Here is a 230,686-nt window from a genome sequence, read left to right on the forward strand (position 1 = left end):
TTTTCAAAGTTTCCTTTGCAACTTCAACCACTTGCGCTTCCGATCTCTCGTTAGCGGGAGGCGAATTCTACAGCGTTACTCGCTGCTGTCAACACCTCTTTTACACCGCTTTCGACCGAGAAGATCGAATCGTTAAAAGAGCCAAACAACCTCGCTCTTTCAACTCCTTCTGGGCTTCGATGACCTGAAGCAACTCGCTGTCGAAAACTGCGTAACTCATTGTTTACCAAGGAGTTTTCCGTTTCGACTGCGCCGGAAGTGGGGCGAATTATAGACTTCCAGAATCTGCCGTCAACCCCTAATTTGAGCTTTATTCGGATTTGAGCGTAATACGCGCAAATGCCTTCTTCCCAGCCTGGCAAACATGGGTCGCACCCAGTACGTATATAAAGGTGCGATCGACAACCTCACCATCGATACGCACACCACCAGAACCTAGAAGGTCTCGCGCGACAGCCGAGTTCTTGACCAGACCTGCCTTATTAAGGACAGCAGCAATCGGCATGTCTTCAGTAGCAGTCAATTCAATCTCTGGCAGATCGTCCGGCAGCTCGCCTTCCTTCATACGGTTACCCGCCGCACGGTGAGCATTGGCCGCAGCCTCTTCACCATGGAAACGCGCAACGATCTCTTCGGCCAGCTTGATCTTGATATCACGCGGATTGGCACCCGCCTCGACATCAGCACGGAATGCATTGATCTCATCCATGGAGCGGAAACTGAGCAATTCAAAGTAGCGCCACATCAGCGCATCTGGAATGGAAACCAGTTTGCCGTACATCACACCCGGCGCTTCCTGAATACCCACGTAGTTGCCCAAGGACTTGGACATCTTCTTCACACCATCCAGACCTTCGAGCAGCGGCATGGTCAGAATGCACTGAGCCTCCTGACCATATCCACGCTGCAGTTCACGCCCCATCAACAGGTTGAACTTCTGATCAGTACCACCCAGCTCGACATCCGCGCGCAAGGCTACCGAGTCGTAACCCTGAACCAGCGGGTAGAGAAACTCATGAATGGCAATTGGCTGATTGGTGGTGTAGCGCTTATAGAAGTCGTCGCGCTCAAGCATGCGAGCCACGGTGTACTGAGAAGTCAGGCGAATGAAATCGGCCGGCCCCATCTGATCCATCCAGGTGGAGTTGAACGCAACTTCGGTTTTCGCCGGATCAAGAATCTTGAAAACCTGGGTCTTGTAGGTCTCGGCATTCTCGAGAACCTGCTCGCGGGTAAGAGGAGGACGCGTAGCACTCTTACCGCTCGGATCGCCGATCATCCCGGTGAAGTCACCTATAAGGAAGATCACCTGATGCCCCAGCTCCTGGAACTGGCGCAGCTTATTAATAAGCACGGTATGACCCAGGTGCAAATCCGGCGCGGTCGGATCGAAGCCTGCCTTAATACGTAGCGGCTGGCCACGCTTGAGCTTTTCGATCAGCTCGGACTCGACCAACAGTTCTTCCGCACCACGTTTAATCAGCGCTAGCTGCTCTTCAACCGACTTCATAACAGACCCGCAAGGCTCGAATTCAAAGGGAACCAACCATACAAGATCGCGCGTCAAATACAAGTTTTGCCCGGCGCACGGACACCAATCCACAGACTCAGCGTTCGCGGACTTGCCTCAGGGATGATTTGGTTATATTTTATACAGTTATTTCATCTTCATCATGTCATTCATCTTTTCCAATTCATCTTTTTCAAAGTCAAAATTACCTATGACCAAAGAATCGTCTAAAGCGCCGCCGCTTTACCCGAAGACCCACCTGCTCGCAGCAAGTGGCATCGCCGCCCTTCTGAGCCTGGCGCTTCTGGTATTTCCTTCCAGTGATGTTGAAGCAAAAAAAACGACCCTGAGTCTTGAACTGGAAAGCCCTGCTGAACAACTGACACAAGATCAAGACGCTGCCGAAGCGGTCCAAGCCACAAATGAGCCAGCAGCGTCCCCTTTTGCACAGATCGAAAACAGCGCCGAAGAACCCCAGGAAACCGCTCAGGCCGCACCCGCGCCAGCACCTGTGATCGAAGAAAAAAAGTCTCCAAACCACAGGGAAGTGATCGTCTCTAAAGGCGATACCCTCTCCACCCTGTTTGAAAAAGTCGGCCTTCCTGCAGCTTCGGTGCATGAAGTGCTGGCCAGCGACAAGCAAGCCAAGCAGTTCAGCCAACTCAAGCACGGCCAGAAGCTTGAATTCGAACTGAGCCCCGATGGCCAGCTGACCAACCTTCACAGCAAGGTCAGCGACGTCGAAAGCATCACTTTGACCAAAAATGACAAGGGTTATGCATTCAACCGCATTACCGCAAAGCCTACCGTGCGCTCGGCCTATGTTCATGGCGTGATCAACAGCTCGCTGTCGCAGTCCGCTGCACGCGCCGGTTTGTCCCACAGCCTGACCATGGACATGGCCAGCGTGTTTGGCTATGACGTCGACTTCGCCCAGGATATTCGCCAGGGTGACGAGTTCGATGTCATCTACGAACAAAAAGTCGTCAACGGCAAGGCTGTCGGCAATGGCCCGATCCTTTCCGCTCGCTTCACTAACCGCGGCAAGACCTACACCGCCGTGCGTTACACCAATAAACAAGGCAACAGCAGCTACTACACTGCTGACGGCAACAGCATGCGCAAGGCGTTTATCCGTACCCCGGTGGACTTCGCACGCATCAGTTCGAAATTCTCAATGGGCCGCAAGCACCCGATCCTGAACAAGATCCGCGCTCACAAAGGCGTCGACTACGCAGCGCCGCGTGGCACTCCAATCAAGGCAGCCGGTGACGGCAAAGTGTTGTTGGCTGGTCGCCGTGGCGGCTACGGCAACACCGTGATCATCCAGCACGGCAATACCTACCGTACGCTGTACGGCCACATGCAGGGCTTTGCCAAAGGCGTGCAGACTGGCAGTAGCGTCAAACAAGGCCAGGTGATCGGCTACATCGGCACCACCGGACTTTCCACCGGACCGCATTTGCATTACGAGTTCCAGGTCAATGGCGTGCACGTCGACCCACTAGGCCAGAAAGTGGCGATGGCCGATCCGATCTCCAAAGCTGAACGCGCACGTTTCCTCGCGCAGAGCCAACCGCTGATGGCGCGCATGGATCAAGAGAAATCCACGCAGCTGGCTTCGAGCAAGCGCTAAGCCATGACGCTCTATATAGGTGTGATGTCCGGGACCAGCCTCGATGGCCTGGACATTGCCCTGGTCGAGCTGACCCCGGCAATCAAACTGATTGCCACGCAATACATTCCCATGCCTGACTCCCTGCGCACCGAGCTGCTTGGCTTGTGCGCCAGCGGCCCGGACGAGATTGCCCGCTCCGCCATCGCCCAGCAGAACTGGGTGAAACTGGCGGCACAGGGTATTCACACCCTTCTCGACCAACAAAAACTGAAACCCGAAGACATTCGCGCGATTGGCAGCCACGGCCAGACCATTCGCCACGAGCCGGCGCGCGGCTTCACCGTGCAGATTGGCAACCCTGCTCTTCTGACCGAGCTGACCAGCATCACCGTGGTCAGCGACTTTCGCAGCCGCGATGTTGCGGCTGGCGGACAAGGCGCCCCACTGGTCCCAGCCTTTCACGAAGCGTTGTTTGAAGAGCGAGCAGGTATCCGCGCGGTATTGAACGTTGGCGGGTTCAGCAACCTCAGCCTGATCGAGCCCGGCAAACCCGTAGCCGGTTTCGACTGTGGCCCAGGCAATGTTCTGCTGGATGCCTGGATTCACCAGCAACGTGGCGACAACTTTGATCGTGACGGTCAATGGGCTGCCAGCGGCAAGGTCCAACCGGTTCTGCTGAACGAACTGCTGAGTGATCCATTTTTCGTGACCAAAGGCCCGAAGAGCACCGGCCGCGAAGTATTCAACCTTGCATGGCTGACACAGCATCTATCGAAACTGTCGACCTTCGCCACCGAAGACGTGCAGGCAACCCTGCTTGAACTGACCGCCCTGACTATCGTCGAGTCACTGCAAAGCGCTCAATCAGATACCCAGGAACTGTTGGTCTGCGGCGGCGGCGCCCACAACGCCACGCTGATGAACCGCTTGGCCAGCTTGCTGCCGAACACCAAGGTCAGCAGCACCGCGGCTTACGGTGTAGACCCGGACTGGGTCGAAGCCATGGCCTTCGCCTGGCTCGCCCATTGCTGCCTCGAAGGCATCGCGGCCAATCGCCCGAGCGTCACCGGCGCGCGTGGCCTGCGCGTACTTGGCGCCATTTACCCTGCCTGACTAGCCATACCGAATCCCAGACAACAAAACGCCGCAGAGCCCTGAGGTCATGCGGCGCTTGGTGATGCGGTGATTGCGATCAGATCGAGAACGAAGAGCCGCAGCCACAGGTGGTGCTGGCGTTCGGATTCTTGATCACGAAGCGCGAACCTTCCAGACCTTCCTGATAATCCACCTCGGCACCTGCCAGGTACTGGAAGCTCATCGGATCAACGACCAGACTCACCCCTTCGCGCTCGACAATGGTGTCGTCATCGGCCACTTCTTCATCGAAGGTGAAGCCGTACTGAAAACCTGAACAACCGCCGCCCGTAACGAATACGCGCAGCTTCAAGCGATCATTCCCCTCTTCATCGACCAGGCTCTTCACCTTGTGCGCGGCACCGTGGGTGAATTGCAAAGCCGTGGGGGTGAAGGATTCGACGCTCATGCTAACTATCTCCCGGCGTTACGCCGCCATAATGCGTGATGACGGGCATTATCCGCTTCTCCTAGAAAATTGGTCAACTATTGTTACGGTATATCAATCAACCCAATCGTAAGCCCGGAATGCAAAAAGGCCCGTCAGACGGGCCTTTTTGCTGAACGGAATAAACCTTACGGCAGCATGCCTGCATGGGACAGACCCAAGCGCTCATCCAGACCGAACAGAATGTTCAGGTTCTGCACCGCCTGACCCGACGCGCCTTTGACCAGATTATCGATCACCGACAACACCACGACCAGATCCCCATCTTGTGGACGATGCACGGCAATACGGCAAACGTTGGCGCCGCGCACGCTGCGGGTTTCCGGATGACTGCCGGCCGGCATGACATCGACGAACGGTTCGTTGGCATAACGCTTTTCAAACAGCGCCTGCAGATCCACCGAGCGATCCACGACAGTTGCGTAGAGCGTCGAGTGAATGCCTCGAATCATTGGCGTCAGGTGCGGAACGAAGGTCAGACCGACGTCCTTGCCCGCTGCACGACGCAGACCCTGGCGGATTTCCGGCAGGTGACGGTGACCTTTGACGGCGTAGGCCTTCATGCTTTCTGACGTCTCGGAGTACAGCGAACCTACAGACGCGCCACGACCGGCACCACTGACGCCGGATTTGCAGTCAGCGATCAAGCGCGTGGTATCGGCCAGACCTGCTTCAAGCAATGGCAGGAATCCCAATTGCGTAGCCGTCGGGTAGCAACCCGGCACGGCGATCAGACGAGCCTGCTTGATCTGCTCGCGATTGACTTCCGGCAAGCCATAGACAGCCTCGTCCAGCAGTTCCGGCGCGCCATGCGGCTGACCGTACCACTTCGCCCACTCATCGGCGTCTTGCAGACGGAAGTCCGCCGACAGGTCGATGACCTTGGTGCCAGCAGCCAGCAACTCGCCAGCCAGCGCATGGGCAACACCGTGGGGCGTGGCGAAGAACACCACGTCGCAAGCACCCAGCGTCTTGATGTCCGGAACGCTGAATGCCAGACCATCGTAATGACCGCGCAGGTTCGGATACATATCAGCCACGGCCAGACCGGCCTCGGATCGGGAAGTGATGACGACCACTTCTGCTTGCGGATGCTGCGCCAACAGACGCAGCAGTTCGACACCGGTGTAACCCGTGCCGCCGACGATACCGACCTTGACCATAAACCTGCCCTCAACGAACCCACTGGAAAGCCGTCGATAATAGGGTGCGTATCGTCCTGCGACAACCGGCAAGGTGACGTGCGGCGGCTCAAGCCTCTACTATCCGGGCTACCGTGAACCTGGGAATAACTAAAAATGCTTTATCTGTGGCTCAAAGCGCTTCACATCGTCAGCATGGTCTGCTGGTTTGCCGGCCTGTTTTACCTGCCGCGCCTGTTCGTCTATCACGCTCAAAGCGAAGACACCGTCAGCAAGGAACGCTTCAGCCTCATGGAGCGCAAGTTGTACCGAGGCATCATGGGCCCGGCGATGATCGCCACCCTGGTATTCGGCATCGCACTGATCGCCCTCAACCCCGGCATCTTCAGCCAAGGCGCGTGGATACACGCCAAGTTGACCCTGGTGGTGATCCTGATCGGCTACCACCACATGTGCGGCGCCCAGGTGAAACGTTTTGCCCGTGGCGAGAACACCCGCAGTCATGTCTTTTATCGCTGGTTCAATGAAGTGCCGGTTCTGATATTGCTGGCCATTGTGATTCTGGTCGTCGTTCGGCCGTTCTAACGCCAATAAGCACAACTCACCGGGGTACTTCCAATGTCGCTGCCCGCTCTGCTCGAACAGCGTTTGCGTCTGCCAGTGGTGGCAGCGCCAATGTTCCTGATCTCCAACCCGCAACTGGTGCTCGCCTGCTGCCGTAATGGTGTGGTGGGCAGCTTTCCTGCGCTGAACCAGCGCGAGAGCAGCGGCTTCAAGGCCTGGCTGGAAGAGATCGAAGCAGGGTTGGCGACACTGGAGAATCCGGCGCCTTATGCGGTGAACCTGATCGTCCACAACAGCAACCCGCGGCTGCAAGCGGACCTGGCGATCTGCATCGAGCACAAAGTGCCGATTGTGATCACCAGTCTCGGCGCCGTGAAAGAACTGGTCGATGCAGTGCACAGCTATGGCGGTCTGGTGTTCCATGACGTGACGACTCGTCGCCACGCAGAGAAAGCCGCCGAGGCCGGGGTCGACGGTTTGATCGCCGTGGCAGCAGGCGCCGGTGGACACGCCGGAACCTGGAGCCCGTTCTCGCTGATTGCCGAAATACGCCAGTTCTTCGACAAGACCCTGCTGCTGGCCGGTTGCCTGAACCACGGCCACGAGATTCTCGCGGCACAACTGCTCGGTGCGGATCTGGCCTACTTCGGTACGCGATTTATCGGCACAACCGAAAGTCATGCACCTGACGCCTATAAAGAGATGCTGCTGACTTCCAGAGCCGCGGACATCGTCCATACTCCAGCGGTGTCGGGCATACCCGCGAGCTTTATGCGTCAGAGCCTTGAGGCAGCGGGTTTCGACATGGCAGCGCTGCAAGGCAAAGGTGAGGTGGACTTCGGCTCCAAACTCAAGCCCGCAAGCGATGAAGCCAAAGCCTGGAAAACCGTCTGGTCCGCAGGCCAGGGTGTCGGCGAGATCGATGACCTGCCAAGTGTCGATCAATTGGTCGCTCGCCTTGACGCCGAGTACCGCAAAGCACTGGAGCTGGCGGCAGCGCTGCCCAAGCGCTGGCCACGCTGACAGGAAAACTTGGCCAGCCCATTCCGGCTGGCTTTACACTCAATCCGCAATACTCCCTAAAACATTCGCGACAAGGATGCCTCGCAATGAGCGAAAACCGTTTCAAGATCGTGTTCGACGGCGCTCTGCTGCCAGGTGTTGACGTCACCACCGCCAAGCTCAATCTCGCCGAGTTGTTCAAAAGCGATGTGACTGCCATCGAGCGACTGTTCAGTGGCAAGCCGGTTGCACTCAAACGCGACCTGTCCCAGGCCGATGCGCAGACTTATCTCCAGGCGCTGACCAAAACCGGTATCGATGCCCGGATCGAATCCGAACCCTCGATCGAGCTGAACCTGGCTGACGTTCATGAACACGCCCCTGCCGTCGCGGCAGATCCCGAATCCCCTTACGCACCACCCCAGGCTCCCGTTGGCGAAGCCGTGCCTGCGTTTTCCACACTCAAGCCGTTCAGCTTCGAGGGTCGGATCGGCCGCTTGCGTTATCTGGCCTGGACGATGTCGCTGACGCTGGTGACCCTTAGTGTTGGCGCTGTACTTGCTGTTTTCGGCTTGGCCCTCATCACTACGGACTCGACCGCCGGCCTGATTCTCGGTGGCTTACTGGCCTTTATTCTCTTCGTGGCGCTCGCGTTCGTCAGCATTCAGTTCAGTGTCCAGCGTCTGCACGATATCGGCTGGTCTGGCTGGCTCTGGCTGCTGACCCTCGTGCCGTTCGTGGGCAGCATCTTTCCGTTCGTGATGATGATCGCGCCGGGTAATAACACCGCCAATCGATACGGTGCGCCATCACCGCCCAACAGCACCGCGGTCAAGATCCTGTCGTCACTGTGGCTGGTGTTTATCGCGATCCTGTTCATCGGCGGACTGACCGGTGGCCTTACTACCCTCCAGAGCGAATACGAAAGCGCCACCCAAAGCAGCTATGAAAGTGACTCCGTGACCACCGAAGAGATCGAAGATCAAACCGCCGTGGAAGCAGAGCCAGCGCCAAATTCAGCCGACGATGCAGCCGAAGAAGCCCAGCCCCCTGTAGACTCTGCGAAAGAATGAACAGCGCTCCCCGCCCGTGACACCTGCGTCGCCGGCGCGGAGCTGTTGCGATGGAGAAATGCATGACCCGTTACGCTCTGATCACTGGCGCTTCCAGCGGCATCGGCCTGGCGATGGCCGAAGCGCTGGCCCGGCGCGGCCGCAGCCTGATTCTGGTGGCCCGTCAGCGTGATCAGCTGGAAAGTATTGCGATTGAACTGACTCAACGTTTTGGCGTGGAAGTGTTGTTCCGAGCCTGCGACCTTGGCGAGCCGCTACGGCTGTCCGGTTTTCTGCTGGAGCTGGAGGAAGGTGATCGACAGATCGATTTGCTGGTCAATTGCGCCGGCATCGGCACCTGCGGCCCTTTCCTGGCTCAGGACTGGATGACCGAGCAGGACCTGATCGAAGTGAACATCCTCGCACTCACTCGCCTGTGTCACGCGATCGGCAACAGTATGGCGCTGCAGGGCGGCGGACAAATTTTGAATGTCGCCTCGGTGGCGGCGTTCTATCCCGGCCCGTGGATGAGTACTTATTACGCCAGTAAGGCTTATGTGCTGCACTTTTCCGAAGGGTTGCGCGTCGAACTGAAAAAATGCGCGGTCAAGGTGTCGGTGCTCTGCCCCGGCCCTACCCGCACGGCGTTTTTCCGCACCGCGCAATTGGACACTGCCAAACTGGTCGACAGCAAAATACTGATGAACCCCGAGGAAGTCGCGCTCTACACCGTCCGGGCTCTGGAGAAAAATCGCGCCATCATTATTCCCGGTCGACGCAACCGCTGGCGCGCCTTCCTGCCACGGCTCGGCTCGCGCTGGCTGACCCGGACAATCGCAGGCATGGTCAACAAGGCTTATTGCCCGCGCTGATCGCCCCTCAAGGTAAAAGGCTGGGCTCGGGCATAACCCATGGTTACACTCAGGCCAGCCCAAACAACGGAGAAAACAGCTGTGGATACTCTGTTCACCAAGATCATCAACCGGGAAATCCCGGCGAATATCATTTACGAGGACGACCAGGTACTGGCCTTCCACGACATCGCCCCACAGGCACCCGTGCATTTTCTGGTGATCCCGAAAAAAGCGGTGCGCACGCTTAACGACCTGGCCGAGGACGACAAGGCATTGGCTGGACATATTCTGTTCACCGCCCAGCGTCTGGCCCTGGAACTGGGTTGCGAAGAGGGCTTCCGCGTGGTCATGAACTGCAATCCACTGGGTGGGCAGACCGTCTATCACATACATATGCATGTATTGGGTCAGCGCCAGATGCATTGGCCGCCGGGCTGATTGCAGTAAGCCCTGTGGGGGCGGGCAATCCCGCGCCCACACGCACCTGCGTCGTAATGACCCAGCGCAAACCTTCCCCGGCCGATTGGGTTAAACTGGCCGCCGAGATTCTTCCCGGAGGTCAGCATGACTACCCAACGTCACTACTCGCCGATTGACCGCCTTCTGCTGCAAGCCGATGCCGCGATGCGTACCTTGCTGCCCTTCAGTGGTCAGCCGTACCGTCCTTCGCCCGCTATCGTGCAGCCGGATGCGCAAATGAGTGACGAAGACACCCGGCACGTCGCCGGTCTGATGCGCATCAACCATACCGGCGAAGTCTGTGCCCAGGCGCTGTATCAAGGTCAGGCCCTGACCGCCAAGCTGCCGCAAGTGCGCGCCTCCATGGAACATGCCGCTGAAGAAGAAATCGACCACCTGGTCTGGTGCGAACAACGCATAAAACAGTTGGGCAGCCACACCAGTATTCTCAATCCGCTGTTCTATGGCATGTCGTTCGGGATTGGCGCGGTGGCCGGGTTGATCAGCGATAAAGTCAGCCTGGGTTTCGTTGCCGCGACCGAGCATCAGGTGTGTAAACACCTCAACGAACACCTTGAGCAACTGCCCGCCGAGGACGAAAAGTCCCGGGCGATCCTCGAGCAGATGCGCATTGATGAAGAACACCACGCCGAAAGCGCGCTGGAGGCTGGGGGTTTCCGCTTCCCGGCACCGGTGAAGTTCGGCATGAGCCTGATGGCCAAGGTCATGACCAAAAGTACTTACCGGATCTGATCCCCCTCTCAAAAAAAATCCCGGGCACAAAAAAGGGCGCTTTCAGCGCCCTTTCTTTTTGCTCGCAGAAAATCAGCTCGGCATGTTGCGCGCGTAGAAGATTTCCAGCATTTCGTGTTTCACACGCTCGGTCACCTGAGCACGCTGCTCTGCGGACAGGCTGCTGGTGGCGTCGCCGAACAGGTAGTTATCCAATTCGAAGTTCTTCAGCAGCATTTTGGTGTGGAACAGGTTTTCCTGGTAAACGTTCACGTCGGTCATCTGGTACGCGTTGCGGGTGTCTTCGGAAAGGTAGTTCTGAATCGAGTTGATCTCGTGGTCGATGAAGTGCTTTTTGCCTTCCACGTCGCGGGTGAAACCGCGCACACGATAATCCACGGTCACGATGTCCGAATCGAACTGGTGGATCAGGAAGTTGAGCGCCTTGAGCGGTGAAATGACGCCACAGGTCGACACATCAATGTCCACACGGAATGTCGCGATGCCATCGTCCGGATGGATTTCCGGGTAGGTGTGCACCGTGATGTGGCTCTTGTCGAGGTGGGCCAGGATAATTTCAGGCAGCGGGCCCGGGGACTCTTCGATCTGACTGTCGGTAGGGGTCACCGGCTCTTCAGAGATCAGAATCGTGACACTGGCGCCCTGGGGTTCATAGTCCTGACTGGCGATGTTCAGGATGTTGGCACCAATGATATCGACAACTTCTGTGAGGATCTGCGTCAGGCGCTTGGCGTTGTACTCTTTATTGATGTACTCGACGTAAGCCTGTTGGTCCTGCGGGGTTTCCGCATAGCAGATGTCATAGATGTTGAAGCTCAAGGTCTTTGTCAGGTTATTGAACCCGTGGAGCTTGAGTTTGCTTTTCACCGTTAAAAACTCTCTATGTATTGCGGCCCGGCCGCATGATCAAGCATGCCCGTCAGATGCGTACGATGCACCTGCGTAGGACGGTTAACACCTCTTCGCAATGTCGATTTTGGTTGTATGTCCGGGTGCGCGGCCTGTCGGCGGACGGGCTACTACCCTGAAAAAGTGGCGCATTGTGCAGACGTCAGCTTGGGATCGCCACAGTCTGCACTGCCTTTATGATAGTTGAATGTCGATTCAACCGAGCTCGATGATCTCGTAGTCATGGGTAATTACCACGCCAGCCGCACCAAGCATGATCGACGCCGAGCAATACTTCTCGGCAGACAGCTCGATGGCGCGCTTGACCTGGGCTTCTTTCAAGCCGCGGCCCTTGACCACGAAGTGCATGTGGATCTTGGTGAAAACCTTCGGATCTTCGGTGGCACGCTCGGCTTCGAGGAAAGCTTCGCAGCTTTCAACGGCCTGACGGGACTTCTTGAGGATGCTGACCACGTCGAAATTGCTGCAACCGCCAACACCCAGCAGGAGCATTTCCATCGGCCGGACACCCAGGTTGCGACCGCCGGCATCGGGCGGACCGTCCATGACCACGACATGACCGCTGCCGGATTCGCCGAGGAACATGGCTTCGCCAGCCCATTGGATGCGTGCCTTCATCGCCAAGACTCCACTGTATAAAAAAGGGTCGCCAGCTTAGCACAGGGGCCTTGATTGACGACGCCTCGCCTTCCTACGACGCAAGCCGCTGAGCTGTAGGTAAATTCTCGAATATTGCAGGAAGTGTCTGTTAAGCTGGCGCCAATTCACTGGCGCATAGCCAGCTTTGTAGCAACCTCAGCGACTCATAAGAAAACCAAACACACCGTGAAGTCTTTTCGGGATACAACCATGGTTGCTATTACCCCAACACCCAAGATCAAGAACCTCGACAAGCTGCTGATGCACTGCCAGCGCCGTCGTTATGCGGCCAAAAGCAACATCATTTGTGCCGGCGACCGCTCGGACACACTGTTCTTCATCATCAAGGGTTCGGTCACCATCCTGATCGAGGATGACGATGGCCGTGAAATGATCATTGCCTACCTGAACTCCGGAGACTTTTTCGGCGAGTTGGGCCTGTTCGAACAGGCCGGCCTGGAACAGGAACGCAGCGCCTGGGTGCGCGCCAAGATCGAATGCGAAGTCGCGGAGATCAGCTACGCGAAATTCCGCGAGCTGTCCCAACAGGATCCAGACATTCTTTACGTGCTCAGCGGACAAATCGCACAGCGGCTGCGCAACACCACCCGCAAAGTGGGTGACCTTGCATTCTTCGACGTAACCGGCCGCGTCGCACGCTGCCTCTTGGAACTGTGCAAGCAGCCAGATGCAATGACCCATCCCGATGGCATGCAGATCAAGGTGACCCGTCAGGAGATCGGGCGGATTGTCGGTTGTTCACGTGAGATGGTCGGTCGCGTACTCAAGGACCTGGAAGAACGCAACCTGGTGGACGTCAAAGGCAAGACCATGGTGGTCTTCGGTACGCGCTAAACCCTGAACATGTCTGCCAGCAACTCGCGGTACAACGTGTCGAGCCGCCCCAACGCATCAGGTGCTGCATATTTTTCATGAAGAGCAATGTGGCTCTCGGCGCGAACTCGCTGCTCCAGGCCACAGGCTTCATTGAACCGGTTAACCGCCGCCACCATCGACTCACGCTCGTTATCGAGCAACAAAGCACCATGCACCAACCCTACCGGACGCGTACCGCCCTTGCTCTGGCGCCAGCGTTGAGCCGTGCCGACCATCTTGCGCCCATCAAGGTTGACGTTGAAACGCCCATCACAGAACGCACCCTCTATTTCGCCCAAAGACGAAACGCCGCCCAGTTCATCGAGTAACTGACAAATCGGATCGCACAGCCGGCGATAACCGGTTTCGATGCGGTTCTGGTCACCCTCGCTACGCGGTGGCGCGTAGACCAGTGCGATGTTGATCGTTGAGGCCGATTGCGGCACCGGTTCACCGCCGGTTTCACGCAACAACACCGGCCAACCTGCCGCAGCCGACACTTCGCACGCGGCCTCAAACCCAGGCAGACGATTCAATCGTCGCGGCATGACCAGCGCCCGGTCATTGGGCTGCCAGAACAACAGCCCAAACTCCGAATCGCCGGTGCACACATGGGCCAACAGATCCTGCTCGGCGAGCAGGCCGGCTTCGACGGTCAAGGCGATGGGCTGGGTCATGGCAGTAGACATCCTTTGTTTGGGGTATAAAAAAGCCGGCATCGCCGGCTTCTTCATTAAGTCACGTTCAGTCGAGTGTAGAACCGCTCACCGCGATACCACGCTCAGGAAAGAACAGACGCTGCAGCTCGGTGCCCGGACTTTCGGCGCGCATGAACGCTTCGCCAACCAGGAACGCGTACACATCGCTGATTTCCATCAGTTCAACATCGGCCCGGTTGAGAATGCCACTTTCGGTGATCACCAAGCGATCACGCGGGATACGCGGCAACAGATCGAGGGTGGTTTCCAGATTGACTTCGAAGGTGTGCAGGTTGCGGTTGTTCACGCCGATCAACGGAGTGTCCAGGGTTTTCAAGGCCCGCTCCAGCTCGTCGCCATCGTGAACTTCTACCAGCACATCGAGGCCGACACTTTTAGCGACGGCAGCCAACTCGGCCATTTTCACGTCATCCAGTGCGGAGACGATCAGCAGCACGCAGTCGGCGCCCAACGCTCGGGCTTCAATGATCTGGTACGGATCGATCATGAAGTCCTTGCGGATCACCGGCAGTTTGCACGCCGCCCGCGCCTGTTGCAGATACGCATCGGCGCCCTGGAAGTAATCGATATCGGTGAGCACCGACAGGCAGGTCGCGCCACCCTTCTCGTAACTCTTGGCGATGTCGGCGGGAACGAAGTTCTCGCGGATAACGCCTTTGCTCGGTGAAGCCTTCTTGATTTCTGCAATGACCGCTGGCTGCTTGAGCTTGGCCTGAGCCAACAATGCCTTGGCAAAACCACGGGGTGCATCGGCCGCCTTGGCCAGACTTTCCAGCTCCGCCAGGCTTACGCGAGCGCTACGCTCGGCGACTTCCTGGACTTTACGGGCCAGAATGTTTTCCAGAACCGTCGGTACACTCATCCCTCATTCTCCACTTTGAATACCGCGGTAAATGCACCCAACTCCTCCAGTTTTTCCCGAGCGAGGCCTGTGTGCAGCGCATCGTGCGCCAGGGCAACGCCTTCTTTCAAACTGCTGGCATGGTCGGCGGCGTACAGCGCGGCGCCGGCATTGAGCATAATCATTTCCGCGGCTTTCTGACCGTTCTCGGTCTTGCGCTTGCCCAGGGCATCGCGAATCAGCTCGAGGGAAGCCGCCGGGCTATCCACTGCCAGACCGTGCAGGCTCTGGCTTTTCATGCCCAGGTCTTCTGGTTCGACCCAATACTCGGTGATCTGGTCATCCTTCAATTCCGCTACAAAGGTTGGCGCCGCCAGACTGAACTCGTCCAGGCCATCCTTCGAGTGCACCACCAGCACGTGCTTGCTACCCATACGTTGCAAGACTTCGGCCAGTGGCCGGCACAACGCCTGATTGAACACGCCCACCACCTGATGCTTCACGCCGGCCGGATTCGTAAGCGGGCCGAGCATGTTGAACAGCGTGCGCAAGCCCAGATCCCGGCGGGGGCCGGCGGCGTGCTTCATGGCGCTGTGATGGGTCTGGGCGAACATGAAACCGATGCCGACGTTGTCGATGCAGCGCGCCACTTGAACCGGGGTCAGGTTCAAGTAGATACCCGCCGCCTCCAGCAAATCGGCGCTGCCGCTTTTGCCCGAGACTGCACGGTTACCGTGCTTGGCGACGGTGCAACCGGCCGCCGCGACCACGAACGAGGAAGCGGTCGAGACGTTGAAGATATTCGCACCGTCACCGCCGGTACCCACCACATCGACGACGCCGTCGAGGGTCTTGAGTTCGACCTTGTCCGCCAGCTCGCGCATGACCGACACGGCGCCGACGATCTCGTCGATGCTTTCACTCTTCATGCGCATGGCCATCATGAACGCGCCGATCTGCGCATCCGTGCATTGACCGGTCATGATTTCGCGCATGACATCGCGCATCTCATCGGTGCTGAGGTCGAGCTGTTCGACGATACGGCTCAGGGCTGTCTTGATATTCATGAAAAGTCCTTAGCGCGTGCCGCCGGTTTGTTTGAGGAAATTAGCGAACAGCTCGTGACCCTGTTCGGTGAGGATCGACTCAGGGTGAAACTGGACGCCCTCGATGTTCAGTGTCTTGTGGCGCAGGCCCATGATCTCGTCGACCGAACCGTCTTCAAGCTGAGTCCAGGCGGTCAGCTCCAGGCAATCGGGCAGGGTTTCGCGTTTGACGATCAGTGAATGATAGCGGGTGACTGTCAGCGGATGGTTCAGGCCTTCAAATACGCCTTTGTCCTCGTGGAACACCGGGCTGGTTTTGCCGTGCATGACCTGACGGGCGCGCACCACATCGCCGCCAAAAGCCTGGCCGATGGACTGATGCCCCAGGCAGACGCCCAGAATCGGCAATTTACCGCCAAAATGTTTGATCACATCAATCGACACGCCTGCTTCGTTCGGCGTGCAAGGGCCGGGTGAAACGACGATCCGCTCAGGGTTGAGGGCTTCGATTTCGGCAATGGTGAGCTCATCGTTGCGCACGACTTTGACCTGGGAGCCGAGCTCACCGAGGTATTGCACAACGTTGTAAGTAAAAGAGTCGTAGTTATCGATCATCAGCAACATGGCGTTAAGAACCTCTTGAATTCACTGACTTTAATACAGCCTTCGAATGATTTACCCGCAGCGTCCTGCACTTTGTCAGTCGCTGGAGTCGCGCTGCAAAGCGGTTTGTCTTGCGGGTAAAGAAGGCAAAGCGGTAAAGATCCGGCCGGGCCGGCAGAAGGATTCAGGCGCGCCAACGCCAACGGGCGTGTGCCTTGATGACTTGATCCAGAAGTTTGCTGACGATCAACACGGGGAAGGTCTCATTTATACGTCTCGGCACAGTAACTTAGCTGGGCAGAGCGTGCAATATGGGGCGATCGAAGCTCTTGAAACAATTGACGGGTTCGCGCCGAACGGCAACAGCCTCTATAGTTTTTGGCACTGTCGTTTTGCTTACTACAACAATAACAAACGGACTTGCTCATGATCAGACAGACATTGGCTGTACCGCTTGCCGGCTGCCTGCTCGCTATAGCCTGCACCCAGGCGATCGCGGCGCCCAACCCTTATTCGAATTTCATCGTCTTCGGCGACAGCCTCAACGATGCCGGGCAGTTTACCGACTCGGGCGGCCCTCCCGGCTCGACCCTGCGCTTCACCAACCGGACCGGCCCGGTTTACCAGGACGGCAGCGGCGAAGCCTACTCCGCCAACTCGACCCAACTGCTGGGTGGAAGGCTCGGGTTTTCACCGGACCAGACGGCCGCTTCAACCTCGGCGGCGCGTGCGAACCAGGGCCTGCCGGACGGGAACAACTGGGCCGTTGGCGGTTACCGCACGGACCAGATCCTCGACTCGATCACCACCGCATCTGCCACGGGTGAACGCACGCGTTCGGGCTATCTGCCGACAAACAACTTCAGCGCCGATCCGAATGCGCTGTATTACATCTCCGGGGGCGGGAACGATTTTCTTCAGGGACGTGTACAAAGTGGCGCTCAGGCGAATGCCGCTGCGGATCGACTGGCCAACAGCGTCCAGGTTCTGCAAACCGCCGGCGCCCGGTACATTGTGGTCTGGCTGCTGCCCGACCTGGGTTTGACGCCCGCCATCAATGGCACGCCCCAGCAGACACCCACCTCACTGCTGAGCTCTGCCTTCAACCGGCAACTGGTCACCCGTCTCGCGGGGATCGATGCCGAAATCATCCCGTTGAACATTCCGCTGCTGTTGCAGGAAACCTTCGCCGATCCGGCTCGATTCGGTTTTGCTACAGGCCAGAACCTGACGGCGACTTGCTTCAGCGGTAACAGCTGCACCGAAAACCCTACGTATGGCATCAACAGTGCCACCCCGGACCCCAGCAAGCTGATTTATAACGATGGGGTTCATCCGACCGAAGCCGGGCAGAAACTGATTTCCGACTACGCCTATTCCTTACTGGCAGCACCTTGGGAGCTGACGTTGTTGCCGGAAATGGCCCACGCTACCTTGCGTGCGCACCAGGATGAACTGCGCAGCCAATGGCAATCGGACTGGGAGAACTGGCAGGCGGTCGGCCAATGGCGCGCGATTGTCGCCGGTGGCGGCCAGCATCTGGATGTCGATAGCCAAAGCAGCGGCGCCAGCGCTGATGGCAGCGGTTACAACCTGAACATCGGCGGCAGCTATCGTCTCAATGACGCCTGGCGCGTCGGTGTGGCGGCGGGTTTCTATCGTCAGAACCTGGAAGCAGGCAATAACGATTCGGACTACAAACTCAACAGCTACCTGGCCACCGCCTTCGCCCAGTTCCAGCAGAATCGCTGGTGGGCCGATGCCGCGTTGACCGGCGGCAAGCTGGATTACGACAACCTCAAACGCAAATTCGATCTGGGTGCCAGCGAAGGAGCGGAAAAAGGCGATACCGATGGCTATCTGTGGGCCTTCAGCACACGGGTTGGCTACGACATTGCGCAACCGGGCAGCGAGTGGCACTTGTCGCCCTTCATCAGCGCCGATTACGCAAAAGTGGAAGTCGACGGCTATTCGGAAAACAGCACTCGTTCCACGGCGCTGACCTTTGATGATCAGACTCGCGATTCAAAACGTCTGGGCGCCGGTCTGCAGGGTAAGTATCAGATCACCCCGCAGACTCAAGTGTTCGGCGAATACGCGTATGAGCGTGAATACGAGGATGACACTCAGAAAGTAAACATCGCGCTCAACAGCCTGCCATCCCTGGACTTCAAACTGGACGGCTATACACCGCAAAGCCACTTGAATCGCGTGAGCCTGGGGGTCAGCCACAAGTTGACGGCCGATCTGGCGCTGCGCGGTGGGTATACGCTCCGCAAGGATGATGACTTTACCCAGCAAGGGCTTACCGTTGGGGTTGCGTTGGACTTCTGATCCGGCAAACAGCAGGCACAAAAAACGCGGCTCCCTCACAGGTGCCGCGTTTTTTTATGCTGGTGAAGTCGTTGTGGGAGCGAGCCTCCTCGCGAAAGCGGTGGGTCAGACAACATCAATGTTGGCTGTGCTGGCCTCTTCGCGAGCAGGCTCGCTCCCACAGATTTTGCGTGAACTCAGCTTTCCGGGGTTTGTTCAGCCAGGGCCACTGCACGGAACATCGCGCGGCGCTTGTTCAGGGTTTCTTCCCATTCCAGCGCCGGCACCGAGTCGGCAACGATGCCGCCCCCGGCCTGCACGTGCAGTTCGCCGTTCTTGATCACCGCGGTGCGGATCGCGATTGCGGTGTCCATGTTGCCGTTCCAGGCGAAGTAGCCGACCGCGCCGCCGTAGACTCCACGCTTGACCGGTTCCAGTTCGTCGATGATTTCCATCGCGCGAATCTTCGGTGCGCCAGACAAGGTGCCCGCCGGCAGAATCGCCCGCAATGCGTCCATCGCCGTCAACCCGGCCTTCAATTGACCGGTGACGTTGGACACGATGTGCATCACATTGGAATAACGCTCGATCACCATCTTTTCAGTGAGTTTCACCGAACCGATTTCCGAGACCCTACCGGTGTCGTTACGGCCCAGGTCGATCAGCATCAAGTGCTCGGCAATTTCCTTGTCGTCGGACAGCAGGTCTTTTTCCAGCGCCAGGTCGGCCTCTTCGTTGGCGCCCCGAGGACGGGTGCCGGCGATCGGGCGCACGGTGATCAGGTTGTCTTCGACCCGCACCAGCACTTCCGGCGAACTGCCGACGACGTGGAAGTCGCCGAAGTTGAAGAAGTACATATAAGGCGTCGGGTTGAAGCAACGCAGCGCCCGGTACAGATCGATCGGCGCAGCCTTGAAGTCGATCGACATGCGCTGGGACGGCACGACCTGCATGCAGTCACCGGCCAGGATGTATTCCTTGATGGTGTCGACGGCTTTTTCGTAATCGTCCTGGGTGAAGCTCGAACGAAACACCGGATCAGCAGACTGTTGCTTGCTGAAATCCAGGCCACGGCGCGGGGTGATGGGCTGACGGAGTTTTTCCAGCAGCTCTTCCAGACGCGCCTGACCTTGTTCGAAAGCATCGTCTTGCGAGGGATCGGCCAGAACAATCGCGTGCATCTTGCCGGCGAGGTTGTCGAACACCACTACCGCGTCGGAAACCATCAGCAGAATGTCCGGTACGCCCAACGGATCCGGGTTCGGGCACTTGCCCAGACGCTTCTCCACATAGCGCACGCAGTCGTAACCGAAGTAACCCACCAGACCGCCATTGAAGCGCGGCAGGCCAGGGATGGTCGGCACGTTGTAGCGGGCTTTGAATGCTTCGACGAACGCCAGCGGATCTTCAGCCTCATGGCTTTCGATCTCGATGCCGTCGTGGGTCACGCTGACGTGATGGTCGTGAACCCGCAGCACGGTGCGGCACGGCAAGCCGATGATCGAGTAACGCCCCCACTTCTCCCCGCCCTGCACCGACTCCAGCAGATAGGAGTTGGGCTCGTCGGCCAGTTTCAGGTAGATCGACAGCGGCGTGTCGAAGTCGGCCAGGGTTTCGCAGGCAAGCGGGATGCGGTTGTAGCCGGCAGCGGCCAAACGCAGGAATTCTTCGCGGATCATGGGGTAGCCTCGTGGCTTGAGGGTCTAACAGTCAGGTATGCAAACGCGCCGGCAGGCCGGCCAGGAACAAGTCAGGCGCGCCAACGCCAGCGGGCCAGGGCCTTGATGACTTTCATCCAGAGTTTGCGAGTGACCACCACGATGGCGTTTCCAGAAGGGGGTTGAACAGCGTCGGGCAACGTTATCTCAGCGGCCGGATCCAGGCAACCGCGAATTAACTTGCGCAGATCGTCGATCACCAGCGCCGGCGACTCTTCGGCAATCGGCCGGCCGTGGTTATAGCCGTAACTGAGCGCCACACATTTGACCCCCGCCGCTTTCGCCGCCAGCACATCGCTGCGCGAATCGCCGACGAACAAGGATTGCGACGCCGGGATGTTGGTCATTTTCATCACGAAAAACAGCGCTGCCGGGTCCGGCTTTTTCTGTGGCAGGGTGTCGCCGCCGATGATCAAGCGGAAATAACGGCCGATTTTCATCTGATCCAGCAGCGGCGCGACGAAACGCTCCGGTTTGTTGGTGATCAGCGCCATCTCGACTCCCTGCTTGTGCAGCCATTTCAGGGTATCGCGCACGCCGGGGTAGACCACCGTCAGCTCGTGACCGTCCTCATAAAAGCCGTTGAACAGCTCCAGGGCATGCTCGGCTTCGACCTCATCGACACCCTCGGCGTCGATGTGGTTGGCCAAGGCCCGGCGTACCAGCGTGTGCACGCCGTTGCCCACCCACTCACGCACCGATTCGATGCCGGCAGGTTTTCGCCCGAGTTTGAGCAGCATGTTATCCACAGCCGCTGCGAGGTCGGGGACCGAATCGACCAGCGTGCCATCCAGATCGAACATCACCAGCCGCGGCAGAGACCCCGGGAACAACTGCTCAAAGCCACTCATGGGCGGGTCAGCGCCAGTTCGGAACGCATCTTTTCAATCACCTCTTGGTAGTTCGGTGCATTGAAGATCGCCGAGCCCGCGACGAAGGTGTCAGCGCCAGCAGCGGCGATTTCACGAATGTTGTTCACGTTCACGCCGCCGTCGATTTCCAGGCGGATGTCACGCCCGGAAGCATCGATCAGCGCCCGCGCTTCACGCAACTTGTCGAGGGTGCCGGGGATGAACTTCTGCCCGCCGAAGCCTGGGTTGACGCTCATCAGCAGGATCATGTCGACCTTGTCCATCACGTACTTGAGCACGTCCAGCGGGGTCGCCGGGTTGAACACCAGGCCCGACTTGCAGCCACCTTCGCGGATCAGTTGCAGGGAGCGGTCGACGTGCTGCGTGGCTTCCGGGTGAAAAGTGATGTAGGTCGCGCCGGCTTCGATGAAGTCACCGACGATGCGGTCCACCGGGCTGACCATCAGGTGCGCGTCGATCGGCGCAGTCACGCCGTACTTGCGCAGCGCCGCACATACCATCGGGCCGATGGTCAGGTTCGGCACGTAGTGGTTGTCCATGACATCGAAGTGCACGAAGTCGGCGCCAGCGGCCAGGACGTTGTCCACTTCTTCACCCAGGCGGGCGAAGTCGGCGGAGAGAATCGACGGAGCAATTACGAAGGGCTGCATGACGCACCTTTTTTGAGCAGAATCACGATGGCGCGCATTGTATACCTCATGCTTTGACCCGCGCACCGTGACTGCGATGATCAGTAAGCCGCTCGGTAAATCTTCTCTATGTCGACGGCACTCAATTTGCGCGGATTATTGCGCATCAGGCGCTCAATTCCCGCCGCTTCCACGGCCATGGCCGGGATGGCGTCTTCGGGAACGCCGAAACTGCGCAGGCCCGGTGGGATTTCCACCGCAGCGCATAACTCGGTCATCGCCTCTACGGCCTTGTCAGCCGCGTCGTTGGCGCTCAGATGAGCGGTCTTCACCCCCATGGCCTCGGCGATATCTTGCATGCGCTCCACGCAGGCCATTTTGTTCCAGGTCATGACATACGGCAGCAGCAAGGCGTTGCTGACGCCATGGGCAATGTTGTAACGGCCGCCCAGCGGATACGCCAGAGCGTGCACCGCGCCGACCCCGGCATTACCAAACGCCATACCGGCCATCAGGCTGGCGGTGGCCATGTCTTCGCGGGCCTGGAGACTGGACGGATTGGCGTAAGCCTTCGGCAGCGCCTTGGCAATGAGCTTGATGGCGCCGATGGCCAGCGCGTCGGTAATCGGTGAGGCGTTGAGCGACAGATAGGATTCGATGGCGTGCACCAGTGCATCGACGCCACTGGCGGCAGTGACACTGCGCGGACAGGTCAGGGTCATTTGTGGACTGACGAGCGCCACGTCCGGCAATAGATAGTCGCTGACGATGCCTTTCTTCAGCTGCGCGACCTTGTCGGAGAGGATCGCCACGTTGGTGACTTCCGAGCCGGTGCCGGCGGTGGTCGGAATGGCGATCAGCGGCGGGCCTTTGCGCGGCACCTGATCGATGCCGAACAGATCCTGCAGCGCGCCGTGATAGCCGGCGTAGGCCGCGACACTTTTAGCGATGTCGATGGCACTGCCGCCGCCCAGGCCGATCAGTCCGTCATGCCCGCCCTCGCGGTAGACCCGCATGCAGTCTTCGACGATGGCGATTTCCGGGTCTGGCAATACACGGTCGAAAATTTCGTAGGTTCGGTCGCCCAGCTGCACCAGCGCCAGCTCGACCGTGCCGGACTTGACCAGTGCGGCATCGGTGACGATCAGCGGGTTGTCGATGTCCAGGCGTGTCAGTTCAGCCGCCAGTTGCTCGATGGCACCTGCGCCGGTGATTAGTTTGTGAGCGATTTTGAAAGAGGAAAGACTCATGTGCGCAGCCTCTTATAGATAGGGGAGCTGGGCACAAGAGTAGCTGGGGATTGGGGTTTGTCTGCTATTCAGGTCATGAATGACCCGCAACCCCGAAAACCACACAAAACTCTGTAGGAGCTGTCGAGTGAAACGAGGCTGCGATCTTTTGATTTTGCTTTTTAGAAACAAGATCAAAAGATCGCAGCCTCGTTTCACTCGACAGCTCCTACAGAGACCGTGTCAGACCTGGGCGGTACGCAGTTTTTCGCTACGGCCGCGCAGCCATTCCAGGGTCAGCAGCAGGATCACCGAGAAGGCAATCAGCAACGTCGCCGCGGCGGCGATGGTCGGGCTGAGGTTTTCGCGGATGCCGCTGAACATCTGCCGTGGCAGGGTCGCTTGTTCAGGGCCGGCGAGGAACAGTGTCACCACCACTTCATCGAACGAAGTCGCGAAGGCAAACAGCGCACCGGAAATCACGCCAGGCGCAATCAGCGGCAACGTCACCCGACGAAACGCCGTCAGCGGCGAAGCACCCAGGCTCGCAGCGGCGCGCACCAGATTTTGATTGAACCCCTGCAAGGTCGCCGACACGGTAATGATCACAAATGGCACGCCCAACACCGCATGCACCACGATCAACGAGATATAGCTGTTGCCAAACCCCAATGGGGCAAAGGTCAGGTAACTGGCCACACCGATGATCACCACCGGTACCACCATCGGCGAAATCACCAGCGCCATCACCAGCGGCTTGCCGGGGAAGTCACCCCGCGTCAGGCCGATGGCCGCCAGCGTACCGAAGATCATCGCCAACACAGTCGCCGCCGGAGCAACGATGACGCTGTTCTTCAGCGAACGCATCCACTCGGCCGAAGCGAAGAAGTCCTGGTACCAGTGCAGCGAAAAGCCTTGCAGCGGGTACACCAGAAAACTCCCGGAGTTGAACGACAGCGGGATGATCACCAGCACCGGCAGGATCAGGAACAACAGGACCAGCCCGCAGAGAATGCGCAAGCTGTAGAACCACACCCGCTCAATGGGCGACATATAAGGACTCAGCATTTCGTTCTCCCCTTAGCTCAGGCGCAGGCGACTGGCGCCCACCAGCCAGCTGTAAATCAGATAAAGCACCACAGTCGCCAACAGCAGCAGCCCACCGAGTGCGGTCGCCATGCCCCAGTTGATGCTGGTGTTGGTGTAGAAGGCGACGAAGTAACTGACCATCTGATCATTCGGGCTGCCCAGCAAGGCCGGAGTGATGTAGTAGCCGATGGCGAGGATGAACACCAACAGGCAACCGGCGCCGACACCGGCATAGGTCTGCGGGAAGTACACCCGCCAAAAGCTGGCGAACGGGTGGCAGCCGAGGGAAATCGCGGCGCGCATGTAGGTCGGCGCAATGCCTTTCATCACGCTGTAGATTGGCAGAATCATGAACGGCAGCAGGATGTGCACCATGGAGATGTAAACCCCGGTGCGGTTGAACACCAGCTCCAGCGGTTTATCGATGATGCCCATCGCCATCAGGCCGCTGTTGATCAAGCCACCCGATTGCAGCAACACGATCCACGCGGCGACCCGCACCAGGATCGAGGTCCAGAACGGCAGCAGTACCAGAATCATCAGCAGGTTGCTTTGCCGTGACGGCAGGTTCGCCAGCAGGTAGGCCAACGGATACGCCAGCAGCAGGCAGATCACGGTGATGATCAGCCCCATCCAGAACGTCCGGGCGAAGATGTCGAGGTAGATTGCCTGATCGGGCGTGGCCGGGGCGATTTCGCCGAGGTCGTCGATACGGTGATCGACTGCCGCCAGCAAGTAATAAGGTGTGATGCTGCTGGTGTTGCGGCGCACGGCTTGCCAGTAGGCCGGGTCGCCCCAGCGCTCGTCGAGACCTTCCAGCGCTTCTTTATAAGAGGCCGGTTCGGTGGCAAACGGTAAGGCGCGTGCGGTTTTGGTCAGCAGGCTGCGGTAGCCGGCCAACTCCATGTTCAAGCGCTTGGACAAATCGCCCAGGGTCTGATGCTTGCGGGCTTCAGCGAGGTCTTCGCTGGCCGCCTTGTAAACCGGTTCTGCGGGCAGGCCTCGGCCATCCCAACTGGCGATAGCCGTCACGGTGCGCGGCATGCCGCCGACCACTTCCGGGTTACCGACACTTTTGTAGAGCAGCGCCACGATGGGCACCAGGAACACCAGCAACAGAAACAGCACCAACGGCGCGATCAAGGCTTGTGCTTTCCAGCGGTTGATCCGCTCGGCGTGCTTGAGCCGCTGCTTCAAGGTGGGGTCGGTGCCCGCGTTCAGGGGAATGGCGGTGGCCATGGCGTACTCCGGAAATCTTTGGATGGGCGGCATCACATAGCGTGATGCCGCATTGCATCAACTCTTGAAGCAAACACCAGCCCTGTAGGAGCTGGCGCAGCCTGCGATCTTTTGGCGGCTTTGAGACCGCTGAAGATCAAGATCAAAAGATCGCAGCCTTCGGCAGCTCCTACTTGGCAGCCCAGGAATTGAAGCGCTGTTCCAGTTGCTCACCGTTGTCAGCCCAGAAGCTGACGTCGATCTGCACCTGGTTGGCGATGTTTTCCGGGGTGGTCGGCATGTCTTTGAGGACATCCTTGGCCAGCAACGGTACGGCTTGAATGTTGGCCGGGCCGTAGGCGATGTTTTCCGAGTAGGTCTTCTGCTGCTGCGGCTGCACCGAGAACGCGATGAATTTCTTCGCCGCTTCAGCGCGTGCTTTATCCAGACCTTTCGGGATGGCCCATGCGTCGAAGTCGTAGATGCCGCCGTTCCACACGACTTTCAGGTTGCTTTCTTTCTGCACGGCAGCGATCCGGCCGTTGTAGGCCGAGCTCATGACCACGTCACCGGAAGCGAGGTACTGCGGCGGTTGAGCACCGGCTTCCCACCACTGGATGCTTGGTTTGAGCTCATCAAGCTTCTTGAACGCGCGGTCCTGACCATCCTTGCCGGCCAGTACTTTGTAGACGTCTTTCGGCGCAACGCCGTCGGCCATCAGAGCGAATTCCAGGGTGTACTTGGCGCCTTTACGCAGGCCACGTTTGCCCGGGAATTTCTTGGTGTCCCAGAAATCAACCCAACTGGTCGGTGCGGATTTCAGCTTGTCGGCGTTGTAGGCCAGCACGGTCGACCACACGAAGAAGCCCACGCCGCATGGCTGGATGGCGCCTTTGACGTAGTCTTCGGACTTGCCGAACAACTTCGGATCAAGCTGCTCGAACATGTCTTCGTCGCAACCACGGGACAGTTCTGGCGATTCAACTTCTACCAGGTCCCAGGACACGCTCTTGGTGTCGACCATGGCTTTGACCTTGGCCATTTCGCCGTTGTACTCGCCTGCCACGATCTTGCCGTTGCCTGCCGCTTCCCACGGTGCGTAGAAGGCTTTGACCTGCGCTGCCTTGTTCGCCCCGCCAAAGGACACCACGGTCAGGTCCGGGCCCGCCGCCATTGCGTGTGCCGCACCGATCATGCCCATGACCAAAGCGGTGAATTTCAGGGATCTCAACATTTATTGTTCTCTCCACGTGCAGGGTTGGTGTTGTTGAAGCAGGGGGGGGCGATCAATGCGCCTCTAGAAGTGGGTCGAGCGCGCGAACGTGTTCGACCTGCCAGCCAAGCGGTACTACGTCGCCGACGGCCAGCGCGGGATCGAGCTCGGCAATCGGTTGTTTCACAAAAAAATCGGTCTTGCCGCAGACTTCCAGGCGAACCCGGACGTGGTCGCCCAGATAGATGAATTCCTCCACCCTCCCTGAGAAGCGGTTGACGCATTGATCGCTTGCGCCGTTGAGGCTAATGCGCTCGGGGCGAATCGACAGCGTGACCGGTTCGCCGGTCTTGCCGACGTTGACCGCCAGGGCTTCAACCTTTTCACCGCGTCCCAACTCAACCACGCAGCGGTCGCCGGTGTGGCTGTGCAAGCGGCCGTTGAGGCGGTTGTTCTCGCCGATGAAGTTGGCGACGAAGGTATTTTTCGGCTCTTCGTAGAGGGTGCGCGGCGGCGCGATCTGCTGAATCTCGCCCTGGTGGAACACGGCAACGCGGTCGGACATGGTCAGGGCTTCGCCCTGGTCGTGGGTCACGTAGACCACGGTCACGCCGAGGCGCTGGTGCAGGTGCTTGATCTCCATCTGCATGTGTTCGCGCAGTTGTTTGTCCAGTGCGCCGAGGGGTTCGTCCATCAACACCAGTTGCGGTTCGAACACCAACGCGCGGGCCAGGGCCACACGCTGCTGCTGACCGCCGGACAGCTGTGCCGGATAACGCTGGGCGAAGGTGTCGAGCTGAACCATGCTCAGGACTTTTTTGACCTTGTCGCTGACATCGCTCTTGTTCAAGCCGCGCACGGTCAACGGGAACGCCAGGTTCTCGGCCACCGTCATGTGCGGAAACAATGCGTAGTTCTGGAACACCATGCCGATGTCGCGCTTGTGCGGCGGCACGTTGTTGATGGAACGCCCGGCCAGCTGGATTTCGCCTGCGGTCGGTGTTTCGAAACCGGCGAGCATCATCAGGCTGGTGGTCTTGCCGGAGCCGGACGGCCCGAGCAAGGTGAGGAATTCGCCTTTGCGAATCTCCAGGTTGAGGTCTTTGACGATCAGGTTCTCGCCGTCGTAGCTTTTTTGTACTCCACGAAAGCTGACCAGAATATCGCTGGCCCCTGCGCTTGAATCGACCTGGCTCATACCCACACCTTTGTTGTGATGACTGCTGTGGACTAAGCCTAGTGGACGCTGCTGACCACGCAAATCGGGGCGCAGGAGAGAATGGCCTCAGCCGCATGGAAGGTTGGGGGTAGGGATTGCCCTACAAGGATGGCGCGTTTCGGCAAGCGCAGTGGCAAGCTGCGAGCGGCAAGCCACAAGACAGGGCAAATGTGGCTTTCAAGGCGTGTCGCAAATGGATATGCCCGTGCAAAGGCCTGTAGGAACTCTGCGGGAGCTGTGTAGGAGCTGTGTAGGAGCTGTGTAGGAGCTGTGTAGGAGCTGTGTAGGAGCTGTCGAGTGAAACGAGGCTGCGATCCTTTGATCTTGATCCTGATCTTAAAAAAACAAGATCAAAGGATCGCAGCCTCGTTTCACTCGACAGCTCCTACAGGGATTACGGTGTGCTTTAGAGGAGTTTGTGCTCCATGGCGTACTTCACCAGTTCCGCCAGGGAGGTGATGTTGAGTTTCTGCATCAGCCGCGCCTTGTGGGTGCTGATGGTTTTGCTGCTCAAGGCTAGTTGCTGGGCGATGTCGTTGACGTTGGCGCCCTGGGCCAGGCGTTCGAACACCGAGAATTCGCGCTCGGACAGCAACGAGTGCAACGGCCGCGAATCGGTCAGGCCGACTTCGAAGACCATGCGGTCGGCCAGGTCCGGGTCGATGTACCGCCCGCCCGCCGCGACCTTGCGGATCGCCGTCAGCAGCAGCGCCGGATCACTGTCCTTGGTCGCGTAGCCGGCCGCGCCGACCTTCAACGCACGGGCGGCCATTTGCGCTTCGTCATGCATCGACAACACCAGAATCGCCGGAGGATTGTTCAGCGCGCGAATCCGCGGAATCGCCTCCAGCCCGTTAACCCCAGGCATGGAGATGTCCAGCAAGACCACTTCGCAGGGAACATGACGCAAGGTCTCGAGCAACTGCTCGCCATTGCTCGCCTCCCCTACCACCAGCAAATCCTTGGCCAGGCCGATCAATTGCTTAATGCCTTCGCGGACGATGGTGTGGTCTTCGGCTACCAGTACACGGATCACTTACTTCTCCTCATCCAACGGCACTCGCACGCTCAGGGTCGTGCCTTCACCCGGTTCACTCTCAAGCGACAATTGCCCGCCCATGATCAACACTCGCTCGCGCATGCCGACAACCCCAAAGGATGTCGACTTACCGGTGGCGGGGACAAATCCTACGCCATCATCGCTGACGGTCAGACACAACTCGTCGCCTTCCAGCGCCAATGTCAGTTCGACAGTATGCGCCTGGGCATGGCGCATGACATTGGTCAGCGCTTCCTGAAGGATCCGGAACAGGCCAATCGCCTTGGCGTCACTGAGCACCGGCAGGTTCTCCGGCACCTGCACCAGACACGGAATCTGCGTGCGCGCCTCGAATCGGCGAGCCTGCCACTCGATGGCCGAGGCGATCCCGGCGTCGAGAATCGGCGGCCGCAGCGCCGTGGCCACGTCGCGTACCAGTTGGAACAGCTGAGCGATCAAGCGCTTCATGCTGTTCAAGCGTTCGTTCAGACCGGGGTCGAGCTGGGCGTAGGCCAGTTCACACATCGACGTTTCCAGCTTCAGAACGGTCAACATCTGACCCAGTTCGTCGTGTACTTCCCGGGCGATGCGGGCCTTTTCCTCTTCCCGCACGCTCTCCAGGTGCGCGGACAACTCACGCAACTGCTCGCGAGAACTGGCCAGTTCCAGTTCGATGCGCTTGCTCTCGCTGATGTCCCAGACGATCCCGTCCCAGACATAGGCGCCGTCTTCGAGTCGGCGGGTGATGGCCTTGATCTCGGCCCAGCGTTGTTCGCCCGAACGGGTGAGAATCCGTCCCTGCCACGACCAGTCACTGTCGGTATCCAGCGCATGGTCCTGGGTTTGGTGATAACTGGCCTTGTCGTCCGGGTGCACGAGGCTGCGCAGGCCTTTGTCGCGATGGGCCAGGGTGGCCGGTGAGTAACCCACCAGGCTCTCGCTACCTTCACTGATGTAGGCAAAGTCGATCTGCCCCGTCACCGGTGCCCGCTCCAGACGAAAGACCAGTCCTGGTACGTTGGCGGCGATCCCTTGCAGACGTGCCTCGCTTTCCTGCAACGCAGCCAATGCACGACGGCGCTCGGTGACGTCATTGAGGTAGACCACCAGGTATTCGCTGTCGCGAAATCGCAAAAAGCTCAGCGAAACATCCACCGGCAAATTGCTGCCATCCGCCCGTACGCAGTTGGTTTCGAAACTTTGCGGACCGTCCTCGCTGGCCCGGGCGCGTTTCCACAGGTTCAGCCAGCGATCCATGTGCAAGCCGGGCTCGAAGTCGATCAGCGGCCGATCAATGATCCCGCCCGCCGGATAACCCAGCATGGTTTCGGCCGCGCGATTGGCGTAGCGCACATGGCTGTCCCAGTTGACCCAAAGGATGCCGACGGTGCTCTGGTCGATGGAAAACTGAGTGAGGCGCAAGGCTTCTTCGCTGGCGGCACGCAGGGCAATGTCTTCGCGCGCTGCCCGCAAACGATGCTCAAGACTGTGCTGCTGCCGACGCTGCCAGAACACGATTGCCATGCTGCTGAGCATCAGCACCGCCAACAACAGACAGAGGTTTTGCCAGAAACCCGGGGACTCGGTCAGGCGCGGGTATTTGGGTTGCAGCCATTGGTTGTGCAGCTGCTCCAGGTCCTTGGCCGGGATCGCCCGCAGCGCGCTTTCGACGATGCCGGCCAGTTCCGGCCAATCCCGGCGCGTGGCCACCCGCAACAGTTGCGGCAAGCCGATATCACCGACCACCACCAGCCCGGCGAACTCCGGTTCGGCGGACAAACGCCCCAGCTGCGCTTCGTCGACCACGGCGTAACTGGCCTGCTGACTCAATAACAGTTGCAGTGCCTGGCGTTCGATCGGGACGCCTTGAAGGTTCAGGTGCGGGTAATTGCTGCGCAGGTAATCGGCGGTGGCGCCGGGCATGCGCACGGCGACGCGGGTCTGGCTGTCGAGTTTTTCCAGCTCTACCACGCCGGTGCTTTTCTGGTCGCTGACCACCAGTTGCGGCACCCGCATATACGGGTCGGAAAACTGCCAGAGCCGCAGGCCACCGGGGGTTTGGGTCAGCCCCGGAGCGATGTCGATTTCACCCTCGCGCGCGGCGGCTTCCAGTTGCTCCAGATCGGGAAAGTTGCGCCAGCTCAGCTCGACGTTGAGCGCCTTGGCCAGCCACTTCATCAGCTCGACATTGACCCCGGACAAACGCTGCAAGCGGCGATCGTATTGGGCGTAGGGCACTTGCAACACCAGCCCCACGCGCAATTCGCCATGTTGCGCCAGCCATTGCTGCTGGCCCGCGGACAATTGCGCGACGTGCACCGGTGGCGCGGGAGCCGCCCAGCCCATCAAGGGAAACCACAAACAGCCGATAACCCACAGGCAGCGAAAACGCATCATCGAAGTCTCACACACTGACAAATACTGACCAACCCATTAGGCTGCCGGAATAACTTCTGGCCTGGAATATCCGATGCCCCCTGTCTACCGCCTGGCACTGCCAGCATTGTGCCTGTCGCTGATCCTGCCTTGCGCCTTTTCCGTCGAGGCTGCCAACCCGGCACCTGCCACTACGGAAACACCCACCGAAGAAAAACCGGTCGAGCGCCAACCGCTGCTTGAGCGTAGTCAGGAAGAAGCGTCTGCACTTGAGCGACAGATCCCTGCTCAGGAACAGCAGCAACTGCAAGCGGGCAGCGACACGTTTCTGGCCTTGTGGAAACCGGCCAATACCGCCGACCCCAAAGGCGCGGTGATTATCATCCCGGGCGCCGGCGAAACCGTTGACTGGCCGCAAGCAATCGGTCCATTGCGACGTAAATTGCCGGACGCCGAGTGGAGTAGCCTGAGTATCACCTTGCCGGACCTGCAAAGCGATGCCATTGCGCCGCGTATCGTAGAAGTGGCACCCACGCCAAAAGCCGCTGACACCGGCAGCAAAGACTCGACCACTGCAGCGCCCATCGAACAAGCGGCGGGCGGTGAAGCGGAGGTGGCGGACAAGGCGATCGCCGAAACCACCGAGGAACAGGCCAAAGCCGACGCCGAGCGAATCTTCGCCCGCATCGACGCCGCGATTGCTTACGCCGAACAGCAAAGCGCTCGCCGCATTGTCGTACTGGGGCATGGTACTGGCGCTTACTGGGCCGCGCGCTACCTGAGCGAGAAGCAGCCCCCGCAAGTGGAGAAGTTTGTGATGGTCGCCGCCCAGATGCCGGCGAAAGCCAAACCAGAGCTGGTCGAACTGACACCGACCCTGAAGCTGCCCACCGCAGACATCTTCTATATGGACAAGCCGCTGGATCGCAACCTGGCGCTGGAACGCTTGCAGGCCAGCAAACGGTTGAAGACTTCGGGGTTCAGTCAGGTCTCGCTCAAGGCATTGCCGGGTAATTCCAAGGCTGAGCAAGAGCAACTGTTCCGTCGGGTGCGCGGCTGGTTGAATCCACAGAACGCGAATTAAGCAAAAGCAAAAGCAAAAGATCGCAGCCTGCGGCAGCTCCTACACCGGGTTATGCGTACACCTGTAGGAGCTGCCGAAGGCTGCGATCTTTTGATCTTCCGGGCCACTACCGAAAATCCCGTCGTTCGCGAATCAATGTGTAGGCGCTATGCAGTTCGCGAGTCTTGTCAGTGGCTTCGCGCACCTGCAGCGCCGTCGCACCGCTGCCGGCGATCTTGTCCGGGTGATGGCGACTCAGCAGGCGTCGATAAGCATGCTTGATCTGCGCCGGCTCGGTGGTCGCCGAAACGCCTAAAAGCCGCAGAGCATCTTGATAGGTCAACGCGCTGCTGGCCTGTGCAAACTTGTGCTGCTCGTAATCGGCCGACAGAGCCTGAACCTGTCGTGACGTCCAGCCCAGCCATTTACCCCACTGCCTGATCAGCTCTCGTTCAGCGTTACCGGCGCGGCCATCCGCCCAAATCATCCGCCAACAGGCGCGCAAGACGCCTTCGGCCGCATGGGGCTGAGCGCTCAAGCGGCGCAAATAACCGCGCAACCGGTCATCTCCCGACTTGCCGCGATTGAACGCGGCAATGGCCCGGCGCTGGGCCGACTCGGTCATATCCAGAGAACGCATTTCCTGACGGGCCTGCTGGATGTGGCCTTCCACCACCCGTCCATCGCACTTGGCCAGCCGCCCCAGCAACACAAACAGCAGTTCATCGTTGCGCAGCACCGAGCGGCCACCGAGTTTTTCTCGCAAGTGCGCCCAGCTCTGCAAGTGCAAGTGCCGGTCCAGCACCTGCCCCAACAAGGCGCCAAGCATGGCCCCCGGAATGCTGGCGATGTAAAAGCCCGCTCCGGCTCCAATCAGAGTCCCTGGCCACAACATGTCAGCGTCTCGCTTCTAACAGGGTTTCGACTTCAGCCAGACGTTCGTGAGTGCCAACATCCACCCAATGTCCATTCAGGTGCTCGCCGGTGACTTGTCCATCGGCCATGGCCTTGCGCAGCAGCGGTGCAAGCTTGAAGGCGCCGGCGGAGCAACCGTCGAACAGCTGCGGGTGCAAGACCGCGATGCCGCTGTAGGTCAGGGTTGCAGTGTCCGGTTGACCGTCGCGTACTTGCCCGTCGATGAGGCTGAAATCGCCGGTCGGGTGATGGCCAGGGTTGTCCGCCAACACCAAATGCGCCAGCCCGGTGATGGGTTGGTGCAACACGCTGAAGTCGTAGTCGGTCCAGATGTCACCGTTGACCACCATAAAGGCCTCGTCACCCAGCAAGGGCAGCGCGCGGAAAATCCCGCCTCCGGTTTCCAGCGGCTCACCTTCCGGCGAGTATTGAATACGTACGCCGTATTGCGAGCCATCACCCAGGTAGTTTTCGATCAGCTGGCCGAGCCAGGCATGGTTGATCACCACCTCGGTAAACCCCGCCACCGCCAAGGCTTTCAAGTGATACTCGATCAACGGTATACCGCCAGCGCGAACCAGCGGTTTCGGCGTGGTCAGGGTCAGCGGGCGCATGCGCTCGCCTTTGCCTGCCGCCAGAATCATTGCCTTCATGCATTCGCTCCAGCACGCAGACTCATCAGCAACACATCCAGCTCGGCCAGTTCAGGACGGCGGGCGATCACGGCATCTATATATGCAAAGAAGCGTGGCACATCGCCGAGATAGCGTGGCTTGCCGTCACGGTGGCAGATGCGGGCAAAGATGCCGATCACTTTCAGGTGCCGCTGCACGCCCATCAGGTCACTGGCACGCAGGAAATCTTCGAAGTCGGGCTGAACCGGGATCCCGAGATCGCCCGCTTGCTGCCAGTAGGCTTGCAGCCAGCCGCGCACACGCTCCTCGGGCCAGCTGAGGAACGCATCCTTGAACAGGCAGGTCACGTCGTAGGTCACGGGACCATAGACTGCGTCCTGGAAATCCAGCACGCCGGGATTTGGCTCGCTGAGCATCAGGTTGCGCGGCATGTAATCGCGGTGCACCAGCACTTTAGGCTGGGCCAGTGCGCTGTCGATCAATAGCTCAGTCACGTTCTGCCAGAGCATTTGCTGCGCCGAGTCGAACTCGATGCCCAATTCGCGCTTCACGTACCACTCAGGGAACAATTCCAGCTCGCGGCGCAGCAACGCCACGTCATAACTTGGCAGCGGTGCAACCATCGGCAACTGCTGAAAAGCCACCAGCGCTTGCAGGGCATCCTTGAACAAATCGTCGGCATTTTCGCTGTCGATCACGTCCAGATAAGTCTTGTTGCCCAGGTCATTGAGCAAAAGAAAACCACGCTCGAGGTCTTCGGCATAAATTTTCGGAACATTTATTCCGGATTTCGCCAACAAAAAAGCGATATCCACGAAGGGTTTACAGTTTTCCTGGGGCGGTGGCGCGTCCATCACGACGAAGCTTCTGCCCTCGCCTTCCCAGCGAAAATAACGTCGAAAACTCGCATCGCTACTGGCCGCGGTCAACGTGGCCGGGGGTACGGCACCCCAACCCTGTTCTGCAAAGAGGGCAGCCAATTGCTCATCGAGCCAAACTTTCAGGTGTTGCAAACGTACATCTTGGTCAGGCATTGCAAGGGTCTCCGACGGCGCTAGCCGTCAAGCGGGTCATGCTTTATTATCCAGCATCTTTTTCAGACCATCGAGAGGCGTGCGGCCCACACCGCGGGCAGATGGCACGCAGGAAGCCCGGACTAATAAGATGGCATTGAAATCCCCCGCGTTTCGTAAAAAATTTCCGTTGTTGGTTACCGGCAGTCTGCTGGCCCTGCAACCTCTAGCCACTTCATTCGTGGTCGCCGCGGAACAGTATGACTGCTCAGTCTCTGCTTCGGGTGCCTGGAACTGTGCGCCAAAATCTCCAGCAGCTGCGCTGCCACCTCGCCCCGTCCATGACGGCAGTGCGGCGGTAAGCTCGAGCGGCGAGACTCCGGCCGACAGCGGTTTAAGTCAAGACACCGGCGCCAAGCCTGTGCTGGTGACTGAATCCAAGGGCCGTGGCCTGAAGTCGCGTAGCGAAGACTACAGTCACCTCGACTGGGTTCCGCGCGAGAAGCTCACTGCAGCGCAATTGGCCGAAACCGGTCCTTACTGCGCTGGTTCCTATATCGAACCAATTCGTCCTGGCATGAATGACAAGACGAATAAAAGTGACGCTCCAACCTTTCTCGGCGCCAAAGCCTCTCGTTATAAGCAGGATGAGCAGGTCGCGACCCTCGCGGGTGACGTGGTCATGCGCCAGGGCAGCATGCAGGTCGAAGCCGACGAAGCGAACCTGTACCAGGCCGAGAGCCGTGGCGAACTGAGCGGCAACGTCCGTATTCGCGACAACGGCGCACTGATCGTTGGCGACCACGCCGACGTGCAGCTCGACACCGGTGAAGCCAAGGTCGACAACGCCGAATACGTGATGCATAAATCCCGTATCCGCGGTAACGCGCTGTACGCCAAACGTGCCGAGAACGCGATCATCCGCCTCAAGGATGGTACGTACACCACGTGCGAACCGGACAGCAACGCCTGGCAGCTCAAGGGCAACAACATCACCTTGAACCCGGCCACCGGTTTCGGTACCGCGACCAACGTGACACTGCGGGTCAAGGACATTCCGGTTCTGTACACACCGTACATCTATTTCCCGATCGATGACCGTCGCCAGTCCGGTTTCCTGCCGCCGACCATCGGCACCGGCACCGATACCGGTTTCATGCTGGTCACACCGTATTACTTCAACCTGGCACCAAACTACGATGCCACGTTGTACCCGCGCTACATGAGCAAGCACGGGCTGTTGATGGAAGGCGAATTCCGTTACCTGACCCCGTCCAGCGAAGGTCAGTTCGGCGCCGCGTACCTCAACGACGAAGACACCGATCGCAGCAAGCAGACCGACTACCAGAAAAACCGCTACATGTATAACTGGCAGCACAAGGGCGGTCTCGACTCGCGCGTTCTGACACAAGTCGATTACACCAAGCTCAGCGATCCGTATTACTTCCAGGATCTGCAGACTGACCAGATCGGTGTGAAAAGCGCTGACTTCGTGAACCAGCAGGGTTCTGTCACCTATCGTGGCGACAGCTACACCGCTCGCATCAACGCTCAGGCTTACCAGTTGGCGACCGTTTCAAACATCACGCCGTATGACCGCTTGCCGCAGATCACCTTTGATGGTGCGCTGCCGGAGCATCCGGGCGGCCTGGATTTCGCTTACAACACGGAAATCGTGCGGTTTGATCGGGATTTGAAAACCGGCAATTTCACAGATGAAGATGGCGGGCCGCTCAATGCGGATGGCAGCTTCGGTACTCCACGGCTTGATACCAACGTTTTCGGCCTGGCCCGGGCCAACGGCAATCGTCTCAACGTAGCTCCGGTTGTCAGCTATCCGATGGAAGCGTCTTATGGTTTCCTGAAACCGTCGCTCAAATATCAATACACCCAGTACGACCTGGATCTCGATAACAAGGGCAAAGCTGACATCGCCAGCCAAGGCGCTGAAGGCGATCGACTCAACGGCACCTTCGGCAGCAACCAAAGCCGTGGCGTGCCAATCGCCAGCATCGATAGCGGCCTTTACTTCGATCGCAACACGAACTGGTTCGGCAAGAACTATCGCCAGACCCTGGAACCGCGTCTGTACTACCTCTATGTACCTGAGAAAGACCAGACCGACATTCCAGTCTTCGACACCGCCGAATACACCTTCAACTACGCCTCGCTGTTCCGTGCCAACCGCTTCTCTGGCTCCGACCGTGTCGGTGACGAGAACAAACTGTCGCTGGGCGTGACCAACCGCTGGATCGAAGAAAACGGTTTCGAACGTCAACGTATCAGTGTTGGCCAGGCCTTGTACTTCAAGGACCGCGAAGTCCAGTTGCCAGGTATCGACGCGAAAACCCGCGACGACGCACACGCCAACGTTTCGCCTTATGCCCTGGAATACGAATATCGCTGGAACCGCGATTGGCGCACCACGGCCGATTACAACTGGGACCCGGACAGCCGCAGCCCTCGCTCGGGCAGCGCGATGTTCCACTACCAGCCTGAAGACAACCCGAACAAGGTCATCAACGCCGGCTATCGCTATCGCAATGACCAGGTCCGTTACGACCAGAACACCGGTAAATGGCAAGTCGGCGGTGGTGACTACGGCACCCCGGGGCAGCCTGGCTTCGTGAAGGACTACTACAAGATTGAGCAGCACGATTTCTCGGTGATCTGGCCGATCGTGCCGCAATGGAACGCAATTAGCCGCTGGCAGTATGACTACAACCGTAACCGTACCCTGGAAGCTTTCGGTGGCTTCGAGTACGACAACTGCTGCTGGAAACTGCGCCTGATCAACCGTTATTGGGTTTCCTATGACGAGTTCAGTCAGGAAGCTCCGCAAAACGAAAAAGGCGACCACGGCGTCTTCCTACAAATCGTTCTGAAAGGTCTCGGCGGCCTCACCGGCGCCAAAGTAGAGAGCTTCCTCGACAAAGGCATCCAAGGTTATCGTGAACGTGAAGACCAAGCTTTCTGATTGTCTGCGCCCGCTAGTGTTGGGCGCGTTGTTCCTGGGTACCGCGGCGAACGCCGCGGTACAGTCCATCGATAAAGTGGTGGCCATTGTCGATAACGACGTGGTCATGCAGAGCCAACTGGACCAACGGGTCCACGAAGTTCAGCAAACCATCGCCAAGCGCGGTGCTGCCGTACCGCCGGCCAACGTGCTGGATCAGCAAGTACTTGAACGTCTGATCGTCGAGAACCTGCAACTGCAGATCGGCGAACGTTCCGGTATCCGCATTACCGATGAAGAACTGAACCAGGCTGTCGGCACCATTGCCCAGCGCAACAACATGTCCGTGGATCAATTCCGCGCCGCCCTGACTCGCGACGGTCTGTCTTACGACGACGCCCGTGACCAGATTCGCCGCGAGATGGTCATCAGCCGTGTGCGTCAGCGTCGTGTGGCCGAGCGTATCCAGGTTTCCGAACAGGAAGTGAAGAACTTCCTCGCTTCCGACCTTGGCAAAATGCAGCTGTCCGAAGAATTCCGCCTGGCCAACATCCTGATTCCTACGCCGGAAAGCGCCAACTCCGACGCGATTCAGAATGCAGCCAAGCAGGCAGACGCGGTTTACCAGCAGCTCAAGCAAGGCGCTGACTTCGGTCAGTTGGCAATTGCCAAATCCGCCAGCGAAACCGCACTGGAAGGTGGCGACATGGGCTGGCGTAAAGCCGGTCAACTGCCACCTCCGTTCGATCGCATGCTCAGCACCATGGCGGTCGGCGACATTACCCAGCCAATGCGTACGCCGGGCGGCTTCATCATCCTGAAGATCCTCGACAAGCGTGGCGGTGAGACCCAGACACGCGATGAAGTGCACGTGCGTCATATCCTGGTCAAACCGAGTCCGATCCGCGACGAAGCAAAAACCAAAGCCCTCGCTGAGTCCCTCTACACCCGAATCGAAGCGGGCGAAGATTTCGGCGAACTGGCGAAAAGCTTCTCGGAAGATCCGGGTTCCGCCCTCAACGGTGGCGACCTGAACTGGATCGACCCAAATGCATTGGTGCCCGAGTTCCGCGAAGTGATGGCCAAGACCCCTCAAGGCAAACTGTCCAAGCCGTTCCAGACCCAATATGGCTGGCATGTACTGGAAGTCCTTGGCCGTCGTGCCACTGACAGCACCAGCCAGGCCCGCGAGCAACAAGCAATGACCGTATTGCGTAACCGCAAATACGACGAAGAGCTGCAAACCTGGCTGCGTCAGATCCGTGACGAAGCGTACGTAGAGATCAAACTCCCTGGTGCAGACCAGGCAGCGCAGTGAACCCCAAGCGTTTCGCGCTGACACCCGGCGAACCGGCCGGCATAGGTCCTGACCTGTGCCTGCTGCTCGCCTCGCAAGCCCAGCCACACCCCCTGATTGCCATTACCAGCCGCGACCTGCTCCTTGAGCGGGCCGTGCAGCTGGGGGTGGTGGTCGATTTGCTGGCGGTAAACCCGGACAACTGGCCGGATGTACCCGCGCCAGCCAACAGCCTGTATGTCTGGGATACACCGCTCAACGCCAAGGTCACTGCCGGGCAACTGGACAAGGCCAACGCGGCTTTCGTTCTCGAAACCCTGACCCGAGCGGGCCAAGGCTGCCTGGATGGGCATTTTGCCGGCATGATCACAGCCCCTGTACATAAGGGCGTGATCAATGAATCCGGGATCGCCTTTTCCGGGCACACAGAATTTCTCGCCGACCTGACCCATACCGCACAAGTGGTGATGATGCTCGCCACTCGCGGATTGCGCGTGGCGCTGGTCACCACTCATCTGCCTCTTCGCGAGATTGCCGATGCGATCACGCCGGAGCGGCTGGAACGGGTCGCGCGAATTCTGCACGCCGATCTACAAGAAAAATTCGGCATTGCCCAGCCACGCATCCTCGTGTGCGGGCTCAACCCACATGCCGGCGAAGGCGGACACCTGGGCCATGAAGAAATCGACATTATCGAACCTACATTAGAGCGCCTGCGCGGCGAAGGAATGGACCTTCGTGGCCCCCTGCCCGCCGACACTCTGTTTACCCCCAAGTATCTGGAGCACTGCGATGCAGTGCTGGCGATGTACCACGACCAGGGCCTGCCTGTGCTGAAGTACAAAGGCTTCGGCGCGGCCGTCAACGTGACCCTCGGCTTGCCGATCATCCGCACATCGGTCGACCACGGCACTGCCCTGGACCTGGCCGGCAGCGGCAAAATCGATACCGGCAGCCTGCAAGTCGCCCTGGAAACCGCCTACCAGATGGCCGAGACCCGTTTATGACCGAGCATTACCAACACCGGGCGCGCAAGCGCTTCGGCCAGAACTTCCTGCACGATGCCGGCGTTATCGACCGCATCCTGCGCGCCATCCACGCCAAGCCCGAAGACCGTCTGCTGGAAATCGGCCCTGGCCAGGGTGCGCTGACTCAAGGCCTGCTCAACAGCGGCGCCCAGTTGGACGTGGTGGAACTGGACAAGGATCTGATCCCGATCCTCAACCAGCAATTTGCCAGCAAGAGCAATTTCAACCTGCATCAGGGCGACGCGCTGAAGTTCGACTTCACCAGCCTGAACGCCGCGCCGAACAGCCTGCGGGTGGTCGGCAACCTGCCGTACAACATCTCTACGCCGCTGATTTTTCACCTGCTGCATAACGCCAGTCTGATTCGCGACATGCATTTCATGCTGCAAAAGGAAGTGGTCGAGCGCCTGGCAGCAGGTCCTGGTGGTGGTGACTGGGGTCGCTTGTCGATCATGGTTCAGTATCACTGCCGAGTTGAGCATCTGTTCAACGTTGGCCCGGGTGCGTTCAATCCGCCGCCCAAAGTCGATTCGGCTATCGTGCGCCTGGTGCCTCACGCGGTACTGCCGCACCCGGCCAAGGATCACAAGCTGTTGGAGCGCGTCGTACGCGAAGCCTTTAACCAGCGCCGCAAGACCCTGCGCAACACCCTCAAGCTGCTGCTGAGCAACGCTGAAATCGAAGCCGCCGGCGTTGATGGCAGCCTGCGTCCCGAACAGCTCGATCTGGCCGCCTTCGTGCGCCTGGCCGACAAGCTCAGCGAACAAGTCCTACAGAAGCCCGCCGCCGACTGACAGGCTATGAGCGTTATCGGGTAGGACACCAGCCTCCATGTCTGGTTTACTACCCGATACTTGGCCTAGACTGATCTCCATCAGCTACGCCCCGCGTTCCGCTTCGTTTAAGGCCTCTTGCATGTCCGATCCTCGTTACCAGGTCGACGTCAGCGTCGTCACCCGCTATCTGGCAGAACAATCGCAACCCGAGCAAAACCGCTTTGCCTTCGCCTACACCATCACCGTGCACAACAATGGCGAGCTACCGGCCAAACTGTTGTCGCGGCACTGGGTGATCACCGACGGTGACGGGCATGTCGAAGAGGTTCGCGGAGCCGGCGTTGTTGGCCAGCAACCGTTGATCGACGCGGGCGAAAGCCACACCTACAGCAGCGGCACCGTCATGACCTCCAAGGTCGGCACGATGCAGGGCACTTATGAAATGGTTGCCGACGACGGCAAACACTTCGACGCCATCATCGCCCCTTTCCGTCTGGCGGTGCCCGGAGCTCTGCACTGATGGCAACGTACGCCGTCGGCGATCTGCAAGGCTGCCTTCAAGCATTGCAATGCCTGCTCAAGCAGGTCGCCTTCGACCCGACACGGGATCGTCTGTGGCTGGTAGGCGATCTGGTCAACCGTGGCCCGCAGTCCCTGGACACCTTGCGCTTCCTCTATAGCATCCGCGAATCGCTGGTATGCGTGCTCGGCAACCACGACCTGCACTTGCTGGCTGCCGGAAAAAACATCGAACGCTTGAAGAAATCCGATACCCTGCTCGAGATTCTCGCAGCGCCCGATTCCGCGGAACTGCTGGAGTGGCTGCGTCAGCAAAAGCTCATGCATTACGACGAACAGCGCGATGTCGCCCTGGTACATGCCGGCATTCCGCCCCAATGGTCACTGCGCAAGGCCTTGAAGTATGCCGCCGAAGTCGAGGCTGCATTGCGCGATGACAACCTGTTGCCGCCCTACCTCGATGGCATGTACGGCAACGATCCGGCGAAATGGGACAACGACCTCAAAGGCGTGACACGCCTGCGGGTGATCACCAACTATTTCACCCGCATGCGGTTTTGTACCGCCGAGGGCAAGCTTGACCTCAAAAGCAAGGAAGGCCTCGACAATGCGCCACCGGGCTACAAACCCTGGTTTCAGCACAAAGAGCGCAAGACCAAGGGCCTGAAGATCATCTTCGGCCACTGGGCCGCTCTGGAAGGCCGATGCAATGAGCCTGGCATCTCGGCCCTCGACACCGGTTGTGTCTGGGGTGGCGCCCTGACCCTCATGAATGTCGACAGCGGTGAACGTCTGTCTTGCAAATGCGATGAGCATGGCCTTGCCCTGCCGCCAGTCGCCGCACTTATCCCCGAACCATCGTCAGCCAGCGCCCCGCGCTAGACTGCGCTTTCAGCCGAGCCACAGGAGCCCGCCATGAGCGAATTCAAACGTATCCCCCCAGAACAGGCCCAGGCCCTGCGCGAACAAGGCGCGGTGGTGGTCGATGTCCGCGATCCGGCAACTTTTGCTGCACTGCACATCGCCGGCTCGAAGCATCTGGACAACGTTTCCATCTCTGATTTCATCCGTGCCGCCGATCTTGATGCACCGACGGTAGTGGTCTGCTATCACGGTAATTCCAGCCAGAGCGCGGCGGCGTACCTGATCAGCCAGGGCTTCTCCGACGTCTACAGCATGGATGGCGGTTTTGAGCTGTGGCGTACGACTTACCCTTCGGAAACGGCGCAAGGCACTTCCGAATAATTTTTTTGTTACGCGCAAGCCCCGGTCCCCGCGGGCTCGCGCGGTGGCAGACGAACGGTCTGCCACAACTAATTACGTATCTCGCCTTTACCTCCCGAATAAGCAACTATCCTTAAGCGCAGGCCATCCAAAACAGGGGAGAGCCGGTACACCGGCGCGCGGGTCATCGGGAGTAGCTTTCGGGGTAGTCAGCTCCGAAGGAGTTCTGGGGGGTAAACAGCGACTGCATATTCGGTCGCTGCCAGCATCGACTGAATGATCCGGCGTCGGCTCCACGTATCGAGCGAGGTGACGTCATGAGTATCTTTAGCCACTTCCAACAACGCTTCGAGTCCACACGCCAGGAAGAACTCTCGCTGCAAGAGTATCTTGAGCTGTGCAAAAGCGACCGCAGCGCCTACGCCTCAGCCGCCGAGCGTCTGTTGCTGGCCATCGGTGAGCCGGAGCTTCTCGACACCTCGGCCAACTCAAGGCTGTCGCGAATCTTTTCCAACAAGGTAATCCGCCGCTATCCGGCCTTTGAAGACTTCCACGGGATGGAAGAATGCATTGACCAGATCGTGTCGTATTTCCGCCATGCCGCTCAGGGCCTGGAAGAGAAGAAACAGATTCTCTATCTGCTCGGCCCTGTGGGTGGCGGTAAATCGTCCCTGGCCGAGAAGCTGAAACAGCTGATCGAAAAAGTGCCCTTCTACGCGATCAAGGGCTCGCCGGTATTCGAATCACCTCTGGGTCTGTTCAACGCCACCGAAGATGGCGCGATCCTCGAGGAAGATTTCGGCATTCCACGGCGCTACCTAAACACCATCATGTCGCCATGGGCTACCAAACGCCTCGCCGAATTTGGCGGCGACATCAGCCAGTTCCGCGTTGTGAAGCTGTATCCGTCGATCCTCAACCAGATCGCCGTGGCCAAAACCGAGCCGGGAGATGAAAACAACCAGGATATCTCGGCGCTGGTGGGCAAGGTCGATATCCGCAAACTCGAAGAATTCCCGCAGAACGATGCCGACGCCTACAGCTATTCGGGCGCACTGTGCCGGGCCAACCAGGGCCTGATGGAATTCGTCGAAATGTTCAAGGCACCGATCAAGGTGCTGCACCCACTGCTGACCGCCACTCAGGAAGGCAACTACAACAGTACCGAAGGTCTGGGGGCCATTCCGTTTACCGGGATCCTGCTGGCCCACTCCAACGAATCGGAATGGCACACCTTCCGCAACAACAAGAACAACGAAGCCTTCATCGACCGGATCTACATCGTCAAAGTGCCGTACTGCCTGCGGGTCAGCGACGAAGTGAAGATCTACGACAAGCTCTTGTTCAACAGCTCCCTGGCCAAGGCTCACTGCGCGCCAGACACCCTGAAGATGCTTGCCCAGTTCACCGTACTCTCGCGACTGAAAGAGCCGGAAAACTCCAACATCTACTCCAAAATGCGCGTGTATGACGGTGAAAATCTCAAGGATACCGATCCGAAGGCCAAGTCGATCCAGGAATACCGCGACAACGCGGGTGTCGACGAAGGCATGAACGGCTTGTCGACCCGCTTCGCGTTCAAGATCCTGTCGAAAGTGTTCAACTTTGATCCGCACGAAATCGCTGCCAACCCGGTGCACTTGCTTTACGTGCTGGAACAACAGATCGAACAGGAACAATTCCAGGCGGAAACCCGCGAACGCTATCTGCGCTTCCTCAAGGAGTACCTGGCACCGCGTTATATCGAGTTCATCGGCAAGGAAATCCAGACCGCCTACCTCGAGTCTTATAGCGAGTATGGCCAGAACATCTTCGATCGCTACGTGCTGTACGCCGACTTCTGGATCCAGGACCAGGAATACCGCGACCCGGAAACCGGCGAGATCCTCAACCGCGTAGCGCTGAACGAAGAACTGGAGAAAATCGAAAAACCGGCCGGCATCAGCAATCCGAAAGATTTCCGCAACGAAATCGTCAACTTCGTGCTGCGCGCCCGGGCCAACAACAACGGCAAGAACCCGACCTGGCTCAGCTACGAAAAACTGCGGGTGGTCATCGAGAAAAAAATGTTCTCCAACACCGAGGACCTCCTGCCAGTCATCAGCTTCAACGCCAAGGCCAGCAAAGAGGACCAGCAGAAGCACAACGACTTCGTCACACGGATGGTCGAGCGGGGCTACACCGACAAACAGGTACGACTGCTGTCCGAGTGGTACCTGCGGGTCAGAAAATCACAATAACCCGCTGCCGGTCAGACCGGTTGTCGTCAGCCAGAGGTCTGTGTACGCATTTTCTGTTACACAGACCTCTGGAAGGTGTTCGAAAGTCGGTAGCGAGGTCAGTCAGCGTCCAAAAGCGCTTGGGGGAGCGTGAACATCCCTTGGCACCGTCGATGCTGCATAACCGCTCGCCCCTTTCAGGACAGCTTCTAAGGAGCAGTCATGAGCTATGTGATCGACCGACGTCTCAATGGCAAGAACAAGAGCACGGTGAACCGTCAGCGGTTTCTGCGGCGTTACCGTGATCACATCAAAAAGGCTGTCGAAGAGGCGGTCAGCCGGCGCTCCATTACCGATATGGAGCACGGCGAACAGATCAGTATCCCCGGTCGCGACATTGACGAGCCGGTGCTTCACCACGGTCGCGGTGGCAAGCAGACCGTCGTGCACCCGGGCAACAAGGAATTCACCAGCGGCGAGCACATTGCCCGCCCGCCCGGAGGTGGCGGTGGCAGAGGACCCGGCAAGGCCGGCAACTCGGGCGAAGGGATGGACGAATTCGTCTTCCAGATCACCCAGGAGGAATTCCTCGAATTCATGTTCGAGGACCTTGAGCTGCCGAACCTGGTCAAGCGCAACCTGACCGGCACTGACACCTTCAAGACCGTTCGTGCCGGGATCAGTAACGAGGGCAATCCGTCGCGGATCAACATCATCCGCACCTTGCGCTCGGCCCATGCACGGCGAATCGCCCTGTCTGGCAGCAGCCGGGCAAAATTACGCGAAGCCAAAGAAGAACTGCTGCGACTCAAGCGGGATGAGCCAGACAACTTCGGCGATATTCAGGAAGTCGAAGCAGAAATCGAAAAACTCAGTGCGCGCATTCATCGCGTACCGTTCCTCGATACCTTCGACCTCAAGTACAACCTGCTCATCAAGCAACCCAACCCCAGCTCCAAGGCGGTGATGTTCTGCCTGATGGACGTGTCCGGCTCCATGACCCAAGCGACCAAGGACATCGCCAAGCGTTTCTTTATCCTGCTGTACCTGTTTCTCAAGCGTAACTACGACAAGATCGACGTCGTGTTCATCCGCCACCACACCAGTGCCCGGGAAGTGGACGAAGAGGAGTTTTTCTATTCTCGCGAAACCGGCGGCACCATCGTTTCCAGCGCCTTGAAACTGATGCAGGAGATCATGGCCGAACGCTATCCGAGCAATGAGTGGAATATCTATGCCGCCCAGGCCTCCGACGGCGACAACTGGAACGACGACTCGCCGATCTGCCGCGACATACTGATCAACCAGATCATGCCGTTCGTGCAGTACTACACTTACGTTGAGATCACCCCGCGCGAACATCAGGCCTTGTGGTTCGAGTACGAACGCATCGCCGAAGCCTTCTCTGACACGTTTGCCCAGCAACAACTGGTCTCGGCCGGGGATATCTATCCGGTCTTCCGTGAACTCTTCCAGCGCAGGTTAGTGACATGACCGCCAAAGAGCAGAAGCGCCAACCCATTTCCACCGGCTCCGAATGGACGTTCGAGCTGATTCAGGCCTACGACAAAGAAATCAGTCGTCTGGCGGCTCGCTATGCGCTCGATACTTACCCTAACCAGATCGAAGTGATCACCGCCGAGCAGATGATGGACGCCTACGCCTCCGTCGGTATGCCGCTGGGTTATCACCACTGGTCCTACGGCAAACACTTCCTCAGCACCGAGAAATCCTACTCTCGCGGCCAGATGGGGCTGGCGTACGAGATCGTGATCAACTCGGACCCTTGCATCGCCTATTTGATGGAAGAAAACACCATCTGCATGCAGGCGTTGGTCGTCGCCCATGCCTGCTACGGGCATAACAGCTTTTTCAAAGGCAACTACCTGTTCCGCACCTGGACTGACGCCAGTTCGATCATCGATTACCTGGTCTTCGCCAAGCAATACATCATGCAGTGCGAAGAGCGCCACGGTATCGACGCGGTCGAGGACCTGCTGGATTCCTGCCACGCCCTGATGAACTATGGGGTCGATCGATACAAACGCCCCTATCCGATTTCCGCCGAAGAAGAACGTCGCCGGCAAAAGGATCGGGAAGAGCATTTGCAGAAACAGATCAACGATCTGTGGCGGACCATTCCAAAAGGTGCGGACAAGTACAGCGACAAGGACAACGCGCGCTTCCCCGCCGAACCTCAGGAAAATATCCTCTACTTCATCGAAAAACACGCACCGCTGCTGGAGCCATGGCAGCGGGAAATCGTGCGGATCGTGCGCAAGATCGCTCAGTATTTCTACCCGCAACGTCAGACTCAGGTGATGAACGAGGGATGGGCCACGTTCTGGCATTACACCCTGATGAACGACCTGTATGACGAAGGCCTGGTGACCGACGGCTTCATGATGGAGTTTTTGACGTCCCACACCAGCGTGGTCTATCAACCCGGCTTCGATAGCCCCTACTACAACGGCATCAACCCCTACACCCTGGGTTTTGCCATGTACCGGGACATTCGCCGCATGTGTGAACACCCGACCGAAGAGGACTACCGCTGGTTCCCAGAGATTGCTGGGACCGACTGGCTGTCGAGCATCAAATTCGCCATGAGCAGCTTCAAGGATGAAAGCTTCATCCTGCAGTACCTTTCACCCCAGGTGATCCGTGACCTGAAGCTGTTCAGCATTCTTGATGACGACCAGAAAGATGACTTGCTGGTACCGGCGATTCACGACGAAGGGGGTTACCGCATCATCCGTGAAACCTTGGCGGCGCAGTACAACCTGGGCAATCGTGAACCCAACGTGCAGATTTACAGCATCGACCGGCGTGGTGACCGCTCGCTGACCTTGCGTCACCAGCAACACGACCGCAAACCGCTGGGCGAGTCCACCGAGGAAGTGCTCAAACACCTGCACCGCCTCTGGGGCTTCGATATTCATCTGGAAACCCTGCAAGGGGACCAGGTGATGAAAACCCATCATGTTCCGCCCAGAGGTGAACACAGCGAAGGGGATTACGGCCGGCTGGACCTGGCTGTCATCCATCTTTGATCCTGTTTCTGCCTCCGGAGGTTCGACGCAAAGGTTATTCTGTCGGGCTAACGGAGGTTTTTTATGCAGATTTATAAAGTCGGCGGTGCGGTACGCGATCGCCTGCTGGGCAAGCCTGTCACCGACATCGACTGGGTTGTGGTTGGCGCCACCACTGAAGAAATGCTCGCCAAAGGCTTTCGGCCGGTGGGTGCGGATTTCCCGGTTTTTCTTCACCCCAAAAGTGGTGAGGAATACGCCCTCGCCCGGACCGAGCGTAAAAGCGGACGCGGTTACGGCGGTTTTACCTTTCACGCCAGCCCAGAAGTCACCCTCGAAGAAGACCTGATTCGCCGTGACCTGACCATCAATGCCATGGCCGAAGACGATCAGCAGAACCTGACCGATCCTTACCACGGCCAGCGCGATCTCGAGGCGCGCCTGCTTCGTCACGTTTCCCCCGCGTTCGCCGAAGATCCGCTCAGGGTTCTGCGTGTTGCCCGCTTCGCAGCGCGTTATGCCGGGCTCGACTTCACCGTGGCGTCGGAGACACTGGAACTGATGCGCCAACTCAGCGAATCAGGCGAACTGGAGGCCTTGACCGCCGAACGCAGTTGGAAAGAAATTTCCCGCGCCCTGATGGAAGATCAGCCACAGGTGTTTATCGAAGTGCTGCGCGAGTGTGGCGCTCTCAAGGTATTGATGCCGGAAGTCGATGCCCTGTTCGGCGTACCGCAACCGGAAGCCCACCACCCGGAAATCGACACGGGCGCGCACACCTTGAGCGTGCTGGAGCAAGCGGCGCGGCACAAACAACCACTCACCGTGCGCTGGGCCTGTCTGCTGCACGACCTCGGCAAGGGACTGACGCCCAAGGAAGAGTGGCCCCGACACATAGCTCATGAGCACAAGGGCTTGAAACTGATCAAAGCGGTCAACGAACGCTTCAAGGCGCCGAAAGACTGTCAGGAGCTGGCTCTGCTGGTGGGCGAATATCACACCCACGGCCATCGCGCTCTGGAGCTGAAGCCGTCGACGTTGCTGGAGTTGCTGCAGAGTTTTGACGTTTACCGTCGGCCGCAGCGGTTCGAGGAATTTATCGCGGCGTGCGAGATGGATGCGCGCGGACGTAAAGGGCTGGAGCAGCGAAGTTATCCACAGGCTGATTATTTGCGGGGGGCGGCGAATGCTGCTCGGACCGTAGCGGTTCAGCCGTTGCTGGAGAAGGGATTCAAAGGGCCGGAGCTGGGTGAGGCGATCAAGCGAGAGCGGCTTAAGGCGCTGAAGGCCTACAAAGAGGCGGCGTCTGCCTGAAAAGCTTCGCGAGCAAGCCCGCTCCCACACGGGACAGCGCACATCCCTGTGGGAGCGAGCCTGCTCGCGAAGGCGTCATCCGCATCACAACAATGCTGAAGGGGTCAGCTGCTCACCGCGCCACTCAAACGCCACGGGCGCCAACACCTGATCAATCTGCGCCTCACGCCACAACGTCGCAAAGCTCTTGCCTACACCCGGATGCACTCTGTCCGGCGCAATCAGCGACAACGGCCACAGCACGAAAGCATTTTTCAGAATTTCTGCCCGCGGCAGGATCAAGCCATCGAAGTTGCCCACCAGATCGCCGAACAGCAGCACGTCGATATCCAGCGGCAAACCCTTGCGATCCGGCGCATAACGGCCGTTGTCCGCCTCGATGAATTTCAGCCGGCGATCCAGCTCCATCAGCGGCAAATCGGTAAAAGCCGACACCACAAAATTGAAGAATGGCCCGCTCTTGATCCCCACCGACTGACTTTCGAACACCGCCGAGCAGCGTATATCCACCAGAAAACCTGCCAAGGCTTCCAGGCCAGCCTGCAAATGGGATTCGCGCTCGATATTGCTACCGAGCCCGAGAAACACCTGAGTCAGCGACATCCGCGCTCGATCTCCACGCCCACACCACCCGTGGCAGCCGGGATGGCGCCTGGTTTGGTCAGCTTGAGGCGCATCCAGGTGATCTTGAACTCGCTCATCAGCACTTCAGCCAGACGTTCGGCGAAGGTCTCGACCAACTGGAACTGCGTCTGCTCGGCAAAAGCCTGGATACGCGACGACACACTGGCGTAATCGAGCGCCAGCGTCAGGTCATCACCGGCGGCGGCCGGGCGATTATCCCAGGCGAAGCTCAGATCAAGACGCAAGCACTGTCGGATGCCTCGCTCCCAGTCGTAGGCACCAATCACGGTGTCGACTTCCAGGCCCTCGATAAACACTCTGTCCAAGCACTTTTCTCCGCTGCACGACAAGGGCGCAATGCGCCGTTAGAATCAGGGCGTCCTCGCCCGGAATAGTTAGCATGTTTTGGTTACTGGCGACCCTCGCCTACCTGCTCGGCTCTCTGTCCTTCGCCATTTTGCTCAGCCGCCTGACCGGTAAGCCCGATCCGCGAATGAGTGGCTCGGGCAATGCCGGCGCCACCAACATGTTGCGCCTGGCCGGCAAAAAACTCGCCGTCCTGACCTTGATCGGGGACCTCTTCAAAGGCCTGCTACCCGTCCTGATTGCCGGCGTTGCGGACCTTTCGCTTCAAGAACAGGCCTGGATCGGCGTCTGTGCCGTGCTCGGTCACCTGTTCCCGCTGTACTTTCGCTTTCGCGGTGGCAAGGGTGTCGCCACCGCTGCCGGCATGTTGCTGGGCCTCTACCCGCCCGCCGCACTGCTGGCGGTCTGCGCCTGGCTGCTGACGTTCTACCTGACTCGCACCAGCTCACTGGCGGCCTTGATCGCCACACCGCTGACCCTGCCGCTGCTGGCCTGGCAAGAACCGGCGGCACTGCTGCCCATGAGCGCACTCACGGGGCTGATCGTCTGGCGTCATCGGGGCAATCTACGCGACCTGTTTGCCGGGCGCGAACGGCATTTTTAATTACCGGGCATGAGCGCCGCTCATCACAGCGCCGACAATTGCTCCATCGGCCAACGCGCCTGCACGCTGATCGCCAGGCTTTCATGCTGACCGGCCTGCAAACGCTGGCAACCGGCAAAGGCAATCATCGCGCCGTTGTCGGTGCAGAACTCCGGACGAGCATAAAAAACATCGCCCTTCATGTCGCCGAGCATCTTCTCCAGCGAAGTACGCAGTGCCTTGTTGGCGCTGACGCCGCCAGCGATCACCAGACGCCTCATACCAGCCTGTTTCAGGGCCCGCTTGCACTTGATGGTCAAAGTCTCCACCACGGCCTGCTGGAACGCCAGCGAGATGTCGCAACGGGCTTGCTCGCTGTCGTCCCCGGCGCTGACGCTCTGCTGCCAGGTGTTCAGGGCAAAGGTTTTCAAGCCACTGAAACTGAAAGCCAGTCCTGGACGGTCGCACATCGGGCGCGGGAAAGTGAAACGTCCTGCAACCCCTTGCTCCGCCAGTCGAGCGATTTCCGGGCCACCCGGATAATTGAGGCCCATCATCTTCGCGGTCTTGTCAAAAGCTTCACCGGCGGCATCGTCGAGGGTCTCGCCCAAGAGCGTGTATTGACCGATCCCGTCGACCTGAACCAGCTGCGTATGACCGCCAGACACCAACAAAGCGACGAACGGGAATTCCGGTGGTTGCGACTCCAGCATCGGCGCCAGCAGGTGACCTTCCATGTGGTGCACACCCAGCGCCGGAATACCCCAGGCGAAGGCCAGCGCCTGAGCGCAAGAGGCGCCCACCAGCAAGGCACCGACCAGGCCAGGACCCGCGGTATAAGCGATGGCGTCGATCTCGGTCGGCACACAGTCAGCTTCGGCCAACACCTGACGAATCAAGGGCAGCATGCGTTTGACGTGGTCACGCGAGGCCAGCTCCGGCACGACCCCGCCATAGGCGCGGTGCAGGTCGATCTGGCTGAACAGCGCGTCGGCCAGCAGGCCGCGTTCACTGTCATATAATGCGACACCGGTTTCGTCGCAGGAGGTTTCTAATCCCAGTACTAGCATGGGTTTGCGCCTTGTTTAGGCTGAATTCGAAGGCGCGCATAATAGTCGCCACGTGATGCCCCGACCAGCGGTTTTCGATCAGAGGCTTTGCATTCCGAGCGATGAGGGGTTAACATCCGCAACCCTTAAAAACCGACGTCTTCAAGTGCTCTTTTGCCACGAGGATGTTGACCCCGGTAATGAATGAAGGTAGCTCTGGATGCCAGCCGTCAAAGTAAAAGAGAACGAACCCTTCGACGTAGCTCTGCGTCGTTTCAAGCGCTCCTGCGAAAAAGCCGGTGTACTGGCTGAAGTTCGTAGCCGCGAATTCTACGAGAAGCCTACTTCTGAGCGTAAGCGCAAAGCAGCAGCCGCTGTTAAGCGTCACGCCAAGAAAGTTCAGCGCGAACAGCGCCGCGCCGTTCGTCTGTACTAATACACAGACGTTCGTAGCAAGCTTCTGCCAAGCCCGGCCCTCAGCCGGGCTAATGGCATTTGCGGACAACGCTTGATGCTTCACCGTCAAAGCCGCACACGCGACCGAGACAAACCTGCTTCACAGCGTCAGACCTGGCTCTTTTGCCAGCGGTGCACGTCTTTTCTGACGAGCCTTCCAAGGCTACTGACGAGCACACCCACTGATTCCTCTCACGACGATCAGCCCAAGGCACCTTCTTGCGTGCCAGCTTATGAGCTATCCGAGGCCATCGACAGGCCGCAGCCGGATTCAGCGCAACACTTTCAAATAGTCGAATACTGATTGGTACTAACGTCAGTGGATTTTCGGCAGATACACTTCCCGACAGCGATTACGCAGACGACACTGGTCGAGCCGCACATTTTGCGCGCCTCAAACAACGACCCGCGCTCAGCCGCTCTTCGTTTCGGATCAATTGCAGCGCAGATGACGAGAACGCCATGGCCGGGCTAATTCCCCAGAGCTTCATTGACGACCTTCTGAACCGCACCGACATCGTCGATGTGGTCAGCTCGCGCCTGCAAATGAAAAAGGCCGGCAAGAATTACACCGCTTGCTGCCCGTTCCACAAAGAGAAAACCCCCTCCTTCAGCGTCAGCCCCGACAAGCAGTTCTATTATTGCTTTGGCTGCGGCGCTGGTGGCAACGCCCTCGGCTTCATGATGGACCACGACAATCTGGATTTCGTCCAGGCTGTCGAAGAACTGGCCAAAGCCGCCGGCATGGAAATCCCCCGCGAAGAAAGCGGACGGCCGCACAAACCGCGGCAGCCGACCGATTCGCCGCTCTACCCGCTACTCACCGCCGCCGCCGACTTTTACCGTCAGGCACTGAAAAGCCATCCATCGCGAAAAGCAGCCGTGGATTACTTGAAAGGTCGCGGACTGACCGGCGAAATCGCCCGAGACTTCGGCCTCGGCTTTGCCCCGCCCGGCTGGGACAATCTGTTCAAGCACTTGAGCAGCGACACCCTGCAACAGAAAGCCATGATCGATGCCGGCCTGCTGATCGAGAACGCCGAAACCGGCAAACGCTATGACCGCTTCCGCGATCGCGTGATGTTCCCGATCCGCGACAGCCGCGGACGAATCATCGCCTTCGGCGGCCGGGTATTGGGCGACGACAAGCCGAAATACCTGAACTCACCGGAAACCCCGGTATTCCATAAGGGCCAGGAACTCTACGGCCTCTATGAAGCACGCAAGAACAACCGCAACCTCGACGAAATCATCGTCGTCGAAGGCTACATGGATGTTATCGCCCTCGCCCAGCAAGGCCTGCGCAATGCTGTCGCGACCCTGGGCACCGCCACCAGCGAAGAGCACTTGAAGCGCCTGTTTCGCGTCGTGCCCAACGTGCTGTTCTGTTTCGACGGCGACCAGGCAGGTCGAAATGCCGCCTGGCGGGCATTGGAGGCAGCGCTGCCGAGCCTGCAGGACGGGCGGCGCGCACGCTTTCTGTTCCTCCCCGAAGGCGAAGACCCGGACACGCTGGTCCGCTCCGAAGGCACTGATGCCTTCCGCGCACGGATCAACCAGCACGCCCAACCATTAGCGGATTATTTTTTTCAACAGCTGACCGAGGAATCGGACCCGCGCTCGCTCGAAGGCAAGGCCCACATGGCCACCCTCGCCGCGCCGCTGATCGACAAAGTCCCGGGGGCGAACCTGCGCATCCTGATGCGTCAGCGCCTGACTGAAATTACCGGGCTTAGCGGTGAAGCCGTGAGCCAGCTGGTACAAAGCGCACCTCAGGAAGCACCGCCGGCGTACGACCCGGGCATCGATTACGACGCCATGCCGGATTACAGCGACTACCATCAGCCGCAGGCACAAGAGATGTATGTGCCGCAGCAGGAATGGACGCCGAAGAAACCCGGCGCAGGCGGCAAAAAATGGGACAAAAAACCGTGGGACAAAAACGGCAAACGCGGTGGTGATCACGATCAACCCCGCGCGCCACGGGTGCCGGCCGCTGTAGAGCCGCCGACCCTGGCCGCCTTGCGCACGCTATTGCATCACCCACAATTGGCCGAGAAAGTCGAGGATGCCGGGCACTTTGCTGCCGAGGATCACACCAACACGCAATTACTGGTGGCCCTTCTCGAAGCCGTACAGAAGAATCCCAAGCTAAACTCATTTCAGTTGATTGCACGCTGGCACGGTACGGAGCAAGGACGTTTGCTCAAGGCGCTGGCGGAAAAGGAATGGCTGATTGACGGAGATAACCTTGAACAACAGTTTTTCGACACCATTACTAGCTTGTCAGCCCGCCAACGCGAGCGAAACCTGGAACAACTTCTCAGGAAAGCACGTCAAAGCGAACTGAGTGCCGAAGAGAAAAATCAACTGCGCGACCTATTAAGTCGCAATGTTTCCGCAACAAGCCCGACCTCAACTGGCGCGTGAGGTCATAGCTCAGGTATAATCCTCGGCTTGTTTTTTGCCCGCCAAGACCTTCAGTGGATAGGGTGTTATGTCCGGAAAAGCGCAACAGCAGTCTCGTATCAAAGAGTTGATCACACTTGGTCGTGAGCAGGGTTACCTGACTTACGCGGAGGTCAACGACCACCTGCCGGAGGATATTTCAGATCCGGAACAGGTGGAAGACATCATCCGCATGATCAATGACATGGGGATCAACGTATTCGAGGTTGCGCCAGATAAGGATTCCCTTATGCTGGCCGACGCCGATACCGACGAAGCCGCGGCCGAAGAGGCAGCAGCAGCGTTGGCAGCGGTCGAGACCGACATTGGTCGCACCACCGACCCAGTGCGCATGTACATGCGTGAAATGGGTACGGTAGAGCTCCTCACACGTGAAGGCGAAATCGAAATCGCCAAACGTATTGAAGAGGGCATCCGCGAAGTGATGGGCGCAATTGCGCACTTCCCTGGCACGGTTGACCATATTCTGTCCGAATACACTCGCGTCACCACCGAAGGTGGCCGCCTGTCCGACGTCCTGAGCGGTTATATCGACCCGGACGACGGCATTGCGCCGCCTGCTGCAGAAGTGCCGCCGCCTGTCGACCCGAAAGCCGTGAAAGCGGACGACGACACCGACGACGACGACGCTGAAGCCAGCACCGACGACGAAGAAGAAGCCGAAAGCGGTCCGGATCCGGTCATCGCAGCTCAGCGCTTTGGCGCTGTCTCCGATCAGATGGAAATCACCCGCAAGGCGCTGAAAAAGCACGGTCGTGGCAACAAGCTGGCAATTGCCGAGCTGGTGCTTCTGGCTGAGCTGTTCATGCCGATCAAACTGGTTCCGAAGCAATTCGAAGGCCTGGTCGAGCGTGTTCGCAGTGCCCTGGATCGTCTGCGTCAGCAAGAGCGCGCGATCATGCAACTTTGCGTTCGCGATGCTCGTATGCCGCGTGCCGACTTCCTGCGCCAGTTCCCGGGCAATGAAGTCGACGAAAGCTGGACCGACGCACTGGCCAAAGGCAAAAGCAAATACGCTGAAGCCATTGGTCGCCTGCAACCGGACATCATTCGTTGCCAGCAGAAGCTGACCGCGCTGCAAACCGAAACCGGTTTGACGATCGCCGAGATCAAGGACATCAACCGTCGCATGTCGATCGGTGAGGCCAAGGCCCGCCGCGCGAAGAAAGAGATGGTAGAAGCGAACTTGCGTCTGGTGATCTCCATCGCCAAGAAGTACACCAACCGTGGTCTGCAATTCCTCGATCTGATCCAGGAAGGCAACATCGGTTTGATGAAAGCGGTAGACAAGTTCGAATACCGCCGCGGCTACAAGTTCTCGACTTATGCCACCTGGTGGATCCGTCAGGCGATCACTCGCTCGATCGCCGACCAGGCCCGCACCATCCGTATTCCGGTGCACATGATCGAGACGATCAACAAGCTCAACCGCATTTCCCGTCAGATGTTGCAGGAAATGGGTCGCGAACCGACCCCGGAAGAGCTGGGCGAACGCATGGAAATGCCTGAGGACAAGATCCGCAAGGTATTGAAGATCGCTAAAGAGCCGATCTCCATGGAAACCCCGATCGGTGATGACGAAGACTCCCATTTGGGTGACTTCATCGAAGACTCGACCATGCAGTCGCCGATCGATGTCGCCACTGTTGAGAGCCTTAAAGAAGCGACTCGCGAAGTTCTGTCCGGCCTCACTGCCCGTGAAGCCAAGGTTCTACGCATGCGCTTCGGTATCGACATGAATACCGACCACACCCTCGAGGAGGTTGGTAAGCAGTTCGACGTGACCCGTGAACGGATTCGTCAGATCGAAGCCAAGGCGCTGCGCAAGCTGCGCCACCCGACGAGAAGCGAGCATTTGCGCTCCTTCCTCGACGAGTAACAACAAAACCCCCGGCCCAGGCCGGGGGTTTTGCTTTTATACAGATTAAATCCCCCGCTCCTCCCTCCCTCCGAATTGCCCGTCTACACTCGAAACATTCCCCGAGCCATAACGAGACCGTTATGCCCAGACTGCCGACTGTGCTTTTTTTGCTGTCGCTGTTGACCTGGACCGCAACGGCTGGCGCGCTGACTCTGACCGACGAAGAACGTAGCTGGCTTACGGCCCACCCGGACTTGCGCCTGGGTGTCGATGCGTCATGGCCACCCTTCGAGTTTCGCGACGATCAGGGCCGCTATCAGGGCCTTGCAGCAGACTATATCGACCTGATCCGTCAACGCCTGGCCATCAAGCTCACGCCCATCGAGCCCGTCAGCTGGACCGTTGTCCTGGAACAGGCCAAACAAGCCAAGCTCGACCTGTTGCCTGGCATCATGTCGACCCCGGAGCGCCAGAGTTATCTGTCGTTCACTCGCCCCTACCTGGACTTTCCGATTGTCATCCTTGCCCATGTCGGAGGCCCCCAGCCACGTAAACTCGAAGACCTGTACGGGTTGAAAGTCGCCGTGGTGGAAAACTACGCCCCCCACGAACTGTTGCGCACCCACCATCCCGATCTCAATCTGGTGGCGATGCCCAACGTCAGCTCAGCACTGCAGGCGCTGGCAACTGATGAAGTGGATGCGGTGGTCGGCGATCTCGCCTCCAGCGTCTGGAGCCTGCGTCAGCTCAAGCTCGACGGGCTCTACGTCAGCGGCGAAACCCCCTATCGCTATCAATTGGCGATGGGCGTGCCCCGGGACAACAAAATACTGGTCGGCATTCTGGATAAAGTCCTGGCAGACATGACCCCGGACGAAATAAGCGCCATCCAGGAGCACTGGGTCGGCAACGTCCTCGATCATCGAACCTTCTGGTCCGATCTGCTGGTTTACGGTCTACCGGGATTGCTCCTGCTGATCATCGTGCTGGTGGTCGTTATCCGGATCAATCGCCGACTGAGCTCAGAAATCGCTCGCCGGGTCGACCTGGAACAAGAACTGCGCAGCAGTGAATACCATTACCGCGGACTGGTGGAGAGCCTTTCGGCCATCGCCTGGGAAGCGCGGATCAGCGATTTCACCTACAGCTACGTATCGCCCCATGCCGAGGATCTGCTCGGTTACCCCCTGTCTCATTGGCTGATTCCGGGCTTCTGGCGCAACATCATTCACCCGGCCGACCTGACCCGCGCCCAGACCTTTTGCGATCACGAAGTACTGGCCGGGCGCGACTACAGTCTCGATTACCGGGTCATCACCGCCGATGGCCGCTGCATTTGGGTGCGCGATATTGTCAGCCTGATTGAGCACGGCCATGAACCGGTGTTGCGCGGGCTGATGATCGACATCAGCGAAGCCAAGCGCACCGAAGAGGCGTTGCGTCTGTCGGAACAGAAGTTCGCCTCGGTGTTCCAGCAATGCCCGGACATACTAGTCATCGCGCGACTCTCCGACGGCTGCCTGCTGGAGGTCAACGAAGCGTTCGAAGAACAGATCGGTCTCAAGGCCGAAGACGTCATCGGCCAGACGGCCACCGACCTGAACATCTGGGGCATACCCGGCGTCGGGCCAGGCTTGTTGCAACGGTTGCAGGCCGGCAGCATCCGTAACCTGGAGATGCCCTTTCGCCGCAACAATGGCCAAGTGTTTACCGGCCTGATCTCCGCTGAACCGTTCGACCTCGATACAACCCCTGCGCTGGTAGTGGTCGTGCGGGACATCAGCCAGCTCAAGGAAACCCAGAAACAGCTGCAAACCTCCGAAGAGAAATTCGCCAAGGCCTTCCATGCCTCTCCCGATGGCTTGCTATTGTCCCGGCAGAGCGACGGCTTACTGATTGAGGTCAATGAGGGTTTCAGCCGCATTACCGGTTTCAACAGCGCGATGTCCGTGGATCGCTCCGCCCTCGAGCTGGGAATCTGGGTCAATCTCAACGAACGCAAACAGATGCTCGATCTGCTGCACCGGGACGGATTCGTCCGCGACTTCAGTTGCCATATACGCCGCAGCGACGGGCAGATCCGCCTTTGCGAGGTGTCCAGCCGTCCGCTGCCGATCGGCGATGAAGATTGCATGCTGACCATCGCCCGGGACATCACCGAGCGACACCTGATGCAGGAGAAACTGCAACAGGCCGCGACGGTATTCGAGAGCACCGCCGAAGGTGTATTGATCACCGACACCCAACAGCACATCAGCGCGGTCAACCGTGCGTTTACCGAAATCACCGGCTACAGCGAGAGCGAAGCGTTGGGCCACACCCCTCGCCTGCTCGCCTCGGGCCTGCACGACAGCGCGTTTTATGCCGCCATGTGGCATCAGCTGACCGCCGAAGGTCATTGGCAGGGCGAAATTTCCAACCGGCGCAAAAATGGAGAGCTTTACCCGAGCTGGCTGACCATCAGTGCGGTGCGCAACCGGGACAGGTTCATCACCCACTTTGTCGCGGTGTTCGCGGACATTTCCAGCCTCAAACACGCCCAGGCCAAGCTCGACTACCAGGCTCACCACGACCCGCTGACCGGGCTGCCGAACCGCACGCTGTTCGAGAGCCGATTGCTGACTGCGCTGAACAACCAACAGGAAAACGGCGGCCAGGGCGCGGTACTGTTCCTGGACCTGGACCGTTTCAAACACATCAACGACAGCCTGGGTCACCCGGTCGGTGACCTGCTGCTCAAGGGCATTGCCGTGCGCCTCAAGGAGCAGTTGCGCGACATCGACACCGTGGCGCGCCTGGGCGGCGACGAATTCATCATCTTGCTGCCCGGGCTGCAGCAATCCAGTGATGCCGACAACATCGCGACCAAATTGCTCAATTGCTTCAGCGCACCGTTCCAGGCTGGCGAGCATGAGTTTTTTATCAGCGCCAGTATCGGCACCAGCCTGTATCCCAAGGATGGCTGCGACGTCGCCACGCTGGTCAAGAACGCCGATGCGGCGATGTACCGCTCCAAGGCCAAGGGTCGCAACCGGGTCGAAAGCTACACCCGCGACCTCACCGCTCAAGCCAGCGAGCGAGTGGCACTGGAACATGAACTGCGACGCGCTATCGAGCGCAACGAACTGCACCTCCATTATCAACCGAAGATCAGCCTGGTCGACCATCGCCTGGTCGGCGCAGAAGCGCTCATTCGCTGGCGCCACCCGACCTTCGGCGATGTTCCACCGGAGCACTTCATTCCCCTGGCCGAAGAAAACGGCATGATCCTGCAAATCGGCGATTGGGTTCTCGAAACCGCCTGCCGGCAGATGTTCGAGTGGAATCAGCTTTACGAACCCGTCGGCCCGCTATCGGTCAACCTCGCGGGCGCTCAATTGCGCCAGCCGAACCTGCTAGGTCGGATCGAACAATTGCTCAAGGACAACCGCCTCAAACCCGGTTTCCTGCAACTGGAAATTACTGAAAACTTCATCATGAGCCAGGCTGAAGAGGCGCTGGCAGTGCTGCATCAACTCAAACACCTGGGTGTGCAACTGGCGATCGACGACTTCGGCACCGGTTACTCATCCCTGAGTTACCTCAAACGTCTGCCACTGGACATTCTCAAGATCGACCAGTCTTTCGTCCGCGGCCTGCCGGATGATCCCCACGACGCAGCCATCGTTCGCGCCATCATCGCCCTGGGCCGCAGCATGCAATTCACCATCATCGCCGAGGGCGTCGAAACCCTCGCGCAGCAGCAATTCCTCGCCGCCGAAGGCTGTGAACAGATCCAGGGCTATATCGTCAGCCTGCCCTTGCCACCGGAAGAATTTGCCGCGACGTTTCTTCGTATAGCCATTTCAGACTTTTCGGATAGCACAGCGGAGAAACCGTCGCTATAATCCGCGGCCTACTGAGGGCCTATAGCTCAGTTGGTTAGAGCAGGGGACTCATAATCCCTTGGTCGTAGGTTCGAGTCCTACTGGGCCCACCAAACAAGAAAGCCGCGCAATGCGCGGCTTTTTCGTGTTCGAGGCCTGGATTTTCGAAGCCGCTTTTTCTGTATGAATACGGAAAGTGTCCGCCCTCCCCATCCTGTTTTCTGGACGCCCAGTATCCATGCACCTTTGATCGACCTACTAGTCGCTCAAAGGTGCATGGATTATGGCGGCTTACTTCAGGTTGCCACTGAGAAACTGCTGCAGACGTCCGCTTTGCGGGTTGCCCAGCACTGCTTCGGGCACACCCTGCTCTTCCACCCGTCCCTGGTGCAGGAACAGCACTTGGTTCGACACTTTGCGCGCAAAGCTCATTTCGTGAGTGACCATGATCATGGTGCGGCCTTCTTCGGCCAGCCCCTGAATCACCTTGAGCACTTCGCCCACCAGCTCCGGGTCCAGGGCCGAGGTCGGCTCGTCGAACAGCATGATCTCCGGTTCCATCGTCAGGGCCCGGGCGATGGCGACGCGTTGCTGCTGACCACCGGAGAGGAACGCCGGGTATTGATCGGCAACGCGCGACGGCAACCCCACCTTGTCGAGATAGCGTCGGGCGCGCGCCTCGGCATCCTTCTTGCTGACACCCAGCACCCGGCGCGGGGCCATGGTGATGTTGTCGAGCACGGTCATGTGGCTCCACAGGTTGAAATGCTGGAACACCATCGCCAGGCGCGTGCGCAGGCGTTGCAGCTCATCGGCGTCGGCCACGCGCATACCGTGGCGGTCATGGACCATGCGAATCGGCTGGTTATCCAGGGTCATTGCGCCGTCATTGGGCGTTTCCAGGAAATTGATGCAACGCAGGAAGGTGCTCTTGCCCGAACCACTAGCGCCGATCAGGCTGATCACATCGCCGGTTTTAGCGTTCAGCGAGACACCCTTGAGCACTTCGTGGTTGCCGTAGCTTTTATGCAGGTTTTCAACAGTCAGTTTGTACATGTGCGCAAACGTCCTCTACGGAATTAGTGAGCCGGGCCAAGGAAAGATAGCCAGCGGCGTTCGGCCAGGCGGAACAAACCGACCAGAGAGAAAGTGACTGCCAGGTAGATGATTGCGGCGATACCGAACGACTGGAATGTCAGGAAGGTTGCCGAGTTGGCGTCTCTGGCGACCTTGAGAATGTCCGGCACGGTGGCGGTAAAAGCCACAGTGGTCGAGTGCAGCATCAGGATCACTTCGTTGCTGTAGTACGGCAACGAGCGGCGCAGGGCCGATGGCATGATGATGTAGGCATAGAGCTTCCAGCCGCGCAGGCCATAGGCCTTGGCTGCCTCGACTTCGCCGTGGTTCATGCTGCGGATCGCCCCGGCGAAGATTTCCGTAGTGTAGGCGCAGGTGTTCAGGGCAAAGGCCAGAATGGTGCAGTTCAAGGCGTCGCGGAAGAACGCATCAAGTACCGGCTGGGCGCGTACCGCAGCGAAGCTGTAGATGCCGGTGTAGCAAATCAACAGCTGGATATACAGCGGCGTACCGCGAAACAGATAGGTGTAGAACTGCACCGGCCAGCGCACCCAGACGTTGGACGACACCCGGGCAATCGACAACGGCACCGACATCACGAAGCCGAAGAAAATCGAGGCACTGAGCAACCAGAGGGTCATGGCCAACCCGGTGATGTGACTGCCGTCCTGGTAAAGGAAGGGTCGCCAGTATTCCTGCAGTAGTTCGATCATCGTACGGCCTCCCGGGTGCCTGCTGCGTAGAAGACATCCAGCCGGCGCAAGACGTAATTCGAAGCGGTGGTAATCACCAGATAGATCAAGGCGGCCAGCACTAGGAAGAAGAACAACTGATAGGAGCTTTTGCCCGCATCCTGGGCCACCTTGACCAGATCGGCCAGACCGATGATCGAGACCAACGCGGTGGCCTTGAGGATCACCATCCAGTTATTGCCGATGCCTGGCAGGGCGAAGCGCATCATTTGCGGGAACACCACGAAGCGAAAGCGCTGGGCGCGTGTCAGCCCGTAGGCGGTAGCCGCCTCCATCTGCCCGCGGGGTACGGCGAGGATCGCGCCGCGAAAGGTCTCGGTGAAATACGCACCGTAGATGAAGCCCAGTGTAATGACCCCGGCACTGAACGGGTTGATCTCGATATAGTCCCAGCCCAGCGCTTCGGTCAGGTTGGTCAGCCAGGTTTGCAGGCTGTAGAAAATCAGCAGCATCAACACCAGGTCCGGCACGCCACGGATCAGCGTGGTGTAGGCCTGCGCCGGGACGCGCAGCATAGCTGACTTGGAAAGCTTGGCACTGGCGCCGATCAGGCCGAGGACCACGCTCACCAGCAGCGACAGAAAGGATAATTTGACAGTCATCCAGGAGCCTTGCAGCAACAGCGGGCCAAAGCCCTTAAGGCTGAAGCCGGAAAGCCCCAGAATCTGCAATAGGTATTCGAACATTGAGCAGCCCTTTGGCAATCAAGAAAGCGCCCATCCGGGGATGGGCGCAGGGTCGTTACTTGCCGCTGTAAAGGTTCAGGTCAGCGAAATGCTTCTGCTGGACGGCGGCATAGGTGCCATTGTCGTGCAGAGCCTTGATACCTTTGTCCAGAAGGGCCTTGAGTTCAGTGTTGCCCTTGGTGATGCCCACCGCCGTTTTCGATGGAAGCAGCTCGCTCTTGACCGGCTTGCTGACTTCAAAGTTGGCACCTTGTGGCGACTTCAGGAAGCCCAGTTCGGCTTGCAGCATGTCCTGGATCGAAGCATCGAGGCGACCGGAGATCAGGTCCGCGTAAACCTGGTCCTGATTGGCGTAGGCCTGTGTCTCTACTCCGGCCTTGTCCAGCACGGCCTTGGCGTAGGCTTCCTGGATGGTGCCTTGCTCGTAGCCGACTTTCTTGCCCTTTAGCGTGGCCGGATCGGCGTCGATGGCGGCGCCTTTTTTGAATACCAGCCCGGTTGGGCCAGAGAACAACTCGCTGGAGAAGTCGATGACTTTTTCGCGGGCTGGTGTGGCGGTCATGGAAGAGATCACGCCGTCGAACTTGTTGGCCTTGAGGCCGGGAATCATGCCGTCGAAATCGCTTTCGACCCACTTGCACTTGACCTTCAGCTCAGCGCAAATCGCGTTACCCAGGTCGATATCGAAGCCCACCAGGCTGCCATCGGCCGCTTTGGACTCGAACGGCGCGTAGGACGGATCGACGCCGAAGCGCAACTCCTTGTATTCCTTGGCCAGCGCGGAGCCGGCAGCCATGCAGAGAGCCAATGCGGAAAGGGTCAGAAATGTTTTTTTCATTGTTTTTATTCCTAAAGACCAACATGAGCGCTTGTGACACATGAGTACTGTTATGGAGCTCGTATGTCACTTTGGAAGAAGTAACACCCAACAGCTCGCGCTCCTGGTGAACAAGGAGGCAGAGCTCACGGGGAGAGGAGTCTAGAAGCAAGCGAGTGCGACGATAAGACGCAAAGTGCATTTATTTGACGAATTATTGGTCATTATGACGAACAATAGTGACTGTATGATGCGTTTACGCTAATTCGTTAGTCATGAAGCGCTGCTGCAACCGGAACAAATCGCACTGATTGCGAACCACCTCCATCACATCCACCCAGTGCTGTTAATGGCGGCAATCTTTGGCGTGCGTGCGGATCGCTGAAGTCGCGCGTACACCACTGATTTGGGCCACGGTGACGCGGCCAGGGTCCCTGATGCTGGGGGCGCTGCTGATCGCCCTCAACTTGCAGAAGCAACAGTTAACGCCGGAATGGCCTGCACGGCCCGCAGGCGTTCAAGCATTTCACCCGTCAACACGACCTCATACGTATCCGCCGCCCTACCCCACTGCTCCACGATGACCATGCCGTCGACCAGCGCCCCCGCTAATTCGGAAATCGTATCGGCCAATTCCTCTACGATTTTTTGAGTCCGCCCCCACACACGATCAGTTATCACTTTAAGCTCAGCCGTTATGCCGTCCGACGACGCGGGATCCGTATCGGGGTAGGCGATGTTGCGTAGCAAGTGCCGTAACTCCCTTATTTTTGCGTAATCCTGTTCCGCCCCCAGCGCTCCTTTCAGGATGGCTGCCGCTTTCGACTTATCGACGGTTTTTTTGGGCGATTGTTTTGAAGCCAATGTCTGCCCCATAGCGCCAGCCAAGAGCACCACCATCCGGGCTTCCAAATACGCCTTCATCGCGTCCATCGAAGAAATGGACCGCGCCAAGGTGATGGAAGCTCCCCCTTGATGCCTCAAGTCCATGGTCACTGTCAGACTCACGCCGCCTGTTGCAAAACCCAAGGCGCGGGCCACGACGTAGTGCCCCATTTCGTGATGTGCAATCTGCAATGCATGGTCCCGCATTGCGGGAGGCATCTTGTTTGTCATTTCCATTGCCTCGCATCCCTCGATTTCGCATTCGATTACGACTGACTGTCGGTGTCCATTCTGTCGATCAAGCCTTGCTCAAGCCAAAGAAGAACCCGATATGTAGAAAACGCTATGAACGGTACCGAGACTAGATCAACCATCCGCGATGCGAGATGTGCCTGTAACATGCCAACCCATTGATCTATACCGCTGGAGACGACCTTTGCCTGACACTCGCTCACCCGTTCTTGACGAAATCGACCGCCAATTGATTGCAGCCCTGCAGATCAATGCCCGCGAGAGCGTAGCCATGCTCGCACGCCAACTGGGCATCGCTCGCACCACCGTCACTTCGCGATTGGCTCGACTGGAAAAGGCCAAAGTGATCACCGGTTACGGCGTGCGTTTGGGTCAACGTGTCGTTGATGGTGGCTTGCAGGCGTACGTCGGGATCACGGTGCAACCGCGCTCGGGCAAGGAAGTATTGCGACGTCTCAGCGCGATGGCTCAGGTGCAGCAGTTGTGTGCGGTCAGTGGCGAATTTGATTACGTGGCCTGGTTGCGCACCGACTCACCTGAGCAGCTGGATCAGTTGCTCGATCAAATTGGCAGCGTGGATGGGGTGGAGAAGACGACTACATCGATCATCTTGAGTAGCAAGATTGATCGGGGGCAGCCGGTTTGAGTGTTTGCCGATAGTTCTTTGGTGTCTGGGAGGGCCTCATCGCGAGCAAGCTCGGCTCCCACATTGACGGTGTGTAGCAATCTATCGTCATTCTGATCAAACAATTAGCAAAACGACGACACATTGCGTCTTATTAACGTGTTCTACGCTCACTAGAATGGCTGCCATCTTTTCCTATACTCAGACGCGCACTCCGCGTCCGGTCGCCAGCAAGGTCAGCCATGAACAAGAACAATCGCCATCCTGCAGACGGTAAAAAACCAGTCACCATTTTCGGTCCGGACTTTCCCTTCGCCTTCGACGACTGGATCGAGCACCCGGCCGGCCTGGGCAGCATTCCTGCGCACAACCAAGGCGCTGAGGTTGCGATCGTCGGTGCCGGCATCGCAGGCCTGGTGGCTGCGTATGAATTGATGAAACTGGGCCTAAAACCCGTCGTCTACGAAGCCTCGAAAATGGGCGGTCGTCTGCGCTCGCAGGCGTTCAATGGCGCCGAAGGCATCATCGCCGAGCTCGGCGGCATGCGTTTCCCGGTGTCGTCCACCGCGTTTTATCACTACGTCGACAAGCTCGGCCTTGAAACCAAACCTTTCCCGAACCCGCTGACACCTGCCTCGGGCAGCACGGTGATCGACCTCGAAGGTCAGACCCATTACGCACAGAAGCTGGCGGATCTTCCTGCGCTGTTCCAGGAAGTCGCCGACGCCTGGGCCGACGCGCTGGAAGCCGGTTCGCAGTTCTCTGACATCCAGCAAGCGATCCGCGACCGTGATGTGCCGCGCCTCAAAGAGCTTTGGAACACCCTCGTTCCGCTGTGGGACGACCGCACCTTCTACGACTTCGTTGCCACTTCCAAAGCCTTCGCCAAGCTCTCGTTCCATCACCGCGAAGTGTTTGGTCAGGTCGGTTTCGGTACCGGCGGCTGGGACTCGGACTTCCCGAATTCGATGTTGGAAATCTTCCGCGTGGTCATGACCAACTGCGACGATCACCAGCACTTGGTGGTCGGCGGCGTTGAACAAGTGCCGCTGGGCATTTGGCGTCATGTGCCGGAGCGCTGCGTGCACTGGCCCGAGGGCACCAGCCTCAGTTCGTTGCACAGGGGCGCTCCACGCTCCGGCGTGAAGAAAATCGCCCACGCAGCAAACGGCCGTTTTACGGTCACCGACAACTACGGCGACACCCGCGAATACGCCGCTGTTCTGACCACGTGCCAGAGCTGGCTGCTGACCACCCAGATCGAATGCGACGAAACCCTGTTCTCGCAAAAGATGTGGATGGCCCTCGACCGCACCCGCTACATGCAATCGTCGAAAACCTTCGTGATGGTCGACCGACCATTCTGGAAGGACAAGGATCCAGAAACCGGCCGCGATCTGATGAGCATGACCCTCACCGATCGCCTGACTCGCGGCACCTACCTGTTCGACAACGGCGACGACAAGCCGGGCGTGATTTGCCTGTCGTACTCGTGGATGAGCGACGCGCTGAAAATGCTCCCGCACCCAGTGGAAAAGCGCGTGAAGCTGGCGCTGGATGCATTGAAGAAGATCTACCCGAAAGTCGACATCGCTGCGCGGATCATCGGCGATCCGATCACCGTGTCCTGGGAAGCCGACCCGCATTTCCTCGGGGCTTTCAAAGGCGCCCTGCCCGGCCACTATCGCTACAACCAGCGTATGTACGCGCACTTCATGCAGGCTGACATGCCGGCCGAGCAGCGCGGGATTTTCATCGCTGGTGACGATGTTTCATGGACGCCTGCCTGGGTCGAAGGCGCGGTGCAGACCTCGCTCAATGCGGTGTGGGGCATCATGAAACACTTCGGCGGTGAAACTCACGCCGAGAACCCGGGTCCAGGAGATGTGTTCAACGAGATCGGTCCGATCGCCCTGCCCGAGTAAGAGGAATCCGAAATGCGCGTAGCCCTTTACCAATGTCCACCGCTGCCCCTGGATGTCGCGGGTAATCTGCAACGTCTGCATCAATTGGCGCTGGAGGCCAAGGGCGCGGATTTGCTGGTGCTGCCGGAGATGTTTTTGACCGGTTACAACATCGGCATCGATGCCGTCAGCGTGCTGGCGGAAGTGCACAACGGTGAATCGGCGCAGCAAATCGCGCGCATCGCCAAGACGGCCGGGATCGCCATTTTGTATGGCTATCCCGAGCGCACCGAGGACGGGCAGATTTACAACGCCGTGCAGTTGATTGACGCCAATGGCGAGCGGTTGTGCAACTACCGCAAGACTCACCTGTTCGGCGACCTCGATCACTCGATGTTCAGCGCCGGGCCGGATGAGTTTCCGCTGGTTGAACTCAATGGCTGGAAGCTCGGCTTCCTGATCTGCTACGACCTGGAATTTCCGGAAAACGCCCGACGCCTGGCCCTGGCCGGCGCCGAGCTGATTCTGGTGCCCACGGCGAACATGATTCCCTACGACTTCATCGCCGACGTCACCGTCCGCGCCCGGGCCTTCGAAAACCAGTGCTATGTGGCTTACGCCAACTATTGCGGTAACGAAGGCGAGATCCAGTATTGCGGCCAGAGCAGCATTGCCGCGCCGGATGGCAGCCGCATCGCCCAGGCCGGCCTCGATGAAGCACTGATTGTCGGCGAGCTGGATCGTCAGTTGATGGTCGAATCCCGCGCCGCCAATCGCTACTTCCTCGATCGCCGCCCCGAGCTTTACAGCGAGCTTAACAAGCGCTGATCAACCGTTATCCGCTAGCATTGGCACTTCTCTGCTCTGGAAGTGCTCATGCCTGCGCTGAATCACCCCCACCTTCACACTGAAACCCTGGCCAACGGTCTGCGGGTGACGTTGCGCCATGTGCGCGATTTGAAGCGCAGTGCTGCGGCGTTGCGGGTCGCTGCCGGCAGCCATGACGTGTCGCTGGCCTGGCCCGGGCTGGCGCATTTTCTCGAACACCTGCTGTTTCTCGGTACAGAGCGCTTTCCCGCAAGCCAAGGCCTGATGGCCTACGTCCAGGGTCATGGCGGTCAGGTGAATGCGCGGACCAGCGAACGCACCACCGACTACTTTTTCGAATTACCGCCGCAGTCGTTTGCCGGGGGACTGGAGCGCCTGTCGGACATGCTCGCTCATCCGCGTATGAATCCAGACGATCAGCGGCGGGAACGGGAAGTGCTGCACGCAGAATTTGTCGCCTGGTCGCGGGATACGGCCGCTCAACAGCAATTTGCGCTGTTCGACGGCCTTTCAGCGGCGCATCCACTACGGGCGTTTCATGCCGGCAACCGCTACAGCCTGCCGGTGCCGCATCCTGAATTTCAGCAAGCCTTGCAGGATTTTTATCAGCGGTTTTATCAGACCGGGCAGATGACCTTGAGCCTGACGGGGCCGCAAAGTCTCGATGAGTTGAGGGCGATGGCTCAGCGCTTTAGCGCTGCGATTCCCGTAGGGGAAAAGGTCCCGCAACAGGCGCCTACATCACTGATGGATTCTTCGGACAAAAGTTATCAACAGGCTGGAGCGCGTCGACTGGATCTGTTGTTTGCCGTCGACGCATTGCCCGATTCATCGCCCGAGGCGCTGGCGTTCCTGTGTCATTGGCTGAACGCCGCGAAACCCGGAGGTCTACTGGCGCAATTGCGCGAGCACGGACTGGCTGACAGCCTGAAAGCTGCGCCACTGTATCAATTCGCCGGCCAGGCTTTGTTGCACATCGAGTTCACGTTGCCCGCCAAGGCGACGCCCGCCGGGATCCGCGAGCGGCTACTGGATTGGCTTGGATTCTTTGCCTCACAGCAACCCTGGACCGGGTTGCGCGACGAATACGCCGCCCTGCTGCAACGCCAACAGCAAGTCAGCGGAGCCCTGCAACTGGCCCGACTGGACAGCGCACAGCGTGAAACCGGGTTATCCGAATCGGGCATTGCTGCCCTCAAGGACGTCCTGAAACAAATCGGCGCTGTGGATAACTTCACCGGCCAATGGCAACTACCAACACCTAATCCGTTTCTGCGCGCAGAGGCTCCGGCCCCAAGTGCCGGACTGATCCGCGGCCAGACCAGCAAACACCGAGGCCTGCGGACCTTTGCCCAGGATCGCTCACGCGGTCGTCGTGAACGTTCGCCCATGCAGTTCAGTCAGGCATTGCCGGATAGCAGTACCGAAGGTGCCGTTTACCTGCGCTGGCGTCTGGACTCGGCACCTCGCAGCAACGTTCAGACGAGCCTGGAAAACCGCCTTCAGCCGTTGCGTGAAGACGCTCGTCAGGCAGGTGTCGATTTTTCCTTCAGCGCATCGCGCAATGAATGGCTGCTGAAAGTGACCGGGCTACAGGAGCCGATGCCGACCGTCCTCGAACATGCGCTGAAAGAACTGACAACACCTGATGCGGGCTTCTCGCAAGAAGAACCGCCGAGCGTTGCGTTGATGCCGATTCGACAGTTGCTTAAAGCGCTGCCTGATCACTGCCTTGAGCGCACCGCTGACTCGGACGATTTGATGCAGCTTTGGTTGGGCGCACGCTGGGATGGTCTGGCGACCGGGCTGTCCGCCCAGACACAAGCGGCGATGGGCCTTGCCTTGAGTCGTGTGCCCGGCACTGCGGACAATCAACTGACGCCGCCCTCCCCGATAAACGCGCAGCATCTGTGGAGCGCGGTCGATACCGGGTCCAGCGAACACGCGCTGCTGCTCTTCTGTCCGACCGCAACTGCAAACATCGCTGACGAAGCCGCCTGGCGCTTGCTGGCTCACGTCTGCCAGACGCCGTTTTACCAACGCCTGCGGGTAGAACTGCAGCTCGGTTATGCGGTGTTCAGCGCCCTGCGGCAGATCCATGGGCAGACCGGGCTGCTGTTCGGCGTGCAATCGCCCAGCGTCGCCCCTCTGGATCTGCTGGAACACATCGAACACTTCCTGAACGGATTGGCCGGGATGATCGACGCCATCAATGACCAGTCCTTCATTGACCAACGCCAGGCCCTGGCCGATCAATTCAATAGCGCGGCGCTACCCAATGCGCAGGCCGCCGAACTGCTCTGGCAGGGCAAACTGGCCGGCCGCTCGTCGGAATATCTGACTCAACTGCCTCAGGCAATTCTGAAGATCGACCGCGAAACGTTACTGGCCGCGGCACAACGACTGAGTCAGGCCGAAGGCGGTTGGCGCTGCCTGGCCAGCGGTCTGTGCCCGGGCTCGCCTTGGCAAGCGGCAAAATGATCATTACCGGTGCTGCAATTAGCTTTCTCAAAGATTCCCGGCCAATCGCCCTGTAATTTTGAGTAACATAGCCACCTAACTATCTGAACATCTCCGGCTGGAGGTGGACTATATGTATAGGTCTCAACTGTCCCATCACCTGAAGGAGCGCTTTTATGTCCTGGTCCAAACCTGCTTACACCGACCTGCGTATCGGCTTTGAAGTCACCATGTACTTCGCAAGCCGCTAATCTTTTTGTAGCGCAGTGCAACGCCTCGGCTCGCCGAGGCGTTTTTATTTTCAGTTTTCAAAATGATGGAGCGGCCATGTTTGTCCAGATTCTAGGTTCCGCCGCCGGCGGTGGTTTCCCCCAGTGGAACTGCAACTGCGTGAACTGCGCCGGCTTTCGCGATGGCAGCCTGAACGCCAAAGCGCGGACCCAGTCGTCCATCGCGATTTCCGATAACGGCGTGAACTGGGTGCTGTGCAACGCATCGCCGGACATCCGCGCCCAACTCCAGAGCTTCGCCCCGATGCAACCGGGCCGCGCCCTGCGCGATACCGGCATCAACGCGATCATCCTGATGGACAGCCAGATCGACCACACCACCGGCCTGCTCAGCCTGCGCGAAGGTTGCCCGCACGAGGTCTGGTGCACCGACATGGTCCACGAAGACCTGAGCACCGGTTTCCCGCTGTTCACCATGCTGACCCACTGGAACGGCGGGCTGACCTGGAACCAGATCGAGCTCGACCGTAGTTTCACCATTGCGGCCTGCCCGAGCCTGCGCTTCACCCCCCTGCCGCTGCGCAGCGCCGCCCCGCCGTACTCGCCGCACCGCTTCGACCCGCACCCGGGCGACAACATCGGCCTGATCGTTGAAGACCTCAACACCGGTGGCAAACTGTTCTACGCACCGGGCCTGGGCAAAGTCGACGCACCGCTGCTGGAGATCATGGCCGGCAGCGATTGCCTGCTGGTGGACGGCACGATGTGGGATGACGACGAAATGCAGCGCCGTGGCGTCGGCACCCGCACCGGTCGTGAAATGGGTCACCTGGCACAGAACGGCCCCGGCGGCATGCTGGAAGTGCTGGAACAGCTGCCCAACCAGCGCAAAGTACTTATCCACATCAACAATACCAACCCGATTCTTGATGAGGATTCGCCAGAGCGTGCCGAGCTGGTTCGGCGCGATGTTGAAGTGGCGTATGACGGCATGAGTATTGTGCTGTAGGAAATCGAGACCGCTGCGCGGCCTATCGCCAGCAGGCTGGCTCCCACAGGGGAATGCGATCAACTGTGGGAGCGAGACCGGCTTGCCGGCGATGAGGCTGGTCCTGACACCAAAGAATCCACCGGTCGTACCCGGAGAACCGAAATGACTGACACCGCAATGTCCCCCGCCGAGTTCGAAGCAGCCCTGCGCGCCAAGGGCGCCTACTACCACATCTATCACCCGTATCACGTGGCGATGTATGAAGGCCGGGCAACGCGCGAGCAGATCCAGGGCTGGGTCGCCAACCGCTTCTACTATCAGGTGAACATCCCGCTCAAGGACGCCGCAATCCTCGCCAACTGCCCGGACCGCGAGATTCGTCGTGAGTGGATTCAGCGCCTGCTTGACCATGACGGTGCCCCCGGCGAAGACGGCGGCATCGAAGCCTGGCTGCGTCTGGGCCAGGCCGTCGGCCTCGACCCGGATCAGCTGCGCTCGCAGGAGTTGGTACTGCCTGGCGTACGTTTTGCCGTCGACGCCTACGTCAACTTCGCCCGCCGTGCCAGTTGGCAGGAAGCCGCCAGCAGTTCGCTGACCGAACTGTTTGCGCCGCAGATCCACCAGTCGCGCCTGGACAGCTGGCCGCAGCATTACCCGTGGATCGACCCGGCTGGTTACGAGTACTTCCGCACCCGCCTGGGCCAGGCACGTCGCGACGTGGAACACGGCTTGGCGATCACTTTGCAGCACTACACGACGCGGGCCGGCCAAGAGCGCATGCTGGAAATTCTCCAGTTCAAACTGGACATTCTTTGGAGCATGCTCGATGCCATGAGCATGGCCTACGAACTGAAACGCCCGCCGTATCACAGCGTGACCGAGCAACGGGTCTGGCATAAAGGAATCACCTTATGAGTTTTGATCGCAGCAAGACCCCGAGCTGGCGTACCGGCTACCGCTACCAGTACGAGCCGGCGCAGAAAGGTCATGTGCTGCTGTACCCGGAAGGCATGATCAAACTCAACGAAAGCGCCGCACTGATCGGCGGTTTGATCGACGGCGAGCGTGATGTCGCGGCGATCATCGCCCAACTGGACGCGCAGTTCCCCGGCGTACCCGAGCTCGGTGACGACATCGAGCAATTCATGGAGGTCGCCCGTGCTCAGCACTGGATCGAACTTGCCTGAATCCGTGTCAGACAAGTTACCGCCCAAACCGGAAATCGGCCTGCCGCTGTGGCTGCTGGCCGAGCTGACGTATCGCTGCCCGCTGCAATGCCCGTACTGTTCCAATCCGCTGGACTTCGCCGAGCAAGGCAAAGAACTGAGCACCGAACAGTGGATCAAGGTATTTCGCGAAGCGCGGGAGATGGGCGCCGCGCAATTGGGCTTCTCCGGCGGCGAACCGTTGGTGCGCCAGGACCTCGCCGAGCTGATTGCCGAGGCGCGCAAGCTGGGTTTCTACACCAACCTGATCACCTCCGGCATCGGCCTGACCGAACAGAAAATCAGCGACTTCAAGAAGGCCGGCCTGGACCACATTCAGATCAGCTTTCAGGCCAGCGACGAGCAAGTGAACAACTTGCTGGCTGGTTCGAAAAAGGCCTTCGCCCAGAAGCTGGAAATGGCTCGCGCGGTGAAAGCCCACGGTTATCCGATGGTGCTGAACTTCGTGACCCATCGGCACAACATCGACAAGATCGACCGGATCATCGAGCTGTGCATCGCCCTTGAGGCGGACTTTGTGGAGCTCGCCACTTGCCAGTTCTACGGTTGGGCGCAGCTCAATCGGGTCGGTCTGTTGCCGACCAAGGAACAACTGGTCCGCGCCGAACGCATCACCAACGAATACCGCGCAAAACTTGCAGCCGAAGGGCATCCGTGCAAGCTGATTTTCGTCACTCCGGACTATTACGAAGAACGCCCGAAAGCCTGCATGAATGGCTGGGGCAGTATTTTTCTGACAGTCACGCCGGACGGAACCGCTCTGCCGTGTCACGGCGCCCGACAGATGCCGGTGCAGTTTCCCAACGTGCGCGATCACAGCATGCAGCACATCTGGTACGACTCGTTCGGCTTCAACCGCTTTCGCGGTTACGACTGGATGCCCGAGCCGTGCCGCTCTTGCGACGAGAAGGAAAAAGACTTCGGCGGCTGTCGCTGCCAGGCATTCATGCTCACGGGGGACGCGAGCAACGCCGACCCGGTGTGCAGCAAGTCGGAACATCACGGCGTGATCCTCAAGGCCCGCGAAGAAGCCGAGCACGCGACCCAGACCATCGAACAACTGGCCTTTCGCAATGAACGAAATTCACGACTCATCGCTAAAAGCTGAACCCTTCAGCGCTGCCAAGGCTGTTGCGGCCGGCATCGACTTCGCCGAGTTGCAGGTCGGCCCACATGGCTTGTTCTGGAACGAGTACCGCCCCGAGGACGCCGCCTGCCGAATCTGGCATTGGCGAGGCGGCCAGGCGCACTGCCTGACGCCTGCGGGTTTCAGTGTGCGCAGTCGCGTGTACGAATACGGCGGCGGCGCGTTCTGTCTGACCGATGACGGGATCGTTTTCGTCAACGAGGCGGACCAACAGCTGTATCGACAGTCGCTGGCCGGCGAGACACCTGAGTTACTGAGCTTGGGCGAATGCCGATACGGCGATCTGCAGTTCGCTAACGGGCAGGTATTGGCGGTTGAAGAAAACCGCGATCGGCATCGCCTGGTGGCTATCGATGTGGCTGACGGAGTACGTCATCTGCTGGCCGAAGGCGCTGATTTCTATGCCGCGCCGACGTTGAGTCCCGACGCGCAACGACTGGCGTGGATCGAGTGGGACCGCCCGGATCAACCATGGACCGCGACTCGCCTGATGGTCGCCGAACGCCAGAACGATGGCCGTTTTGCTCCGCCGCGTTGCGTGGCAGGCGAAGACGCTGAGGAATCGCTGCAACAACCGAGGTTCGATACAAGCGGCCGTCTGTTTTGCCTGACTGATCGCAGCGGCTACTGGCAGCCTTGGGTGGAATCGGCAGACGGTCTTAGCCCGCTGCCGAGTGCCGCAGCGGATCATGGGCCAGCGCCGTGGCAGCTGGGTGGCAGCACCTGGTTGCCGCTGAGCGAAGGCCGCTATCTGGCGAGCTGGACCGAAGACGGGTTTGGCAGACTGGGTGTTTGTGGTGACGCCGGTGAAGATTTCACGGGCGATTACAGCCGCTTCCGCTCTCTCGCACTGGATGAGCAGTTCATTTACTGCATCGCCGCTTCGCCAGTCAGTTCGTCGTCAGTCATTGCCATCGACCGCCAGACCCGGCAGCTCAAAACACTGGCTGGCGGTATTGCACCGTTGCCTGCCGAGCAGATCAGCGTCCCGCAAACCCTGCGTTACCCGAGCGGTTCGGGCGAGGCGCACGGCTTCTTCTATCCAGCAATGACCAGTGAGAAAAAACCGCCTCTGGTGGTGTTTATCCACGGCGGCCCGACTTCGGCCTGCTACCCCATGCTCGATCCGCGAATCCAGTACTGGGCGCAACGCGGATTCGCCGTGGCCGACCTCAACTACCGCGGCAGCAGTGGCTATGGTCGGGCTTATCGACAAGCGCTGCATTTGAGCTGGGGCGAAGTGGACGTGGAGGACGCCTGCGCAGTCGTCGCTCATCTTGCCAAACGCGGATTGATCGACGGTAACAAGGCGTTTATTCGCGGTGGAAGTGCCGGTGGTTACACCACCCTGTGCGCATTGGCCTTCCACAACGTCTTCCGCGCCGGCGCCAGCCTGTATGGCGTCAGTGACCCTGTGGCGCTGGGCCGGACGACTCACAAGTTCGAAGGCGATTATCTGGATTGGCTGATCGGCGACCCGGTGCAGGATGCCGAACGCTACGCCGCTCGAACGCCGTTGCTGCACGCGGGCAACATCAGTAAGCCGGTGATTTTCTTTCAGGGTGAACTGGACGCCGTGGTGGTGCCGCAACAGACCCGCGACATGGTCACGGCGTTGCAGGACAACGGCATTCTGGTTGAAGCGCATTACTACGCTGACGAACGCCATGGCTTTCGCAAGGCCGGCAATCAGGCCCATGCGCTGGAGCAGGAGTGGTTGTTTTATCGAAGAGTGATGGCGTTGGCGGACTGAAGTCTGCTGCCCGTGCAGGAATTGTGTCGCCCCATTCGCGAGCAGGTCGAATCGTCGCACCGTCGCTCCCACAATAGATCTGTGGTGTACAGAAACCCCTGTGGGAGCGAGCCTGCTCGCGAAAGCGATCTAACTGGCGCCGCGAAACTCAGCGCTTGGCGATGATGTACACCGCATGCACGATCCCGGGGATGTAGCCGCACAGCGTCAGCAGAATATTCAGCCAGAACGCGCCGGCGAAACCGACTTGCAGAAACACACCCAGTGGCGGCAACAGAATGGCGATGATGATGCGAATGAAGTCCATGGGGCAGCTCCTGATTTGAAGTTGGCTCGCGTGAGCCCTACAGCTAATCGACCTGTGCCGTTCGTCAGGGTTCAGTGCCATTACGTCCGAGCGTGAAACCTTTCCGGCAAAACCCTCAGACAAAAAAACGCCCCACGCCAAAAAAATCAGGCATGGGGCGATGCGTTATACCGCGAGACGGTTCGGGAATTTGTGTAGGGCGGGTCTGATCAGACGGCAATCCCTTTGCGGCACTGCAGTTGCGCAGTGCGCACACGGGAGAAGGCACGGGCCAGACGCAGGAGCATTTCGTCAACGTTGGCTTTACTGACGGTCAGGGCCGGGGTAAAGCGCAGGCAATCAGGCTGCGCAGCGTTGAGCAGCAAACCTTCGTACAACGCCGCTTTAACGACTGCGTCAGCCGAATCGTCGGACAGATCAAGGCCCCAGAACAGTCCTTGCCCGCGCAACTCGCCGTGACCATAGCGATGGGATAAACGCTGCAGACCTTCGCAAAGATGCTGACCGGTTTCCCTGACATGATTGAGAAACCCCTTGTCCTGCACGCTGTCGAGGACGGCAAGACCGGCCGCTGTCATCAACGCATTGCCATGATGAGTACCTGTCACTTCGCCGACTTCAAAACAGCAAGCCTTTCCCCGCGCCAGTAACGCAGCCAATGGCACGCCACCACCCAGCCCTTTACCGAGAACAACGATATCTGCCCGCACGCCGTAGGATTGTTCGGCGAGCAACGTGCCGCAACGACCGATGCCGGTCTGCACTTCGTCGAAGATCAGCAGAATGCCCAGCTCACGGCACAAGAACTCGACCCCTTTGAGGTAATGCTCAGTGGCCGGTATCACCCCGGCTTCGCTCTGGATCGGTTCGAGCATGATCGCCACGGTCTGAGCGTCGACGGCCGCATGCAAGGCTGGAAGGTCATTGAACGGAACATGACTGAAGCCTGGAAGCAGCGGCTCGAATCGGTTGGTCAGAATCGAACTGTCCGACGCCGAAATCGTCCCCAGACTACGACCATGGCAGCCGTTGTTGGCAACGATGATCCGCGAAGCCCCGCCGCGATGCCGTTGGCCCCATTTGCGCGCCAGTTTGATCGCCGCCTCACAGGCTTCGCTGCCGCTGTTGAGCAGGTACGCCTGATCACTGCCGGTGCTGGAGCATAGACGCTCAGCCAGATTGAGCATGCCGCGGTTATGCAGGCCGAAGCCGGGGTTGATCAGCGACTGAGCCTGCGCCGCGATGGCGTTGACCAGTACCGAAGGGCTGTGCCCGAGGCTATTGGCCCCGCCACCTTGGGAGAAATCCAGATAAGCGCGGTCATCACTGTCCCACAACCATGAGCCTTGGCCGCGCACGAATATCTGTTTCGGTCGCTCGACACTGGGCATCAGGCACTCGCTGGAAAGATTGTCGTCTTTGGACGGCAAGAAGGCATCGACGGCCAAGTCTTCGAGACTCGGCGGATTGCGCCGCAAGCTGAACAAGTTCATCTGATCAAACCTCGTGCGAGGTTTTTTGCCTTACCTATGTAAACACCATCGAAACAAACGGTATTCATCGCGCTCTGTGGCCCTGTAAGCCTTGTGAATGCGGTTAGACTAGGCTCAGGCAAGGCCCTGAGCCATTTCGTTTTCCCAGCATTTTCGATAAGCACACCTTATGGATTTCAAGCAACTGCGTTATTTCGTCGCGGTCTACGAAGAAGGCCATGTGGGCCGGGCTGCCGAGCGGCTTTCAATCTCTCAACCGGCGCTGTCCCAGCAGATCCGCCACCTCGAACAAAATCTCGATGTGAGCCTGTTCGAACGCAGCAGCAAACGGCTACTGCCAACCCTGGCTGCTCACACTTTGTACAACCACGCCCTGCCCTTGCTGGATGGATTGCAGCGGGCACGGGAAGCCTTGGGCAACTTCAAGGGCCAGGCACTGCGCACATTGGCCATCGGTGTTTTGCAGACCGTCCATACCAGCCTGGTGCCGCAGATGCTCGAACGCGTGCGCAAGGCGCAGCCGCATTTGGTGGTGCAGATCTATGAACTGACGGGGCTGGAAATCGAGCGGCGCTTGCTCAACGGCTCGCTGGACATCGGCATCAGCTATCTGCCACCTCGTCAGCCGGGGTTGCATGGCGTGATGCTGTACGAAGATGAGCTGACCCTCGTCATCCCGGCGGATCACCCGTTGCGGGAATTCAAGAAAGTCTCGATGAGTCAGGCCGCCGAATTGCCGATGTTGCTGCTGGGCGAAGAGTTTCAAGTGCGGCAGATCTGGCAGGCACAACTGGCCAATCTGGGACGACGTCCGCAGGTGCAGGCCGAGTTGAACAACATGGCGGGGATTCTCGACAGCCTGCCGCACACACGACTGGCGACGGTGCTGCCCGGACGCTCACAACAGGCACACGGCAACAAGGAACTGATGTGGAAACCACTGAGCGAGCCGAGGGTGCCGCTTAAAGTTGGATTGGTATGTCGGGATGTGCAGCGACAACAGGCCTCGCTGGCCTTATTGCGGACGTTGCTGGAAGAAGTGATGAATGGCTTGGATGGGCGTTTGAGCAGCCCGGCAACACTGGATGAAATGAGCTGAGCACTTTTCTGCGGGCAAAAGAAAACCCCGCCGAAGCGGGGCTTTGCAGACTGTTTCCCTGACATCCATTTCACTCCGCCGTCCTGGCAGAATCCTACGTGTCCGTGTTGTTGCTTTGCGCTTCCTGCGCTACGTCCATGTGAAGTAGATTAGCTGTGGATCCAATCTTCATCTATGGGAGAAGAGCAGCACGTCATGTAAGAGAATGCTTACATGACGTTACATTGTCAGAACTGTCCTGCGTCCAGCAGGAACAACGACTCGCTGCCGGCCTTCACCGAGGCGCTCAACGAGTGAATGCGCGGCAGCAGACGTGCGAAATAGAAGCGCGCCGTGCCCAACTTGCTCGCGTAGAAATCGTCCTGCGCCTCTTTGCCAAAAGCGGCCTTGGCCATCAATGCCCACATGTACGCATACGCCACGTAACCGAATGCTTGCAGGTACTCGACCGAGGCAGCACCGATTTCGTTCGGGTTGTTTTTCGCCCGATCCAGCAACCAGGCGGTCAGTTCGTCGAGAGTAGTCACCGCATCGTTAAGCGGTTTGGTGAACTCCACCAGATCAGCGCTGGCGGTCGCGGTGAAATGACGGATCTCGTCGGCAAACAGGTTGTAGAACGCGCCGCCGGTGCCGACGATTTTGCGCCCGACCAGGTCCAGCGCCTGAATGCCGTTGGTGCCTTCGTAGATCTGGGTGATGCGCACGTCGCGCACCAGTTGCTCCTGGCCCCACTCACGGATGTAACCGTGGCCGCCGAAAACCTGCTGGCCGTGAACCGTGGTTTCCAGGCCCAGGTCGGTCAGGAACGCCTTGGCCACCGGAGTCAGCAAGGCCACCAAATCTTCCGCGCGTTTGCGGGTCGTTGCGTCTTCGCTGAACTTGGCGGTGTCCAGTTGCATGGCCACGTAAGTCGAAAAGGCACGACCGCCTTCGTTCGAGGCTTTCATGGTCAGCAACATGCGACGCACGTCCGGGTGGACGATGATCGGGTCAGCGACCTTGTCCTTGTTCTGCGCGCCGGTCGGCGAACGGCTTTGCAGACGATCGCGAGCGTACTCGACGGCGTTCTGGTAGGAACGCTCGCCGGTGGCCAGGCCCTGGATACCGACGCCCAGGCGTTCGTAGTTCATCATGGTGAACATCGCGGCCAGACCTTTGTTTGGCTCGCCGACCAGATAACCCACGGCCTCGTCGAAGTTCATCACGCAGGTCGCGGACGCCTGGATGCCCATCTTGTGTTCGATCGAGCCACAGTTCGCCGGGTTACGCGCGCCCAGGCTGCCATCGGCATTGACCATGAACTTCGGCACCAGGAACAGCGAAATGCCTTTCGGCCCCGCTGGCGCGTCCGGCAGTTTGGCCAACACCAAGTGAATGATGTTCTCGGTCAGGTCGTGCTCGCCGCCGGTGATGAAGATCTTGGTGCCGCTGACCTTGTAGGAACCGTCGGCCTGAGGCTCGGCCTTGGTGCGGATGATCCCCAGGTCGGTACCGGCGTGTGGCTCGGTCAGGCACATCGAACCGGCCCAGACACCGGCGTACATGTTCGGCAGGTACGCGGCTTTCAGCTCTTCGCTGGCATGGGCGTTGATCGACAGGCAGGCGCCCGCGGTCAGCATCGGGTACAAACCGAACGACAGGCTGGCGGAGTTGACCATTTCTTCGACCTGCGCCGAAACGGCTTTGGGCATGCCCATGCCGCCGTAGGTGGGATCGCCACCGACACCGACCCAACCGCCTTCAGCGTAAGTCTGATAAGCCTGTGGGAAACCTGCCGGCGTGGTGACAGCACCGTCCGCCCAATGGCAACCTTCTTCGTCAGCCGCACGGCTCAGCGGCGCGATACTTTTGCTGGTGACCTTGCCGGCTTCTTCAAGAATGGCTTCAACCGTTTCAGCATCGACGGTCTCGGCCAGCGCAGGCAGCTCAGCCCAGAGTTTGGCGACCTCGAAAACTTCATTGAGGACGAAGCGCATATCGCGCAGGGGCGCTTTGTAGTCAGCCATGGCAAACCTCACAAGATCTAAACAGGTGATTCGTAGGAGTGATGTTTTCGTTGGCTCCGAGTGTAACCCAACAACTTTTGCGACACATAGGGTCAGCCAATGACCGTTTTGTAATTTTTAGTCACCGACTAATCAGTCACAAAAAAACCCGCAACATGGCGGGCTCCTTTGTCACTGGTTTTAAAGATTAAAGCGCAAACAACTCCGCTGGCAGCTTCATCAGGCAATCGCTACCCGCTTCGATGGCGGCGCGATGAGCGGCAGTGCGCGGCAGCAAACGCTTGAAGTAAAACTCGCTGGTCGCCAGTTTTGCCTGACAGTAATCGGCATCGCCGATTTCCGAATCGAGCTGCGACTGAGCGACCAGCGCCATGCGCAGCCACAAATAGCCGAGGATGATGTAACCGCTGTACATCAGGTAATCCACCGAAGCTGCGCCGACTTCATCCGGGTTTTTCATCGCCGCCATGCCGACGTTGGTGGTCACCTCTCCCCACTGCTGATTCAGGTCGTTGAGCTGCGCCACGTAGCTGGCAAGTTGCGGATGTCCGGCGTTTGCTGCACAGAACTTGTGGACGATTTTGGTGAACCCACGCAGCAATTTCCCCTGGCTGCCGAGGACTTTTCTGCCAAGCAAGTCCAGCGCCTGAATGCCGTTGGTGCCTTCATAGATCGGTGCAATCCGGCAGTCACGAACCAGCTGCTCCATGCCCCACTCGCGGATGAAACCGTGACCACCGAACACCTGCATGCCGTGGTTGGTCACTTCCAGCCCGGTATCAGTCATGAAGGCTTTGCAGATCGGCGTGAGGAACGCCAGCAGGTCTTCGGCGTCCTGACGCGCCGTCTCATCCGGACTCAGATGCGCCACGTCCAGCAACTGCGCGGTGAAATAAGTCAGCGCCCGATTGCCTTCGTTGAAGGCCTTCATGGTCAGTAACATCCTGCGCACATCAGGATGAACAATGATCGGATCGGCGGCTTTTTCCGGCGCTTTCGGTCCGGTCAGTGCGCGCATCTGTAGACGGTCGTTGGCGTACTTGATCGCGTCCTGAAAGCTCGCCTCCCCCAGACACAAACCCTGCATGCCGGTGCCGAGCCGCGCGTGGTTCATCATGGTGAACATGCAGTTCAGGCCCTTGTTCGGCTCACCAATCAAGAAGCCCTTGGCGTCGTCGAAGTTCAGCACGCAGGTAGCCGAGGCCTTGATACCCATTTTGTGTTCGATCGAGCCGCAGGAAACGCCGTTGCGCTCTCCCGCCTCACCTTCGTCGTTGGGTAGGAATTTAGGAACGATGAACAGTGAAATGCCCTTGGTCCCGGCCGGAGCGTCCGGCAGTTTCGCCAGCACCAGGTGAATGATGTTTTCACTCATGTCGTGTTCGCCGGCAGAGATGAAGATCTTGCTGCCGGAAATCGCATAGCTGCCGTCGGCCGCAGGCACGGCGCGGGTTTTGATGATGCCCAGGTCGGTGCCGCAATGGGCTTCGGTCAGGCACATGGTGCCGGTCCATTGGCCGGCGGTGAGCTTGCTCAGGTAAGTCTGTTTCTGTTCCTCAGTGCCATGGGCGTGGATTGCCGACATCGCACCGTGAGTCAGACCGGGATACATGCCCCAGGAGGTGTTGCTGGAGCCGACCATTTCACTGATGACCAACCCCAGTGAGCTCGGCAAACCCTGGCCACCGTAAACCGGATCAGCCGCCAGACCGTGCCAGCCACCTTCAACGTATTGTGCGAAGGCCTGCTTGAAGCCTGTAGGCGTAGTCACCACGCCATTGTCGAAATGGCAGCCTTCTTCGTCGCCGCTGCGGTTCAGCGGTGCGAGAACGTTCTCACAGAACTTTGCACCTTCTTCGAGGATCGCGTTGACCATGTCCGGGCTGGCATCGGTGGCACCCAGCGCGGCGTAGTTGCTGTGAAAATCGAAGACGTGGTCGATCAGAAAGCGCATGTCGCGCAGGGGAGCTTTGTACTCAGGCATGGTCATTTCTCCGGCAGCAGATTCCCCAAACCTACTGCCGCACACCCGGCCTCACAATCACAGTCCAGACGCTGAATGCGCCATCATCACTCAATCATTGGCTGCGTCCATGCGCACCGCGCCACGACGGGTCTGCCCGAACGCCACCACACAGTTGCGCCCCGCCCCCTTGGCACTGTAGAGCGCCTCGTCAGCGGACTTGAGCACTTTCTCGGGGGTGCGCTGCTCCAGTCGTTCGGCCACGCCGATGCTGACGGTGACCGACACACTTGAGGCGCCCGAGCCTGCGCGACGTTGACGACCTTGCTGGTCGTCCTGAGGACGGCTGTCCTGATTGCGCAGTTGAATGTTGTAAGTGGCGATGGACTCCCGGATGACTTCCAGGTGCGGCATACACTCTTCGAGGGTTTTGCCTGCGAACACCAACGCAAACTCCTCACCGCCGTAGCGATACGCCCTACCGCCACCACCGACTTTCGACAGCTTGCTGGCGACCAGTCGCAGCACTTGGTCGCCGACATCGTGACCGTGGGTGTCGTTGAATTTCTTGAAGTGATCGACGTCGCTCATCGCCAGCACGTAATTGCGCCCCAGCCGCTGCATCCGCTCGTTCAAGGCGCGGCGGCCCGGCAGGCCGGTGAGTTCGTCGCGGAAGGCCATTTGATAGGCCTCATGGGCGACCGCTGCGGCAATCATCAACATCACCTGACTGCACATGATGTTCAAGGTGAACGGCAGGATGAAGGTTTTCGGCAACATCCAGAACAACCCGAGCAAGCCCACCAATTGGGCAGCATGCAAGGGTCTCGGGTTGCGCCAGTATTGCCAGGCCAGTAACGCAAACGAGGCGATGAACACGGGATAGGACAACTGGATCAGGCTCATCCAGTCGCCATGCAAGGCTGGCCAACGGATTTCCGACAGCCACATCAACAGCGCCTGTGGGTAACTTTGTTCCAGCCCCAACGCCACGCTACCAAAGGCCAGCAACACGGCGAAGCGCGCCACCATGTCCTGGAACAGGTGGGTGCGTTCCTGCCAGCCGGCGAACAAGCCATAGAGCAACGGCAGCAACAGGCAGCACAGATGGAAGACCACCGCCGCGTCTTCACGAACCTTGCCGTTGTCGCGGTAATAGTCGGTCTGGGTGTCGAGCAGGAAGTAGGCGATGTACACCGTGACCATCAGAAACAGCTCACGCTGACGTCGGTAAACCGCGCAGTAAGCACCGCCGAGCAACAACACCAGGGTTGGCAGTACGTTGAACAGCGAGGTGAAAAAGACGTTCAGATCCTTCACGTACGCAGCCGCCAGCCCCGCGAGTAAAAGCAGCAATGACGGCAGGAAATGGCTGAAACGTACAGCGGAAGAACGCGGCAAGGGTAAAGCTCCGACCCGGCAAACAAAGATGGCATTGTGCCTGCTCTTCGAGCGGCATGTCACATCGCCATCCTCTTTAACGGCAGCAAAGGCATTCTTCTTAGCGTTTTAGTCAGGAATATTTACGCGTCGATATCGCGCACAAAAAAGCCGCTGCTCCCGAGGAAGCAGCGGCTTTATGAAACGACAGCGTGGAGCTTAGTAACCCAGCGCGAAGTCTTCTTCTTTCATGTCCATCAGATTGTTAGCGCCCGACAGCATGGTGACAACGTGAGTACGGGTACGCGGCAGGATGCGCTGGAAGTAGAAGCGCGCAGTCTGCAGCTTGGCGGTGTAGAACGCCGTTTCGGTGGTGCCGGCAGCCAGTTTTTCGGCAGCCAGACGTGCCATGTCCGCCCAGAAGTACGCCAGGCAGGCGTAACCGGAGTACATCAGGTAATCCACCGACGCCGCGCCGACTTCTTCGCGATCCTTCATGGCCGCCATACCGACCTTCATGGTCAGCTCGCCCCACTCTTTGTTCAGCGCAGCCAATGGCTCGACGAACTCTTTGACCGCTTCGTTGCCTTCGTTGGTCTGGCAGAACTTGTGGACGATCTTGGTGAAGCTTTTCAGGGCTTCGCCTTGAGTCATCAGCACTTTACGGCCCAGCAGATCGAGAGCCTGGATACCGGTGGTGCCTTCGTACAGCATCGAAATGCGGCTGTCGCGAACGTTCTGCTCCATGCCCCACTCGGCGATGAAGCCGTGGCCGCCGTAGATTTGCACGCCGTGGTTGGCGGATTCGAAGCCGACTTCAGTCATGAAGGCTTTGGCGATCGGCGTCATGAACGCCAGCAGTGCGTCGGCCTTCTTCTTCTCTTCTTCGTCCACACCGTACTTGACGATGTCGACTTGCTTGGCAGTGAAGTAAACCATCGCACGGTTACCTTCGGCGAAGGCTTTCATGGTCAACAGCATGCGACGTACGTCAGGGTGAACGATGATCGGGTCAGCGGCTTTTTCCGGCGCTTTCGGGCCAGTCAGGGAGCGCATTTGCAGACGATCACGAGCGTATTTCAGACCGCCCTGGAAGCCGATCTCGGCGTGAGCCAGACCTTGCAGCGCGGTGCCCAGACGTGCGGTGTTCATGAAGGTGAACATGCAGTTCAGGCCTTTGTTCGCCGGGCCAATCAGGTAACCGGTGGCCGCGTCGAAGTTCATCACGCAGGTGGCGTTACCGTGGATGCCCATCTTGTGTTCCAGGGAACCACAGGTCACAGCGTTGCGTGCGCCGACCGAACCGTCTTCGTTCGGCATGAACTTGGGAACGATGAACAGCGAAATGCCTTTGGTGCCAGCCGGAGCATCCGGCAGACGTGCCAGCACGATGTGGACGATGTTGTCGGCCATGTCGTGTTCACCGGCCGAGATGAAGATCTTGGTGCCAGAGACTTTGTAGGAACCGTCGGCCTGAGGTTCAGCCTTGGTGCGCAGCATGCCCAGGTCGGTGCCGCAATGCGGTTCGGTCAGGCACATGGTGCCGGTCCATTCGCCGGAAACCAGCTTGGTCAGGTAAGCCTCTTGCTGCTCAGGCGTGCCGTGCTCGGAAATGGTGTTCATCGCGCCATGGGACAGGCCTGGGTACATGCCCCACGACCAGTTGGCTTCGCCAACCATTTCGCTGACGGCCAGACCCAGAGATTCCGGCAGGCCTTGGCCACCGTGCTCTACGTCATGGGCCAGGCTTGGCCAGCCGCCTTCGACGAATTGTTTGTAGGCTTCTTTGAAACCCGTCGGGGTTTTAACGCCGGACTCGCTCCAGGTGCAGCCTTCGGTGTCACCCACGCGGTTCAGCGGAGCCAGCACCTGCTCACAAAACTTGGCGCCTTCTTCGAGAATGGCGTCAACCATGTCTGGAGTTGCGTCCGAGCAAGCCGGAAGGCTCTGATAGTGCGCTTCGTAGCCGAGCAGTTCGTCACGAACGAAGCGAATATCACGCAAGGGGGCCTTGTAGTCAGGCATAGCGATAAACCTCTGCTGATGTAACCGGGAATGAACGACCGCGTTGATTTGTTGTGACGGTCAAACAGTTGTTTGAAACATACGTTTACGCCTAAATCTTGTCAAGCGCCGATCTTTTGCCGTTCGTCATCACCTGAGGCAAATACCAGACCCACAGCCACGCAACACCGTCGCCTGAGCGATTCGCGGTGGAGGAAAGATTAGTTGAGAGACAAGGATTCACGCAGAAAAACGCCGCGAATTAGTCGCGGCGTTGAGGGGGCGGGTTCAGCGAGGGTTCAAGCGTAGGTATCAATCAGCGTACCGAGCACTTCATCGGATGCCTTGGCGACTTTGACGCCTAGTTCAACCTGAAATTTGCCTTGGGACATCTCGACCATATTGCTGGCCAGGTCCGACTGCTGACTGCGATCCACCGAACGCAGACGATCGACCTGAGCCTCGGAAGACTGGCTGGTCACCGAACGCTCGATCGTCGTGTTGGCGATCTGCCCAGAGGCTTGATCGACACGGTTCTGCCCTGTCTGAATAGTGCTCAGACCGGCATAAAAAGCGGTGTTTCCTGAGATTTCCATGGGAGAACTCGTCCTACAAAGGATCAACAGCGGCCATTGAACCAGACCCACTGACAAAAGGCCCGACAAAAACACTAATGGCACAGTGCCTCGTCATAGTTAAAACCCCTGCCAGAAAACTCAGTCCAGTAGATCCAGTTGCAGATGCTCCGCCACCGCTTCAGCCGTTACCAACTTGAGTTTCGGTACTCGCCCAAGGCACGGCGCCGGGATCCGCTCAGCGAGTGTCGCAAGGTTTTCTTCCAGGCGCGAAGTCTTCGGATCGATGATATTGGCCACCCACCCCGCCAACTGCAAACCGTCCTGAGCAATCGCCTCGGCCGTCAGCAGCGCATGGTTGATGCAACCCAGGCGCACGCCCACCACCAGGATCACCGGCAGATCCAGCGCCATCGCCAGGTCCGACAGATTGTCCTGATCCGCCAACGGCACTCGCCAACCTCCGGCACCTTCGATCAAGGTGAAGTCCGCTTGCATATCGAGAATTTCCCGCATGGGCGTCAACAGTGATTGCACCGTCAATGCCACGCCGGCCTCCCGCGCTGCCAGGTGCGGCGCGATCGGCGGTTCGAACGCCATAGGGTTGACCTGTGCATAAGTCAAAGGCACTGAGCACTCCGCCAGCAACGCCAACGCATCGGCATTGCGCAAGCCCTTGGGCGTGACATCGCATCCTGAGGCGACCGGTTTGCCCGCCGCCGTGCTCAAACCGGCCGACCGCGCGGCATACAGTAAACCTGCTGCAATGGTGGTCTTGCCGACATCGGTGTCAGTGCCGGTGATGAAATAGGCTGCGCTCATAAGGGTTTCTCCAAAACGGCGTAGACCACTTGATAAGTCGCCGGCAATCCTTCGGCCTGACGAAACCGCTCATAAGCCTCGATCAAACCGAGGATCCGCGCCCTGCCGGTCAAACCACCCGGTCGACCGGGGTTCAGGTTGTGGGCACCCAGCGCCTTCAGTTCATGGGTCAGGCTGCGCACATCCGGGTAATGCAACACGTGCGGTCGGGTTTCCAGACTCGCGACGCTCAACCCACTGTCCGCGCAAAGCTGTTGATAAACCCCGAACTCGCGGAAGCGGTTGACGTGCACCATGCCATCCACCTGTCGCCAGCTGTCACGCAGCTCGAACAGTGTGCCTACGCAAAGACTAGCAAACGCGAAAATCCCACCCGGTTTCAACACCCGATGCGCCTCACTGAGCACCGAAGCGAAGTCCGCGCACCACTGCACCGCCAGGCTGGAGAAGATCAGATCGCAGGTCGAATCCTGCAAGGGCAAGCGCTCGGCATCGCCAGCGATAAAATGCGTTGCACCACCCAATGGCCGGGCGTGATTGAGCATGCCTTCGGCGATGTCCAATGCCAGCCCGTGACTTGCAGGAAATCGCTCGCCCAATGCACGGCTGAAATGCCCGGTGCCGCAGCCCAGGTCCAGCCAGACACCCGGCACGAAGTCCTCTGGCAAACGACTCGACAATTCACTGCCAACGTCGCGCTGCAATTCGGCCACGCTGTCGTAGCTTGCCGCCGCACGGGAAAAAGATGCCGCCACCTGGCGTTTGTCGGGCAAACCGCCGGGCAGGCTGGGAAAGGATAAATCAGTCATCACCGGACTCATGCAAAAAGGCCTGAATCGCCCCTGCCACACCGTGGGGGTCTTCCAGAAGAAACGCGTGACTGGCCTGTTCGATCAGACCGATTTCAACATCTGGCAGCAATATCAGCAGGTCGCCCGCCGCTTCGGCGGGAACCAGTCCGTCGAGACCGGCGAACAAATGGAGTTGCGGGCCGCGGAACGTCTGCAAAGCCTGGCGGGTATCCAGTTGAGCGAGCAACTCCAGGCCGCTCATCAGCACCTCTGCCGAAGTGTGTGGCGCGCCACCGAGCAACAGCCGAGACAACCCGCGCGGGTCTTCGGCACCCTGAGCGCAGAGCAGCGAGAAACGTTTCAACGTCATGCGAGGATCAGCCTTGCAGCCGGCCAGAAATGCATCGAAAGTTTCGGCAGGCATTGCACTCGGCCATTGCTCATGTGCAACAAAAGAAGGATTGCTCGCCAGGGTCAACAAGCCGCAGCAGCGATCGCCGCGCCGGGCTGCCAACGCTGAAGCGAGCATGCCGCCCAGCGACCAGCCGCCGAGCCAGGTGTCCTGAGGCACCATCGAATCCAGCTCATCGAGCCACTCCTCAAGATCGCTCGATTCCAGTTCCGGCAACGGTTCAATTTCGACCCGCAAGTGTTCATCCAGTCCTTGTAACGCCGCCGCCAAGGGCTCCAGTGGAGAAATTCCGAGGCCCCAGCCGGGCAGCAGAATCAGACGATCACGCATGGCTTGGCTCCGGTCCCAGTTGTTGAAAACAATCGGCCAGTCCATTTAACAATAGCTGTACCTGCGCCTCGCTGTGCGCAGCGGTCAGGGTCACCCGCAGTCGAGCGCTGCCGGCGGGCACGGTCGGAGGACGGATCGCAGTGACCATCAGACCGCGCTCACGCAGCATCTGCGACAGTCGAACCGCACGCCCGGCATCGCCGATCATGATCGGCTGGATCGGCGTGAAGCTGTCCATCAACTCCAGGCCAATCTGCTCGGCACCGTGGCGGAACTGGCGGATCAACGTTTTCAGATGCTCACGTCGCCAGTGCTCAGTGCGCAGCAACTCAAGGCTTTTCAGCGTCGCACAGGCCAGCGCCGGCGGCTGGCTGGTGGTGTAAATGTAGGGACGGGCGAACTGAATCAGGCTCTCGATCAGCTCTTCGCTGCCGGCAACAAAAGCACCCGCCGTACCGAAAGCCTTACCGAGGGTGCCGACCAATACCGGCACATCCTCCTGGCTCAGACCGAAATGCTCGACGATCCCGCCGCCATTGGCACCCAGCGGACCAAAGCCGTGAGCGTCATCGACCATCAACCATGCACCTTTGGCTTTCGCCTCCCGAGCCAGCGCCGGCAGGTCGGCGATGTCGCCGTCCATGCTGAACACGCCGTCGGTGACCACCAGGGTATTGCCGGTCGCCTTCTCGAGACGCTTGGCCAGACTCGCCGCGTCGTTGTGCAGATAGCGATTGAAGCGCGCTCCGGACAACAGACCCGCATCCAGCAGGGACGCGTGATTGAGCCGGTCTTCCAGCACCGTATCGCCCTGGCCTACCAGCGCGGTGACCGCGCCGAGGTTGGCCATGTAGCCGGTGGTGAACAACAGCGCGCGAGGGCGACCGGTGAATTCGGCCAAGGCCTCTTCCAGCGCGTGATGCGGACTGCTGTGGCCGATGACCAAATGCGACGCCCCGCCGCCGACGCCCCAGCGGGCCGCACCAGCACGCCAGGCTTCGATCACTTGCGGGTGATTGGCCAGGCCCAGGTAGTCGTTGTTACAGAACGCCAGCAACGGCTGACCATCGACCACTACTTCCGGGCCTTGAGGGCTTTCGAGCAATGGGCGTTGGCGGTAGAGATTTTCGGCACGACGGGTAGCAAGGCGTGCGGCGAGATCGAAAGACATGCAGGCCTCGTGGATCAGAATTTAGAAGCGATGTCGCAGAACCTGTGGGAGCGAGCTTGCTCGCGATGGCGTTGGTCCAGTCGACATTCATGTTGAATGTCAGTCCGTCATCGCGAGCAGGCTCGCTCCCACAGTGTTTTGCATTTCAATCAGAGGTATCAGTGGCACGATCAAACAGCAGCGTTATAGAACTGCTCGCTGCTCTTCTGCTCAACCAATGCTTGTTCGATCGCGGCCTGATGCACTTCGTCAGCGTGCTCTTCGCGCGCTTCCGGCAGGATCCCCAAGCGCGAGAACAGTTGCATGTCCTTGTCGGCCTGCGGGTTGGCGGTGGTCAGCAGTTTGTCGCCGTAGAAAATCGAGTTGGCACCAGCGAAGAACGCCAGGGCCTGCATCTGCTCGTTCATCGCTTCGCGGCCGGCGGACAGGCGCACGTGGGATTGCGGCATCAGGATGCGCGCAACGGCGAGCATGCGGATGAAATCGAACGGGTCGATATCGTCGGCATTTTCCAGCGGCGTACCGGCGACTTTTACCAGCATGTTGATCGGCACCGACTCCGGATGCTCCGGCAGGTTGGCCAGTTGGATCAGCAGATTGGCGCGGTCATCGAGGGACTCGCCCATGCCGAGGATGCCGCCAGAGCAGATCTTCATCCCTGACTCACGCACGTAGGCCAGGGTTTGCAGGCGCTCGCTGTAAGTGCGGGTGGTAATGATGCTGCCGTAGAACTCAGGCGAGGTATCGAGGTTGTGGTTGTAGTAGTCGAGGCCCGCATCGGCCAGTGCAACGGTCTGGTCCTGATCGAGACGACCGAGGGTCATGCAGGTTTCCAGGCCCATGGCTTTCACGCCTTTGACCATTTCCAGCACGTAAGGCATGTCTTTGACCGACGGATGTTTCCACGCCGCGCCCATGCAGAAACGGGTCGAACCGATGGCCTTGGCGCGAGCGGCCTCTTCGAGGACCTTCTGCACTTCCATCAGCTTTTCTTTTTCCAGGCCGGTGTTGTAGTGACCGGACTGCGGACAATATTTGCAATCTTCCGGGCAGGCACCGGTTTTGATCGACAGCAGCGTCGACACCTGGACCCGATTGGCGTCGAAATGCGCGCGGTGCACCGTCTGCGCCTGAAACAACAGGTCGTTGAATGGCTGAACGAAGAGTGCTTTGACTTCGGCCAAAGACCAGTCATGACGCAGGGTTGCAGTGGTGCTGGCGCTCATGGGCGTTTCCTTTTGTTTTATGCTTTGGCAAGCGACTGGGGGATGGAATACCCACAGACGCGACACGGATGTTCGGCATATTTAAGGAAGACTCATGCGCTGTCAACCACGATACGATGGACCGGTTTACATCTGGTTAAAAAATAACCAACTTTGTTTGCTCTGTGCAGAACCTGCCGATGAAAGCACGCCCATCTGCATGGCCTGTGAAACAGAGTTGCCCTGGATTGGCGATCAATGCCAAACCTGCGCCCTGCCGTTGCCCACCGCTGGCCTGACCTGCGGTCAATGCCTGAAACAACCGCCAGCCTTCGAACGTGTTGCCGCACCGTGGGCTTACAGCTTTCCGGTGGACACGTTGATCACGCGCTTCAAACATTCTGCGAAGTGGCCATTTGGCCGCCTGCTCGCCGAACTTCTCACTCAGTTCCTGCAACATCGCTTTGATGAAGACCTGAATCGACCCGATGCGCTCATCCCGGTTCCGCTGGCCTCCAAACGACTGCGTAAACGAGGTTTCAACCAGGCCGCGATGCTCGCCCGTTGGCTCAGCACCAGCCTCGACATTCCGTGCGATGAAACGCTGTTGCTGAGGATTCAGGACACCAGCGCCCAACAGGACCTGAATGCCGAGGCCCGCAAAAAGAACCTGCGCAACGCCTTCGCTCTGGCACCCGATGCTTTCATCAACGGTCGTCACCTGGCGCTAGTGGATGACGTACTCACCACCGGCGCCACGGCCCAAGCCCTGGCTCGCCTGCTGATGGACGCCGGCGCCGCTCGGGTGGACGTCTATTGCCTGGCCCGCACACCCAAACCCGGCGATGCGCCCTGACTTGACTCCCGAGCCCCAAGCCGCCAACGTCCTTCCCATCGCCACAGCCCAAAGCGTCTTGCCATGTCCTTGCCTACGTTGTTGTCGCAGCACATTGTCCGTCGTCCGCAGCGCATCGCGTTGCTGCAACACATCGCCGAACAGGGCTCGATCACCCGCGCCGCGAAAAGCGCGGGGCTGAGCTACAAAGCGGCCTGGGACGCCATCGACGAACTGAACAACCTCGCGCAAAAACCGTTGGTGGAGCGCAGTGTCGGCGGCAAGGGCGGCGGTGGCGCCAAACTCTCCAGCGAAGGCCAGCGCGTATTGCGCCTGTATCAAAAGCTGCAAGCCTTGCAGGCTCAGGTGCTGGAAGCCGCCGAAGATGCCAGCGATCTCGACCTGCTCGGCCGACTGATGCTCAGAACCAGCGCGCGCAATCAACTGCATGGCAAGGTCGTGGCGATTGATACCCAAGGGCACAACGACCGGATTCGTCTTGAATTGGCCGAAGGCTTGAGCATCGATGCGCAGATCACTCATGACAGCACCCTGCGTCTGGACCTCGAAACCGGCACCGAAGTGGTCGCTCTGATCAAGGCCGGTTGGCTGGAGTTACTGGGCATCGATCAAGTGGCAACACCCGGCAATAACTGCCTGAAGGGCATCATCGAAGAAGTTCTCGACGCCGAGGACGGCCCCAGCGAAGTGCGCATCGGCCTGCCCAACGGCCAGACACTCTGTGCTCTGGCCGAACCGCTGCACTTGAAAACCCTCGGTCTGGCCGCCGATAAACCGGTGCGGGTGCAGTTCGCGCCATCCAACGTTTTACTCGGTACACCGCTTTGAAACACAAGTGTCATTAACGCTCATTAAGGTGACTGCAAAAACCCGCAGGGAGCCTGATGTGAGCCTATTAGAAGACAACCAATCCACCGACCTCGAGAACATGGTCGGCCTCAGCCGTCGAGGCTTCATCAGCGCCGGCGCCCTTTGCGGTGCAGCAATGTTCCTGGGCGGCAACCTGCTGAGCCGCAGCGTGCTGGCCGCCAGCGTCAGCGCCGGCTCCAGCAAACTGTTGGGTTTTGACAGTATTCCCGCCGCCACCAGCGACGCCATCACCCTGCCGCCAGGTTACAAATCTTCGGTATTGATCAGTTGGGGCCAACCCCTGCAGAAGAACGGCCCGGCGTTCGACCCGAGCGGCAACGGCACGGCCGAACATCAGGAAGTCCAGTTCGGCGACAACAACGACGGCATGAGCCTGTTCGAATTTCCCGGTGACAATAACCGGGCGCTGATGGCGATCAACAACGAATACACCAACTATCGCTACCTCTACGCCCACGGCGGCATGCCGCAATCGGCTGCTGACGTGCGCAAGGCACTGGCCTGTGAAGGCGTGTCGGTGGTCGAAGTGCAGCGCAAGAACGGCCAGTGGCATTTCGTCCAGGGCTCACGCTACAACCGACGCATTCACGGCAACGCGCCGATCAGCCTGAGCGGTCCGGCCGCCGGCCACGAACTGCTGAAAACCAGCGCTGATCCGCACGGCAAGAACGTCCTTGGCACCTTCCAGAACTGCGCCAACGGCAAGACGCCGTGGGGCACGTATCTGACCTGCGAAGAAAACTTCACCGACTGCTTCGGCAGCAGCAATGCCGAACAAAAGTTCGACGCCGCACAGAAACGCTACGGCGCGGTGGCGGCCAGTAAAGAGATCAACTGGCACCCACACGACGAGCGTTTCGACCTGGCGAAAAACCCCAACGAACTCAACCGTCACGGTTGGGTCGTGGAAATCGACCCGTTCGACCCGCAATCGACGCCAGTCAAACGCACTGCGCTGGGCCGCTTCAAACATGAAAACGCCGCCCTGGCCGAAACCAGTGACGGTCACGCGGTGGTGTACATGGGCGACGATGAGCGCGGCGAGTTCATCTACAAATTTGTCAGCCGCGACAAGATCAACCACAAAAGCCCCAAGGCCAATCGCGATCTGCTGGACCACGGCACCTTGTACGTGGCGCGCTTCGATGCGGGCGACGGCAATGCCGATCACCCAAAAGGCCAGGGCGAATGGATCGAACTGACCCACGGCAAAAACGGCATCGACGCCAGCAGCGGTTTCGCCGATCAGGCCGAAGTGTTGATTCACGCCCGCCTCGCAGCCAGCGTGGTGAAAGCTACGCGCATGGACCGCCCGGAATGGATCGTCGTCAGCCCCAAGGATGGCCAGGTCTATTGCACGCTGACCAACAACGCCAAGCGTGGCGAGGACGGGCAACCGGTGGGCGGGCCGAACCCGCGCGAGAAGAACGTCTACGGGCAGATTTTGCGCTGGCGCACTGACCGTGACGATCACGGCTCGAAAAGCTTTGCCTGGGATCTGTTTGTGGTCGCGGGCAACCCGGGCGTCCACGCCGGCACGCCGAAGGGCGGTTCGTCGAACATCACACCGCAGAACATGTTCAACAGCCCGGACGGCTTGGGTTTCGACAAGGCCGGAAGGTTGTGGATTCTCACCGATGGCGATTCGAGCAATGCCGGTGATTTCGCGGACATGGGCAACAATCAGATGCTGTGTGCCGACCCGATAACCGGGGAGATCCGCCGCTTCATGGTCGGGCCGGTGGGCTGCGAAGTGACAGGAATCAGCTTCTCGCCAGACCAGAAGACCTTGTTTGTCGGGATTCAGCATCCGGGGGAAAACGGCGGGTCGACGTTCCCTGAGCATTTGCCGAATGGCAAGCCGCGGTCTTCGGTGATGGCGATTTCCCGTGAGGACGGTGGGATCGTCGGCGCCTGATCGGGCCTCTTCGCGAGCAGGCTCGCTCCCACATTGGATCTGTGGCACACCGCAAATCTCCTGTGGGAGCGAGCCTGCTCGCGAAAGCGTCAGCCCAAACACCACTCATCTCAAGGCCAGGCCCTAAAGACCCCCCGTCTGCGCTACCATGCTTGGCCGGACGCGGCAGCCTGCTGCGCGCAGGAGTCAGCATGGCCCACCCGTTTGCAACCCTCACCCCAGACCTCGTGCTCGATGCCGTCGAAAGCATCGGCTTTCTCAGCGACGCGCGCATTCTGGCGCTCAACAGCTACGAGAACCGCGTCTATCAGGTCGGTATCGAAGACTCCGAGCCGCTGATCGCCAAGTTCTACCGTCCGCAGCGCTGGACCAACGAAGCGATTCTCGAAGAACACCAATTCACCTTCGAACTCGCCGAGTGCGACGTGCCGGTGGTCGCGCCGATGATTCACAACGGTGCCAGCCTGCACGAACACAACGGTTTCCGCTTCACCCTGTTCCCCCGCCGTGGTGGCCGTGCGCCGGAGCCCGGCAATCTCGATCAGTTGTATCGCCTGGGGCAACTGCTCGGTCGCCTGCACGCCGTCGGCGCTACAAAACCGTTCGAACACCGCGAAGCGCTGGGCGTGAAAAACTTCGGTCATGACTCGCTGACGACATTGCTCGAAGGCAATTTCGTACCCAAAAGTCTGCTGCCAGCCTACGAGTCCGTCGCCCGCGACCTGCTCAAGCGGGTGGAAGAGGTCTACAAGGCCACGCCGCACAAGAACATCCGCATGCACGGCGACTGCCACCCCGGCAACATGATGTGCCGCGACGAGATGTTCCACATCGTCGACCTGGATGACTGCCGCATGGGCCCGGCGGTGCAGGACATCTGGATGATGCTGGCGGGTGATCGTCAGGAATGTCTCGGTCAGTTGTCGGAATTGATGGACGGCTACAGTGAGTTCCACGATTTCGATCCGCGGGAACTGGCGCTGATCGAACCGCTGCGCGCCTTGCGCCTGATGCACTACAGCGCCTGGCTCGCCCGCCGCTGGGACGACCCGGCGTTCCCGCACAGTTTTCCGTGGTTTGGCAGTGAACGGTATTGGGGCGACCAGGTGTTGGCCTTGCGTGAGCAACTGGCTGCACTGAACGAAGAACCGCTGAAGCTCTTCTGACCAACACAGATCCAAATGTGGGAGCGAGCCTGCTCGCGAAAGCGGTGTGTCAGACGACATTGATATCGACTGACCTGTCCTCTTCGCGAGCAGGCTCGCTCCCACAGGTATTGTGTTCACAATTGCCCAACCTAATCAGGTAGGACATCCGTAGACAATTCTCCTTACAATCCCCTCTTTGTTAGCTGCCTAAGCAAGGATTCTGCATGCAAGCCGCCAACCCGCGTCGCGGGTATATCCTGGGCCTGAGTGCCTACATCATCTGGGGACTTTTCCCGCTCTACTTCAAAGCCATCGCCAGCGTGCCCGCCGTGGAGATCATCATCCACCGAGTGCTCTGGTCCGCGCTGTTCGGCGCCTTGCTGCTGATGGTGTGGAAACATCCGGGCTGGTGGCGCGAGTTGCGTGATAACCCGAAACGCCTGGCGATCCTGGCCCTGAGCGGCACGCTAATCGCCGCCAACTGGCTGACCTACGTCTGGTCGGTGAACAACGGGCGCATGCTCGAAGCCAGTCTCGGTTATTACATCAACCCGCTGGTGAACGTGCTGTTGGGCATGCTGATCCTTGGCGAACGACTGCGGCGCATGCAATGGCTGGCGGTTGGCCTGGCAGCAGTCGGCGTCGCGCAACAGGTCTGGCAAGTCGGCAGTCTGCCGTGGGTGTCGTTGGTGCTGGCGTTGACCTTCGGTTTCTACGGATTGATCCGCAAGCAAGCGCCGGTCAAGGCGCTGCCAGGGCTGGTGGTGGAAACCTGGATGCTGGTGCCGATTGCCGTCGCGTGGTTGCTGTTCAATCAGACAGCCGCCAGTGCGCAGCCCGAGTTCTGGACCACATCCCAAGCCTGGTGGCTGGTAGCGGCCGGTCCGGTAACGCTGGTGCCGCTGGTGTGTTTTAACGCCGCTGCACGGCATTTGCCCTACACGACGTTGGGATTTCTCCAGTACCTGGCGCCGACATTGGTGCTGTTGCAAGCCGTTCTGCTGTTTGGCGAACATTTGTCGTCGAGCACACTCATCGCGTTCATCTTTATCTGGGCGGGCCTGGCGGTTTACAGCATCGACGCGTGGATAAGTCTGCGCCGCCGCAGCTGATCAAAAAACGCACAAAACTCTGCAAGCCACGAATCTCGTGGCCTGCATCGATCCTTCCCAAGGTTATCCACAACGTGATCCCCGGCGTTTGTGCGCAAGTCCCTGAAACTGCTGGTTTTTTGATCAGTTCCTGAAGAGTCCCGGCCGACGTGGCCTAGAGGACGGTCTCTACAGGTTATCCACAGGCAGGTGCACGTATAACTTGGATAACCTGTTCAGGGTTCACTGCGCAGCACCAATTCGACCATCAAATCATCCGCCAGGGTTTCCAGGCGCGATTGCAGCACGTCCAAGGATAGCGTCAAGGGCACTGCGAGAATCGCTTCAGCGTGGAACAAAGGCTCGCTGCTCATCGGCGCCGGACGTACTTCGGTCACCAGACGCTCCAGGTTCACCCCCTGTTCACTCAGCAGACGCGTGATGTCGCGTACGATCCCCGGGCGGTCATTGCCCACCAATTCCATGGCAATCGGTTTCCAGGTGCAAGATTGCTCGATGCCGCTTTCGGCAATCAGCACGCGAATGCCATGGGCGGACAACGCCTGTAAGGCATCTACCAATTCGTCGTAAGCCTCGGCCGGCACGCCCACCCGAAGAATCCCGGCGAACTGCCCGGCCATGCGTGACATGCGGCTCTCCAGCCAGTTGCCGCCGTGCTCGGCGATGCATTGGGCAATGCGCTCGACCTGCCCTGGCTTGTCCGGAGCGAATACAGTGAGTACGAGGTGGTCCATGGCGCAGCCCTCTTTTGTTATAGAAAAAGAAGTATAGGCAAAGGTGGTTGCTGCGCTGAATCGGCTGACGCCTTCGCGAGCAGGCTCGCTCCCACAGGATCCGCGCAGGCCTTTGTGGGAGCGAGCCTGCTCGCGAATGGGGCACCGCCGGTCTAGTAGGAAAAACAAATCGTGTACAAGTTTTTATATTTAACTGGAACAATCCAATAGTTTTTTGAGAACATCCCGTTCCCCGTCGTGACCGCAATGCGTCATGGCGTCGCAGAACGACGTAATTAGTCTAATTTTCACAAGCGCAATTCATCATGTAGTATGCCGCAGCGCGCACTACATAACGCTGGATCGATGTCTGCCGCAGGTGCAGCCACAACCCTGAAAGCCCCGTCAGCAAGGCCTCAACGCCGTTGATTGGTCATAACCCAGCCGCCCGCAATGGCATGTACTGGTCGAAAGGTTTGTGGTTTAAATGCCAGAGGCTTCATTGTTAAATTGAAGAGCTGAAAAGCGAAATAGCTGAGCAGAGTGAGGCAAGCAATGACTGAACACGTTCAAGTCGGTGGCCTGCAGGTCGCCAAAGTCCTGTTCGACTTCGTGAACAACGAAGCCATTCCCGGTACCGGCCTCACCGCCGATAAGTTCTGGGCCGGTGCCGACAAGGTCATTCATGACCTGGCGCCGAAGAACAAAGCCCTACTCGCCAAACGCGATGATTTCCAGGCTCGTATCGATGGCTGGCACCAATCCCGTGCCGGTCAGACACACGACGCCGTGGCCTATAAAGCCTTCTTGCAAGACATCGGTTATCTGCTGCCAGAAGCGGCTGATTTCCAGGCAACGACGCAAAACGTCGATGACGAAATCGCCCGCATGGCCGGTCCACAGCTTGTGGTTCCGGTGATGAACGCCCGTTTCGCGCTCAATGCCTCGAACGCCCGTTGGGGTTCGCTGTATGACGCGCTCTACGGCACCGATGCCATCAGCGAAGCTGGCGGCGCGGAAAAAGGCAAAGGCTACAACAAGGTTCGCGGCGACAAGGTCATCGCCTTCGCCCGCGCCTTCCTCGACGAAGCGGCGCCATTGGCTGCCGGCACTCACGTCGATTCCACCGGCTACAAGATCGTTGACGGCAAACTGGTGGTCGCCCTTAAAGGCGGCAGCAACACCGGCCTGCGCAACGATGCACAGCTGATCGGTTTCCACGGCGATGCAGCCGCACCGACCGCGATCCTGCTGAAAAACAACGGCCTGCACTTCGAAATCCAGGTCGACGCCAGCACCCCGGTCGGCCAGACCGACGCTGCCGGCCTCAAAGACATCCTGATGGAAGCCGCGCTGACCACCATCATGGACTGCGAAGATTCCGTCGCTGCCGTCGATGCCGATGACAAAGTGGTGATCTACCGCAACTGGCTCGGCCTGATGAAGGGCGATCTGTCGGAAGAAGTCTCCAAGGGCGGTCAGACTTTTACCCGCACCATGAACGCCGACCGCAACTACACCGCCCTCGATGGCAGCGAATTGAGCCTGCACGGTCGCTCGCTGTTGTTCGTGCGCAACGTCGGTCACCTGATGACCATCGACGCGATCCTCGATAAAGAGGGCAACGAAGTGCCGGAAGGCATCCTCGACGGTCTGGTCACCAGCCTCGCGGCTATCCACAGCCTCAACGGCAACAACTCGCGCAAGAACAGCCGCACCGGCTCGGTCTACATCGTGAAACCGAAGATGCACGGCCCGGAAGAAGCAGCGTTCACCAACGAGCTGTTCGGTCGCATCGAAGAAGTACTCAGTCTGCCGCGCAACACGCTGAAAGTCGGGATCATGGACGAGGAGCGCCGTACCACGGTCAACCTGAAGGCCTGCATCAAGGCTGCCAGCGAGCGTGTAGTGTTCATCAACACCGGTTTCCTCGACCGTACCGGTGATGAAATCCACACTTCCATGGAAGCCGGCCCGATGGTGCGCAAGGCGGACATGAAGGCAGAGAAGTGGATCGGCGCCTACGAGAACTGGAACGTCGATATCGGTTTGAGCACCGGCCTGCAAGGTCGTGCGCAGATCGGTAAAGGCATGTGGGCCATGCCGGACCTGATGGCAGCGATGCTCGAACAGAAAATCGCTCACCCGATGGCCGGTGCCAACACTGCATGGGTTCCATCGCCGACCGCTGCTGCGCTGCATGCGCTGCACTACCACAAGGTCGATGTGTTCGCCCGTCAGGCCGAGTTGGCCAAACGTGCGCGCGCTTCGGTGGATGACATCCTGACCATCCCGCTGGCCGTCAATCCAGACTGGACTGCAGAGCAGATCAAGAACGAACTGGACAACAACGCCCAGGGCATTCTCGGTTATGTGGTGCGCTGGATCGACCAGGGCGTGGGCTGTTCGAAAGTGCCGGACATCAACGACGTCGGCCTGATGGAAGACCGTGCGACGCTGCGGATTTCCAGCCAACACATCGCCAACTGGCTGCGTCACGGCATCGTCACTGAAGATCAGGTCATGGAAAGCCTCAAGCGCATGGCGCCAGTGGTTGACCGTCAGAACGCCAATGACCCGCTGTATCGTCCGCTGGCACCTGACTTCGACAGCAACATCGCCTTCCAGGCGGCAGTCGAACTGGTGGTCGAAGGCACGAAGCAGCCGAACGGCTACACCGAGCCGGTCCTGCACCGTCGCCGCCGCGAGTTCAAGGCTGCCAATGGCCTGTAACTAAGCGCTGACGCCGGACAAAAAAGGCCCTGATCGAAAGATCAGGGCCTTTCCGTTTAAAGCAAAGTCAAAAGATCGCAGCCTTCGGCAGCTCCTACAGATGTACGCAATCCCATGTAGGAGCTGCCGAAGGCTGCGATCTTTTGATCCTTTAACAATTTACACATCCATTCCCAACTCATGCTTGACCAGCGCCAACAGCTTGCCGGTATCGACAGGCTTGAGCAGGAAGTCGACTACGCTCAAATGCATCGCGGCGATCGCATCTTTTACGTCAGCGTCACCGGACACGATGATAATCGGCATTGCCGCCCGAACCGACTCACGAACCTGGCGGATCAGCTCCAGGCCATCGACATTTCCCATCCGCAGATCGGTAATCACCAGGCCAATCGATGGCGTCGTCTCCAGCATCTTGAGTGCAGTTTCGCCACTGGCGGCGGTCATGCAGCGCACTCCGTCCAGGGCCAGAATCTCCGACAACAACTCGCGCGCGTCTTTATCGTCGTCGACGATCAGCACCCGCTGCGGCGGCAAGTCAGGTTCCAGCATGACGGCACTCAGCGCCTCGCGCTCGGCGTCACTCAAAATATCGTGGTCGGACATAGCTTTCTCTACGTTTTCAATCCAATTGCTATCACTTCCGTGTGACATCACCCAGCAGACCTTCAGGGTGCACTTCGTCGGAAAGTTTTCCTATAGCCAATGTAGGAGGTTTTTCCCACAGTTGCGTCAGACATTTCCCAAATACCGACAGCTTCACTGCCTACCTAGACTTACGTCCAATGGGCACCCCGCGCGCAGGGGCCGACCATGGCTGAGTCATCCGACAACAACAATTCAAAAAAGATTGCGGTAATGGTTATGAGTAAAGAGGACGCCTTCACACAGGCAGGGAAAACCGCGGTGTTGCAAAACATCCAGGGCACTTTGCAATTCCTTCAGCGCTTCCCGCCCTTCAATCAAATGGAACACGCCCACCTGGCGTACCTGGTCGAACAGTGTCAGCTGCGTTTTTATGCGCCCGGCGAGAGCATCCTCAAGCCCGCCGACGGCCCGGTTGAGCATTTCTACATCGTCAAGCAAGGCCGGGTCGTGGGTGAACGCCCCCATACGGCCAAGGGCGGCACCGAAACCACTTTCGAAATCACCACCGGCGAGTGTTTCCCCCTCGCCGCCCTGCTGGGTGAGCGTGCGACTCGTACCGAACATCTGGCCTCCGAAGACACCTTTTGCCTACAGCTGAACAAGCTGGCGTTCATCAAACTGTTCGCGATTTCCAACGCGTTTCGCGACTTTGCCCTACGCGGCGTGAGCAGCCTGCTGGATCAGGTCAACCAGCAAGTCCAGCAAAAAGCCGTGGAAACTCTCGGCACCCAGTACTCGCTCAATACCCGTCTGGGCGAATTGGCCATGCGCCATCCGGTCACCTGCAGCCCGACCACGCCACTGCGTGAAGCCGTGACCCTGATGCATGAGCAGCAGGTCGGCAGCATTGTGGTGGTCGACGAACATAAAGCGCCGCTGGGGATTTTCACCCTGCGCGACCTGCGCCATGTGGTGGCCGACGGCACTAACGATTTCAACGAAGCCATCGAGCGCCACATGACCCGGGCGCCGTTTTACCTGTCGCCGGACCACAGCGCCTTCGATGCGGCAATTGCCATGACCGAACGGCACATCGCCCACGTCTGTCTGGTGAAGGATCATCGCCTGTGTGGCGTGGTCTCGGAACGTGATCTGTTTTCCCTGCAACGGGTCGATCTGGTGCATCTGGCGCGGACTATCCGCAGCGCCCAGAAGGTGGAAAATCTGGTCGCGATGCGCGGCGAGATCGGCCAATTGGTAGAGCGCATGCTGGCCCACGGCGCCTCTTCAACCCAGATCACGCACATCATCACCCTGCTCAACGACCACACCGTGTGCCGGGTGATCGAACTCACCCTCGCCGAGAAAGGCGACCCCGGAATTCCGTTCAGCTGGCTGTGCTTCGGTAGCGAAGGCCGCCGCGAACAGACGCTGCACACCGATCAGGACAACGGCATTCTGTTCGAAGCCCGGGACGCGGCCCACGCCGCCGAGATTCGCGGCAAATTGCTGCCCATTGCCCAGCAGATCAACCAAAGCCTGGCGCTCTGCGGTTTCACCCTGTGCAAGGGCAACATCATGGCCGGCAACCCTGAGCTGTGTCTGTCCCGGGCCGAGTGGTCACGACGTTTTGCGGCGTTTATCCGCGAGGCCACGCCGGAGAACCTGTTGGGTTCGAGCATTTATTTCGACTTGCGGGTGGTCTGGGGCGACGAGCAAGGCTGCGAGCAGCTGCGTCAGGGCATTCTCGATCAGGTGAATGACAACCGTCTGTTCCAACGGATGATGGCCGAGAACGCCCTGCGCAACCGTCCGCCCGTAGGACGTTTCCGTGAGTTCGTACTGGCTCGCAAGAATGGCGAGAAAGCCACCCTGGACTTGAAGGTCCAGGGGCTGACGCCGTTTGTCGACGGTGCCCGACTGCTCGCGTTGGCCCATGGGGTCGAGGCGAACAACACGTTGGAGCGCTTTCGCCAACTGGTGGACAAAAGAGTCATCGAACGGCTGGACGGTGCGGCGTACGAAGAGGCCTATCACTTCATCCAGCAAGCCCGCATGCAGCAACATCAGCTACAGACTCGGGAGAACTTGCCCTACTCCAACCGGGTCGATCCAGACAGCCTCAATCATCTGGATCGACGGATCCTGCGTGAATCCCTGCGCCAGGCACAACGCCTGCAAAGCAGCCTGGCCCTGCGGTATCAGCTATGAGCCTGTTTTCATGGCTGCGCCCGGCAGGTCCGAGCCTTCCCGGTGAACTTCAACAACGTCTGCAACGCTTGCCTTCGGCGGCAGAGCTGGGCGAGTGCAGCCTGCGCGAACAGCGCTGGGTGGTGCTCGACCTGGAAACCACCGGATTGAACCTGAACAGGGATCGGGTGTTGTCCATCGGCGCGGTGGTGATCGAGGACGGGGCCATCGACTTCAGTCAGCAGTTCGAACGCACGTTGCAATGCGCCGACATGAAGTTGGCTCCCAGCGTGTTAATCCATGGCCTGGGACCGAGTGCAATTGCCGCGGGCAGCGACCCTGCTCAGGCCTTGGTCGAATTCATGGAGTTCGTCGGCGACAGCCCGGTGCTGGCGTTTCATGCGCCATTCGATCAGCACATGCTCGGGCGCGCCTTGAAAGATCATCTGGGCTACAAATTGCAGCATCCGTTTCTGGATGTGGCTGAAATCGCACCGCTACTTTGCCCCCAGGCGCACATTCGCGATGCCGGGCTGGATCAGTGGATCGACTGGTTCAAACTGGAAGTGTTCGAGCGCCACAATGCCAGTGCCGATGCGCTGGCCACCGCTGAGCTGGCGTTGATTCTGTTCAGCCGGGCGCGGCAGCTGCAGATTCATAGCCCGTTGAATCTGCAGCAGCGGTTGAATCAGTGGAAGCGCAGACAGCGAGCGCCCTCTTTCTGACAGCCACCGCCCCCCCTGTAGGAGCTGCCGAAGGCTGCGATCTTTTGATCTTAAAAAATCAAAGTCAAAAGATCGCAGCCTTCGGCAGCTCCTACAGGGATTTGCGCCGATATGCAGACGTTACCCTCCACCCGACCAGCGCCAATTGCTTACCTCCCCCGCCTCTGCCACAATCGCGAACAATTCTCGTTAGTTAATACTTCCCAATCGGTGATGCTGCGTGTCGTCAGTCCAAAGCCCTCAAAGTGAGCTCGTTGGTGCGTTGTATCGCGACCATCGCGGTTGGCTATTGGCCTGGCTGCGACGCAATGTGGCCTGCCCGCAACGGGCCGAAGACCTGAGTCAGGACACTTTCGTGCGTTTGCTGGGTCGTGAAGAGCTGAAGGAGCCGCGCGAACCGCGCGCGTTTCTGGTGGCGATTGCCAAGGGTCTGCTGTTCGACTATTTCCGCCGCGCCGCGCTGGAACAGGCCTACCTCACTGAACTGATGCTGATCCCCGCAGGTGAACAACCGTCGGTGGAGGAACAGCAACTGATTCTCGAAGACCTCAAAGCCATCGACCGCCTGCTTGGCAAGCTCTCAAGCAAAGCCCGGGCAGCGTTTCTCTATAACCGTCTCGACGGCCTCGGCCACGCCGAAATCGCCCAGCGCCTGGGCGTGTCCGTTCCCCGAGTGCGTCAGTACCTCGCCCAGGGCATTCGTCAGTGCTACATCGCGTTGTACGGTGAGCCGGTATGAGCCCGGTCAGCTCTAAACCCGTCTCGGCGCAGGTGCTGGATGCCGCGATTGCCTGGCAGTTGTCCCTGGACTCCGGCAACCCGGTGGAGCGCGAAGAGTTCGCCAAATGGCACGCCGCCCACGAAGAACATGCGCGGGCCTGGCGCCAACTGGGCATGCTCGACCAGCGCTTCAGCGTTGCCAGCGGCCCGGCTCGCACTGCTTTACTGCAATCGCGCGAAAGCATTCGCCGGCGTGTGCGCAAACTCGGCAGCGGCGTGGCCAGCATCGTCGCGGTGATCGGGTTGGCGTTGTTCGCCGGTGATCGTTACCTGCCGATCGACTATTGGCTGGCCGACCAGCGCACTGCCACCGGTGAGCAACGCACCCTGCGCCTGACCGACGGCACGCTGATCAACCTCAACACCCACAGTGCCGTGGATGTGCGTTTTGACGAAAAACAACGGCTGATCATCCTCCAGGAAGGGGAAATCCTCGTCGAAACCGGCCATGGCGACACCCGGCCGTTTATCGTCAAAACCCGCGAAGGCAGCCTGCGCGCGTTGGGGACAAGGTTCCTGGTCAAGCGCGAAGAAGAAGGTACGCGCCTGAGCGTGCTGAAATCGGCGGTAGCGGCCCATCCCGAGTCGAGTCCTGAAGAGCAGATTCTGCGTGAAGGCCAACAAGTCCTGATGCGCAGCAATGGCCTCGGGCCGATCGTCGCGCTCAACCTCGGCGCCGATGCCTGGACCCGCGGCATGCTGGTGGTGGACAACACACGGCTGGAGGACCTGATTCATGAACTCGGTCGCTACCGCCGCGGGCATCTGGGCGTGGCGCCGGAGATTGCCGACCTGCGGATCACCGGCAGCTTCCCGCTGCACGACACCGATCTGGCCCTGAGCGCCCTGCTGCCGACCCTGCCGGTGCAGATCGAACAGCACACGCCGTGGTGGGTGACGGTGGCGAAGGCTGACGTCAAACCCGTAGGAGCTGTCGAGTGAAACGAGGCTGCGATCTTTTGATCTGCTCCTAAAAAAACAAAGTCAAAAGATCGCAGCCTCGTTTCACTCGACAGCTCCTACACGGCTCCTACAAAGGCGGGCATTCACTGAATCGAAATTATTTTCAATCAGCCCTATCACTTTCGGATTCTCGTGCGGCACCTAGGCAATTGAGAAATATTTCCATTCAGGAGCCGCTGTATGTCCCGTTCGCTAGACACCGTGTTGCGCCCCAGTTTGCTGGCGATTGTCATTGCCCTTTGCGCCCCTCTGGCCAGCAGCCAGCTGATGGCCGCTGAACAGGCGTCCAGCGTTCGTGCCTACAACCTGCCGGCCGCGCCCTTGGCCAGCACCCTGAACCAGATCGCCAGCCAGGCGGGTCTGGCGCTGTCGTTGAATCCTTCACTGGCAGCGGGCAAGACCTCGGCGCCGGTCAAAGGCCAGTTCGACGCAGCCGGCGCTCTGCGTGAAGCCTTGCGCGGCACCGGTCTGCAACTGGAACAAAGCAACGCTGGCACTTATAGCCTGGTGGCCGTGCCTGAAGGCGTGATGGCCCTGCCGGAAACCGCCGTCATTGGCGTGGAAAACACCGAAAGTGCCTGGGGACCGGTGCAAGGTTACCTGGCGACCCGCACCGCCGCCGGCACCAAGACCGATACCGCGCTGGTCGAAGCTCCTCGCTCGATTTCGATCGCCACCCGCGAGCAAATGGACGACCGCAATGTGCATAGCCTCGATGACGCCGTGCGCTACATGCCCGGCATCGTCGCCAGCAGTTACGGCAGCGACACCCGTGCCGACTGGCTGCGCGTGCGGGGTTTCGAACCGACGCAATTCCTTGATGGCCTGCCACTGCCAAAAGGCGTGTACGCCAACCCGAAACAGGAAACCTGGAACCTCGACCGCCTCGCCCTACTACGCGGCCCGGCCTCGTCGGTTTACGGCCAGACCCCGCCAGGCGGCTTGCTGGACATGGTCAGCCGTCGTCCCAGCGCCGAGTCGAGCAGCGAAATCCAAGTGCAATACGGCAGTGACAACCATCGCCAGATCAACTTCGCCAGCACCGGCAAGATCGACGACGAAGGCCAGTTCCTCTACGGTTTGAGCGGTGTGGTGCGCGACAGCGGCACGCAGATCGACCACGTCGACAACAAGCGCTACAACATCGCGCCGAGCCTGACCTGGAACATCGACGAAGACACCCGGCTCACCCTGCTGACGCAATTCACCCGCGACGATACCGGCATCACCAGCCAGTTCTTGCCGGTGCAAGGCACCAAGATCCATTCGCCACTCGGCAAGATTTCCCATCACAAGAACCTCGGCGACCCGGACTGGGAATTTTACGACCGCACCTATTACGCACTGGGCTACGCCTTTGAACATCGTTTGAACGATGTCTGGCAGTTCAAGCAGAACCTGCGCTACACCAAATCGGACCTGTCCTTCCAGGCCCTCACCCCCGGCGCCTACCCGTTCACCCAGGTCGATGCCGAGGGCAACGTTGGCCGCTCGAGCACCAGTGTCGACGAGGACATCAGCCAGTTCGCCGTGGACAACAACTTCCAGGGCGACTTCGCGACCGGCGACATCCGTCACACCCTGTTGATCGGCCTCGATCACCAGCGCACCAACACCAACTACACCTCGATCTTCGGTGACGGTCTGACCACCAACGTCAACAACCCGATCTATGGCCAGCCCATTGTTCGTCCGCCACGTTCGGCGGCGTTCTATGACTACGACCAGAAGACTTACCAGACCGGACTGTACGTCCAGGACCAGATGGCCCTCGACCAATGGCGTCTGACGTTGGGTGGTCGTGAAGACTGGGTCCACACCGGCACCAGGTTCTTCAACAAAGGCGATGCCACCAACACCGAGCGCGACAAGAACTTCAGCGGCAACGCGGCGATCAGCTACGTATTCGACTCGGGCTTCGTGCCCTACTTGTCCTACGCCGAGTCGTTCCAGACGACCAGCAACGCCACGGCATCGCCGACCGATTCGTTCAAGCCGACCGAAGGCAAACAGTGGGAACTGGGCATCAAGTACCAACCGCCTGGCAGCAGCACTCTGTTGACCGCTGCGGTCTACGACCTGACCCAGAAAAACGTCTCCGTCACCACGACCAACTCGGACAACGTTTCGATCACCAGCCAGACCGGTGAAGTGAAAGTCAAAGGCCTGGAACTGGAAGCGGTCTCCGACGTCACCGAAAACCTCAAGGTGATCGCCGCTTACACCCTGGCAAAATCCGAAGTGCAGAAAGGCGATTTCAAAGGCAATCGTCTGCAACTGATGCCTAACCAGCAGGCTTCGCTGTGGGCCGATTACACCTGGCACAACGGCGTGCTGGACGGTTTCGGCATCGGCGCCGGCGCTCGCTACACCGGCAATACCTACGGCGATCAGGGCAACACCTGGCTGGGCAAGGCCGACGCTTACACGGTGTTCGATGCGGCGGTTCATTACGATCTGGGTCGTCTGGACAACAGCCTGAAAGGTGCCTCCCTGGCACTGAACGCCACCAACCTGTTCGACAAGGACTACATCTCCACGTGCGACAGTTTCTATTGCTATTACGGCGACCAACGCAGCGTCGTCGCCAGTGCCACTTACAAGTGGTAATGGCCTGACCTTGCACGCCCAAGTCCCGAGCCGTCCGACATGGACGGCTTTGGTATTTCTGAAGGCTATGAAATGAAAAGCAAAACAATTCGCCGCTGGTCCTTCGTCCACACCTGGACCAGCCTGATCTGCACCGTGTTCCTGCTGATGCTCGCGCTGACCGGCCTGCCATTGATCTTTCACCACGAGATCGACCACTTGCTGGGCGATGCCGCTGAACTGAAGGCGATGCCGGCGGACACCCCGCTGCTGAATTTGCAGCAGTTGGTGCGGGCGGCAGAAAAGCATCGGCCCGGCGAGGTCATGCAGTATTTCGGCTTTGACGAAGAAGAGCCCAACGCCGCGATTACGATCATGGCGGCCACCGCCGGCACCGAACCGAACTCGTCTCACACCTTCATGCTCGACGCCCGCACCGGCGAAGCGCTGGAGATGCCGTCGGCCAACGGCGGCTTCATGATGATCATGTTGCGCCTGCACGTGGACATGTTCGCCGGTCTGCCGGGCAAGTTGCTGCTGGCGTTCATGGGGATTCTGTTCGTGGTGGCGATTGTCTCCGGGACGGTGCTGTACCTGCCGTTCATGCGCCGTTTGAAATTTGCCACCGTGCGCCAGGACAAATCCACCCGCCTGCGCTGGCTCGACCTGCACAATTTGATCGGCGTGGTGACGCTGACCTGGGCCTTGGTGGTCGGCGTCACCGGCGTCATCAGCGCCTGCGCCGACCTGCTGATCGCCGCCTGGCGCAACGACAGCCTGAGCGCGATGGTCGCGCCGTACCGCGACGCACCGCCACTGACACAACTGGCGCCCGCGACCCGCTTGCTCGACATCGCCAAGGAAGTCGCACCGGGCATGCAGCCGGACTTCATTGCCTTCCCTGGCACACGCTTCTCCAGCGAACACCATTACGCGGTGTTCATGAAAGGCAGCACTCACCTGACCTCGCACCTGCTGACACCGGTGCTGATCGACGCCAGTACCCTGCAAGTCACCGCCGTGGCCGAACGCCCGTGGTACATGGACGCCATGGGCATGTCTCAACCGTTGCACTTCGGCGATTACGGCGGCATGCCGATGAAGATCCTCTGGGCGATCCTGGATGGGCTGACCATCATCGTGCTCGGGAGCGGGGTTTACCTGTGGGTGGTGCGGCGCAAGGCTGCGAAACCGGTACTCGACAACGCGGAGAGTCCAGCATGAGGCCGCGGCAGTCGAATTTCTGGAAGGTCTTCTCCACCCCTACAGTCATCGCCCTGCTCAGCGCCGCGGGGTTGTTTGCCGCGTTACTGGGGGATGGCGTGTGGGACGCGTTGAGCTGGCTGGGCCTGGGCGTTCCCGCCGCCCTTGCCCTGCGCGGCCTGCTGCAACGCCGCTGATCCAAATCGATTGACGGACTCCTGTAGCAGCTGTCGAGCAGCGCGAGGCTGCGTCCGGCGGCGCAGCGGCCGCAGTCCGGCAAACGCGATTTGTCTGAAACAACTCGGTCGCAGGATTCACGACTGCTGCGCAGCCGGACGCAGCCTCGCGCTGCTCGGCAGCTGCTACAGGGCCACAGATCGCTGCAGTCACACGACGACATCCGCTTTGGGTTCGATTGCCGACCGTTTGAGCTCCCGGATCAACGCGCTATGCTGCCCAGCACTGCCCCATACCGAGACGCTGCCAATGTCCGCCCCGAGCATGACCCTGTTCCACAATCCTTTGTCACCCTTCGTTCGCAAAGTCATGGTGCTGCTGCACGAAACCGGTCAACAGGACCGCGTGGCGCTGCAAGACTGCGTGCTCACACCGGTCAGCCCGGACCTGATACTCAACGAAGACAATCCGCTGGGTAAAATTCCGGCCTTGCGCCTGGCCGATGGCAACGTCATCCATGACAGCCGGGTGATCCTCGATTACCTCGACCACCAGCACGTCGGCAACCCGCTGATACCGCGCGACGGCTCAGCCCGCTGGCGGCGCCTGACCCTGGCCTCCCTGGCCGATGGGATCATGGACGCTGCGGTGCTGATTCGTTATGAAGTCGCCCTGCGTGCCCCGGAAAAACACTGGGACGAATGGCTCGATGGCCAGCGCGAGAAGATTCGTCGCGGCCTGGCATTGCTGGAAGCGGACGCGATTGCCGAGCTGACCAGCCATTTCGATGTGGCGGCGATCAGTGTTGCCTGTGCGTTGGGTTACCTGGATTTGCGCCATCCGGATCTGGAATGGCGCACGACGAATCCGAAGCTGGCGAACTGGTACTTTGAGGTGAGTCAGCGGCCTTCGATGCTGGCGACTATGCCGAAGGTTTAGAACTTCGCTCGCTGTCAGGGCCTCTTCGCGAGCAGGCTCGCTCCCACAGTTGATCTTTGGTGGGCACGAATTTTGTGTTCACAGGAGATCCCCTGTGGGAGCGAGCTTGCTCGCGATTGCACCACACCGGATCTAACGCAAACAACCCGCGAATCAGCGTCGCCAACACCTCGCCCTCCCGCTGATCCTCACGCAACCCCAACGACCGGCTCATTCCACAGCCCCAATATCAAACGCCAACGGCTTGGCCGACTTCGGCCCAATCCCATACCAGTCCAGCTTGCGGGTCAGCACCATAAACACGCCCAACAACCCGAACAACAGCAGCGAACCCATCAACAACGCGTAATCCTCTGCACTGAGCAAGCCATAGAGCAAGCCATACAACGCCGCCAATCCCGCCGAAAAACTCAAGCCGTGACGCACGCTGCGTAGCACATGGCAGACATAAAACCCGATCAACAACACACAGCTGCCCGCCGATAACAGATACGCCAGGGCAAAGCCGATGTGCTCGGACAGCGACAACAACAGCAGGTAGAAAAACGCCAGGGCGACGCCCACCAGCGCGTACTGGATTGGATGCACGGCCATGCTTTTGAGTACTTCGAACAGGAAGAATCCGGCAAAGGTCAGGGCAATGAACAGCAGCGCGTATTTGATCGCCCGATCACTCTTGAGGTACTGATCCACCGGATCGATGAAACTCACCCCGAAGTTGCGGCTCTTGAACTCGTCACAACGGTCGCTGGTCAGGCAGTTGGTCAAGGCTTCTTCCAGGTTGGTGGAAAAGAACGAAGTCTGCCAATTCGCGGTAAAACCTGTCCCGGTGACTTCACGCTGAGCCGGCAAGTACTTGCCGATAAAGCTCGGGTGAGGCCAGTTGGCCGCCAGTTGCACCTTGCTGGTTTTGCCGACCGGAGTGATCTGCAACTGGCCGGTGCCCTGCAGGCGCAGGTCAAAGGCGAACGCCAGTTCCGCGCCTTTGTGCCTGTCCAGCGCGGGCAACATGACGTGTGCCCCCTCGCCTAGCCAGCCCAGCTGCGTGCCCGGTTCAAAGTCCAGACTCTGACCATTGAGGTCCAGTTTCAGGGCATTTTCGATCCCGCGGATATCGCTGATGCCTATCGTCAGAAACGCTTGATCAAACTGATAATCGGCGAAATCTTCCTTGATGCCCAGCTGCGCGGGAATCGAAAACAGGCCGCTGATGTGGTTGTCGGCGTGGTACAGCCGCGCCTCGTAAATACCCCGCGAGCGCAACTCGGTCTGCACCTTGCCGTCGAGCTCGAAACGCTCCGGCAGAAAATACAGATGGCCGCGTTCTTCGCCGGTTTCCTGGTAGCGCTTGTTGGTTTTCTCATTGGTCTTCCAGATCCGCACCACTTTGCGATACGGCACCACCATCAGCGGCCCGCTGAGTTGCTGGCTATAGCTGGAACTGCGGGCGATGTCTTCGAGGACACCGTCGCGCAGTTGCTGGCGGTCCTGGATCACGCCGTTAATCATCAGGAGCGGGATCAGCAACAACAGGATCAGAAGGGCAATTGCCCCGAGTTTTAGGGTCAGGCTGCGGTTCATGGGACTCTCCCTGTTTGGATGGGGCGAGTCTGGGATTTGTATGTGGAGGGGGTGTGGGGGGAATGTGGAGACTTTGTGGAGAGTGTTTCAGCGGGGAGAACCACCCCTCACCCTAGCCCTCCCGAAACGTCGGACCGCCCCAAGGGGTAGAGGGGACTGACCAATGTGTTATGTAGAAAATTGGCGACCTGAGATATCAAGTCGAACTCTGGATTTGAAAACCATGGAGATCGGCTCCCTTTCCCCCTCTCCCCTCTGGGGCGATCCGACGTTTCGGGAGGGCTGGGGTGAGGGGTGGAACTAAGCAGGCATATGCAATATGACTTGAACACCACCATCGACATTACCGATGCTCACCGCGCCACCATGCAACTTGACCACCTCTTCAACGAAGTTGAGTCCCAGCCCGGTGCTCTTGCGCCCGCTGTCCGGTCGAGGCAGTGAATAGAAACGTTCGCTCAATCGCGGTAACGCATAGTCGGGAATGGCCTCGGCCTGGTTGAACAGCCTGAACTCGATCTGCTCCCCAATGCGCTCGGCGCTGAATCGCAGCAAGCCCTGCGCCGGGGTGAAATCCAACGCATTCTCCAGCAAATTACCCAGCGCCTGACGCAACAGGAACGGTTCACCGGTGAGCACCAGATCCGCTGCAATGGTGTGTTCCACGCGCAACTGCTTGCCTTCGATGCGCGCCGCCTGAGCGCTCAGCAATTCATCTACCAACTTCGCCAGCGGTACCGCCACCCGTTCCTCCAGCCCTTGGCGTTGCTCGACCAGGGCCAGATTCAACAGGCGTTCAATCAACTGCTGCATCCGCGCGCTTTCGCTGTCGATGTTGCTGACAAAACGCTGCTGCTGAGCCAGCGGCATCTCGCCTTGCAGCAACTCCGCCGCGCCGCGAATCGCCGCCAGCGGGCTTTTCAGTTCGTGGGTCAATGTGTGCACGTAACGCTCGACGTAGGCTCTGCCTTCGAGTTGCGTACGCATCTGCTCAACCGCCGTCGCCAGTTGTTCCAGTTCGCCGCCTCGATAGTGCGGAACCTCGACCCTGCGGCCCTCACTCACCGCCTGGGCGTACGCCGTCAAACGCCGTAATGCAGCGCTCAGCCACCAGGACAACAACGCGCCGAACAGCAGACCGAGGCCGATCAACCCGGCGCCCCAGGCAAGCAATCGCCGCTCAGTGCGATCAACGTAAGGCTGCAACGAGCTGTTGGGTTTGGCGACGGTGACTACGCCGATGATCTGGCCGTTGTCGCGAATCGGGGCGCCGACGTGCATCACCGAGGAGTTCGGGTCGCTCGGATCGCTGCGGCTGGAACGCGCGCCATATTCGCCACGCAAGGTCAGTAAAACGTCGTTCCAGCGCGAGTAGTCCTGGCCCACTGCAACGCCGCTGGAATCCAGTACGACAATGCCCTTGGCATCGGTGACGTAGATCCGGTGGTTGACCTGATTCTTCGGCAATCCCCAAATGCTCGCCTTGGGTTGCCGCTCGCCATAAGCCTTGAGCAGTTGGGGCCAGCGGTTCTGATTCAGGGTGCCGGCCTTGAAGTCGTCGCGCAGGATTTCGGCCATCAAGTTGGCGGTGTCGACCAGCGTTTCTTCGGTGGACTGGCGCACGCCGGGACGGATTTCTTCCATCACGGTGTTCAGCACAAAGTAGCCGGTCAGGCCGATAAACAGCACGTAGACCAAAAAGATCCGAATCCCCAGTGGCATCAGCTACGCCCCGGGCTGTAGCTGTAACCGAGGCCGCGATGGGTCTGGATGGGTTCTGCGCGGCCTTCACCCCGCGCAGTTTGGCGCGCACGCTCTTGATGTGGCTGTCGATACTGCGTTCGTAACCGGCATCAGCGGCGACGCCCAGCGCATCGAGCAATTGCTCGCGGCTGAAAACGCGTTCGGGTTGGTCCAACAGGCATTGCAGCAGGCGGAACTCATGGCGGGTCAGGGTTAGCGGCTGACCGCGATAGCTGATCTGCACCCGCTCGCTGTCGATGCGAAACAGTGCCGACGACACCTCGGTCGCTGCTCGCGGCGCCATGCGTTTGAGAATCGCCCGGACCCGCGCCGCCACTTCCCGTGGGCTGAACGGCTTGACCACATAATCGTCGGCACCGATTTCCAGGCCTACGACGCGATCGATTTCTGCATCACGGGCGCTGAGGAAAATCACCGGCACTTCGCTGAAACGCCGCAATTGCTTGCAGGTCTCGAAGCCGCTGATGTCCGGCAGACCAATGTCGAGAATGATCAGGTCAGCCGGGGTCTGGCGCTGATGCTCCAGCGCCGCCGCGCCAAGGCTCAACCAGGTGGTGGTGAAGCCCTCGCCCTGCAACGCAAAAGTCAGGGTGTCGGCAATCGCCACTTCGTCTTCGACAATCAGGATATGGGGCATGGCGTCCGAGCCCGGCAGTTAAGTGGGCGAACGGTGCCCCAAGGCTCACGTTACGTCAATGAGACCTCTTGAAATCAGCAGTCGGGTTTATCCGCGGTAAAGCGCCGTGCCGGGTTCACTGCCGCGCCGAACTCACGCAAGGCTTTGGCACCGATCAACAAAGGGTAGTTGAAGCTGCTGCGGTCGGTGAGGTTGACCTCAACGGTGCGCTTGACGTTGCCCAGGCACAATTCCAGATCGACCACCGGACGCTTGGTGGGTTCGACGGCGTCCTTGTCATCCTCGTCTTCTTCGGAGCGGGTCTTGATCTTGCTGATCCGCGCGATCTTGTGTTCGTAGACCTTGTTGCTCGCGCCTTTGGTAGCGAGGCGAAAACGCACCCACTCGTCGCCATCGCGGGTAAAGGTTTCGATGTCTTTGGCCGACAGCGACGCGGTCAGGGCGCCGGTGTCCATCTTGGCCTTGAGGACTTCGCCACCGATTTCCGGCAGCGCGATGTATTCGTAGCGCCCGTACAGGGTCGGCTCAGCGGCCAGGACCGGCAGGGCAATGAGGGAAAGCAGTGCAAGGAGGGATTTCACGTAATGGGCTTCCTTGAGGAGTGGGCAGCGGAATTTTAGACCGTTGTTGAGTAGATCGTTCCCACGCTCTGCGTGGGAATGCAGCCCGGGACGCTCCGCGTCCCAAAGCGTGACGCAGAGCGTCACAAGAGGCATTCCCACGCAGAGCGTGGGAACAATCGGTGTAGAGAGGTTAGCGGCTCGAAGGTGAAACAATCGTCGTCGCCGATTTGGCCTGCCGTCCGAAGCTGCTTATCATTGCGCGCCCAAACGCTTTCAAGAGTTATTTATGCGCCGCCTGCTCACCGGCTGTTTCGTTACCCTGCTGCTGTTGCTCAACACCCTGGCCCTGTTCGGGCCCCTGATGGTGTTCGCCTTGCTCAAACTGGTCCTGCCCGGGCGCTTGCGTGATTACGCGTCATGGACGGTCATGGGGATCGCCGAGACCTGGGCCGAAATCGACAAGCTGATTTTCCGCCTGTGCATCCCCACGCAATGGGACATCCGCGGCGGCGATGACCTGCAGGTCGACACGTCGTATCTGGTGATCAGCAACCATCAATCCTGGGTCGATATCCCGGCGCTGATCCAGACGCTGAACCGACGCACACCGTTCTTCAAGTTCTTCCTCAAGAAAGAGCTGATCTGGGTACCGTTCCTGGGGTTGGCGTGGTGGGCGCTGGATTACCCGTTCATGAAACGCTACACCAAGGCATTCCTGGCGAAACACCCTGAGTTGGCTGGCAAGGATCTGGAGATCACTAAAGCGGCGTGCGAGTTGTACAAGCGTCAGCCAGTGACGGTGGTCAATTACCTGGAAGGCACACGCTATACCGCGGCGAAAAGTGCCCAGCAGCAATCACCCTTTACACACCTGCTCAGGCCCAAGGCTGGCGGCGTGGCGTTTGTTCTGGCGGCAATGGGTGAGCAACTGGACGCCGTCCTTGATGTGACGGTGGTGTATCCGCAACAGAGGATTCCGGGATTCTGGGATTTGCTCAGCGGCAACGTGCCGAGGGTCATCATCGACATCAAGACCCGCGAACTCGACCCGGCGCTGTGGCAGGGCGATTACGAAAATGATCCGCCGTTTCGCGACACCATCCAGAACTGGGTCAACCAGCTCTGGATCGAGAAGGACCTGCGCATCGACGCGTTGCGCGCCGAGCGCCGCTGAATCAGGTACCGGTGCCTGCGCCCCAGATCCCGCCCAGGCTTGTCAGCAGCGACCCGCCGACGCCCTGCTGACCAAAAAATTGCAGAAGCACGGGGGCAAACAGGCCGATCATGCCAGTGTCCATGCCCAATGCGTTGAAGGCACTGTTCAGGTCGTTGGTGCTACTCACGTTGCCCAAGAGGTTGTCCAGACCTGCCGCTTTACCGGACGAGCCAAGCAAGCCGCTGAGGACGCCCAGTTCCCCGCCACCGGACAGTAAGTCGATTCCGGGCACGCTTTTGGCCAACGCCGAGTAGTCGGTCGAACTCAATTGATTCTTCGCCAGACCGAGCATCGCCCCGGCACCGCCAATGGCTTGTTCTGGTGTCACGTTCAATTGGCTGAGCGCACTGAGCAGACCGGCCGTCTGCGCGGTCGGCGCGGCTGCGGCGGCGTCATCGTCCTGCGTGCCGGAGATGGCATTGGCCGCATCGAACAGGCTGAACTGAGCAAAGACCGGACTGGCCGCCAGACACATCAGCGAAGCCAGTGCAAAACCGCGTGAAATCTTCATCCAGACATCCTCATGTGCCATGAAAACCGCCCGGCAATGGGCGGCGAAAAACCGTGGTTTGGACTGGCATCCCGGGGGATTGTTCCCAGCCTTGGCGAGCCCCTGACGAACAGTCGAAAAAGAATTCACCGGCGCTGCATCCAGTCTGGCCCCGCCCGCGTATATCAAGCACGGACAGACACTCCTGGCCGATTCCCTTCACGAGGATCATCACCATGAAACGCACTTCGATCAAAACGCCGTTGATTGCCAGCCTGCTGACCCTGACCCTTGGCGGTGGATTCGCCCTGAACACCGTGCAAGCGGCAGACACGAGCCATGCGGTCATCGTCGGCGGCCAGAGCATGATGCCGAGCAAAGACATCATCGATAACGCGGTGAACTCCGCCGACCACACCACCCTGGTCGCCGCCGTGAAAGCCGCAGGCTTGGTGGATACCCTCAAGGGCAAAGGCCCGTTCACCGTGTTCGCCCCGGTCAACTCGGCTTTCGCCGCCCTGCCGGCCGGCACGGTCGATACTCTGCTCAAACCCGCCAACAAGGCGACCCTGACTCACGTCCTCACCTACCACGTGGTCGCCGGAAAACTCGACATGATGACCCTGGCCGAGAAGATCAAGGCCGGTGGCGGCAAAGCCGAACTGACCACCGTCGCAGGCGGCAAGCTGTGGGCGATGATGAACGGCCCGCACAACATCACGATCAAGGATGAAAAAGGTGACGTCGCCGACATCACCACCTATGACGTGTACCAGTCCAACGGTGTGATTCAGGTCATCGACAAAGTACTGATGCCGAAAAGCTGAGGGGTGCCGCCGACCCTGTCCATCGGGGTCGGCGGTTTCCGAGGTGGCCGCCCGTGAATGGAACAACCGCGCACCGTGAACTAACCTCTGCCTGCAACCGGCACCTCACGCAGCCCACCTCGATTGCCTGGAGAACTGCCATTCCCATCGCCGACGCCGATCAGCTCAGGCAGCTTCTGGCCCAGTGTTCACTGGGCGACCGCCGCGCTTTCGAGACGCTTTATCGCAGCGTCGGCCCACGGCTGCATGGCGTAGCGCTGCATTTCATGGGACGGCCGGATCTGGCTGAAGAAGTGCTGCAGGAAAGCTTCGTGCGCATCTGGAACAACGCCTCGCGCTATGAGGCGCATCTGTCGGCACCGCTGACCTGGATGATCAACATCACCCGTCATCAGGCCATCGATCAGTTGCGCAAACACCGCGACCGGCCGTTAAGCGACCTTGAAGAACAGGCGCTGGTGGATGAAAGCCCATCGGCCCACGAACAGCTCAGCAGTGCCCGTGAGGCCAACGCCTTGAACCGGTGCCTGGAAAGCCTCGACGGCATGCAGCGTCAATCGATCACCGTGGCTTACTTTCAGGGGTTGTCCTGCTCTGAGCTCGCCGAACACCTGGCCGCGCCGCTGGGCTCGGTGAAATCCTGGATCCGCCGCGGTATGGAGCGACTGCGCAGGTGCCTTGAATCATGAACTATCAAACCCCGACTTTGCGCCGCGCCCTCGCCGCCGATTACGCCATTGGCTTGATGCCGTCTGCCGCCCGTCGGCGTTTCGAACAGTTGTTGCTGGAAGACGCCGCATTGCGCGCGGAACTGGCGCAGTGGCAGGAAAGCCTGGTCAGCTTGACCGAAGCCCTGCCGGAGCAGCCGGTGCCGGATCGGGTGTGGCAGGGAATTACGGCGCGGATTGAGCCGCAAGTACTGCACATGCCGGAAAAACGTCGGTTCTGGAGCTGGTTGCGAGTGACAGCTGCGGTTTGCTCGCTGGTGATCGCCGTGACGTTGGGCGTGATTTACAACCGCGACAGTGCGCGTTACAGCGCCACACTGCTGGCGGCCGACGCGCAACCGGCGCTGAAGGTTGAAGCGCATGAGGATTATTTGAACGTTGAGCCGCTGACGCTGGCGGCGGTCGATCCGGGGCGCAGTCTGGAGTTATGGGCGATTCCGGCGGACGGCAAGCCGATTTCCCTTGGGGTGATTCCGGCGGGCGGCAAGGGCCGCGTAGAGTTGAGCGATGCGCAGAAGACATTGATCGACAAGCCGATTGCGCTGGCCGTGAGTCTTGAGCCGAAGGGTGGTTCGCCGACCGGGCAACCGACGGGGCCGGTGTTGTATCAAGGGGCGTTGGCGGCGTTGTGATCGACTGGAAATCGACCCCTCACCCTAAGACTGACCGAGTTGTCCTTAGAGCTACATCAACCTGAAATTCCTGAGTCGAACTCAGGTTTGAAAAGCATAGAGATCGGCCCCCTTTCCCCCCCTCCCTCTGGGGCGGTCCGACGTTTCGGGAGGGCTGGATTTCGAATACGACATACCTCGATCTGCCGACATCAAAAACACAAAAAAGGCGATCCGAAGATCGCCTTTGTTTTGCCTGAAGCCTTACGCCGCACTAAACAACTTGTGCGGATCGATCACAAACTTCTTCGGCACGCCCGCATCGAACTCGCCATAACCACGTGGCGCGTCATCCAGGCTGATCACCTCAACACCAACAATGTCGGCAATGTGGATACGGTCCCACATGATCGCCTGCATCAACTGGCGGTTGTACTTCATCACTGGCGTCTGGCCAGTGTGGAAGCTGTGGGATTTGGCCCAGCCCAGACCGAAGCGGATGCTCAGGCTGCCCATCTTCGCGGCTGCATCGACTGCACCCGGATCTTCAGTCACGTACAGGCCAGGGATACCGATTTTGCCGGCAACCCGAACCACGCCCATCAGCGAGTTGAGCACGGTGGCCGGAGCCTCGTGTTTCACGCCGTCATGGCCGTGACCACGCGCTTCGAAGCCTACGGCGTCGACGGCGCAATCCACTTCTGGTTCACCCAGCAGTGCAGCGATCTGTTCGTGCAGCGGGGTGTCCAGGGACAGGTCGGCGATTTCGAAACCCTGAGCCTTGGCGTGCGCCAGGCGGACGGTGTTGACGTCACCGATGATCACCACGGCCGCGCCCAACAGGCGAGCGGAAGCGGCAGCGGCCAGACCGACAGGACCGGCACCGGCGATGTACACGGTGCTGCCCGGGCCAACGCCGGCCGTCACTGCGCCGTGGTAACCGGTCGGCAGGATGTCGGAGAGGCAGGTCAGGTCGCGGATTTTTTCCATCGCGCGATCGCGATCCGGAAGTTTCAGCAGGTTGAAGTCGGCATACGGCACCATCGCGTATTCAGCCTGACCGCCGGTCCAGTCGCCCATGTCCACATAACCGTAAGCACCGCCGGGACGGGCCGGGTTAACGCTGAGGCAAACACCGGTGTGCATCTCTTTGCAGGAACGGCAGCGCCCGCAAGCGACGTTGAACGGGACGGACACCAGGTCGCCGATCTGCAGGTTCTCGACGTCGCTGCCCTTTTCGATCACTTCACCGGTGATTTCGTGACCCAGTACCAGGCCAGTTTGCGCCGTGGTACGACCGCGCACCATGTGCTGGTCGGAACCACAGATGTTGGTGGAAACCACACGCAGGATGACAGCGTGATTAATCTTCCTGCCGCGCGGGTCCTGCATTTTCGGATAGTCGATTTTCTGTATTTCGACTTTGCCATTGCCGAGATACACCACACCACGATTGCCAGACATGCTTTCACCTCGCTGTTGTTTTTATGTAGCGGTCGCGTCGCCATGGAGCGGCGGCGCGTTGATTGCTCGGGTTATTGCCCGTGTGTCTTGTGTTGTCTGTTATGCCGCCATCGCGAGCAAGCTCGCTCCCACAATGGATCGGGGTGTACACAAGGTCTGCGAACCACACAAAACCCTGTGGGAGCGAGCTTGCTCGCGATAGCGATCTAAAGAACGACCGTTCTGTTCGCGTTCAAAAACACTCGTCTTTCAATGTGATATCCAACCGCCCGCGCCAACGTCAGCCCTTCGATATCCCGCCCCTTGGCGATCAAATCTTCCGGGTAATGACTGTGGTCCACGGCCTCTACGCCCTGGGCGATGATCGGGCCTTCGTCCAGGTCGTTGTTGATGTAGTGCGCCGTGGCGCCGACCAGTTTCACGCCCTTGTTGTAGGCCTGGTGATAGGGCTTGGCGCCCTTGAAACCCGGCAGCAGGGAGTGATGGATGTTGATCGCCTTGCCGTCGAGTTTGCGGCACAGCTCTGGCGACAGGACTTGCATGTAACGGGCAAGGATCACCAGTTCGGCGCCGGACTCTTCAATCACCTGCCAGACCTGACGCTCCTGGGACGGTTTGTCGTTCGGGTCCAGCGGGAAGTGGTAGTACGGAATCTGGTGCCAGTCGGCCAGCGGCTTGAGGTCCGGGTGGTTGGAAACCACAGCGGCCACGTCCATCGACAATTGGCCGATGCGCTGGCGGTAGAGCAAGTCGTTTAAGCAGTGATCGGCCTTGGAAACCATGATCACCACTTTCGGGCGGTAGTTCGGCGGCGTCAGCTCGAAAACCATGCCGAAGGCTTTGCCACGCTCTTCCAGACCGGCGCGAAAGGCTTGCTCGTCGAAGCCGTCCGGCTGGCGGAATTCCACGCGAATGAAGAAACGGCCCGAAAGCCGATCATCGAAGGAGTGGTGTTCAGTGACGTAGCAGCCCTGCTCGAACAGAAAGCGGGTCACCGCATCCACGGTGCCGAGGACGCTTGGGCAGTCGGCGGTCAGAATCCATGTGTCTGGGGCGCGGCTCATAGTGCGGTGACTCCTGTTCATTGTGCTGGGTGTCAGGGAAATTCCCCCCTCACCCTAACCCTCTCCCCAAAGGGGCGAGGGGACTGACCGAGTTGTTCTTGGAGCGACATCGACCTGAAATACCGAGGCGAACTCAAGTTCTGGAAAAGCAATTTCAAGCCAGACACACATTTTGAAAACACTGGAGATCGACTCCCTTTCCCCCTCTCCCCCATGGGGAGAGGGTTGGGGTGAGGGGTCGATCTCAAACCAGTCCTTGATAACAGGACCAACTCGCTCTGCTCTTAAGCCTGAACACTCAACCCGTACTCAGCCGCCGCATCCTGCAACCACAACCACCAGTAATCCGAGAAGCTGCGACGAATCAGCAGTTCCCAGGTGTCTTCCGCGGTGTGGCGGATCACCAGTTGCGACTTGGCAAACACGGTGCCCACAGCCTTGCCCACCGGAAAACTGTTGGGGTGCACGTCGTAGCTGGTGGACTTCATCAGCACCTGGCGCACGTTCGGGCCGCTCAGTTCGAGGAGTTGCTGGCCACCGCTGACGTTGGTGATCGCGATGTGCAGGTCGCCCAGCGCTTCACGCAGTTTCTGCTCGGCGGCGAATTCTTCACCGGTCGGCACGATCAGCAGCCATTCATCCGGCCCCATCCATTGCAGGCTGGTTTCGCCTTTGACGACGACGGTCAGCGCGCCCGGCAATTCGATACCGAGGGCTTTGTGCACGCCGGCAGCGAACGCCGCATCATGGCCATCGCCACGAATGGTCAGGTGGCCGAGGAGTTTTTTCTCACGCACGATCACGCCGGCGCTTTTGCGGCCCTTGCCCACCAGGCTGGCGAGGTCGGCGTGATGCAGCGACGACTCGGCCTTGGCCCCGGTGGTTGGGCGTTGTTGGTAAACATTGGCTGCGGTCATAAAGCACCTTTCCTGAATTCTGTTGGTCCTGTGGAGGCTGTTCTGCCGCCTTCGCGAGCAGGCTCGCTCCCACATTTGACCGCGATCTCCTGTGGGAGCGAGCCTGCTCGCGAAGGCGGTAGCAGGCACCCCACAGGACCCGAAGCCATTAAATGTTCTGGCGATCACCCTTTGGATCGAAGAACACCGAAGAAACGATTTCCGCCTCGATCACGCTGCCATCGGCCAGCGGTGCGAACACGCGCTCACCGATACGCTTCAAGCCGCCCTTCACAACACCCATGGCAAACGAATAGCCCAGGGAGTTGTGCAAGTAGCTGGAGGTGACGTGACCGACCATAGTCATCGGGATCGCTTGCTTGGTGTTGAACACCAGTTGCGCACCTTCCGGCAGCCATTTGTTCGGATCAATCGGCTTCAGACCGACCAACTGTTTGCGTTGATCACGCACGCAGTCTTCGCGGTTCATGCCACGCTGGCCAATCCACGAGAATGGTTTGGTGCGACCGACACACCAGCCCATGTTCAGGTCGTCCGGGGTCATCGAGCCGTCAGTGTCCTGACCGACGATGATGAAGCCCTTCTCGGCCCGCAGCACGTGCATGGTTTCGGTGCCATACGGGGTCAGGTTGTACTTCTTGCCGGCCTCGACGATTTTTTCCAGAACGCCCATGGCGTAGTCGGCCTGAACGTTGACTTCGTACGACAGTTCACCGGTAAACGAAATCCGGAACACCCGCGCCGGCACACCGCCGACCAGACCTTCTTTCCAGGTCATGAACGGGAAGGCTTCGTTGCTCAGGTCAATGTCGGTGACTTCGCTGAGCAGCTTGCGGCTGTTCGGCCCGGACAAGGTCATGGTTGCCCAGTGGTCGGTGACCGAAGTGAAGTACACCTTCAGGTCTGGCCATTCGGTCTGGTGGTAGATTTCCAGCCATTGCAGCACGCGTGCAGCGCCGCCAGTGGTGGTGGTCATCACGAAATGGTTGTCGGCCAGGCATGCCGTCACGCCGTCGTCGAACACCATGCCGTCTTCTTTGCACATCAGGCCGTAGCGAGCCTTGCCCACGTCGAGCTTGGTCCAGGCGTTGGTGTAGATGCGGTTGAGGAACTCACGCGAATCCGGGCCCTGGATGTCGATCTTGCCCAGGGTCGAAGCGTCCAGCAGGCCGACGCTGTCGCGCACGGCTTTGCATTCGCGCTTCACGGCAGCGTGCAGGTCTTCACCGTTTTTCGGGAAGTACCACGGACGTTTCCACTGACCGACGTCTTCAAATTCGGCGCCGTTCTTCACGTGCCAGTGATGCAGCGCGGTGAAACGCACCGGTTCGAAGATGTGCCCACAGTGACGGCCGGCCACGGCGCCGAAGGTTACCGGCGTGTAGTTCGGACGGAACATGGTGGTGCCCATCTGCGGGATGGTCACGTTCAGCGAACGGGCGGCGATGGCCAGACCGTTGACGTTGCCGAGCTTGCCCTGGTCAGTGCCGAAGCCCAGTGCGGTGTAGCGTTTGACGTGCTCGACCGACTCGAAGCCTTCGCGGGTCGCCAGTTCGATGGCGGCTGCGGTGACGTCGTTTTGCAGGTCGACGAATTGCTTCGGCGCACGTGCGGTGTTCTTTTCATGCGGCACCTGGAACAGCGCCAGTGTTGGCTCTTCCAGACGGCTCAGGGCTTTCGGCAAGGTGCCTTCGACCACGCTGAAACCGGCTTCGCTGGCTGCGCGAGCGCCACCCTCAAAACCATCGGCCAGGGAATCGCCGAGGCCGTAGACGCCGTTGATGCCACCGACGCACACGCGTTTCTGCGGTGCTTCGCCCGGTACGAAACCGAGAATGTCTTCACGCCAGATCGGCTTGCCACCCAGGTGCGAGGCCAAGTGAACCACCGGGCTGTAACCGCCGGAACTGGCAACCAGGTCGCATTCAAGCCACTCACCTGGGCTGGTCACGGCGTGCGCTTTGACATCGATCGCGGCAACGCGAGCGGCGGTCACGTGCTTGCTGCCACGCGTCTCGATCACGGCGCTGCCGGTCAGGATGCGGATGCCTTTGGCGCGTGCTTCTTCAACCAGCGCACCGCGCGGATTGCTGCGGGCATCGGCGATGGCCACGACTTGCAGACTGGCGTCGAGCCAATCCAGTGCAACGCGGTAGGCGTGATCGTTGTTGGTCGACAGCACCAGTTTTTTGCCCGGTGCCACGCCGTAACGACGCACGTAAGTCGACACAGCGCCGGCGAGCATGTTGCCCGGCACGTCGTTGTTGCCGTAAACCAGTGGACGCTCGTGAGCGCCGGTCGCCAGCACTACACGCTTGGCGCGAACGCGGTGGATGCGCTGACGGACCTGGCCAATCGGGGCGCGGTCGCCGAGGTGATCGGTCAGGCGTTCGTGAATGGTCAGGAAGTTATGGTCGTGGTAGCCGTTGACCGTGGCGCGCGGCAACAGCAGCACGTCCGGGGTGTCTTTCAGCTCGGCGATGACGCTGGCGACCCACTCGCTGGCAGGCTTGCCGTCGAGGCTTTCGCGGGAATCGAGCAGGCTGCCGCCGAACTCTTCCTGCTCATCGGCGAGGATTACGCGCGCACCGCTGCGGGCAGCCGCCAGTGCAGCGGCCAGGCCAGCGGGGCCACCGCCGACGATCAGCACGTCGCAGTGCTGGTTCATGTAGTCGTAGGTGTCCGGATCGTTCTCGGTCGGCGAGCGGCCAAGGCCGGCGGCCTTACGAATGTACTTCTCGTAAGTCATCCAGAAGGATTGCGGGTACATGAAGGTTTTGTAGTAGAAGCCCGGCGGCATCAGCTTGCCGCCGACCTTGCCGAGAATCCCCATCATGTCGTTGTTCACGCTTGGCCAGCCGTTGGTGCTGGTGGCGACCAGGCCTTGATAGAGCGCTTGTTGCGTGGCGCGTACGTTGGGGATCTGCGTGGCTTCGGTCGCGCCGATTTGCAGCACAGCGTTCGGCTCTTCGGCGCCAGCGGCAAAGATGCCGCGCGGACGGGAATACTTGAAGCTGCGACCGATGATGTCGACACCGTTGGCCAGCAAGGCCGCGGCCAGGGAATCGCCTTCAAAGCCTTTGTAGGTCTGGCCGTTGAAGGTGAAGCTCAGCACTTTATTGCGGTCGATCCGTCCGCCGTTGGACAGGCGATTGATCTGGCTCATACCTTCTCTCCCAGAGCCGTGGCGGCCGCTTTCGGGCTGTCGGTCTTGTCGGTGAATTGTGGCTTGGTGCCGATCTTGTAGGTTTCGAGAATCTCGTAGGTCACGGTGTCACGGGTGGCGTTGAAGTACTGACGGCAACCGGCGACGTGATCCCACAGCTCGTGGTGCAGACCGCGAGGGTTGTCGCGGAAGAACATGTAGTCGCCCCACTCCTCGTCGGTGCAGTTGGTCGGATCCAGAGGGCGCGGGATGTGCGCCTGGCCGGATGCGTGGAATTCCTCTTCGGAGCGCAGTTCGCCGCAGTGAGGACAGAAGATATGCAACATGGGGATTTCTCCTGTTAGTGGGCAACCGCAGCAGCGCCGTGTTCATCGATCAACGCACCGTTGTGGAAACGGTCGATGGAGAAAGGTGCAGCCAATGGGTGCATTTCACCCTTGGCCAGACTCGCGGCAAACACGTTGCCCGAGCCAGGTGTTGCCTTGAAGCCACCGGTGCCCCAACCGCAGTTGAAGAACATGTTCGGTACCGGGGTTTTCGAAATGATCGGGCATGCATCCGGCGTGGTGTCGACGATGCCGCCCCACTGACGGTTCATGCGTACGCGGGACAACACCGGGAACATCTCGACAATGGCTTGAATGGTGTGCTCGATCACCGGGTACGAACCACGCTGGCCGTAGCCGTTGTAGCCATCGATACCGGCGCCGATCACCAGGTCGCCCTTGTCGGACTGGCTGATGTAACCGTGTACGGCGTTGGACATGATCACGCTATCGATAATCGGCTTGATCGGCTCGGACACCAGCGCTTGCAGCGGGTGGGATTCGATCGGCAGGCGGAAACCGGCGAGCTTGGCCATGTGCCCGGAGTTACCCGCAGTGACTACACCAACGCGCTTGGCGCCGATGAAGCCCTTGTTGGTTTCAACGCCGATGCATACACCGTTTTCCTTGCGGAAACCGATCACTTCGGTCTGTTGAATCAGGTCCACGCCCAAGGCGTCAGCGGCACGGGCAAAGCCCCAGGCCACGGCATCGTGACGGGCCACGCCGCCGCGGCGCTGGACGGTGGCGCCCATGACCGGGTAGCGAGTGTTTTTCGAGCAATCGAGATACGGAATCTCGTCGGCAACCTGTTTGGCATCGAGCAGTTCGCCGTCCACGCCGTTGAGGCGGTTGGCGCTGACCCGACGCTCGGAATCACGAATGTCCTGCAGGGTGTGGCACAGGTTGTAAACGCCACGCTGGGAGAACATCACGTTGTAGTTCAGGTCCTGGGACAGGCCTTCCCACAATTTCATCGCGTGTTCGTACAGGTGCGCCGACTCGTCCCACAGGTAGTTGGAGCGAACGATGGTGGTGTTGCGCGCGGTGTTACCGCCGCCCAGCCAGCCTTTCTCGACCACGGCCACGTTAGTGATGCCGTGCTCTTTGGCCAGGTAGTAGGCGGTCGCCAGACCATGCCCGCCACCGCCGACAATGACCACGTCATAGACCTTTTTAGGGGTCGGCGTGCGCCACATTTTCTGCCAGTTTTCGTGATGGCTGAGGGAGTGTTTGAAGAGGCCGAAGCCCGAGTAGCGTTGCATAGTCATTTACTCCAAAACCGCGCTCAGCGATAAACCGGGAAGTCCGCGCACAGTGCCGAAACTTGCTGCGCAACATTGGCCTCGACATCGGCGTCGCCGAGGTTATCGAGGATGTCGCAGATCCAGCCGGCCAGCGTGACGCACTGGGTAACCTTGAAGCCGCGAGTGGTCACCGCCGGGGTGCCGATACGCAGGCCGGAGGTCACGAACGGCGACTGTGGATCGTTCGGGACAGCGTTCTTGTTCACAGTGATGTGGGCGCGACCGAGTGCTGCATCCGCCTCTTTGCCGGTGAGGCCCTGACGGATCAGGCTGACCAGGAACAGGTGGTTATCGGTGCCGCCGGACACTACATCGTAGCCGCGTTTGATAAATACGCCGGCCATGGCCTGGGCGTTGTCGATCACTTGCTGTTGGTAAGCCTTGAAACCAGGCTCCAGCGCTTCCTTGAAGCACACTGCTTTACCGGCAATCACGTGCATCAGCGGGCCGCCCTGGGCACCCGGGAATACTGCCGCGTTGAGCTTCTTTTCGATTTCTTCGTTGGACTTGGCCAGGATCAGGCCGCCACGCGGACCGCGCAGGGTCTTGTGGGTAGTGGTAGTGACCACATCGGCGTATGGCAGCGGATTCGGGTACAGGCCAGCGGCGACCAGACCGGCGACGTGGGCCATGTCGACGAACAGCAGCGCACCGACCTTGTCGGCGATCTGACGGAAACGTGGGAAGTCGAGGGTCTTGGAGTAAGCAGAGAAGCCGGCAACGATCATCTTCGGTTTGCATTCGACAGCCAGGCGCTCGACTTCGTCGTAATCGATCAGCCCGGTTTTAGTGTCAATGCCGTACTGCACGGCGTTGTACAGCTTGCCCGAGGACGACACTTTGGCGCCGTGGGTCAGGTGACCACCGTGGGCCAGACTCATGCCGAGGATGGTGTCGCCTGGCTGGATCAGGGCCAAATACACAGCGCTGTTAGCCGAAGAGCCGGAGTGCGGCTGGACGTTGGCATAGTCGGCACCGAACAGTTGCTTGGCGCGTTCGATGGCCAGCGCTTCAACCTTGTCGACGTGCTCGCAACCACCGTAGTAGCGCTTGCCCGGATAGCCTTCGGCGTATTTGTTGGTCAGGCCACTGCCTTGCGCTTCCATGACGCGTTTGCTGGTGTAGTTCTCTGACGCGATCAGCTCGATGTGATCTTCCTGGCGTTGCTCCTCGGCATTCATCGCCGCCAGCAGTGCATCGTCGTAACCCTTGATCTGGTCTTGCTTGCTGAACATCGCGTCTCTCCCAGCGGCATCTATGCGCCATTCGTCTCGGTAAGGCACTGGTGTTTCGACAGTGCCCTTTGAATGCGATGGTATGACCGGCGCAGACAGGCCAAATGCCTACGGACGCCACGCAAAGGTGCGTTTACGACATGGATCGAAATGGCTGGCCGGACACAACCTTCGAACCAACGAAGATCCCCTGTGGGAGCGAGCCTGCTCGCGATAGCGGCCTCACATTCAACATTGATGTTGCCTGAGCTGCCGCCATCGCGAGCAGGCTCGCTCCCACAGGGTCAGGCGATGACCTGTCGCACTGCCAGCAACAGCAGAAAATGCAGCGGATAAAGCGCATACGCCCAACGGCGCATCGGCGGTGGCTTGAAAGACTGGGCATGTCGCAACAAGAGCAGCCCCAGCAATGGCGCGATCAGACAAGCGGCGATGCCGAGGATGGCTTCAACATTGTGAAACTGCGCGGAGGAATACAGCACTGGCCACTGATTGGCTGCCAGACAGACCAGCCCCGGCAACAGGCTGAAGTACCAGGGACGCTTGATCACCAGCAACATCGCCAGTGGCAACAGGACGCCGTAGAAGCCGAACATCAGTCGCTCCGGGAATAGCGCCGCCAGCAGCAAGGCGCCTGCCGCCAACAGTCGCGTTTGCAGGGTTCGGTCCTGCCAGCCACGGGCCACCAGCAATCCCAGCGCCAACGTGGGCAGCACGTTTAAGGTGTCGGGATCAGGAATGTACATCCGGTAGGGAATTTCGCTGATGGCGCTAAACAGCAGCAACCACCCCAGATAACGCCACTGGCCGTCGGTGGTTACTGCGCGGGCCCGCGCCAGGTTTGCGGCCATTGCCAAACAGAACCACGGGAACGCCAACCGCCCCGGCACATACAGAAGATCGACGGAATAACCGACATATCGCAGGTGATCGAGCACCATGCTCAACAGCGCCAGCCACTTGAGCAGATCCAGTGCCCCATCCCTTTGCGTCATGTGCATAATTGCCCGTCGTCTTTGGATTTTTCTGTCAGACGCATCGCGTGTGCTCCCCGGATGATCTTCGGTAAAGTGCGCACCATCATTGACCACGAGTCGCTTCACCATAAGCGCCTCGATCACGGAAAGCAGGGCCATGACCGATAAGAGCCAACAATTCGCCAGCGACAACTATTCCGGTATCTGCCCTGAGGCCTGGGCGGCCATGGAACAGGCCAACCACGGCCACCAGCGCGCTTATGGCGACGATGAATGGACCGCCCGCGCGTCCGACGATTTCCGCAAACTGTTCGAAACCGACTGCGAAGTGTTCTTCGCCTTCAACGGCACCGCCGCCAACTCCCTGGCCCTGTCGTCGCTGTGCCAGAGTTACCACAGTGTGATCTGCTCGGAAACCGCCCACGTCGAAACCGACGAATGCGGCGCACCGGAATTCTTTTCCAACGGTTCCAAGCTGCTCGTCGCCCGTACTGAAAACGGCAAGCTGACCCCGGAATCGATCCGCGAAATTGCGCTCAAGCGCCAGGACATTCATTACCCGAAACCGCGCGTCGTGACCCTGACCCAGGCGACCGAAGTCGGCAGCGTCTACACCCCGGAAGAAATCCGCGCCATCAGCGCCACGTGCAAAGAACTGGGCCTGAACCTGCACATGGACGGCGCGCGCTTCTCCAACGCCTGCGCTTTCCTTGGCTGCACGCCGGCCGACCTGACGTGGAAGGCCGGCGTCGACGTGTTGTGCTTCGGCGGCACGAAAAACGGCATGGCGGTGGGGGAAGCGATTCTGTTCTTCAACCACAAACTGGCCGAAGACTTCGATTACCGCTGCAAACAGGCCGGGCAACTGGCCTCGAAAATGCGTTTCCTGTCGGCGCCATGGGTCGGGATTCTGGAAAACGACGCGTGGCTCAAATACGCCAAACACGCCAACCACTGCGCGCAGTTGCTGGCCGAACTGGTGAGCGACATTCCAGGCGTGGAACTGATGTTCCCGGTGCAGGCCAACGGCGTGTTCCTGCAACTCTCGGAACCGGCCATCGCTGCACTGACGGCCAAGGGCTGGCGCTTCTACACCTTCATCGGCAACGGCGGCGCACGCTTCATGTGCTCGTGGGACACCGAAGAGGAACGCGTACACGAATTGGCGGCGGATATTCGCGAAGTCATGTCCCGCTAACCCCTCCCCCGTAGGAGCTGGTAGGAGCTGTCGAGTGAAACGAGGCTGCGATCTTTTGATCTTAAAAAACCAACATCAAAAGATCGCAGCCTCGTTTCACTCGACAGCTCCTACAGTCTGATCGTTTGCCCTGAAAGACATGGTCTACATTGACTGGCGAGCCGTTTCTATCTGCTCAGATAAAAACAACCAGGAGCGCACGCATGTCTTTACAAGGCAAAACCCTGTTCATCACCGGCGCCAGTCGCGGGATCGGTCGCGAAATTGCGCTACGCGCCGCACGGGATGGGGCCAACATTGTGATTGCCGCCAAAAGCGCCGCCCCCCACCCCAAACTGCCCGGCACGATTTTCAGCGTGGCCAAGGAAGTTGAAGACGCGGGCGGCAAGGCGTTGGCCTTGCAGGTGGATGTTCGCAATGAACTCGCGGTACGCGAGGCGCTGGCCCAGGCCCACGAACATTTCGGCGCCATTGATGCGCTGATCAACAATGCCGGGGCGATCAAGCTGACCGGTGTTCAACACATCGAGCTCAAGCGCTTCGACCTGATGCACCAGATCAACACCCGCGCCGTGCTGCTGTGCAGTCAGGCTGCCCTGCCCTATCTGAAAAAAACCAATGGTCACATTCTTAACCTGTCGCCACCGTTGAATCTGGCGACGAAATGGTTCGCCCAATACAGCCCCTACACGGTGACCAAATACGGCATGAGCATGCTGACCCTGGGCATGAGTGAGGAATTTGCCAGTTATGGCATCAGCGTCAATTCGTTGTGGCCGCAGACGATGATTGCGACGGCGGCCATCGAGTTTCAGCTTGGCTCGAGGGAATCCTTCAAACACGCACGAACGCCGGCGATCATGGCCGATGCCGCCCATGTCATTCTGGACAGCAGCGGTCGCAGCATTACCGGTCGGTTGCTGATTGATGAAGAGATTCTGAGTGAGCACGGAGTGACGGATTTTGAACAGTATCGGTTTGCGCCTGATTCCACGGACAAACTGATGACGGATCTGTTTGTCGATTGAACAAACAAAACCGATCCCTGTAGGAGCTGCCGAAGGCTGCGATCTTTTGATCTTGATCTTAAAAACAAGATCAAAAGATCGCAGCCTTCGGCAGCTCCTACGAGGGAGATTCAGTGCATGCTAGAACTCGATGCGCACGTCGCCCTTCGGCACGCTGCAGCAGGAAAGAATGAACCCTTCCGCTTCGTCTTCCTCGGTGATCCCGCCGTTGTGCTCCATTTCGACCTCGCCACCCAGCTTCATCACCTTGCACGTCCCGCAAATCCCCATCCCGCAAGCCTTCGGAATCAACAGACCCAACTTGGCAGCCGCCGCATGCACGGTTTCCCCCGGCGCCACACGAATACTTTTCCCAGACGCGGTGAATTCCACCTGGTGCAGGTCCGCCACGTCGATGTCCGGTGCGTCTGCGGCGATTTCGGCTTGTTCCACCGCATCGGCACGGGCTTCCGCTGGCGTAGCGCCGAAGGATTCCTCGTGATAACGGGACATGTCGAAGCCAACCGCTTCGAGCATGCGCTTGACCGCGTTCATGTAGGGCGTCGGGCCGCAGCAGAACACTTCGCGCTCCATGAAGTCCGGGGCCATCAGTTCGAGCATCTTGTGGTTCAGGTAACCGCGATAACCGGCCCACGGCTCGCCCAGACCATGCTTCTCGCAGATCAGGTGCAGGCTGAAGTTATCGATCCGCGACGCCATGTGTTCCAGCTCGCGGTGATAAATGATGTCTTTGGGCGAACGCGCGCTGTGGATAAACACCATGTCGACGTTGCCGTTGGTGTCGTAGAACCAGCGCGCCATCGACATGACCGGCGTGATACCGACGCCACCGCTGAGGTACAACACCTTCGGCGCGGTGAAGTCCATGGCGTTGAACAACCCGACCGGCCCGTGCACGGCCAGCTCCTGGCCTTCATGCAGCGTGTCGTGCAGCCAGTTGGAGACCTTGCCGCCCGGTACGCGCTTAATAGTCACCGAAAAGCTGTACGGCACCGACGGCGAGCTGGAAATGGTGTAGGAGCGCATGATCGGCACGCCTTCGATTTCCAGCTCCAGGGTGACAAACTGCCCCGGCTTAAAGAAGAACAGGATCGGCTGGTCGGCCATAAAGCAGAAGGTGCGCACATCCCAGGTTTCCTGGATGACTTTGACGCAACGGACGATGTGTCGACCATTGGCCCAGGTCTGGGTAGTTACCGGATTCAGGAAGCTGTTGGACATGCTGTTCTCCACCGCCGATGGTCGGCCTTATGTTGGCGATTCTGCGTAACGTGCGAACCACCCATTTACCTATCTGCGACATTCACATACTTATCGCGACCAGCCCCCAATTACCGGGGGTTGCGCGTCGGGAACAGATTGGGCCATGTCGCCCATGGATAAGGTTCCGGACAACGCCGGCCCCACACTCGCTCCACACAGAGACGATTTCTTTACACCCTTGCGTAGCAAACCGTATCAGCCACTATTTCGCCGGCCGCACAGAATGGCCTTGAGGATCAAATCGATGGACGTCACCGCAAAAATCAGCCTGGGCGATCCGCTGGAACCCGCACGCAAGGCCACCGCACAGATGCTGCAAGAGCGCGAGCGCACTTACTCGCTGCCGCAGCCGTTTTACTCTGACGAGCGGCTGTTTGATATCGACATGCAGGAAATCTTCCAGAAAGAGTGGTTGATCGCCGGCATGGCCTGCGAAATCCCGACCAAGGGCAACTACCTGACCCTGCAAGTCGGCAAGAACCCGATCATCGTGATTCGCGGCGCCGAAGGCGTGATCCATGCGTTCCACAACGTCTGCCGTCACCGTGGTTCGCGGCTGTGCACCAGTGAAAAAGGCAAGGTCGCCAAACTGGTCTGCCACTACCACCAGTGGACGTACGAACTGGACGGCCGCCTGTTGTTCGCCGGCACCGAAATGGGCGCCGACTTCGACATGAAGCAATATGGCCTCAAACCGGTCAACGTGAAGACTGCCGGCGGCTACATCTTCATCAGCCTGTCGGAGAACCCGCCTGCCATTGATGACTTCCTGTCGACGCTGAACCATTACATGGAACCGTACGACATGGAGAACACCAAGGTGGCGATTACCACCACCTTGATGGAAAAAGCCAACTGGAAACTGGTGCTGGAAAACAACCGCGAGTGCTACCACTGCAACGCGTCGCACCCGGAACTGCTGAAAACCCTGCTGGAATGGGACGACGTCACCGACCCGCGTGCCGACCAGGCCTTCAAGGACCACGTCGCGGCCTCCGCCGCTGCCTGGGAAGCCGAGAAGATTCCTTACGCCCACGCCAGCTTCGGTTTGCGTAACCGCATCGTGCGCATGCCGCTGCTCAAAGGCACCGTGTCGATGACCCTGGACGGCAAACAAGGCTGCGCCAAACTCATGGGCCGGATCAAAAACCCGGACCTGGGCTCGATGCGCATCCTGCACCTGCCGCACTCCTGGAACCACTGCATGGGCGACCACATCATCGTGTTCACCGTGTGGCCGATCAGCGCGCAGGAAACCATGGTCACCACCAAATGGGTGGTCCACAAGGACGCGGTCGAAGGCGTGGACTACGACGTGGAGCGCATGCGCCAGGTCTGGGATGCGACCAACGACCAGGACCGTCGCCTGGCCGAAGAGAACCAGCGTGGCATCAACTCCACGGCTTACCAGCCAGGCCCTTACTCCAAGACCTATGAGTTTGGCGTGGTGAACTTTGTGGATTGGTACAGCGAGCGTTTGCTGAATAACCTTGGGGCAGAGCCTGCGCCTTACCTCAAAGGGGTTCCGGTTCAGGGTTAATCAAGATCAAAAGATCGCAGCCTTCGGCAGCTCCTACAGGGTTTTGTGTACACCTGTAGGAGCTGCCGCAGGCTGCGATCTTTTAAACGGCAACACCCATTACTGTAATGTCGAAGACCACCTCACGCTGCCATCCTCGCCAATAAACTCCTCGACGATGTTCTCCCCCACCAACCGCACCTTCACATAACCATTCAGCACCCGATCCGGGTACGCCTCATCCCTCGCATTCTGCGTTTCCGACCACAGCACCCGCGTATGCCCGTCCAGCTCGCTGGCATTGCCATACGGAATCGCCCCGTGCCCGGCACAACGCGCATGCAGCCCACCTTGAGCCGCGTAGCAGATGCCATTGTGCAAATGCCCCCAATACCAGTAATCCGGCTCACGCCCCAAGGCATCACACACTGTTTGATACAGCGCGGTCTTGTTGTGCCCGGAGATATCAAAACCCTGGTGGTGGCTGAGCACCATGATCTTCTTGCGCTGGGGCAGGTCTTTCATCCAGGCGATCTGCTCCTTGTTCAGCGTGCCGTCCATGTACAGATTGATCGCATCGGAGGCGTAAGCGCTGTCGAGCCCGACCACCAGCCAGTCGTCGTTGTACAACGCGAAATAGCTGGTGCCCTGCTGCGCCGGAAAACGTTTGGCCAGTTCCTTGAAGTAACCGTGGGCGCCGCTGTACATCTCGTGGTTGGAATTGAGGGTGAATGAACCGTGCTTGCCCATGGGCCAGCCGACCATGTCGACGTCTTCCTGGGAATGCGAGCCGGCGTAATACACATCCCCAAGGTGAATGGTGAAATCGGCCTGGGCCAGTTGCATCTGGTTGGCCACCGCCACTGCCGGGGCGTGGCTGTCGAACGGTCCGGTGCCCCAGTCGCCAGCGATCGCCAGCACCACGTCGCTGTCCATTTTCATCAGCGCCGGGTTAGTGGCGAACGGTGCGTGATGCCGCAGGTTCTCGATCCACTTCAGCAGTGCCTCGCTCCACAGCAGATCCAGCAGTTCCCATTTGCGACATCCGAGCAGGCTGCCGTCCTTGAGCACCCGGGTTTGCAATTCGTCTACCGATTGCGGCAAGGGGGTGGCGTTGCCGATGTGCAGGATCGACAAACCGTGGGACAGCTCCCACGGCACGCTCGGCTGATCGTCTGGCAAGTCGCCGTGTTTGAGCACGTACTGCGCCTGATCGTGACCTCGTTGCAGCAGCGCGACGATCGCCTCGAACTCCTCGGGCTCGAGATCGCTGATGAGCTTCTTCCAGGACATTTCCAGCCGCGTGAACAGCCCGTGCAGGCGGACCTTGACCTTGTCGTATTCATGTTCCCAATGAGTGACGAGTGACATGTCGGTATTCCTCCATCCGTAGTGGGATCACAGGGTTTTCATGAACTCGATGAGCGCCCGCTTATCGAGTTCCGACAACTGCGTGCCGTACAGGTGGCCACCGTTGTGGTTGCCCTCAAGACGCGTGTCGTATTTGAAGTCCGCCGAGGCTTTCATTTGCTCACCGCTGGTGACGAAGCCGACCTTGTCCTGGTCGTACACATCGGAGCCAGTGAAGAACACCTGCGGCCGCTGTTCCGGTGGTTGCAGCAAATCCCAGAGGGTCGGCACCGAACCGTTGTGCAAGTACGGCGCACGCAACCAGACGCCGTCGGTCGGCGTGTTGCTGTAGCTCTGGGTCTTGCGGTAGGCGCCAAAATCGAACGGCGATGTCTTGAAGCCGTGGAAGGCCGTCACTAAACCGGTGGTGAACGAGTTCAGCCGATGGGGATCGGTGCCCAGTTCATCAATGCTGGTGGTGACCTGACCGGTGTCGGCGCGGCCGAAATCATGGCAACCGGCGCAGTTGGCTTCCCAGACCGGTTTACCCTGGGCAGCCTTGGCCTGATCCAGTGTGAACGGCCAGGCCGGTGATTTGTGGCCCAGCAGCCAGTTGGTCACCCGGTTGAAACTGGCCGGCAGCACCGACTCCGGCGTCGCGCCCACGGCCATGGCCGCGGCGTAGTTGCGCTCATGAATGTCATTGTTGTTGCCGTCCCAGTGCAGGTACAGCGACTCCCGGGGTTTCTGGTTCCAGACTTGCGGCAAGTCGACGGTGCCGATGGTCGAGTCATCCGGGAAGCCGAACACCACCATTTTCGTCGGATTGAAGGTGTCGGTGCGCCCCGGTCCTTGGGGTGCGCGCAGTTGCTGCCAGGCATAGGCCTGCTTCTGCTTGATCAGCGCGCTCGTGGCCATCGGGATGATCAGGTAGCGGTTGTACAGCCGCTCGAAAAACCCGAGCTGGAACTTGCTGTTGATCGCGGTCATCACCGCGTCGGTGGTGAATTTCGGATCGCTGGCGCAATCGTAGGCGAACCACTGGAAGGCTTGCAGTTGCAGGGTGTTGGCTGGTGCGGTGGCTACCGGGGTGGCGACATCGCTGGCATTGGCCCGGTAGGAACCGGTGTGGCACAGGGCGCAGTTGGGCTCCACGGTCGGGTAGCCAATCTGCCGCTTGGCCATGCCGATCGGCAGGTCCTTGCCGTTCTCGTAGAGGAAACCGAAGACTTCGTAACCGCCAGGTTTTGGCATTTTTTCCGGGCACATCTGCGGCAACACGGCGAACAGGTAATAGGGAATCCGCGCTTCGATGCCCAGGCCGATGGCGGCGTACTTGTAGTGATCTTCGTCGGAGGCGTATTGCTCTGCCGGCACCACCCGCAGCATCTGGCACCAGGTCTGGTAACCGATGAATCCCAATGCCAGCACCACGACCAGCGTGGCGACCTTGAAGCTGTGCCGCTGCCAGCGCAACGCCCAAGCTGCGCGCCATTCCCGCCAGCCGTCACAGAGCAACGCTAACGGTCGATTCGCCGGAGCGCTGCCCAGGTACAGCAGGATCCCGAGGATCAGGAACATGCTCAGATCGCCCATCAGCATCGGCACGAACACCTGAGCCTGGTTGCTGGTGTTGATCAGGTAGATCCAGAATGCTACGGCGACCAGTCGCGACAACACGCACAGCCACGAATGCACGACGTATCGTGGTGCGTTGAAGCCTGACGGCATGTAGAACAGGCTGATTCCTACCAGCAGCATGCCGGCGTTTTCCAGCCACGGATCGGAGAGTTGCGGTGGCATCCCGAGCATCGAGGTCAGCAGCGCCGGAGCGAAAAGCGCCGGGATTGCGAAGACCATGTTCATCACGATGCCTAGCCAGATGAAGCGTTGAAACCAGCGGATGTAACTGTCCATATCATCCATTTCCTTGTTGTTCATTTCGAACGCGACACCGCCCGTAGGAGCTGCCGGAGGCTGCGATCTTTTGACTTTGATTTTTAAAAACAAGATCAAAAGATCGCAGCCTGCGGCAGCTCCTACAGGGGAGAGTTGTTTCAACCTTGGGCGGTTTTCTCCAGGTGTTGCAGGATGATCGGGTACACATCGACCACCGCATCCTTGCCAAACATGCAGTCGATATGGCCGTACCCGGGCACCACATGCCGGCTATAGCGCTCCGGCCCGTGTACCTGGCACACGCGCTCGTAAGTCTTGAGCGTGCTTTCCGGCAGGTAGCACTGGTTGTCCGCGCCGCTGATAAAGCAGATCGGCATGCTCAACCGGTCGAAGTGCGGCATGTAGACATCCTCGCCCTTGAAGTCCACCAGATGCCCTTTGCGCACGATCAGCGCCAGATGCTCGAAGGTGTGCATGTTCGACTCGCCGAACAGTTCGTGCAGGTTGTCGTGCAGGGTTTCGTTGAGGGTGTCGTGGCGATACAACGATGCGTACATGAAGGTGATGCGATGGCACACCGGGTTGGTGCAGTAGCCCTGAGCCTCGATCCGGGCATAGCCGTTGAGCGCCTTGTCGTAGAGTTTGTTGAACCAGTTCTCCTTGTTGTCGGCGTAAGCGGTGAGGGATTTGATGCCAATGGCGTCGAGCATCCCTGGCAGGTGCAAGCCGGCCTTCAGGCCTGTCGCTGTGGCCACAACGGTGTCCGCCGCAATCTGCGAGCAGACAACGGAACGTACGCCCTGCAACCCGGCCAGCAATGACATGAAGAAGGTCGTCGCGCCGTAGCAATGCACCACGCATTGCACATCCGGCGCCTGGGTCGCTTGCTGGATCTGTTCGATGGCGGCTTTGAAATCGTATTGGGCGATCTGGTCGCCATTCCATTCCTTCTTGCTCGCCGGCAGCAGGATGCTCACCCGCAAGTCCAGCAACCAGACGTCGTACTCGTGCTTGCACAAGTACTCCAGCAGGTTGGTCTGAATGGTGTCGGTGGAGAAAATATTCGAGCCCACACCCAATCCATGAACCAGCATCACTGGCCCTTTGCTGCCGCCCTGATAACGGGTCAGGCGCAGTTCGACGTTGTCTTCGGTCTGGAAGAAATGCACTACCGGGGTCGGCGCATCCAGCGGTCGTTTCAGCCGTGGTGGTGCGTCGGGGTTGAAGTAGATGTCGCCGGCAAACACGCCGCCGTAGCTCTCCCAGAGTATCCCGGCGAAGAACTTGCCGAAGCGCGCCAGCCCTTCGATGCGCTCGCGTTCGTTACGGGCATTGAGCACCTTCATGGTGGTCATTTGCTTGGCGAAATCGGTGGGATGGATGTGCATCACCCCGGAACCAATCACCTCGCCGGTCTTGTCCGGCCCGCGATACAGCGTCACGTAGAGGGTGCTGGTGTCGTGCCAGATGTTCAGTACGCCGTTGTCTTCGGGCACGGTTTTGAAGGCGCTGAAGAAATAGTCGTTGCCGTCCTCGGCGGTCAGTTTCATGTCGTACTTCATGTGCCGCACGTCGACCTGTTCCTGATACTGCTCGAACAGGTTGAACACGCCATTGCTGACGGTCAGCGGCTGCGGCGACAGGCTCGGCGCGTTGACCGTCCCCACCAGCGTCGCGGCGTGCTCCGGCTCCTTGATCATGCGATTGAGGTCGTTGGCGGTGATGGTCAGGGTGAAATCGATGGGCGAGTTGTCCGCCTCACCGCGCTTGGCCGCCGCTTCGTAAACCTTCAGGTCAGTGCTCTGGGCCGCGGTGAAGGCCCGGGAGAAGTAACCTTTCATGGTTTCGGTGAACTGCACGCCAAGGGTTTGTGGTGCCACTTGTTTGCGCGGCGCCGAGGGCAGCGTGTAGTCGATCTGCCATCCGCGATCGGCCGCCAGCAGGCCCATGTTGCGCTCGCTCACCGCCGAAATGGTCAGCAACGGGTTAACGGCCAGGGACGTCGGGATGACCGCGCCGTCGGTCACGTACAAACTTGCATACACGTCGGTCCCATTGGCCCCGCTGAACACCTGGCCCTTGTGGTTGACCACGCCCTGCCCCGCGTCCTCGCCCATGACGCAACCGCCCAGCGGATGAACGGAAACGATGCTGTGTTTGAGCAGCTGGGTCCAGATCGGGTTCTCGACCCAGATCCCGCCCAGCGCCTTGGTGCTCAGGTGCAGGCGTTCGTTGCCGATCTTGACGTTTTCCTGCTCGCCGACGCCTGGCCAGTCGATGCGCAACTGATCCTTGCTGTCCAGCACCATGCGGCCCTTGCCGTCGTCGTGACTCATGATCAGGTACGTCTGCATGTTGTGCAGCGCGCCGTAGTACGGGCCACGGACGAAGCTTTCGGCTTCGCGCTCCTTGTACTTCAACTTGCCGGTCAAATTGTCGTCGGTGGGTTTGCCGATCAGCTCGGCGAACCCGGCCATGCTCGGCACCATCGGCCGACCGAGGGCACCGGGGATCGAACCTTCTTCAATGACCATTCGGCTGCGCCAGTCGCCTTCGGTGCGCAGGTCGATGACCGAGGTGATGCACGGGCCAACCGGGTGAAGTTCCTTGGCCGGATGAGCGCCAAAACCGATGCCGTTGATCGGTTGCTCGCAGTTGTGGCCAAAACCGAGGATGTCGCCATTACCGCTCATGTTTTCCCCGAGTTCGCCGGACATCGACAGGCCTTTGTCCCGGGAGCGCAGGAGGATTTCAGTAGAGCCCAGGGTGCCGGCGGAGACGACCACGATGTCGGCTTTGACGAACAGCGTCGGTGCGGAAAACTTCTCGCGACCGCTGTCCAGGTACTGGAAGTGCACGATCCAGCCATCGCCGTCGCGTTCCAGATGCCGCACCTCGGCCTGGCAGAAAATTTCCGCGCCGTGATTCCAGGCGTCCGGCAGGTAGTTCATCAGCGTGGTGTTCTTGGCCTTGTTGTTACAGCCTGAAACGCAGTCACCGCAGTGGTTGCAGGGCAATTGCTCAACGCCGACGTGGTTGAGGTTGTTCGGCAGTTTGTCGAAGGTCACGTTGATCGGCGGCCTGTAGAAGTGCGCGCCTTGCTTGAGGTAATCCGCCGACTTCTTGTTGGCTTCGAGTTTGGGCAACACCGGCGAAGTGCTGGGGTACGGCATGGGTTTGAGCATTTCCCGAGCCCGGGCGTAACCGTCCTTGAGCAAGGTGTCGCGATGTTCACGCACCGCCAGTGGCCAGCGCGGATCGTCGAACACACCGGGTTCCGGTTCCAGGGCGACGTTGGCGTTGATCAGCGACGTACCACCCAGGCCGCAACCAACCACCACGTTCTGCTGGGCGTTGACGTGCAGGTCGAACAGGCCAGTGCGCGAGCCGATGTGACCGTCCGGGTCATGCACCTGCAATTCTTCGGTCGCCGCCACCATCGTGTTCGGGTACTCGCCGGGCTGCATTTCCCGCCCTCGCTCCAGCAGGCACACCCGCTTGCCGGCCCGTGACAGGCGCGACGCGGCAATACCGCCGCCGTAACCCGAGCCGATGACGATCACGTCGTAATGTTCCTTGATGTCGCTGATGGGCGTTGCGATCCGAGTCATGGGTCTATTCCTCTGTCAGGCAGATGGGGCAACTCTGCGGTTGCCTGCAATCAATGGGCGAACGAATACCTGGCCACTGAGTGAACTCAGCGGCAGCCAGCGGGGGCATTGGAAAAGGTCAGGCGCTATAGGCGAGCACGCTGATTGGTGGCGTGTCGGTGAATGCGTCTGCGTAGCAAAGCCGCCGGTGTGGGCACGCAGGTTGCGCAACGAATGGGGGGCGAGCGATGTGGCTGGCTATCCATCACGCGTTCTCCCTGAACCAGATGTGGATAAGTGACGGCTGTCCTTGTGACCTGAGAGTGAAGACAGCCGAGAGTTCGAAGTCAAGGAACCCATTTAGAACTGTATGAAATCTGATCTATTCCATTCAGGCCTATACGGGACGTGGCTTCCAGGGTTTCGCGAACAAGTTATCCACACCTCCACCCACAGTTAATGGGGACAAGTGTGGATTTCGTGGAAACTTTCTCCACAGAAAGCGAAGAAAATCCGTGACTTATCCAGAAGCAGGGTTTTGAACAACGATTGGTTGTTTTTTGATCTAAAGCTCGTAAGGCACGTAATACGTGGCTTGCAGAGGATGGCGAACACGTTATCCACAGAAGCGCCAACAGACTTTGGGGGCAACTTGGGCGGATCTGTGGAAAACCGTTGGAAGCCACGATAAATCGGGGTTTGCTCGAGGTTTATCAGCTTAAAACGGTGATTTGATCGTTTTTTGATCACTCGCCTGATAAGCCCGTTTTATATGGCTTGTAGAGGACAGCGAACATCTTATCCACAGATGCGCTAACAGAGATTGGGGGCAAGTATTGGCTCGCGCTGAAAGTTATCCTCTGGAAAAAGCCTGAAAAAACCGCTAGTTAGGCTGGTTGTTTTTTGTACGAAGGGTTGCAGGGCTTGATTTGTATGGGGTGCAGCGATGGGCGAACACCTTATCCACAGAAGCGCTAACAGGGATTGTGGGTAACCACGATCAGATCCTGTTCAAACACGACCGGCCCGAGTCGATATCCAGATTCAACTCATAGCCATTGAATGCACCCCACCCAAGCAAAAGCGAAGGCACGTACTGACCCAGCAACAACGACGGAGGAATCGTAAAGTCCGGGTAGTAGTTGTAAGTGATCGATTGGATATGTCCCGCCAGGCTCAATTCACCCTTGAAGGTCTGGGAACGCGGCTTATCGGTGACATGAACGGGTGAGTTGCCCGGCGAGGACGACGTCAGGTAATCAGCATTGCCGGTGTCAATAATCGCTGGCGTGGCCCGACGATCCAGGCGTGCGGAAATGGTCAGTCTTTGATTGATGTCGATACGCGCATAGGTAACTTGCGAATCGCATCGCGCGGGAGGTTCGGCGTTAAGCTCCAAGGTCTTTTGGGAGACCTTCAAACGCCCCAACTTACCGATCAGATCAAGTCCAAGTAAGTTATCCCGGTCGCTGACAAACACCAGAACGTTTCTGAACTCGCTTGAGCCTATCTTTAAAGACTCAAAAATTCCGAGTTTGGCAGACAGGTCACGTTCACCATAAAAAGTGCTGTAGCCATAGTGAGAGTCGGTTAATAACCTGATTCCCATCAACTTCGCGGTTTCGTGGTTGACCCGGGTTTGCGGTGCGCCGGTGTCCAGAATGAAGCGCGACGAGACACCATTGGCCGCTTTGACATCAAGGTAGGGCAGCACCTCGTCAGTCACGTGACCGTCACGGGTGTAAGGATGGATAACAAGTACCTCGTGCCGCTTCGCTCTTGTCACCGAAAAATCGCCGACCGTCCGCAGGGTCGCGAGGGATTCGCTGCCGAACATGGAAAACATCGCGTTGAGCTCAGGGTCATTCGCAATTGCCAGAGCATGGCGACGCTTGATCGCAAGATAGTATTCGGGAAGCTGGTTGGCGGTTTTGGCCTCGAACATTCGGGCGAAAACGGACACTGAACAATTCAGGTTTTTTTCAGCATCCAACACCTTGTCGCATTGCTGTTTCATCTGCGCCAGGGAGGCTTTTTGTCCCTGTTCAGACTCCAGCCATTTATAAAAATCCGGATCTTCCTTTCTGGTATCAGCCATCGAACTCGCGGATATACCCAGAAAAAACACAACAAGCATCACGCCACAGATCAGACATGTCTCATGTCGACTGACCGCTTGCATGTTCAACCCATTCTTGAAAACGAGTTTGATGAATTAGCGCTGCTGCCACCCCGCCCCGCTCATGGAAAGCCAGCTCATAGAAGAATGTAGCTCATCAGGGCCGATACATCAGATAGGCCTCACCCGTGACCCGAATCATCGGATGGGGAGTGATCTGGCAGGTATCGACGATACGAAAACCATGTCGCTCGTAAAACCGACGGGCGCCGGTGTTCACGGCGTAGTCGATCAGGCTCAGGCCATTGAGCCCCAACTGGTTGGCACGGTCGTAAGCGTAGGCGAGGAACTGCTTGCCCAGGCCCTGGTTTCGCCAGCCTTCATGCAGCGCCAGGCTGGAAATATAGAGGGTGTCGGGGATTTCCATTTTGGCGTACGGCGCCAGGACGGGATCGGTGACGGGAGCGGCCAGCGGATCGTGACGCATCACGTAGCTGTGCATCATGCCGATGACGCGACCTTGCGCCTCGGCGATGAGGCAGTTTTGATAAGAAAAATCGACGTCGTCACGGGCGTAACGACTGGCGCCTACGTCCAGTAAATCCTGGCCGGGTTGCGCCATCTGGCTCCAGATGTAATCCGCAGCACCTTCTGACGAAATCTGGAACAAGCGAGCAATCTCCCGCGCATCCGCGCGCAGGGCGGAACGAAATTCAACGGTCATTGTTTCCCCATAAATGTCGGTGACACGAGCACCCTGTGGGAGCGAGCCTGCTCGCGAAGTGCGGTGGATCAGTCGCCGGAGATGTTGACTGCGCCCCTTTCGCGAGCAGGCTCGCTCCCACATTAGATGGGTGTTGATAGCTGTTAGCGGACCACGCCTTCTTCGATCAGTAACTTGAGAATGGCTTCGGCACCGGCCTGCGCCGTAACGCCTTTGAGCACCTGACCGCCCCCGCCGCTGGCCTTGGCCGTTGCCGCTTTCATCCGGTCGGCGCCGCTCTTGGCCTTGATCACTTTCAAGCGTTTAGGCCGTGGCTTGGCCGGTTGCAGCGTAGCGACCGCCAGCAGTTCATCGTCGATCACTTCGACTTCATCCGCCTGCAACACGCCACGCCGGGCCGGGCCGTAAGCGCTCTGCCGAGGTTTCGGTGCAGCGTTATCCACAGTTGCGAGGAACGGCAGCCGTACTTTCAAGCGACGGCGCTGACCACGTGGCAAGGCTTGCAGCACCAGCGCTGAATTACCGTCGATGGATTCAACTTGAGCCAGCCCCACGACCAGCGGCCAACCGAGGCTTTCGGCCAGCAGGAACGGCAACATGCCCGAGCCTTCGCCGGTTTCCGCCTGGCTGCCGGTCAGCACGACCTGAGCCCCTGCGTCACGCAAATACGCGGTCAATGCCGGCAGTGCATCGGCGCCTGAAGGTTGTTCAAGCACGTGCAGCTGTTCCAGGCCCATGCCCAAGTACGCGCGCAACGCCGGTTCCGCGACATCGCCGGCATGCAGCACTTGCAGGTTATCCCCAGCCAGCTGCAGACCCAGCTCCACCGCCCGCGCATCCTGCTCCGCACGACGTGGCCGGCCGGAGGTCGGGTGGGCGCCGATGGACACCAGGCTGATGATTTTCGTGCTCATAACCCTTTCCTTCCCTTAAGCCGCATCGCGCTTGGCTTCGTTGCGGTAAGCCTCTACCGCATCGATCAAGGCTTGAAGAATCTCGGCGCTCTCGCCGATCACCGACAGGTCGGCCCGTTTGATCATGTCGCAGCCAGGGTCGAGGTTGATCGCCACCACCTTGTCGCAGGCACCGATGCCTTGCAGGTGCTGGATCGCCCCGGAAATCCCCACCGCCACATAAACCCGCGCGGTGACCCAGGTGCCAGACGCACCGACCTGACGGTCGCGCGCCATGAAACCATCGTCCACCGCAACACGGGACGCGCCTTCGGTTGCGCCGAGGGCTTCGGCCGTCCTGTGGAAAAGTCCCCAGTCCTTGACCCCGTTGCCGCCGGAGAAGATGAACTCGGCTTCGGCCATCGGAATCGCCGCAGGATCCACCGCCACCGCGCCCAAATCCTCGATGCGCGACAGGCTGCGCGCCACCGCTGTGGATAACTCCACCGGCAAGGCTTCGTGACGGGTTTCGCTGACCGGTTCGGCGCACTCGACGGCCGCCAGAATCAAGCGAGCGACCGGACGCGCAAGGTCTTGCAGGCCCGCACCGGCGCGGCCGATGCATTCCTGATCCTTGACCTGCCAGACCCGCGTGGCCGGGCGTTCGCCCAGCGCTGCGGCAAAGCGTCGACCCAATTCACCACCACCGCTGCGGCTGTCCGGCAGCAGCCAGTGACGCGGGCTGAACTGGTTATCCACAGCCCGCAGACCCTGGACCCGTTGTTCCGGTGCATAACCGCTGAATTCTTCGCCATCCAGCACCAGCAAGCGATCGACGCCAGCGGTGGCGAAAGCGTTTTCCTTGTGTTCACCGAAGACCACGGCCAACACCGCACCGTCCTTGCCGGCCAATTGGTGAGCCAGGCCCAGCAAGTCGCGGTCGTGGCTGCTCAAGCGGCCGCCGACCATGTCTGGCACCACGCTGATGTAAAACGCAGGTGCAGGCACTTGGTGCAGTGGCAACTGGACTTCAACCGCAGCCGAGCGTTTGCTCGCCCCGCCCTGTTGAGCGCCACTGCGATCAATGCGTTTGATACCGTTGGGGCCGATAAAACCGATGCCGTGAGGATTCTTGCGGATGACGCCGTTAGGCCCCATCCAGCTGTGTTGCTCCGGTTGCATGGCCGCGTGCAGCGGGTGCAAGCGGTTACGGGCGATCCATTCGGCGCGGGGGTCGCGGCGGATAATGTCGCTCATCAGTGGGCCTCCGCAGGTTCACGTTGGGCCGGTTTGGTCGGCTTGCTCGGGGCAGCGTCTTCGAGCAACGCGTCCGCCACCAGTTCGGCGATGTCCTTGATCAGCGGTCGAGGTTCGACCACGCCTTCGAGCATCGCAGTGCACTGTGGACAACCCACGGCCACCAGTTCGGCGCCGGTTTCGCGGATGTCTTCCATACGCATGTCGGGGATCCGTTGCTTGCCCGGAATGTCGGTGATCGGCGCACCGCCACCACCGCCGCAGCAGCGCGAGCGGAAACCGGAGCGTTGCATTTCTTTCACTTCAATCCCAAGGGCACGCAGCACTTCACGCGGTGCCTCGTATTCGCCGTTGTAGCGGCCGAGGTAGCACGGATCGTGATAAGTCACGCTGCTGCCTTTGTGCTGACCGAGGTTCAGGGCGCCAGCGCCGATGATTTCCGCCATGTAGGTGCTGTGATGCTGCACGAGGTAGTTGCCGTCGAAGGCGCCGTACTCGTTTTTCAGCACGTGGAAGCTGTGCGGGTCGCAGGTGACGATGCGGTTGAAGTTGTATTTGGCCAGGGTCTGGATGTTGCGTTTGGCCAACAGCTGGAAGGTGGCTTCGTCGCCCAGACGTCGGGCCACGTCACCGCTGTCACGCTCTTCGAGGCCCAGTACCGCGAAGTCGACCTTGGCCGCTTTCAGCACTTTGACGAAGGCGCGCAGGGTGCGCTGGTTGCGCATGTCGAAGGCACCGTCGCCGACCCAGAACAGCACGTCGACCGATTTCTTCTCGCTCATCAGATTGAGGTTCAAGTCCGCCGCCCAGTTCATCCGCCCACCTGGGGCGAAGCCGCCAGGGTTGTCGGTGGCGATGAGGTTTTCGAGGACTTCGGCGCCCTTGTTTGGCGTGGCACCTTTTTCCAGGGTCAAGTGACGGCGCATGTCGACGATGGCGTCGACGTGCTCGATCATCATCGGGCACTCCTCGACACAGGCGCGGCAAGTGGTGCAGGACCACAGGGTTTCAGCGTCCACCAGACCGTTGACGATCGGTTGATGCGGGTTGCCGGCGTGTTCGCCAATCGCTTTGCCTGGATACGGGCTTCCGGCGAATTTGGCATCAGTGCCACCGGCAAGGCCGACGACCATGTCTTGAATCAGCTTTTTCGGGTTCAGCGGCTGGCCGGCGGCGAACGCCGGGCACGCGGCTTCGCACTTGCCGCACTGCACGCAGGCGTCGAAGCCGAGCAGTTGGTTCCAGGTGAAATCCTTGGGTTTTTCCACGCCCAGTGGCGCGTTTGGATCGTTCAGGTCCAGCGGTTTCAAACCGGTGGAACGGCCGCCGCCAAAACGCTCGGCGCGACGGTGCCAGGCCAGGTGCAAAGCACCGGCGAAGGCGTGCTTCATCGGCCCGCCCCAGGTCATGCCGAAGAACAGTTCGCTAACGCCCCACAGCACACCAACGCCGAGGATCGCCGCCACCACCCAACCGCCGAAGTTTTCCGGGAGGATGCCGGCGACCGGCAGGGTCAACAGGAAGAAGCTCGCCGAGAACGCCAACAGGCTTTTCGGCAGACGCATCCATGGCCCTTTGGAAAGGCGAGCCGGTGGGTTGCGACGACGCAGGAACATGAAAATCGCACCAACGAACATCACCGCCGAGGCAATCAACAGGGCAACACCGAGAATGCGATTGTGCAGGCCGAAACCGTGAACCAGGATCGCCAGCACAATGGACGCCACTGCACCGCCAGCCGTGGCGACGTGAGTGTTGGCGATGTATTTGTCCCGCGCGACGACATGGTGCAAATCGACCATATAGCGCTTGGGCATGGCGAACAGGCCGCCGATCAGGTCGACTTTCGAAGCCCGGCCCCGGCGCCACATAGCCACCCGCCGCAACGCGCCGAGGACGGCAAGGCCCAGGGCTGCGAACAACAGGATTGGAAGAAGGGTGTTCAACATGGTGAAGCTCCCACCAAAACATCTTGGAGAAACGCGGTCGATGTAGGAGCTGCCGAAGGCTGCGATCTTTTGATCTGGATCTTAAAAAACAAAGTCAAAAGATCGCAGCCTTCGGCAGCTCCTACACAGGGGATGCGTCAGTGGCTTAGAAATCCTTGCACAACCGCAGCGCGTCGTAGATCGCCGCGTGGGTGTTGCGCTGCGCCACGCAGTCGCCGATGCGGAACAGCAAGTAGCCGTCACCCGGTTGGCTCAGCGAAGGTTGTGGCTTGATCGCGAACAAGGCTTCGATGTCCATCTGGCCTTTGTTGCGCGAGCCTTCCTTCAGGGCGTAGTAGATTTCTTCGTCCGGACGCACGCCGTTTTCGACGACGACCTGGTCCACCACCCGCTCCTCTTTGGCGCCGGTGTATTCGTTTTCCAGCACCGCCACCAGCTTGTCGCCTTCGCGGTAGACCTTCTCCAACATCATGTCCCCGGTCATGATCACTTCTTTGGGGTACATGCTGCGGTAGTACGTCGGGAACGAGGTGCCGCCAATCGCCACGCCCGGTTTGATGTCGTCAGTGACGATCTCGACCTGGCTGCCCTTGTCGGCGAGGAAGTCGGCGGTCGACATCCCGGTGAACTCGCAAATGGTGTCGTAGACCAGCACGTTCTTGCCCGGTGCAACCTTGCCATCGAGGATGTCCCAGCTGCTGACCACCAGGCCTTCAGCCGCGCCCCAGTGCTCGTTCTGCTCCAGGAATGGATGGCCGCCGACGGCGAGTACCACCACGTCCGGACGCAGGTCGAGAATGGTTGCCGCATCGGCCGCCACGCCCAGGCGCAGGTCGACTTTCAAACGCGCCAGCTCAAGTTGGAACCAGCGGGTGATACCGGCGATCTGGTCCCGTTGCGGGGCTTTCGAAGCGGTCGTGATCTGCCCGCCAATGAATTCTTTCTTCTCGAACAGGGTCACGTCGTGGCCACGTTCGGCAGACACACGAGCGGCTTCCATCCCGGCAGGACCGGCACCGACCACCACAACCTTGCGCTTCACACCGGTCGACTTCTCGATGATGTGCGGCACGCCCATGTATTCACGGGAGGTCGCGGCGTTCTGGATGCACAACACGTCCAGGCCCTGGTACTGACGGTCGATGCAGTAGTTGGCGCCGACGCATTGTTTGATCTGGTCGACCTGACCCATTTTGATTTTGGCGATCAGGTGCGGGTCGGCGATGTGGGCGCGGGTCATGCCGACCATGTCCACGTAGCCGCCTTCCAGAATACGGGTCGCCTGGTTTGGGTCCTTGATGTTCTGCGCGTGCAGCACCGGGGCCTTGACCACTTCTTTGATACCGGCGGCCAAATGCAGGAATGGCTCCGGTGGATAACTCATGTTCGGGATAACGTTGGCCAGGGTGTTGTGGGTGTCACAACCCGAACCCACCACGCCGATGAAGTCGATCATGCCGGTGTCGTCGTAGTACTTGGCGATCTGCTTCATGTCCTCGTGGGACAAGCCGTCCGGGTGGAACTCGTCACCGCACAGACGAATGCCGACGCAGAAATCCGGGCCGACTTCAGCCCGCACAGCCTTGATCACTTCCAGGCCGAAACGCATGCGATTCTCGAAGCTGCCGCCCCATTCGTCGGTACGTTTGTTGACCCGTGGGCTCCAGAACTGGTCGATCATGTGCTGGTGCACAGCAGACAGTTCGACGCCGTCCAGGCCACCGGCCTTGGCGCGGCCAGCCGCGGTGGCGTAGTTGCCGATCACCCGCCAGATTTCTTCCGGTTCGATGGTTTTGCAGGTCGCACGGTGTACCGGTTCACGGATGCCCGATGGCGACAGCAGGGTTGGCCAATGCTCGCCGTCCCAGCGCGAACGACGACCCATGTGGGTAATCTGGATCATGATCTTGGCGCCATGCTTGTGCATGGCATCGGCCAGGTTCTGGAAGTGCGGAATGATCCGGTCGTCGGCCAGGTTGACCGACTTCCACCAGCCTTGCGGGCTGTCGATGGCCACACTGGAGGAACCGCCGCAAATCGCCAGGCCGATCCCGCCCTTGGCTTTCTCTTCGTAATACTTGACGTACCGGTCGGTGGTCATGCCGCCGTCGGTGGCATAAACCTCGGCGTGCGCGGTGCTGAGCACGCGGTTGCGGATGGTCAGTTTGCCGATCTGGATCGGCTGGAACATTGCTTCGAAAGCCATGGCGGGTTCCTCGACTTACAACGGCTTGACGGTGAACAGGCCGTCGTCGTGGCCTTCTTCGGAGCCACCGTAAACCTGTTCGGCAACGGTGCGGATCTTGCTGCCGCGGGCTTGCAGAATCTGGTCCATGGCACCGGCAAACCAGCCGGTGAACATGTAGTCGACCTTGCGCCCGACCTTGCCGTACACGTAGACGAACGCCGAGTGTTCAAGCTTGACGCTGGCAGTGCCTTTGTCGAGGTCGATGTCCTGGATCTTGAACAGGCCCCAGCCGCGCTGCGACAGGCGTTTCATGTAGTGCTCGAACACCGCAACGCCTTCCAGGCCGTGGCATTCAGCTTCTTTTTCACACCAGTGCCAGGCGGATTTGTAGCCGGCCTTGTAGAGGATTTCGGCGTAGGCGTCGGCGCCCAGCACTTCCTCGATGCCCATGTGGTTGTTGACGAAGAAATGACGCGGCACGTACAGCATTGGCAGGGCGTCGGAGGTCCAGACACCGGTTTCGCTGTCGACTTCGATTGGCAATTGCGGGGCGATCTTGGCCATGGAAACTTAACTCCAGAAAAATTTTGGTGTTGCCCCCGGCGCGGACGGCCGGGGGAAAGAATTCAGAGGTGCTGCGGCTTACTCACCCCAGACGTCCTTCAAGACGTTGACCCAGTTCTCGCCCATGATCTTGCGGACCACGCGCTCGGAATGGCCGCGCTTGAGCAGGGTTTCGGTCAGGTTCGGGAACTCGCCGACGGTGCGGATGCCCAGCGGGTTGATGATCTTGCCGAAGCTGGTCAGGCGGCGGGCGTAGCCCTTGTCATGGGTCAGGTATTCAAAGAAGTCCTGGCCATGGCCCTGGGTGAAGTCGGTGCCGATGCCGATGGCGTCTTCGCCGACGATGTTCATGGTGTATTCGATGGCTTCGGCGTAATCGTCGATGGTCGAATCGATGCCCTTGGCCAGGAATGGCGCAAACATGGTCACGCCGACGAAACCGCCGTGATCGGCGATGAACTTCAGCTCTTCATCGGATTTGTTGCGCGGGTGAATTTTCAGACCCGACGGCAGGCAATGGGAGTAGCAAACCGGTTTCTTCGATTCGAGGATGACTTCTTCGGAGGTTTTCGAACCCACGTGGGACAGGTCGCACATGACGCCGACGCGGTTCATCTCGGCGACGATTTCGCGACCGAAACCCGACAGGCCGCCATCACGCTCGTAGCAGCCGGTACCCACCAGGTTTTGCGTGTTGTAGCACATCTGCACGATACCGACGCCCAGCTGCTTGAACACCTCGACGTAGCCGATCTGGTCTTCAAAAGCGTGAGCATTCTGGAAGCCGAAGAGGATGCCGGTCTTGCCCTGCTCTTTGGCTTTGCGGATATCGGCGGTGGTGCGCACCGGAATCACCAGGTCGCTGTTCTCGCGAATCAGCTTCTGGCTGGCGGCGATATTGTTCACGGTGGCCTGGAAGCCCTCCCACACCGACACTGTGCAGTTGGCCGCGGTCAGACCGCCCTTGCGCATGTCTTCGAACAGCTCACGGTTCCACTTGGCAATAATCAGACCGTCGATAACGATGCTGTCGGCGTGCAATTCGGCTGGGCTCATCAGGCTGTCCCCTATTAGCGATTCATGCGCCGAATCGTATGCCGGCGCTTTGGGGCCAGCATATGCCTGAGGGAGGGGGCAGCCGGGTGCAAAAACGACAGGGGGTTTGCCGAAAGCGTCAATCTGCGACAAAGGGTCGTCGCCGGACGTCATGGGCCACCTGTTCAAGGGCCCGCGCATGAGCCAGAATTCGCGGCATTACTGGATGCTTTACTGGAATAAGGGGCGGCGGCGCAATGAAATCGATCTTCCTGGCTTTGGCACTGATAGCGACCGGCGTACACGCGGCGGAAGAGTCCGACGACAACCCCTGCGACAAAGTCGAAAACGAGGTTCAGACCCTGGAATGCTCGGCCTTCAGCAGAACCACCGCCGAACAGTTGCTCAAAGACAACTATCAGGGCCTGAACGAGCGCATGCAAACGGCCTACAGCAAGAACCCGGCGCAACTGGCCGACATCACCGGCAAGCTCAAAGCCGCACAACAGCAGTGGTTGAAGACACGAGATGCGGATTGCGCGGTTGAGGCGTTTCCGGCGACGACCGGTAGCAAGGCATTCACCATCGCGCAGAATGATTGCGTGGCGCGAATGAGTGACGAGCGGTCGGAGTTTTTGGAGTCGATTGGGCAGGAGTAAGCACAAACCCCAGCCAACAAGACCTGTAAGCTGAACATCTTCAGCCAGTAAAGGGATTCAAATGAAAATCTGCGGCATCGAAATCAAAGGCAGCGAAGCCATCATCGCCGTGGCCTCCCTCGACGATCAGGCCCTTAGCCACATCCCGCTGAACACCAAGAAAATCGCCCTCGACGATGACGACGAAGCCGCCAACGTCAAAGTCTTTGCCGCTCAGGTGGCGTCGTTTGTGCGCGAGAACTCCATCGACCGGATCGCGATCAAGAAGCGCAGCAAAAAAGGCGAGTTCGCCGGTGGGCCGACCACGTTCAAGATCGAGGGTGTTTTCCAGTTGCTGGGAAATTGCGAGGTCACACTGCTGTCGCCACAGACGATTAATGCACAGAACAAGAAGTTCGACTTTGAACTTCCGGCCACGCTGAACAAGTATCAGCATGAGGCGTTTAAAGCGGCCTGCTCGGCATTGATGAAGAAGTAACGCCCACAGCAGATCAAAACTGTGGGAGCGAGCCTGCTCGCGATAGCGGTGGATTAGTCGACATCAACTTGTAGACAGACCGATATCGCGAGCAGGCTCGCTCCCACAGGGGGTCTATGGTGTTGTCGAAATCTGTGTTCAAACCAGTTCTCGCCCATCCCCCAACCGTCGTCGGTCCTCTCGCGGGCACCGGGCAAATTTTGCCCGATAGCTTCGGGTGAAATACGACGGCGATTCAAACCCGCACGCAATACTCACTTCCAACACACTCATGTCCGTCTGCCGCAGCAGCTGCCGGGCTTTTTCCAGTCGTAACCGCAGGTAGAAATTGCTCGGTGTGTCGTTCAGGTGCAACCGAAACAAGCGTTCCAGCTGCCGCCGTGTCACCTTGATCGACTCCGCCAATTCCAGCGTGCTCAGCGGCGGTTCGCTGTGCTGCTCCATCTCCCCAATCACCTGCACCAGTTTCTTGTTGCTGATGCCATAACGCGTGGCGACTTCCATGCGCTGGTGATCTTTGCGTGGGCGAATGCGGCCGAGTACGAATTGTTCGCTGACCTGGATCGCCAGTTCCGGGCCATGGGCCTGGCTGATGAGGTCGAGCATCAGGTCGATGGACGCGGTGCCGCCGGCGGAGGTAATGCGCCGGCGGTCGATCTCGAACAACTCCTGGGTGACGCTGAGCTGTGGATAGGACTCCTTGAAGGCGTCGATGGCTTCCCAGTGCAGGGTCAGGCGATGGCCGTCGAGCAGGCCGGCTTCGGCGAGGACGAAGCTACCGGTGTCGATGGCGCCGAGGGTCACGCCTTCGTTGTCCAGGCGGCGCAGCCAGTGTTCCAGCGCCGGGGTTGCGAATTTCAGGGGCTCGAAGCCGGCGACCACCAATAGCGTTGCGCCCTTCTTCAGCGGTTCCAGCGCCGCATCGGCGTTGACCGACATGCCATTGCTGGCCAATACCGCCCCGCCATCCGCGCTGAGCACATGCCAGCGGTAGAGCTCGCCACGAAAGCGATTGGCGACTCGCAGCGGCTCGATGGCCGAGATGAAACCGATGGCCGAGAAACCCGGCATCAACAGGAAGTAGAAGTCCTGGGACATGGAGCGCACTCGACTGGCAGGTAACGAGAGGGCGGGAAGCGTGTGGACGTTGATACGCCAGTTGCGCGCGGCATTCAAGAGGACAGGTCGCTGCAGTGCAAGAGCTGGTCGCCGCAGTGCGCTTTGACGGGGCTCAAGCTGCGTAACTTGGCATCACCGGCGCACGGCGCATCCGGTCTTACGGATAGCTGCTCAATTTTTGCGGCGTCTGTTGTCCTCATGCTGCGTTGCCGCTCCTCGTCATAGCGAGCTATGACTCGTCGCGGCGCCTTGCCTGAGAACAACAGCCACTCGCCAAAATATGAGCGCTATCCGCAAGACCGGATGCAGACGCCCGGACCCACAATAACGAACTGCCGAGGAAACCTGAGATGAAACGACTGATCAGCAGCTGTGTTCTTGCACTCAGCGGTACCGCTTTCCTGAGCGCCAGCGTCATGGCGGCCGAACCTGCTTCATGCCAGAACGTGCGCATGGGCGTCGTGAACTGGACCGACGTGATCGCTACCAGTGCCATGACCCAAGTCCTGCTCGATGGCCTCGGCTACAACACCAAACAAACCAGCGCTTCCCAGCAAATCATCTTTGCCGGGATCCGCGACCAGCGCCTGGACTTGTTCCTGGGCTACTGGAACCCGCTGATGACCCAGACCATCACCCCGTTCGTCGCGGCCAATCAGGTCAAGGTGCTTGAGGCGCCAAGCCTGAAAGACGCTCGCGCCACACTCGCGGTACCGACTTACCTCGCCGACAAGGGCCTGAAAACCTTCGCCGACATCGCCAAGTTCGAGAAAGAATTGGGCGGCAAGATCTACGGCATCGAGCCTGGCTCGGGCGCCAACACCCAGATCAAGGCGATGATCGCCAAGAACCAGTTTGGCCTCGGCAAGTTCCAGTTGGTCGAGTCCAGTGAGGCCGGCATGCTCGCGGCGGTGGATCGCGCCGTGCGACGCAAAGAGGCCGTGGTGTTCTTCGGCTGGGCGCCGCATCCGATGAACGTCAACGTGAAGATGACGTACCTCACCGGCAGCGACGACGCCTTGGGCCCGAACGAAGGCATGGCCACGGTCTGGACCGTCACCGCACCGAAATACGCCGAGCAATGCCCGAACATCGGTCGTTTGCTGAGCAACCTGACGTACACCGCCGAAGACGAGAGCCGGATGATGCAGCCGCTGCTGGATCACAAGGACGCCTTCGAATCGGCCAAGCAATGGCTGAAGGATCACCCGCAAGACAAGCAACGCTGGCTCGAAGGCGTGACCACCTTCGATGGCAAGCCAGCCGCTGAAAACCTGCAACTGACCACCAAATAAACCCGATTGAACCACCGACTCGCAGCCCGACCGGGCTGCGAACGGAATCATCACGCCTGCAAGGAACCCGCCTCATGAACCACGACGTCATCATCACCTGCGCACTCACCGGTGCTGGCGACACGACCAGCAAAAGCCCACACGTGCCGGTCACCCCGAAACAAATCGCCGCGGCCGCCGTAGAAGCTGCCAAGGCTGGCGCCACTGTCGTTCACTGCCACGTTCGCAATCCCGAAACCGGCAAATTCAGCCGTGACGTAGCGCTGTATCGCGAAGTGATGGAGCGCATCCGCGAGGCGGACGTCGACATCATCGTCAACCTCACCGCCGGCATGGGTGGCGACCTGGAAATCGGTGCTGGCGAGAACCCGATGGAGTTTGGCCCGAACACCGACCTGGTCGGCCCGCTGACCCGTCTGGCCCACGTTGAAGAGCTACTGCCGGAAATCTGCACCCTCGATTGCGGCACCCTGAACTTCGGCGACGGCGACACCATTTACGTGTCCACCCCGGCCCAGCTACGCGCTGGCGCCAAACGCATTCAAGAGCTGGGCGTGAAAGCCGAGCTCGAAATTTTCGACACCGGTCACCTGTGGTTCGCCAAGCAGATGATCAAGGAAGGGTTGCTCGACGACCCGCTGTTTCAACTGTGCCTGGGCATCCCGTGGGGCGCGCCGGCCGACACCACCACCATGAAAGCCATGGTCGACAACCTGCCTGCCAATGCGGTCTGGGCCGGCTTCGGCATCGGTCGCATGCAAATGCCGATGGCTGCGCAAGCGGTGCTGCTCGGCGGCAACGTGCGGGTCGGTCTGGAAGACAACATCTGGCTGGACAAAGGCGTACTGGCGACCAACGGCCAACTGGTCGAACGCGCCTCGGAGATCCTCAGCCGTCTCGGCGCCCGTGTTCTGACGCCGGCGGAAGGCCGGGCAAAAATGGGCCTGACCAAGCGCGGTTAAACACGAACAACTTTTTCCAATTGTGGGAGCGAGCCTGCTCGCGAAGAGGCCGTCACATCCGGCATCTCTGCCGACTGACACTCCGCATTCGCGAGCAGGCTCGCTCCCACATTAGGTCACCGAATTCTTTTAGGACGTCGCCATGAGCTTTATCACTGAAATCAAAACCTTCGCCGCCTTGGGCAGCGGTGTCATCGGCAGCGGTTGGGTGTCCCGCGCCCTCGCCCACGGCCTCGACGTGGTGGCCTGGGACCCGGCGCCCGGTGCCGAAGCCGCGCTGCGCAAACGCGTCGCCAATGCCTGGGCCGCTTTGGAGAAACAGGGCCTTGCGCCAGGTGCGTCGCAGGATCGGCTGCGCTTTGTCGCAACCATTGAAGAATGCGTTCGTGACGCGGATTTCATTCAGGAAAGCGCCCCTGAGCGTCTGGACCTGAAACTGGAACTGCACAGCAAAATCAGCGCGGCGGCCAAGCCCAATGCCTTGATCGGTTCCAGTACTTCCGGCCTGTTGCCGAGCGAGTTCTACGAGAGTTCGACGCACCCGGAACGCTGCGTCGTCGGCCACCCGTTCAACCCGGTTTACCTGCTGCCGCTGGTGGAAGTGGTGGGCGGCAAAAACACGGCTCCCGAAGCCGTTCAAGCGGCCATGAAAGTCTATGAATCGTTGGGCATGCGTCCGCTGCATGTGCGCAAGGAAGTACCCGGTTTTATCGCCGACCGATTGCTCGAAGCGTTGTGGCGTGAGGCGCTGCACCTGGTTAACGACGGTGTGGCGACCACCGGTGAAATCGATGATGCGATTCGCTTTGGCGCGGGTCTGCGCTGGTCGTTCATGGGCACGTTCTTGACGTACACCCTGGCGGGTGGCGATGCAGGGATGCGGCACTTCATGGCGCAATTCGGGCCGGCGTTGCAGTTGCCGTGGACGTATCTGCCGGCGCCGGAACTGACCGACAAGTTGATTGATGATGTGGTGGATGGCACCAGCGATCAGTTGGGCACGCACAGCATTTCGGCGCTGGAGCGCTATCGTGATGATTGCTTGCTGGCAGTGCTGGAGGCGGTGAAGACCACCAAAGAGAAGCATGGGATGGCCTTCAGCGAATAATAAGCCAGCAGGACCGGCCCCATCGCGAGCAGGCTCGCTCCCACAGGGAGTTTGCTGGGTGACACAGTTTAAGTTCACACCTCAAATCAACTGTGGGAGCGAGCCTGCTCGCGATGACGGCAGCCCAGTCACCCCAACACTCCGGATCCTCATCATGCCCACCCTCACCACCTACCAAACCAAAATCATCCCCGACTGGGTCGACTACAACGGCCACCTGCGCGACGCCTTCTACCTGCTGATTTTCAGCTACGCCACTGACGCGCTGATGGATCGCCTGGGCATGGACAGCAACAACCGCGAAGCCAGCGGCAACTCGCTGTTTACCCTCGAACTGCACCTCAATTATCTGCACGAAGTGAAGCTCGACGCCGACGTCGAAGTGCACACCCAAATCATCGGCCACGACAGCAAACGCCTGCACCTCTATCACAGCCTGCATCTGGCGGGTGATGAGAAGGAATTGGCGGGCAACGAGCAAATGCTGCTGCACGTCGATCTTGCCGGGCCGCGCTCCGCACCGTTCAGCGAAGACACCTTGAGCAAGCTGCAAGCCATCGTCGCCGAGCAAACCGACCTTCCCGCCCCCGACTACATTGGCCGAGTGATCGCGTTACCCCCTAAAAAATAACAAGGAGATCGCCATTGAACACCGCCGCCGCTTTTGCCGACTTCCGTACTTACCCGTTGATCAGCGCGTTGACCGCCGTACACACCCTGGCGGACCGAATTCAAGTGCAGTGGGCCGATGACCGTGTCAGCCCCTTTCATCATCAGTGGCTGCGGGACAACTGCCCGTGCCTGCTGTGCGTCTACACCGTCACCCGCGAGCAAGTGCTGGAAATCGTCGACGTCGCCGAAAACCTCAAGCCCTCGGACGTCATCGTTGATGCCGAAGGCTGCCTGCGTGTCGACTGGCAGGACGGCCATCTCAGCCGCTTCGACCCTGGCTGGTTACGGGCCCACGCCTACGATGACGAGTCCCGTGCCGAACGCCGGGCATCCAAGCCAAAAAGCCAGCTCTGGAACAGCAACCTGACGCTGCCCGTGTTCGATTACCAGGCGTTGATGAACGACAACGACGCCTTGCTGCAATGGCTGCTGGCCGTGCGCGATACCGGCCTGACTCAGGTCCGCGGTGTGCCCACCGAGCCTGGCTCGTTGAAGTTGATTGCCCAGCGGATTTCCTTCATCCGCGAGAGCAATTTTGGCGTGCTGTTCAACGTGCAATCCAAGGCCGATGCCGACAGCAATGCCTACACCGCATTCAACCTGCCGCTGCACAGCGACCTGCCAACCCGGGAGTTACAACCGGGGCTGCAATTTCTGCATTGCCTGGTGAATGACGCCGAGGGTGGCGAGAGTATTTTCGTCGACGGTTTTGCCATTGCCGAAGCCTTGCGTCAGGAAGATCCCGAGGCGTTCGAAAGCCTCTGCGAAATCCCTGTGGAGTTCCGCAACAAAGACCGCCACAGCGACTACCGCTGTCTCGCGCCGATCATCGCGCTGGATGCCTTTGGGCAGGTGTCGGAAATCCGCATGGCGAATTTTCTGCGCGGCCCGTTCGATGCGTCGGTCGAGCAGATGCCTGCTCTCTATCACGCCTACCGCCGCTTTATTGCGATGACCCGGGAAACGCGATTCCGGGTGATGACGCGGTTAAACCCCGGCGAAATGTGGTGTTTCGACAACCGCCGCACCCTCCACGCCCGCAACGCCTTCGACCCCGCCACCGGCGCCCGGCATTTTCAGGGTTGCTATGTCGACCGTGATGAATTGTTGTCGCGCATCCTCGTGTTGCAACGCTAGACCGCGTCATCGTTCATCGCGAGCAGGCTCGCTCCCACACGGGAATGCAATCCCATGTGGGAGCGAGCCTGCTCGCGATGGCGTCGGCTCAAACACCCTATTCCTCCCTGATTCACAGGCAAAAAAAACCCCGATCAAGCCGTGACAGGATCGGGGCAGAGGTGGGTACTGTTGAGGAGCCGTTGCGCGAGGGTGACCAAACCTTCGTGAAGCCAGCTGATCCCAGTGTGCCCACTCTCCCTTCTCGCAAGTTAGCCGAAAACGACCTGTTCATAGGTATTGCGGCCATTGCGACAAATCGTCCTTGCCGCCACTCCGCACCCCTACGAGAATCGAACCACGACACCGTTCCCTGAAGAAGGATTGCGTCATGATGCACGCCGATTTGATTGACCAGGAAGACCTGTTGGGCCAGCTCAAGGCGTTAGGATTTGCAGTACCCCCTGGTGCCACCGCTGAGCAGGCCTGCGAATGCGCGGTACGGGGCTTGAACAACGAACGGGCAATGGAACTGCGGACCATGGTCAAGCAGATGTACACCAGCAGCGCGACCATCCTGCCGGCCGTGCGCCAGGCCATCGACAGGCAATTGCTGCCCGCGTTGGCGGAGTATCAGCAGAGCCGTAGCGCCTGATAAACCGCTTTCGCGAGCAGGCTCGCTCCCACAGTTGACCGATTCCTCTCAGAGGAACGCGATCTAATGTGGGAACGAGCCTGCTCGCGAATGAAGGCGCCTCGGTTTAGAGCCTTACGCTAGCAAACGTCGACTCATTACGCGCCTGACTCAACGCCGACAACGGCCCGGACAACGGTGACAGCACCAGTGCTTGCGGCAGCGGCATCATCGCCACTTGTTGCGTGGTGTTGGAGCCTACGCGCTCGTCACGCGGCGGAATGCCGAAGTATTCGCGGTAGCACTTGGAGAAGTGCGGCGTAGACACGAAGCCACACACCGACGCCACTTCGATGATCGACATCGGCGTTTGCTTGAGCAGTTGCCGAGCGCGGATCAAGCGCAGTTTCAGGTAATAACGCGATGGCGAGCAGTGCAGGTATTTCTGGAACAGCCGCTCCAGCTGACGGCGCGACACGGCGACGTACACCGCCAGTTCGTCGAGGTCGATCGGCTCTTCGAGGTTGGCCTCCATCAGCGCGACGATTTCCTGCAGCTTCGGCTGGTTGGTGCCGAGCATATGCTTGAGCGGCACACGCTGGTGATCCTGCTCGTTGCGGATGCGCTCGTAGACGAACATTTCCGAGATCGCGGCCGACAGTTCACGGCCATGATCGCGGCTGATCAGGTGCAGCATCATGTCCAGCGGCGCGGTACCGCCGGAGCTGGTGAAACGGTTACGGTCGAGGGTGAACAACCGGGTGCTCATGGCCACACGCGGAAACGCTTCCTGCATAGCGGCCAGGCATTCCCAGTGCACGCTGCAATCGAAACCGTCCAGCAAACCGGCGCAGGCCAGGGCCCAGCTACCGGTGCAGACCGCGCCCAGACGCTTGGACTGACGCGCCTGGCTTTGCAGCCATGACACGTGTTCACGGGTAACAGTGCGTTGAATACCAATACCGCCACAGACAATGATGGTGTCCATGGGAGGCGCTTTGTGCATGGAGGCGTCGGGGGTGATCTGCAGACCGTCACTGGCCCAGACCTGACCACCGTCGACGGTCAGAGTGGTCCAGCGATACAGCTCGCGGCCGGACAATTGGTTGGCCATACGCAGGGGTTCTACTGCGGAGGCCAGAGAAATAAGCGTGAAATTGTCCAGCAGCAAAAAGCCGATGGATTGAGGCGCACGGTTCTGGGGTTGGGCCCCGGAGTTGAACGTCGTCATCGCGGTATCTCCTCACACAAAGCGGGTGATGGCCTCAGGCGGAGGCTCTTGTTATTGCCATCGTTCTCGCGTGGGAGACGGGCTTTGTAATGACAGAGCAAATGCCATGCCTAAAGTTGAATGGCCGTTCAATAACTCCTGAAAACGACGTCGCGCCGCGTCTATATAAGCCGCGCCGCGAGTGGGGGTTATAAGTGCCATTATCGGCGGGAGGCGCTCTGCCCCGTTGGGCGTGAGCAAATCGGTAGCACTTGTGGGAACAGGGCTACAGCGACCTGGTGAAGAGTGTCACCGCAAGCACAGGTGACAGGCGGTAATGGCCAACTTGGATCCTTGATCCGGGGTAAGTGGCTTATCTGTAAGCGACGCGCCAAAACGTGGCGCGTTTTGATTCCGGTGTTCACTTAGCGCGCAGTTTTGACTGGTCTGACGCCTTCGCGAGCAAGCCCGCTCCCACACGGATACGCGATCCAATGTGGGAGCGAGCCTGCTCGCGAATGGGGACGACCTGGTCTCAGCACTCAACCGCGCTAACCGCCAACCCACCGCGCGATGTCTCTTTATATTTGTCATGCATGTCCGCGCCGGTATCACGCATGGTGCGGATCACCCGATCCAGCGAGATAAAGTGCTGACCGTCGCCACGCAGCGCCATCTGCGCTGCGTTGATGGCTTTCACCGCGGCAATCGCATTGCGCTCGATGCAGGGTACTTGCACCAGCCCGCCCACCGGGTCGCAGGTCAGACCGAGGTTGTGTTCCAGGCCGATTTCCGCCGCGTTACACAGTTGCTCCGGTGTCGCACCCAGAATCTCAGCCAGCCCGGCCGCTGCCATGGCGCAGGCCGAACCGACTTCGCCCTGGCAGCCGACTTCGGCACCGGAAATCGAAGCGTTCTTCTTGCACAGAATCCCGACCGCTGCCGCACTGAGGAAATAGTCGACCACGTTGGCGTCGGTCACCACCTCGCTGAATTTCATAAAGTAGTGCAGCACCGCCGGAATGATCCCCGCCGCGCCATTGGTCGGTGCAGTCACCATGCGCCCGCCAGCGGCGTTTTCCTCGTTGACCGCCAGGGCGAACAGGTTGACCCACTCCATGGCGCTCAAGGTCGAGCCGATCACGTTGGGCTTGTTCAGTTCTTGCAGGCTGCGATGCAACCTGGCCGCGCGACGGCGCACATTCAGGCCGCCGGGCAAGATACCTTCGTGCTTGAGGCCTTGTTCGACGCAATCCTGCATGGCGCGCCAGAGTGTCATCAGGCCAGCGCGGATTTCCTCTTCGCTGCGCCAGACCTTCTCGTTGGCCATCATCAATTCGGCGACGCGCAGGTTGTGCTTCTGGCAAAGGCTCAGCAGCTCGACGGCGCTGGAGAAATCGTACGGCAGCACGGTGCGGTCCAGATCGACCACGCCGCTTGAGGCCTGTGCCTCATCAACGACAAAACCGCCGCCGATGGAATAGTAGGTGTCGCGATGCAGCTCGCCGTCATCACCTTCGACGATCAGCGTCATGGCGTTAGGGTGGAACGGCAGGTTTTCGTCGATCAGGCGCATGTCCCGGGCCCAGATGAACGGGACCGACAAACGACCGTCGAGCAACAGCGTGTGGGTTTCGCGCAGGGTTTCGATGCGCAGGCCAATTTGCGACGGATCGATCGCGTCCGGCCACTCGCCCATCAGGCCCATGATCACTGCGTTGTCGCTGCCGTGACCGATGCCGGTGGCCGATAACGAACCATAAAGCTGAACTTCGACGCGCCTTACTTGTTCCAAAAGACCCTGCTCACGCAAACCTTGCACGAACAACGCGGCGGCCCGCATGGGTCCCACGGTGTGCGAACTGGAAGGGCCGATGCCGATTTTGAACAGGTCGAAAACACTGATAGCCATTACTGCCGAACTCCTGGATGTGCCAACTCCAGACGCAAAAGCGCCCAGTGACGGAGCTGCTACGCTCAAGCTGCAATCCGCCGAGATGGCCGCATCATCAGGCTTTTGTCATGTCGTTCGACGTCTCACACCGACGCACTCATGCCCACCAACGCCGCGAGGCTTTGACGCTGCGTTTTCGCCGTTTTTTTGCGGATCAGAGGGGCAAAGGGGGCTGAAAAAAGCTGTAAACGACGTCACCGACACTGGATGCGACCATCCCTGTACTGGTTACGACGCACCCTGTAGGCGTCAGATTTTCACTGGTACATGATCGTATCGACTCGATTGCAAGGCGCCGTGGTAGAGATGTCTCCAAAACGCCATCCAACCGCAACCTATAAGTGCGGTGGTCCAGTCGGAACACTGCCAAAAAAAACACCAAGGAGTCCATCCATGAAAGGTTCCCCGTCGTTGTTGTTGGCCGCCATGCTGAGTCTGCCGTTTCTGGCTCAAGCCGCAGAACCGGCTCAGTGCAACACCGTAAACTTCTCCGATGTCGGCTGGACCGATATCACCGCAACAACCGCCACCACCAGCGTCGTCCTCCAGGCACTGGGCTACAAGACCAAAACCACGATGATTTCCGTGCCGGTGACCTACAAGTCCCTGGCCGACGGCAAGAACATGGACGTATTCCTCGGTAACTGGATGCCGACCATGGAAAACGACATCAAGGCTTATCGCGATGCCGGCACCGTGGACGTCGTACGCACCAACCTCACCGGCGCCAAGTACACCCTCGCCGTACCTCAGGCGCTGTACGACAAAGGTCTTCACGACTTCTCTGATATTCCGAAATTCAAGAAGGAACTCGACGCCAAGATCTACGGCATCGAGCCGGGTAACGATGGCAACCGTCTGATTCAGAGTATGATCGACAAGAACGCCTTCGGCTTGAAAGACGCCGGATTCAAGATCGTCGAGTCCAGCGAAGCAGGCATGTTGTCGCAAGTCGACCGCGCCCAGAAACGCGACACCGCCGTGGTGTTCCTCGGCTGGGCGCCGCACCCGATGAACAAGCGCTTCAAGATCCAATATCTCACCGGTGGTGACGATTTCTTCGGCCCGGACTTCGGTGCCGCCACCGTGGCGACCAACACCCGCAAGGGCTATGTCCAGGAATGCAGCAACGTCGGTCAGTTGCTGAAAAACCTGGAGTTCACCGTCGACATGGAAAGCTCGCTGATGGGCAACATCCTGGACGACAAGATGAAGCCTGACGCGGCCGCCAAGGCCTGGCTGAAAAAGAATCCACAGGTCCTCGATACCTGGCTCGCTGGCGTGACCACCATTGACGGTAAACCAGGCCTGGAGGCCGTGAAAGCCAAGCTCGCGCAGTAATCGCTTACGCCGGGCGAGTTCGCTCGCCCGGGCTGTTTATTTCCTTGCATGCGGACGTTCACTACCATGCTGATTGATCAGAAAATCCCTTTAGGCCAGTACATCGCGGGCTTCGTTGAATGGTTGACGCAACATGGCGCCAGCACCTTCGACGCAATCGCCGTGTCACTGGAAACGATGATCCACGGCGTGACTTTTGCGCTGACCTGGTTCAACCCGCTGGCATTGATCGGCCTCATCGCGCTACTGGCACACTTTATTCAACGAAAATGGGGCTTGACCGTTTTTGTCATCGCCTCCTTCCTGCTGATCCTCAATCTGGGGTACTGGCAGGAAACCATGGAAACCCTTGCCCAGGTGTTGTTCGCCACCCTGGTCTGCGTGGTCATCGGCGTGCCGCTGGGCATTGTCGCCGCGCATAAACCGATGTTTTACACACTGATGCGTCCGGTGCTCGATCTGATGCAGACCGTACCGACCTTCGTGTACCTCATTCCTACCCTGACCCTCTTCGGTCTGGGTGTGGTCCCGGGTCTGATTTCTACGGTGGTGTTCGCGATTGCCGCACCTATCCGCCTGACTTACCTGGGTATTCGCGATGTTCCCGCAGAATTGATGGACGCCGGCAAAGCCTTTGGCTGCTCGCGCCGTCAGCTGCTCGCGCGCATCGAACTGCCCTACGCCATGCCAAGCATCGCGGCCGGTATCACCCAGTGCATCATGCTGTCGCTGTCGATGGTGGTGATCGCGGCACTGGTAGGCGCCGACGGCCTGGGCAAACCCGTGGTCAACGCACTGAACACTGCTGATATCGCCCTGGGCTTCGAAGCGGGCCTGGCGATCGTACTGCTGGCGATCATGCTCGACCGTATCTGCAAACAACCCGAAGCCAAAGTAGGGGGTGACGCATGAGCATTATTCGCTTCGAAGACGTCGACGTAATCTTCTCCAAAGACCCGCGCGAGGCCTTGAAACTCCTCGACCAGGGCATGACCCGCGACCAGATCCTGAAAAAGACCGGGCAGATTGTTGGCGTTGAAAAGGCCAGCCTGGACGTCGAAAAAGGTGAAATCTGTGTACTGATGGGCCTGTCCGGCTCCGGCAAGTCCAGCTTGCTGCGCTGCATCAACGGCCTCAACACCGTCAGCCGCGGCAAGTTGTTCGTCGAGCACGAAGGCAAGCAAATCGACATCGCTTCCTGCACCCCGGCGGAACTGAAAATGATGCGCACCAAGCGCATTGCGATGGTGTTCCAGAAGTTCGCCCTGATGCCTTGGCTGACCGTTCGCGAGAACATCAGCTTCGGTCTGGAAATGCAGGGTCGTCCGGAGAAGGAACGGAGAAAACTGGTCGATGAAAAACTTGAGCTGGTGGGCCTGACCCAGTGGCGCAACAAGAAGCCGGACGAGCTCTCCGGTGGTATGCAGCAACGTGTGGGCCTGGCCCGCGCGCTGGCGATGGATGCCGACATTCTGCTGATGGACGAACCGTTCTCGGCCCTTGACCCGCTGATCCGCCAAGGCCTGCAAGACGAACTGCTGGAGCTGCAAAGCAAGCTGAACAAAACCATCGTGTTCGTGAGCCACGACCTCGATGAAGCCCTGAAGCTCGGCAGCCGTATTGCGATCATGAAAGACGGTCGCATTGTTCAGTACAGCGTGCCAGAAGAGATCGTGTTGAACCCTGCGGACGATTACGTGCGGACCTTCGTGGCCCACACCAATCCGCTGAACGTACTGTGCGGTCGCAGCCTGATGCGCACCCTCGACAACTGCAAACGCATCAACGGTTCGGTATGCCTGGATCCGGGCGGCGATTCGTGGCTGGACCTGGCGGAAGGCAACACCATCAAGGGCGCTCGCCAGAACGGCGCGAGCCTGGATCTGCAGAACTGGGTGCCGGGTCAAGCGGTTGAAGGGTTGGGTCGTCGGCCAACGGTCGTGGATTCGAACATCGGCATGCGCGAAGCGCTGCAGATTCGTTATCAGACGGGTAATAAGCTGGTGCTGCACGACAACAACAAGGTGGTCGGGATTCTCGGTGACAGTGAGCTGTATCACGCACTGCTCGGCAAGAACCTGGGTTAAAGCAATACACACAAAAACGCCGCGAGAGGATCGCGGCGTTTTTGTTTGAAGAAGATCAAAAGATCGCAGCCTTCGGCAGCTCCTACAGGGGAACGCGATCGGCGTAGGAGCTGCCGAAGGCTGCGATCTTTTGAGGTGCGACGCGGTGCATCTGATGCACCACATCCTTCAACATTTAGCTATAGACACGGCCAAGGAGCTGCCGATGGCTTTCAAACTGATCAAGCACGTCACGGGTGATCTGATCCTGAGTGAAGCCCATCAAGTCGTAGTCCTGGCTGCCGTTGTGCAGGTACACCTCGGCGCGGTAGTAACGCGCGCGGGGCTCATCAGCACTTTCAGCCGAAACCATGTCGCTCGCCGCTGCCAGATAGCCGTCCAGGCTTACTTCGTAGACAAAAGGGTTGCCCTCTTCCATCTCGATCCGCAGGCCCATGCAACGCTTCGACTTGCCCAACAGCGTCTGCACATCCAGACCCTGAGCACGCAATTGCACCGCCGCATCTTCCAGCGCCGGGCTGACTTGCTTGTCCATGAAACGCTGAACAATCGACTGATTCGGCTGCAAGTCCAGCTGAGTCAAACGCTCGCTGAAACCACGACGACCGCGGGCTGCGAGCTCCGCTTGCTCCTGTTCGATCTGCACGTCCTGGCGCATCGCCTTGTGCAGGCCAAACATGAAGAACACCAGCACCACCGAGAACGGCAGACCGGCCAGCACCACCATGGTTTGCATGGCTTCGAAGTTACCGGCGAACAGCAGGCCGATGGTCACCAGCGTGATCACCGCCGACCAGAAGATCCGCAGCCAGTGCGGGGCGTCTTCGTCGACGTTGCCGCCCTTGCACGAAAGGTTCGCCATCATCACCGCGCCGGAATCCGCCGGGGTCAGGAACAGCACGAAACCGACAAAGATCGACACGCCGATCACAATCTTCGACGCCGGGTAATGCTCAAGCAACTGGTAGATCGCCATGGACGGCTGTTCCAGCGCCGTCTTGCCGAGCTCCACCGCCCCATGGTTCATCACCAGGTCCAGGGCCGAGTTACCGAAGATCGACAACCATGCCAGGGTGAAACCCAGCGGGATCAGCAGCACGCCGGCCACCAGTTCACGCACCGTGCGACCACGGGAAATACGCGCGATGAACATACCCACGAATGGGGCCCAGGAAATCCACCAGGCCCAGTAGAACAGGGTCCACAGGCCCAACCAGCGGTCAGACTTCTCACTGTCGCCTTCGTACACATAGAGGTCGAAGGTCTTCAGCACCACGCCGTTCAGGTAGTCGCCGATGTTTTGCACGAAGCCGTTGAGCAGGTGCAGGGTCGGGCCGAACAGCAGCACGAAAATCAGCAGGCCGCTGAACAGCACGATGTTCAGGTTGGACAGACGGCGAATACCGTTTTCCACGCCGGATACAGCCGCGATGGTCGCCACGGTGCTCATCACGATGATCACGATCAGCAGGTTGGTGTTGCTGTGTTCCATGCCGAACAGGTTTTCAAGCCCCGACGACACTTGCAGCGAACCAATCCCCAGGTTCGTCACCAGACCCAGCAGGGTCACGAACATGCCGAAACCATCCACCGCATGACCGGCGGCGCCTTTGACCCAACGCTCGCCCACCAGCGGATACAGCGCCGAACGCAATGCCAGCGGCTGGTTATGACGGTAAGCAAAGTAAGCAACGGCCAGGCCGACCAATGCGTAGATCGCCCAGCCGTGCAGGCCCCAGTGCAGGAACGTCAACTGAACGGCCTGACGTGCAGCCATGTTGCTGGCAGCCACGCCTTCCGGCGGATTGAAGTAGTGGTCCAGAGGCTCGGAAGCACCGAAGTACAGCAGCGAGATGCCGATCCCCGACGAGAACAGCATGCCCGCCCAGGCGCCGTAGCTGAAGTCCGGGGTGTCGTCCTTGCTGCCCAGTTTGAGCTTGCCGTAGGACGAAAACGCCAGGCCGACCACGAAAACCAGGTAAGCGGCGATCACCACCATGTAGTACCAGCCGAAGCTGCGGGACAACCAGGCCTGGGCAATACCAAGCAATCTGCCGGCCTCTTGCGGGGCGATGATCAGAATGGCGGTCAACAACAGGATCAACGCGGTAGAGGTGTAGAACACCCAACCGTTGACCGTCACCTTCTCGGGTGGGGTCTTTATAAGAGAGGCAGAACTCATGGCACAGATGCTCCAGGCAGTGCGAGAGAAGAACACAAGGCAACGCGTTACCCGACCAATCGGTTAGTTGGCAGCCGACCAGCGGGTGATATAAAGACAGCCCGAAAAAAGCCCGAAGCCCATGAGCGCCAGTGCGCGTGGGTTTCGAGCGTTTTCGGATGTCGTTTTTCCGCCAACTACATGTAGGAAAAACCTGTAGGCAGCGACGAATTGTCGCAGATCTTATTCTTTGTTGATTGAACGTTCAATCAAAACAAAATAGACTGGCCTTCAATCCGATAGACGTTTTACGTCCGCCGGAAGGCCTAAGGAGATGTGCAAGATGCCCAAGGTCGGTATGCAACCCATCCGCCGCCAGCAGTTGATCGAAGCCACATTGCAGGCGGTAGATCAGGTCGGAATGGGGGACGCCAGCATTGCGCTGATCGCCCGTTTGGCCGGTGTCTCGAATGGCATCATCAGTCACTATTTTCAGGACAAGAACGGCCTGATCGCTGCCACGGCGCAGTATCTGATGAGCGTCCTCAGCGAGAACGTCACCGCGCGCCGTCAGGCGCTGGAGGACAGCAGCCCGCGGGCGCACCTCCAGGTGATTATCGAAGGCAACTTCGACGCCAGCCAGGTCAATGGCCCGGCAATGAAAACCTGGCTGGCCTTCTGGGCCACCAGCATGCACCACCCGTCTTTGCACAGGTTGCAGCGGATCAACGATCACCGTCTGTATTCCAACCTGTGCTGCCAGTTCCGCCGTGTATTGCCGCTTGATCAAGCGCGCAGTGCAGCCCGAGGCCTGGCAGCCCTCATTGACGGTTTGTGGTTGCGCGGCGCGCTGTCGGGAGATGCTTTCGACACCGAGCAGGCGCACCAGATCGCTTACGAATACATGGATTTACAACTGGCCAAGCAGGTGAGTTAGAGCACACAGAACCGCTCAGCACCTGAACCGCCACTGACCAGCGTTGCCCAAGCTATAAGGCACGCCCAGTGGTCAACGCCAACCACTTATGCACTTGCGAGGACACTATGGCCCGTTTCGAACTGCAAAAACTTTACATCGATGGCGGTTACTCCGACGCCAGCAGCGACGCCACTTTCGAAGCCATCAACCCGGCTAACGGTGAAGTCCTCGCAAACGTACAGCGTGCGGCCAAGGAAGACGTTGAGCGCGCCGTCGTCAGTGCCGAAAAGGGCCAGAAAATCTGGGCTGCGATGACCGCCATGGAGCGTTCGCGCATCCTGCGTCGTGCCGTCGACATCCTGCGCGAGCGCAACGATGAACTGGCCGCCCTGGAAACCCTGGACACCGGTAAGTCGTTCTCCGAAACCAAGTACGTCGACATCGTCACCGGCGCTGACGTGCTGGAGTACTACGCTGGTCTGGTTCCGGCTATCGAAGGCGAGCAAATCCCGCTGCGCACCACTTCGTTCGTCTACACCCGTCGCGAGCCGCTGGGCGTCGTGGCCGGTATCGGCGCGTGGAACTACCCGATCCAGATCGCCCTGTGGAAATCCGCCCCTGCCCTGGCAGCCGGTAACGCGATGATCTTCAAGCCAAGCGAAGTCACTTCCCTGACCACGCTGAAACTGGCCGAGATCTACACCGAAGCCGGCGTTCCGGCTGGCGTGTTCAACGTACTGACCGGCAGCGGCCGTGAAGTCGGCACCTGGTTGACCGAGCACCCACGCATCGAAAAGATCTCCTTCACCGGCGGCACCGACACCGGCAAGAAGGTCATGGCCAGCGCTTCCGCCTCGTCGCTGAAAGACGTGACCATGGAACTGGGCGGCAAATCCCCGCTGATCATCTTCGACGACGCCGACCTCGATCGCGCCGCCGACACCGCCATGATGGCCAACTTCTACAGCTCCGGTCAGGTCTGCACCAACGGCACTCGCGTGTTCGTGCCGAGCCACCTGAAGGCCGCGTTCGAAGCCAAGATCGTTGAACGCGTTGCGCGCATCCGCGTCGGCAACCCGGAAGACGAGAACACCAACTTCGGCCCGCTGGTCAGCTTCGCCCACATGGAAAGCGTGCTGGGTTACATCGCCAAAGGTAAGGAAGAAGGCGCTCGCGTCCTGTGCGGCGGAAGCCGTCTGACCGAAGGCGAATTCGCCAAAGGCGCGTTCGTGGCACCGACCGTGTTCACCGACTGCACCGACGAGATGACCATCGTTCGCGAAGAAATCTTCGGCCCGGTGATGAGCATCCTGACCTACGAAACCGAAGAAGAAGTGATCCGTCGTGCCAACGACACCGACTTCGGCCTGGCCGCTGGCGTTGTCACCAAAGACCTGAACCGCGCTCACCGCGTGATTCATCAACTGGAAGCCGGTATCTGCTGGATCAACGCCTGGGGCGAATCCGACGCCAAGATGCCGGTTGGCGGCTACAAGCAGTCGGGCGTGGGTCGTGAGAACGGCATCAGCTCGCTGAACAACTTCACACGCATCAAATCGGTACAGGTCGAACTGGGCGATTACGCCTCGGTTTTCTAAGCCCCGGCTGAAAACCCTGTAGCAGCTGCCGAGGTACGAGGCTGCGTTGCGTGTCCGCAGGACCGCCCTCAGAGGGTCGCTGCGCGACCCAACGCAGCCTCGTGCCTCGGCAGCTGCTACAGGCGACCTGACCAACTTCAAGAGGGTGCATTCAATGTCCCAAGAATTCGATTACATCATCATCGGTGCCGGCTCGGCCGGTAACACCCTGGCGACCCGTCTGACTGAAGACGAAGGCGTCACCGTCCTGCTGCTCGAAGCCGGCGGCCCAGACTACCGTGCAGACTTCCGCACGCAAATGCCGGCCGCTTTGGCGTTCCCGCTGCAAGGCCGTCGCTACAACTGGGGCTACGAAACCGATCCAGAGCCACACATGGACGGTCGCCGGATGGAATGCGGTCGCGGCAAGGGCCTGGGTGGTTCTTCGCTGATCAACGGCATGTGCTACATCCGCGGCAACGCGATGGACTACGACAACTGGGCCAAACTGCCAGGTCTTGAAGACTGGGACTACCTGAACTGCCTGCCGTATTTCCGCAAGGCTGAAACCCGTGACATCGGCCCGAACGACTATCACGGTGGCGAAGGTCCGGTCAGCGTGACCACGCCAAAAGCCGGCAATAACCCGCTGTTCAGCGCGATGGTTGAAGCCGGCGTGCAAGCCGGTTATCCGCGTACCGAAGACCTGAACGGTTACCAGCAGGAAGGTTTCGGTCCGATGGACCGCACCGTGACGCCGAACGGCCGTCGCGCCAGCACCGCTCGCGGTTACCTGGACATCGCCAAGAAGCGCTCGACCCTGACCATCGTCACCCACGCCCTGACCGACAAGATTTTGTTCGAAGGCAAGCGTGCAGTCGGCGTGCGTTACCTGATCGGCGCCGCTGAGGAGCGCGTTGAAGCCCGCGCCCGCAAAGAAGTGTTGCTGTGCTCCGGCGCCATCGCTTCGCCGCAGATCCTGCAACGCTCCGGTGTCGGCCCGGCCGATCTGCTGAAAAAACTCGACATCCCGGTGGTCCACGACCTGCCGGGCGTGGGTGAAAACCTGCAGGATCACCTCGAGTTGTACCTGCAATACGCGTGCACCCAACCGGTCTCGCTGTACCCGTCGCTGCTCTGGTACAACCAGCCGGCCATCGGTGCCGAGTGGCTGTTCAACGGCACCGGTATTGGCGCCAGCAACCAGTTCGAAGCCGGCGGTTTTATCCGTACTCGCGAAGAGTTCGATTGGCCGAACATCCAGTACCACTTCCTGCCGGTCGCGATTAACTACAACGGCAGCAACGGCGTGAAAGAGCACGGTTTCCAGGCGCACATGGGTTCCATGCGTTCGCCGAGCCGCGGTCGCATCCAGGCCAAGTCCAAGGATCCGCGCGAGTACCCGAGCATCCTGTTCAACTACATGGCCACCGAGCAGGACTGGCAGGAATTCCGCGACGGCATCCGCCTGACCCGTGAAATCATGCAACAGCCTGCGCTGGACGCTTACCGTGGCCGCGAAATCAGCCCGGGCATCGACGTGCAAACCGACGAGCAGCTCGACAAGTTCATCCGTGAACACGCCGAAACCGCGTTCCACCCGTCCTGCTCGTGCAAGATGGGCACCGACGAAATGGCCGTGGTTGATGCCGAAGGTCGTGTGCACGGCATGCAGAGCCTGCGTGTGGTCGATGCCTCGATCATGCCGATCATCACCACCGGCAACCTGAACGCGCCGACGATCATGATCGCCGAGAAAATCGCCGACAAGATCCGTGGTCGCAAGCCGTTGCCGCGTAGCAAGGCTGCCTATTTCGTGGCCGGAGATGCGCCGGTGCGTGGCAAGCCGTTGCGGGATGTGAGCCTGACTGCTCAGTAAGACCGATACACCGAGGCGCAGCCTTCGCGAGCAGGCTCGCCCCCACAGGTTTTTTGGTTGGATTGCAGATTTGCGATCAACCCCAATCCCTGTGGGAGCGAGCTTGCTCGCGATGGGGCCCACCGCTACAACACACCTCTTCCTTCCCCACCAAGTAATCCTTTCCTACACCGCTCCGCCCTTGATCCTACCCCCACGCAGGCCTAATCTAGCGCCACGCAAACGTTTCACCCCCCTCGCAACATCGATACACCGCCACTCCATACCAAGGAGGTTCCCGAATGTTCGATTTCCACCCCCAGCTCAAGCAGCGCTTCGCTGCCTTGCGCACGGGCGCTGAATTCTTTTCGCTGCGTTATGTGCGCGAGTCCGGTCAGTACCTGTCGGTGCGCAAAAACGTTGCCGAACCTCCCAGCCTGAGCCGTGACGAAGGCGCGATGCTGACCGTTCGGGTCAACGGCGTCGAAGCCTACGCGGCGACCAACGACCTGTCGCAACAAGGCCTGCAAGCCGCACTGGAGAAGGCCGAGCAACAGGCCCGCCGACTCAAGCCCCACGCCCTGCTCGACCTCAGCGCGCAAGTGGTCTCCAGCGACCGCGCCGACTACTTTTCGCCGAACCTCGACCAGCCCTTCCCGTCCCTGAGCGATTGCTACCAACTGCTCGGTGCCGAATCCGCCGCCGTGCCCAAGGATGAGCGACTGGTGAACTGGGAAGTGAGCATCGGCATCACCCATGTCGAACAGATTTACCTCAGCAACGCCGGCGCCGAACTGCGCCAGGCCCAGCGGTTCGTCTACCCGAGCCTGGAAGTCACCGCCTACGACGGCAACGACAGCCAGACCCGAACCCTGGGCCGCGAGAACTTCGGTCAACAGGGCGGTTTTGATGTGATCAGCCGCTGTGGCCTGGTCGGTGCCGGTCCAAAAATCGCCGATCAGGCGCTGCAATTGCTGCTGGCGCCGAACACCCCGAAAGGCCCGCGTGACCTGCTGTTGATGCCGGACCAGATGATGCTGCAGATCCACGAGTCCATCGGTCACCCGCTGGAACTGGACCGCATCCTCGGTGACGAGCGCAATTACGCCGGTACCAGTTTCGTCAAGACCGAAGACTTTGGCAGCCTGCAGTACGGCTCCAAACTGCTCAACGTGACCTTCGACCCGGACATCCCCGAGCAGCTCGCCAGCTATGGCCATGACGACGACGGTACTGCCGCGAGCAAACAATTCCTGATTAAAGAAGGCTTGCTGCTGCGCCCATTGGGCGGCGCGCTGTCGCAGTTTCGCGCGGGCATGGAGGGCGTGGCCAACAGCCGCGCCTGCAGCTGGAACCGTCCGCCGATCGATCGCATGGCCAACCTGAACATCGAGGCCGGCGATCAACCGCTGGAGCAGATGATCGGCAATATCGAGCACGGTATCTTGATGAGCACCAACCGGTCCTGGTCCATCGACGATGCCCGCAACAAGTTCCAGTTCGGCTGTGAATGGGGCCAACTGATCGAAAACGGCGAACTCAAAGGCGTGGTCAAGAATCCGAACTACCGAGCGATTTCCGCGCAGTTCTGGAAAAGCCTCAGCGCCGTTGGCGATGCCAACTCCGTCAAGGTCCTGGGCACGCCGAACTGCGGCAAAGGCGAGCCGAACCAGGTGATCCGTGTCGGCCATGCCTCGCCGGCCTGTGTGTTCAGCAACGTTGATGTGTTTGGGGGAGATGCCTGATGAGTACGTCGAAAAATCAGGCCGAGTCATTCAAAGTCTTGGTCAACTGGGTGCGCGATGCGATTCGCGAGCCGGAACAATTCACCCTCAGCTACGCAGCCGAATCCTCGGCCTTCGTGCGCTTCAACCACGCCAAGGTCCGTCAGGCCGGGCAGGTGCAACAGGCGAGCGTCGGTTTCAAACTGATCAACGAGGGGCGCCACGCCGACCTGAACATCACGCTGTCGGGTGATGCCGCAGTCGATGTGCAGCGCCTGGCCGAAGGTCTGCAACAGCTGCGCGAAACCTTGCCGTTGCTGCCGCAGGATCCCTACCTGCTGCTCAACCACAACGGTTGGCAGAGCAAGAATGTTCAAGATCACCCGCTGCCGGACACCGAGCAAGTGGTCGCTGAAATCACCCAGGCCGCCGAAGGGCTGGACCTGGTGGGTTTCTACGCCGCCGGCCCGATCAGTCGTGGTTTCGCCAGTTCTTCAGGTGCGCTCGGCTGGCATCAGGCCAACAGCTTCAACTTTGATTTCAGTCTGGTCCATGAAAACGGCCAAGCGGTGAAAGCCAGCTACGCCGGGCACGACTGGAACAGCGAAGGGTTTGCCAAGCGCTTTGCGCAGGCACGCGAGCAGTTGGCGTTTCTCGGCAGACCGCAACACACCCTGGCGCCGGGTCAGTACCGCGCGTATCTGGCGCCGGCAGCCCTGGGAGAAATCATGGACATGCTCGGCTGGGGTGGTTTCTCGGCGCAGTCGATTGCCAGCAAAAACAGTCCGCTGCAGAAGCTTTACGCGGGCGACAGTGCGTTCAGCCCGTTGGTGTCGGTGGATGAAAAGGTCAGCGGTTCGTTGAGCCCGGCATTCTCCGGCGAAGGTTATCCGCGCAGCGATCTTGGGTTGATCGTCAACGGCAAGGCCGGCGCGCAGATGGTCAGTTCACGCAGTGCGGCCGAGTACGGCCTGACCGCCAATGGCGCCAGCGGTGGTGAAATGCCAAGCGCAGTGAACATGGCGGCCGGTACGTTGCCTGATGCAGAGATTCTCAAGCAATTGGGCACTGGCCTGTACATCAGCAACCTCTGGTACCTGAACTACTCGGACCAACCGGCAGCACGCCTGACCGGCATGACGCGGTTTGCGACCTTCTGGGTCGAGAACGGCGAGATTCAGGCGCCGGTGAGCACCATGCGGTTCGATGACAGTGCCTACAGTTTGCTGGGATCGCAGCTGGAAGCGTTGACCGAGGAGCGCGAGCTGATGTTGTCGGCAAGCACCTACAGCCAGCGGGCCACAGCGTCGGCGTTGTTGCCGGGGGCGCTGATCAGCAAACTCACGTTAACGCTGTAAACACTTTGTAGCAGCTGGCGAAGCCTGCGTTCGAGGACGCAGTCCTCGCCAAACCGGCAACCGAGTTACTTCTGTAGGAACGCGCTCGCTGAACTCGCGAGGACTTCGTCCTCGAACGCAGGCTTCGCCAGCTGCTACAGGATTTCATCGACTGCGGACTGCTTCATCTCACACCCACAAGAGGTCCCATGCCCAACCGCCCGCCTCTCGACGCTGTCACCGCCCGCTGGGTGCCGTGGGTCGTCGCCATCGCGTTCTTCATGCAATCCCTCGACGGGACCATCCTCAACACCGCCCTCCCCGCCATGGCCCGAGACCTGGCCGAAGACCCTCTGCGCATGCAGGGCGTAATCATCGCCTACATGCTCACCGTCGCGCTGCTGATCCCCGCTTCAGGCTGGATCGCCGACCGTTTTGGCACCAAGAAAATCTTCTTCAGCGCGATTCTGTTGTTCAGCCTCGGCTCGTTGCTGTGTGCGCTGTCGAGCACCCTGAGCATGCTGATTGGTGCGCGGGTGATTCAAGGCCTGGGCGGCGCGCTGATGTTGCCGGTCGGGCGACTCGTGGTACTCAGGGCCTACCCGCGCTCGGAGTTGGTGCGGATCATGGGCTTCATCACCATCCCCGGATTGCTCGGCCCGTTGATCGGCCCGACCATGGGCGGCTGGATGGTCGAATACCTGACCTGGCACTGGATCTTCCTGATCAACCTGCCGGTCGGCGCTGTCGGTTGCTACGCCGTGTGGAAATTCATCCCCGACCTGCGTGGCACTGAACGCACCCGCTTCGATAGCCTGGGCTTTTTACTGTTCGGCGCCGCAATGGTGCTGATCACCATCGCCATGGAAGGCCTCGGCGAATTGCACCTGCCGCACTTGCGCGTGATGTTGCTGCTGTTCGGCGGCATGGCCTGTCTGGCGGCGTACTGGTTGCGGGCCGGGCACATTGATAATCCGCTGTTCGCGCCGTCATTGTTCAAGACCCGGACGTTTGCCGTGGGCATCCTCGGCAACCTGTTCGCCCGTCTGGGCAGCGGCGCCCTGCCGTTTCTCGTTCCGTTGCTGCTGCAAGTGGCGCTGGGTTACTCGCCGTCCCAGGCCGGGATGAGCATGCTGCCGCTGGCGGCGGCAGCGATGGTCGCCAAGTCGGTGGCGCGGCCGCTGATCGAACGCTTGGGTTATCGCATCGTGCTGACCGGCAACACATTGGCGCTGGGGCTGATGTTGGCGAGCATGGGCCTGGTCAGCGAGCAAACGCCGTACTGGTTGCTGCTGGTGATGCTATCGATTCTGGGGGCGATCAACTCGTTGCAGTTCACCGCAATGAACACCGTAACCCTGATCGACCTAGACGACGCCAGCGCCAGTAGCGGCAACAGCTTGCTGTCGGTGGTCGCGCAATTGTCCCTGAGCCTTGGCGTTGCCTGTGCCGGTGCGCTGCTCGGCGGGTTCACCGCAGAAGTCGGCAACGATGGCGTGGACACGGTTTTGGGCGCGTTCCAGCTGACCTTTGTGACGGTCGGGATCATGGCGATGCTGGCTGCAACCATCTTCTCCCAGCTCTCAAAGGAAGACGGACGGCGCGTCAAGCGTCCGGAAGAGCACATAGAGCCTTAGGGCGAATGGCCACCGGACTGGTACACTGCGCGACATTTTGTTTTGCAGGCCAGTCCCGTGACCACCATCGCCACCGCTTTTAATACTTTGCCGCTGTCCGCCGCCATGCTGGCTAACCTCGACTCCCTCGGTTATGCCCAGATGACGCCGATCCAGGCGCAAAGCTTGCCGGTGATCCTCAAGGGGATGGACCTGATCGCCCAGGCCAAGACCGGCAGCGGCAAGACCGCCGCCTTCGGTATTGGCCTGCTGAACCCGATCAATCCGCGCTTCTTCGGTTGCCAGGCGCTGGTCATCTGCCCGACTCGCGAACTGGCCGACCAGGTTGCCAAGGAAATCCGTCGACTGGCCCGCGCCGAAGACAACATCAAGGTCCTGACCCTGTGTGGCGGCGTGTCCTTCGGCCCGCAAATCGGCTCTCTGGAACATGGCGCGCACATCATCGTCGGCACCCCGGGTCGTATTCAGCAGCACCTGCGCAAGGGTTCGCTGATTCTTCATGGCCTGAATACCCTGATCCTCGACGAAGCCGACCGCATGCTCGACATGGGTTTCTACGATTCCATCGAAGAAATCATCGCCCAGTGCCCGGAACGTCGCCAGACCCTGCTGTTCTCCGCCACGTACCCGACGGGCATCAAGCAGTTGGCGTCGAAATTCATGCGCACCCCTCAGATCGTGAAGGCCGAGGCGTTCCACGACGACACGCAGATCGAGCAGCGCTTCTACGAGATTTCCCCGGAAGAGCGCATGGACGCCGTGGTCAAAGTCCTCGCGCATCATCGTCCGGCCTCCTGTGTAGCCTTCTGCTTCACCAAGCAGCAGGTTCAGGAAACCGTTGATCACCTGACCTCCAAAGGCATCTCCGCCGTCGGCCTGCACGGCGATCTGGAACAGCGTGACCGCGACCAGGTACTGGCCATGTTCGCCAACCGCAGTACTTCGGTACTGGTCGCCACCGACGTCGCCGCTCGCGGTCTGGACATCGATGCGCTGGACATGGTGATCAACGTCGAACTGGCCCGTGATTCGGAAATCCACATCCACCGTGTTGGCCGTACCGGTCGCGCCGGTGAGAAAGGGATTGCGATCAGCCTGGTCGCGCCGTCCGAAGCGCACCGTGCCCAAGCCATCGAGCAACTGCAGCAGTCGCCGTTGAGCTGGGATCAGCTGGATAACCTCAAATCCCAGGGCGGCGCTCCGCTGCTGCCGGTGATGAGCACGCTGGTCATCGGCGCTGGCCGTAAAGACAAGGTGCGTCCGGGCGACATTCTGGGTGCGCTGACAGGCGATGCCGGTATTCCGGGCGCTCAGGTCGGCAAGATCGCGATTTTCGACTTCCAGGCCTATGTGGCTGTGGAACGCGGGATCGCCAAGCAAGCCTTGCAACGCCTGAATGACGGCAAGATCAAAGGCCGTTCGCTGCGCGTGCGTATCCTGTAAAAACAACGCACCTCCCCTGTAGGAGCTGCCGCAGGCTGCGATCTTTTGATCTTGATCTCCACAACAAGATCAAAAGATCGCAGCCTCGTTTCACTCGACAGCTCCTACACAGCTCCTACAGGTTTCTTTTGAGGACACCGTTTTGCGCTCTACCGAAGTCGTGATCATTGGCGCTGGCGCCGCAGGTTTGATGTGTGCGCTGACCGCCGCCGGGCGCGGGCGCAAGGTGATGTTGCTCGACCACGCCAACAAGGCCGGCAAGAAAATCCTGATGTCGGGCGGTGGCCGCTGTAATTTCACCAACATGTACACCGAACCGAGCAATTTCCTCTCGCAGAACGAACACTTCTGCAAATCCGCCCTGGCCCGTTACACCCAGTGGGATTTCATCGGCATGGTCGCCAAACACGGCGTGCCATACCACGAGAAAAAACTCGGCCAGCTGTTCTGCGATAACAAATCCAGCGACATCCTCGACATGCTGCTCAACGAGTGCGATCAGGTCGGCGTCAGCCTGCACCTGGACACCTCGATCCAGCACATCGAGAAAATGGAAAGCGGCTACCTGCTGCAGACCACCCTCGATCAGATCACCTGCGAATCGCTGGTGATCGCCACGGGCGGCTTGTCGATCCCGACGCTGGGTGCGACCGGTTTCGGTTATCAGGTGGCCAAGCAGTTCGGCCACGACTTGCTGTCGACCCGCGCCGGGCTGGTGCCGTTCACCATCACCGATCAACTCAAGGAGCTTTGCACCGAGCTGTCCGGTACGTCGGTGGATTGCCTGGTGAGCTGCAACGACCAGAGTTTCCGCGAGAACATCCTGTTCACTCACCGCGGCCTCAGTGGTCCGGCGATTTTGCAGATTTCATCGTTCTGGGAATCCGGCGACACGGTGGAGATCAACCTCATGCCGGACCACGACGTTCCGAGCTGGCTGCAACAGCAGCAAGCCGAACGTCCGAACAGCGAGCTGAAAACCCTGCTGGGGGAAATTTTCACCAAGAAGATGGCCAACCTGCTGGCGGATAACTGGTTCGTCTCCAAACCGATGAAGCAGTACACCCACGCGGAAATTGCCGACATCGCCGAAAAACTGGCGAGCTGGAAAGTGGTGCCGGCCGGCACTGAAGGTTATCGCACCGCTGAAGTGACATTGGGCGGCGTCGATACCAACGAGGTGTCGTCCAAGACCATGGAGTCGCTGAAAAGCCCCGGCCTGTATTTCATCGGCGAAGTGCTCGACGTCACCGGGCATCTGGGCGGTTTCAACTTCCAGTGGGCGTGGGCCTCCGGCTACGCCGCCGCGCAATACGTCTAATCCCCCAAACGCAATCCCTGTAGGAGCTGCCGAGTGAAACGAGGCTGCGATCTTTTGATCTTGTTTTTCCAGGATCAAGATCAAAAGATCGCAGCCTGCGGCAGCTCCTACAGGGATTGCGTTGCAGTGTAAGAACAGGGAAGGAACAGATTTTGCTGTCAGATGTGATCGGCGCCATTGCGTCGGCGTCATTACTGGCTCAATTTAGCGTCATTGCCTCGGAAGGCCCTCGCACTTCATGTCATCGACCCCCTTTAGTCAGTCTCTGCGTCGCCTCTGGGCGCTGGATAAATTCAGCTACAGCGTGCGGGTGTTCATCGCCCTGACCGGCAGCATGGCGCTGTGTTGGTACAAGGATGAAATGGGGCTGCTGATCCCGCTGTTCCTCGGGATCATCGCCAGCGCCCTGGCCGAGACCGACGACAGTTGGCAAGGCCGCCTTAACGCACTGGCCGTGACGCTGGTGTGCTTCAGCGTCGCCGCCCTCTCCGTCGAACTGCTCTTCCCCTACCCCGTTATTTTTATCATCGCCCTGGCCCTGGCCAGTTTCGGCCTGACCATGCTCGGCGCCTTGGGTGAACGCTATGGCGCGATTGCCTCGGCGACGTTGATTCTGTCGGTCTACACCATGATCGGCGTGGACCAGCGCGGCGGTGCAGTCACCGATTTCTGGCACGAGCCGGTGCTGCTGGTGGCCGGTGCGGCCTGGTACGGTTTGCTCTCGGTACTGTGGCAGGCGATGTTTTCCAATCAGCCGGTGCAGCAAAGCCTGGCGCGGTTGTTCCGCGAGTTGGGTTACTACCTGAAGCTGAAATCGTCGCTGTTCGAGCCGATCCGGCAGATGGACGTGGAGGCGCGTCGACTGGAACTGGCGCAGCAAAACGGTCGTGTCGTGGCCGCACTGAACGCCGCCAAGGAAATCATCCTGCACAGGGTCGGCGACGGTCGACCGGGCTCGAAACTCAGCCGATACCTGAAGCTGTACTTCCTCGCTCAAGACATCCACGAGCGCGCCAGTTCCTCGCACTACCCTTACAACGCCCTCGCCGATGCCTTCTTTCACAGCGACGTGATGTTCCGCTGCCAGCGCTTGCTGCGCCAGCAAGGCAAGGCCTGCCGAGCGCTGGCCGAGTCGATTCAAATGCGCCAGCCGTTCATCTATGACGCCAGCTTCGCCGAAGCCCTGAGCGACCTGCACGCCTCCCTCGAACACTTGCGCATTCAGAGCAACCCGGCGTGGCGCGGATTGCTGCGATCGTTGCGGGCACTGGCGGCCAACCTCGGCACGCTCGATCGTTTGCTCAGCGACGCCAGCAACCCCGATGCCCTGGCGGACGCCACCGACAGCAGCCTGCTCGACCGTTCGCCACGCAGCCTCAAGGATGTTTGGATTCGGTTACGCACGCAGCTGACACCGACGTCATTGCTGTTCCGTCACGCACTGCGTTTGCCCCTGGCCTTGAGTATCGGCTACGCGATGGTGCATTTGATCCACCCGTCTCAGGGTTACTGGATCATCCTCACCACGCTGTTTGTCTGCCAACCGAACTACGGCGCCACCCGCCGCAAACTCGGCCAACGGATCATCGGCACCGCCATCGGCCTGACCGTGGCCTGGGCGTTGTTCGATCTGTTTCCGAATCCCTTGGTCCAATCGTGCTTCGCAATCGCCGCCGGGGTGGTGTTCTTTATCAACCGCACCACCCGCTACACCTTGGCGACGGCCGCGATCACCTTGATGGTGCTCTTCTGCTTCAACCAGGTCGGGGATGGTTACGGGCTGTTCCTGCCGCGGTTGTTCGATACCTTGCTCGGCAGCCTGATCGCCGGACTCGCCGTGTTCCTCTTCCTGCCGGACTGGCAGGGCCGACGCCTGAACAAAGTGCTGGCCAACACCCTCACGTGCAACAGCATTTACCTGCGCCAGATCATGCAGCAATACGCCGCCGGCAAAAGCGACGACCTGGCGTATCGCCTGGCCCGACGCAATGCGCACAACGCCGACGCCGCACTGTCGACGACGCTCGCCAACATGCTGATGGAACCGGGGCACTTCCGTAAGGAAGCGGATGTCGGGTTCCGCTTCCTGGTGCTGTCGCACACCTTGCTCAGTTATTTGTCCGGACTGGGCGCACACCGGGAAACCCAGCTACCACCCGACGTGCGCGAGCATTTGATCGACGGTGCCGGGGTGAGACTGGCCGCCAGCATTGATGAAATTGCCCAAGGATTGGCGAGCAAACTGCCGATTGCGATTCAGAGTGATGAGGAAGAGGCACTGGCCAATACGCTTGAACAGATGCCGGACGAAATCGATGAAGGCCAACGATTGGTGCAGACGCAGTTGGCGTTGATCTGCCGTCAGCTTGGGCCATTGCGCACGTTGGCGGCGCACCTCATCAAGGAAACGATTAAGGATTGAGATCTGCGGTCGCTGGGCGGGCCTCTTCGCGAGCAGGCTCGCTCCCACATTTGATCTCTGTCGTACACAAAATCTGTTCCCACTGGAGACCTATTGTGGGAGCGAGCCTGCTCGCGAAGGGGCCATCAGCCGCACCACAACGCTTACATTCCATGTTGCTTCATCAACCGCTGATAACTCCCATCCACTTTCATCGCCGCGATCTCGCGGTCAAAACCGGCGACGATCTGTTCATGCCTGGGGTTCTTCAGGCTGACCAGGATGTGCAGGCTGTTCTCGCTCAGTGGCTGGGGCAAAAACTCCACGGCATTGCGCACCTTGGTTGATTCCCGGGCCAGGTAGTAACGCGCGACGTATTCGTCTTCCAGCGTCAATTTGACCCGGTCGGCGGCGACCATGCGCACCGCCATGGCGAAGTTGTGCACCGGGACTTTCTGCAGCGATACGTCGTCATCGAACGCCGGCGAATAGGCGTAACCGCGCACCACCGCTATCGGGTAGGTATGCAGTTGTTGCAGGTTGTTGTATTCGATCGGCGTGTCTTTGCGCTTGAGAAAGCGCACCCGGTTGAGCAGGTATTCGCCGGAAAACTGGCCAAGCTTCGTGCGATCGTCGGTGTACCAGGCGTTGACCAACACGTCGTATCGACCCTCGCCTACCCCCAGCAAGGCCCGCGCCCAAGGCACTTGTTCAAAGTCACTGGCATAACCGGCCCGGGCCAGTGCTGTGCTGACGATGTCCGTGGCCAACCCACCGTTGACCAGCGTGGCGTCGGTAAAGGGCGGCCAGGCATCGGCGACCAATCGCAGCTTTTCCGCTGCCGCGCCTTGAGTCAGCAACAGCAATCCAATCAAAGCAAAGGCTCGATGCAATTGCGGCATGCTAGAAAATCCTTAGCGGGCGGGACGCCCGACGTGTTTTCAGCCAAAACTCCAAGGCCCCCGTACTGCCAAACCCAGGTACTAACATTAGCTCATCGAAGCCACTGCACAGCGCTTCATCTCAGATTACACAAACAAGACAAAGCCGCGCGAAATGAATGATGGCATTTTGGCCTTCATCACAGATTTCTCTGCCTGAAGACATCTTTCGTCTGGGCGCTTAGTATCGGAGCGACGATGTTCAAGGAGTGTGAAAATGACAATTGATTGGGTCTGCAAGCACCACAATGATCTGGGCAAAGAGCAGCTGTACGCCATTCTTCAGCTGCGGGCAGAGGTGTTTGTGGTCGAGCAGAAATGCCTCTATCAGGACATCGACGGCCAGGATCTGGAGGGTGACACCTGTCATTTAATGGCCTGGGACGGGGATCGGCTGGTGGCGTACCTGCGGTTGCTCGATCCGGAGTTACAGGGTGGCGACGTGGTCATCGGGCGGGTGATCATTGCCCCTCAAGCGCGCGGTACAGGGCTTGGGCATGAGTTGATGGCGCAGGCGTTGAAGCAGGCTGAAAAGCGCTGGCCTGAAGTACCGATCTATCTCTCGGCCCAAGCGCATTTACAGGGGTATTACGGGCGGTACGGGTTTGTGGTGACGGGCGAGGAGTTTCTCGAGGATGACATTCCGCATATCGGGATGCGCCGTTCCTGAGGGCCCCATCGTCGGAACGCCGCCCGGACCAAGCCCGCTCCCACAGTGATCGCGAGTGAATGACAAATTTGCAATCCACCTCGGAACCTGTGGGAGCGGGCTTGCCCGCGAAGGCGTCGGCTCAGTCACCGCAGGAACTAGGGATACTCCAGCACCGCTTTGATCTGCCGAAGATTGCGCTCGATCCACCCCCTATCTATCGCCCCCCACTCGCGAATCCGATAGCGCCCGGCATGATTGCGCGCGCCTTCTTCCTGCTGGAACTCGCAAACAATGTCCAGATCCGCCAATGCAGCGATGGTGTCCTGAGCCGTGCGCCGGGGCATTCCGGTCACTTCGGTCAGCGCCGGGACGCTGCTGGCCAACCCGCTATCAATCAGGTATGCCACGTACAACCGGCGATAGAAGCTGCTCTTGGTCTTGCTTACATCCATCTAAACACTCCCGATTGCGATATTTTGATCTCTATTACATATCCCGCCACGTCAGGTACACCCGCACATCGAACTCCACCTGGTGATACCCCGGCAACATGTGCTCGCAAAGCTTGTAGAACGCCTTGTTGTGATCCGACTCTTTGAAGTGCGCCAGCTCATGCACCACGATCATTTTCAGAAACTCGGCAGGTGCATCCTTGAACAATGAAGCAACACGAATTTCTTTCTTGGCCTTGAGCTTGCCGCCCTGCACCCGGGATATCGCGGTGTGCAATCCGAGGGCGCGGTGGGTCAGGTCCAGGCGGTTGTCGAACAACACCTTATCGACGGCCGGGGCGTTACGCAGGTATTCCTGCTTGAGGTCCAGCGTATAGGTGTACAACGCCTTGTCGCTCTGTATTCGGTGTTTTTCCGGGTAACGCTGGCTCAGGTAGTCGCCCAGCCGACCGTCGGCGATCAGCTGGCGCACCTGGTCCTGCAGCGCGGCGGGATAGGCCTGGAGGTATTTCAATGCGGTCATTGGGGCGGCAACACAAGTCACGAAAAGATCGCCAGTGTAGCGAATTCAGCCGGTCAGCGTGTTCCAGTCGAACGGCTGCACAAAGTCGCCGACGTCCTCGGCCATCATCGGCCGTGCGACCAGAAACCCTTGCACGTACTCGCAACCATTGGCTTGCAGCCACTGATATTGCGCAACGGTTTCCACCCCCTCGGCAATCACCAGCATCCCGTACTCCTTGCACAACTCGATCACATTGCGCACCAGCGCCGCATCGCGTGAGGACTCCAGAAGCCGGGCAATCAAATGTCGGTCGAACTTGAGCGTGTCCAACTCCAGATCCCGCAGATGAGACAGCGAACAAGGCCCCGAACCAAAGTCATCCAGAGCCACTCGCACACCCAGGTTACGCAGCAGGCGCAGCTGTTTGCGGGTTTCCTCGGGGTTTTGCATCAAGGCCTCTTCGGTGACCTCGACTTCCAGATGGCGCGCCTGCAATCCATGGCGCTCCAGCACCTGACGCAACTCAGTGACCAGATTGGGCATGCCGAATTGCGTACTGCTCAAACTGACGCCCAGCACCAGGTCGTCGGCAAACAAGGTTTCCCAGGCTTTTCGCTGGCTCGCCCCTTGTTGATAGATCCAGCTGCCCAGGCGACTGATCAACCGCGCCTCTTCCAGTAATGGCAAAAACAGCCCCGGCGGTACATCGCCGACGCTCGGATGCTGCCAGCGGATCAGCGCCTCGAACCCGCGAATCTGCCCGCTGGCAATGGCCACCTGAGGTTGATAGACCAAATTGAAATCACGGTTCTCGATCGCCGCGCGCACACTTTCTTCGAGCATCAGCCGCGAACGTGCCCGGCCGTTCATTTCGTGATCGTAGAAACGATATTGCTGACGGCCGGCGCGCTTGGCTTCGTACATGGCGATGTCTGACGCACGCAGCAAGCCGTCGAGATTGGAACCGCAATCCGGGTACGTCGCAATGCCGATGCTGGCGCCCAACGCGATATCCAGACCATCGATCTGCTGACAGATCGATACCCGCTCGATGAGTTTCTCGGCAATTTTTGCCGCTTGCTCGGGGAATTCCAGATCCAGCAAAGCGGTGAACTCATCACCGCCCATGCGCGCCAGAATGTCGAAGGGCCGCAGACAGGCCTTCAACTGCTCGGACACCCACCGCAGCACCCGGTCGCCGGCATCGTGACCGAGGGAATCATTAACCCGTTTGAAGCCGTCGAGGTCCAGATACAGCAGCACCCAGGCGCTGTCGGAGCGGTCGCCACGCAACAGCAGGTTTTCCGCCGTCTGGTAAAAACCGCGACGATTGAGCAGCCCGGTCAATGGATCAGTGACCGCCTGGAACTCCAGTTGCTGATGCAGATGGCGCACCACCGACATGTCCAGCACCGTCACCACCATCGCCTGTTGTTCGCTGGGCAACGGTGCGCAAGACAGCGCCACGGGCACCTGCTGACCGGGCGCCGTACGCAGCAATGCATCGTGCAGGCGCAGGGTTTCACCGCGTTTGTAACCGGCGAACAACTCGGAGTCGGCCCAGATCGGGATGTGCGGTTTTTGCAGGAAATCCAGGAACTCTTTGCCTTGCAGGTCTTGCACCGTGGCATTGAGCAGCCGCGACATCGCCGGATTGGCAAAGCGGATCAGACCGTCCTCGCCGACCACCAGGATGCCTTCGGCGGCATTGTCCAGCACCGAGGCATTAAACGCGCGTGCGACCTCCAGATCGTGGCTCAGGCGCTGCAACGCACGGCGATTGCGCTGATGTTCGAGCAGCGCCTGGACTTTGGGCTTGAGAATTTGCGGGTCGAACGGTTTGAACAGGTAATCCACCGCGCCGCTGGCATAGCCCTTGATCACGGCGTCCTGGGACTGTTCGTTGGCAGTAAGAAAAATGATCGGCGTGAGGCGGGTTCGTTGGCTGCCGCGCATCAGGCGTGCCACTTCAAAACCGTCCATGCCCGGCATCTGCACATCCAGCAGCACCAGGTCGACATCGTGTTCGAGTAACAGATTGAGCGCCTCGAAGCCCGAAGCAGCGGTCATGACCTGCCAGTCCTGGCGCTGCAACAACGCGCGCATGCTGATCAGGTTTTCAGGGTAATCATCGACGATTAAAAGGATTGAGCTGCCTTCAGCTGGCGTGGGTTGCGCGCATTCCATGCTGCTTCTCTTATGCGGGACGTCAGGCCGGTTTCTCGTGAAAACCGGACAAATACCAAGCCTTCACTCTAGACCGGGTTCTGCAAAAGCAGAAGCTATCAGTACGCCATCACTTAACCAAATCGTCCATTTGCCGACTAACGGTCGGCGCCACAGGCCCCTGAAACCGGGAAAGATGGCCTTTTAACAGGATTTTGACGCCACCCGTTTGTCATTTGCGCATTAACAAATTGAACTTCTGCGATTATAAGGATGGCCCCCAAGGCGCGTGCCAGAGCTTCTGGAACGTGCGTGCAGTAAAAAAAACGTGGAAGCTTTTGTCTATGATCGATCTCGCAACCTGGAACCTCAGCGTTCCCGTCGGCAATCCGCCGTACACCGTTGAAACGTCAAAACTGGTGGATGGCTTCAAGGACCAATACTTCCACTCCGACACCGGCACCTTGTTTTTCTGGGCCCCGGTCACCGGTTCCAAAACTGAAAACGCGAAATACCCCCGCACCGAACTTCGCGAAACCTACAGCAATGGCACCCTGAAAAACTGGCTCTACCCGGACGCCGACAACTCCCTGCGTGCCACCCTGGCGGTGAATCAGGTACCGAGTTCGGGGAAGATCGTTATTGGCCAGATCCACGCCTATGAAAGCCAGAAACCGATGGTGAAACTCGAGTATCAGTACTCGACCAGCACACAGTCGGGCAACATCGTCGCCAAGGTTCGTATGCACCCTGATGACGATGCCGTACGGATAATCACCATTGCTACCGGGGTGAAACTGGATCGGGAGTTTTCCTACCTCATCCACTTGAGCCCGGGCGGCGCGCTGGGCATCAGTGCGGCGGGCTACCAGTGGGACACCGACATCAGCAAGACCTGGAGCGTCAAACCGCTGTACTTCAAGGCCGGTGTTTATGTGCAGGACCACACCGGGTACACCAGCGAAGGCGGGCAAGTGACGTTCAGCAAGCTGGATATTGATCACGATAAGTAATCCCCCTCACCCCAATTCGTTCCCACGCGCAGCAAAGGAATGCAGCCCGGGACGCTCCGCGCCCCACCCCTCCCCAAGAACAACTCGATCTCTGTAGCAGCCGCGAAGCTGCGTCCGAGGACGAAGTCCTCGCAAGCCCGGTGAACCAGGTCTGCCTGAATAAATGCGCTGTCTGATTTACGACTGCTTCGTCCGAACGCGGCCCGAGCCGAGCCGAACGCAGCCTCGCAGGCTCGACAGCTGCTACAAATCCCAACGTCCGAAAACCTCGTAGGACCACTCCCACCGTGGCGAGAGAGCTTGCTCCCGCTGGGCTGCGAAGCAGCCCCAAACCCTGCTACACAATTTCCTCAGACACACCGCAGCGCCCGGTTCTGTTGCCGCTACGCCACCGAACGAGACCAAACCGTCTCGCCACATGACCGGAAAGGCGTCCTACAGCCCGGTTGCGGCTACCCGAATTGCTGCCTAAAGTTGGCCTGTCGCTGACATCGTTGGCGATAGGGTTTCGCAGCCCTAACGGTACGAGTAGCTCTCCTTTTAGATTCGAGGAAGATTTACTTATGACAATGAACAATCCACCCCGCCGCTTCACCCCCATGTCCCAATTCGCTACCGACTACCCCGTCCTGCTCATCGACAGCGACGCCCCGCTACGCGAACTCCACAACTGCGTCAGCGAACGCCTCAACGCCGTCCTCAAATATCTGAACCTCATGGCCTGTACCAGCCTGCCCGACTACGCCGAGAACGACATCAACACCGTCACCAACATCGCCCGGATCATGGTCCAGGATGTGAGCGATGTGTTTCGGGTAATTGAGCAGCGCGGGTTTGACGAGAAATCGAACCGCTAAAATAAGATGGATGTCACCTATATCGGACTTTTCTGCCTCGACCCTTAAAAATGTCCGTTATAAGTGACATTGATTCGCCGAGCATTAGCTGCGCCGCTTAAAAAGCTCCGACCACAAAAAACCCGCCTCTCGGCGGGTTTTTAATGCGACTCAAACACCAAAGGCTTAGTTGACCTTGGCGTTCAACTCACCCTTCAAATACCGCTGATACATCGCTTCCAACGAGATCGGCTTAATCTTCGAAGCATTACCCGCAGTACCAAACGCTTCATAACGTGCGATACACACATCACGCATCGCCGTTACAGTCGCGCCGAAGAATTTACGCGGATCAAACTCGCTCGGGTTGGTAGCCATCAGGCGACGCATCGCACCGGTAGACGCCAAACGCAGGTCGGTGTCGATGTTGACCTTACGCACGCCGTGCTTGATGCCTTCGACGATTTCTTCAACCGGTACGCCGTAGGTTTCTTTGATGTCGCCGCCGTACTGGTTGATGATCGCCAGCCAGTCTTGCGGAACCGAAGACGAACCGTGCATCACCAGGTGGGTGTTCGGAATGCGCTTGTGGATTTCTTTGATGCGGTCGATGGCCAGCACGTCGCCGGTAGGCGGCTTGGTGAACTTGTACGCGCCGTGGCTGGTGCCGATGGCGATGGCCAAGGCGTCGACCTGAGTGCGTTTGACGAAGTCAGCGGCTTCTTCCGGGTCGGTCAGCATTTGGCTGTGATCCAGAACGCCTTCGGCGCCGATTCCGTCTTCTTCACCGGCCATGCCGGTTTCCAGCGAACCCAGGCAGCCCAGCTCGCCTTCTACCGATACGCCGCAGGCGTGAGCCATGGCCACGGTTTGTTGGGTGACGCGGATGTTGTAGTCGTAGTCGGTCGGGGTCTTGCCGTCTTCGCCCAGGGAACCGTCCATCATCACCGAGCTGAAGCCCAGTTGGATGGAGCGCTGGCAGACGTCAGGGCTGGTGCCGTGGTCCTGGTGCATGCACACCGGGATGTGCGGGAATTCTTCGATTGCCGCCAGGATCAGGTGACGCAGGAACGGTGCGCCGGCGTATTTGCGAGCACCGGCCGAAGCCTGGACGATCACCGGGGAGTCAGTCTTGTCAGCGGCTTCCATGATGGCGCGCATCTGCTCAAGGTTGTTGACGTTGAAGGCTGGAACGCCGTAGCCGAACTCGGCTGCGTGGTCCAGCATCTGGCGCATGCTGATAAGTGCCATTGTGTGTGTATCTCCCGGTTGAGGGTCGTTAATCGTGCCAGCCTGCCGTAGCGGCGGCGGCTATTCAAGTTATTGCAGATCGGGGGTCAGCCCTGCCTGCCAATTCGGTGTTGCCTAAATCTTGCGGCGTTACTGCGCTTTGCAACCGCGGCCGATCAAATCATTGGTGGCGACCCAGTACACCAGGCCTTCCTCACCTTTTATGTGAAACGCCAGCATGTCATTGCTGTACAGCGAACCGTCGGCGCCCGGCTCATGCTTCAAGCGGTAGACCTGATCGGCACCGCCCAGGCGAACGTCGACTTCCTTGCGGCTTTCATCGGTGTAGCACCAGAGCACTTTGGCCTGACTGTCGCAGGTCCAGGTGGACCAGTTGTCCGTCGATTCGGCAGGCTTGAACAGGTTCAAATTAGCGCAACCTGCCAGCAGAGCCAGCGCCGTAACGGCGATAAAACCTTTCATCCATGTTCCTCGACTGACGACGCACGCCGCCAGCCCTGAGTAAAGTGTCAGACCCGTCAAGGGCAGCCATGTTCCTTGGCCGGGGTCTGTGTCTCGTATTTGTCCAGGCCATCAGGCCCGGAACGCTTGTTGATCACCGGGTTGGTTTCGGCCTGCCAGTCGGCCTGGTAGCAGCCTTTGTCCTGTTCAGGCGTCTCGGGTACCTTCGGGGCTTTCGGGTTACTCCCGCAAGCTGCCAACGACCCTGCGATAATCAACAGCGCTAATGTTTTGACCATCTGAACACTCCTTTGCCTGGTCAAATGGGCGGCCTCAGGCCTTGGCCCGGCTTTCCAGGACTTCAACGGCCGGCAGCACCTTGCCTTCGACGAATTCGAGGAACGCGCCGCCACCGGTAGAAATGTAGGAGATCTGATCGGCAACGCCATATTTATCGATGGCGGCCAGGGTGTCGCCGCCGCCAGCGATGGAGAATGCCGAGCTTTCTGCGATGGCCTGGGCCAGCACTTTGGTGCCGTTACCGAACTGATCGAATTCGAACACGCCCACCGGGCCGTTCCACAGGATGGTCTTGGACGACTTCAGCAGCTCGGCGAAATTCGCCGCGGTCTGTGGGCCGATGTCCAGAATCATGTCGTCTGCGGCCACATCAGCGATCAGCTTGACGGTAGCGGTGGCGCTTTCAGCGAATTCCTTGGCAACCACGACGTCGACCGGCAGCGGTACGCTGACCTTGGCGGCGATGGCGCGAGCGGTGTCCAGCAGGTCCGGCTCGTACAGGGACTTGCCGACCGGGTGACCGGCAGCGGCCAGGAAGGTGTTGGCAATGCCGCCGCCGACGATCAGCTGGTTGCAGATCTGGCTCAGGCTGTTGAGTACGTCGAGTTTGGTCGATACCTTGGAGCCGGCAACAATCGCCGCCATTGGCTGGGCCGGGGCGCCGAGGGCTTTGCCCAGTGCATCCAGTTCGGCGGCCAGCAACGGGCCAGCGGCCGCGACTTTGGCGAACTTGGCCACGCCATGGGTCGAACCCTCGGCGCGGTGAGCGGTGCCGAAGGCGTCCATCACGAACACGTCGCACAGGGCGGCGTATTGCTGGGCCAGTTCGTCAGCGTTCTTTTTCTCGCCTTTGTTGAAGCGCACGTTTTCGAACAGCACGATGTCGCCGGCCTTCACGTCAACGCCGCCCAGGTAATCGGCCACCAGCGGCACTTCACGCCCCAGGGCCTTGCTCAGGTAGTCAGCGACTGGCTTGAGGCTGTTCTCGGCCGAGAACTCGCCTTCGGTCGGACGGCCAAGGTGCGAGCAGACCATCACGGCCGCACCTTTTTCCAGGGCCAGCTTGATGGTCGGCAGCGAGGCCAGGATTCGCGCATCGCTGGTGACTACACCGTCCTTGACTGGGACGTTGAGGTCTTCGCGGATCAGTACGCGCTTACCTTGCAGATCGAGGTCGGTCATCTTCAACACGGTCATGGGTCGCATTTCCTGGGTTACGGTTTTTTAATGGCTGCTTGCAGATAGTGCTCTGCAACGTCCAGCATTCGGTTGGCAAAACCCCATTCGTTGTCGAACCAGGCCAGGATGTTCACCAGCCGTGGGCCGGAAACTCGAGTCTGACTGGCATCGACGATGGCCGAATGTGGGTCGTGGTTGAAATCACAACTGGCGTGAGGCAACTCGGTGTAGGCCAGAAGGCCTTTGAGCGGGCCACTGGTGGCGGCCTCGCGCAAAATCCGGTTGACCTCAGTGGCGTCGGTGTCACTCACGGTCTGCATCGTAATGTCGAGGCAAGACACGTTAACTGTCGGCACCCGCACGGCTTTGGCCTGAATTCGCCCGGCAAGTTCCGGTAACAGGCGTTCGATGCCACGCGCCAGACCAGTGGACACAGGAATCACCGACTGAAACGCCGAACGGGTGCGACGCAAGTCTTCGTGATGATAGGCGTCGATCACAGGCTGATCGTTCATCGCCGAGTGAATGGTGGTGATCGACACGTATTCCAGACCAATGGCCTGATCCAGCAGGCGCAACAGCGGCACGCCGCAGTTGGTGGTGCAGGACGCGTTGGACACCAGCAACTCATCACCGGTCAGGCAATCCTGGTTCACGCCGTAGACGATGGTGGCGTCGACATCCGCCTCGCTGGCCATCGGCTGGGAAAACAGCACGCGCGGCGCACCGGCGTCGAGGAAACGCTGGCCGTCTTCACGGGTGTGGTAAGCACCGGAGCATTCCAGCACCAGATCGACGCCCAGCGACGCCCAATCGATGCCTTCGGGGGTGGCACTGCGCAGGACCTTCACGCAGTCGCCATTAATATGCAGACAATCGCCGTCGACCTTCACTTCGCCGGGAAAGCGCCCGTGAGTGGAGTCAAAGCGTGTCAGGTATTCGATGCTGGCCATGTCAGCCAGATCGTTGATCGCAACAATTTCAAACCCGGCCTTATCGCCTCGCTCAAACAACGCACGCAAGACGCAACGACCAATCCGGCCGTAGCCGTTGAGTGCAACTTTGTAAGGACGCGGTTGAGGCATGGGGTTCTCGATAGACGCAGACAGAACGAAATCTCGTTAACAACACGACCCCTGTAGGAGCTGTCGAGTGAAACGAGGCTGCGATCTTTTGATCTTGTTTTTAAGATCAAGATCAAAAGATCGCAGCCTTCGGCAGCTCCTACAGGAAACGCGGCAGCCTGGGCCGCCGCGTGGTGTTTTAGTCTTCCAGCAGCTCTTCAGCCTGACCCAGGATGTTTTCCAGGGTGAAACCGAACTCTTCGAACAACGCAGGCGCAGGCGCCGACTCGCCGTAGGTGGTCATGCCGATCACGCGGCCTTCCAGGCCCACGTACTTGTACCAGTAGTCCGCGTGGGCGGCTTCGATGGCGATACGGGCGCTGACCTGCAACGGCAGAACCGCTTGCTTGTAGCCGGCGTCCTGAGCATCGAACACGCTGGTGCAAGGCATCGAAACAACACGCACTTTGCGACCCTGTTCGGTCAACTTGTCGTAAGCCTGAACCGCCAGACCCACTTCAGAACCGGTAGAGATCAGGATCAGCTCAGGCTCGCCGTCGCAGTCCTTCAACACGTAACCGCCACGGGCGATGTCGGCGATCTGGAACGCATTGCGGGTTTGGTGTTGCAGGTTCTGACGCGAGAAGATCAGCGCCGAAGGGCCGTCCTTGCGTTCCAGAGCCAGCTTCCAGCACACCGCCGATTCAACGGCATCGGCTGGGCGCCAGGTGTCGAGGTTCGGCGTGCTGCGCAAGCTGGTCAGTTGCTCGATCGGCTGGTGAGTCGGGCCGTCTTCGCCCAGACCGATGGAGTCGTGGGTGTAGACGAACACGACACGCTGCTTCATCAGCGAGGCCATACGCACGGCGTTGCGGGCGTATTCCATGAACATCAGGAAGGTCGCGCCGTAAGGCACCAGACCGCCGTGCAGGGTCACGCCGTTCATGATCGCGCTCATGCCGAACTCGCGAACGCCGTAGTACATGTAGTTGCCGCTGGCGTCTTCAGCCGAAACACCTTTGCAACCTTTCCACAGGGTCAGGTTGGAACCGGCCAGGTCAGCGGAGCCGCCCAGCAGTTCAGGCAGCAACGGGCCGTAGGCATTCAATGCGTTCTGGCTGGCTTTACGGCTGGCGATGGTTTCGCCTTTGGCAGCGACTTCAGCAATATAAGCAGAGGCTTTTTCAGCGAAGTCTTCCGGCAGTTCGCCGCTCAGACGACGAATCAGCTCGTTGGCCAACTCAGGGAAAGCAGCAGAATAGGCAGCGAAACGCTGATCCCATTCGGCTTCGGCCGCGCGACCGGTTTCCTTGGCGTCCCACTCGGCGTAGATGTCGGCCGGGATTTCGAACGGACCGTGATTCCATTTCAGCGCAGCACGGGTCAGAGCGATTTCCGCGTCACCCAGTGGGGCGCCGTGGCAGTCTTCCTTGCCTTGCTTGTTCGGCGAACCGAAACCGATGGTGGTCTTGCAGCAGATCAGGGTTGGCTGATCGCTTTTGCGCGCAGTTTCGATCGCGATCTTGATCTCTTCAGGATCGTGACCGTCGACGTTGCGGATGACCTGCCAGTTATAGGCTTCGAAACGCTTAGGCGTGTCGTCGGTGAACCAGCCTTCCACTTCGCCGTCGATGGAGATGCCATTGTCGTCGTAGAAAGCGATCAGCTTGCCCAGGCCCAACGTACCGGCCAGGGAGCCGACTTCGTGGGAAATGCCTTCCATCATGCAGCCATCACCCAGGAACACGTAGGTGTGGTGGTCGACAATGTTGTGGCCCGGACGGTTGAACTGCGCCGCCAGGATTTTTTCTGCCAGGGCAAAACCAACGGCGTTGGCCAGGCCTTGGCCCAGTGGACCGGTGGTGGTTTCAACGCCTGGGGTGTAGCCGAATTCCGGGTGACCCGGGGTACGGCTGTGCAGCTGGCGGAAGTTCTTCAGGTCTTCGATCGACAGATCGTAGCCGGTCAGGTGCAGCAGCGAGTAGATCAACATCGAACCGTGACCGTTGGACAGCACGAAGCGGTCACGGTCGGCGAACGATGGATTGCTCGGGTTGTGCTTCAGGTAGTCACGCCAAAGTACTTCGGCGATATCCGCCATACCCATAGGGGCACCGGGATGGCCGCTGTTGGCTTTTTGCACGGCATCCATGCTGAGGGCACGAATGGCGTTGGCACGCTCACGACGGCTGGGCATCGCTGTTCTCCTGGGGGCTGAATAAAACGAAACGGAAAAAAGGCGAGCATTTTCCCTCACCCACCCGCCTCGGGGCAATGACAGATAATCATCTGGAGGCGTTTTTCCGGTGGATGAAGTCGCATTCGCCTGGTGAAACCTTTCCGCTGACGACTTGTAGAGTGACCCTTTCCCCGAGAAGTGCCATCTATCGAGCAATATCAAAACTTTTTGATATTGCTCTTGCGGTGTTTTCTGACCGTCACTAGACTGCTGGCCTTATGAATTTACGTGTGCCTTCCATTCGACATGACGATTGCGATGAGCTGGCGGCCCTGTGCAAGGCCGGCGGCGATCCTCTGCGGCTGAATGTATTGCGCGCGCTGGCCAACGATTCGTTTGGCGTACTGGAGCTGGCGCAGATTTTTGGCATCGGCCAGTCCGGCATGAGTCATCACCTCAAGGTATTGGCCCAGGCCGCTCTGGTGGCGACGCGCCGTGAAGGCAACGCGATTTTCTACCGTCGCGCCCTGCCCCACACCGACCTGCTGGGCGGCAAACTGCACGCAGCCTTGCTGGAAGAAGTGGACAACCTGACCCTGCCTGCCGAGGTGCAGTCGCGGATCGCTCAGGTCCATGGGCAACGAGCGGCGGCCAGCCAGGACTTTTTCTCACGGGTCGCGGAGAAATTTCGCGCCCAGCAAGACTTGATCGCCGGTCTGCCGCAATACCGCGAAAGCGTGGTGGCATTGCTCGAGAAGCTGAGTTTCAGCGAAGGCGCCACGGCCATCGAAGTCGGCCCCGGCGACGGCGCATTTCTGCCGGAACTGGCGCGCCGCTTCACACAGGTCACGGCGCTGGACAACAGCCCGGCGATGCTCGAACTGGCGCGCCAGGTTTGCGAACGTGAAACGCTGGCTAACGTCAGCCTGCAACTGGCCGATGCATTGAACGGTGTCCGCCTCAAGGCTGACTGCGTTGTACTGAACATGGTGCTGCACCATTTCGCCGCGCCGGCCGAAGCACTCAAGCACATGGCCGACTTGCTGCAACCGGGCGGTAGCCTGCTCGTGACAGAGTTATGTAGCCACAACCAGAGTTGGGCCAGGGAGGCCTGCGGTGATCTATGGTTGGGGTTTGAACAGGACGATTTGGCCCGTTGGGCCACCGCTGCGGGACTCGTTCCCGGGGAAAGCCTCTATGTAGGCTTACGTAATGGTTTCCAGATCCAGGTCCGCCATTTTCAGCGACCGGCTGGCGACACTCACCATCGGTAAATTCAGGAAAAAATCGAGATGAGCGAATACTCCCTCTTCACCTCCGAGTCCGTGTCCGAAGGGCATCCGGACAAAATCGCCGACCAGATTTCCGATGCGGTGCTGGACGCCATCATTGCTGAAGACAAATTCGCCCGTGTAGCGGTCGAGACACTGGTAAAAACCGGCGTTGCAATCATCGCAGGTGAAGTCACCACGTCGGCCTGGGTCGACCTGGAAGAGATCGTGCGTAACGTCATTCTGGACATCGGCTACAACAGCTCCGATGTCGGCTTCGACGGCGCCACTTGCGGCGTGATGAACATCATCGGCAAGCAGTCCCCTGACATCAACCAGGGTGTCGACCGTGCCAAGCCTGAAGATCAAGGCGCCGGCGACCAGGGCCTGATGTTCGGTTACGCCAGCAACGAGACCGACGTGCTGATGCCAGCACCGATCACCTTCTCGCACCAGCTGGTTCAGCGTCAGGCCGAAGCCCGTAAATCCGGCCTGCTGCCTTGGCTGCGCCCGGACGCCAAGTCGCAAGTGACTTGCCGTTACGAAGGCGGCAAGGTTGTCGGTATCGACGCCGTTGTACTGTCGACTCAGCACAACCCTGACGTGTCCTACAAAGACTTGCGCGAAGGCGTGATGGAGCTGATCGTCAAGCACGTACTGCCTGCCGAACTGCTGAGCAAAGACACCCAGTTCCACATCAACCCGACTGGCCAGTTCATCATCGGTGGCCCGGTAGGCGACTGCGGTCTGACCGGTCGCAAGATCATCGTTGACAGCTATGGCGGCATGGCCCGTCACGGCGGCGGCGCGTTCTCCGGTAAAGATCCATCGAAGGTTGACCGTTCGGCCGCCTACGCGGGTCGTTACGTGGCCAAGAACATCGTGGCAGCCGGCCTGGCCGAGCGTTGCGAAATCCAGGTTTCCTACGCGATCGGTGTTGCTCAGCCGACGTCGATCTCGTTGAACACCTTCGGCACCGGCAAAATCAGCGACGACAAAATCGTCAAACTGGTTCGCGAAGTGTTCGACCTGCGTCCATACGCAATCACCACCATGCTCGACCTGCTGCACCCGATGTACCAGGAAACCGCTGCGTACGGCCACTTCGGTCGTACTCCGGCCACCAAGACTGTGGGCGATGACACTTTCACCACCTTCACCTGGGAAAAGACCGACCGCGCTGATTCCTTGCGCGCTGCTGCCGGCCTGTAAGACTTCCCCGGCGGTACCAAAAGCCCCGCACGGTTCGCCGTGCGGGGCTTTTTATTGCCTTGCGCTTGGGACCGTGTCGCCGCCTTCGCGAGCAGGCTCGCGAAGGCGCCATACCAGCCACCATCAGAAACACCCGGCAAAATACCCGCCCATCTCGCCCGCAAATACTGACTAGCCTTGAAGCATCTCCCCGAGCAAGGACGCTCACGATGCTCCCCGACCTGCGCGTGTTTTTCAGTTTTCTACTGATGATTTGCTGCCTGACCACCCACGCTACCGAGTGCCCCGACTGGCCACCCACACGCGCCCTGGACGAAATCACGTCACTGCAGAAACAAATCGACCTCTGGGACGACAGCTATCACCGGCGCGGCCGCTCATTGGTCGCCGATGAACTCTACGATCAGTCCCGTGCACGACTGACCGAATGGCGCACGTGTTTCGACCTGGACCAACCCGCGGAACCGCTACGTACCGCGGGCGGCACGATGCCTCACCCCATCGCCCACACGGGCCTGGAAAAACTCCACGATGGTCGCGCCGTCGAAGCCTGGCTAAAAGGACGGAGCGATGTCTGGATTCAGCCCAAGATCGATGGCGTGGCGGTGACGCTGATCTACCGCAAAGGCCTGCTGACTCAAGCTATCAGCCGCGGTGACGGAATAAATGGCCAGGACTGGACGGCTTCGGCCCGCCAGATCGCCGCCATCCCCCAACAATTGCCACAGCCGCTGGACCTGTTGCTGCAAGGTGAACTCTATTGGCGCCTGACCGACCATGTACAGGCCCGCGCCGGCAGCCTCAATGCACGCGCCACAGTGGCCGGTTTGATGGCCCGCAAAAAGTTAAGCACCGAGCAAGCCGCCGCGATCGGCCTGTTTGTCTGGGACTGGCCCCAAGGCCCGGCCAGTTTGCCCGCCCGCATCGCAGTCCTGGATGAGTTGGGTTTCCCGAGCGCCGCACCTTACAGTCACTCGATCAAGGTATTTGCCGACGCAGAACGCTGGCGCGATCACTGGTATCGCTCGCCCCTGCCCTTCACCAGTGATGGCATCGTCCTGCGCCAGGATCAGCGCCCATCCGCTGAGCGCTGGCAGGCTAAACCGCCTTACTGGAGCGTCGCCTGGAAATACCCTTTTGCCCAGGCCTTGGCCGAGGTGCGCAAGGTCCACTTCAAGATTGGACGGACCGGACGGATCACCCCTGTACTGGAATTGACACCGGTGAGGCTCGATGACCGGCAGATCAAGCGAGTCAGTGTGAGCTCACTGCAACGCTGGGAAGCACTTGATATCCGGCCCGGAGATCAGGTCGCCATCAGCCTGGCAGGCCTGACCATTCCCAGGCTTGACGGTGTCATGCTGCGCAGCACCCAACGCGCTGAATTGAACGTACCGCTGGCGGAAGACTTTCATCATTTGAGTTGCTGGCAGCCGATACCAGGGTGCGAAAGCCAATTCCTCGCCCGACTGACCTGGCTCAGCGGCAAGCAGGGCCTGGCGTTGCCACATGTCGGCCCTGGCACTTGGGAGAAACTTTTCGAAACAGGCCGTCTGAATGGCCTGCTGGATTGGTTGACCCTCGATGCTCAAGAGCTTGCTAACATTGACGGCTTCGGCGAACGCAGCAGCGCTCGTCTTTTGAACAGTTTCAACCGTGCCCGACAACGCCCTTTCGCTCGCTGGCTCAAAGCCCTGGGTTTACCGCCGACCGGCCAGGCGCGGCTTGCCGATTCGTGGCAGGAACTGGCACAACGAACTATCGAACAATGGCAGGCAGAAGCTGGCATCGGCCCGGGACGCGCAGCGCAATTGAGCGCATTTTTCCGCGACCCGCAGGTCCTGGCCTTGAGTGAAACATTACGTCTTGCGGAGATTGACGGCTTTTAGCGGCCGGCGATGCCCGCCAACCCGGGAACCCAATGGTGTCGCTGGGCTCAAACACCCCATCGCCACATCGACCCGATCGCTTTTTCACATGGAGCTTTTATGAAACTTCTTTCACCGCTCGCCCTGTTGACCCTTTGCAGCGTGCTGGCCGCTCCACTGATGGCCGCCGAAGAAGCTCCGGGCCTGACCGGCTGCGCCGCAAAGAAGCAGGGCTTTATCAACCAGATTGAACTGGCCAAGTCTCACGGTAACGCCGATCAGCAGGCAGGCCTTGAAACGGCCCTGAGCGAAGTCACTGCTCATTGCACCGACGCGTCCCTGAAGAAAGAACGGGAGAACAAGGTGCTCGACGCCAAGCACGACGTCAGCAAGCGTCAGGCTGACCTCGACAAGGCCATGAACAAAGGCGACGCCGAGAAGATCAACAAGCGCAAAGACAAACTCGCCGAGTCCCGCAAGGAGCTGCAGGACGCACTCGATGAGCTGGATAAGTAAGGATCAGTTCAGGACTCAATGATCCCGGAACTCTTTATGGCAAGCACTGCAGGCATCTTCGACCTTCTGCACCGCCGGCCCAAGGTTACTGGCCTTGTAAGGCTGAACCTTGCTGGCAATCACCAATTCACCGGTGGCGACTTCAAGGGTGCGGGCCATGTCCTGGAAGTGTTCCTGTTTCTGCCAGACATCGCTCTTGGCGCTGGTGTGATCTTCTTCGCGCACCTGCGGAAAATGTTTCCAGGGTTCACGGGACAACGCATCGAGCTTCACGGCACCGTCAGCGAATTTCGGGCCGTCGAACGGAATGCGACCACGCAACATGCCGCCCAGGTCTTCGCCGGTCTTGAGCATTTGCTTGAAGATCGCCTTGCGCTGGCCCAGCGGCGAGTTGGGATCGACACCACCGCAGGCGGACAACGCCAGGCAGGCCAGCAATACAACAGACAGTCTTTTAAGAGTCATGGTGGCTTCAGGTCACGGGAAACGGCGGCCAGTATCCTCGTGTCATCGGCAAAGACCAATAGCCCTATTAACAATACGGGTTGTTTGAGCGCATGAGCACTCAGGCAACCGACAAAGGAATTACTCCATGAACAGCCGTTTCAAGGCATGGCGTCACCACCTCGCCTGGACCCTTCCGATGGTGGCCGTGCTTGCGGGCTGCACCGGTGGCGACAACAACACACCAAAAACCCACGCCCTGGCGACCTACTCCAGCGCCACGTGGGAAGCACTTCCGACGGTGTCCGACGACGACCTGGTCGCCGGCTTCGGTTCGTGGCGCAGCGCCTGTACCCGACTCAAAGCCGACCCGGTGTGGGGCTCGACATGTGCGGCTGCCACCAACGTGCCGCAAACCGCCAGCGACATTCGTGGCTTCCTCAAGCAGAACCTCGACGTCTACGGATTGCGCGCCGCCAATGACAATCCCAACGGCTTGATCACCGGCTATTACGAGCCGGTCTACCCCGGCAGCCTGACCCAGACCGAAGTGGCAAACATCCCGGTGTACGGTGTGCCCGAGGACATGATCATCGTCTCGCTGGACAGCATTTATCCGGAACTCAAAGGCAAACGCCTGCGCGGACGACTCGAAGGTCGCGTGCTCAAGCCTTACGACGATGCGGCCAGCATTGAAACCAAAGGGGTCAAGGCACCGGTTGTTGCCTGGCTGACCGATCCGATGAACCTGCAATTCCTGCAAATCCAGGGTTCGGGTCGTATCCAGCTCGACGATGGCCGCCAGTTGCGCATCGCGTATGCCGACCAGAACGGTCACCCGTATCGACCGATCGGCCGCTGGCTGGTGGACCAGGGCGAGCTGAAAAAAGAAGAAGTGACCATGGGCGCCATCAGCAATTGGGCCAAGGCCAATCCGACGCGCATTCCGGAACTGCTGGGCAGCAACCCCAGCTACGTATTCTTCACCCGCAATCCGGACAGCAACGAAGGACCTCGCGGCTCGTTGAACGTACCGCTGACCGCCGGCTACAGCGCGGCGGTGGATCGCAAAGTGATTCCGCTGGGCAGTCTGTTGTGGTTATCGACCACTAAACCGGACGGTACCGCACTGGTACGCCCGGTTGCCGCTCAGGACACCGGCGGCGCAATTGCCGGCGAAGTCCGTGCAGACCTGTTCTGGGGCACGGGCGATGCGGCCGGGCAATTGGCCGGCGACATGAAACAGCAGGGACAGATCTGGATGCTATGGCCTAAAGGCGCAGCCCTGCCTCAAGTGCCTCAGGTGACCGACAAGCTTTAAAGTCAAAAGACCGTAGGCTCCTACATGATCAGGTTCGCCGCAAAATCGCGGATGAGCATCGATCCTGTAGGAGCTGGCGAAGCCTGCGATCTTTTGATCTGGCTCTTAAACAGAAACCACAAAGAAACTGACGATCAACCCCAGCCCCACCAGCCACATCAGCGACCGCAAAATCGCCCAGTCCGCCAAGTAGCAAATGATGTACAGCAGCCGACTGGTGATGAACAACACCGCCAGCACGTTGATCGTCACCAGTTCGGCATTGCCGGCCAGGTGCGCGACGATCACCGCCGCCGCGAACGCGGGAGTCACTTCAAAACTGTTCAGATGCGCCGCATACGCGCGTCGGCCCAAACCATTCAGTGACTCGAGAAAGTCACGGGGGTCATGGTTGTCTTTCGGCCTGAACCCGCCACTGACCCTGGCGATGCTCGTGCAGATATAGGGCAGGAAAATCGCGATCAAAATGCACCACAGAGCAACCGTCATAACGCAATCCCTTCTTCAAGTTTCAAGAGTCGAGCTCCAGTCAAAACTTCATCACCAGCATGCCGATCAGCACCAGCCCACAAGCTAAGAGCCGCGGCCTGCCGAAAGGTTCTTTCAGGTAACGCATGCCGAACAGCACCACCAGGATCACGCTGATCTCGCGCAATGCCGCCGCTTCGGCAATCGAGCCCAGCTGCATGGCCCACAGCACCAGAGCGTAGCTGAACAACACGCAAAACCCGACCGCCAAGCCCAGTCGCCACTGTTCACGCCAGAACAACATGAAGGCCGATCGTTTACGCACCAGCGCCAGTAACGGGAACGGCCAGGCGCTGAGCAACGTGACCCACACCAGGTAATCCAGCGGATGCGACCAGCGCCGCAACGCCTGGCCATCGATGAAGGTGTAGCAGCCGATGCACAGGCCGATCAACGCCACCACCGGTAGCATCGACCATGGCAATCGCGCACCGCCGCCGCCCTGCCAGAGCAGGCAAAGCATGCCGAACGGGATCAACAGAATCCCGAAGATCTGCTGGTTCGTCAGCACTTCTCCGGCAAAAATCAGCGTCAGTGCCAGCACCACCAGTGGCGACAAGCCACGCATCAGCGGATAGACCAGCCCGAGATCACCGACCCTATAGGCCTGGATCAGCAAATAGCGATAGAGCAATTCAAACGCCGCCGACGCCAGAATCCACGGCCAGAGGTCCAGGGGTGGCAACGCCACGAACGGCAGCATCAGCACGACAAACAGCATTGCAACGCTGTCCATGCAGGCCACCACCAGCAGCCGTTCCGCACTGAATTTGATCAGGGTATTCCACGCCGCGTGCAACAGCGCCGCTACTAACACCAGTGCTGTTGCAAGCACGGCACACTCCTTATTTTGTCCCGCCCTCTGTAGGAGCTGTCGAGTGAAACGAGGCTGCGATCTTTTGCTCCTGGAAAATCAAGATCAAAAGATCGCAGCCTCGTTTCACTCGACAGCTCCTACGGAGTTCAGCTGGATAATTGATTCGCCATATGTCAGCAGCTGTTTATACTGCAAGCGACCACGCCGCACTCAGTTGCGCACAGACTAATTCCAATAATTTCTGCCACCGCCCGCTCTCGTCGAGAACGGGCGTCGGCATGCGTATGCCTGATCAGAGCGTCAAGACTACCGACAGAGACCTTGCGCATGCCACTCGCCTTGCTTGCCCTCGCTGTTGCCGCGTTCGGCATCGGCACCACTGAATTCGTCATCATGGGCTTGCTGCCCGATGTCGCCCGCGACCTTGCCGTCAGCATCCCCCACGCGGGTCTGCTGATCACCGGCTACGCCCTGGGTGTGGTGTTCGGTGCGCCGATCCTCGCGGTCGGCACCGCCAACATGCCGCGCAAAGCCACGCTGCTGGGCATGACCCTGATGTTCATCCTCGGCAACATTCTCTGCGCCCTGGCGCCGAACTACGCCACGCTGATGGCCGCACGAGTGGTCACCGCGCTCTGCCATGGTGCGTTCTTCGGCATCGGTTCGGTGGTTGCCGCCGGTTTGGTGGCACCGAACAAACGCGCCCAGGCGATTGCCATGATGTTCACCGGCCTGACCCTGGCCAACGTGCTGGGCGTGCCATTGGGCACTGCGCTCGGGCAATACGCAGGCTGGCGCTCGACGTTCTGGGCGGTGTCGGTGATCGGTGTGATCGCGGCTATCGCGCAATGGGTCTGGTTGCCGAAGGACATCGCCATGGACAAGGCCAACCTCGCCAGCGAGTTCAAAGTACTGGGCAAGGTCAACGTTCTGTTGGCCCTGGGCATGAGCGTGCTGGCGTCGACCAGCCTGTTCAGCGTCTTCACTTACATTGCCCCCATCCTGCAAGACATCACCGGGGTCAGCCCGCATGGCGTGACCATCATGTTGCTGCTATTCGGGGTCGGACTGACCGCAGGCAGCATGCTCGGCGGTCGCCTGGCTGACAGTCGATTGCTGCCGTCGCTGGTGGGTATGGCGCTGGCCGTGCTGGTCGTGCTGGCCGCGTTCACACAGACCAGCCACTCGGTGATTCCAGCCGCAATCACCCTAGTGTTGTGGGGCATCTTCGCCTTTGCCCTGTGCCCAATTTTGCAACTGCTAATCATCGATCAGGCCCATGAAGCGCCGAATCTAGGCTCAACGTTGAACCAGAGCGCGTTCAACCTCGGCAACGCGGCGGGGGCGTGGATTGGTGGATTGGTCGTTGCCAGCGGCGCGGATCTGGCGGACTTGCCGTGGACCGGCGCGCTGGTCAGTGGCTTGACGGTGCTGACGGCGCTTTTCTACATCTATCTGCAACGTCGCGGTGCTGCTGCGGTCAATGTGTCCGGCTGATAGCTGCATCGCCCATGACATTGCCTTCGCGAGCAGGCTCGCTCCCACATAGGCAGCGTATCCCCCCTGTGGGAGCGAGCCTGCTCGCGAAGAAGCTGACTCGGTGTATCTGCCCAACCTCTATCAACCACCTCATCCCAAGGACCCCGGATGCTTGAACTTGTCGCTGCGTTTATCTGCCTCACCACGCTCCTCACCTACGTGAATTTCCGCTTCATCGGCCTGCCCCCGACCATCGGCGTCATGGTCACCGCGCTGATGTTTTCCCTGTTGTTGCAAGGCTTGAGTTTCATTGGCTACCCCGGTCTCGAAGAACGTGTGCAACAGCTGATCGGCCAGATCGACTTCGGCGATCTGCTGATGAACTGGATGCTGTCCTTCCTGCTGTTTGCCGGCGCCCTGCACGTCAACCTGAATGACCTGCGCAGCTATCGCTGGCCCATCGGTTTGCTGGCGACTTTCGGAGTATTGATCGCCACCGCGGTGATCGGCAGCCTCGCCTATTACATTTTTGCCCTGTTCGGCTGGCACGTAAGCTTCTTGTATTGCCTGCTGTTCGGCGCGCTGATTTCCCCCACCGACCCGATCGCGGTCCTCGGCGTACTGCGGACCGCCAACGCCTCCAAGCCCCTGAAAACCACCATCGTCGGCGAATCGCTGTTCAACGATGGCACCGCCGTGGTGGTGTTCACCGTGTTGCTGGGCATCGCGCAACTCGGCGAAACCCCGACGGTCGGCGCCACGGCCATGCTGTTCGCCCACGAGGCGATTGGCGGCGTACTGTTTGGTGGGCTGATCGGTTACCTGGTGTACCTGATGATCAAGAGCATCGAACAACACCAGATCGAGGTGATGCTGACCCTGGCGCTGGTCATCGGCGGCTCGGCCATGGCGTCGGAACTGCACGTCTCCGCTCCGATCGCGATGGTGGTCGCCGGCCTGATCATCGGCAACCTGGGCCGCAACCTGGCGATGAACGACATGACCCGAAAGTACCTGGACGGCTTCTGGGAATTGCTCGATGACATGCTCAACGCGCTGCTATTCGCTCTGATCGGCATGGAGTTGTTGCTGCTGCCGTTCAACTGGTTGCACGTGCTGGCGGCGAGTTTGCTGGCGCTGGCGATTCTGCTCTCGCGCCTGCTGACGGTGGCGCCGGCCATCGTGCTGCTGCGGCGCTGGCGCACAGTGCCGCGGGGGACGATCCGGATTCTGACCTGGGGTGGTTTGCGCGGGGGTGTTTCGGTGGCGCTGGCCCTGGCCTTGCCGCTGGGTCCGGAGCGCGACTTGCTGCTGAGCATCACCTACATCGTGGTGCTGTCGTCGATCCTGTTGCAGGGCTTGAGCATCGGCAAACTGGTCAAGCACGTGACCAAGGACGAGCCTGCGCCAGCGGCACAGGGCGAGCATCACTGATTACTTTTTGGTCTTCTGCGGGTCGGGCTCCGGGCCTTGATCCGCAGACTTCTTCGGCGGGCCACTCTCGCTGCGAATTTGCGCATGGCTGATCAGCGCGAAGATGAAGCTGCCGCCGATGATGTTCCCCGCCAGCGTCGGCCCGGCGAACACCAGCCAGAAATCCTTCCACGGCAACTCGCCAGCAAACACCAGGTACGAGACCTCGGCCGAACCGACCACGATGTGGGTGAAATCCCCCAGCGCCATGAGGTAGGTGATGAGGATAATGATCCACATCTTCGCGCTCTCCATGGACGGAATCATCCAGACCATGGTGGCGATCATCCAGCCCGACACAATGCCTTTGGCGAACATCTGGCTGGCGTCGTTCTCCATGATCTTGCGCCCGATATCAAGGAAGGCCAGGTCGGTCTTGCTGTCGAAAATCGGCAGATTCAGCATCACATACGCCACCAGCAACGTGCCGCAGAGGTTGCCCACCAGCACCACCGACCACAGGCGTAGCAATCGACCGAAATTGTTCAGTGTGGGTTTGGTCATGATCGGCAGCACCGCCGTCAGGGTGTTCTCGGTGAACAATTGCTGGCGGGCGAGGATCACCGCGAGAAAGCCTGCGCAGTAACCAAAACTGGCGATCACCTTAGAGCCTTCGCCGTCCGGCAGACGGGAATTGAGCAGTCCCATGGCCATCAGCGACAGGCCCATGGTCAGGCCGGCGGCCAACGCCGACCACCACAAGGCGGCGACACTGCGCTCGAGTTCCTGATCGCCCTGGGTGCGGATGATTTCGTGCAGCACCGCCGCCCGCGGCGGCTGGCTCTTGTCGACGTCGTGCTGCTCTTCAGGCGAGAGGTTCGGGGTTTTGCCGTCTTTCTTGGTGTCCATAAAGCTCCTGAACCTGTGGCGTGTCATGTAGGTACGACACGCTGGGTCAGGGTCCGTTCTGTAGGAGCTGCCGAAGGCTGCGATCTTTTGATCCTGATTTTCAGCGGACAGTGACGTCGCCAGGATCAAGGTCAAAAGATCGCAGCCTTCGGCAGCTCCTACGCGCTCGCATTACTCGCTGATGCCGTCGTCCTTGAACTGGTCTTTGACGTACATGATCTCGGTCCGGCCGTGCGGTGCAGGCAAGCCGTCTTCACCCAGATTGACGAAGACAATCTTCTCCACCGTCAGGATGCTTTTGCGGGTGATCTTGTTACGCACTTCGCACTTCAGGGTGATTGAGGTGCGCCCGAACTCGGTGGCGGTGATACCCAGTTCGATGATGTCGCCCTGGCGCGAGGCGCTGACGAAGTTGATCTCGGAAATGTACTTGGTGACCACACGCTGATTGCCCAGCTGGACGATGGCATAGATCGCCGCTTCTTCGTCGAGCCAGCGCAACAGGCTGCCGCCGAACAGTGTGCCGTTGGGGTTGAGGTCTTCGGGTTTTACCCATTTGCGGGTGTGGAAATTCATATTCACTCCTGAGCGTCTTGCCGAATGATGGTGGGCATCATGGCAGAGCCCGACCTAGAGCTCTATCAAGCATCGACTATGGTCTCGATTACCGTTCAGACATTGACCAACAGAAACGCTTTGGAAGTATCGCTCACACGGCTATAATCGCCACCGTTTCAAAACGGTCATCTTCACGTGGCCCGCATGGCCAGTTTTTCAGCTCAAATTCGGATGCCAGAAGTCCAGAGCCAAGGCGCTGTGACGAGTCATAGCCAGCTATGGCGAGGAACAGCAACGTAGGATCTGGGCTTTTGGCGCCGAAGTTGAGCTGAAAAAACTGGCCATGCGGGCCACCTGATACCGTTTTCCCGCCACCTGTCCGAGGGGCGCTGCAGCAGGCTAGACCTGTCAGGCTCGGATGGGGCGTTGCTTGACCGTTATCGGTCAGACACTAAACGCACAACGGCGCCCATTCGCATACATTACGAATGGAGGCTCATCATGAGCGCTGTTATCACGCCTGCAGATTTTAACGATTACAAAGTTGCCGACATGTCCCTGGCTGCCTGGGGTCGTCGCGAAACCATCATCGCCGAATCCGAAATGCCAGCCCTGATGGGTCTGCGCCGCAAGTACGCCGGTGAGCAGCCGCTCAAAGGCGCGAAGATCCTCGGCTGCATCCACATGACCATCCAGACTGCCGTGTTGATCGAAACCCTGGTTGCCCTGGGTGCCGAAGTGCGTTGGTCGTCCTGCAACATTTTCTCGACTCAGGACCAGGCCGCTGCCGCTATCGCTGCTGCCGGCATCGCGGTTTACGCCTGGAAAGGCGAAACCGAAGAAGAGTACGAGTGGTGCCTGGAGCAAACCATCCTTAAAGATGGCGCGCCTTGGGATGCCAACATGATCCTCGACGACGGCGGCGACCTGACCGAGTTGCTGCACAAGAAATACCCAGCGATCCTGGACCGCGTCCACGGCGTTACCGAAGAAACCACCACCGGCGTTCACCGCCTGCTGGACATGTTGGCCAAGGGTGAGCTGAAAATCCCGGCCATCAACGTCAACGACTCGGTGACCAAGAGCAAGAACGACAACAAGTACGGCTGCCGTCACAGCCTGAACGACGCGATCAAGCGCGGTACCGACCACCTGCTGTCCGGCAAGCAAGCGCTGGTCATCGGTTACGGTGACGTGGGCAAGGGTTCGGCCCAGTCCCTGCGTCAGGAAGGCATGATCGTCAAGGTTTCCGAAGTTGACCCGATCTGCGCCATGCAAGCCTGCATGGACGGTTACGAGCTGGTTTCGCCGTTCATCGACGGTATCAACAACGGCACTGAAGCAAGTATCGACAAAGCACTGCTGGGCAAGATCGACCTGATCGTGACCACCACCGGTAACGTCAACGTTTGCGACGCAAACATGCTCAAAGCCCTGAAGAAGCGCGCTGTTGTCTGCAACATCGGTCACTTCGACAACGAAATCGACACTGCTTTCATGCGCAAGAACTGGGCATGGGAAGAAGTGAAGCCACAGGTTCACAAGATCCACCGTACCGGTCCTGGCGCATTCGACGCGCAGAACGACGACTACCTGATCCTGCTGGCCGAAGGCCGTCTGGTTAACCTGGGTAACGCAACCGGTCACCCAAGCCGCATCATGGACGGTTCGTTCGCCAACCAGGTTCTGGCTCAGATCTTCCTGTTCGGCCAGAAGTACGCCGACCTGTCGCCAGCCCAGAAAGCCGAGCGCCTGACCGTTGAAGTACTGCCGAAGAAACTCGACGAAGAAGTGGCCCTGGAAATGGTCCGCGGTTTCGGCGGCGTTGTGACTCAACTGACCAAGACCCAGGCCGATTACATCGGCGTGACCGTTGAAGGTCCGTTCAAGCCGCACGCTTACCGCTACTGATCGACGCTGACTGACCGCTCCCTGTAGGAGCTGCCGCAGGCTGCGATCTTTTAAGATCAAAAGATCGCAGGCTTCGCCAGCTCCTACGGGGGCCAGCGTCCGGCTTACGTGTTTCCAAGGATATGACCATGTCCCAAGACCGTCGCTACAGCTTCGAGTTCTTCCCTACGAAGACCGATGCTGGGCATGAAAAACTGATCGCCACTGCCCGTCATCTGGCGACCTACAATCCTGACTTCTTCTCCTGCACCTATGGCGCTGGTGGTTCGACCCGTGATCGCACCCTCAACACCGTGTTGCAGCTCGAGAACGAAGTCAAAGTCCCTGCCGCACCGCATTTGTCCTGCGTTGGCGACAGCAAGGACGACTTGCGCGGCCTGCTGACCCAATACAAGGCGGCCGGCATCACCCGTATCGTTGCCCTGCGCGGTGACCTGCCTTCGGGCATGGGCATGGCCAGTGGTGAAATGCGCCACGCCAATGACCTGGTTGAATTCATTCGTGAAGAAACCGGCGATCATTTCCACATCGAAGTCGCCGCCTACCCGGAAATGCACCCACAAGCGCGCAATTTCGAAGACGATCTGACCAACTTCGTGCGCAAGGCCAACGCTGGCGCCAACAGTGCGATCACCCAGTACTTCTTCAACGCCGACAGCTACTTCTACTTCGTCGAGCGTGTACGGGCGATGGGCGTGAACATCCCGATCGTTCCGGGGATCATGCCGATCACCAACTACAGCAAACTGGCGCGATTCTCCGATGCCTGCGGTGCGGAAATTCCGCGCTGGATCCGCAAGCAGCTGGAAGCCTACGGCGACGACACCCAGAGCATTCAAGGCTTTGGTGAGCAAGTCATCACCGAGATGTGCGAACGCCTGCTGCAGGGTGGCGCTCCAGGGCTGCACTTCTACACGCTGAACCAGGCCGAACCGAGCCTGGCGGTGTGGAAAAACCTGAAGTTGCCGCGCTAAAAGCCGTTAAAGCAAGACCAAGAGATCGCAGGCTTCGCCAGCTCCTACATCGGGCGTGTTTAATCCCCATAGGAGCTGTCGCAGCCTGCGATCTTTTGCTTTTAACGCCCTTTTATTGTGCAGCACACACTGAGTTAGAGCTTCTGGATCCCATTTCTGGCTCTTTCCGGTTTCTCGTCGTAATCTCAAGTCATGCCTTTGATCGCGCAATTACTGACCATGGTTATTTTTACTTGCCTGAGCTTCGCCGCTTGGGGCGAGAAGCTGCGCATTGTCACTGAGCCGTGGGCGCCATACGTCTATGAGGAAAACGGCAAATCCCTGGGGCTGGACTACGAAACCACGGCCATCGTATTCAAACGCCTGGGGATCGAAGTGGAATGGCAGTTCCTGCCGTGGAAACGCTGCCTGTCGATGCTCGAAACGGGCCAGGCAGATGGCGCGCTGGACATCTTCCACAGCGATGAGCGCGACGCCACCCTGCTCTACCCCGGCGAACCGCTCTCGGAAGTGGAGTTCGTGATGTTCTACGCCAATGAGCGGCCCCACCCTTTTCACACCCTGGCCGACCTGAAAGGGCTGACCATCGGCACGTCCCCAGGCTATCTGTACAGCCAGGACTTCAGCGAATCGACCCTGTTCATTCGCGAACCGGCACCGACCCATGAAGCCAACTTCGGCAAACTGGTGCGCGGGCGGATCGACCTGCTGATCACTGATCGCAGGGTTGGTCAGCACTTACTCGACGAACTGGGCATCCGCGACAAGATTACCGAGAACCCGACCGTCATCAGCCACCAGAGCCAGTACCTGGCAGTACGCCGCAACGCCGGCATGGACTTGTTGGTGCAGCGCTTCGGCGCCGAACTCAAACGCTTCAAGCGCGAGCCTGCGTACGCTGAATTGAGCGCCCGTTATGGCGCCGAACCGGCGGCCGAGATCAGAGCCACCAGAGCCACCGCCGCCAACGGAAAAACCGTTGAGCAGCAGGAAAGCGGCGCGCAGTGATTGCTCTGTTATACTCCGGCCTTCCCGCCAGGCTCACGCCCGGACGCTCGGACTTGTTCAAGGCATCTCGATCCCGCTACAGCGCAGCTTTTCAGCCCGCGCGAGCACTCCAGACGAGCTTTCAAGGCCCAGCAGGACCGGACGGGATTGCGTTCCTCTTAAACGCCATTCGCGCCAGGCAAGACTCCCATTGGGCCAAGCCCTAACTAAAACAGGATTACTCATGTCCTTTGCTTCCCTCGGTCTCTCCGAGGCTTTAGTCCGCGCCATCGAGGCAGCGGGCTATACCGAGCCTACTCCGGTGCAACAGCGGGCCATTCCCGCCGTGTTGCAAGGTCGCGACCTGATGGTCGCGGCTCAGACAGGTACTGGCAAAACCGGCGGCTTCGCCCTTCCGATTCTGGAGCGGTTGTTCCCCAACGGTCACCCGGACAAATCCCAGCGTCACGGCCCGCGCCAACCGCGCGTACTGGTCCTGACCCCTACCCGCGAACTCGCGGCTCAAGTACACGAGAGCTTCAAGGTTTATGCCCGTGACCTGAAGTTCGTCAGCGCCTGTATCTTCGGCGGCGTCGGCATGAACCCACAGGTTCAGGCCATGTCCCGCGGTGTTGACGTGCTGGTGGCCTGCCCTGGCCGCCTGCTCGACCTCGCCGGCCAAGGCAGCGTCGATTTATCCCACGTTGAAATCCTCGTGCTGGACGAAGCCGACCGCATGCTCGACATGGGCTTTGTCCATGACGTGAAAAAGGTCTTGGCCCGTCTGCCGAGCAAACGTCAGAACCTGCTGTTCTCGGCGACCTTCTCCAAAGACATCACCGACCTCGCCGGCAAGCTGCTGCATAACCCGGAACGCATCGAAGTCACGCCGCCGAACACCACGGTCGAGCGTATTGAACAGCGCGTATTCCGCCTGGCCGCCAGCCACAAGCGCTCGTTGCTGGCGCACCTGATCACCGCTGGCGCCTGGGAACAGGTGCTGGTGTTCACCCGCACCAAGCACGGCGCCAACCGTCTGGCCGAGTACCTGGACAAACACGGCCTCAGCGCCGTTGCGATCCACGGTAACAAGAGCCAGAACGCTCGCACCAAAGCCCTGGCCGACTTCAAGGCCGGCGAAGTGCGCATCCTGGTCGCCACCGACATCGCCGCTCGCGGCCTGGACATCGATCAGTTGCCACACGTGGTCAACTTCGAATTGCCAAACGTCGACGAAGATTACGTTCACCGTATCGGTCGTACCGGCCGTGCCGGTCGTTCGGGCGAAGCGATCTCGCTGGTCGCTCCGGACGAAGAAAAGCTGCTGAAAAGCATCGAACGCATGACCAAGCAGAAAATTGCCGACGGCAACCTGATGGGCTTCGATTCCAGCGCTGTAGAAGCCGAGAAGCCTGAAGTCCGCGAGCGTCCGGATGTGCGTAACCCGCGCAACCCACGTGGCCCGCGCGGCGACGGCCCGAACGGCACCGGTGGTGGTGGCGGTCGTAAAGACAAAGGCAAGGACAAGGGCGGCAAGGAAAAACCTGCAGCCACTGGCCGTGGTGATCGCCCGGCGCGTGAACACAAGCCACGCGAAGGCACTCCGGCCCGCGAACAACAGCGTCCAGCACCACGCGCTGCTGCTGCAGACCGTGCTCCGGACGAGTTCCTGGACGACGATATTGATAACTTCGGTAACCGCGTCGACTACGTTCCTCAAGCCAAACCGGCTCAGGGCCGTGGTCGCCGTCCGGGTGCTCCGGCACAAGGCGCCGCAGCTGGCGCAGGTGCAGGTGCTCCGCGCACTGGCGGCGGCGGCAAACCTCAGGGCCGTCAAAGCGGCCCACGCAGCAGCGATGGTGCCACCACCGGCACGCCGCCGGCCAAGCGCAGCGGCCCACGCAATGGTGCTCCACGTGACGGCCAGGCCCGTCGCGAAGAGTCCCGCAACCGCCGCCCAGCCCGTACCGACGACCAGCCTCGTTCGGAACCGGCCGTGCAGAACCCGCGTGGCCCGGCACCGAAGATCATCCATAAAGAGTCGAAAACCGATCGGTTCCCGACTCCTGAGCAACTGGATCAACTGCCAGGCCGTCCGCGCGGCGAGAAACCAGCCTTGCTAACCCGCAACCGCTGATTTAACGCAGTCATAAAAAATGCCCTGGATCTCACGATCCGGGGCATTTTTTTGCGCGCTGCAAACTGCTTTTGCAGGCGCTGGCGAAGCCTGCGATCTTTTGATCTTAAAAGATCGCAGCCTGCGGCAGCTCCTACGCTCTGACACCTTCAAATGTGATGTACAGGTCGACAAGACTAGAGCCCGGGGCAAGTTTTCCGGTTTGACCGAAATCCTCACGCTTGATCGTCGTCGTACCCTCAAATCCAGCACGGTAGCCACCCCAAGGATCCGCGCCCTCCCCTAAAAAGACAGCCTTGATCACGACCGCCTTCGTCACACCACTAATCGTCAGATCACCCAATACATCGGCTGTCTGCTTGCCTTCGGTATTTTTCCCGGTGGGTTGGACACGGGTCGATACGAACCTGGCATTGGAATACTGGCTGATATTCAGGAACTCTTTATCGCCCAGATGTTTGTCACGCTCCGCATGATTACTGAACAAACTGGAAGTGCGGATATTGACTTCAACTTTGCTCTCTTCAACTTTATCAGCATCGAAGCTGAACTTGCCGTCCATGTCCCTGAAAGTACCGGTGATGTAGCTGTACCCCAAATGGCTGACCTTGAAGTTCACGAAAGCATGCTGGCCTTCCTTGTCGATGACATAGTCAGCGGCCATGACCTGGCCGCCGGCCAGCAGGGCCGCGCCCATGACGAGGGTAGAAATGGACTTTTTCAGCATATTCGAACCTTATATCAGCGAGATAAACCGAGAGTCAGTTAGCCCCTCAACGTTGAACAGGAATATGCGTCGGGTTCGTTATCTAGTGATTAATGAGGTCTGTAGGACGTGGTGTAGGAAACATAACAAAGCAGTGTACGAATTCACGAATGCGATTCGCAGAAGCGTCGATTCCCGGGCAATAAAAAGCCCCGCCGGTCGAAAGATTGGCGGGGCCTTTTGTGGGTGTAGCGAACTGCTTTTGTAGGAGCTGCCGCAGGCTGCGACCTTTTAAGATCAAAAGATCGCAGGCTTCGCCAGCGCCTACGGTCTCAGCATTACTTCGCTTTGACACCTTCAAACGTTACATACAACTCAACTGCGTCGGACTGTGGACCCAGGTCCATCATCTTGCCGAAATCAGAGCGCTTGATGCTGGTGGTGCCTTCGAAGCCGGCACGGTAGCCGCCCCATGGGTCCTTGCCTTCACCCAGGAAAGTAGCCTTGACCACGATTGGCTTGGTCACGCCAAGGATAGTCAGGTTACCGGCCACATCAGCAGTGTCTTTACCAGCGGCGTTTTTACCGGTGGATTTGACGCTGGTGGAAACAAACGAGGCTTTGCTCCCGTTCAGGAAGTCTTTGCTGGAGATGTGCTTGTCACGCTCAGCGTTGTTGGTGAACACGCTGGCGGTGTTCACGTTGAACTCGATCTTGCTGTCTTCTGGCTTGGCAGCGTCGAAGCTGAACTTGCCGTCGATATCCTTGAAGGTACCGGTGATGAAGCTGTAGCCCAGGTGGCTGATCTTGAAGTCAACGAAGGCGTGCTGGCCTGCCTTGTCGACGACGTAGTCAGCGGCCATTACGTTACCGGCCGACAGCAGAGCGGAACCGATTGCCAGAGCGGCGAGAGTCTTTTTCAACATGCTTTCTATTCCTTTGGAGTCGAGGTTGAGCTTCAAGCTTTGCGGCCCAGCATTCGCGTCAGGGTCGCATCACGATCGATAAAGTGGTGCTTCAGTGCTGCCAACGCATGGAGACCGGAAAAAATGACCAGCACCCACGCCAGATACAGATGAATCACACCAGCGGTGTCTGCCTGATCCGGTAGTCCGGAAACCAGTGCAGGAACTTCAAACAGGCCAAACACCGGAATCCCGACACCTTCTGCGGTGGAAATCAGGTAACCGGCAATCATCACAGCGAACAGACTGAAATACAGGAACAAATGGCCGAACGTGGCGCCAATGCGCGTCATGCGGCTATAGCTTTCAAGTGCGGGTGGTGGCGGGCTGATGAAACGCCACAGCACCCGTAGAACCATGACGGCTAACAACACCAGGCCAATGCTCTTGTGCAAGTCGGGCGCGTCTTTGCGCCAGACGCTGTAGTAGTCGAGACCGACCATCCACAAGCCCAGCGCAAACAGACCGAAGACCACCAGCGCCACGCCCCAGTGCATGAAAATGCTGACCCAACCGTAGCGCGAAGAAGAATTACGTAGCTGCATTGCCCAAATCCTGTGAGAACTGCGACCAAGACTATCGAGTTATCTATCGATTTAAAGCGGAAAATTTCGCTTTGAAATATCGAGAAATACGATCAAGAGTCTGAAATGGGTGAGTTAAGGAAAGATTAAAGACCCATGCGTAAGAAAAAATGAAGTCCAACTAAAGAACACCTGCGCCATAAGGTTTATTCGATTCTTGATATTGGTTTTCTTCGGGCATAAAAAAACGCGGCATTTCTGCCGCGTTTCTTTAATCCCGAAGCTTACTGCGCTTTGGTATCTGTCACCGGAGTCGCAGCGGGCTTGACCGCTACTTTCTTCGCCGGTTCAGCCTTCTTCACCGGGGCCTTTTTAGCCTCGGTTTTGGCCGCAGGTTTTTTCGCCGCGGCTTTGACCGGGGCTTTTTTGGCGGGTTCGGCTTTCACCGGGGTCGCTGGTTTCGGCGCTTCTACCGGTGCTGGTGCTGGCGCTGGGGCCAGCGCAGGTGTTGGAGCCGGTGCCGGAGCAACCGGAGCCACTGGCTCTGGCGCCTTGACCGGTACCGGTTTGTCGTCAGCACCACCGAACAGGTTGGTGAAGAAGTTACCTTGCTTCGCCGCCACAGCACCGGCCGCCGCTACGGTCGCTGCCGGAACAACTTTCACAGGTTCAAACGACTTGCCGGCCGCCAGGTCTTCTACCTGACTGGCTGCCCGCTGACCGGTGCGCAATGCACCTTCCAGCGTGCCCGGGTACAAGGTGTCAGTGTGTTCGCCGGCAAAGGCTACACGCTGAATCGGACGCTCCCACAGACGCCAGTACTTGCTGATCTGGCCAGGACCGAATGCCAGGTAAGCGCCGCCCATCGATGGGTCGGTGCTGTAGCGGCGGATTTCGTAACCGGTGAACGAACCGCGCGCCTGTGGATAAAAGGCGTGCAGACGGATCAGCACCTGATCGACCATCTGCTTGTCGCCGAAAGCCTGCATCACGCGCGCGTTGTCGCCGGACAGGTTGATCACCACGTTGGCGCCACCCTTCAGCGCCGGCTCAACCCACAACATGCCCAGACCGGCGTTGCTGTAGATCTCGCCGGTCATCCGCGCCTTGCTTTCCCACACGGGCGTCTTGAACTTCAGCATGATCTGGTCGCGCCAGCCGTAGTTAGTGCCCTTGATCGCGCCCATGTGCTGGGCATCCAGCGACGGCGTCATCTGAATCTTGTTCAGTGCGCGCAGTGGCACGGCCACAACGACGTAATCAGCTTGGTAGCCAACGCTGCCGACTTTGACGGTCACGCCGTCCTTGTCCTGAGTGATCGCCGAGACCGGAGAGCTGGTCTTGATGGTTTTCAGTTGTTTGACGAAGGCCTGTGCCAGCACCGGGCTGCCGCCGGGCAGGCGCGAAGCACGCAGGTCACGGTCGGCAACGCCAAGGTAGACGCGGCTTTGCTGTGCGAAGTACAGCAGCGACAGGCGCGACGGTTCGTCATAACGGGTACGAATCTGCTGATTCACCAACTGACGTGCCGTGGCTGGCAGATTCAGACGGTCGAGCCAGTTGGCCACGTTGATCTGGTCCAGCGCGAACAGTGTGCTGTTGGCGGCCGGGTTCTGCGGGTCTGCGATCGAACGCGCCAGATCATCCAGGGTCTTTTCGTAACGTTTCAGCGCTTCGGCGGTGGCCGGCTGTTTGGTCGCCAGATCGGCGGCGGTAAAATATTCACCGTCGATCAGGTAGCCAGGAGTCCGCACGAATTCAGGGGCTGGCGTGGTGGTCAGCTTGAATGTCGAAACGTATTTGTTCAGCACCGGCTGGGTCTTGTCGTTGCCGATCCACTCACTGGTGGCCATACCGGAGCGACCGCCCATGCTCGGTTTGGCTTCCAGCAGGGTGACCTGCCAGCCCTTGTTTTGCAGTTCGTAAGCAGCGGTGAGGCCGGCCAGCCCTCCGCCGATCACGATCGCGGTTTTATCCTTGGCCAGCGCAGACACGCTGAACAGCCCCAACATCACCAGCGCACAGGCGCGCAGCCAACCAGCAGACATTCAGCGAACTCCGGAAATACACGAGGAAATAGCGGTTTTACGAGCCAGACGGCTCAAAGAACCGCGAAGAATACGTCAGCCATCAAAAGGCCGCCAGCGACGTCTATCCACCTATACAAAGTAGCTCAATCCACACAATGGGTTGTCCCCGTGACGCGCATTGCATAGGCTTGCCCGATTGTTTGCCCGCGCACGTCGCGAGCCGCCTCGAGGAGACTGAAAATGGGCCTGAATAATCAGTGGATGCAACGCGATCTCGCGGTGTTGTGGCATCCCTGCACCCAGATGAAAGACCACGAACAGCTGCCGCTGATCCCGATCAAACGCGGTGAAGGCGTTTGGCTGGAAGATTTCGAAGGCAAACGCTACCTCGACGCCGTCAGTTCCTGGTGGGTCAACGTGTTTGGTCACGCCAACCCGCGGATCAACCAGCGCATCAAGGATCAGGTCGATCAGCTGGAGCACGTAATCCTTGCTGGTTTCAGCCATCAGCCAGTGATCGAGCTGTCCGAGCGCCTGGTGAAAATGACGCCGGAAGGCCTGACCCGGTGCTTCTACGCCGATAACGGTTCGTCCTGCATCGAAGTCGCGCTGAAAATGAGCTTTCACTATTGGCTCAACCGCGGCCAGCCAAACAAGAAGCGCTTCGTCACCCTGACCAACAGCTACCACGGCGAGACCATGGCGGCGATGTCGGTGGGCGACGTGCCGCTGTTCACCGAAACCTACAAGGCCCTGTTGCTGGACACCATCAAGGTGCCGAGTCCCGATTGCTACCTGCGCCCGGAAGGCATGAGCTGGGAAGAACATTCGCGCAACATGTTCGCCGCCATGGAACAGACCCTGGCCGAGAATCACGACACCGTCGCTGCGGTGATCGTCGAGCCGCTGATTCAGGGCGCCGGCGGCATGCGCATGTACCACCCGGTTTATCTGAAACTGCTGCGCGAAGCCTGCGACCGCTATGGCGTACACCTGATCCACGACGAAATCGCCGTCGGCTTCGGCCGCACCGGGACGATGTTCGCCTGCGAACAGGCCGGCATCCGCCCGGACTTCCTCTGCCTGTCCAAGGCCCTGACCGGCGGTTACCTGCCGTTGGCGGCCTGCGTGACCACCGAAGATGTCTACAGCGCGTTCTACGACGACTACCCGACCCTGCGCGCCTTCCTGCATTCCCACAGCTACACCGGCAATCCGCTGGCGTGCGCGGCGGCATTGGCGACTTTGGATATCTTCGAAGAAGACAACGTCATCGAGAACAACAAAGCGCTGGCTCAGCGCATGGCCACCGCCACCGCGCACCTGGCCGATCACCCGAACGTTTCGGAAGTGCGCCAGACCGGCATGGTACTGGCCATCGAGATGGTCAAGGACAAGGCCACCAAGGAAGCTTATCCGTGGCAGGAGCGTCGCGGCTTGAAAGTGTTCCAGCATGCGTTGGAGCGTGGTGCTTTACTTCGACCGCTGGGCAGCGTGGTGTACTTCCTGCCGCCGTACGTGATCACGCCTGAACAGATCGACTTTCTGGCCGAAGTGGCCAGCGAAGGCATCGACATTGCGACCCGCGATAGCGTCAGTGTTTCGGTGCCGAAAGACTTTCATCCGGGCTTCCGCGATCCGGGCTAATTGATTTCACTTAAGCTTTCGTGGCGTCAGGGCTGACGCCTTCGCGAGCAGGCTCGCTCCCACAGGATGTACGCGGTCAACTGTGGGAGCGAGCCTGCTCGCGAAGGCGTCGCCATGATCTTCACATGAATTACAGAGACCCAGCATGAGACTGTCCCGCTTCTTTATCGACGCCCCCTTGAGCACCGGCGAACACGAGTTGCCCGAGGCCCAGGCCCATTACATCAGCCGCGTGTTGCGCATGGCCGAGGGTGATGCGCTGCAACTGTTCGACGGTTCGGGCCATGAGTTTCGCGCCACGCTGGTGGAGGTCGGCAAGAAGCGCGTCGTCGTGCAGATTGATGAAAGCTTCGCCGGGCAGGTCGAGTCGCCCTTGCAGATCCATCTCGGCCAGGGCTTGTCCCGTGGCGAGCGGATGGATTGGGCGATTCAGAAAGCCACCGAACTGGGCGTCACTGAAATCACCCCGATCTTCAGCGACCGCTGTGAAGTCCGGCTGAAAGACGAGCGCGCCGACAAACGCCTGATGCACTGGCGCCAAGTGGCGATCAGCGCGTGCGAGCAATGCGGGCGTTCACGGGTGCCGGTGATTCACCCGCCGCTGCTGCTGGCCGATTGGCTGAAGCAGACTCAAGCAGAATTGAAGTTGGTGCTGCATCCGGTGGCCGAGCCGTTGGTGAGTCATGCGAAACCGGCGACGCTGGCGTTTTTGATCGGCCCGGAAGGCGGATTGTCCGACGCTGAAGTCGAGCAGGCCAAGGCTGGCGGCTTTCACGCTGCCCGCCTCGGACCTCGAGTGCTGCGCACCGAAACCGCTCCCGTCGTGGCACTGGCGGTGGCGCAACAACTGTGGGGCGACTTCTAAGACTTAAAAGATCGTCCGAACGCGGCCCGAACCTTCGGCAGCTCCTACAGGGATCGTATTCCAATTGTAGGAGCTGCCGCAGGCTGCGATCTTTTGATCTTATTGCACCGGATCACTCACCGGTTTGGCGATGATTGCCTTCAGTTCGCTGGTCATCGGAAATTCCAGGTTCAGGCCTTTAGGCGGAATCGGCTGCTGGAACCAGCGTTGATAGATGCCATTGATCTCGCCCGAACTGTACAGATCGGCAAGCGTCGAATTCACCAACTCGAGAAACTGCGGATCGCCCTTGCGCACCATGCAGCTGTAGATTTCCCGCGACTGCTCCTCGCCCACCACCACCCAGTTATGCGGATCGCGGGCCTTGGCGCGTTCGCCGTAAAGCAGCGCGTCGTCCATATAGAACGCCGCCGCCCGACCCGACTGCAACATCTGGAAGGCTTCGCCATGGTCCTTGGCGCTGATCACGAACATATCGACCTTGTGATCGACGTTGTAGCTCTTCAGAAACCGTTCGTTGGTGGTGCCGGCGGTGGTCACGACGTTCTTGCCGCGCAGGTCGGCGAAGCTTTTGATGCCGCTGTCCTTCGCCGTGAGCAACTGCCCCTTCACGTAGATAAACCCGTAGGAAAACGCCACTTGCTGCATGCGCTCGGCCGTCACGCCGGTGGAGCCGCACTCAAGGTCGACCGTGCCGTTCTGCACCAGCGGAATGCGCGTTTGCGAGGTCACCAGGTTGTACTTCACCTGCAGATCCGGCAGTTCAAGCTTTTGCTTGATGCGCTCGACAATCTTGCTCGCCAGGTCCACCGAATAGCCCATCGGCTGCCCCGTGTGATCACCCACGTAGGAGAACGGCACCGACGCGTCGCGATAGCCCAGCGTGATGCTCTTGGCATTGGCGACCTTGTTCAGCGTGCCGGTCAGTGGCGCTTCGTTGGCCTGGGCCTGACTGGCGAGCAGCAGGCCGAGGGTGCAGCCGATCAACGTGATTTTTTGCATTGTTATTCTCCGTTGTGGGTCAGTTGATTAGCGGCGGGCGGCGATCACGGTGATTTCCACCAGCACCTCTGGACGGGCCAGTTGCGCCTGCAAAGTGGTGCGGGTCGGCGCTTTGCCCGGTGACAGCCACTGCGACCAGATCTCGTTCATGGCGGCGAAATCACGGCCAATGTCGTTCAGGTAAATGGTCGCGTTGAGCAAATGATCCTTGTCGCTGCCAGCTTCGGCCAGCAACGCATCGATTTTCGCCAGCACTTCGGCGGTTTGGCCGGTGACGTCGGGGCTGTCACCCGGAACCTGTCCCGAGAGAAATACCAGATCGCCAAAGGTCACCGCGCCAGAGAGCCGGCTGTTGCTGTTGATACGGTTAATGCTCATCGGTTTTTCCTTTTCAAGTCAGGCGACGCGGGGGGCGAGGCCCTGCATTTCGATTGAAGGGGTGCGCCGCGCGATCAACTCACTGAGCAACCGAGCGCTGCCACAAGCCAGGGTAAAACCCAGGGCGCCATGGCCGAGGTTGAGCCACAGGTTGCGGTACGCCGTAGCGCCAATCAACGGCACGCCGCTGGGGGTGGCCGGACGCATGCCGGCCCATTCGATGGCGGCATCGTAATCGCCGGCATTGGGTAAGGTTTCCTGCGCCTGGCGCTTGATCAGCGCCAGGCGTTTGGGGTCGAGCGCCGGGTCGAAACCGACAATGTCGACCATCGCCGCCACGCGCAGTTGGTCACCGAGGCGGGCATAAACGATCTTGCGGTTGTAATCGGTGATGCTCAGCTCCGGCGCACGATGTTCGGCGCGGATGGGCAAGGTCAGGCTGTAGCCCTTGAGCGGATACAGCGGCAGGTTCATGCCGGGCAATGCCAGCGCCGGACTGCGATGGCCTGCGGCAATCACCAGTTGCTCGACCGGCAGCACTTGCGAACCCATTTCTACGGCCTGCACCGCACCGTCCGCGTGGCGAATGCCGGTCACCTTGCGCCCGAGCAAAAACTCGCAACGCCCCGACGCCTTGAGTCGAGCCAGCAGTTGCTGGCAGAAAGCATGGCAATCGGCGACTTCTTCGTCAGGCGTATAAATCGCGCCCACAAACGGCGCCTCGGCCAGTGCAGGCTCCAGCTGTGCGCATTCGGCCCGCGACAGCACGTGCTGCTGTTGCGGATCAGCCAGGCCATGGCGAGCGTGTTCGAAACTGGCGGCTTCACGAAACGTCACCAGTTTGCCGTTGCGCCGCCAGTCGAAACCGTCGAGGCGGTCTTCTTCGCGCCAGCCTTGCAGCGTGGACTGGCTCAGCAGCGCCAGACGCAGCAGGTGCGCGCCATTGCGCTGATTCACCGAACGACGGCAGGCCGCCAGGAAGGACGCCATCCAGCGCCATTGCGCCGGGTCCAGGCGTGGGCGCAGCTTCAACGGCGAGTCACCGCGCAGCATCCAGCCAAGCGCCTGCAACGGTACGCCGGCATCGGCCAGTGGCGCGACGTAACGGTAGGACAACTGGCCGCCGTTAGCGAAACTGGTCTCGCTGCCCAACGAATCCCGGGCCTCGATCAGCGTCACGTCGATGCCGTCGCGCACCAGTGCGTAAGCCGTCGTCAGCCCGATGACGCCACCACCGATGATGCAAACCCGCTGAGCCATGTCTGTCCTTAACCGTTGTTGAAACAGGCTTCAGGTTAGGACCAGGTGACAGACCTTGAACAATGCATAAAGATGCCTGCCCCATAAACAAAGGTTATGGACTTGCCATGCGACTGCGACACATCGAGATTTTCCAGGCCATTCGCCAGACCGGTTCGGTCAGTGGCGCCGCGCAGTTGCTGCACGTGTCGCAGCCGGCGGTGAGCAAAGTGCTGCAACACGCCGAGCAGCAACTGGGCTTTCCGTTATTCCTGCGGGTGCGCGGCAAATTGCAGGCGACGCCCGAAGCGCTGGAGCTTGAGCGCGAAGTCGACAAGGTCACCGAAAGCCTGCAAGGCGTGCGACGTCTGGCCCAGAGCCTGCGTCGCGAGCCGGGTCACAGCGTACGGATCGGCGCGATCCCGGCGCTGGCCCTGTCGCTGCTGCCGCCGGCCATCAACGAATGGACTCAACGCTACCCGGACATCGTCTGCGAACTGTCCAGCGCCCACAGCCGTGAGCTGATGCAGAATTTGTTGATGCGCGAAGTGGATGTCGCGCTGACCTTGCAGCCGCCGGATCACCCGGGCCTGAAGGCGCAGCCCTTGGCCTGCGGGGTTTTGGTGGCGCTGGCGCCGTTGGGCTATTGGACCGACGACGCGCTGGGTCAACCGTTGCCGTTGAGCGAACTGGCCGGTGCGCCGCTGATCGGCCTGTCAAGCGCCGACCCGCTGGCGGCCAGGCTCGACAGCTACCTTGAGGCGGTCGATCCGCCGCCACGGGTTCGCATCGCCGTGCAGACCTATTCGCTGGCGCGGGCGATGGTTGAATCCGGTGCCGGGCTGGCGGTGATCGACCCGTTTACCGCGCTCGGCGCGTCCCCCGCCACCACGGCGATTCGACCTCTGGCACCCGCGTTACCGATCACGTTGTATGCGGTCACTCGCGCCGACGAACCGCCACCCCATACCTTGAGCGACTTATTACAGGTGTTCAGCCGACGGGCGCAGGCACAACTGGATCGCCTGTGCCCCTGTGGGAGCGAGCCTGCTCGCGAATGCGGTGGATCAGTCAGCGATGATGTCGACTGACATGACGCTTTCGCGAGCAGGCTCGCTCCCACAGGTTTTTCAAATAGCTGCAGTGCGGTCTACAAGACGTAAAACATAATCGCCACAAAGTGCAGCAAACTCCCGGCGATCACGAACAGGTGCCAGATCCCGTGGGCATGGCGTAAACGACTATCCAGCGCAAAAAAGACAATGCCCACGGTGTACAGCACGCCACCCGACGCCAGCCAGGCGAAACCTGTACTGCCCAACGCCGCCAGTAACGGCTTGACCGCCACCAGCACGATCCAGCCCATCACCGCGTAGATCACGATCGACAGAATCCGCGCTTCCGAACGCGGTTTGATCTCTTGCAGGATGCCAATCAGCGCCAACCCCCAGACAATCCCGAACAGCGTCCAGCCCCACGGCCCGCGCAATGTCACCAGACAAAAAGGCGTGTAGCTGCCGGCAATCAGCAGGTAGATCGAAAAGTGATCGACCTTCTGCATGATCGCCTTCTTGCGACCACGCACGCTGTGGTAAACGGTCGACGCGCTGTAAAGCACCAACAAGGTGAACCCGTAAATCGCCACACTGACGATCTTCCACGGGCTGCCGTCCATGCTGGCAATCACCAGCATCCACACCACCCCGACAACCGCTGCCACCGCCCCAACCAGATGCGTCCAGGCGTTCAATCTTTCCCCGTGATACATGTGTTGCTCACCTCAAGATTCGTTGCAACATCGCGCAAGGCTCAGGCCTTGAGGGTAAAAGCGCAATGTTTCAAAACACAAATCCCCCGTAGGAGCTGCCGAAGGCTGCGATCTTTTGGCGCCTTTGGTGACGATAAAGATCAAAAGATCGCAGCCTTCGGCAGCTCCTACAAAGGCCTGCGGGCCCCGGAAGAATTGGGCACAATCGAGTCATTCCAAAAAGAGTCTGCATCATGCTGATCGATGAAGAGTTGACCCTGAAAAAACTCGAGGTGTTCCTGGCCTTCATGCGCACCGGCAACCTGGCCCGTGCCGCTGCCGAATTGCAGACCAGCAACGTCAGCGTGCACCGGGCGATCCATTCCCTGGAAAGCGCCCTGCGCTGTCCGCTGTTCAAGCACGAAGGCCGCAATCTCACGCCCTTGGAAAGCGCTTATGTGCTGGAAGAACGCGCGCAGAAGCTGATTCAGGACGTGGTCGAAACCGTGCGCCTGACCCGCGAAGCCGCCGGGTTCTCCGCCGAGCGTTTCAAGCTCGGCTCGCTGTATTCGCTGACGGTGAAAACGGTGCCGCAGCTGATCATGGGCCTGAAGATCCGCCGCAGCGAACTCAACATCGACCTGATCCTCGGCTCGAACTTCGACCTGCTCTACAAGCTCAAGAACATGGAAGTCGACGCGATCCTGGTGTCGCTGGACGAGAGCGTCAACGACCCGGACTGCGAGCAGATTCAGCTGTTTTCCGACGACATCTTTCTTGCCACACCGGCTGATTCAAGGTTTGCCCAACGGACCGAAGTTGATCTCGCCGAAGTGCGCGACGAGACATTCATTACGCTGACCCAAGGCTTTGCCACGCACCAGGACGGTAATCGGGTGTTCAAGCAGGCGGGGTTCGAACCGAAGGTGGCGATGCAGGTCAACGACATCTTCACCCTGCTGAGCATGGTCAGCTCGGGCGTGGGTTATGCGTTGCTGCCGGGGCGGATTGCGGCGGTGTATGAGAACCGGGTGAAGCTGATTCCGTTGCAGGAAAAGTATCGGTTGCAGCAGCATATTGGGGTGGTGTTCTTGAAGGCCAAGGAGCGGGATCCGAATCTGTTGGCGTTGCTGGCGGAGTGTCGGATGTATGCCAATCGCCAGGCTTGAGACCGCGGCGCCCCTATCGCGAGCAGGCTCACTCCCACCCTGGAATGCATTCCACTGTGGGAGCGAGCCTGCTCGCGAAGGCGTCGGTACAATCAGCGAAGATCAGCGGGTCAGCCGACAATCCCGCGAACAATGAAGTACAACAACGAAGGCCCAAGCAAGCACCCAAGCCCGGTGTGGAACGTCGCGGTCAACGCGCCATAAGGCACCAACCGCCGATCCGTCGCCGCCAACCCGGCCGTCACACCGCTCACCGTCCCGGCCAGCCCACCAAACACCATCGCCGACCGCGGGTTATCCAGCCCCATCCAGCGTGCGGCCATCGGCGTGCCGACCATCACAAAAATCGCCTTGATCAACCCGGTGGCAATCGACAACGCCACCACATCCGAACTCGCACCAATCGCCGCCCCGGTCACCGGCCCGACGATGTAGGTCACCGCACCTGCGCCGATGGTGGTCATGCTGATCGCGTCGCGATAACCGAACGCCCAGGCCATGCTTGCGCCGACAATGAACGGCAGGATCGTGCCCAGCAGCAGTGCAATCACACCGATCAAACCGGCCTTTTTCGCTTCGGTGGCTTGCACTTCGAACGCCGTGGCGACGATCGCAAAGTCCCGCAGCATCGCGCCGCCCATCAGACCGATGCCGGAAAACAGCGTCAGATCCGCCAGGCCTTTTTGCCCGCCCGTCATCGTGCCGCCGACCCAGGCCAGAACAAGCCCGATGACGATGGCAATCGCCGAACCGTGAATCCGTCCGAACGTCAGGCGCTTGGACAGCACCACCGACACCCACATGATCACGCCGACGAACGCGAACGCGGTAACCAGACTGTTATTGGCCAGCCCCTTCTCAATGAGTTCCCACATATCAGCGACCTCCTACTGGAGTGCCGACCGGCGTTATGTCCGCCGGTTCATCGGGCAACGGTTCGCCTTTGTGAGTCCGGCTGATCAGGGCAATGGTGCAACCGCAGATCACCACCGAGCCGATCGCTGCCAGCACCGCCACCGGGCCACCGTGCAGTGCGGTGACGACGTTCTGTTGCGCGGCCATCGCGACCACCACCGGAATGTACATGGCGCCCCAGAAGCCGACGCCCATTTCGCAATCCTTGGTCATGCCGCCGCGTTTTTGCATCCACAACCGTGCGCAGATCAGCAGGATCATTGCGATCCCGACGCCGCCGACGTTTGATTTCACGCCCAGCAACATGCCGAGCATGTCACCCACGATCACCCCTGCCAGCGTACAAATCGCCAACAGTGCCACACCGTAAATAATCATTGTTGTTGTCCTCAAAGTGCATCGTCGAATGTTGTTTTTGTTGTTCGAAGGCCTGAGTCGGTGTTCTAGGGTTGGCGGCTTCCCTCCTCACGCAACAGCGCCTGCAAGGTATCGAGCCGCGCACCGTCGAAGGCAATCACGGTGCCCTGCTCGAACACCCGGCGCGCCAGCCCGGTCAGCACCGCACCGGGTGGCAGTTCGATCTGTAGACGTACGCCGCGCTCATAAGCGCTTTGTACCGTGCCGCGCCAATCCACCACGCGGCACATGTTGAACGCCAGGTCGTCGCGCAAGGCGTCAGTGTTGATGATGGGCCGGGCGCGACTGCCGCTCAGGTAGCCCAGCGTCGGTGTTTTCAGCTGCACGTTAGCGAAGGCGTCGGCCAGGGTTTTCGCAGGTGTTTCCAGCAGCGGGCAGTGGGACGGCACGCTGACGGCCAGACGTTTGGCCAGACCTGCACCGCGACCTTTGGCCAACTCGGCGACCGCTTTCATCGCGCCATCGCTGCCGGCAATGACCACCTGGTTATCGGCGTTGATGTTCGCCAGGTACACCGGCGTGTCGACGCTGTGAACCTGCGCCAGCAAACTTTCCACCGTGGCCAGATCCAGACCGATGATCGCGGTCATTCCATAGCCTTGTGGATAAGCCTGTTGCATCAGTTCACCGCGCAGGCTGACCAGATGCAACGCATCGCTGAAGCTCAACGCGCCGGCGACCACCGCTGCCGGGTAGGCGCCGATGGAAAGCCCGGCCACGTAATCCGCCGCCAACCGCAACTGGCGTGAAGCGGCGACGCCGGCGATCAACAGGCAGAGCTGAACCGCCCTTGTCGACTTCAACGACTCAGCAGAATCCAGCAGCAATGTATCTTCGCCAAGCACTTCACTCGCCTCGATCACTGTTTCCCGAGGCAAACGATGGAGCATGCCCGGCTGCTGCGCGCCCTGGCCTGGGAACACCAGCAAACTGCTCACGCTGCTTGCTCCTGCGGATTCCACGGATCAATCACCAGAACAGCCTGGCTTGCGCTTTTCAGCAAAACCCGACGTGCAGAGCTGGCCCATTCGCGCAAAGCGACTGCACCGAGTGGAGTCTGCAACTGCATGTCCACTGGGCAGACAGCAGCATCGAGAATCTTCACCAGTGCCTGCGCCCGCACACGATTCAACGGCTGCGGTGTACGCAGGATCAAGTCGAGATCGCTGCCCTCATGCAATGCCTGAAAACCGCTGGCCAATTCAAACCCGGCACTGCCGCTGACACCCCACACCCACTCACAGGAATCGAGCATCGGCCGCAGTTGATTGAGGGCGCGCACTGCCGGCAAATCCCGATCAATCGAGACATGGCAAAGCGCTTCCGGCCGTACTTGACGCTGGATCGCATCGACCGACATCACCGTCGCATACCGCTGCTCACGCAAACGCCCACGCACGCCGACCGCGATGTGATCCGCCGCGCTCAACGCACGCCGAACCACCACCGGTTGACCCGCACTGATCGACTCGATCACCCACGAAGGCGCATCCGCAGGTAACTGCTCCGGGGTCATCCCCCAGAGCAGGTCGTGGGCCAGAAGCGTGTTCACCACTGCTCTCTCAACAGTTGGCGAACCTGGCTCGACGCCGCACGGTTGGTCGCGCCCAAGCGGCTGCTCAGATCTCGACCATGAGCGGCGACATCGCCAATCGCCTGGTTCAGGCATTCAGCCACGCGCGTCAGATCCTCCGCCGTCGGCTGCTCGATCTGTTCCACCGACAAGGTTTCCCAAAGCAGTCCAAGGCTCGCGTAGCTGTCGATGTCATACGCCATCGGCGGCACGCTGGCGGCCAGTGCTTCGAGTTCTTCGACGCTGCGCAACGTCACCCGCGCCGCCGAAGCCTTGCCCATCGCATGCACCATCACGCCCGGATCTCGCAGGGCAATCAGCCGATTAGCCTGATACCCATGAGCGAGAAACGCCCCGGACATCGCCTTGCCCACCAGCAAACCGATCACGGCGTGGCCGGCCAGTCTGGCGCGGGCATAACTGTCCGCGGCACCGGCCAAGGCCTGATGAATGCCGAGTGCTTCTTCGCGACGACCGTAGGCCTGACTCGGCACATCGACGATGGCGATCAAGGCGCGTTTCTGCGATTTATCCAGATCCGCTGCGATGACTTCATCCACGGCTTTGGCCAGTCCCCAACCTTCCAACAGACCGACCTCGCCATTGCGGGCGCGGACGAAGCGGTTGTCGGGATCAGCCACCACCGCGATAAAGCGAACGGGTTGGTCACCCAATACAC

198 protein-coding genes, 1 tRNA gene, 1 pseudogene and 1 riboswitch (1 of these 201 cut by a window edge) are annotated in these 230,686 nt (G+C 59.5%); of the genes and pseudogenes, 99 read left to right on the plus strand and 101 right to left on the minus strand.

Annotated features, from left to right (window positions below; all coding sequences use genetic code 11):
* Positions 1 to 310: 310 nt before the first annotated feature.
* The gene (gene tyrS, locus EAH74_RS00010) at positions 311 to 1,510 is read right to left on the minus strand and encodes a tyrosine--tRNA ligase (protein WP_056741332.1); all 1,200 of its coding nucleotides are present in this window, start codon (positions 1,508 to 1,510) and stop codon (positions 311 to 313) included.
* 211 nt (positions 1,511 to 1,721) lie between these two features.
* Between tyrS and EAH74_RS00015 the strand changes: the two genes are divergently transcribed.
* Both EAH74_RS00015 and EAH74_RS00020 read left to right on the plus strand, forming a co-directional pair.
* Positions 1,722 to 3,146: a peptidoglycan DD-metalloendopeptidase family protein gene (locus EAH74_RS00015; RefSeq protein WP_123368685.1), complete on the plus strand. Its 1,425-nt coding sequence runs from the start codon at positions 1,722 to 1,724 to the stop codon at positions 3,144 to 3,146.
* 3 nt (positions 3,147 to 3,149) lie between these two features.
* Positions 3,150 to 4,241, plus strand: coding sequence for an anhydro-N-acetylmuramic acid kinase (locus tag EAH74_RS00020; protein WP_140674561.1), 1,092 nt, complete (start codon positions 3,150 to 3,152; stop codon positions 4,239 to 4,241).
* 79 nt (positions 4,242 to 4,320) lie between these two features.
* Here the strand turns inward: EAH74_RS00020 and erpA are convergent, their stop codons facing one another.
* Positions 4,321 to 4,671: an iron-sulfur cluster insertion protein ErpA gene (gene erpA / locus EAH74_RS00025; protein ID WP_007947969.1), complete on the minus strand. Its 351-nt coding sequence runs from the start codon at positions 4,669 to 4,671 to the stop codon at positions 4,321 to 4,323.
* Between the two features lie 167 nt (positions 4,672 to 4,838).
* On the minus strand, positions 4,839 to 5,873 hold the full coding sequence (gene argC / locus EAH74_RS00030) for an N-acetyl-gamma-glutamyl-phosphate reductase (RefSeq protein WP_019580754.1): 1,035 nt from the start codon (positions 5,871 to 5,873) through the stop codon (positions 4,839 to 4,841).
* 135 nt (positions 5,874 to 6,008) lie between these two features.
* Here argC and hemJ point away from each other — a divergent pair, with 135 nt between their 5' ends.
* The 6 genes from hemJ to coq7 all read left to right on the plus strand — a co-directional run bounded on the left by hemJ (position 6,009) and on the right by coq7 (position 10,536).
* Entirely contained in the window at positions 6,009 to 6,437 is a 429-nt protein-coding gene (gene hemJ / locus EAH74_RS00035) for a protoporphyrinogen oxidase HemJ (RefSeq protein WP_140674564.1), read from the plus strand.
* Positions 6,438 to 6,470: 33 nt separating this feature from the next.
* On the plus strand, positions 6,471 to 7,439 hold the full coding sequence (locus tag EAH74_RS00040; RefSeq protein WP_140674567.1) for an NAD(P)H-dependent flavin oxidoreductase: 969 nt from the start codon (positions 6,471 to 6,473) through the stop codon (positions 7,437 to 7,439).
* An 86-nt stretch (positions 7,440 to 7,525) separates the two neighbouring features.
* On the plus strand, positions 7,526 to 8,491 hold the full coding sequence (locus EAH74_RS00045; protein ID WP_140674570.1) for a DUF805 domain-containing protein: 966 nt from the start codon (positions 7,526 to 7,528) through the stop codon (positions 8,489 to 8,491).
* A gap of 62 nt (positions 8,492 to 8,553) precedes the next feature.
* Positions 8,554 to 9,342 (plus strand): SDR family NAD(P)-dependent oxidoreductase, encoded by a 789-nt coding sequence (locus EAH74_RS00050; RefSeq protein ID WP_140674573.1) that lies wholly within the window; start codon positions 8,554 to 8,556, stop codon positions 9,340 to 9,342.
* 81 nt (positions 9,343 to 9,423) lie between these two features.
* Positions 9,424 to 9,762 carry a histidine triad nucleotide-binding protein gene (locus EAH74_RS00055; RefSeq protein WP_140674576.1) on the plus strand — a complete coding sequence of 113 codons (339 nt, stop codon included), beginning with the start codon at positions 9,424 to 9,426 and terminating at the stop codon, positions 9,760 to 9,762.
* A 126-nt stretch (positions 9,763 to 9,888) separates the two neighbouring features.
* Entirely contained in the window at positions 9,889 to 10,536 is a 648-nt protein-coding gene (gene coq7 / locus EAH74_RS00060; protein ID WP_140674579.1) for a 2-polyprenyl-3-methyl-6-methoxy-1,4-benzoquinone monooxygenase, read from the plus strand.
* A gap of 72 nt (positions 10,537 to 10,608) precedes the next feature.
* Here the strand turns inward: coq7 and speD are convergent, their stop codons facing one another.
* On the minus strand, positions 10,609 to 11,403 hold the full coding sequence (gene speD / locus EAH74_RS00065; RefSeq protein WP_140674582.1) for an adenosylmethionine decarboxylase: 795 nt from the start codon (positions 11,401 to 11,403) through the stop codon (positions 10,609 to 10,611).
* 237 nt (positions 11,404 to 11,640) lie between these two features.
* Positions 11,641 to 12,063 carry an OsmC family protein gene (locus tag EAH74_RS00070; RefSeq protein WP_030130026.1) on the minus strand — a complete coding sequence of 141 codons (423 nt, stop codon included), beginning with the start codon at positions 12,061 to 12,063 and terminating at the stop codon, positions 11,641 to 11,643.
* A gap of 231 nt (positions 12,064 to 12,294) precedes the next feature.
* Here EAH74_RS00070 and crp point away from each other — a divergent pair, with 231 nt between their 5' ends.
* Positions 12,295 to 12,939 carry a cAMP-activated global transcriptional regulator CRP gene (gene crp / locus EAH74_RS00075; RefSeq protein WP_008147233.1) on the plus strand — a complete coding sequence of 215 codons (645 nt, stop codon included), beginning with the start codon at positions 12,295 to 12,297 and terminating at the stop codon, positions 12,937 to 12,939.
* Here the strand turns inward: crp and EAH74_RS00080 are convergent.
* The 4 genes from EAH74_RS00080 to EAH74_RS00095 form a co-directional block, all read right to left on the minus strand.
* Positions 12,936 to 13,637, minus strand: a complete 702-nt coding sequence (locus tag EAH74_RS00080; protein ID WP_140674585.1) for a lipoate--protein ligase family protein — start codon at positions 13,635 to 13,637, stop codon at positions 12,936 to 12,938. The genes crp and EAH74_RS00080 overlap by 4 nt on opposite strands.
* A 67-nt stretch (positions 13,638 to 13,704) precedes the next feature.
* A complete protein-coding gene (gene trpC / locus EAH74_RS00085) occupies positions 13,705 to 14,541 on the minus strand; it encodes an indole-3-glycerol phosphate synthase TrpC (RefSeq protein WP_123368676.1) in 837 nt (278 codons plus the stop codon).
* Complete coding sequence (gene trpD, locus EAH74_RS00090) at positions 14,538 to 15,587, minus strand: anthranilate phosphoribosyltransferase (protein ID WP_123368675.1); 1,050 nt, start codon at positions 15,585 to 15,587, stop codon at positions 14,538 to 14,540. Before trpD ends, trpC begins: the two co-directional genes overlap by 4 nt.
* A 9-nt stretch (positions 15,588 to 15,596) precedes the next feature.
* A complete protein-coding gene (locus EAH74_RS00095) occupies positions 15,597 to 16,190 on the minus strand; it encodes an aminodeoxychorismate/anthranilate synthase component II (protein ID WP_033056198.1) in 594 nt (197 codons plus the stop codon).
* A 46-nt stretch (positions 16,191 to 16,236) separates the two neighbouring features.
* Between EAH74_RS00095 and EAH74_RS32955 the strand changes: the two genes are divergently transcribed.
* Both EAH74_RS32955 and estP read left to right on the plus strand, forming a co-directional pair.
* On the plus strand, positions 16,237 to 16,599 hold the full coding sequence (locus EAH74_RS32955; protein ID WP_161600318.1) for a hypothetical protein: 363 nt from the start codon (positions 16,237 to 16,239) through the stop codon (positions 16,597 to 16,599).
* Positions 16,596 to 18,503 carry an esterase EstP gene (gene estP / locus EAH74_RS00100; RefSeq protein ID WP_140674588.1) on the plus strand — a complete coding sequence of 636 codons (1,908 nt, stop codon included), beginning with the start codon at positions 16,596 to 16,598 and terminating at the stop codon, positions 18,501 to 18,503. The genes EAH74_RS32955 and estP overlap by 4 nt, the downstream gene beginning before the upstream one ends.
* Positions 18,504 to 18,679: 176 nt before the next feature.
* Here estP and trpE read toward each other — a convergent pair whose 3' ends face one another.
* From trpE to EAH74_RS00150, 10 genes are all read right to left on the minus strand, one after another.
* A complete protein-coding gene (gene trpE / locus EAH74_RS00105) occupies positions 18,680 to 20,161 on the minus strand; it encodes an anthranilate synthase component I (protein ID WP_134104582.1) in 1,482 nt (493 codons plus the stop codon).
* A gap of 71 nt (positions 20,162 to 20,232) precedes the next feature.
* The gene (locus tag EAH74_RS00110; protein ID WP_008147220.1) at positions 20,233 to 21,051 is read right to left on the minus strand and encodes a phosphoglycolate phosphatase; all 819 of its coding nucleotides are present in this window, start codon (positions 21,049 to 21,051) and stop codon (positions 20,233 to 20,235) included.
* Positions 21,048 to 21,722 (minus strand): ribulose-phosphate 3-epimerase, encoded by a 675-nt coding sequence (gene rpe / locus EAH74_RS00115; RefSeq protein ID WP_028621492.1) that lies wholly within the window; start codon positions 21,720 to 21,722, stop codon positions 21,048 to 21,050. Before rpe ends, EAH74_RS00110 begins: the two co-directional genes overlap by 4 nt.
* Before the next feature lie 80 nt (positions 21,723 to 21,802).
* The gene (locus EAH74_RS00120; RefSeq protein WP_140674591.1) at positions 21,803 to 22,951 is read right to left on the minus strand and encodes an iron-containing alcohol dehydrogenase; all 1,149 of its coding nucleotides are present in this window, start codon (positions 22,949 to 22,951) and stop codon (positions 21,803 to 21,805) included.
* Between the two features lie 222 nt (positions 22,952 to 23,173).
* Positions 23,174 to 23,998, minus strand: coding sequence for an ABC transporter permease (locus EAH74_RS00125; RefSeq protein ID WP_140674594.1), 825 nt, complete (start codon positions 23,996 to 23,998; stop codon positions 23,174 to 23,176).
* A 12-nt stretch (positions 23,999 to 24,010) separates the two neighbouring features.
* Entirely contained in the window at positions 24,011 to 25,258 is a 1,248-nt protein-coding gene (locus EAH74_RS00130; RefSeq protein WP_140674597.1) for an ABC transporter permease, read from the minus strand.
* 169 nt (positions 25,259 to 25,427) lie between these two features.
* Positions 25,428 to 26,471: an ABC transporter substrate-binding protein gene (locus EAH74_RS00135; protein ID WP_140674599.1), complete on the minus strand. Its 1,044-nt coding sequence runs from the start codon at positions 26,469 to 26,471 to the stop codon at positions 25,428 to 25,430.
* Positions 26,472 to 26,523: 52 nt separating this feature from the next.
* Positions 26,524 to 27,648, minus strand: a complete 1,125-nt coding sequence (locus tag EAH74_RS00140; protein WP_056741314.1) for an ABC transporter ATP-binding protein — start codon at positions 27,646 to 27,648, stop codon at positions 26,524 to 26,526.
* 427 nt (positions 27,649 to 28,075) lie between these two features.
* Complete coding sequence (locus tag EAH74_RS00145) at positions 28,076 to 28,705, minus strand: response regulator (protein WP_003210977.1); 630 nt, start codon at positions 28,703 to 28,705, stop codon at positions 28,076 to 28,078.
* Positions 28,706 to 31,105, minus strand: a complete 2,400-nt coding sequence (locus tag EAH74_RS00150; RefSeq protein ID WP_140674602.1) for a PAS domain-containing sensor histidine kinase — start codon at positions 31,103 to 31,105, stop codon at positions 28,706 to 28,708.
* 73 nt (positions 31,106 to 31,178) lie between these two features.
* Between EAH74_RS00150 and EAH74_RS00155 the strand changes: the two genes are divergently transcribed.
* Positions 31,179 to 32,168, plus strand: coding sequence for an alpha/beta hydrolase family protein (locus tag EAH74_RS00155; RefSeq protein ID WP_140674605.1), 990 nt, complete (start codon positions 31,179 to 31,181; stop codon positions 32,166 to 32,168).
* 106 nt (positions 32,169 to 32,274) lie between these two features.
* On the opposite strand, the gene EAH74_RS00160 is transcribed toward EAH74_RS00155, so the two are convergent.
* From EAH74_RS00160 to EAH74_RS00170, 3 genes are read right to left on the minus strand one after another with little or no spacing between them, the layout of a single operon-like run.
* The gene (locus EAH74_RS00160) at positions 32,275 to 33,042 is read right to left on the minus strand and encodes a TerB family tellurite resistance protein (protein ID WP_140674608.1); all 768 of its coding nucleotides are present in this window, start codon (positions 33,040 to 33,042) and stop codon (positions 32,275 to 32,277) included.
* 1 nt (position 33,043) lies between these two features.
* A complete protein-coding gene (gene murU, locus EAH74_RS00165) occupies positions 33,044 to 33,715 on the minus strand; it encodes an N-acetylmuramate alpha-1-phosphate uridylyltransferase MurU (protein ID WP_140674611.1) in 672 nt (223 codons plus the stop codon).
* Positions 33,712 to 34,731 (minus strand): aminoglycoside phosphotransferase family protein, encoded by a 1,020-nt coding sequence (locus EAH74_RS00170; RefSeq protein ID WP_140674615.1) that lies wholly within the window; start codon positions 34,729 to 34,731, stop codon positions 33,712 to 33,714. Before EAH74_RS00170 ends, murU begins: the two co-directional genes overlap by 4 nt.
* Positions 34,732 to 34,861: 130 nt before the next feature.
* Between EAH74_RS00170 and EAH74_RS00175 the strand changes: the two genes are divergently transcribed.
* The 11 genes from EAH74_RS00175 (at position 34,862) to EAH74_RS00225 (ending at position 49,075) form a co-directional block, all read left to right on the plus strand.
* Positions 34,862 to 37,687 carry an LPS-assembly protein LptD gene (locus tag EAH74_RS00175; protein WP_140674618.1) on the plus strand — a complete coding sequence of 942 codons (2,826 nt, stop codon included), beginning with the start codon at positions 34,862 to 34,864 and terminating at the stop codon, positions 37,685 to 37,687.
* Complete coding sequence (gene surA / locus EAH74_RS00180; RefSeq protein ID WP_140674621.1) at positions 37,668 to 38,984, plus strand: peptidylprolyl isomerase SurA; 1,317 nt, start codon at positions 37,668 to 37,670, stop codon at positions 38,982 to 38,984. The genes EAH74_RS00175 and surA overlap by 20 nt, the downstream gene beginning before the upstream one ends.
* Positions 38,981 to 39,970, plus strand: a complete 990-nt coding sequence (gene pdxA / locus EAH74_RS00185; RefSeq protein WP_140674626.1) for a 4-hydroxythreonine-4-phosphate dehydrogenase PdxA — start codon at positions 38,981 to 38,983, stop codon at positions 39,968 to 39,970. The genes surA and pdxA overlap by 4 nt, the downstream gene beginning before the upstream one ends.
* On the plus strand, positions 39,967 to 40,785 hold the full coding sequence (rsmA, locus tag EAH74_RS00190) for a 16S rRNA (adenine(1518)-N(6)/adenine(1519)-N(6))-dimethyltransferase RsmA (protein ID WP_140674630.1): 819 nt from the start codon (positions 39,967 to 39,969) through the stop codon (positions 40,783 to 40,785). The genes pdxA and rsmA overlap by 4 nt, the downstream gene beginning before the upstream one ends.
* A gap of 121 nt (positions 40,786 to 40,906) precedes the next feature.
* Complete coding sequence (apaG, locus tag EAH74_RS00195; protein ID WP_123368659.1) at positions 40,907 to 41,287, plus strand: Co2+/Mg2+ efflux protein ApaG; 381 nt, start codon at positions 40,907 to 40,909, stop codon at positions 41,285 to 41,287.
* Positions 41,287 to 42,168, plus strand: coding sequence for a symmetrical bis(5'-nucleosyl)-tetraphosphatase (locus EAH74_RS00200; protein ID WP_123368658.1), 882 nt, complete (start codon positions 41,287 to 41,289; stop codon positions 42,166 to 42,168). Before apaG ends, EAH74_RS00200 begins: the two co-directional genes overlap by 1 nt.
* A 33-nt stretch (positions 42,169 to 42,201) precedes the next feature.
* Positions 42,202 to 42,531, plus strand: coding sequence for a thiosulfate sulfurtransferase GlpE (gene glpE, locus EAH74_RS00205; RefSeq protein WP_046045372.1), 330 nt, complete (start codon positions 42,202 to 42,204; stop codon positions 42,529 to 42,531).
* Between the two features lie 296 nt (positions 42,532 to 42,827).
* On the plus strand, positions 42,828 to 44,750 hold the full coding sequence (locus EAH74_RS00210; RefSeq protein ID WP_033056218.1) for a PrkA family serine protein kinase: 1,923 nt from the start codon (positions 42,828 to 42,830) through the stop codon (positions 44,748 to 44,750).
* 201 nt (positions 44,751 to 44,951) lie between these two features.
* On the plus strand, positions 44,952 to 46,223 hold the full coding sequence (locus EAH74_RS00215; protein ID WP_033056219.1) for a YeaH/YhbH family protein: 1,272 nt from the start codon (positions 44,952 to 44,954) through the stop codon (positions 46,221 to 46,223).
* Positions 46,220 to 47,782, plus strand: coding sequence for a SpoVR family protein (locus EAH74_RS00220; protein WP_046045370.1), 1,563 nt, complete (start codon positions 46,220 to 46,222; stop codon positions 47,780 to 47,782). Before EAH74_RS00215 ends, EAH74_RS00220 begins: the two co-directional genes overlap by 4 nt.
* Before the next feature lie 63 nt (positions 47,783 to 47,845).
* A complete protein-coding gene (locus EAH74_RS00225; RefSeq protein WP_140674633.1) occupies positions 47,846 to 49,075 on the plus strand; it encodes a multifunctional CCA addition/repair protein in 1,230 nt (409 codons plus the stop codon).
* 84 nt (positions 49,076 to 49,159) lie between these two features.
* On the opposite strand, the gene folK is transcribed toward EAH74_RS00225, so the two are convergent.
* Entirely contained in the window at positions 49,160 to 49,678 is a 519-nt protein-coding gene (gene folK, locus EAH74_RS00230) for a 2-amino-4-hydroxy-6-hydroxymethyldihydropteridine diphosphokinase (protein WP_140674636.1), read from the minus strand.
* Positions 49,669 to 50,025: a dihydroneopterin aldolase gene (gene folB / locus EAH74_RS00235; RefSeq protein ID WP_140674639.1), complete on the minus strand. Its 357-nt coding sequence runs from the start codon at positions 50,023 to 50,025 to the stop codon at positions 49,669 to 49,671. Before folB ends, folK begins: the two co-directional genes overlap by 10 nt.
* 74 nt (positions 50,026 to 50,099) lie before the next feature.
* Between folB and plsY the strand changes: the two genes are divergently transcribed.
* Complete coding sequence (gene plsY, locus EAH74_RS00240; protein ID WP_140674642.1) at positions 50,100 to 50,669, plus strand: glycerol-3-phosphate 1-O-acyltransferase PlsY; 570 nt, start codon at positions 50,100 to 50,102, stop codon at positions 50,667 to 50,669.
* 23 nt (positions 50,670 to 50,692) lie between these two features.
* Here the strand turns inward: plsY and tsaD are convergent, their stop codons facing one another.
* Positions 50,693 to 51,718, minus strand: a complete 1,026-nt coding sequence (tsaD, locus tag EAH74_RS00245) for a tRNA (adenosine(37)-N6)-threonylcarbamoyltransferase complex transferase subunit TsaD (protein ID WP_008147192.1) — start codon at positions 51,716 to 51,718, stop codon at positions 50,693 to 50,695.
* Between the two features lie 199 nt (positions 51,719 to 51,917).
* Between tsaD and rpsU the strand changes: the two genes are divergently transcribed.
* The 5 genes from rpsU to EAH74_RS00275 all read left to right on the plus strand — a co-directional run bounded on the left by rpsU (position 51,918) and on the right by EAH74_RS00275 (position 60,462).
* Entirely contained in the window at positions 51,918 to 52,133 is a 216-nt protein-coding gene (gene rpsU, locus EAH74_RS00250; protein ID WP_002551877.1) for a 30S ribosomal protein S21, read from the plus strand.
* 482 nt (positions 52,134 to 52,615) lie between these two features.
* The gene (gene dnaG, locus EAH74_RS00255; RefSeq protein ID WP_056741298.1) at positions 52,616 to 54,583 is read left to right on the plus strand and encodes a DNA primase; all 1,968 of its coding nucleotides are present in this window, start codon (positions 52,616 to 52,618) and stop codon (positions 54,581 to 54,583) included.
* Between the two features lie 67 nt (positions 54,584 to 54,650).
* Positions 54,651 to 56,501, plus strand: a complete 1,851-nt coding sequence (rpoD, locus tag EAH74_RS00265) for an RNA polymerase sigma factor RpoD (protein WP_008147190.1) — start codon at positions 54,651 to 54,653, stop codon at positions 56,499 to 56,501.
* Between the two features lie 122 nt (positions 56,502 to 56,623).
* Positions 56,624 to 60,370: an EAL domain-containing protein gene (locus tag EAH74_RS00270; protein WP_140674645.1), complete on the plus strand. Its 3,747-nt coding sequence runs from the start codon at positions 56,624 to 56,626 to the stop codon at positions 60,368 to 60,370.
* 15 nt (positions 60,371 to 60,385) lie between these two features.
* Positions 60,386 to 60,462 (plus strand) — tRNA-Ile (locus EAH74_RS00275).
* A gap of 178 nt (positions 60,463 to 60,640) precedes the next feature.
* Here EAH74_RS00275 and EAH74_RS00280 read toward each other — a convergent pair.
* The 5 genes from EAH74_RS00280 to EAH74_RS00300 form a co-directional block, all read right to left on the minus strand.
* Positions 60,641 to 61,405, minus strand: a complete 765-nt coding sequence (locus EAH74_RS00280) for an ABC transporter ATP-binding protein (RefSeq protein WP_140674648.1) — start codon at positions 61,403 to 61,405, stop codon at positions 60,641 to 60,643.
* A 23-nt stretch (positions 61,406 to 61,428) separates the two neighbouring features.
* Complete coding sequence (locus EAH74_RS00285) at positions 61,429 to 62,139, minus strand: ABC transporter permease (protein WP_140674651.1); 711 nt, start codon at positions 62,137 to 62,139, stop codon at positions 61,429 to 61,431.
* Positions 62,136 to 62,864, minus strand: coding sequence for an ABC transporter permease (locus tag EAH74_RS00290; RefSeq protein WP_140674654.1), 729 nt, complete (start codon positions 62,862 to 62,864; stop codon positions 62,136 to 62,138). The genes EAH74_RS00285 and EAH74_RS00290 overlap by 4 nt, the downstream gene beginning before the upstream one ends.
* Positions 62,865 to 62,919: 55 nt before the next feature.
* Positions 62,920 to 63,702 carry a transporter substrate-binding domain-containing protein gene (locus tag EAH74_RS00295; protein WP_140674657.1) on the minus strand — a complete coding sequence of 261 codons (783 nt, stop codon included), beginning with the start codon at positions 63,700 to 63,702 and terminating at the stop codon, positions 62,920 to 62,922.
* A 441-nt stretch (positions 63,703 to 64,143) separates the two neighbouring features.
* Positions 64,144 to 64,797 (minus strand): peptidase M41, encoded by a 654-nt coding sequence (locus tag EAH74_RS00300; RefSeq protein WP_140676129.1) that lies wholly within the window; start codon positions 64,795 to 64,797, stop codon positions 64,144 to 64,146.
* Positions 64,798 to 65,002: 205 nt separating this feature from the next.
* On the opposite strand from EAH74_RS00300, the gene EAH74_RS00305 reads away from it, so the two are divergent.
* The 10 genes from EAH74_RS00305 (at position 65,003) to EAH74_RS00350 (ending at position 75,982) form a co-directional block, all read left to right on the plus strand.
* Positions 65,003 to 65,464 (plus strand): Lrp/AsnC family transcriptional regulator, encoded by a 462-nt coding sequence (locus EAH74_RS00305; protein ID WP_110965191.1) that lies wholly within the window; start codon positions 65,003 to 65,005, stop codon positions 65,462 to 65,464.
* A gap of 221 nt (positions 65,465 to 65,685) precedes the next feature.
* A complete protein-coding gene (locus EAH74_RS00310) occupies positions 65,686 to 67,368 on the plus strand; it encodes a flavin monoamine oxidase family protein (protein ID WP_140674660.1) in 1,683 nt (560 codons plus the stop codon).
* Between the two features lie 12 nt (positions 67,369 to 67,380).
* On the plus strand, positions 67,381 to 68,175 hold the full coding sequence (locus EAH74_RS00315; protein ID WP_123368651.1) for a carbon-nitrogen hydrolase family protein: 795 nt from the start codon (positions 67,381 to 67,383) through the stop codon (positions 68,173 to 68,175).
* Between the two features lie 48 nt (positions 68,176 to 68,223).
* A complete protein-coding gene (gene pqqF / locus EAH74_RS00320; protein ID WP_140674663.1) occupies positions 68,224 to 70,656 on the plus strand; it encodes a pyrroloquinoline quinone biosynthesis protein PqqF in 2,433 nt (810 codons plus the stop codon).
* Positions 70,657 to 70,811: 155 nt separating this feature from the next.
* Positions 70,812 to 70,886 (plus strand): pyrroloquinoline quinone precursor peptide PqqA, encoded by a 75-nt coding sequence (gene pqqA / locus EAH74_RS00325; RefSeq protein WP_009045898.1) that lies wholly within the window; start codon positions 70,812 to 70,814, stop codon positions 70,884 to 70,886.
* Positions 70,887 to 70,962: 76 nt separating this feature from the next.
* Positions 70,963 to 71,874 (plus strand): pyrroloquinoline quinone biosynthesis protein PqqB, encoded by a 912-nt coding sequence (gene pqqB, locus EAH74_RS00330; protein WP_140674666.1) that lies wholly within the window; start codon positions 70,963 to 70,965, stop codon positions 71,872 to 71,874.
* A gap of 144 nt (positions 71,875 to 72,018) precedes the next feature.
* Positions 72,019 to 72,771: a pyrroloquinoline-quinone synthase PqqC gene (pqqC, locus tag EAH74_RS00335; protein WP_140674669.1), complete on the plus strand. Its 753-nt coding sequence runs from the start codon at positions 72,019 to 72,021 to the stop codon at positions 72,769 to 72,771.
* The gene (gene pqqD / locus EAH74_RS00340; protein WP_140674672.1) at positions 72,768 to 73,043 is read left to right on the plus strand and encodes a pyrroloquinoline quinone biosynthesis peptide chaperone PqqD; all 276 of its coding nucleotides are present in this window, start codon (positions 72,768 to 72,770) and stop codon (positions 73,041 to 73,043) included. Before pqqC ends, pqqD begins: the two co-directional genes overlap by 4 nt.
* Positions 73,044 to 73,047: 4 nt before the next feature.
* Entirely contained in the window at positions 73,048 to 74,190 is a 1,143-nt protein-coding gene (gene pqqE / locus EAH74_RS00345; RefSeq protein ID WP_161990838.1) for a pyrroloquinoline quinone biosynthesis protein PqqE, read from the plus strand.
* Positions 74,156 to 75,982: an alpha/beta hydrolase family protein gene (locus EAH74_RS00350; RefSeq protein WP_140674675.1), complete on the plus strand. Its 1,827-nt coding sequence runs from the start codon at positions 74,156 to 74,158 to the stop codon at positions 75,980 to 75,982. The genes pqqE and EAH74_RS00350 overlap by 35 nt, the downstream gene beginning before the upstream one ends.
* 148 nt (positions 75,983 to 76,130) lie before the next feature.
* Here EAH74_RS00350 and EAH74_RS00355 read toward each other — a convergent pair whose 3' ends face one another.
* Positions 76,131 to 76,289, minus strand: coding sequence for a YqaE/Pmp3 family membrane protein (locus tag EAH74_RS00355; protein WP_007904205.1), 159 nt, complete (start codon positions 76,287 to 76,289; stop codon positions 76,131 to 76,133).
* A gap of 209 nt (positions 76,290 to 76,498) precedes the next feature.
* Complete coding sequence (locus EAH74_RS00360) at positions 76,499 to 77,782, minus strand: aspartate aminotransferase family protein (RefSeq protein WP_140674678.1); 1,284 nt, start codon at positions 77,780 to 77,782, stop codon at positions 76,499 to 76,501.
* Between the two features lie 169 nt (positions 77,783 to 77,951).
* On the opposite strand from EAH74_RS00360, the gene EAH74_RS00365 reads away from it, so the two are divergent.
* Positions 77,952 to 78,881, plus strand: a complete 930-nt coding sequence (locus EAH74_RS00365) for a LysR family transcriptional regulator (RefSeq protein WP_140674681.1) — start codon at positions 77,952 to 77,954, stop codon at positions 78,879 to 78,881.
* Between the two features lie 227 nt (positions 78,882 to 79,108).
* Here EAH74_RS00365 and EAH74_RS00370 read toward each other — a convergent pair whose 3' ends face one another.
* The 10 genes from EAH74_RS00370 to bioB all read right to left on the minus strand — a co-directional run bounded on the left by EAH74_RS00370 (position 79,109) and on the right by bioB (position 91,561).
* Entirely contained in the window at positions 79,109 to 80,887 is a 1,779-nt protein-coding gene (locus EAH74_RS00370) for an acyl-CoA dehydrogenase C-terminal domain-containing protein (RefSeq protein ID WP_140674684.1), read from the minus strand.
* A gap of 187 nt (positions 80,888 to 81,074) precedes the next feature.
* Positions 81,075 to 82,871, minus strand: coding sequence for an acyl-CoA dehydrogenase C-terminal domain-containing protein (locus tag EAH74_RS00375; protein WP_140674686.1), 1,797 nt, complete (start codon positions 82,869 to 82,871; stop codon positions 81,075 to 81,077).
* Between the two features lie 90 nt (positions 82,872 to 82,961).
* Positions 82,962 to 84,251 (minus strand): GGDEF domain-containing protein, encoded by a 1,290-nt coding sequence (locus EAH74_RS00380; protein ID WP_140674689.1) that lies wholly within the window; start codon positions 84,249 to 84,251, stop codon positions 82,962 to 82,964.
* Between the two features lie 198 nt (positions 84,252 to 84,449).
* On the minus strand, positions 84,450 to 86,255 hold the full coding sequence (locus tag EAH74_RS00385; protein ID WP_140674692.1) for a phenylacyl-CoA dehydrogenase: 1,806 nt from the start codon (positions 86,253 to 86,255) through the stop codon (positions 84,450 to 84,452).
* A gap of 278 nt (positions 86,256 to 86,533) precedes the next feature.
* A complete protein-coding gene (locus EAH74_RS00390) occupies positions 86,534 to 86,830 on the minus strand; it encodes a pyrroloquinoline quinone biosynthesis protein PqqE (protein ID WP_129440603.1) in 297 nt (98 codons plus the stop codon).
* A gap of 120 nt (positions 86,831 to 86,950) precedes the next feature.
* Positions 86,951 to 87,631, minus strand: a complete 681-nt coding sequence (gene bioD / locus EAH74_RS00395; protein WP_140674695.1) for a dethiobiotin synthase — start codon at positions 87,629 to 87,631, stop codon at positions 86,951 to 86,953.
* Entirely contained in the window at positions 87,628 to 88,440 is an 813-nt protein-coding gene (gene bioC / locus EAH74_RS00400; protein WP_140674698.1) for a malonyl-ACP O-methyltransferase BioC, read from the minus strand. Before bioC ends, bioD begins: the two co-directional genes overlap by 4 nt.
* Positions 88,433 to 89,164 carry an alpha/beta fold hydrolase gene (locus EAH74_RS00405; protein WP_140674701.1) on the minus strand — a complete coding sequence of 244 codons (732 nt, stop codon included), beginning with the start codon at positions 89,162 to 89,164 and terminating at the stop codon, positions 88,433 to 88,435. Before EAH74_RS00405 ends, bioC begins: the two co-directional genes overlap by 8 nt.
* Positions 89,157 to 90,335, minus strand: coding sequence for an 8-amino-7-oxononanoate synthase (gene bioF / locus EAH74_RS00410; RefSeq protein WP_140674704.1), 1,179 nt, complete (start codon positions 90,333 to 90,335; stop codon positions 89,157 to 89,159). The genes EAH74_RS00405 and bioF overlap by 8 nt, the downstream gene beginning before the upstream one ends.
* Positions 90,336 to 90,505: 170 nt before the next feature.
* The gene (gene bioB, locus EAH74_RS00415) at positions 90,506 to 91,561 is read right to left on the minus strand and encodes a biotin synthase BioB (RefSeq protein WP_140674707.1); all 1,056 of its coding nucleotides are present in this window, start codon (positions 91,559 to 91,561) and stop codon (positions 90,506 to 90,508) included.
* A 94-nt stretch (positions 91,562 to 91,655) separates the two neighbouring features.
* Here bioB and EAH74_RS00420 point away from each other — a divergent pair, with 94 nt between their 5' ends.
* From EAH74_RS00420 to rarD, 5 genes are all read left to right on the plus strand, one after another.
* On the plus strand, positions 91,656 to 92,396 hold the full coding sequence (locus EAH74_RS00420) for a ComF family protein (protein ID WP_140674710.1): 741 nt from the start codon (positions 91,656 to 91,658) through the stop codon (positions 92,394 to 92,396).
* A 63-nt stretch (positions 92,397 to 92,459) separates the two neighbouring features.
* Positions 92,460 to 93,224 (plus strand): TOBE domain-containing protein, encoded by a 765-nt coding sequence (locus EAH74_RS00425; RefSeq protein ID WP_140674713.1) that lies wholly within the window; start codon positions 92,460 to 92,462, stop codon positions 93,222 to 93,224.
* A 58-nt stretch (positions 93,225 to 93,282) separates the two neighbouring features.
* Positions 93,283 to 95,184: a PhoX family protein gene (locus tag EAH74_RS00430; RefSeq protein ID WP_140674716.1), complete on the plus strand. Its 1,902-nt coding sequence runs from the start codon at positions 93,283 to 93,285 to the stop codon at positions 95,182 to 95,184.
* Positions 95,185 to 95,375: 191 nt separating this feature from the next.
* Positions 95,376 to 96,350, plus strand: coding sequence for a serine/threonine protein kinase (locus tag EAH74_RS00435; protein ID WP_076029509.1), 975 nt, complete (start codon positions 95,376 to 95,378; stop codon positions 96,348 to 96,350).
* A gap of 206 nt (positions 96,351 to 96,556) precedes the next feature.
* Positions 96,557 to 97,444 carry an EamA family transporter RarD gene (gene rarD / locus EAH74_RS00445; protein WP_140674719.1) on the plus strand — a complete coding sequence of 296 codons (888 nt, stop codon included), beginning with the start codon at positions 96,557 to 96,559 and terminating at the stop codon, positions 97,442 to 97,444.
* A gap of 215 nt (positions 97,445 to 97,659) precedes the next feature.
* Here rarD and EAH74_RS00450 read toward each other — a convergent pair whose 3' ends face one another.
* Positions 97,660 to 98,178: a glycine cleavage system protein R gene (locus EAH74_RS00450; protein WP_007947710.1), complete on the minus strand. Its 519-nt coding sequence runs from the start codon at positions 98,176 to 98,178 to the stop codon at positions 97,660 to 97,662.
* A gap of 534 nt (positions 98,179 to 98,712) precedes the next feature.
* Between EAH74_RS00450 and EAH74_RS00455 the strand changes: the two genes are divergently transcribed.
* Positions 98,713 to 100,890 (plus strand): malate synthase G, encoded by a 2,178-nt coding sequence (locus EAH74_RS00455; RefSeq protein WP_140674722.1) that lies wholly within the window; start codon positions 98,713 to 98,715, stop codon positions 100,888 to 100,890.
* Positions 100,891 to 101,049: 159 nt separating this feature from the next.
* Here EAH74_RS00455 and EAH74_RS00460 read toward each other — a convergent pair whose 3' ends face one another.
* A complete protein-coding gene (locus tag EAH74_RS00460) occupies positions 101,050 to 101,496 on the minus strand; it encodes a response regulator (RefSeq protein ID WP_140674725.1) in 447 nt (148 codons plus the stop codon).
* Positions 101,497 to 101,748: 252 nt separating this feature from the next.
* Between EAH74_RS00460 and EAH74_RS00465 the strand changes: the two genes are divergently transcribed.
* The 8 genes from EAH74_RS00465 to EAH74_RS00500 all read left to right on the plus strand — a co-directional run bounded on the left by EAH74_RS00465 (position 101,749) and on the right by EAH74_RS00500 (position 111,044).
* Positions 101,749 to 103,689 (plus strand): putative nucleotidyltransferase substrate binding domain-containing protein, encoded by a 1,941-nt coding sequence (locus EAH74_RS00465; RefSeq protein WP_140676132.1) that lies wholly within the window; start codon positions 101,749 to 101,751, stop codon positions 103,687 to 103,689.
* Positions 103,686 to 104,393, plus strand: coding sequence for a 3'-5' exonuclease (locus tag EAH74_RS00470; protein ID WP_140674728.1), 708 nt, complete (start codon positions 103,686 to 103,688; stop codon positions 104,391 to 104,393). Before EAH74_RS00465 ends, EAH74_RS00470 begins: the two co-directional genes overlap by 4 nt.
* A gap of 220 nt (positions 104,394 to 104,613) precedes the next feature.
* On the plus strand, positions 104,614 to 105,132 hold the full coding sequence (locus tag EAH74_RS00475) for an RNA polymerase sigma factor (RefSeq protein WP_033053398.1): 519 nt from the start codon (positions 104,614 to 104,616) through the stop codon (positions 105,130 to 105,132).
* Positions 105,129 to 106,115, plus strand: coding sequence for a FecR domain-containing protein (locus EAH74_RS00480; protein ID WP_140674731.1), 987 nt, complete (start codon positions 105,129 to 105,131; stop codon positions 106,113 to 106,115). The genes EAH74_RS00475 and EAH74_RS00480 overlap by 4 nt, the downstream gene beginning before the upstream one ends.
* Positions 106,116 to 106,316: 201 nt before the next feature.
* Positions 106,317 to 108,746: a TonB-dependent siderophore receptor gene (locus EAH74_RS00485; RefSeq protein ID WP_140674734.1), complete on the plus strand. Its 2,430-nt coding sequence runs from the start codon at positions 106,317 to 106,319 to the stop codon at positions 108,744 to 108,746.
* Between the two features lie 72 nt (positions 108,747 to 108,818).
* Positions 108,819 to 109,949, plus strand: a complete 1,131-nt coding sequence (locus tag EAH74_RS00490) for a PepSY-associated TM helix domain-containing protein (RefSeq protein ID WP_140674737.1) — start codon at positions 108,819 to 108,821, stop codon at positions 109,947 to 109,949.
* Complete coding sequence (locus EAH74_RS00495) at positions 109,946 to 110,125, plus strand: hypothetical protein (protein WP_140674740.1); 180 nt, start codon at positions 109,946 to 109,948, stop codon at positions 110,123 to 110,125. Before EAH74_RS00490 ends, EAH74_RS00495 begins: the two co-directional genes overlap by 4 nt.
* Positions 110,126 to 110,414: 289 nt before the next feature.
* Positions 110,415 to 111,044: a glutathione S-transferase gene (locus EAH74_RS00500; protein WP_140674743.1), complete on the plus strand. Its 630-nt coding sequence runs from the start codon at positions 110,415 to 110,417 to the stop codon at positions 111,042 to 111,044.
* A 210-nt stretch (positions 111,045 to 111,254) separates the two neighbouring features.
* Here EAH74_RS00500 and creD read toward each other — a convergent pair whose 3' ends face one another.
* From creD to EAH74_RS00525, 4 genes and pseudogenes are all read right to left on the minus strand, one after another.
* Positions 111,255 to 112,625, minus strand: coding sequence for a cell envelope integrity protein CreD (creD, locus tag EAH74_RS00510; protein WP_140674749.1), 1,371 nt, complete (start codon positions 112,623 to 112,625; stop codon positions 111,255 to 111,257).
* Positions 112,626 to 112,925: 300 nt separating this feature from the next.
* Positions 112,926 to 114,347, minus strand: a complete 1,422-nt coding sequence (gene creC / locus EAH74_RS00515; protein ID WP_140674752.1) for a two-component system sensor histidine kinase CreC — start codon at positions 114,345 to 114,347, stop codon at positions 112,926 to 112,928.
* A pseudogene (creB, locus tag EAH74_RS00520) lies at positions 114,347 to 115,026 on the minus strand (two-component system response regulator CreB). Before creB ends, creC begins: the two are co-directional and overlap by 1 nt.
* Positions 115,027 to 115,100: 74 nt before the next feature.
* Entirely contained in the window at positions 115,101 to 115,607 is a 507-nt protein-coding gene (locus EAH74_RS00525) for an ATP-dependent zinc protease family protein (protein ID WP_140674755.1), read from the minus strand.
* Between the two features lie 268 nt (positions 115,608 to 115,875).
* Between EAH74_RS00525 and EAH74_RS00530 the strand changes: the two genes are divergently transcribed.
* Positions 115,876 to 116,763 (plus strand): acyltransferase, encoded by an 888-nt coding sequence (locus EAH74_RS00530; RefSeq protein WP_140674758.1) that lies wholly within the window; start codon positions 115,876 to 115,878, stop codon positions 116,761 to 116,763.
* A gap of 1 nt (position 116,764) precedes the next feature.
* Here EAH74_RS00530 and EAH74_RS00535 read toward each other — a convergent pair whose 3' ends face one another.
* Complete coding sequence (locus EAH74_RS00535) at positions 116,765 to 117,316, minus strand: DUF2780 domain-containing protein (RefSeq protein ID WP_140674761.1); 552 nt, start codon at positions 117,314 to 117,316, stop codon at positions 116,765 to 116,767.
* A 215-nt stretch (positions 117,317 to 117,531) separates the two neighbouring features.
* Between EAH74_RS00535 and EAH74_RS00540 the strand changes: the two genes are divergently transcribed.
* From EAH74_RS00540 to EAH74_RS00550, 3 genes are read left to right on the plus strand one after another with little or no spacing between them, the layout of a single operon-like run.
* Positions 117,532 to 118,122: a fasciclin domain-containing protein gene (locus EAH74_RS00540; RefSeq protein WP_140674764.1), complete on the plus strand. Its 591-nt coding sequence runs from the start codon at positions 117,532 to 117,534 to the stop codon at positions 118,120 to 118,122.
* A gap of 53 nt (positions 118,123 to 118,175) precedes the next feature.
* On the plus strand, positions 118,176 to 118,811 hold the full coding sequence (locus tag EAH74_RS00545) for a sigma-70 family RNA polymerase sigma factor (RefSeq protein WP_140674767.1): 636 nt from the start codon (positions 118,176 to 118,178) through the stop codon (positions 118,809 to 118,811).
* Positions 118,808 to 119,482, plus strand: coding sequence for an anti-sigma factor (locus tag EAH74_RS00550; RefSeq protein WP_140674770.1), 675 nt, complete (start codon positions 118,808 to 118,810; stop codon positions 119,480 to 119,482). Before EAH74_RS00545 ends, EAH74_RS00550 begins: the two co-directional genes overlap by 4 nt.
* Before the next feature lie 243 nt (positions 119,483 to 119,725).
* Here EAH74_RS00550 and fdhA read toward each other — a convergent pair whose 3' ends face one another.
* From fdhA to EAH74_RS00590, 8 genes are all read right to left on the minus strand, one after another.
* Positions 119,726 to 120,925, minus strand: coding sequence for a formaldehyde dehydrogenase, glutathione-independent (gene fdhA / locus EAH74_RS00555; RefSeq protein ID WP_007947729.1), 1,200 nt, complete (start codon positions 120,923 to 120,925; stop codon positions 119,726 to 119,728).
* 206 nt (positions 120,926 to 121,131) lie between these two features.
* Positions 121,132 to 121,989: a formyltetrahydrofolate deformylase gene (gene purU, locus EAH74_RS00560; protein ID WP_010467046.1), complete on the minus strand. Its 858-nt coding sequence runs from the start codon at positions 121,987 to 121,989 to the stop codon at positions 121,132 to 121,134.
* 284 nt (positions 121,990 to 122,273) lie between these two features.
* Positions 122,274 to 122,906: a sarcosine oxidase subunit gamma gene (locus EAH74_RS00565; protein ID WP_134420538.1), complete on the minus strand. Its 633-nt coding sequence runs from the start codon at positions 122,904 to 122,906 to the stop codon at positions 122,274 to 122,276.
* A 148-nt stretch (positions 122,907 to 123,054) separates the two neighbouring features.
* Positions 123,055 to 126,072, minus strand: a complete 3,018-nt coding sequence (locus EAH74_RS00570) for a sarcosine oxidase subunit alpha (protein ID WP_140674773.1) — start codon at positions 126,070 to 126,072, stop codon at positions 123,055 to 123,057.
* Positions 126,069 to 126,398, minus strand: coding sequence for a sarcosine oxidase subunit delta (locus tag EAH74_RS00575; RefSeq protein WP_008147095.1), 330 nt, complete (start codon positions 126,396 to 126,398; stop codon positions 126,069 to 126,071). Before EAH74_RS00575 ends, EAH74_RS00570 begins: the two co-directional genes overlap by 4 nt.
* Before the next feature lie 14 nt (positions 126,399 to 126,412).
* Positions 126,413 to 127,663, minus strand: a complete 1,251-nt coding sequence (locus EAH74_RS00580; RefSeq protein WP_007947735.1) for a sarcosine oxidase subunit beta — start codon at positions 127,661 to 127,663, stop codon at positions 126,413 to 126,415.
* A gap of 23 nt (positions 127,664 to 127,686) precedes the next feature.
* Positions 127,687 to 128,940, minus strand: coding sequence for a serine hydroxymethyltransferase (glyA, locus tag EAH74_RS00585; RefSeq protein WP_140674776.1), 1,254 nt, complete (start codon positions 128,938 to 128,940; stop codon positions 127,687 to 127,689).
* A gap of 284 nt (positions 128,941 to 129,224) precedes the next feature.
* Positions 129,225 to 129,941 carry a TraX family protein gene (locus EAH74_RS00590; RefSeq protein WP_140674779.1) on the minus strand — a complete coding sequence of 239 codons (717 nt, stop codon included), beginning with the start codon at positions 129,939 to 129,941 and terminating at the stop codon, positions 129,225 to 129,227.
* Positions 129,942 to 130,074: 133 nt separating this feature from the next.
* Between EAH74_RS00590 and EAH74_RS00595 the strand changes: the two genes are divergently transcribed.
* Together EAH74_RS00595 and EAH74_RS00600 are read left to right on the plus strand one after the other, a co-directional pair.
* Positions 130,075 to 131,115 carry a low specificity L-threonine aldolase gene (locus EAH74_RS00595; RefSeq protein WP_123368607.1) on the plus strand — a complete coding sequence of 347 codons (1,041 nt, stop codon included), beginning with the start codon at positions 130,075 to 130,077 and terminating at the stop codon, positions 131,113 to 131,115.
* A gap of 203 nt (positions 131,116 to 131,318) precedes the next feature.
* On the plus strand, positions 131,319 to 132,143 hold the full coding sequence (locus tag EAH74_RS00600; RefSeq protein WP_140674782.1) for an SDR family oxidoreductase: 825 nt from the start codon (positions 131,319 to 131,321) through the stop codon (positions 132,141 to 132,143).
* 120 nt (positions 132,144 to 132,263) lie between these two features.
* Here EAH74_RS00600 and gbcB read toward each other — a convergent pair whose 3' ends face one another.
* Complete coding sequence (gbcB, locus tag EAH74_RS00605) at positions 132,264 to 133,364, minus strand: glycine-betaine demethylase subunit GbcB (RefSeq protein WP_140674785.1); 1,101 nt, start codon at positions 133,362 to 133,364, stop codon at positions 132,264 to 132,266.
* A 286-nt stretch (positions 133,365 to 133,650) separates the two neighbouring features.
* Here gbcB and gbcA point away from each other — a divergent pair, with 286 nt between their 5' ends.
* Entirely contained in the window at positions 133,651 to 134,946 is a 1,296-nt protein-coding gene (gene gbcA / locus EAH74_RS00615) for a glycine-betaine demethylase subunit GbcA (protein WP_140674792.1), read from the plus strand.
* A 99-nt stretch (positions 134,947 to 135,045) separates the two neighbouring features.
* On the opposite strand, the gene EAH74_RS00620 is transcribed toward gbcA, so the two are convergent.
* The 11 genes from EAH74_RS00620 to EAH74_RS00680 form a co-directional block, all read right to left on the minus strand.
* Positions 135,046 to 136,296: a metallophosphoesterase family protein gene (locus tag EAH74_RS00620; RefSeq protein WP_140674794.1), complete on the minus strand. Its 1,251-nt coding sequence runs from the start codon at positions 136,294 to 136,296 to the stop codon at positions 135,046 to 135,048.
* A 27-nt stretch (positions 136,297 to 136,323) separates the two neighbouring features.
* Complete coding sequence (locus tag EAH74_RS00625; protein WP_140674798.1) at positions 136,324 to 138,192, minus strand: hypothetical protein; 1,869 nt, start codon at positions 138,190 to 138,192, stop codon at positions 136,324 to 136,326.
* A gap of 140 nt (positions 138,193 to 138,332) precedes the next feature.
* Positions 138,333 to 141,785: an alpha/beta fold hydrolase gene (locus EAH74_RS00635; protein WP_140674802.1), complete on the minus strand. Its 3,453-nt coding sequence runs from the start codon at positions 141,783 to 141,785 to the stop codon at positions 138,333 to 138,335.
* 979 nt (positions 141,786 to 142,764) lie between these two features.
* Complete coding sequence (locus tag EAH74_RS00640; RefSeq protein WP_140674805.1) at positions 142,765 to 143,946, minus strand: retropepsin-like aspartic protease; 1,182 nt, start codon at positions 143,944 to 143,946, stop codon at positions 142,765 to 142,767.
* A gap of 94 nt (positions 143,947 to 144,040) precedes the next feature.
* Positions 144,041 to 144,607 carry a GNAT family N-acetyltransferase gene (locus tag EAH74_RS00645; protein ID WP_140674808.1) on the minus strand — a complete coding sequence of 189 codons (567 nt, stop codon included), beginning with the start codon at positions 144,605 to 144,607 and terminating at the stop codon, positions 144,041 to 144,043.
* A gap of 143 nt (positions 144,608 to 144,750) precedes the next feature.
* Entirely contained in the window at positions 144,751 to 145,521 is a 771-nt protein-coding gene (locus EAH74_RS00650) for an electron transfer flavoprotein subunit beta (protein WP_140674811.1), read from the minus strand.
* 15 nt (positions 145,522 to 145,536) lie between these two features.
* Positions 145,537 to 146,757 (minus strand): electron transfer flavoprotein subunit alpha/FixB family protein, encoded by a 1,221-nt coding sequence (locus tag EAH74_RS00655; protein ID WP_140674814.1) that lies wholly within the window; start codon positions 146,755 to 146,757, stop codon positions 145,537 to 145,539.
* Positions 146,757 to 148,706 (minus strand): dimethylglycine demethylation protein DgcB, encoded by a 1,950-nt coding sequence (gene dgcB / locus EAH74_RS00660; RefSeq protein WP_140674817.1) that lies wholly within the window; start codon positions 148,704 to 148,706, stop codon positions 146,757 to 146,759. Before dgcB ends, EAH74_RS00655 begins: the two co-directional genes overlap by 1 nt.
* A gap of 145 nt (positions 148,707 to 148,851) precedes the next feature.
* Positions 148,852 to 150,912, minus strand: coding sequence for a dimethylglycine demethylation protein DgcA (dgcA, locus tag EAH74_RS00670; protein ID WP_140674822.1), 2,061 nt, complete (start codon positions 150,910 to 150,912; stop codon positions 148,852 to 148,854).
* A 15-nt stretch (positions 150,913 to 150,927) separates the two neighbouring features.
* Positions 150,928 to 151,458 (minus strand): DUF5943 domain-containing protein, encoded by a 531-nt coding sequence (locus EAH74_RS00675; RefSeq protein ID WP_008033249.1) that lies wholly within the window; start codon positions 151,456 to 151,458, stop codon positions 150,928 to 150,930.
* A 78-nt stretch (positions 151,459 to 151,536) separates the two neighbouring features.
* A complete protein-coding gene (locus tag EAH74_RS00680; RefSeq protein WP_008033250.1) occupies positions 151,537 to 152,514 on the minus strand; it encodes a dipeptidase in 978 nt (325 codons plus the stop codon).
* Positions 152,515 to 152,750: 236 nt separating this feature from the next.
* Here EAH74_RS00680 and EAH74_RS00690 point away from each other — a divergent pair, with 236 nt between their 5' ends.
* Both EAH74_RS00690 and EAH74_RS00695 read left to right on the plus strand, forming a co-directional pair.
* A complete protein-coding gene (locus EAH74_RS00690) occupies positions 152,751 to 153,152 on the plus strand; it encodes a lysozyme inhibitor LprI family protein (RefSeq protein WP_140674829.1) in 402 nt (133 codons plus the stop codon).
* 61 nt (positions 153,153 to 153,213) lie between these two features.
* A complete protein-coding gene (locus tag EAH74_RS00695) occupies positions 153,214 to 153,630 on the plus strand; it encodes a DUF3010 family protein (RefSeq protein WP_140674833.1) in 417 nt (138 codons plus the stop codon).
* 138 nt (positions 153,631 to 153,768) lie between these two features.
* Here the strand turns inward: EAH74_RS00695 and EAH74_RS00700 are convergent, their stop codons facing one another.
* Entirely contained in the window at positions 153,769 to 154,728 is a 960-nt protein-coding gene (locus EAH74_RS00700; protein ID WP_140674838.1) for a GlxA family transcriptional regulator, read from the minus strand.
* Between the two features lie 371 nt (positions 154,729 to 155,099).
* Here EAH74_RS00700 and choX point away from each other — a divergent pair, with 371 nt between their 5' ends.
* The 6 genes from choX to EAH74_RS00735 all read left to right on the plus strand — a co-directional run bounded on the left by choX (position 155,100) and on the right by EAH74_RS00735 (position 160,557).
* On the plus strand, positions 155,100 to 156,044 hold the full coding sequence (gene choX, locus EAH74_RS00705; protein WP_123368590.1) for a choline ABC transporter substrate-binding protein: 945 nt from the start codon (positions 155,100 to 155,102) through the stop codon (positions 156,042 to 156,044).
* A 74-nt stretch (positions 156,045 to 156,118) separates the two neighbouring features.
* A complete protein-coding gene (locus EAH74_RS00710) occupies positions 156,119 to 157,006 on the plus strand; it encodes a 3-keto-5-aminohexanoate cleavage protein (RefSeq protein ID WP_140674841.1) in 888 nt (295 codons plus the stop codon).
* Between the two features lie 142 nt (positions 157,007 to 157,148).
* Complete coding sequence (locus EAH74_RS00715; RefSeq protein WP_140674844.1) at positions 157,149 to 158,114, plus strand: L-carnitine dehydrogenase; 966 nt, start codon at positions 157,149 to 157,151, stop codon at positions 158,112 to 158,114.
* 154 nt (positions 158,115 to 158,268) lie between these two features.
* A complete protein-coding gene (locus EAH74_RS00720) occupies positions 158,269 to 158,745 on the plus strand; it encodes a thioesterase family protein (protein ID WP_008151919.1) in 477 nt (158 codons plus the stop codon).
* Positions 158,746 to 158,759: 14 nt separating this feature from the next.
* A complete protein-coding gene (locus EAH74_RS00725) occupies positions 158,760 to 159,923 on the plus strand; it encodes a gamma-butyrobetaine dioxygenase (protein ID WP_140674847.1) in 1,164 nt (387 codons plus the stop codon).
* A 370-nt stretch (positions 159,924 to 160,293) separates the two neighbouring features.
* A complete protein-coding gene (locus EAH74_RS00735) occupies positions 160,294 to 160,557 on the plus strand; it encodes a hypothetical protein (protein WP_129440480.1) in 264 nt (87 codons plus the stop codon).
* Between the two features lie 106 nt (positions 160,558 to 160,663).
* On the opposite strand, the gene EAH74_RS00740 is transcribed toward EAH74_RS00735, so the two are convergent.
* Together EAH74_RS00740 and EAH74_RS00745 are read right to left on the minus strand one after the other, a co-directional pair.
* Positions 160,664 to 161,767, minus strand: a complete 1,104-nt coding sequence (locus tag EAH74_RS00740) for a GlxA family transcriptional regulator (protein WP_123368585.1) — start codon at positions 161,765 to 161,767, stop codon at positions 160,664 to 160,666.
* 514 nt (positions 161,768 to 162,281) lie between these two features.
* Positions 162,282 to 163,658, minus strand: coding sequence for an L-serine ammonia-lyase (locus EAH74_RS00745; RefSeq protein ID WP_140674853.1), 1,377 nt, complete (start codon positions 163,656 to 163,658; stop codon positions 162,282 to 162,284).
* Positions 163,659 to 164,093: 435 nt separating this feature from the next.
* Here EAH74_RS00745 and EAH74_RS00750 point away from each other — a divergent pair, with 435 nt between their 5' ends.
* From EAH74_RS00750 to choV, 3 genes are all read left to right on the plus strand, one after another.
* Positions 164,094 to 165,041: a choline ABC transporter substrate-binding protein gene (locus tag EAH74_RS00750; RefSeq protein ID WP_140674856.1), complete on the plus strand. Its 948-nt coding sequence runs from the start codon at positions 164,094 to 164,096 to the stop codon at positions 165,039 to 165,041.
* Positions 165,042 to 165,107: 66 nt separating this feature from the next.
* Positions 165,108 to 165,953, plus strand: coding sequence for a choline ABC transporter permease subunit (gene choW / locus EAH74_RS00755; protein WP_140674859.1), 846 nt, complete (start codon positions 165,108 to 165,110; stop codon positions 165,951 to 165,953).
* Positions 165,950 to 167,128: a choline ABC transporter ATP-binding protein gene (gene choV / locus EAH74_RS00760; protein WP_129440470.1), complete on the plus strand. Its 1,179-nt coding sequence runs from the start codon at positions 165,950 to 165,952 to the stop codon at positions 167,126 to 167,128. The genes choW and choV overlap by 4 nt, the downstream gene beginning before the upstream one ends.
* A gap of 175 nt (positions 167,129 to 167,303) precedes the next feature.
* Here choV and EAH74_RS00765 read toward each other — a convergent pair whose 3' ends face one another.
* Positions 167,304 to 169,253 (minus strand): BCCT family transporter, encoded by a 1,950-nt coding sequence (locus EAH74_RS00765; protein ID WP_240050475.1) that lies wholly within the window; start codon positions 169,251 to 169,253, stop codon positions 167,304 to 167,306.
* 379 nt (positions 169,254 to 169,632) lie between these two features.
* Between EAH74_RS00765 and betI the strand changes: the two genes are divergently transcribed.
* From betI to yccS, 9 genes are all read left to right on the plus strand, one after another.
* Positions 169,633 to 170,226: a transcriptional regulator BetI gene (betI, locus tag EAH74_RS00770; RefSeq protein WP_056739053.1), complete on the plus strand. Its 594-nt coding sequence runs from the start codon at positions 169,633 to 169,635 to the stop codon at positions 170,224 to 170,226.
* Between the two features lie 107 nt (positions 170,227 to 170,333).
* Positions 170,334 to 171,806, plus strand: a complete 1,473-nt coding sequence (betB, locus tag EAH74_RS00775) for a betaine-aldehyde dehydrogenase (RefSeq protein WP_140674864.1) — start codon at positions 170,334 to 170,336, stop codon at positions 171,804 to 171,806.
* 154 nt (positions 171,807 to 171,960) lie between these two features.
* Positions 171,961 to 173,664, plus strand: a complete 1,704-nt coding sequence (gene betA, locus EAH74_RS00780; RefSeq protein WP_140674867.1) for a choline dehydrogenase — start codon at positions 171,961 to 171,963, stop codon at positions 173,662 to 173,664.
* A gap of 281 nt (positions 173,665 to 173,945) precedes the next feature.
* The gene (locus tag EAH74_RS00785; protein WP_140674871.1) at positions 173,946 to 175,388 is read left to right on the plus strand and encodes a TldD/PmbA family protein; all 1,443 of its coding nucleotides are present in this window, start codon (positions 173,946 to 173,948) and stop codon (positions 175,386 to 175,388) included.
* A complete protein-coding gene (locus tag EAH74_RS00790) occupies positions 175,388 to 176,725 on the plus strand; it encodes a TldD/PmbA family protein (protein ID WP_140674875.1) in 1,338 nt (445 codons plus the stop codon). The genes EAH74_RS00785 and EAH74_RS00790 overlap by 1 nt, the downstream gene beginning before the upstream one ends.
* Before the next feature lie 188 nt (positions 176,726 to 176,913).
* Positions 176,914 to 178,341, plus strand: coding sequence for a multidrug transporter subunit MdtD (mdtD, locus tag EAH74_RS00795; RefSeq protein WP_140674878.1), 1,428 nt, complete (start codon positions 176,914 to 176,916; stop codon positions 178,339 to 178,341).
* A 105-nt stretch (positions 178,342 to 178,446) separates the two neighbouring features.
* Positions 178,447 to 179,784, plus strand: a complete 1,338-nt coding sequence (gene dbpA, locus EAH74_RS00800) for an ATP-dependent RNA helicase DbpA (RefSeq protein ID WP_240050476.1) — start codon at positions 178,447 to 178,449, stop codon at positions 179,782 to 179,784.
* Between the two features lie 142 nt (positions 179,785 to 179,926).
* Positions 179,927 to 181,105 carry an NAD(P)/FAD-dependent oxidoreductase gene (locus EAH74_RS00805; RefSeq protein WP_140674885.1) on the plus strand — a complete coding sequence of 393 codons (1,179 nt, stop codon included), beginning with the start codon at positions 179,927 to 179,929 and terminating at the stop codon, positions 181,103 to 181,105.
* A 238-nt stretch (positions 181,106 to 181,343) separates the two neighbouring features.
* Complete coding sequence (gene yccS, locus EAH74_RS00810) at positions 181,344 to 183,527, plus strand: YccS family putative transporter (RefSeq protein ID WP_140674888.1); 2,184 nt, start codon at positions 181,344 to 181,346, stop codon at positions 183,525 to 183,527.
* A gap of 143 nt (positions 183,528 to 183,670) precedes the next feature.
* On the opposite strand, the gene EAH74_RS00820 is transcribed toward yccS, so the two are convergent.
* A complete protein-coding gene (locus tag EAH74_RS00820) occupies positions 183,671 to 184,408 on the minus strand; it encodes a substrate-binding periplasmic protein (RefSeq protein WP_123368570.1) in 738 nt (245 codons plus the stop codon).
* A gap of 256 nt (positions 184,409 to 184,664) precedes the next feature.
* Here EAH74_RS00820 and EAH74_RS00825 point away from each other — a divergent pair, with 256 nt between their 5' ends.
* The gene (locus EAH74_RS00825) at positions 184,665 to 185,117 is read left to right on the plus strand and encodes a GNAT family N-acetyltransferase (RefSeq protein WP_140674895.1); all 453 of its coding nucleotides are present in this window, start codon (positions 184,665 to 184,667) and stop codon (positions 185,115 to 185,117) included.
* A 137-nt stretch (positions 185,118 to 185,254) separates the two neighbouring features.
* On the opposite strand, the gene EAH74_RS00830 is transcribed toward EAH74_RS00825, so the two are convergent.
* From EAH74_RS00830 to EAH74_RS00840, 3 genes are read right to left on the minus strand one after another with little or no spacing between them, the layout of a single operon-like run.
* Positions 185,255 to 185,551 carry a winged helix-turn-helix domain-containing protein gene (locus EAH74_RS00830; RefSeq protein WP_008151963.1) on the minus strand — a complete coding sequence of 99 codons (297 nt, stop codon included), beginning with the start codon at positions 185,549 to 185,551 and terminating at the stop codon, positions 185,255 to 185,257.
* A gap of 34 nt (positions 185,552 to 185,585) precedes the next feature.
* Entirely contained in the window at positions 185,586 to 186,074 is a 489-nt protein-coding gene (locus tag EAH74_RS00835; protein WP_140674898.1) for a M48 metallopeptidase family protein, read from the minus strand.
* Between the two features lie 45 nt (positions 186,075 to 186,119).
* The gene (locus EAH74_RS00840; RefSeq protein WP_140674901.1) at positions 186,120 to 188,243 is read right to left on the minus strand and encodes a putative bifunctional diguanylate cyclase/phosphodiesterase; all 2,124 of its coding nucleotides are present in this window, start codon (positions 188,241 to 188,243) and stop codon (positions 186,120 to 186,122) included.
* A gap of 323 nt (positions 188,244 to 188,566) precedes the next feature.
* On the opposite strand from EAH74_RS00840, the gene EAH74_RS00845 reads away from it, so the two are divergent.
* Both EAH74_RS00845 and EAH74_RS00850 read left to right on the plus strand, forming a co-directional pair.
* On the plus strand, positions 188,567 to 189,235 hold the full coding sequence (locus EAH74_RS00845) for a polysaccharide lyase family 7 protein (protein WP_140674906.1): 669 nt from the start codon (positions 188,567 to 188,569) through the stop codon (positions 189,233 to 189,235).
* 563 nt (positions 189,236 to 189,798) lie between these two features.
* A complete protein-coding gene (locus tag EAH74_RS00850; RefSeq protein ID WP_140674909.1) occupies positions 189,799 to 190,092 on the plus strand; it encodes a fructose-bisphosphate aldolase in 294 nt (97 codons plus the stop codon).
* Between the two features lie 165 nt (positions 190,093 to 190,257).
* Here EAH74_RS00850 and fba read toward each other — a convergent pair whose 3' ends face one another.
* The 6 genes from fba to tkt form a co-directional block, all read right to left on the minus strand.
* The gene (gene fba, locus EAH74_RS00855) at positions 190,258 to 191,322 is read right to left on the minus strand and encodes a class II fructose-bisphosphate aldolase (protein ID WP_054044249.1); all 1,065 of its coding nucleotides are present in this window, start codon (positions 191,320 to 191,322) and stop codon (positions 190,258 to 190,260) included.
* A 129-nt stretch (positions 191,323 to 191,451) separates the two neighbouring features.
* On the minus strand, positions 191,452 to 191,784 hold the full coding sequence (locus EAH74_RS00860; protein WP_140674912.1) for an MliC family protein: 333 nt from the start codon (positions 191,782 to 191,784) through the stop codon (positions 191,452 to 191,454).
* 56 nt (positions 191,785 to 191,840) lie between these two features.
* A complete protein-coding gene (locus EAH74_RS00865) occupies positions 191,841 to 192,062 on the minus strand; it encodes a hypothetical protein (RefSeq protein ID WP_046045274.1) in 222 nt (73 codons plus the stop codon).
* 34 nt (positions 192,063 to 192,096) lie between these two features.
* Positions 192,097 to 193,260 carry a phosphoglycerate kinase gene (locus EAH74_RS00870; protein WP_033060390.1) on the minus strand — a complete coding sequence of 388 codons (1,164 nt, stop codon included), beginning with the start codon at positions 193,258 to 193,260 and terminating at the stop codon, positions 192,097 to 192,099.
* Between the two features lie 17 nt (positions 193,261 to 193,277).
* Positions 193,278 to 194,327, minus strand: coding sequence for an erythrose-4-phosphate dehydrogenase (gene epd / locus EAH74_RS00875; RefSeq protein WP_140674915.1), 1,050 nt, complete (start codon positions 194,325 to 194,327; stop codon positions 193,278 to 193,280).
* A 178-nt stretch (positions 194,328 to 194,505) separates the two neighbouring features.
* On the minus strand, positions 194,506 to 196,503 hold the full coding sequence (gene tkt / locus EAH74_RS00880) for a transketolase (RefSeq protein ID WP_140674918.1): 1,998 nt from the start codon (positions 196,501 to 196,503) through the stop codon (positions 194,506 to 194,508).
* Between the two features lie 260 nt (positions 196,504 to 196,763).
* On the opposite strand from tkt, the gene EAH74_RS00885 reads away from it, so the two are divergent.
* The 4 genes from EAH74_RS00885 (at position 196,764) to EAH74_RS00900 (ending at position 201,352) form a co-directional block, all read left to right on the plus strand.
* Positions 196,764 to 197,759, plus strand: coding sequence for an ArsR/SmtB family transcription factor (locus tag EAH74_RS00885; protein ID WP_140674921.1), 996 nt, complete (start codon positions 196,764 to 196,766; stop codon positions 197,757 to 197,759).
* 18 nt (positions 197,760 to 197,777) lie between these two features.
* Positions 197,778 to 198,968, plus strand: coding sequence for a methionine adenosyltransferase (gene metK, locus EAH74_RS00890; RefSeq protein ID WP_033060397.1), 1,191 nt, complete (start codon positions 197,778 to 197,780; stop codon positions 198,966 to 198,968).
* A gap of 209 nt (positions 198,969 to 199,177) precedes the next feature.
* Positions 199,178 to 200,857: an NAD-dependent DNA ligase LigB gene (gene ligB, locus EAH74_RS00895; RefSeq protein ID WP_140674924.1), complete on the plus strand. Its 1,680-nt coding sequence runs from the start codon at positions 199,178 to 199,180 to the stop codon at positions 200,855 to 200,857.
* Positions 200,858 to 200,956: 99 nt separating this feature from the next.
* The gene (locus tag EAH74_RS00900) at positions 200,957 to 201,352 is read left to right on the plus strand and encodes a DUF1090 domain-containing protein (RefSeq protein ID WP_140674927.1); all 396 of its coding nucleotides are present in this window, start codon (positions 200,957 to 200,959) and stop codon (positions 201,350 to 201,352) included.
* 15 nt (positions 201,353 to 201,367) lie between these two features.
* Here the strand turns inward: EAH74_RS00900 and EAH74_RS00905 are convergent, their stop codons facing one another.
* Positions 201,368 to 201,817 (minus strand): c-type cytochrome, encoded by a 450-nt coding sequence (locus tag EAH74_RS00905; RefSeq protein WP_140674930.1) that lies wholly within the window; start codon positions 201,815 to 201,817, stop codon positions 201,368 to 201,370.
* 127 nt (positions 201,818 to 201,944) lie between these two features.
* Here EAH74_RS00905 and mltA point away from each other — a divergent pair, with 127 nt between their 5' ends.
* Positions 201,945 to 203,117: a murein transglycosylase A gene (gene mltA, locus EAH74_RS00910; RefSeq protein WP_140674933.1), complete on the plus strand. Its 1,173-nt coding sequence runs from the start codon at positions 201,945 to 201,947 to the stop codon at positions 203,115 to 203,117.
* Positions 203,118 to 203,222: 105 nt separating this feature from the next.
* On the opposite strand, the gene EAH74_RS00915 is transcribed toward mltA, so the two are convergent.
* Together EAH74_RS00915 and EAH74_RS00920 are read right to left on the minus strand one after the other, a co-directional pair.
* Positions 203,223 to 203,606, minus strand: coding sequence for an MAPEG family protein (locus EAH74_RS00915; protein WP_123369154.1), 384 nt, complete (start codon positions 203,604 to 203,606; stop codon positions 203,223 to 203,225).
* Between the two features lie 40 nt (positions 203,607 to 203,646).
* Positions 203,647 to 204,480: an EamA family transporter gene (locus tag EAH74_RS00920; protein WP_140674936.1), complete on the minus strand. Its 834-nt coding sequence runs from the start codon at positions 204,478 to 204,480 to the stop codon at positions 203,647 to 203,649.
* A 309-nt stretch (positions 204,481 to 204,789) separates the two neighbouring features.
* Here EAH74_RS00920 and EAH74_RS00925 point away from each other — a divergent pair, with 309 nt between their 5' ends.
* Together EAH74_RS00925 and EAH74_RS00930 are read left to right on the plus strand one after the other, a co-directional pair.
* On the plus strand, positions 204,790 to 205,959 hold the full coding sequence (locus EAH74_RS00925; protein ID WP_140674939.1) for an MFS transporter: 1,170 nt from the start codon (positions 204,790 to 204,792) through the stop codon (positions 205,957 to 205,959).
* Positions 205,960 to 206,109: 150 nt separating this feature from the next.
* Positions 206,110 to 207,375 (plus strand): cation:proton antiporter, encoded by a 1,266-nt coding sequence (locus tag EAH74_RS00930; protein ID WP_140674942.1) that lies wholly within the window; start codon positions 206,110 to 206,112, stop codon positions 207,373 to 207,375.
* Here EAH74_RS00930 and EAH74_RS00935 read toward each other — a convergent pair whose 3' ends face one another.
* Together EAH74_RS00935 and EAH74_RS00940 are read right to left on the minus strand one after the other, a co-directional pair.
* Complete coding sequence (locus tag EAH74_RS00935; RefSeq protein WP_140674945.1) at positions 207,376 to 208,263, minus strand: formate/nitrite transporter family protein; 888 nt, start codon at positions 208,261 to 208,263, stop codon at positions 207,376 to 207,378.
* 171 nt (positions 208,264 to 208,434) lie between these two features.
* Positions 208,435 to 208,839: an acyl-CoA thioesterase gene (locus EAH74_RS00940; RefSeq protein ID WP_140674948.1), complete on the minus strand. Its 405-nt coding sequence runs from the start codon at positions 208,837 to 208,839 to the stop codon at positions 208,435 to 208,437.
* Positions 208,840 to 209,196: 357 nt separating this feature from the next.
* Positions 209,197 to 209,299, plus strand: a riboswitch (S-adenosyl-L-homocysteine riboswitch).
* A gap of 23 nt (positions 209,300 to 209,322) precedes the next feature.
* On the opposite strand from EAH74_RS00940, the gene ahcY reads away from it, so the two are divergent.
* From ahcY to EAH74_RS00960, 4 genes are all read left to right on the plus strand, one after another.
* Positions 209,323 to 210,732, plus strand: a complete 1,410-nt coding sequence (ahcY, locus tag EAH74_RS00945; protein ID WP_077747242.1) for an adenosylhomocysteinase — start codon at positions 209,323 to 209,325, stop codon at positions 210,730 to 210,732.
* 128 nt (positions 210,733 to 210,860) lie between these two features.
* On the plus strand, positions 210,861 to 211,706 hold the full coding sequence (gene metF / locus EAH74_RS00950; protein WP_140674951.1) for a methylenetetrahydrofolate reductase [NAD(P)H]: 846 nt from the start codon (positions 210,861 to 210,863) through the stop codon (positions 211,704 to 211,706).
* 192 nt (positions 211,707 to 211,898) lie between these two features.
* Entirely contained in the window at positions 211,899 to 212,714 is an 816-nt protein-coding gene (locus tag EAH74_RS00955) for a substrate-binding periplasmic protein (RefSeq protein WP_140674954.1), read from the plus strand.
* 223 nt (positions 212,715 to 212,937) lie between these two features.
* Entirely contained in the window at positions 212,938 to 214,830 is a 1,893-nt protein-coding gene (locus tag EAH74_RS00960) for a DEAD/DEAH box helicase (RefSeq protein WP_140674957.1), read from the plus strand.
* A gap of 133 nt (positions 214,831 to 214,963) precedes the next feature.
* On the opposite strand, the gene EAH74_RS00965 is transcribed toward EAH74_RS00960, so the two are convergent.
* The 4 genes from EAH74_RS00965 to EAH74_RS00980 form a co-directional block, all read right to left on the minus strand.
* The gene (locus tag EAH74_RS00965; RefSeq protein WP_140674960.1) at positions 214,964 to 215,557 is read right to left on the minus strand and encodes a YceI family protein; all 594 of its coding nucleotides are present in this window, start codon (positions 215,555 to 215,557) and stop codon (positions 214,964 to 214,966) included.
* Positions 215,558 to 215,874: 317 nt separating this feature from the next.
* A complete protein-coding gene (locus tag EAH74_RS00970) occupies positions 215,875 to 216,462 on the minus strand; it encodes a YceI family protein (RefSeq protein ID WP_140674963.1) in 588 nt (195 codons plus the stop codon).
* Positions 216,463 to 216,494: 32 nt separating this feature from the next.
* Entirely contained in the window at positions 216,495 to 217,046 is a 552-nt protein-coding gene (locus tag EAH74_RS00975; RefSeq protein ID WP_140674966.1) for a cytochrome b, read from the minus strand.
* A 263-nt stretch (positions 217,047 to 217,309) separates the two neighbouring features.
* Positions 217,310 to 219,073: a flavin monoamine oxidase family protein gene (locus EAH74_RS00980; protein ID WP_140674968.1), complete on the minus strand. Its 1,764-nt coding sequence runs from the start codon at positions 219,071 to 219,073 to the stop codon at positions 217,310 to 217,312.
* Positions 219,074 to 219,295: 222 nt separating this feature from the next.
* On the opposite strand from EAH74_RS00980, the gene EAH74_RS00985 reads away from it, so the two are divergent.
* Entirely contained in the window at positions 219,296 to 220,702 is a 1,407-nt protein-coding gene (locus EAH74_RS00985; protein ID WP_008152551.1) for an adenosylmethionine--8-amino-7-oxononanoate transaminase, read from the plus strand.
* Positions 220,703 to 220,847: 145 nt separating this feature from the next.
* Positions 220,848 to 221,567 (plus strand): 16S rRNA (uracil(1498)-N(3))-methyltransferase, encoded by a 720-nt coding sequence (locus tag EAH74_RS00990; RefSeq protein ID WP_123369139.1) that lies wholly within the window; start codon positions 220,848 to 220,850, stop codon positions 221,565 to 221,567.
* A gap of 99 nt (positions 221,568 to 221,666) precedes the next feature.
* On the opposite strand, the gene EAH74_RS00995 is transcribed toward EAH74_RS00990, so the two are convergent.
* From EAH74_RS00995 to EAH74_RS01005, 3 genes are read right to left on the minus strand one after another with little or no spacing between them, the layout of a single operon-like run.
* Complete coding sequence (locus EAH74_RS00995) at positions 221,667 to 222,569, minus strand: transporter substrate-binding domain-containing protein (RefSeq protein ID WP_140674971.1); 903 nt, start codon at positions 222,567 to 222,569, stop codon at positions 221,667 to 221,669.
* Positions 222,570 to 222,596: 27 nt separating this feature from the next.
* Positions 222,597 to 222,947: a RidA family protein gene (locus EAH74_RS01000; RefSeq protein WP_140674974.1), complete on the minus strand. Its 351-nt coding sequence runs from the start codon at positions 222,945 to 222,947 to the stop codon at positions 222,597 to 222,599.
* 18 nt (positions 222,948 to 222,965) lie between these two features.
* Positions 222,966 to 224,207, minus strand: coding sequence for a D-amino acid dehydrogenase (locus EAH74_RS01005; protein ID WP_140674978.1), 1,242 nt, complete (start codon positions 224,205 to 224,207; stop codon positions 222,966 to 222,968).
* A gap of 107 nt (positions 224,208 to 224,314) precedes the next feature.
* Here EAH74_RS01005 and EAH74_RS01010 point away from each other — a divergent pair, with 107 nt between their 5' ends.
* The gene (locus tag EAH74_RS01010; protein WP_140674981.1) at positions 224,315 to 225,277 is read left to right on the plus strand and encodes a LysR family transcriptional regulator; all 963 of its coding nucleotides are present in this window, start codon (positions 224,315 to 224,317) and stop codon (positions 225,275 to 225,277) included.
* A 59-nt stretch (positions 225,278 to 225,336) separates the two neighbouring features.
* Here the strand turns inward: EAH74_RS01010 and trhA are convergent, their stop codons facing one another.
* Complete coding sequence (gene trhA / locus EAH74_RS01015; protein WP_140674985.1) at positions 225,337 to 225,954, minus strand: PAQR family membrane homeostasis protein TrhA; 618 nt, start codon at positions 225,952 to 225,954, stop codon at positions 225,337 to 225,339.
* Positions 225,955 to 226,187: 233 nt separating this feature from the next.
* On the opposite strand from trhA, the gene EAH74_RS01025 reads away from it, so the two are divergent.
* Positions 226,188 to 227,102 carry a LysR family transcriptional regulator gene (locus EAH74_RS01025; RefSeq protein WP_140674988.1) on the plus strand — a complete coding sequence of 305 codons (915 nt, stop codon included), beginning with the start codon at positions 226,188 to 226,190 and terminating at the stop codon, positions 227,100 to 227,102.
* 110 nt (positions 227,103 to 227,212) lie between these two features.
* Here the strand turns inward: EAH74_RS01025 and madM are convergent, their stop codons facing one another.
* The 5 genes from madM to mdcE form a co-directional block, all read right to left on the minus strand.
* Positions 227,213 to 227,977: a malonate transporter subunit MadM gene (gene madM, locus EAH74_RS01030; RefSeq protein ID WP_140674991.1), complete on the minus strand. Its 765-nt coding sequence runs from the start codon at positions 227,975 to 227,977 to the stop codon at positions 227,213 to 227,215.
* Between the two features lies 1 nt (position 227,978).
* Entirely contained in the window at positions 227,979 to 228,395 is a 417-nt protein-coding gene (gene madL, locus EAH74_RS01035; RefSeq protein ID WP_140674994.1) for a malonate transporter subunit MadL, read from the minus strand.
* Between the two features lie 65 nt (positions 228,396 to 228,460).
* On the minus strand, positions 228,461 to 229,372 hold the full coding sequence (mdcH, locus tag EAH74_RS01040; protein WP_140674997.1) for a malonate decarboxylase subunit epsilon: 912 nt from the start codon (positions 229,370 to 229,372) through the stop codon (positions 228,461 to 228,463).
* Positions 229,369 to 229,989 carry a malonate decarboxylase holo-ACP synthase gene (locus tag EAH74_RS01045; protein WP_140674999.1) on the minus strand — a complete coding sequence of 207 codons (621 nt, stop codon included), beginning with the start codon at positions 229,987 to 229,989 and terminating at the stop codon, positions 229,369 to 229,371. The genes mdcH and EAH74_RS01045 overlap by 4 nt, the downstream gene beginning before the upstream one ends.
* On the minus strand, positions 229,983 to 230,686 hold the 3' portion of the coding sequence (gene mdcE, locus EAH74_RS01050; RefSeq protein ID WP_140675002.1) for a biotin-independent malonate decarboxylase subunit gamma. 100 nt of this gene lie beyond the right edge of the window; 704 of the gene's 804 nt are visible here — the last part of the coding sequence; its start codon lies beyond the right edge, outside the window; its stop codon occupies positions 229,983 to 229,985. The genes EAH74_RS01045 and mdcE overlap by 7 nt, the downstream gene beginning before the upstream one ends.

Source organism: Pseudomonas mandelii, from assembly GCF_006438925.1.
Classification (GTDB): Bacteria; Pseudomonadota; Gammaproteobacteria; order Pseudomonadales; family Pseudomonadaceae; genus Aquipseudomonas; species Aquipseudomonas mandelii_C.

Bases quoted from the DNA above. Each gene is read 5' to 3' on its own strand.
- madL (WP_140674994.1), bottom strand. From the start codon at position 228,395: ATGATTATTTACGGTGTGGCACTGTTGGCGATTTGTACGCTGGCAGGG.
- EAH74_RS00960 (WP_140674957.1), top strand. From the start codon at position 212,938: ATGTCCTTTGCTTCCCTCGGTCTCTCCGAGGCTTTAGTCCGCGCCATC.
- EAH74_RS00365 (WP_140674681.1), top strand. From the start codon at position 77,952: ATGGATTTCAAGCAACTGCGTTATTTCGTCGCGGTCTACGAAGAAGGC.
- rpsU (WP_002551877.1), top strand. From the start codon at position 51,918: ATGCCAGCCGTCAAAGTAAAAGAGAACGAACCCTTCGACGTAGCTCTG.
- EAH74_RS00155 (WP_140674605.1), top strand. From the start codon at position 31,179: ATGCCCCCTGTCTACCGCCTGGCACTGCCAGCATTGTGCCTGTCGCTG.
- purU (WP_010467046.1), bottom strand. From the start codon at position 121,989: ATGAGCCGCGCCCCAGACACATGGATTCTGACCGCCGACTGCCCAAGC.
- pqqB (WP_140674666.1), top strand. From the start codon at position 70,963: ATGTTTGTCCAGATTCTAGGTTCCGCCGCCGGCGGTGGTTTCCCCCAG.
- EAH74_RS00620 (WP_140674794.1), bottom strand. From the start codon at position 136,296: ATGTCACTCGTCACTCATTGGGAACATGAATACGACAAGGTCAAGGTC.
- estP (WP_140674588.1), top strand. From the start codon at position 16,596: ATGATCAGACAGACATTGGCTGTACCGCTTGCCGGCTGCCTGCTCGCT.
- tyrS (WP_056741332.1), bottom strand. From the start codon at position 1,510: ATGAAGTCGGTTGAAGAGCAGCTAGCGCTGATTAAACGTGGTGCGGAA.
- ahcY (WP_077747242.1), top strand. From the start codon at position 209,323: ATGAGCGCTGTTATCACGCCTGCAGATTTTAACGATTACAAAGTTGCC.
- argC (WP_019580754.1), bottom strand. From the start codon at position 5,873: ATGGTCAAGGTCGGTATCGTCGGCGGCACGGGTTACACCGGTGTCGAA.
- rpe (WP_028621492.1), bottom strand. From the start codon at position 21,722: ATGCAGCCCTTCGTAATTGCTCCGTCGATTCTCTCCGCCGACTTCGCC.
- bioC (WP_140674698.1), bottom strand. From the start codon at position 88,440: ATGACTGATTTATCCTTTCCCAGCCTGCCCGGCGGTTTGCCCGACAAA.
- creD (WP_140674749.1), bottom strand. From the start codon at position 112,625: ATGAACCGCAGCCTGACCCTAAAACTCGGGGCAATTGCCCTTCTGATC.
- fdhA (WP_007947729.1), bottom strand. From the start codon at position 120,925: ATGTCTGGCAATCGTGGTGTGGTGTATCTCGGCAATGGCAAAGTCGAA.
- apaG (WP_123368659.1), top strand. From the start codon at position 40,907: ATGTCCGATCCTCGTTACCAGGTCGACGTCAGCGTCGTCACCCGCTAT.
- EAH74_RS00070 (WP_030130026.1), bottom strand. From the start codon at position 12,063: ATGAAGGCACGCATCCAATGGGCTGGCGAAGCCATGTTCCTCGGCGAA.
- EAH74_RS00225 (WP_140674633.1), top strand. From the start codon at position 47,846: ATGCAGATTTATAAAGTCGGCGGTGCGGTACGCGATCGCCTGCTGGGC.
- erpA (WP_007947969.1), bottom strand. From the start codon at position 4,671: ATGAGCGTCGAATCCTTCACCCCCACGGCTTTGCAATTCACCCACGGT.
- EAH74_RS00830 (WP_008151963.1), bottom strand. From the start codon at position 185,551: ATGGATGTAAGCAAGACCAAGAGCAGCTTCTATCGCCGGTTGTACGTG.
- yccS (WP_140674888.1), top strand. From the start codon at position 181,344: ATGTCATCGACCCCCTTTAGTCAGTCTCTGCGTCGCCTCTGGGCGCTG.
- EAH74_RS01025 (WP_140674988.1), top strand. From the start codon at position 226,188: ATGCTGATCGATGAAGAGTTGACCCTGAAAAAACTCGAGGTGTTCCTG.
- EAH74_RS00965 (WP_140674960.1), bottom strand. From the start codon at position 215,557: ATGCTGAAAAAGTCCATTTCTACCCTCGTCATGGGCGCGGCCCTGCTG.
- EAH74_RS00310 (WP_140674660.1), top strand. From the start codon at position 65,686: ATGAACAAGAACAATCGCCATCCTGCAGACGGTAAAAAACCAGTCACC.
- crp (WP_008147233.1), top strand. From the start codon at position 12,295: ATGGTTGCTATTACCCCAACACCCAAGATCAAGAACCTCGACAAGCTG.
- EAH74_RS00300 (WP_140676129.1), bottom strand. From the start codon at position 64,797: ATGACAAACAAGATGCCTCCCGCAATGCGGGACCATGCATTGCAGATT.
- EAH74_RS00840 (WP_140674901.1), bottom strand. From the start codon at position 188,243: ATGGAATGCGCGCAACCCACGCCAGCTGAAGGCAGCTCAATCCTTTTA.
- EAH74_RS01010 (WP_140674981.1), top strand. From the start codon at position 224,315: ATGCGACTGCGACACATCGAGATTTTCCAGGCCATTCGCCAGACCGGT.
- trhA (WP_140674985.1), bottom strand. From the start codon at position 225,954: ATGTATCACGGGGAAAGATTGAACGCCTGGACGCATCTGGTTGGGGCG.
- EAH74_RS00540 (WP_140674764.1), top strand. From the start codon at position 117,532: ATGAAACGCACTTCGATCAAAACGCCGTTGATTGCCAGCCTGCTGACC.
- EAH74_RS00885 (WP_140674921.1), top strand. From the start codon at position 196,764: ATGAATTTACGTGTGCCTTCCATTCGACATGACGATTGCGATGAGCTG.
- EAH74_RS00985 (WP_008152551.1), top strand. From the start codon at position 219,296: ATGGGCCTGAATAATCAGTGGATGCAACGCGATCTCGCGGTGTTGTGG.
- EAH74_RS00390 (WP_129440603.1), bottom strand. From the start codon at position 86,830: ATGGAAATCTCAGGAAACACCGCTTTTTATGCCGGTCTGAGCACTATT.
- EAH74_RS00465 (WP_140676132.1), top strand. From the start codon at position 101,749: ATGGTTATGAGTAAAGAGGACGCCTTCACACAGGCAGGGAAAACCGCG.
- EAH74_RS00480 (WP_140674731.1), top strand. From the start codon at position 105,129: ATGAGCCCGGTCAGCTCTAAACCCGTCTCGGCGCAGGTGCTGGATGCC.
- EAH74_RS00130 (WP_140674597.1), bottom strand. From the start codon at position 25,258: ATGGCCACCGCCATTCCCCTGAACGCGGGCACCGACCCCACCTTGAAG.
- EAH74_RS00425 (WP_140674713.1), top strand. From the start codon at position 92,460: ATGTCCTTGCCTACGTTGTTGTCGCAGCACATTGTCCGTCGTCCGCAG.
- EAH74_RS00370 (WP_140674684.1), bottom strand. From the start codon at position 80,887: ATGGCTGACTACAAAGCGCCCCTGCGCGATATGCGCTTCGTCCTCAAT.
- EAH74_RS00120 (WP_140674591.1), bottom strand. From the start codon at position 22,951: ATGAGTCTTTCCTCTTTCAAAATCGCTCACAAACTAATCACCGGCGCA.
- EAH74_RS00680 (WP_008033250.1), bottom strand. From the start codon at position 152,514: ATGAGCCCAGCCGAATTGCACGCCGACAGCATCGTTATCGACGGTCTG.
- EAH74_RS00970 (WP_140674963.1), bottom strand. From the start codon at position 216,462: ATGTTGAAAAAGACTCTCGCCGCTCTGGCAATCGGTTCCGCTCTGCTG.
- folK (WP_140674636.1), bottom strand. From the start codon at position 49,678: ATGTCGCTGACTCAGGTGTTTCTCGGGCTCGGTAGCAATATCGAGCGC.
- EAH74_RS00045 (WP_140674570.1), top strand. From the start codon at position 7,526: ATGAGCGAAAACCGTTTCAAGATCGTGTTCGACGGCGCTCTGCTGCCA.
- EAH74_RS00360 (WP_140674678.1), bottom strand. From the start codon at position 77,782: ATGAACTTGTTCAGCTTGCGGCGCAATCCGCCGAGTCTCGAAGACTTG.
- EAH74_RS00745 (WP_140674853.1), bottom strand. From the start codon at position 163,658: ATGGCTATCAGTGTTTTCGACCTGTTCAAAATCGGCATCGGCCCTTCC.
- hemJ (WP_140674564.1), top strand. From the start codon at position 6,009: ATGCTTTATCTGTGGCTCAAAGCGCTTCACATCGTCAGCATGGTCTGC.
- betI (WP_056739053.1), top strand. From the start codon at position 169,633: ATGCCCAAGGTCGGTATGCAACCCATCCGCCGCCAGCAGTTGATCGAA.
- EAH74_RS00270 (WP_140674645.1), top strand. From the start codon at position 56,624: ATGCCCAGACTGCCGACTGTGCTTTTTTTGCTGTCGCTGTTGACCTGG.
- EAH74_RS00580 (WP_007947735.1), bottom strand. From the start codon at position 127,663: ATGCAACGCTACTCGGGCTTCGGCCTCTTCAAACACTCCCTCAGCCAT.
- fba (WP_054044249.1), bottom strand. From the start codon at position 191,322: ATGGCACTTATCAGCATGCGCCAGATGCTGGACCACGCAGCCGAGTTC.
- rarD (WP_140674719.1), top strand. From the start codon at position 96,557: ATGCAAGCCGCCAACCCGCGTCGCGGGTATATCCTGGGCCTGAGTGCC.
- pqqF (WP_140674663.1), top strand. From the start codon at position 68,224: ATGCCTGCGCTGAATCACCCCCACCTTCACACTGAAACCCTGGCCAAC.
- gbcB (WP_140674785.1), bottom strand. From the start codon at position 133,364: ATGTCCAACAGCTTCCTGAATCCGGTAACTACCCAGACCTGGGCCAAT.
- EAH74_RS00695 (WP_140674833.1), top strand. From the start codon at position 153,214: ATGAAAATCTGCGGCATCGAAATCAAAGGCAGCGAAGCCATCATCGCC.
- mdtD (WP_140674878.1), top strand. From the start codon at position 176,914: ATGCCCAACCGCCCGCCTCTCGACGCTGTCACCGCCCGCTGGGTGCCG.
- EAH74_RS00565 (WP_134420538.1), bottom strand. From the start codon at position 122,906: ATGACCGCAGCCAATGTTTACCAACAACGCCCAACCACCGGGGCCAAG.
- metF (WP_140674951.1), top strand. From the start codon at position 210,861: ATGTCCCAAGACCGTCGCTACAGCTTCGAGTTCTTCCCTACGAAGACC.
- EAH74_RS00315 (WP_123368651.1), top strand. From the start codon at position 67,381: ATGCGCGTAGCCCTTTACCAATGTCCACCGCTGCCCCTGGATGTCGCG.
- EAH74_RS00600 (WP_140674782.1), top strand. From the start codon at position 131,319: ATGTCTTTACAAGGCAAAACCCTGTTCATCACCGGCGCCAGTCGCGGG.
- EAH74_RS00740 (WP_123368585.1), bottom strand. From the start codon at position 161,767: ATGACGACGTTCAACTCCGGGGCCCAACCCCAGAACCGTGCGCCTCAA.
- EAH74_RS00825 (WP_140674895.1), top strand. From the start codon at position 184,665: ATGACAATTGATTGGGTCTGCAAGCACCACAATGATCTGGGCAAAGAG.
- EAH74_RS00160 (WP_140674608.1), bottom strand. From the start codon at position 33,042: ATGTTGTGGCCAGGGACTCTGATTGGAGCCGGAGCGGGCTTTTACATC.
- EAH74_RS00625 (WP_140674798.1), bottom strand. From the start codon at position 138,192: ATGGACAGTTACATCCGCTGGTTTCAACGCTTCATCTGGCTAGGCATC.
- glyA (WP_140674776.1), bottom strand. From the start codon at position 128,940: ATGTTCAGCAAGCAAGACCAGATCAAGGGTTACGACGATGCACTGCTG.
- EAH74_RS00485 (WP_140674734.1), top strand. From the start codon at position 106,317: ATGTCCCGTTCGCTAGACACCGTGTTGCGCCCCAGTTTGCTGGCGATT.
- EAH74_RS00750 (WP_140674856.1), top strand. From the start codon at position 164,094: ATGAAAGGTTCCCCGTCGTTGTTGTTGGCCGCCATGCTGAGTCTGCCG.
- EAH74_RS00150 (WP_140674602.1), bottom strand. From the start codon at position 31,105: ATGATGCGTTTTCGCTGCCTGTGGGTTATCGGCTGTTTGTGGTTTCCC.
- EAH74_RS00040 (WP_140674567.1), top strand. From the start codon at position 6,471: ATGTCGCTGCCCGCTCTGCTCGAACAGCGTTTGCGTCTGCCAGTGGTG.
- EAH74_RS00050 (WP_140674573.1), top strand. From the start codon at position 8,554: ATGACCCGTTACGCTCTGATCACTGGCGCTTCCAGCGGCATCGGCCTG.
- EAH74_RS00110 (WP_008147220.1), bottom strand. From the start codon at position 21,051: ATGAGTGGCTTTGAGCAGTTGTTCCCGGGGTCTCTGCCGCGGCTGGTG.
- EAH74_RS00015 (WP_123368685.1), top strand. From the start codon at position 1,722: ATGACCAAAGAATCGTCTAAAGCGCCGCCGCTTTACCCGAAGACCCAC.
- EAH74_RS00530 (WP_140674758.1), top strand. From the start codon at position 115,876: ATGCGCCGCCTGCTCACCGGCTGTTTCGTTACCCTGCTGCTGTTGCTC.
- EAH74_RS00280 (WP_140674648.1), bottom strand. From the start codon at position 61,405: ATGTACAAACTGACTGTTGAAAACCTGCATAAAAGCTACGGCAACCAC.
- trpE (WP_134104582.1), bottom strand. From the start codon at position 20,161: ATGATCCGCGAAGAATTCCTGCGTTTGGCCGCTGCCGGCTACAACCGC.
- EAH74_RS00450 (WP_007947710.1), bottom strand. From the start codon at position 98,178: ATGGACCACCTCGTACTCACTGTATTCGCTCCGGACAAGCCAGGGCAG.
- EAH74_RS00355 (WP_007904205.1), bottom strand. From the start codon at position 76,289: ATGGACTTCATTCGCATCATCATCGCCATTCTGTTGCCGCCACTGGGT.
- EAH74_RS00570 (WP_140674773.1), bottom strand. From the start codon at position 126,072: ATGAGCCAGATCAATCGCCTGTCCAACGGCGGACGGATCGACCGCAAT.
- EAH74_RS00095 (WP_033056198.1), bottom strand. From the start codon at position 16,190: ATGTTGCTGATGATCGATAACTACGACTCTTTTACTTACAACGTTGTG.
- EAH74_RS00980 (WP_140674968.1), bottom strand. From the start codon at position 219,073: ATGTCTGCTGGTTGGCTGCGCGCCTGTGCGCTGGTGATGTTGGGGCTG.
- tsaD (WP_008147192.1), bottom strand. From the start codon at position 51,718: ATGCTAGTACTGGGATTAGAAACCTCCTGCGACGAAACCGGTGTCGCA.
- EAH74_RS00785 (WP_140674871.1), top strand. From the start codon at position 173,946: ATGTTCGATTTCCACCCCCAGCTCAAGCAGCGCTTCGCTGCCTTGCGC.
- EAH74_RS00385 (WP_140674692.1), bottom strand. From the start codon at position 86,255: ATGCCTGACTACAAGGCCCCCTTGCGTGATATTCGCTTCGTTCGTGAC.
- EAH74_RS00710 (WP_140674841.1), top strand. From the start codon at position 156,119: ATGAACCACGACGTCATCATCACCTGCGCACTCACCGGTGCTGGCGAC.
- EAH74_RS00925 (WP_140674939.1), top strand. From the start codon at position 204,790: ATGCCACTCGCCTTGCTTGCCCTCGCTGTTGCCGCGTTCGGCATCGGC.
- betA (WP_140674867.1), top strand. From the start codon at position 171,961: ATGTCCCAAGAATTCGATTACATCATCATCGGTGCCGGCTCGGCCGGT.
- EAH74_RS00870 (WP_033060390.1), bottom strand. From the start codon at position 193,260: ATGACCGTGTTGAAGATGACCGACCTCGATCTGCAAGGTAAGCGCGTA.
- bioB (WP_140674707.1), bottom strand. From the start codon at position 91,561: ATGAGCGCCAGCACCACTGCAACCCTGCGTCATGACTGGTCTTTGGCC.
- EAH74_RS00020 (WP_140674561.1), top strand. From the start codon at position 3,150: ATGACGCTCTATATAGGTGTGATGTCCGGGACCAGCCTCGATGGCCTG.
- EAH74_RS00645 (WP_140674808.1), bottom strand. From the start codon at position 144,607: ATGACCGTTGAATTTCGTTCCGCCCTGCGCGCGGATGCGCGGGAGATT.
- dgcA (WP_140674822.1), bottom strand. From the start codon at position 150,912: ATGGCTTTCGAAGCAATGTTCCAGCCGATCCAGATCGGCAAACTGACC.
- trpD (WP_123368675.1), bottom strand. From the start codon at position 15,587: ATGAATATCAAGACAGCCCTGAGCCGTATCGTCGAACAGCTCGACCTC.
- dnaG (WP_056741298.1), top strand. From the start codon at position 52,616: ATGGCCGGGCTAATTCCCCAGAGCTTCATTGACGACCTTCTGAACCGC.
- tkt (WP_140674918.1), bottom strand. From the start codon at position 196,503: ATGCCCAGCCGTCGTGAGCGTGCCAACGCCATTCGTGCCCTCAGCATG.
- EAH74_RS00650 (WP_140674811.1), bottom strand. From the start codon at position 145,521: ATGAGCACGAAAATCATCAGCCTGGTGTCCATCGGCGCCCACCCGACC.
- plsY (WP_140674642.1), top strand. From the start codon at position 50,100: ATGTTTTGGTTACTGGCGACCCTCGCCTACCTGCTCGGCTCTCTGTCC.
- EAH74_RS00940 (WP_140674948.1), bottom strand. From the start codon at position 208,839: ATGAATTTCCACACCCGCAAATGGGTAAAACCCGAAGACCTCAACCCC.
- metK (WP_033060397.1), top strand. From the start codon at position 197,778: ATGAGCGAATACTCCCTCTTCACCTCCGAGTCCGTGTCCGAAGGGCAT.
- EAH74_RS00170 (WP_140674615.1), bottom strand. From the start codon at position 34,731: ATGCCTGACCAAGATGTACGTTTGCAACACCTGAAAGTTTGGCTCGAT.
- EAH74_RS32955 (WP_161600318.1), top strand. From the start codon at position 16,237: ATGATTTACCCGCAGCGTCCTGCACTTTGTCAGTCGCTGGAGTCGCGC.
- rpoD (WP_008147190.1), top strand. From the start codon at position 54,651: ATGTCCGGAAAAGCGCAACAGCAGTCTCGTATCAAAGAGTTGATCACA.
- EAH74_RS00995 (WP_140674971.1), bottom strand. From the start codon at position 222,569: ATGCAAAAAATCACGTTGATCGGCTGCACCCTCGGCCTGCTGCTCGCC.
- EAH74_RS00935 (WP_140674945.1), bottom strand. From the start codon at position 208,263: ATGGACACCAAGAAAGACGGCAAAACCCCGAACCTCTCGCCTGAAGAG.
- madM (WP_140674991.1), bottom strand. From the start codon at position 227,977: ATGTGGGAACTCATTGAGAAGGGGCTGGCCAATAACAGTCTGGTTACC.
- pqqD (WP_140674672.1), top strand. From the start codon at position 72,768: ATGAGTTTTGATCGCAGCAAGACCCCGAGCTGGCGTACCGGCTACCGC.
- EAH74_RS00835 (WP_140674898.1), bottom strand. From the start codon at position 186,074: ATGACCGCATTGAAATACCTCCAGGCCTATCCCGCCGCGCTGCAGGAC.
- EAH74_RS00080 (WP_140674585.1), bottom strand. From the start codon at position 13,637: ATGACCCAGCCCATCGCCTTGACCGTCGAAGCCGGCCTGCTCGCCGAG.
- EAH74_RS00955 (WP_140674954.1), top strand. From the start codon at position 211,899: ATGCCTTTGATCGCGCAATTACTGACCATGGTTATTTTTACTTGCCTG.
- EAH74_RS00495 (WP_140674740.1), top strand. From the start codon at position 109,946: ATGAGGCCGCGGCAGTCGAATTTCTGGAAGGTCTTCTCCACCCCTACA.
- EAH74_RS00845 (WP_140674906.1), top strand. From the start codon at position 188,567: ATGATCGATCTCGCAACCTGGAACCTCAGCGTTCCCGTCGGCAATCCG.
- EAH74_RS00470 (WP_140674728.1), top strand. From the start codon at position 103,686: ATGAGCCTGTTTTCATGGCTGCGCCCGGCAGGTCCGAGCCTTCCCGGT.
- EAH74_RS00990 (WP_123369139.1), top strand. From the start codon at position 220,848: ATGAGACTGTCCCGCTTCTTTATCGACGCCCCCTTGAGCACCGGCGAA.
- EAH74_RS00405 (WP_140674701.1), bottom strand. From the start codon at position 89,164: ATGCGTGATCGTCTGATTCTGCTGCCCGGCTGGGGCCTCGGAATTTCT.
- glpE (WP_046045372.1), top strand. From the start codon at position 42,202: ATGAGCGAATTCAAACGTATCCCCCCAGAACAGGCCCAGGCCCTGCGC.
- gbcA (WP_140674792.1), top strand. From the start codon at position 133,651: ATGGACGTCACCGCAAAAATCAGCCTGGGCGATCCGCTGGAACCCGCA.
- EAH74_RS00640 (WP_140674805.1), bottom strand. From the start codon at position 143,946: ATGCAAGCGGTCAGTCGACATGAGACATGTCTGATCTGTGGCGTGATG.
- EAH74_RS00790 (WP_140674875.1), top strand. From the start codon at position 175,388: ATGAGTACGTCGAAAAATCAGGCCGAGTCATTCAAAGTCTTGGTCAAC.
- EAH74_RS00295 (WP_140674657.1), bottom strand. From the start codon at position 63,702: ATGAAAAAAACATTTCTGACCCTTTCCGCATTGGCTCTCTGCATGGCT.
- mltA (WP_140674933.1), top strand. From the start codon at position 201,945: ATGAACAGCCGTTTCAAGGCATGGCGTCACCACCTCGCCTGGACCCTT.
- bioD (WP_140674695.1), bottom strand. From the start codon at position 87,631: ATGAGCGCAGCCTATTTCATCACCGGCACTGACACCGATGTCGGCAAG.
- EAH74_RS00125 (WP_140674594.1), bottom strand. From the start codon at position 23,998: ATGCTGAGTCCTTATATGTCGCCCATTGAGCGGGTGTGGTTCTACAGC.
- EAH74_RS00420 (WP_140674710.1), top strand. From the start codon at position 91,656: ATGCGCTGTCAACCACGATACGATGGACCGGTTTACATCTGGTTAAAA.
- EAH74_RS00435 (WP_076029509.1), top strand. From the start codon at position 95,376: ATGGCCCACCCGTTTGCAACCCTCACCCCAGACCTCGTGCTCGATGCC.
- EAH74_RS00675 (WP_008033249.1), bottom strand. From the start codon at position 151,458: ATGGCCAAGATCGCCCCGCAATTGCCAATCGAAGTCGACAGCGAAACC.
- EAH74_RS00500 (WP_140674743.1), top strand. From the start codon at position 110,415: ATGTCCGCCCCGAGCATGACCCTGTTCCACAATCCTTTGTCACCCTTC.
- EAH74_RS00655 (WP_140674814.1), bottom strand. From the start codon at position 146,757: ATGAGCGACATTATCCGCCGCGACCCCCGCGCCGAATGGATCGCCCGT.
- rsmA (WP_140674630.1), top strand. From the start codon at position 39,967: ATGACCGAGCATTACCAACACCGGGCGCGCAAGCGCTTCGGCCAGAAC.
- betB (WP_140674864.1), top strand. From the start codon at position 170,334: ATGGCCCGTTTCGAACTGCAAAAACTTTACATCGATGGCGGTTACTCC.
- EAH74_RS00140 (WP_056741314.1), bottom strand. From the start codon at position 27,648: ATGAGCCAGGTCGATTCAAGCGCAGGGGCCAGCGATATTCTGGTCAGC.
- EAH74_RS00735 (WP_129440480.1), top strand. From the start codon at position 160,294: ATGATGCACGCCGATTTGATTGACCAGGAAGACCTGTTGGGCCAGCTC.
- dgcB (WP_140674817.1), bottom strand. From the start codon at position 148,706: ATGTTGAACACCCTTCTTCCAATCCTGTTGTTCGCAGCCCTGGGCCTT.
- EAH74_RS00350 (WP_140674675.1), top strand. From the start codon at position 74,156: ATGAACGAAATTCACGACTCATCGCTAAAAGCTGAACCCTTCAGCGCT.
- EAH74_RS00915 (WP_123369154.1), bottom strand. From the start codon at position 203,606: ATGACGGTTGCTCTGTGGTGCATTTTGATCGCGATTTTCCTGCCCTAT.
- EAH74_RS00210 (WP_033056218.1), top strand. From the start codon at position 42,828: ATGAGTATCTTTAGCCACTTCCAACAACGCTTCGAGTCCACACGCCAG.
- EAH74_RS00690 (WP_140674829.1), top strand. From the start codon at position 152,751: ATGAAATCGATCTTCCTGGCTTTGGCACTGATAGCGACCGGCGTACAC.
- EAH74_RS00575 (WP_008147095.1), bottom strand. From the start codon at position 126,398: ATGTTGCATATCTTCTGTCCTCACTGCGGCGAACTGCGCTCCGAAGAG.
- EAH74_RS00860 (WP_140674912.1), bottom strand. From the start codon at position 191,784: ATGAAAGGTTTTATCGCCGTTACGGCGCTGGCTCTGCTGGCAGGTTGC.
- trpC (WP_123368676.1), bottom strand. From the start codon at position 14,541: ATGAGTGTACCGACGGTTCTGGAAAACATTCTGGCCCGTAAAGTCCAG.
- EAH74_RS01000 (WP_140674974.1), bottom strand. From the start codon at position 222,947: ATGAGCATTAACCGTATCAACAGCAACAGCCGGCTCTCTGGCGCGGTG.
- EAH74_RS00135 (WP_140674599.1), bottom strand. From the start codon at position 26,471: ATGTTGAGATCCCTGAAATTCACCGCTTTGGTCATGGGCATGATCGGT.
- EAH74_RS00635 (WP_140674802.1), bottom strand. From the start codon at position 141,785: ATGACTCGGATCGCAACGCCCATCAGCGACATCAAGGAACATTACGAC.
- EAH74_RS00220 (WP_046045370.1), top strand. From the start codon at position 46,220: ATGACCGCCAAAGAGCAGAAGCGCCAACCCATTTCCACCGGCTCCGAA.
- EAH74_RS00850 (WP_140674909.1), top strand. From the start codon at position 189,799: ATGACAATGAACAATCCACCCCGCCGCTTCACCCCCATGTCCCAATTC.
- EAH74_RS00975 (WP_140674966.1), bottom strand. From the start codon at position 217,046: ATGCAGCTACGTAATTCTTCTTCGCGCTACGGTTGGGTCAGCATTTTC.
- ligB (WP_140674924.1), top strand. From the start codon at position 199,178: ATGCTCCCCGACCTGCGCGTGTTTTTCAGTTTTCTACTGATGATTTGC.
- choX (WP_123368590.1), top strand. From the start codon at position 155,100: ATGAAACGACTGATCAGCAGCTGTGTTCTTGCACTCAGCGGTACCGCT.
- EAH74_RS00595 (WP_123368607.1), top strand. From the start codon at position 130,075: ATGACCGATAAGAGCCAACAATTCGCCAGCGACAACTATTCCGGTATC.
- EAH74_RS00720 (WP_008151919.1), top strand. From the start codon at position 158,269: ATGCCCACCCTCACCACCTACCAAACCAAAATCATCCCCGACTGGGTC.
- EAH74_RS00820 (WP_123368570.1), bottom strand. From the start codon at position 184,408: ATGCCGCAATTGCATCGAGCCTTTGCTTTGATTGGATTGCTGTTGCTG.
- EAH74_RS00460 (WP_140674725.1), bottom strand. From the start codon at position 101,496: ATGTCCGACCACGATATTTTGAGTGACGCCGAGCGCGAGGCGCTGAGT.
- EAH74_RS00290 (WP_140674654.1), bottom strand. From the start codon at position 62,864: ATGTTCGAATACCTATTGCAGATTCTGGGGCTTTCCGGCTTCAGCCTT.
- murU (WP_140674611.1), bottom strand. From the start codon at position 33,715: ATGAAGGCAATGATTCTGGCGGCAGGCAAAGGCGAGCGCATGCGCCCG.
- EAH74_RS01005 (WP_140674978.1), bottom strand. From the start codon at position 224,207: ATGGCTCAGCGGGTTTGCATCATCGGTGGTGGCGTCATCGGGCTGACG.
- choV (WP_129440470.1), top strand. From the start codon at position 165,950: ATGAGCATTATTCGCTTCGAAGACGTCGACGTAATCTTCTCCAAAGAC.
- EAH74_RS00535 (WP_140674761.1), bottom strand. From the start codon at position 117,316: ATGAAGATTTCACGCGGTTTTGCACTGGCTTCGCTGATGTGTCTGGCG.
- EAH74_RS00285 (WP_140674651.1), bottom strand. From the start codon at position 62,139: ATGATCGAACTACTGCAGGAATACTGGCGACCCTTCCTTTACCAGGAC.
- EAH74_RS00700 (WP_140674838.1), bottom strand. From the start codon at position 154,728: ATGTCCCAGGACTTCTACTTCCTGTTGATGCCGGGTTTCTCGGCCATC.
- coq7 (WP_140674579.1), top strand. From the start codon at position 9,889: ATGACTACCCAACGTCACTACTCGCCGATTGACCGCCTTCTGCTGCAA.
- epd (WP_140674915.1), bottom strand. From the start codon at position 194,327: ATGCCTCAACCGCGTCCTTACAAAGTTGCACTCAACGGCTACGGCCGG.
- EAH74_RS00490 (WP_140674737.1), top strand. From the start codon at position 108,819: ATGAAAAGCAAAACAATTCGCCGCTGGTCCTTCGTCCACACCTGGACC.
- EAH74_RS00865 (WP_046045274.1), bottom strand. From the start codon at position 192,062: ATGGTCAAAACATTAGCGCTGTTGATTATCGCAGGGTCGTTGGCAGCT.
- EAH74_RS00715 (WP_140674844.1), top strand. From the start codon at position 157,149: ATGAGCTTTATCACTGAAATCAAAACCTTCGCCGCCTTGGGCAGCGGT.
- EAH74_RS00215 (WP_033056219.1), top strand. From the start codon at position 44,952: ATGAGCTATGTGATCGACCGACGTCTCAATGGCAAGAACAAGAGCACG.
- EAH74_RS00590 (WP_140674779.1), bottom strand. From the start codon at position 129,941: ATGCACATGACGCAAAGGGATGGGGCACTGGATCTGCTCAAGTGGCTG.
- EAH74_RS00930 (WP_140674942.1), top strand. From the start codon at position 206,110: ATGCTTGAACTTGTCGCTGCGTTTATCTGCCTCACCACGCTCCTCACC.
- choW (WP_140674859.1), top strand. From the start codon at position 165,108: ATGCTGATTGATCAGAAAATCCCTTTAGGCCAGTACATCGCGGGCTTC.
- EAH74_RS00175 (WP_140674618.1), top strand. From the start codon at position 34,862: ATGGCATTGAAATCCCCCGCGTTTCGTAAAAAATTTCCGTTGTTGGTT.
- EAH74_RS00550 (WP_140674770.1), top strand. From the start codon at position 118,808: ATGAACTATCAAACCCCGACTTTGCGCCGCGCCCTCGCCGCCGATTAC.
- EAH74_RS00900 (WP_140674927.1), top strand. From the start codon at position 200,957: ATGAAACTTCTTTCACCGCTCGCCCTGTTGACCCTTTGCAGCGTGCTG.
- EAH74_RS00200 (WP_123368658.1), top strand. From the start codon at position 41,287: ATGGCAACGTACGCCGTCGGCGATCTGCAAGGCTGCCTTCAAGCATTG.
- pqqC (WP_140674669.1), top strand. From the start codon at position 72,019: ATGACTGACACCGCAATGTCCCCCGCCGAGTTCGAAGCAGCCCTGCGC.
- EAH74_RS00455 (WP_140674722.1), top strand. From the start codon at position 98,713: ATGACTGAACACGTTCAAGTCGGTGGCCTGCAGGTCGCCAAAGTCCTG.
- dbpA (WP_240050476.1), top strand. From the start codon at position 178,447: ATGCTGGCTAACCTCGACTCCCTCGGTTATGCCCAGATGACGCCGATC.
- creC (WP_140674752.1), bottom strand. From the start codon at position 114,347: ATGCCACTGGGGATTCGGATCTTTTTGGTCTACGTGCTGTTTATCGGC.
- EAH74_RS00375 (WP_140674686.1), bottom strand. From the start codon at position 82,871: ATGCCTGAGTACAAAGCTCCCCTGCGCGACATGCGCTTTCTGATCGAC.
- bioF (WP_140674704.1), bottom strand. From the start codon at position 90,335: ATGTCTTTCGATCTCGCCGCACGCCTTGCTACCCGTCGTGCCGAAAAT.
- EAH74_RS00905 (WP_140674930.1), bottom strand. From the start codon at position 201,817: ATGACTCTTAAAAGACTGTCTGTTGTATTGCTGGCCTGCCTGGCGTTG.